Source organism: Kitasatospora sp. GP82 (assembly GCF_029892105.1).
Classification (GTDB): Bacteria; Actinomycetota; Actinomycetes; order Streptomycetales; family Streptomycetaceae; genus Kitasatospora.
The window spans coordinates 1-223221 of record NZ_JARZAJ010000013.1 but is presented as its reverse complement, the minus strand read 5'-3'; the positions used below and the strand labels follow the sequence as shown (position 1 = coordinate 223221).

203 protein-coding genes, 5 pseudogenes and 1 riboswitch are annotated in these 223221 nt (G+C 70.9%); of the genes and pseudogenes, 128 read left to right on the top strand and 80 right to left on the bottom strand.

Translation table 11 applies throughout. The features are described 5' to 3' along the window. Positions 1–202: 202 nt before the first annotated feature. The 8 genes from mshD to pstB all read left to right on the top strand — a co-directional run bounded on the left by mshD (position 203) and on the right by pstB (position 10224). Positions 203–1243 carry a mycothiol synthase gene (mshD, locus tag P3T39_RS16315; RefSeq protein WP_280698371.1) on the top strand — a complete coding sequence of 347 codons (1041 nt, stop codon included), beginning with the start codon at positions 203–205 and terminating at the stop codon, positions 1241–1243. A gap of 359 nt (positions 1244–1602) precedes the next feature. Further along, positions 1603–3882 (top strand): RNA degradosome polyphosphate kinase, encoded by a 2280-nt coding sequence (locus tag P3T39_RS16310; protein ID WP_280698383.1) that lies wholly within the window; start codon positions 1603–1605, stop codon positions 3880–3882. Positions 3883–4054: 172 nt separating this feature from the next. Continuing rightward, positions 4055–5152 (top strand): CHAD domain-containing protein, encoded by a 1098-nt coding sequence (locus P3T39_RS16305; protein ID WP_280698370.1) that lies wholly within the window; start codon positions 4055–4057, stop codon positions 5150–5152. Positions 5153–5268: 116 nt separating this feature from the next. Next, on the top strand, positions 5269–5691 hold the full coding sequence (locus P3T39_RS16300) for an NUDIX hydrolase (RefSeq protein WP_280698382.1): 423 nt from the start codon (positions 5269–5271) through the stop codon (positions 5689–5691). A gap of 274 nt (positions 5692–5965) precedes the next feature. After that, complete coding sequence (gene pstS, locus P3T39_RS16295; RefSeq protein WP_280698369.1) at positions 5966–7099, top strand: phosphate ABC transporter substrate-binding protein PstS; 1134 nt, start codon at positions 5966–5968, stop codon at positions 7097–7099. 146 nt (positions 7100–7245) lie between these two features. Continuing rightward, positions 7246–8229, top strand: a complete 984-nt coding sequence (gene pstC, locus P3T39_RS16290; RefSeq protein WP_280698368.1) for a phosphate ABC transporter permease subunit PstC — start codon at positions 7246–7248, stop codon at positions 8227–8229. Positions 8230–8305: 76 nt separating this feature from the next. After that, entirely contained in the window at positions 8306–9382 is a 1077-nt protein-coding gene (pstA, locus tag P3T39_RS16285; RefSeq protein ID WP_280698367.1) for a phosphate ABC transporter permease PstA, read from the top strand. Positions 9383–9447: 65 nt separating this feature from the next. After that, complete coding sequence (gene pstB / locus P3T39_RS16280; protein ID WP_280698366.1) at positions 9448–10224, top strand: phosphate ABC transporter ATP-binding protein PstB; 777 nt, start codon at positions 9448–9450, stop codon at positions 10222–10224. A 178-nt stretch (positions 10225–10402) separates the two neighbouring features. Here pstB and P3T39_RS16275 read toward each other — a convergent pair whose 3' ends face one another. Further along, positions 10403–11398 carry an inorganic phosphate transporter gene (locus P3T39_RS16275; protein WP_280698365.1) on the bottom strand — a complete coding sequence of 332 codons (996 nt, stop codon included), beginning with the start codon at positions 11396–11398 and terminating at the stop codon, positions 10403–10405. 5 nt (positions 11399–11403) lie between these two features. Then, positions 11404–12024, bottom strand: a complete 621-nt coding sequence (locus P3T39_RS16270) for a DUF47 family protein (RefSeq protein WP_280698364.1) — start codon at positions 12022–12024, stop codon at positions 11404–11406. Positions 12025–12319: 295 nt separating this feature from the next. Here P3T39_RS16270 and P3T39_RS16265 point away from each other — a divergent pair, with 295 nt between their 5' ends. Then, complete coding sequence (locus P3T39_RS16265; protein WP_280698363.1) at positions 12320–12634, top strand: metal-sensitive transcriptional regulator; 315 nt, start codon at positions 12320–12322, stop codon at positions 12632–12634. Between the two features lie 7 nt (positions 12635–12641). Here the strand turns inward: P3T39_RS16265 and P3T39_RS16260 are convergent, their stop codons facing one another. Further along, entirely contained in the window at positions 12642–12848 is a 207-nt protein-coding gene (locus P3T39_RS16260; RefSeq protein WP_280698362.1) for a hypothetical protein, read from the bottom strand. 177 nt (positions 12849–13025) lie between these two features. Next, the gene (locus P3T39_RS16255) at positions 13026–13898 is read right to left on the bottom strand and encodes a hypothetical protein (RefSeq protein WP_280698361.1); all 873 of its coding nucleotides are present in this window, start codon (positions 13896–13898) and stop codon (positions 13026–13028) included. A 158-nt stretch (positions 13899–14056) separates the two neighbouring features. Here P3T39_RS16255 and P3T39_RS16250 point away from each other — a divergent pair, with 158 nt between their 5' ends. Next, positions 14057–14266: a hypothetical protein gene (locus P3T39_RS16250; RefSeq protein WP_280698386.1), complete on the top strand. Its 210-nt coding sequence runs from the start codon at positions 14057–14059 to the stop codon at positions 14264–14266. Positions 14267–14303: 37 nt separating this feature from the next. Here P3T39_RS16250 and P3T39_RS16245 read toward each other — a convergent pair whose 3' ends face one another. After that, positions 14304–15068 (bottom strand): phosphatase PAP2 family protein, encoded by a 765-nt coding sequence (locus P3T39_RS16245; protein WP_280698360.1) that lies wholly within the window; start codon positions 15066–15068, stop codon positions 14304–14306. Positions 15069–15221: 153 nt separating this feature from the next. Next, positions 15222–16331 carry a bifunctional lytic transglycosylase/C40 family peptidase gene (locus tag P3T39_RS16240; protein WP_280698359.1) on the bottom strand — a complete coding sequence of 370 codons (1110 nt, stop codon included), beginning with the start codon at positions 16329–16331 and terminating at the stop codon, positions 15222–15224. 247 nt (positions 16332–16578) lie between these two features. Between P3T39_RS16240 and P3T39_RS16235 the strand changes: the two genes are divergently transcribed. The 6 genes from P3T39_RS16235 to P3T39_RS16210 all read left to right on the top strand — a co-directional run bounded on the left by P3T39_RS16235 (position 16579) and on the right by P3T39_RS16210 (position 24129). Beyond that, the gene (locus P3T39_RS16235; RefSeq protein ID WP_045304467.1) at positions 16579–16932 is read left to right on the top strand and encodes a hypothetical protein; all 354 of its coding nucleotides are present in this window, start codon (positions 16579–16581) and stop codon (positions 16930–16932) included. A gap of 128 nt (positions 16933–17060) precedes the next feature. Continuing rightward, a complete protein-coding gene (locus tag P3T39_RS16230) occupies positions 17061–17870 on the top strand; it encodes a hypothetical protein (RefSeq protein ID WP_280698358.1) in 810 nt (269 codons plus the stop codon). Then, complete coding sequence (locus tag P3T39_RS16225; protein ID WP_280698357.1) at positions 17860–19131, top strand: hypothetical protein; 1272 nt, start codon at positions 17860–17862, stop codon at positions 19129–19131. The genes P3T39_RS16230 and P3T39_RS16225 overlap by 11 nt, the downstream gene beginning before the upstream one ends. Positions 19132–19201: 70 nt before the next feature. After that, complete coding sequence (locus tag P3T39_RS16220) at positions 19202–20776, top strand: SCO6880 family protein (RefSeq protein WP_280698356.1); 1575 nt, start codon at positions 19202–19204, stop codon at positions 20774–20776. 21 nt (positions 20777–20797) lie between these two features. After that, positions 20798–22147, top strand: a complete 1350-nt coding sequence (locus P3T39_RS16215; protein ID WP_280698355.1) for an ATP-binding protein — start codon at positions 20798–20800, stop codon at positions 22145–22147. A 188-nt stretch (positions 22148–22335) separates the two neighbouring features. Next, on the top strand, positions 22336–24129 hold the full coding sequence (locus P3T39_RS16210) for a bifunctional metallophosphatase/5'-nucleotidase (protein WP_280698354.1): 1794 nt from the start codon (positions 22336–22338) through the stop codon (positions 24127–24129). A gap of 53 nt (positions 24130–24182) precedes the next feature. On the opposite strand, the gene P3T39_RS16205 is transcribed toward P3T39_RS16210, so the two are convergent. The 5 genes from P3T39_RS16205 to P3T39_RS16185 form a co-directional block, all read right to left on the bottom strand. After that, positions 24183–25658 carry a HAMP domain-containing sensor histidine kinase gene (locus tag P3T39_RS16205; protein WP_280698353.1) on the bottom strand — a complete coding sequence of 492 codons (1476 nt, stop codon included), beginning with the start codon at positions 25656–25658 and terminating at the stop codon, positions 24183–24185. Then, the gene (locus P3T39_RS16200; protein ID WP_280698352.1) at positions 25655–26428 is read right to left on the bottom strand and encodes a response regulator transcription factor; all 774 of its coding nucleotides are present in this window, start codon (positions 26426–26428) and stop codon (positions 25655–25657) included. Before P3T39_RS16200 ends, P3T39_RS16205 begins: the two co-directional genes overlap by 4 nt. 92 nt (positions 26429–26520) lie before the next feature. Then, entirely contained in the window at positions 26521–27582 is a 1062-nt protein-coding gene (locus tag P3T39_RS16195) for a trypsin-like peptidase domain-containing protein (protein WP_280698351.1), read from the bottom strand. A 117-nt stretch (positions 27583–27699) separates the two neighbouring features. After that, a complete protein-coding gene (locus P3T39_RS16190; RefSeq protein WP_280698350.1) occupies positions 27700–28743 on the bottom strand; it encodes a LacI family DNA-binding transcriptional regulator in 1044 nt (347 codons plus the stop codon). Between the two features lie 133 nt (positions 28744–28876). Further along, entirely contained in the window at positions 28877–29611 is a 735-nt protein-coding gene (locus P3T39_RS16185; RefSeq protein ID WP_280698349.1) for a response regulator transcription factor, read from the bottom strand. A gap of 748 nt (positions 29612–30359) precedes the next feature. Here P3T39_RS16185 and P3T39_RS16180 point away from each other — a divergent pair. The 5 genes from P3T39_RS16180 (at position 30360) to P3T39_RS16160 (ending at position 33465) form a co-directional block, all read left to right on the top strand. After that, a complete protein-coding gene (locus P3T39_RS16180; protein WP_348534352.1) occupies positions 30360–30605 on the top strand; it encodes a MoaD/ThiS family protein in 246 nt (81 codons plus the stop codon). Positions 30606–30732: 127 nt separating this feature from the next. Then, complete coding sequence (locus tag P3T39_RS16175) at positions 30733–31404, top strand: DUF2993 domain-containing protein (RefSeq protein ID WP_280698347.1); 672 nt, start codon at positions 30733–30735, stop codon at positions 31402–31404. 508 nt (positions 31405–31912) lie between these two features. Further along, positions 31913–32746: a sulfurtransferase gene (locus tag P3T39_RS16170; protein WP_280698346.1), complete on the top strand. Its 834-nt coding sequence runs from the start codon at positions 31913–31915 to the stop codon at positions 32744–32746. A gap of 41 nt (positions 32747–32787) precedes the next feature. Next, positions 32788–33078 carry a DUF1416 domain-containing protein gene (locus P3T39_RS16165; protein WP_280698345.1) on the top strand — a complete coding sequence of 97 codons (291 nt, stop codon included), beginning with the start codon at positions 32788–32790 and terminating at the stop codon, positions 33076–33078. Positions 33079–33174: 96 nt separating this feature from the next. Then, the gene (locus P3T39_RS16160) at positions 33175–33465 is read left to right on the top strand and encodes a DUF3099 domain-containing protein (RefSeq protein ID WP_280698344.1); all 291 of its coding nucleotides are present in this window, start codon (positions 33175–33177) and stop codon (positions 33463–33465) included. Here the strand turns inward: P3T39_RS16160 and P3T39_RS16155 are convergent. Beyond that, entirely contained in the window at positions 33462–33824 is a 363-nt protein-coding gene (locus P3T39_RS16155; RefSeq protein WP_280698343.1) for a DsrE family protein, read from the bottom strand. The genes P3T39_RS16160 and P3T39_RS16155 overlap by 4 nt on opposite strands. Positions 33825–34097: 273 nt before the next feature. Between P3T39_RS16155 and P3T39_RS16150 the strand changes: the two genes are divergently transcribed. The 3 genes from P3T39_RS16150 (at position 34098) to P3T39_RS16140 (ending at position 36203) form a co-directional block, all read left to right on the top strand. Continuing rightward, positions 34098–34682: an FABP family protein gene (locus P3T39_RS16150; protein ID WP_280698342.1), complete on the top strand. Its 585-nt coding sequence runs from the start codon at positions 34098–34100 to the stop codon at positions 34680–34682. Between the two features lie 89 nt (positions 34683–34771). Beyond that, positions 34772–35221, top strand: a complete 450-nt coding sequence (locus P3T39_RS16145; protein WP_280698341.1) for a transcriptional repressor — start codon at positions 34772–34774, stop codon at positions 35219–35221. A 10-nt stretch (positions 35222–35231) separates the two neighbouring features. Beyond that, positions 35232–36203 carry a glycine cleavage T C-terminal barrel domain-containing protein gene (locus P3T39_RS16140; protein WP_280698340.1) on the top strand — a complete coding sequence of 324 codons (972 nt, stop codon included), beginning with the start codon at positions 35232–35234 and terminating at the stop codon, positions 36201–36203. 92 nt (positions 36204–36295) lie between these two features. Here the strand turns inward: P3T39_RS16140 and P3T39_RS16135 are convergent, their stop codons facing one another. Further along, positions 36296–36796: a D-aminoacyl-tRNA deacylase gene (locus tag P3T39_RS16135; protein WP_280698339.1), complete on the bottom strand. Its 501-nt coding sequence runs from the start codon at positions 36794–36796 to the stop codon at positions 36296–36298. 400 nt (positions 36797–37196) lie between these two features. Between P3T39_RS16135 and P3T39_RS16130 the strand changes: the two genes are divergently transcribed. The 3 genes from P3T39_RS16130 (at position 37197) to P3T39_RS16120 (ending at position 39300) form a co-directional block, all read left to right on the top strand. Next, positions 37197–37943: a hypothetical protein gene (locus P3T39_RS16130; protein WP_280698338.1), complete on the top strand. Its 747-nt coding sequence runs from the start codon at positions 37197–37199 to the stop codon at positions 37941–37943. A gap of 71 nt (positions 37944–38014) precedes the next feature. Continuing rightward, on the top strand, positions 38015–38971 hold the full coding sequence (locus P3T39_RS16125) for an asparaginase (RefSeq protein WP_280698337.1): 957 nt from the start codon (positions 38015–38017) through the stop codon (positions 38969–38971). Positions 38972–39084: 113 nt separating this feature from the next. Beyond that, positions 39085–39300, top strand: a complete 216-nt coding sequence (locus P3T39_RS16120; protein WP_280698336.1) for a dodecin — start codon at positions 39085–39087, stop codon at positions 39298–39300. A gap of 18 nt (positions 39301–39318) precedes the next feature. On the opposite strand, the gene P3T39_RS16115 is transcribed toward P3T39_RS16120, so the two are convergent. Both P3T39_RS16115 and P3T39_RS16110 read right to left on the bottom strand, forming a co-directional pair. Further along, positions 39319–39990 (bottom strand): biliverdin-producing heme oxygenase, encoded by a 672-nt coding sequence (locus P3T39_RS16115; protein WP_280698335.1) that lies wholly within the window; start codon positions 39988–39990, stop codon positions 39319–39321. A 227-nt stretch (positions 39991–40217) separates the two neighbouring features. Then, entirely contained in the window at positions 40218–40706 is a 489-nt protein-coding gene (locus tag P3T39_RS16110) for an inorganic diphosphatase (RefSeq protein WP_280698334.1), read from the bottom strand. 112 nt (positions 40707–40818) lie between these two features. Here P3T39_RS16110 and dacB point away from each other — a divergent pair, with 112 nt between their 5' ends. The 6 genes from dacB (at position 40819) to folE (ending at position 49013) form a co-directional block, all read left to right on the top strand. Next, the gene (gene dacB / locus P3T39_RS16105) at positions 40819–42276 is read left to right on the top strand and encodes a D-alanyl-D-alanine carboxypeptidase/D-alanyl-D-alanine-endopeptidase (protein WP_280698333.1); all 1458 of its coding nucleotides are present in this window, start codon (positions 40819–40821) and stop codon (positions 42274–42276) included. 330 nt (positions 42277–42606) lie between these two features. After that, positions 42607–43797 (top strand): zinc-dependent metalloprotease, encoded by a 1191-nt coding sequence (locus tag P3T39_RS16100; RefSeq protein WP_280698332.1) that lies wholly within the window; start codon positions 42607–42609, stop codon positions 43795–43797. 408 nt (positions 43798–44205) lie between these two features. Then, positions 44206–45360 (top strand): tRNA lysidine(34) synthetase TilS, encoded by a 1155-nt coding sequence (gene tilS, locus P3T39_RS16095; protein ID WP_280698331.1) that lies wholly within the window; start codon positions 44206–44208, stop codon positions 45358–45360. 60 nt (positions 45361–45420) lie between these two features. After that, complete coding sequence (gene hpt, locus P3T39_RS16090) at positions 45421–45975, top strand: hypoxanthine phosphoribosyltransferase (RefSeq protein ID WP_280698330.1); 555 nt, start codon at positions 45421–45423, stop codon at positions 45973–45975. Between the two features lie 242 nt (positions 45976–46217). Continuing rightward, positions 46218–48269 carry an ATP-dependent zinc metalloprotease FtsH gene (gene ftsH / locus P3T39_RS16085; RefSeq protein ID WP_280698329.1) on the top strand — a complete coding sequence of 684 codons (2052 nt, stop codon included), beginning with the start codon at positions 46218–46220 and terminating at the stop codon, positions 48267–48269. A 138-nt stretch (positions 48270–48407) separates the two neighbouring features. Beyond that, positions 48408–49013 carry a GTP cyclohydrolase I FolE gene (gene folE, locus P3T39_RS16080; RefSeq protein WP_280698328.1) on the top strand — a complete coding sequence of 202 codons (606 nt, stop codon included), beginning with the start codon at positions 48408–48410 and terminating at the stop codon, positions 49011–49013. A 30-nt stretch (positions 49014–49043) separates the two neighbouring features. On the opposite strand, the gene P3T39_RS16075 is transcribed toward folE, so the two are convergent. After that, positions 49044–50225, bottom strand: a complete 1182-nt coding sequence (locus tag P3T39_RS16075; protein ID WP_280698327.1) for an alpha/beta hydrolase-fold protein — start codon at positions 50223–50225, stop codon at positions 49044–49046. A gap of 456 nt (positions 50226–50681) precedes the next feature. Here P3T39_RS16075 and P3T39_RS16070 point away from each other — a divergent pair, with 456 nt between their 5' ends. The 7 genes from P3T39_RS16070 to P3T39_RS16040 all read left to right on the top strand — a co-directional run bounded on the left by P3T39_RS16070 (position 50682) and on the right by P3T39_RS16040 (position 57761). Continuing rightward, positions 50682–52532 (top strand): phosphatidylglycerol lysyltransferase domain-containing protein, encoded by a 1851-nt coding sequence (locus P3T39_RS16070; protein ID WP_280698326.1) that lies wholly within the window; start codon positions 50682–50684, stop codon positions 52530–52532. Between the two features lie 104 nt (positions 52533–52636). After that, positions 52637–53491, top strand: coding sequence for a dihydropteroate synthase (gene folP, locus P3T39_RS16065; protein ID WP_280698325.1), 855 nt, complete (start codon positions 52637–52639; stop codon positions 53489–53491). 26 nt (positions 53492–53517) lie between these two features. Beyond that, the gene (locus P3T39_RS16060) at positions 53518–54015 is read left to right on the top strand and encodes a nuclear transport factor 2 family protein (RefSeq protein ID WP_280698324.1); all 498 of its coding nucleotides are present in this window, start codon (positions 53518–53520) and stop codon (positions 54013–54015) included. 225 nt (positions 54016–54240) lie between these two features. After that, a complete protein-coding gene (folB, locus tag P3T39_RS16055) occupies positions 54241–54600 on the top strand; it encodes a dihydroneopterin aldolase (protein ID WP_280698381.1) in 360 nt (119 codons plus the stop codon). A 49-nt stretch (positions 54601–54649) separates the two neighbouring features. Further along, a complete protein-coding gene (gene folK, locus P3T39_RS16050) occupies positions 54650–55249 on the top strand; it encodes a 2-amino-4-hydroxy-6-hydroxymethyldihydropteridine diphosphokinase (protein ID WP_280698323.1) in 600 nt (199 codons plus the stop codon). Positions 55250–55667: 418 nt separating this feature from the next. Further along, positions 55668–56156 carry a DUF3180 domain-containing protein gene (locus tag P3T39_RS16045; RefSeq protein WP_280698322.1) on the top strand — a complete coding sequence of 163 codons (489 nt, stop codon included), beginning with the start codon at positions 55668–55670 and terminating at the stop codon, positions 56154–56156. Between the two features lie 156 nt (positions 56157–56312). Then, entirely contained in the window at positions 56313–57761 is a 1449-nt protein-coding gene (locus P3T39_RS16040) for a hypothetical protein (RefSeq protein WP_280698321.1), read from the top strand. An 82-nt stretch (positions 57762–57843) separates the two neighbouring features. On the opposite strand, the gene P3T39_RS16035 is transcribed toward P3T39_RS16040, so the two are convergent. After that, on the bottom strand, positions 57844–58419 hold the full coding sequence (locus P3T39_RS16035) for a TerD family protein (protein WP_280698320.1): 576 nt from the start codon (positions 58417–58419) through the stop codon (positions 57844–57846). Between the two features lie 129 nt (positions 58420–58548). Further along, complete coding sequence (locus P3T39_RS16030) at positions 58549–59037, bottom strand: hypothetical protein (protein ID WP_280698319.1); 489 nt, start codon at positions 59035–59037, stop codon at positions 58549–58551. 145 nt (positions 59038–59182) lie between these two features. On the opposite strand from P3T39_RS16030, the gene arfB reads away from it, so the two are divergent. Next, positions 59183–59614 (top strand): alternative ribosome rescue aminoacyl-tRNA hydrolase ArfB, encoded by a 432-nt coding sequence (gene arfB / locus P3T39_RS16025; protein WP_280698318.1) that lies wholly within the window; start codon positions 59183–59185, stop codon positions 59612–59614. A gap of 91 nt (positions 59615–59705) precedes the next feature. Here arfB and P3T39_RS16020 read toward each other — a convergent pair whose 3' ends face one another. After that, positions 59706–60245: a flavin reductase family protein gene (locus P3T39_RS16020; protein ID WP_280698316.1), complete on the bottom strand. Its 540-nt coding sequence runs from the start codon at positions 60243–60245 to the stop codon at positions 59706–59708. Positions 60246–60630: 385 nt separating this feature from the next. Here P3T39_RS16020 and P3T39_RS16015 point away from each other — a divergent pair, with 385 nt between their 5' ends. Further along, the gene (locus tag P3T39_RS16015) at positions 60631–62589 is read left to right on the top strand and encodes a sensor domain-containing diguanylate cyclase (RefSeq protein ID WP_280698313.1); all 1959 of its coding nucleotides are present in this window, start codon (positions 60631–60633) and stop codon (positions 62587–62589) included. Between the two features lie 112 nt (positions 62590–62701). After that, the gene (locus P3T39_RS16010; protein WP_280698311.1) at positions 62702–63640 is read left to right on the top strand and encodes a hypothetical protein; all 939 of its coding nucleotides are present in this window, start codon (positions 62702–62704) and stop codon (positions 63638–63640) included. On the opposite strand, the gene P3T39_RS16005 is transcribed toward P3T39_RS16010, so the two are convergent. The 4 genes from P3T39_RS16005 to P3T39_RS15990 all read right to left on the bottom strand — a co-directional run bounded on the left by P3T39_RS16005 (position 63603) and on the right by P3T39_RS15990 (position 67883). Continuing rightward, complete coding sequence (locus P3T39_RS16005; protein ID WP_280698308.1) at positions 63603–64481, bottom strand: class II fructose-bisphosphate aldolase; 879 nt, start codon at positions 64479–64481, stop codon at positions 63603–63605. The two genes, P3T39_RS16010 and P3T39_RS16005, sit on opposite strands and share 38 nt — an antisense overlap. 67 nt (positions 64482–64548) lie before the next feature. Next, entirely contained in the window at positions 64549–65775 is a 1227-nt protein-coding gene (gene nagA / locus P3T39_RS16000) for an N-acetylglucosamine-6-phosphate deacetylase (RefSeq protein ID WP_280698307.1), read from the bottom strand. Next, positions 65772–66719, bottom strand: a complete 948-nt coding sequence (locus P3T39_RS15995; RefSeq protein ID WP_280698306.1) for an ROK family protein — start codon at positions 66717–66719, stop codon at positions 65772–65774. The genes nagA and P3T39_RS15995 overlap by 4 nt, the downstream gene beginning before the upstream one ends. 228 nt (positions 66720–66947) lie before the next feature. After that, positions 66948–67883 carry a sugar isomerase gene (locus tag P3T39_RS15990; RefSeq protein WP_280698305.1) on the bottom strand — a complete coding sequence of 312 codons (936 nt, stop codon included), beginning with the start codon at positions 67881–67883 and terminating at the stop codon, positions 66948–66950. 226 nt (positions 67884–68109) lie between these two features. Between P3T39_RS15990 and P3T39_RS15985 the strand changes: the two genes are divergently transcribed. After that, positions 68110–68904 (top strand): DeoR/GlpR family DNA-binding transcription regulator, encoded by a 795-nt coding sequence (locus P3T39_RS15985; RefSeq protein ID WP_280698303.1) that lies wholly within the window; start codon positions 68110–68112, stop codon positions 68902–68904. 287 nt (positions 68905–69191) lie between these two features. Here P3T39_RS15985 and P3T39_RS15980 read toward each other — a convergent pair whose 3' ends face one another. Beyond that, complete coding sequence (locus P3T39_RS15980) at positions 69192–69545, bottom strand: cupin domain-containing protein (protein WP_280698301.1); 354 nt, start codon at positions 69543–69545, stop codon at positions 69192–69194. A 104-nt stretch (positions 69546–69649) separates the two neighbouring features. Here P3T39_RS15980 and P3T39_RS15975 point away from each other — a divergent pair, with 104 nt between their 5' ends. Both P3T39_RS15975 and otsB read left to right on the top strand, forming a co-directional pair. Next, positions 69650–69877: a DUF3263 domain-containing protein gene (locus P3T39_RS15975; RefSeq protein ID WP_280698299.1), complete on the top strand. Its 228-nt coding sequence runs from the start codon at positions 69650–69652 to the stop codon at positions 69875–69877. 36 nt (positions 69878–69913) lie between these two features. Beyond that, complete coding sequence (otsB, locus tag P3T39_RS15970) at positions 69914–70798, top strand: trehalose-phosphatase (RefSeq protein WP_280698298.1); 885 nt, start codon at positions 69914–69916, stop codon at positions 70796–70798. On the opposite strand, the gene P3T39_RS15965 is transcribed toward otsB, so the two are convergent. Next, positions 70764–72269: a trehalose-6-phosphate synthase gene (locus P3T39_RS15965; RefSeq protein WP_280698296.1), complete on the bottom strand. Its 1506-nt coding sequence runs from the start codon at positions 72267–72269 to the stop codon at positions 70764–70766. The two genes, otsB and P3T39_RS15965, sit on opposite strands and share 35 nt — an antisense overlap. 186 nt (positions 72270–72455) lie before the next feature. Next, complete coding sequence (locus P3T39_RS15960) at positions 72456–73463, bottom strand: glucosyl-3-phosphoglycerate synthase (RefSeq protein WP_280698291.1); 1008 nt, start codon at positions 73461–73463, stop codon at positions 72456–72458. A 154-nt stretch (positions 73464–73617) separates the two neighbouring features. Next, positions 73618–73749: riboswitch (SAM riboswitch) on the top strand. A gap of 17 nt (positions 73750–73766) precedes the next feature. On the opposite strand from P3T39_RS15960, the gene thrC reads away from it, so the two are divergent. From thrC to P3T39_RS15930, 6 genes are all read left to right on the top strand, one after another. Beyond that, positions 73767–75092 carry a threonine synthase gene (thrC, locus tag P3T39_RS15955; protein WP_280698289.1) on the top strand — a complete coding sequence of 442 codons (1326 nt, stop codon included), beginning with the start codon at positions 73767–73769 and terminating at the stop codon, positions 75090–75092. Positions 75093–75178: 86 nt separating this feature from the next. Continuing rightward, complete coding sequence (locus P3T39_RS15950; RefSeq protein ID WP_280698286.1) at positions 75179–75457, top strand: ubiquitin-like small modifier protein 1; 279 nt, start codon at positions 75179–75181, stop codon at positions 75455–75457. 661 nt (positions 75458–76118) lie between these two features. After that, positions 76119–76325 carry a cold-shock protein gene (locus P3T39_RS15945; RefSeq protein ID WP_045305217.1) on the top strand — a complete coding sequence of 69 codons (207 nt, stop codon included), beginning with the start codon at positions 76119–76121 and terminating at the stop codon, positions 76323–76325. A 345-nt stretch (positions 76326–76670) separates the two neighbouring features. After that, positions 76671–78293: a chaperonin GroEL gene (gene groL, locus P3T39_RS15940; protein WP_280698280.1), complete on the top strand. Its 1623-nt coding sequence runs from the start codon at positions 76671–76673 to the stop codon at positions 78291–78293. Positions 78294–78431: 138 nt separating this feature from the next. After that, the gene (locus tag P3T39_RS15935) at positions 78432–78791 is read left to right on the top strand and encodes a hypothetical protein (protein WP_280698279.1); all 360 of its coding nucleotides are present in this window, start codon (positions 78432–78434) and stop codon (positions 78789–78791) included. Beyond that, positions 78788–79057, top strand: a complete 270-nt coding sequence (locus tag P3T39_RS15930) for a DUF4031 domain-containing protein (protein ID WP_280698276.1) — start codon at positions 78788–78790, stop codon at positions 79055–79057. Before P3T39_RS15935 ends, P3T39_RS15930 begins: the two co-directional genes overlap by 4 nt. Here the strand turns inward: P3T39_RS15930 and P3T39_RS15925 are convergent. Continuing rightward, positions 79038–79670 carry an HD domain-containing protein gene (locus P3T39_RS15925; protein ID WP_280698275.1) on the bottom strand — a complete coding sequence of 211 codons (633 nt, stop codon included), beginning with the start codon at positions 79668–79670 and terminating at the stop codon, positions 79038–79040. The genes P3T39_RS15930 and P3T39_RS15925 overlap by 20 nt on opposite strands. A 208-nt stretch (positions 79671–79878) precedes the next feature. Here P3T39_RS15925 and P3T39_RS15920 point away from each other — a divergent pair, with 208 nt between their 5' ends. Continuing rightward, a complete protein-coding gene (locus tag P3T39_RS15920) occupies positions 79879–80565 on the top strand; it encodes a copper homeostasis protein CutC (RefSeq protein ID WP_280698271.1) in 687 nt (228 codons plus the stop codon). A 101-nt stretch (positions 80566–80666) separates the two neighbouring features. Here the strand turns inward: P3T39_RS15920 and P3T39_RS15915 are convergent, their stop codons facing one another. Next, entirely contained in the window at positions 80667–82736 is a 2070-nt protein-coding gene (locus tag P3T39_RS15915; protein ID WP_280698265.1) for an ATP-binding domain-containing protein, read from the bottom strand. A gap of 299 nt (positions 82737–83035) precedes the next feature. Between P3T39_RS15915 and P3T39_RS15910 the strand changes: the two genes are divergently transcribed. Beyond that, positions 83036–83197, top strand: coding sequence for a hypothetical protein (locus P3T39_RS15910; protein WP_280698264.1), 162 nt, complete (start codon positions 83036–83038; stop codon positions 83195–83197). 15 nt (positions 83198–83212) lie between these two features. Here P3T39_RS15910 and P3T39_RS15905 read toward each other — a convergent pair whose 3' ends face one another. Together P3T39_RS15905 and P3T39_RS15900 are read right to left on the bottom strand one after the other, a co-directional pair. Beyond that, a complete protein-coding gene (locus tag P3T39_RS15905) occupies positions 83213–84847 on the bottom strand; it encodes a DNA repair helicase XPB (RefSeq protein ID WP_348534348.1) in 1635 nt (544 codons plus the stop codon). Between the two features lie 153 nt (positions 84848–85000). Then, positions 85001–87535: a helicase C-terminal domain-containing protein gene (locus P3T39_RS15900; protein WP_280698262.1), complete on the bottom strand. Its 2535-nt coding sequence runs from the start codon at positions 87533–87535 to the stop codon at positions 85001–85003. A 336-nt stretch (positions 87536–87871) separates the two neighbouring features. On the opposite strand from P3T39_RS15900, the gene P3T39_RS15895 reads away from it, so the two are divergent. Beyond that, positions 87872–88684 carry a hypothetical protein gene (locus P3T39_RS15895; RefSeq protein ID WP_280698259.1) on the top strand — a complete coding sequence of 271 codons (813 nt, stop codon included), beginning with the start codon at positions 87872–87874 and terminating at the stop codon, positions 88682–88684. Positions 88685–88691: 7 nt separating this feature from the next. Here the strand turns inward: P3T39_RS15895 and P3T39_RS15890 are convergent, their stop codons facing one another. Both P3T39_RS15890 and P3T39_RS15885 read right to left on the bottom strand, forming a co-directional pair. Next, entirely contained in the window at positions 88692–89726 is a 1035-nt protein-coding gene (locus P3T39_RS15890; RefSeq protein ID WP_280698257.1) for an iron-siderophore ABC transporter substrate-binding protein, read from the bottom strand. Positions 89727–89807: 81 nt separating this feature from the next. Next, positions 89808–90035 (bottom strand): annotated as a pseudogene (locus tag P3T39_RS15885) (ABC transporter ATP-binding protein); the annotation flags it as partial. A gap of 68 nt (positions 90036–90103) precedes the next feature. Between P3T39_RS15885 and P3T39_RS15880 the strand changes: the two are divergent. Further along, positions 90104–90712: an HAD family hydrolase gene (locus tag P3T39_RS15880; RefSeq protein ID WP_280698256.1), complete on the top strand. Its 609-nt coding sequence runs from the start codon at positions 90104–90106 to the stop codon at positions 90710–90712. Between the two features lie 68 nt (positions 90713–90780). Here P3T39_RS15880 and P3T39_RS15875 read toward each other — a convergent pair whose 3' ends face one another. Further along, complete coding sequence (locus P3T39_RS15875; protein ID WP_280698252.1) at positions 90781–91014, bottom strand: hypothetical protein; 234 nt, start codon at positions 91012–91014, stop codon at positions 90781–90783. Positions 91015–91230: 216 nt separating this feature from the next. Here P3T39_RS15875 and P3T39_RS15870 point away from each other — a divergent pair, with 216 nt between their 5' ends. Both P3T39_RS15870 and P3T39_RS15865 read left to right on the top strand, forming a co-directional pair. Beyond that, on the top strand, positions 91231–92373 hold the full coding sequence (locus P3T39_RS15870; RefSeq protein WP_280698251.1) for an alpha/beta hydrolase-fold protein: 1143 nt from the start codon (positions 91231–91233) through the stop codon (positions 92371–92373). A 428-nt stretch (positions 92374–92801) separates the two neighbouring features. Then, complete coding sequence (locus P3T39_RS15865; protein WP_280698250.1) at positions 92802–93185, top strand: cold-shock protein; 384 nt, start codon at positions 92802–92804, stop codon at positions 93183–93185. 79 nt (positions 93186–93264) lie between these two features. On the opposite strand, the gene P3T39_RS15860 is transcribed toward P3T39_RS15865, so the two are convergent. The 4 genes from P3T39_RS15860 to P3T39_RS15845 form a co-directional block, all read right to left on the bottom strand. Then, complete coding sequence (locus P3T39_RS15860) at positions 93265–94107, bottom strand: 1,4-dihydroxy-6-naphthoate synthase (RefSeq protein ID WP_280698247.1); 843 nt, start codon at positions 94105–94107, stop codon at positions 93265–93267. Further along, positions 94100–94849, bottom strand: a complete 750-nt coding sequence (locus tag P3T39_RS15855) for a futalosine hydrolase (protein ID WP_280698245.1) — start codon at positions 94847–94849, stop codon at positions 94100–94102. The genes P3T39_RS15860 and P3T39_RS15855 overlap by 8 nt, the downstream gene beginning before the upstream one ends. Next, positions 94846–95382 carry a hypothetical protein gene (locus P3T39_RS15850; protein ID WP_280698244.1) on the bottom strand — a complete coding sequence of 179 codons (537 nt, stop codon included), beginning with the start codon at positions 95380–95382 and terminating at the stop codon, positions 94846–94848. The genes P3T39_RS15855 and P3T39_RS15850 overlap by 4 nt, the downstream gene beginning before the upstream one ends. Positions 95383–95512: 130 nt before the next feature. Then, positions 95513–96859 carry an MFS transporter gene (locus tag P3T39_RS15845; protein ID WP_280698380.1) on the bottom strand — a complete coding sequence of 449 codons (1347 nt, stop codon included), beginning with the start codon at positions 96857–96859 and terminating at the stop codon, positions 95513–95515. Between the two features lie 682 nt (positions 96860–97541). Here P3T39_RS15845 and P3T39_RS15840 point away from each other — a divergent pair. After that, on the top strand, positions 97542–98423 hold the full coding sequence (locus P3T39_RS15840; protein ID WP_280698379.1) for a DUF3027 domain-containing protein: 882 nt from the start codon (positions 97542–97544) through the stop codon (positions 98421–98423). 220 nt (positions 98424–98643) lie between these two features. Continuing rightward, a complete protein-coding gene (locus tag P3T39_RS15835; RefSeq protein WP_280698242.1) occupies positions 98644–101946 on the top strand; it encodes a molecular chaperone Hsp90 in 3303 nt (1100 codons plus the stop codon). An 80-nt stretch (positions 101947–102026) separates the two neighbouring features. On the opposite strand, the gene P3T39_RS15830 is transcribed toward P3T39_RS15835, so the two are convergent. Beyond that, positions 102027–104522 carry an HAD-IC family P-type ATPase gene (locus P3T39_RS15830; protein WP_280698240.1) on the bottom strand — a complete coding sequence of 832 codons (2496 nt, stop codon included), beginning with the start codon at positions 104520–104522 and terminating at the stop codon, positions 102027–102029. 52 nt (positions 104523–104574) lie between these two features. Next, positions 104575–104856, bottom strand: coding sequence for a DUF2530 domain-containing protein (locus P3T39_RS15825; RefSeq protein ID WP_280698239.1), 282 nt, complete (start codon positions 104854–104856; stop codon positions 104575–104577). Between the two features lie 291 nt (positions 104857–105147). Here P3T39_RS15825 and P3T39_RS15820 point away from each other — a divergent pair, with 291 nt between their 5' ends. Together P3T39_RS15820 and P3T39_RS15815 are read left to right on the top strand one after the other, a co-directional pair. Next, positions 105148–106608 carry an NCS2 family permease gene (locus tag P3T39_RS15820; RefSeq protein ID WP_280698237.1) on the top strand — a complete coding sequence of 487 codons (1461 nt, stop codon included), beginning with the start codon at positions 105148–105150 and terminating at the stop codon, positions 106606–106608. A gap of 479 nt (positions 106609–107087) precedes the next feature. Then, complete coding sequence (locus P3T39_RS15815; RefSeq protein ID WP_280698236.1) at positions 107088–108779, top strand: hydrogenase maturation protein; 1692 nt, start codon at positions 107088–107090, stop codon at positions 108777–108779. Positions 108780–108898: 119 nt separating this feature from the next. Here P3T39_RS15815 and P3T39_RS15810 read toward each other — a convergent pair whose 3' ends face one another. After that, the gene (locus P3T39_RS15810) at positions 108899–109669 is read right to left on the bottom strand and encodes an MHYT domain-containing protein (protein ID WP_280698235.1); all 771 of its coding nucleotides are present in this window, start codon (positions 109667–109669) and stop codon (positions 108899–108901) included. A 252-nt stretch (positions 109670–109921) separates the two neighbouring features. Here P3T39_RS15810 and P3T39_RS15805 point away from each other — a divergent pair, with 252 nt between their 5' ends. Next, positions 109922–110356 carry a MarR family transcriptional regulator gene (locus tag P3T39_RS15805; protein ID WP_280698234.1) on the top strand — a complete coding sequence of 145 codons (435 nt, stop codon included), beginning with the start codon at positions 109922–109924 and terminating at the stop codon, positions 110354–110356. 387 nt (positions 110357–110743) lie between these two features. Continuing rightward, positions 110744–112027 carry an MFS transporter gene (locus P3T39_RS15800; protein ID WP_280698378.1) on the top strand — a complete coding sequence of 428 codons (1284 nt, stop codon included), beginning with the start codon at positions 110744–110746 and terminating at the stop codon, positions 112025–112027. 33 nt (positions 112028–112060) lie between these two features. On the opposite strand, the gene P3T39_RS15795 is transcribed toward P3T39_RS15800, so the two are convergent. Next, entirely contained in the window at positions 112061–112585 is a 525-nt protein-coding gene (locus tag P3T39_RS15795) for a GNAT family N-acetyltransferase (RefSeq protein ID WP_280698233.1), read from the bottom strand. Between the two features lie 123 nt (positions 112586–112708). On the opposite strand from P3T39_RS15795, the gene thpR reads away from it, so the two are divergent. Next, positions 112709–113302: an RNA 2',3'-cyclic phosphodiesterase gene (thpR, locus tag P3T39_RS15790; RefSeq protein ID WP_280698232.1), complete on the top strand. Its 594-nt coding sequence runs from the start codon at positions 112709–112711 to the stop codon at positions 113300–113302. Positions 113303–113573: 271 nt separating this feature from the next. On the opposite strand, the gene P3T39_RS15785 is transcribed toward thpR, so the two are convergent. Then, the gene (locus tag P3T39_RS15785; RefSeq protein ID WP_280698231.1) at positions 113574–115334 is read right to left on the bottom strand and encodes a beta-galactosidase; all 1761 of its coding nucleotides are present in this window, start codon (positions 115332–115334) and stop codon (positions 113574–113576) included. Positions 115335–115429: 95 nt separating this feature from the next. Between P3T39_RS15785 and P3T39_RS15780 the strand changes: the two genes are divergently transcribed. Continuing rightward, positions 115430–116302, top strand: a complete 873-nt coding sequence (locus tag P3T39_RS15780) for an AraC family transcriptional regulator (RefSeq protein ID WP_280698228.1) — start codon at positions 115430–115432, stop codon at positions 116300–116302. 180 nt (positions 116303–116482) lie between these two features. Here the strand turns inward: P3T39_RS15780 and serC are convergent, their stop codons facing one another. Continuing rightward, positions 116483–117601, bottom strand: a complete 1119-nt coding sequence (serC, locus tag P3T39_RS15775) for a phosphoserine transaminase (RefSeq protein ID WP_280698226.1) — start codon at positions 117599–117601, stop codon at positions 116483–116485. Positions 117602–117724: 123 nt separating this feature from the next. Continuing rightward, positions 117725–118825 carry a citrate synthase 2 gene (locus P3T39_RS15770; protein ID WP_280698224.1) on the bottom strand — a complete coding sequence of 367 codons (1101 nt, stop codon included), beginning with the start codon at positions 118823–118825 and terminating at the stop codon, positions 117725–117727. Between the two features lie 401 nt (positions 118826–119226). Between P3T39_RS15770 and pdxH the strand changes: the two genes are divergently transcribed. The 6 genes from pdxH to fxsT all read left to right on the top strand — a co-directional run bounded on the left by pdxH (position 119227) and on the right by fxsT (position 129149). Next, positions 119227–119850, top strand: coding sequence for a pyridoxamine 5'-phosphate oxidase (pdxH, locus tag P3T39_RS15765; protein ID WP_280698377.1), 624 nt, complete (start codon positions 119227–119229; stop codon positions 119848–119850). 319 nt (positions 119851–120169) lie between these two features. After that, the gene (fxsA, locus tag P3T39_RS15760) at positions 120170–120352 is read left to right on the top strand and encodes an FxSxx-COOH cyclophane-containing RiPP peptide (RefSeq protein WP_280698222.1); all 183 of its coding nucleotides are present in this window, start codon (positions 120170–120172) and stop codon (positions 120350–120352) included. Between the two features lie 27 nt (positions 120353–120379). Then, the gene (locus P3T39_RS15755; RefSeq protein ID WP_280698220.1) at positions 120380–122779 is read left to right on the top strand and encodes an FxsB family cyclophane-forming radical SAM/SPASM peptide maturase; all 2400 of its coding nucleotides are present in this window, start codon (positions 120380–120382) and stop codon (positions 122777–122779) included. A gap of 26 nt (positions 122780–122805) precedes the next feature. Further along, complete coding sequence (locus P3T39_RS15750) at positions 122806–123594, top strand: AAC(3) family N-acetyltransferase (RefSeq protein ID WP_280698218.1); 789 nt, start codon at positions 122806–122808, stop codon at positions 123592–123594. A gap of 171 nt (positions 123595–123765) precedes the next feature. Further along, a complete protein-coding gene (locus P3T39_RS15745) occupies positions 123766–125133 on the top strand; it encodes a TIR-like protein FxsC (protein WP_280698217.1) in 1368 nt (455 codons plus the stop codon). Next, positions 125130–129149, top strand: coding sequence for an FxSxx-COOH system tetratricopeptide repeat protein (gene fxsT, locus P3T39_RS15740; protein ID WP_280698215.1), 4020 nt, complete (start codon positions 125130–125132; stop codon positions 129147–129149). The genes P3T39_RS15745 and fxsT overlap by 4 nt, the downstream gene beginning before the upstream one ends. 522 nt (positions 129150–129671) lie before the next feature. Here the strand turns inward: fxsT and P3T39_RS15730 are convergent. From P3T39_RS15730 to P3T39_RS15720, 3 genes are read right to left on the bottom strand one after another with little or no spacing between them, the layout of a single operon-like run. Next, positions 129672–130460, bottom strand: coding sequence for an ABC transporter permease (locus P3T39_RS15730; RefSeq protein WP_280698212.1), 789 nt, complete (start codon positions 130458–130460; stop codon positions 129672–129674). Beyond that, the gene (locus P3T39_RS15725) at positions 130457–131455 is read right to left on the bottom strand and encodes an ATP-binding cassette domain-containing protein (RefSeq protein ID WP_280698211.1); all 999 of its coding nucleotides are present in this window, start codon (positions 131453–131455) and stop codon (positions 130457–130459) included. The genes P3T39_RS15730 and P3T39_RS15725 overlap by 4 nt, the downstream gene beginning before the upstream one ends. 13 nt (positions 131456–131468) lie before the next feature. Next, on the bottom strand, positions 131469–132134 hold the full coding sequence (locus tag P3T39_RS15720; protein ID WP_280698376.1) for a DUF4097 family beta strand repeat-containing protein: 666 nt from the start codon (positions 132132–132134) through the stop codon (positions 131469–131471). A 228-nt stretch (positions 132135–132362) separates the two neighbouring features. Between P3T39_RS15720 and P3T39_RS15715 the strand changes: the two genes are divergently transcribed. After that, positions 132363–133118, top strand: a complete 756-nt coding sequence (locus tag P3T39_RS15715) for a helix-turn-helix domain-containing protein (protein ID WP_280698209.1) — start codon at positions 132363–132365, stop codon at positions 133116–133118. A 138-nt stretch (positions 133119–133256) separates the two neighbouring features. Here the strand turns inward: P3T39_RS15715 and P3T39_RS15710 are convergent. Continuing rightward, positions 133257–133424, bottom strand: a pseudogene (locus P3T39_RS15710) (Tn3 family transposase); the annotation flags it as partial. A 94-nt stretch (positions 133425–133518) separates the two neighbouring features. On the opposite strand from P3T39_RS15710, the gene P3T39_RS15705 reads away from it, so the two are divergent. Then, positions 133519–134490, top strand: a complete 972-nt coding sequence (locus P3T39_RS15705; RefSeq protein ID WP_280698207.1) for a D-glycerate dehydrogenase — start codon at positions 133519–133521, stop codon at positions 134488–134490. A 54-nt stretch (positions 134491–134544) separates the two neighbouring features. Here the strand turns inward: P3T39_RS15705 and P3T39_RS15700 are convergent, their stop codons facing one another. The 3 genes from P3T39_RS15700 to P3T39_RS15690 form a co-directional block, all read right to left on the bottom strand. Continuing rightward, positions 134545–135420, bottom strand: a complete 876-nt coding sequence (locus P3T39_RS15700; protein WP_280698206.1) for an alpha/beta hydrolase — start codon at positions 135418–135420, stop codon at positions 134545–134547. A gap of 270 nt (positions 135421–135690) precedes the next feature. Further along, positions 135691–136674 carry a DUF4231 domain-containing protein gene (locus P3T39_RS15695; protein WP_280698204.1) on the bottom strand — a complete coding sequence of 328 codons (984 nt, stop codon included), beginning with the start codon at positions 136672–136674 and terminating at the stop codon, positions 135691–135693. Positions 136675–136796: 122 nt separating this feature from the next. Beyond that, entirely contained in the window at positions 136797–137546 is a 750-nt protein-coding gene (locus P3T39_RS15690) for an SIS domain-containing protein (protein WP_280698203.1), read from the bottom strand. Between the two features lie 209 nt (positions 137547–137755). Here P3T39_RS15690 and P3T39_RS15685 point away from each other — a divergent pair, with 209 nt between their 5' ends. Then, positions 137756–138448, top strand: a complete 693-nt coding sequence (locus P3T39_RS15685; protein ID WP_280698200.1) for a metal-dependent transcriptional regulator — start codon at positions 137756–137758, stop codon at positions 138446–138448. A gap of 552 nt (positions 138449–139000) precedes the next feature. Here P3T39_RS15685 and P3T39_RS15680 read toward each other — a convergent pair. Beyond that, positions 139001–139696, bottom strand: a complete 696-nt coding sequence (locus P3T39_RS15680; RefSeq protein ID WP_280698199.1) for a bifunctional DNA primase/polymerase — start codon at positions 139694–139696, stop codon at positions 139001–139003. Between the two features lie 325 nt (positions 139697–140021). Between P3T39_RS15680 and P3T39_RS15675 the strand changes: the two genes are divergently transcribed. Both P3T39_RS15675 and P3T39_RS15670 read left to right on the top strand, forming a co-directional pair. Beyond that, positions 140022–141398: a transcriptional regulator gene (locus tag P3T39_RS15675; protein WP_280698197.1), complete on the top strand. Its 1377-nt coding sequence runs from the start codon at positions 140022–140024 to the stop codon at positions 141396–141398. Positions 141399–141665: 267 nt separating this feature from the next. Continuing rightward, positions 141666–142934, top strand: a complete 1269-nt coding sequence (locus tag P3T39_RS15670) for a hypothetical protein (protein ID WP_280698195.1) — start codon at positions 141666–141668, stop codon at positions 142932–142934. Positions 142935–142963: 29 nt separating this feature from the next. Here the strand turns inward: P3T39_RS15670 and P3T39_RS15665 are convergent, their stop codons facing one another. Then, positions 142964–144211, bottom strand: coding sequence for an ABC transporter substrate-binding protein (locus P3T39_RS15665; protein WP_280698194.1), 1248 nt, complete (start codon positions 144209–144211; stop codon positions 142964–142966). A 260-nt stretch (positions 144212–144471) separates the two neighbouring features. On the opposite strand from P3T39_RS15665, the gene P3T39_RS15660 reads away from it, so the two are divergent. After that, positions 144472–144990 (top strand): hypothetical protein, encoded by a 519-nt coding sequence (locus P3T39_RS15660; protein WP_280698192.1) that lies wholly within the window; start codon positions 144472–144474, stop codon positions 144988–144990. 172 nt (positions 144991–145162) lie between these two features. Further along, entirely contained in the window at positions 145163–146029 is an 867-nt protein-coding gene (gene purU, locus P3T39_RS15655) for a formyltetrahydrofolate deformylase (RefSeq protein WP_280698190.1), read from the top strand. A 175-nt stretch (positions 146030–146204) separates the two neighbouring features. Here purU and P3T39_RS15650 read toward each other — a convergent pair whose 3' ends face one another. Next, positions 146205–147398, bottom strand: coding sequence for a zf-HC2 domain-containing protein (locus P3T39_RS15650; protein ID WP_280698189.1), 1194 nt, complete (start codon positions 147396–147398; stop codon positions 146205–146207). Further along, entirely contained in the window at positions 147395–147994 is a 600-nt protein-coding gene (locus P3T39_RS15645; protein ID WP_280698188.1) for a sigma-70 family RNA polymerase sigma factor, read from the bottom strand. Before P3T39_RS15645 ends, P3T39_RS15650 begins: the two co-directional genes overlap by 4 nt. 609 nt (positions 147995–148603) lie before the next feature. Here P3T39_RS15645 and P3T39_RS15640 point away from each other — a divergent pair. The 5 genes and pseudogenes from P3T39_RS15640 (at position 148604) to P3T39_RS15620 (ending at position 152084) form a co-directional block, all read left to right on the top strand. After that, positions 148604–149083, top strand: a complete 480-nt coding sequence (locus tag P3T39_RS15640) for an ATP-binding protein (protein ID WP_280698184.1) — start codon at positions 148604–148606, stop codon at positions 149081–149083. A gap of 430 nt (positions 149084–149513) precedes the next feature. After that, positions 149514–150005, top strand: a pseudogene (locus tag P3T39_RS15635) (MFS transporter); the annotation flags it as partial. 11 nt (positions 150006–150016) lie between these two features. Beyond that, a complete protein-coding gene (locus P3T39_RS15630; RefSeq protein WP_280698182.1) occupies positions 150017–150544 on the top strand; it encodes a GNAT family N-acetyltransferase in 528 nt (175 codons plus the stop codon). A gap of 135 nt (positions 150545–150679) precedes the next feature. Beyond that, a complete protein-coding gene (locus P3T39_RS15625; protein ID WP_280698181.1) occupies positions 150680–151021 on the top strand; it encodes a DUF4229 domain-containing protein in 342 nt (113 codons plus the stop codon). 28 nt (positions 151022–151049) lie between these two features. Continuing rightward, a complete protein-coding gene (locus tag P3T39_RS15620) occupies positions 151050–152084 on the top strand; it encodes a LacI family DNA-binding transcriptional regulator (RefSeq protein ID WP_280698177.1) in 1035 nt (344 codons plus the stop codon). 69 nt (positions 152085–152153) lie between these two features. Here P3T39_RS15620 and P3T39_RS15615 read toward each other — a convergent pair whose 3' ends face one another. Beyond that, the gene (locus tag P3T39_RS15615) at positions 152154–153374 is read right to left on the bottom strand and encodes an MFS transporter (RefSeq protein WP_280698175.1); all 1221 of its coding nucleotides are present in this window, start codon (positions 153372–153374) and stop codon (positions 152154–152156) included. 296 nt (positions 153375–153670) lie between these two features. Between P3T39_RS15615 and P3T39_RS15610 the strand changes: the two genes are divergently transcribed. The 3 genes from P3T39_RS15610 to P3T39_RS15600 all read left to right on the top strand — a co-directional run bounded on the left by P3T39_RS15610 (position 153671) and on the right by P3T39_RS15600 (position 158156). After that, entirely contained in the window at positions 153671–155122 is a 1452-nt protein-coding gene (locus P3T39_RS15610; RefSeq protein ID WP_280698375.1) for a penicillin-binding protein 2, read from the top strand. 323 nt (positions 155123–155445) lie between these two features. Continuing rightward, positions 155446–156768, top strand: a complete 1323-nt coding sequence (locus P3T39_RS15605; protein ID WP_280698174.1) for a dicarboxylate/amino acid:cation symporter — start codon at positions 155446–155448, stop codon at positions 156766–156768. 167 nt (positions 156769–156935) lie between these two features. Beyond that, a complete protein-coding gene (locus tag P3T39_RS15600; RefSeq protein ID WP_280698170.1) occupies positions 156936–158156 on the top strand; it encodes a pyroglutamyl peptidase in 1221 nt (406 codons plus the stop codon). A 147-nt stretch (positions 158157–158303) separates the two neighbouring features. Here the strand turns inward: P3T39_RS15600 and P3T39_RS15595 are convergent, their stop codons facing one another. Further along, entirely contained in the window at positions 158304–158507 is a 204-nt protein-coding gene (locus tag P3T39_RS15595) for a cold-shock protein (protein WP_280698168.1), read from the bottom strand. A 371-nt stretch (positions 158508–158878) separates the two neighbouring features. On the opposite strand from P3T39_RS15595, the gene P3T39_RS15590 reads away from it, so the two are divergent. The 6 genes from P3T39_RS15590 (at position 158879) to P3T39_RS15565 (ending at position 165057) form a co-directional block, all read left to right on the top strand. After that, positions 158879–159766, top strand: a complete 888-nt coding sequence (locus P3T39_RS15590) for a menaquinone biosynthesis protein (protein WP_280698167.1) — start codon at positions 158879–158881, stop codon at positions 159764–159766. 403 nt (positions 159767–160169) lie between these two features. Next, on the top strand, positions 160170–161378 hold the full coding sequence (gene mqnC / locus P3T39_RS15585) for a cyclic dehypoxanthinyl futalosine synthase (protein WP_280698166.1): 1209 nt from the start codon (positions 160170–160172) through the stop codon (positions 161376–161378). 3 nt (positions 161379–161381) lie between these two features. Continuing rightward, positions 161382–161993: a hypothetical protein gene (locus P3T39_RS15580; protein ID WP_280698165.1), complete on the top strand. Its 612-nt coding sequence runs from the start codon at positions 161382–161384 to the stop codon at positions 161991–161993. Between the two features lie 239 nt (positions 161994–162232). Next, on the top strand, positions 162233–162832 hold the full coding sequence (locus tag P3T39_RS15575; protein WP_280698164.1) for a hypothetical protein: 600 nt from the start codon (positions 162233–162235) through the stop codon (positions 162830–162832). Between the two features lie 65 nt (positions 162833–162897). Continuing rightward, positions 162898–163590 carry a demethylmenaquinone methyltransferase gene (locus P3T39_RS15570; RefSeq protein WP_280698163.1) on the top strand — a complete coding sequence of 231 codons (693 nt, stop codon included), beginning with the start codon at positions 162898–162900 and terminating at the stop codon, positions 163588–163590. A 183-nt stretch (positions 163591–163773) separates the two neighbouring features. Continuing rightward, complete coding sequence (locus P3T39_RS15565; protein ID WP_280698374.1) at positions 163774–165057, top strand: geranylgeranyl reductase family protein; 1284 nt, start codon at positions 163774–163776, stop codon at positions 165055–165057. A gap of 98 nt (positions 165058–165155) precedes the next feature. Here the strand turns inward: P3T39_RS15565 and P3T39_RS15560 are convergent, their stop codons facing one another. The 6 genes from P3T39_RS15560 to P3T39_RS15535 form a co-directional block, all read right to left on the bottom strand. Continuing rightward, positions 165156–165860: a DUF3427 domain-containing protein gene (locus P3T39_RS15560; protein WP_280698162.1), complete on the bottom strand. Its 705-nt coding sequence runs from the start codon at positions 165858–165860 to the stop codon at positions 165156–165158. 324 nt (positions 165861–166184) lie between these two features. Continuing rightward, positions 166185–167168 (bottom strand): HNH endonuclease, encoded by a 984-nt coding sequence (locus tag P3T39_RS15555; RefSeq protein WP_280698161.1) that lies wholly within the window; start codon positions 167166–167168, stop codon positions 166185–166187. A 203-nt stretch (positions 167169–167371) separates the two neighbouring features. Next, positions 167372–168310 carry a NaeI family type II restriction endonuclease gene (locus P3T39_RS15550; protein ID WP_280698160.1) on the bottom strand — a complete coding sequence of 313 codons (939 nt, stop codon included), beginning with the start codon at positions 168308–168310 and terminating at the stop codon, positions 167372–167374. A gap of 84 nt (positions 168311–168394) precedes the next feature. Further along, positions 168395–169558 carry a DNA cytosine methyltransferase gene (locus tag P3T39_RS15545; protein WP_280698159.1) on the bottom strand — a complete coding sequence of 388 codons (1164 nt, stop codon included), beginning with the start codon at positions 169556–169558 and terminating at the stop codon, positions 168395–168397. Between the two features lie 38 nt (positions 169559–169596). Further along, complete coding sequence (locus P3T39_RS15540; protein ID WP_280698158.1) at positions 169597–170031, bottom strand: very short patch repair endonuclease; 435 nt, start codon at positions 170029–170031, stop codon at positions 169597–169599. A 94-nt stretch (positions 170032–170125) separates the two neighbouring features. Beyond that, complete coding sequence (locus P3T39_RS15535; protein WP_280698157.1) at positions 170126–171649, bottom strand: MFS transporter; 1524 nt, start codon at positions 171647–171649, stop codon at positions 170126–170128. On the opposite strand from P3T39_RS15535, the pseudogene P3T39_RS37565 reads away from it, so the two are divergent. Further along, positions 171558–171902, top strand: a pseudogene (locus P3T39_RS37565) (AsnC family protein); the annotation flags it as partial. The gene P3T39_RS15535 and the pseudogene P3T39_RS37565 overlap by 92 nt on opposite strands. Before the next feature lie 26 nt (positions 171903–171928). Here P3T39_RS37565 and P3T39_RS15525 read toward each other — a convergent pair. Further along, the gene (locus tag P3T39_RS15525; RefSeq protein ID WP_280698385.1) at positions 171929–172231 is read right to left on the bottom strand and encodes a hypothetical protein; all 303 of its coding nucleotides are present in this window, start codon (positions 172229–172231) and stop codon (positions 171929–171931) included. Between the two features lie 41 nt (positions 172232–172272). Between P3T39_RS15525 and P3T39_RS15520 the strand changes: the two genes are divergently transcribed. Then, positions 172273–172539 (top strand): hypothetical protein, encoded by a 267-nt coding sequence (locus tag P3T39_RS15520; RefSeq protein ID WP_280698384.1) that lies wholly within the window; start codon positions 172273–172275, stop codon positions 172537–172539. A gap of 10 nt (positions 172540–172549) precedes the next feature. On the opposite strand, the gene P3T39_RS15515 is transcribed toward P3T39_RS15520, so the two are convergent. From P3T39_RS15515 to P3T39_RS15500, 4 genes are all read right to left on the bottom strand, one after another. After that, positions 172550–173218, bottom strand: coding sequence for a peptidylprolyl isomerase (locus tag P3T39_RS15515; protein WP_280698156.1), 669 nt, complete (start codon positions 173216–173218; stop codon positions 172550–172552). Positions 173219–173457: 239 nt separating this feature from the next. Beyond that, complete coding sequence (locus P3T39_RS15510; protein ID WP_280698155.1) at positions 173458–173664, bottom strand: DUF397 domain-containing protein; 207 nt, start codon at positions 173662–173664, stop codon at positions 173458–173460. 53 nt (positions 173665–173717) lie between these two features. After that, positions 173718–173924 (bottom strand): DUF397 domain-containing protein, encoded by a 207-nt coding sequence (locus P3T39_RS15505; RefSeq protein WP_280698154.1) that lies wholly within the window; start codon positions 173922–173924, stop codon positions 173718–173720. Then, positions 173921–174742 (bottom strand): helix-turn-helix transcriptional regulator, encoded by an 822-nt coding sequence (locus P3T39_RS15500; protein WP_280698153.1) that lies wholly within the window; start codon positions 174740–174742, stop codon positions 173921–173923. Before P3T39_RS15500 ends, P3T39_RS15505 begins: the two co-directional genes overlap by 4 nt. Positions 174743–174942: 200 nt before the next feature. Between P3T39_RS15500 and P3T39_RS15495 the strand changes: the two genes are divergently transcribed. From P3T39_RS15495 to P3T39_RS15460, 8 genes are all read left to right on the top strand, one after another. Then, the gene (locus P3T39_RS15495; protein WP_280698152.1) at positions 174943–175176 is read left to right on the top strand and encodes a hypothetical protein; all 234 of its coding nucleotides are present in this window, start codon (positions 174943–174945) and stop codon (positions 175174–175176) included. 164 nt (positions 175177–175340) lie between these two features. Continuing rightward, positions 175341–175526, top strand: a complete 186-nt coding sequence (locus P3T39_RS15490) for a hypothetical protein (protein ID WP_280698151.1) — start codon at positions 175341–175343, stop codon at positions 175524–175526. Positions 175527–175541: 15 nt separating this feature from the next. Next, positions 175542–175784 (top strand): hypothetical protein, encoded by a 243-nt coding sequence (locus P3T39_RS15485; protein ID WP_280698150.1) that lies wholly within the window; start codon positions 175542–175544, stop codon positions 175782–175784. A 978-nt stretch (positions 175785–176762) separates the two neighbouring features. Further along, positions 176763–177254, top strand: coding sequence for a hypothetical protein (locus tag P3T39_RS15480; RefSeq protein ID WP_280698149.1), 492 nt, complete (start codon positions 176763–176765; stop codon positions 177252–177254). A gap of 250 nt (positions 177255–177504) precedes the next feature. Further along, positions 177505–178518 (top strand): hypothetical protein, encoded by a 1014-nt coding sequence (locus P3T39_RS15475; RefSeq protein ID WP_280698148.1) that lies wholly within the window; start codon positions 177505–177507, stop codon positions 178516–178518. A gap of 110 nt (positions 178519–178628) precedes the next feature. After that, complete coding sequence (locus P3T39_RS15470) at positions 178629–178940, top strand: hypothetical protein (RefSeq protein ID WP_280698147.1); 312 nt, start codon at positions 178629–178631, stop codon at positions 178938–178940. A 74-nt stretch (positions 178941–179014) separates the two neighbouring features. Then, the gene (locus P3T39_RS15465) at positions 179015–179299 is read left to right on the top strand and encodes a hypothetical protein (RefSeq protein ID WP_348534347.1); all 285 of its coding nucleotides are present in this window, start codon (positions 179015–179017) and stop codon (positions 179297–179299) included. Further along, complete coding sequence (locus P3T39_RS15460) at positions 179296–179613, top strand: alpha/beta fold hydrolase (RefSeq protein WP_280698146.1); 318 nt, start codon at positions 179296–179298, stop codon at positions 179611–179613. The genes P3T39_RS15465 and P3T39_RS15460 overlap by 4 nt, the downstream gene beginning before the upstream one ends. A gap of 98 nt (positions 179614–179711) precedes the next feature. On the opposite strand, the gene P3T39_RS15455 is transcribed toward P3T39_RS15460, so the two are convergent. Further along, positions 179712–182036 (bottom strand): arylsulfatase, encoded by a 2325-nt coding sequence (locus P3T39_RS15455; RefSeq protein ID WP_280698145.1) that lies wholly within the window; start codon positions 182034–182036, stop codon positions 179712–179714. Between the two features lie 241 nt (positions 182037–182277). Further along, the gene (locus tag P3T39_RS37560; RefSeq protein ID WP_348534346.1) at positions 182278–182376 is read right to left on the bottom strand and encodes a putative leader peptide; all 99 of its coding nucleotides are present in this window, start codon (positions 182374–182376) and stop codon (positions 182278–182280) included. A gap of 252 nt (positions 182377–182628) precedes the next feature. Here P3T39_RS37560 and P3T39_RS15450 point away from each other — a divergent pair, with 252 nt between their 5' ends. The 19 genes from P3T39_RS15450 (at position 182629) to P3T39_RS15360 (ending at position 205384) form a co-directional block, all read left to right on the top strand. Then, positions 182629–183510: a DMT family transporter gene (locus P3T39_RS15450; RefSeq protein WP_280698144.1), complete on the top strand. Its 882-nt coding sequence runs from the start codon at positions 182629–182631 to the stop codon at positions 183508–183510. A 486-nt stretch (positions 183511–183996) separates the two neighbouring features. Beyond that, a complete protein-coding gene (locus P3T39_RS15445) occupies positions 183997–184356 on the top strand; it encodes an NADH-quinone oxidoreductase subunit A (protein WP_014137597.1) in 360 nt (119 codons plus the stop codon). A gap of 58 nt (positions 184357–184414) precedes the next feature. Further along, a complete protein-coding gene (locus P3T39_RS15440; RefSeq protein ID WP_280698143.1) occupies positions 184415–184969 on the top strand; it encodes an NADH-quinone oxidoreductase subunit B family protein in 555 nt (184 codons plus the stop codon). Then, the gene (locus P3T39_RS15435) at positions 184966–185709 is read left to right on the top strand and encodes an NADH-quinone oxidoreductase subunit C (protein ID WP_280698142.1); all 744 of its coding nucleotides are present in this window, start codon (positions 184966–184968) and stop codon (positions 185707–185709) included. Before P3T39_RS15440 ends, P3T39_RS15435 begins: the two co-directional genes overlap by 4 nt. Further along, a complete protein-coding gene (locus P3T39_RS15430; RefSeq protein WP_280698141.1) occupies positions 185709–187055 on the top strand; it encodes an NADH-quinone oxidoreductase subunit D in 1347 nt (448 codons plus the stop codon). Before P3T39_RS15435 ends, P3T39_RS15430 begins: the two co-directional genes overlap by 1 nt. After that, positions 187052–187810 carry an NADH-quinone oxidoreductase subunit NuoE gene (nuoE, locus tag P3T39_RS15425; protein ID WP_280698140.1) on the top strand — a complete coding sequence of 253 codons (759 nt, stop codon included), beginning with the start codon at positions 187052–187054 and terminating at the stop codon, positions 187808–187810. Before P3T39_RS15430 ends, nuoE begins: the two co-directional genes overlap by 4 nt. Further along, positions 187810–189168, top strand: a complete 1359-nt coding sequence (nuoF, locus tag P3T39_RS15420; protein ID WP_280698139.1) for an NADH-quinone oxidoreductase subunit NuoF — start codon at positions 187810–187812, stop codon at positions 189166–189168. Before nuoE ends, nuoF begins: the two co-directional genes overlap by 1 nt. Continuing rightward, a complete protein-coding gene (locus tag P3T39_RS15415; RefSeq protein WP_280698138.1) occupies positions 189165–191699 on the top strand; it encodes an NADH-quinone oxidoreductase subunit G in 2535 nt (844 codons plus the stop codon). Before nuoF ends, P3T39_RS15415 begins: the two co-directional genes overlap by 4 nt. Beyond that, the gene (gene nuoH, locus P3T39_RS15410; RefSeq protein WP_280698137.1) at positions 191693–193042 is read left to right on the top strand and encodes an NADH-quinone oxidoreductase subunit NuoH; all 1350 of its coding nucleotides are present in this window, start codon (positions 191693–191695) and stop codon (positions 193040–193042) included. The genes P3T39_RS15415 and nuoH overlap by 7 nt, the downstream gene beginning before the upstream one ends. 6 nt (positions 193043–193048) lie before the next feature. Then, a complete protein-coding gene (nuoI, locus tag P3T39_RS15405) occupies positions 193049–193651 on the top strand; it encodes an NADH-quinone oxidoreductase subunit NuoI (protein WP_280698136.1) in 603 nt (200 codons plus the stop codon). Next, a complete protein-coding gene (locus P3T39_RS15400; protein ID WP_280698135.1) occupies positions 193648–194526 on the top strand; it encodes an NADH-quinone oxidoreductase subunit J in 879 nt (292 codons plus the stop codon). The genes nuoI and P3T39_RS15400 overlap by 4 nt, the downstream gene beginning before the upstream one ends. Beyond that, on the top strand, positions 194523–194822 hold the full coding sequence (gene nuoK / locus P3T39_RS15395) for an NADH-quinone oxidoreductase subunit NuoK (protein WP_280698134.1): 300 nt from the start codon (positions 194523–194525) through the stop codon (positions 194820–194822). Before P3T39_RS15400 ends, nuoK begins: the two co-directional genes overlap by 4 nt. A gap of 14 nt (positions 194823–194836) precedes the next feature. Next, a complete protein-coding gene (nuoL, locus tag P3T39_RS15390; protein ID WP_280698133.1) occupies positions 194837–196753 on the top strand; it encodes an NADH-quinone oxidoreductase subunit L in 1917 nt (638 codons plus the stop codon). 163 nt (positions 196754–196916) lie between these two features. Then, on the top strand, positions 196917–198533 hold the full coding sequence (locus P3T39_RS15385) for an NADH-quinone oxidoreductase subunit M (RefSeq protein ID WP_280698132.1): 1617 nt from the start codon (positions 196917–196919) through the stop codon (positions 198531–198533). Next, entirely contained in the window at positions 198530–200161 is a 1632-nt protein-coding gene (gene nuoN, locus P3T39_RS15380; protein ID WP_280698131.1) for an NADH-quinone oxidoreductase subunit NuoN, read from the top strand. Before P3T39_RS15385 ends, nuoN begins: the two co-directional genes overlap by 4 nt. A 170-nt stretch (positions 200162–200331) precedes the next feature. Then, entirely contained in the window at positions 200332–201345 is a 1014-nt protein-coding gene (locus tag P3T39_RS15375) for a polyprenyl synthetase family protein (protein WP_280698130.1), read from the top strand. Positions 201346–201499: 154 nt separating this feature from the next. Then, positions 201500–202162, top strand: coding sequence for a response regulator transcription factor (locus P3T39_RS15370; protein ID WP_280698129.1), 663 nt, complete (start codon positions 201500–201502; stop codon positions 202160–202162). Positions 202163–202377: 215 nt separating this feature from the next. Further along, the gene (locus P3T39_RS15365; RefSeq protein ID WP_280698128.1) at positions 202378–204348 is read left to right on the top strand and encodes a 2-oxoacid:acceptor oxidoreductase subunit alpha; all 1971 of its coding nucleotides are present in this window, start codon (positions 202378–202380) and stop codon (positions 204346–204348) included. Continuing rightward, positions 204341–205384 (top strand): 2-oxoacid:ferredoxin oxidoreductase subunit beta, encoded by a 1044-nt coding sequence (locus P3T39_RS15360; protein WP_280698127.1) that lies wholly within the window; start codon positions 204341–204343, stop codon positions 205382–205384. The genes P3T39_RS15365 and P3T39_RS15360 overlap by 8 nt, the downstream gene beginning before the upstream one ends. A 180-nt stretch (positions 205385–205564) precedes the next feature. On the opposite strand, the gene P3T39_RS15355 is transcribed toward P3T39_RS15360, so the two are convergent. Further along, the gene (locus P3T39_RS15355) at positions 205565–207037 is read right to left on the bottom strand and encodes a CehA/McbA family metallohydrolase (RefSeq protein WP_348534351.1); all 1473 of its coding nucleotides are present in this window, start codon (positions 207035–207037) and stop codon (positions 205565–205567) included. 257 nt (positions 207038–207294) lie between these two features. Then, the gene (locus P3T39_RS15350) at positions 207295–207891 is read right to left on the bottom strand and encodes a DUF5701 family protein (RefSeq protein WP_348534350.1); all 597 of its coding nucleotides are present in this window, start codon (positions 207889–207891) and stop codon (positions 207295–207297) included. A 119-nt stretch (positions 207892–208010) separates the two neighbouring features. Between P3T39_RS15350 and P3T39_RS15345 the strand changes: the two genes are divergently transcribed. Then, entirely contained in the window at positions 208011–208775 is a 765-nt protein-coding gene (locus P3T39_RS15345) for a TetR/AcrR family transcriptional regulator C-terminal domain-containing protein (protein WP_280698125.1), read from the top strand. 21 nt (positions 208776–208796) lie between these two features. Here the strand turns inward: P3T39_RS15345 and P3T39_RS15340 are convergent, their stop codons facing one another. Continuing rightward, the gene (locus P3T39_RS15340) at positions 208797–209087 is read right to left on the bottom strand and encodes a hypothetical protein (protein ID WP_280698124.1); all 291 of its coding nucleotides are present in this window, start codon (positions 209085–209087) and stop codon (positions 208797–208799) included. Between the two features lie 124 nt (positions 209088–209211). On the opposite strand from P3T39_RS15340, the gene rarD reads away from it, so the two are divergent. Both rarD and P3T39_RS15330 read left to right on the top strand, forming a co-directional pair. Continuing rightward, the gene (gene rarD / locus P3T39_RS15335) at positions 209212–210198 is read left to right on the top strand and encodes an EamA family transporter RarD (protein ID WP_280698123.1); all 987 of its coding nucleotides are present in this window, start codon (positions 209212–209214) and stop codon (positions 210196–210198) included. A 215-nt stretch (positions 210199–210413) separates the two neighbouring features. Next, positions 210414–210791 (top strand): hypothetical protein, encoded by a 378-nt coding sequence (locus tag P3T39_RS15330; RefSeq protein WP_280698122.1) that lies wholly within the window; start codon positions 210414–210416, stop codon positions 210789–210791. A 42-nt stretch (positions 210792–210833) separates the two neighbouring features. Here the strand turns inward: P3T39_RS15330 and P3T39_RS15325 are convergent, their stop codons facing one another. From P3T39_RS15325 to P3T39_RS15315, 3 genes are all read right to left on the bottom strand, one after another. After that, positions 210834–211739 (bottom strand): ABC transporter permease, encoded by a 906-nt coding sequence (locus tag P3T39_RS15325; protein WP_280698121.1) that lies wholly within the window; start codon positions 211737–211739, stop codon positions 210834–210836. Next, positions 211726–212658 carry an ABC transporter ATP-binding protein gene (locus P3T39_RS15320; protein WP_280698372.1) on the bottom strand — a complete coding sequence of 311 codons (933 nt, stop codon included), beginning with the start codon at positions 212656–212658 and terminating at the stop codon, positions 211726–211728. Before P3T39_RS15320 ends, P3T39_RS15325 begins: the two co-directional genes overlap by 14 nt. Positions 212659–212738: 80 nt before the next feature. Beyond that, positions 212739–213944, bottom strand: coding sequence for a DUF2092 domain-containing protein (locus P3T39_RS15315; RefSeq protein ID WP_280698120.1), 1206 nt, complete (start codon positions 213942–213944; stop codon positions 212739–212741). A 175-nt stretch (positions 213945–214119) separates the two neighbouring features. Between P3T39_RS15315 and P3T39_RS15310 the strand changes: the two genes are divergently transcribed. Both P3T39_RS15310 and P3T39_RS15305 read left to right on the top strand, forming a co-directional pair. After that, positions 214120–216738: a bifunctional FO biosynthesis protein CofGH gene (locus P3T39_RS15310; RefSeq protein ID WP_280698119.1), complete on the top strand. Its 2619-nt coding sequence runs from the start codon at positions 214120–214122 to the stop codon at positions 216736–216738. 234 nt (positions 216739–216972) lie between these two features. Then, entirely contained in the window at positions 216973–218091 is a 1119-nt protein-coding gene (locus P3T39_RS15305) for an ADP-ribosylglycohydrolase family protein (protein ID WP_280698118.1), read from the top strand. 61 nt (positions 218092–218152) lie between these two features. On the opposite strand, the gene P3T39_RS15300 is transcribed toward P3T39_RS15305, so the two are convergent. The 3 genes from P3T39_RS15300 to P3T39_RS15290 all read right to left on the bottom strand — a co-directional run bounded on the left by P3T39_RS15300 (position 218153) and on the right by P3T39_RS15290 (position 220325). Further along, positions 218153–218362 (bottom strand): DUF397 domain-containing protein, encoded by a 210-nt coding sequence (locus P3T39_RS15300; RefSeq protein WP_280698117.1) that lies wholly within the window; start codon positions 218360–218362, stop codon positions 218153–218155. Next, the gene (locus P3T39_RS15295) at positions 218359–219216 is read right to left on the bottom strand and encodes a helix-turn-helix transcriptional regulator (protein ID WP_280698116.1); all 858 of its coding nucleotides are present in this window, start codon (positions 219214–219216) and stop codon (positions 218359–218361) included. Before P3T39_RS15295 ends, P3T39_RS15300 begins: the two co-directional genes overlap by 4 nt. A 371-nt stretch (positions 219217–219587) precedes the next feature. Next, positions 219588–220325 carry a GPP34 family phosphoprotein gene (locus tag P3T39_RS15290; protein WP_280698115.1) on the bottom strand — a complete coding sequence of 246 codons (738 nt, stop codon included), beginning with the start codon at positions 220323–220325 and terminating at the stop codon, positions 219588–219590. Positions 220326–220651: 326 nt separating this feature from the next. Between P3T39_RS15290 and P3T39_RS15285 the strand changes: the two genes are divergently transcribed. Next, on the top strand, positions 220652–222979 hold the full coding sequence (locus P3T39_RS15285; protein WP_280698113.1) for a serine hydrolase: 2328 nt from the start codon (positions 220652–220654) through the stop codon (positions 222977–222979). Between the two features lie 138 nt (positions 222980–223117). Here P3T39_RS15285 and P3T39_RS15280 read toward each other — a convergent pair. Next, positions 223118–223221, bottom strand: a pseudogene (locus P3T39_RS15280) (dolichol-phosphate mannosyltransferase); the annotation flags it as partial.

The following is a 223221-nucleotide window of genomic DNA, read 5'->3' as shown; positions in this document are numbered from 1 at the left end:
AGGGGGGACCCTGTGGGAGAGTAGGACGCCGCCGAACAATTTTTCAGAGAAGCCCCTCCCGGGGATACCGGGAGGGGCTTCTCGCATTTCCGGGCCCATTCGGTGACCAAGGGACCAGCCGATCAACCGGCCAGCTGACAGAGCCCGACCGACTACGGCGAACGCGTCCGTCCAGGCAGCTGACGAGACGTAGGGTCGGATCATGACTTCTTCCGCCACCTCCAGCCCAGAGTCGTCACGTCGATTCCACTCCCGCGAGCTGACGGGAGCCCCCAGCACCGTTCTCGCCGCCCAGCTTCTCTCGGCGGCGGAGGCCCGGGCAGCCGCCGAGGTCATTGCTGCCGCGGCGGTCGCGGATGATCGGCAGGCGGTGTCCGAGCAGGGACGGCTCCGGCTGAAGTCCTCGGAGGCCCGCCCGGGCGTCCTGCACCTCTTGCAGCGTGCAGGCGCCCAGCAGCCGGAGGCACCGGCAGCGGGCACCGAGGCGGCTGCGGCGGAGGCGGCCATGGCAGTGGGCTACGCGCAGCTGGACCTCCCGGGTGGCGGCAAAGCGGGTACGGCGGAGCTGACCGTGCTGCCCGGCTCCCGTGGTCAGGGGTTCGGCCGGCACCTGGTCGATGCCGTGCTCGCCGAGGCAGAGGCGGCCGACCCGGAGGCACCGGTGGAGTTCTGGGCCCACGGCGGTCACCCCGCGGCCCACCACCTGGCCGCCGCCTACGGCGCCGAGCTGGTGCGGGAGCTGCGGCAGATGCGGCGCACCGCGGAGCTGCCCAGGGTGCCGGTACTGCCCGAGGGGGTCACCGTACGGACCTTCCGGTCGGGTGAGGACGACGGCGCCTGGCTGCGGTTGAACGCGCTGGCGTTCGCGCACCACCCCGAGCAGGGTTCCTGGACCGAGCAGGATCTGGCGGACCGGCTGGCGGAGCCGTGGTTCGACCCCAGCGGCTTCTTCCTGGCCTTCCGAGGTGAGCAGCTGGTCGGTTTCCACTGGACGAAGGTGCATCCGGAGGGGCTGGGCGAGGTGTACGTGGTCGGGGTGGACCCGGCCGAGCAGGGGAGCGGGCTGGGCCGGGCGCTGACGGCGGTCGGTCTCCGTCACCTGGCGGAGGACCGCAAGCAGCAGACCGTGATGCTCTATGTCGATGCTGACAACTCTGCCGCTGTGCGGGTATATGAACGGTTGGGCTTCACCATCCACGAGGTGGACCTGATGTACCGCGTCCAGGCCCGCCGGGAGTCGTGACAGGCTCTGGGCGGGGCTCCTGGGGCCGACAGGGCCGAGTGGTACGCCCGGGTACTCCCGGGCGTATCTTCGGGTTGTCGGTGCAGCCGCATCCACGGGGGTGACTGCCTCAGCTTTCCTCCCGGCCATGCGGTGTTTACCGTGGATTAAATTGCCGCCGCGAAGATCACAGGATGACGTCCGTAGTGCCTCGCCCCCGCGTGGCCGGCCAGCATCCGTGGGCCGGCCGTCTCCCGGCCGCGCCCGGCGGGTGGGAGCTTGCACCGCAGGACGAGGACGGCACGCACGTCACGACGGGCTCCGGCCGTACGAGCGCCGAGCGTCGCCCGGACACCGTCCTGCTGGAGGAGCTGGAACCCATGAGCGCCCGCCGCCCTGCACCCGCCCCACTGACCGCGACCTCGGCCAAGGGCTCCGTCCCCGCGAGCACAGACGCGTCCGAGGGCACCGCATCCCTGGCGGCCCAGGCGGCACTCACCGTGCCGGCGTCCTCGGTCTCCTCGGTGCTCGGGCTGACCATGGACGACCGGGACGAGTACGCCTCGCTCGGCGGGGCGGACTTCGACGAGCTCCCCGAGGGGCGGTTCCTGGACCGGGAGCGCAGCTGGCTCGCGTTCAACGAGCGGGTGCTGGAGCTCGCCGAGGACCCGCAGATACCGCTGCTGGAGCGGACCAAGTTCCTGGCCATCTTCGCCAGCAACCTGGACGAGTTCTTCATGGTCCGCGTCGCCGGCCTCAAGCGGCGGATCGCGACGGGGGTGGCGCAGCGGTCGGCCTCCGGTCTTCAGCCGCGTGAGGTGCTGGACCAGATCTGGACCAGGTCGCGTGAGCTGATGGCCCGTCATGCGGCGGCCTTCCAGCAGGAGGTGCTGCCGGATCTGGCACTGGAGGGCATCGAGCTGGTCCGCTGGTCGGAGCTGACGGAGAAGGAGCAGGCCCGGCTGCACACCCTGTTCCGGCAGAAGATCTTTCCTGTTCTGACGCCTCTCGCGGTGGATCCGGCGCACCCGTTCCCCTACATATCGGGTCTGAGCCTCAATCTGGCCGTGGTGGTGCGCAATCCGGTCTCCGGGCACAAGCACTTCGCGCGGGTGAAGGTGCCGCAGTCCCTCTCCCGGTTCCTGGAGGCCTCGCCGCAGCGGTATGTGCCGCTGGAGGACGTGATGGGGGCGCACCTGGAGGAGTTGTTCCCGGGGATGGAGGTGCTGGCGCACCACGCCTTCCGGGTCACTCGTAACGAGGACCTGGAGGTGGAGGAGGACGACACCGAGAACATCCTCAAGGCGCTGGAGAAGGAGCTGATGCGGCGCCGGTTCGGCCCGCCGGTCCGGCTTGAGGTCGAGGAGTCGATCGACCCGTACATCCTGGATCTGCTGGTCCGCGAGCTGAACATCACCGAGGCGGAGGTCTTCCCGCTGCCGGGTCCGCTCGATCTGACCGGGCTGTTCGGGATCGCCGATCTGGACCGGTCGGAGCTGAAGTACCCGAAGTTCGTGGCGGGTACGGCGCGCGGTCTGACGGATGTCGAGTCGGCCTCGCAGCCGGACATCTTCGTTGCCATGCGGGAGCGGGACGTGCTGCTGCACCACCCGTACGACAGCTTCTCGACCTCGGTGCAGGCGTTTCTGGAGCAGGCGGCGGCCGACCCGGACGTGCTCGCGATCAAGCAGACGCTGTACCGGACCTCGGGTGACTCGCCGATCGTGGACGCGTTGATCGACGCGGCCGAGTCGGGCAAGCAGGTGCTGGTCCTGGTGGAGATCAAGGCGCGCTTCGACGAGCAGGCCAACATCAAGTGGGCCCGCAAGCTGGAGGAGGCGGGCTGCCATGTGGTGTACGGGCTGATCGGGTTGAAGACCCACTGCAAGCTGTCGCTGGTGGTCCGTCAGGAGGGCGACATGTTGCGCCGCTACTCCCATGTGGGGACGGGCAACTACCACCCGAAGACGGCGAGGCTGTACGAGGACCTCGGTCTGCTGACGGCGGATCCGCAGGTCGGTGCGGATCTCTCGGACCTGTTCAACCGGCTGTCGGGGTACTCGCGGCGCGAGTCGTACCGGCGGCTGCTGACTGCGCCGCGCGGGCTGCGGGACGGGTTGGTCTCCCGGATCCACGGGGAGATCGCGCACCACCGGGCCGGGCGGCCCGCGTATGTGCGGATCAAGGTCAACTCGATCGTGGACGAGGCCGTGATCGACGCGCTCTACCGGGCCTCCCAGGCGGGGGTGCCGGTGGATGTGTGGGTGCGCGGGATCTGTGCCATCCGGCCGGGTGTGGCGGGGCTGAGCGAGAACATCCGGGTGCGCAGCATTCTCGGGCGGTTCCTGGAGCACTCGCGGATCTTCGTCTTCGGCAACGGCGGCGAGCCCGAGGTGTGGCTCGGCAGCGCGGACATGATGCATCGCAACCTGGACCGCCGGATCGAGGCGCTGGTCCGGGTGACCGATCCGGTGCACCGGGTGGAACTGTCCGGGCTGATCGACCTCGGGATGGCGGACGACACCGAGTCCTGGCACCTGGGCGCGGACGGGGTCTGGACCCGGCACTCCCAGGACGGTGACGGGCGGCGGTTGCGCCATGTCCAGGACCTGCTCATCGACTCGCGCCAGCGGCGCCGGAAGTCCCCGGCGACCCGCTGACCGGTACTACCCCTGACCACCTACCAGCACGGTTCAGCTCAGCACGCGTCGCCGGTCGGCACCGCAGCCGGCCGGCGGCACTCGGCGGACTGCGGCGACGGCCCTTCGGGCCGTTACCGCAGTCGGCCACCAGCCCCGGGGAACGGCCCTCGGGGGGACGGGGAACCCAGCCATGACCGATGTGCCGATGACGGCCCGGACCGGGCCGAAGGCCGCGAACGCCTCCACCGGGGAGATCCTCTCCGACTACCTCACCGCCCAGGCGGGCGCGTTTCTGCGAGCGCTGCCGCAGGCGGTGGGCGAGGCCGGTTCGAGACCGGGTGCGCTCCCGGTGGGCGGGGCGAGTGCGGCTGCGGCGGCGGGTACCGATGAGCTGTTGCGGGCCGTCCGGCGGGTGGGTGGTGCGCTGCACACCTTCGCGGCGGCGTTCGACCCCGACTGGGCGGCGGAGAGCAGGACCGAGTTGCGCTGGCTGCTCAGCCTGCTGGCCCAGGAGCCGGCCTTCCTGCGGCGTTCGGCCCGGCTGCTGGCGGCGCTGGACTCGCTGAGCGAGACGGACCCGGGCGGTCCCGGCATGCTCGCCGGTCATGCCGGCGCGCCCAAGGCCCGGGCCTTGCTGGAGCGTCAGCTCGGCCTGGCCAGGACGAGGGCGCACACCACGGTGCTGCAGGAGCTGCGGTCGGCGAGGCTGCACGCCCTGGCCGACCGGATGACGCTGCTGGCGAGCGAGGTTCCGCTGCTCGACGGTGCGGCCGGTCAGGAGGGCGGTGTGCTGCTCTCGCAGGCGGCTGTGGCGTTCGGCGCGCTGGCGGAGGATGCCCGGCGGCTGCCGCTGGGCCGGGCTGCGACCCCGTACGGCGGGGAGGGGCTGCACCGCCTGGGTGCAGTTCCGCCTGCGCGCGAGCCGGAGCCTGTTCGCGCTCGGGGCGCCGAGGTGGACGCGGACTCCGCGGTGGCGGCGGACGACGCGCCGTGGCACCGGGTGCGGATTCTGGTCAAACGTGCCCGCTACGCCCTGGAGGTCTGCGGGGCGCCCGATCCTGATCTCGACCTGCTCGACGGCACTCTCGGCCGCCACCAGGAGGCCGCGGATGCCGCCGTCACGGTGGCGACCGCGGCACGCACTCCCCGGATCACCCCGGCGACCGCCTACGTCCTCGGGGTGGTGCATGCTGATCAGCGACTGGAGGTGGAGGCGGCCAGGTACGCCTTCGGCCACCAGTGGCCGAAGCTCCCGCACCACGGATGGCAGGAATGGGCGACCGTCTGAGCGCACCGCGCACCGCTGGATCCGGCGTCGGCCGGTCGAGTGCCGACCATGTGACGAGGCCGCGGAAGGGTGTCGGGTACGGCCAGACGATCCTGGCGGCGGGCGCGGTGCTGTGGATGCCGGGGCCGGAGAGGAAGAGCGGGAAGGGGCGGAAGAAGCCCAGGATCGCGCTGATCCACCGGCCCAAGTACGACGACTGGAGTCTGCCCAAGGGCAAGTTGGATCCCGGTGAGGGCTGGCGGAAGGCGGCGCTGCGCGAGGTGTGGGAGGAGACGGGGCTGAGCTGTGTGCTGGGGGCGGAGCTGCCCGCGCAGCACTATCTGGCGCAGGGCCGGCCGAAGGAGGTCAGGTACTGGGCGGCGGTGCCGACCGGTGGGCAGTTCACCCCGAACCGGGAGGTGGACCGGCTGGAGTGGCTGCCGCCGAAGAAGGCGAGGGCCCGGCTGACGCATGAGCGGGATCGGCTGCTGGTGGATGCGCTGTTGGCACTTCTGGCAGATCATCGGATGGACGGCAGGGTCTGGACCTCTGCTCCGTAGGCGTGCGCCGCGCTGCCGCCGGCGCTGTGCTGTCCCCCGTTCGGGTGATCTGGTCGCGTTCTGCCTGTGACGCAACCGTTACTACCGGCCGGTGTTTCCTGTCATCCGTTCGAGGTTCACCCCCCGTTCACTTGTGACCGCCTGATGCGTCACCTGTCCGGCCTAACTTCGGGACTACCGGAGGGCCGAACGGGCCCCGGATCTCAGCAAAACCTGTGCCTACGAGCGATGCTCGGTCCGATGGGCGCCGGTAGTGCCACAGAAAGGGACACCTGTGAAGCTCCAGCGGAACGGCCGCACCAAGGCCCTCGCGATCGGTGCCATGGCGCTCGTCAGCTCGCTGTCGCTCGCGGCTTGCGGCTCCGACAACAACACCACCACCTCCACCACGGCCTCCGGCGGCGCCGGTGCCTCGGCCGCGCAGATCGCCTGCGGCAAGGGCGGCCAGCTGCTCGCGGCCGGCTCGACCGCGCAGAACAACGCGATCGACGTCTGGAAGAACGCCTACGGCTCCGCCTGCTCCGGCACGACGATTACCTACGGTGGTGGCGGTTCCGGCGCCGGTGTCCAGCAGTTCAACCAGGGCAAGATCAGCTTCGCGGGTTCCGACTCGTCCCTGAAGCCCGCCGAGGTCGAGGCCTCCAAGGCCGTCTGCAAGACCGGCCAGGGCATCGACCTCCCGATGGTCGGCGGCCTGATCTCGATCGTCTACAACGTCGACAACGTGGACAACCTCGTCCTGGACGGCCCGACCCTGGCGAAGATCTTCGACTCGCAGATCACCAAGTGGAACGCGCCGGAGATCGCCAAGCTCAACCCGGGCGCCAACCTGCCGGACGCCGACATCCGGGCCTTCCACCGCTCGGACGACTCCGGCACCACCGACAACCTGACCAAGTACCTGTCCAAGGCCAGTGCCGGTGCCTGGAGCTACCCGTCCGGCAAGACCTGGGCGGGCAAGGGCGGCCAGTCGGCCAACGGCAGCCCCGGCCTCGCCGCCCAGGTCAAGCAGAACAAGAACTCGATCAGCTACGTCGAGCTGTCCTACGCCCAGAGCAACAGCCTGAAGAGCGCCGCGATCAACACCGGCGCCTCCAAGCCGGTCGAGGCGACCACCGCGAACGCCGCCAACACCTTCGCCAAGGCGAAGATCTCGGGCACCGGCAACGACCTGGCGCTGACCCTCGACTACGCGACCAAGGACGAGGGCTCCTACCCGCTGGTCCTGGTCACCTACGAGATCGTCTGCGACAAGGGCAACAAGGCCGACACCCTCGACGCCCTGAAGTCCTTCCTGACCTACACGATCAGCGACAACGGCCAGCAGGCCATCGGCACCAAGGGCTACGTCCCGCTGCCGAAGGAGCTGGCCTCCAAGGTCCAGGCCGTCATCCCGACCCTGGCCTGATCCACCGAGCACCACCGGCCGGGCGGCCCTCGAAGGGGGGCAGGGCTGCCCGGCCGGGCACCATCCGAGCCACACCTAGTCCGGGGCACCGCCGCCATGGTGCCGCCCTCCTGTGGGGCAGCGCCGCCAGACCGGAGTAAACGATCATGACTTCATCCCCCCCTGCCGTTCCACCGGGCAGGGACCGCCGATCCCGACGAGACAGCCGCGTCGGCGACAAGATCTTCTTCAACCTCACCCGGGGCTCGGGCATCCTGCTGCTGGTCATCATGGCCGCCATCGCAGGCTTCCTGGCCTACCGGTCGGGCCTGGCCCTCTCGAAGGACGAGGGCAACTTCCTCACCACCTTCGAGTGGACCCCGGACGCCCCCAAGCCGGTCTTCGGCATCGCGGTGCTGGCGTTCGGCACCATCGTCAGCGCGGTCATCGCGATGGCGATCGCCGTCCCGGTCGCGATCGGCGTCGCGCTCTTCATCTCGCACTACGCACCGCGGAAGATCGCCCAGCCGTTCGCCTACCTGGTGGACCTGCTGGCCGCCGTCCCCAGCATCGTCTACGGCCTGTGGGGCGCGCTGTTCCTGGTGCCGCACATCAACGGCCTGACCTCCTGGATGGACCAGTACCTCGGCTGGACGTACGTCTTCAGCCAGACCGTGCCGGGAGCGACCCCGCGCAACCTGTTCACCGTCGGCATCCTGCTGGCGATCATGGTGCTGCCGATCATCACCGCGGTGACCCGCGAGGTCTTCCGGCAGGTCCCGCGGATGCACGAGGAGGCGGCGCTCGCCCTCGGTGCGACCCGCTGGGAGATGATCCGCACCGCGGTGCTGCCCTTCGGCCGCCCCGGCATCATCTCGGCCTCGATGCTCGGCCTCGGCCGTGCGCTCGGTGAGACCATCGCCGTCGCCACCGTGCTCTCCGCCAACAGCGTCCTGTCGCTGCACATCCTGGACCCGGGTGGCGGCACCTTCGCCCAGAACATCGCCCTGAAGTTCGGCGAGGCCCAGCCCTTCGGCCGGGACGCCCTGATGGCCTCCGGTCTCGTCCTGTTCGTGATCACCCTCGTGGTGAACGGCGCCGCCCGGCTGATCATCGCGCGCCGCAAGGAGTACTCGGGGGCCGCCGCATGAGCGCGCGCAGCGAGCGAATCATTGAAAGGCGCGTGTGGCGCTCGTGCGCCCCGACGAGCGCAGCGAGGAGGATCGCATGAGCACAGTCACTGCCACAGCTTCGCCGTCCGAGCCGCTGGTGCGCCGTGAGCTGACCACGGCGCGGCTGCCCAAGTGGGCTCCGCTCGGCACCTCGGTCCTCGCGATCACCCTCGGCTGCGGGATCGGCGCCGGGGCGGGCCTCGGGAGCCACCTCCAGTGGGGCCTGATCTCCGCCGTGCTGTTCCTGATCCTCAGCTACGCCCTCGCGGCCAAGGTCGAGGGTCGCCGCCAGGCCAAGGACCGGTTCGCCACCTCGGTGGTCTGGGTCGCCTTCATCCTGGCCGTCGTTCCGCTCGCCTCCCTGACGATCTACACGATCCAGCAGGGCATCGGCGTGGTGAACGGCAACTTCCTCAGCCACTCCATGAAGAACGTGATCTCCTCGGGCCCCGGCGGTGGTATCTACCACGCGCTGCTCGGCACCCTGGAGCAGGTCGGTCTGGCCACCGCGATGGCCGCCCCGATCGGCCTGATGACCGCCGTCTACCTGGTCGAGTACGGCAAGGGCCGACTGGCGAAGGTCGTCACCTTCTTCGTCGACGTGATGACGGGCATCCCGTCGATCGTCGCCGGTCTGTTCATCCTCTCGCTCTGGAACATCCTGCTCGGCTTCGACTACTCCGGCTTCTCCGGCAGCCTCGCGCTGGCGATCCTGATGATGCCGGTCGTGGTCCGCTCCACCGAGGAGATGCTCAAGCTCGTCCCGAACGAGCTGCGCGAGGCCTCGTACGCCCTCGGCGTGCCCAAGTGGAAGACCATCCTGCGGATCGTCATCCCGACCGCGATCGGCGGTATCACCACCGGTGTGATGCTCGCCGTCGCCCGGATCACGGGTGAGACCGCGCCGGTGATGATGCTGGTGTTCGGTGCCGACTTCATCAACAGCGACCCGTTCAACGGCCCGCAGCAGTCCCTGCCGCTCTACATCTGGCAGCAGTACGCCTTGGTCAACAACGACTTCGGTTACGCCCGTGCCTGGGGTGCCGCCCTGGTGCTGATCGCCTTCGTGATGGGGCTCAACCTCATCGCCCGGGGCATCGCCCGCTGGCGCTCGCCCAAGTCCGGCCACTGACACCGACTGACGTACGAGAAGAATTCATCAGCGGCTCTGCCGCGGGCGAGAGAAGACGAAAGATCATGGCCAAGCGCATCGACGTCAGCGGACTGTCCGCGTACTACGGCAGCACCCGGGCCATCGAGGACATCTCGATGACCATCGAGCCCCGCTCGGTGACGGCCTTCATCGGCCCCTCCGGCTGCGGCAAGTCCACCTTCCTGCGCACCCTCAACCGGATGCACGAGGTGATCCCCAGCGCCCGGGTCGAGGGCAAGGTGATGCTGGACGACGAGAACCTCTACGGCTCCAACATCGACCCGGTCGCCGTCCGCCGTGCCGTCGGCATGGTCTTCCAGCGGCCGAACCCCTTCCCGACAATGTCGATCTACGACAACGTGGTGGCCGGGCTGAAGCTCGCCGGCGTCAAGAAGAAGTCCGTGCTGGACGGCGTCGTCGAGAAGTCCCTCAAGGGCGCCAACCTGTGGAACGAGGTCAAGGACCGGCTGAACAAGCCCGGCGCCGGCCTCTCCGGCGGCCAGCAGCAGCGACTGTGCATCGCCCGCGCCATCGCGGTCGAGCCGCAGGTGCTGCTGATGGACGAGCCCTGCTCGGCCCTCGACCCGATCTCCACCCTCGCCATCGAGGACCTGATCGGCGAGCTGAAGTCGCAGTACACGATCGTGATCGTCACCCACAACATGCAGCAGGCGGCCCGCGTCTCGGACCGTACCGCCTTCTTCAACCTGGCCGGCGTCGGCCAGCCGGGCAAGCTGGTCGAGCTGGACGACACCCCCCGGATCTTCTCCAACCCGTCGGTGCAGGCGACCGAGGACTACATCTCGGGCCGCTTCGGCTAAAGACGCACCGAAAACCCCCCGAGGCACCGGGCCACAATCGCCCGGAGGCCAGGGAGAACGGAGCTGCTCCGTGGCGCTGCATGGCGGTGCCGCCGCGGAGCATGAGAAGGGCCCGCCCCCGAGGTGTGGGGGCGGGCCCTGCCATGTTGTCCGGCCGTGCCGGGTGTCCGTACCGGGCTCAGCCCAGTGCCAGGTGGATGATCCCGTACATCGCCGCCGCGACCAGTGCGGCCGCCGGCATCGTGATGAACCAGCCGAGCACGATGTTCTTGGCAACGCCCCAGCGCACCGCACGGATCCGCTTGGTGGCACCCGCACCCATGATCGCGGCGGTGATCACGTGGGTGGTGGAGATCGGGGCCTTGAAGACGAACGAGGTGATGTACATGACCGTCGAGGCGGTCGCCTCGGCGGCGAAGCCCTGCGGCGGGTCCAGCTCGATGATCTTCCGGCCGAGGGTCCGCATGATCCGCCAGCCACCCGCGTAGGTGCCCAGCGAGAGCATGGTCGCGCAGGAGATCTTCACCCAGATCGGGATGCCGTCGGAGTGCTGGTGACCCGAGATGGTCAGAGCCATCACCACGATGCCCATCGTCTTCTGGGCGTCCTGCAGGCCGTGGGCCAGGGCCATGGCGGCGGCCGAGGCGGTCTGTGCGACCCGGAAGTTGCGCTTGGCACGGTGCGGGTTGGCCCGGCGGAAGATCCACAGGATCGCCAGCATCGCGATGAAGCCCCCGATCAGACCGACGATCGGGGAGACCACCATCGGGATGATGATCTTGTCGATCACGCCCGACCAGATCACCTCGGTGCCGCCGGCCAGCGCCGCGCCCACCAGACCGCCGAACAGCGCGTGCGAGGAGGAGGACGGGAGGCCGAAGTACCAGGTGACCAGGTTCCAGGCGATCGCGCCGACCAGGGCGGCGAACAGGATGGCCATGCCCTGGTCGCCGGTCGGGGTCTCGATGATGCCCTTGGAGACGGTGTTCGCCACGCCGCTGCCCAGGAAGGCGCCGGCCAGGTTCATCACGGCGGCCATCGCCAGTGCCGCCCGGGGGGTGAGCGCCCGGGTGGACACCGAGGTGGCGATGGCGTTCGCGGAGTCGTGGAAGCCGTTGGTGTACGTGAAGAAGAACGCCACGCCGAGGACGGCGATGAGTGCTGCCATGTCCACGCTGGTCAGGACTCCTTGACCGCGATGGTCTCCACGGTGTTGGCCACGTGCTCGAATGCGTCGGCGGCCTCTTCGAGGACATCCACGATCTGCTTCAGCTTGAGGACCTCGATGGCCTCGTACTGGCCGCTGAAGAGGTGGGCGAGCAGCTTGCGGTGGATCTGGTCCGCCTGGTTCTCCAGCCGGTTGATCTCGATCCAGTACTCGGTCAGGTTCTCCATGCTGCGCAGGTGCGGCATCGCCTCGGCGGTCAGCTCGGCGGCCCGGGCCAGTACCTCGATCTGCTGCTCGACGCCCTTCGGCAGCGCCTGGATGTCATAGAGGACGACCAGGTCGACGGCCTCCTCCATGAAGTCCATGATGTCGTCCAGCGAGGAGGCCAGGCTGTAGATGTCCTCGCGGTCGAAGGGCGTGATGAAGGAGGAGTTCAGCTGGTGGAACACCGCATGGGTGGTGTCGTCTCCGGCGTGCTCGGCGGCGCGCATGCGCTCGACGATCTCCGCGCGGGCCGACACGTCTGAACCCAGCAGTTCCAGCAGGAGCTTCGATCCGACGACCAGGTTCTCCGCGGCGGCGGCGAACATGTCGTAGAAACTCGTCTCCTTCGGGGTCAGGCTAAAACGCACGGAAATCTCCGATGTGCGGGGTAGGGACTGAACGATGCTAGGCGCAAGCCGTCGGAAGTGCGCAAACGGGGTGACGACACGCGAACCGGAAGTTCCGCTTCCGCATGACACAAGGGCGGGCGGCCGGGCCTGCACGCCGGTGTGCAGACGCGAGCCCCCAGTCTGACGGAACGGCGGCCGGTTTGCTCCTGCCCGGCATCGGGAGATCGGGAGCCGACGCTCGTACGGGGGAACAGGGCGCGGCCCCCGGGTGTTGGAGACTGGTGGCTCAGAGAAGAGAACTAAGGCGGGCCGGATGACCACGACCACAGGCACCGAGACGCAAGGGCCGCACGGCTACAGCCCCCAGAAGTCCGAGCACCTGAAGCGGCTGCGCCGGATCGAAGGCCAGATCCGGGGCCTGCAGCGGATGGTCGACGAGGACACCTACTGCATCGACGTCCTGACCCAGGTCTCCGCCAGTACCAAGGCACTGCAGTCCTTCGCGCTCGCGCTGCTGGAGGAGCACCTGCGGCACTGCGTCGCGGCCGCCGCCGAGCAGGGCGGGGCCGAACTGGACGCAAAGGTGGCCGAGGCCGGCTCCGCGATCTCCCGGTTGCTGCGCTCCTGAACTGCCATCAACCCGACGGCCGGTGGCCCGAAGGCCGGTCGGGGCCGTCGGGACACCCAGGATCACCGTCCAGCAGCACCTGGTCGATCCGCTCGGGGGCCAGCCGCTCCTCGGGGCTGGCGGTCGCGGCGATCATCAACTCGCCTGCCAGCTCGATCTCGTCCAGTGCGGTCTGGTCGTGGCCCCCCTTGCGGCCTTCCGAGGACGCCCCCATGCGCACCACCCCTCCGACCGTCCGGCAGGAGGCCGACAGCCCCCGACACCAGCGTAGGTAGCGGACGGGTCATACCCCATGGCACGGACGGGTCATCTCTGGTGCCGCAGGAACTATTTCGGGTGCAGCCGTCGGGGAAGGCTGCTGCCTTCGGGGCGCACTGCAACCACCGGGAGGCTACTTGGGCGAGGGAGAGGGGGAGGACGGCATCGAGTAGATGTCGGCCGCACCCGGCTCGCTCGCGTCCACCGCAGCGCCGAAGTCGGTCAGCGAGACCGTCGAGGTGACCTTGACCTGGTCCTTCGCCTCCTTCGAACCGGCCACCCCGGCGAAGGTGAAGGTCTCGACCGCCTTGTGCAGCCGCCCCTGCGCGTCCAGCCAGACCTCGTACGGCACCTCCTTGGCGGTGAAGGTCTGCGCGGCCATCCGCAGTCCGTCCCCGCCCCGGCCGCCGGTGGCGTCGGCCGCCTTGGCCAGGTCGAGGGTGCCCTTGTAGTGCTTGAGGTCCTGGCCGTTGACCGTCTCGCTGCCGACCAGCTCGGCCTTCAGCACGCCGCGCAGTGCCCCGGCGGCGCTGGCCGGGTCGGTGGCGCCACTGCTGACCAGGTTCCCGTCGGGGAGTTGACGGACGTCCAGCTTGACCCACTTGCCTTCGGGGATCTTGGCGGCGCTGTTCTGCAGGTAGACCGTGCCGGGCAGCGTCACCTCGACGATCTTGCCGGTGGTCGCGGCGCCCGGGGGCACGTTGATCTCCAGCTTGCCGATCCGGTTCACATAGTCGTACCCGCCGGTGCCGTTGAAGACGGCCTTCTTCTCGGCGGACTCGGTGACCAGCTCGGTGGCGGTCCTGGCCGAGCCCGTCCGGCCGGTGATGTCGGCAGAGCTTCGCACGGCGGTGAGCGGATCGGCGGAGAGCTGGTCGGCCGCGCTCTCCGAGGAGTGGCTGCCGCCGCCTCCGCAGGCGGTGAGGGCGGCGACGAGGACGGCCGCGACGGCGCCGGTACGGGCTGGTCCGCCGGTGAGCCGGTGGCTCTGTGTCAGCTTGTTCACTCTTGAGACAACCCCCTCGGGCCCTCGGCCCGGCAAGCCGCCCACCTGGTTGGGCAGAGCTCTTGACGGTGCAACGAGTCGAGGTGGCAGGGGTTACGGAGAGACCGGCGCACGGAACTCGTCGCGCGCCGGGGTCGTAGCGCGTTACGGTGCAGTACGTGTCCAGCGAGCTGCCGGCCCGTCCCGGCGCAGCACCCACGTCCATCGCGTCCGCTGCCCCCTCCCGGCACCGGGTGGCGGTCGAGGAACGCGGCTCCTTCTGCTTTGCCTCCTGCAGCTGCGGCTGGTTCGCTCCGGGCCGTCGCTCGCGCGACCGCGCAAGACGGGACACCGACGAACACCTGGCCGATCCCGAGCCCGCGAGCTGACGGTGCCCCGGCGAGAGGCTGCGGGAGGGTGCTCCGGTCAGGCGGCCAGGTCGGAGTCGCGGGCCGGCTCCTCGGTACGGGCGCCCCGGCCCCGCCCGCGTCGGCGGCCCTCCGTTGCCCGGCGCCGGCTGCTGCCGCCGCCCTGCCCTCGCCCTGCCCCGCGGTCGGTGCCCTTGTCGCGCCCCTGCGGGGCGACCAGCAGCGGCGCCAGCCTGGTCCTGGTCAGCGAGTGGCAGAGCGGTACCAGGACGGCCATCGCCAGCGGCGCCAGCAGCAGCACCACGGCGGTCGCCAGCGCATAGCCACCGATCACATCGGTCGGGTAGTGCACGCCCATGAACATCCGGCAGAAGCCCTGGAGCAGGGCCAGCCCGCCCGCGATCAGTCCGAGCCGCTTGTTGACCAGCAGCAGTGCGACGGCGACGCCCATGGACATCGCCGAGTGGTCGCTGACGAAGGAGAGCGTGCCCTCCTTGCCCTGCACCAGGACGTCCAGGTCGGGGTGGTCCACAAAGGGCCGGGGCCGGTCGACGATCGCGGAGATCGGGATGTTGGCGAGCTCGCAGATTGCCACCGAGAGCGGCACCCAGAGCATCCCGGCGACGGCCACCGGCGCATCCGGGCGGCGACGGGCCTGAAGCCAGCCGGTCGCGCACAGGGCGGCCAGCCCGATCAGGATTCCGTACTCGCCGATCCACGAGACCAGGCTGTCCAGCCACACCGGCGAGGACTTGGCCAGGCCGTTGATCGCGCGCAGCAGGCTCAGATCAGGGCCGGTCGTGTCGGCCAGCAGCGCTGACACGCCGCACCTCCCTGGTCGGTGGTTCCGTTTTTTGATCAAACGTGATCGACGGACAGAACGTCACTCGTCAGGCCCAGGGTTCCATGGAAACGCCCTGTTATGGAAACTTGACTCACCGTCCACGCGGCTCGCACACCGCGGACGGGCGGGTCGTCAGCTCTTTGCCCCGCCTTGACCGGCCCCTTGGGCAGTTTCCTGACCGGTTCCCTGACCGGTTCCCTGACCGGGGGAGGTCGTGGAGGTGATGGTGCCGTCGGCGTTGCGCACTGGCAGGGCCAGGGCGCCGTCGGAGGTGACCCGGGTGGCGCCGATGTAGCCCTTCTGGTCAATCGTGTCGTAGCGGATCACCGCACCGGTGTGCGGGGCGTCGATCATGTAGCCGCCGCCGACGTAGATGCCGACGTGGTGGATGGAGCGCGGGTCGGTGAGATCGTTGGCGAAGAAGACCAGGTCGCCCGGCCGCAGTTGGTCGCGCGAGGGGTGCTCGCCGGCGTACCACTGGTCGTTGGCCACACGCGGCAGCGTGATGCCGACGGAGGCGTACGCGGCCTGGGTGAGCCCCGAGCAGTCGAAGCGGCCGTCCTGGGAGGACAGGCCCTCGCCGCCCCAGAGGTAGGGGGTGCCCAGCTTGGTCTGGGCGAAGTAGATCGCTCCGGAGGACTGCGGGGAGAGCACCAGCGAGGTGCTGGTGGTCGGCGCGGTGAAGCTGAGGGCCAGTGACCTGATGCTGCGGACGTAGCCCTGGGTCTCGGAGTAGGCCGGGACTCCGCCGGCCTTGATCACCGCGTACGGGCCGGCGTTGTAGGCGGCGAGCAGATTGCCCTGCTTGTCGCCGGGTACCTGGGAGACGTCCTTGGCGAGGGCGCAGTCGTAGGTGGCGGCGGAGGCGATGGCGTCGGCCGGGTTCCAGATATCGGCCTTGCCGTCCCCGTCGCCGTCCGTGCCGTAGGTGGCCCAGGTGCCTTCCAGGAACTGCGCCATGCCGTATGCCTTGGCGGGGCTTCGGGCTGACGGGTCGAAACCGCTCTCCTGATAGAGCTGCGCGGCGAGCATCGGGGGAGAGATCTCGGGGCAGAGGGTGCCCCATTTCTGGATCAGCGGCTGGTATGCGGCCGGGACGGTGCCACTGGAGAGTGCGAGATTGTTGGCGGAGCTCTGCGTGGTGCCGCTGGCGGCGAAGGTGCCGAGAGTGACCAGTGCAGCGAAACCGAGTGCTGCGGCGCCCGCACCAGCCGCTACGGCGCCTGCCTTCCCGAGTACCATCAGCACCGTCCCGACGAGTCGTCAGTTGTCCGCGTTCTGGAAGGCATTGCTCAGCGCGATCATCACAGATACTAAGAGTGAGCGGTATCCTTCGTACGGTGGACATCTTGTCGTAGCTGTCCCACATCGCACGACCAATCCGCGAGAAGTAGCCAAAGCGACATCAGTTCTGGCCAAGAATAGGTACCGGCTCTTCGCTCAGCGGTGCTGTGGGGCCTTGAATTTGCCTGATCGGGCGGTGAGATGAATGAACCTGAGCAGCGTGGACGGCAGCAAGTTGATCGGTGACCTGGCGGCGGACCCACCCAAGAAGGCCGATATCAACACCATCATCGGCGGAATCGCCCCCGACTGGGGGCCGTTCGCGACCCTCGGCTCCGAGGCCCGGGTGATGGTGGAGGTCGTGATGGCCGTCGCGATTCTGGCCTGTCTGGCGATCGCCGTGTGGGGAGCGGCCAAGCAACGGATCGGTGCCACCGCGATGAGGGACTCCTTCAGTGCCGAACAGGGCAAGGGGCTGATCATCGCCGGGCTGACCGGCGTGTTCATCATTGGTTCCCTGGGCACGCTGTTCACCATTGTCTACGGCATGGCCATCTGACGATCAGATAGTCGTCCTGGCGGAGCGGTCGTGCTGCACCCGCTGGGGTTGTCGCGCACCCCCTGCCAGGTGCGCATCCGATCCGACTTCGGGGCCCGCCTGGGCTCCCTCGCACCAGGAGGGCCGCAGTGCCGGTGTCCGACGACCAGCCGCACACCCGCACCCGGCTGCCGGTCGCCGAACAGTCCGTCTACCAACAGGCGAACGGACGTCAGCCCAGGCCGCTGAGGACCCTGCTGGCCGTGCTGGCGGTGGTCGTCCTGCTGGTGATCGGCATCTCCATCGCCAACCGGGACAAGTCCCCCGCGGGCAGGAGCGCGGCCTCCGCGGACCAGGCGCGGCCCGCGCCCGCCGCGACCGCCCCCAGCGGCCAGGACCCGGTCACCACGACCAGCAACGGCATCGGCAGCGGCTACCCGCACACCGACCAGGGCGCGCAGTCCGCCGCCGCCAACTACGTTGTGGCACTCGGCTCGGCCGAGATGTTCCGTGCCGACACCCGACGGGCCATCATCTCCACCATCGCCGACCCGACCGTCGCCCCCACTCTCCAGGCCCGCCTGGACCAGGGATTCACCGCCGACTCCTTCGCCCGCTTCGGGCTGGACGCGCAGGGCAGGGCACCCAAGGGCCTGACCTTCGTCAGCCGTACCGTTCCGATCGGGACGAGGACCACCAACTCTGCGGACACGGCGACCAAGGTGGACGTCTGGTCGGTCGGCCTGCACGGGCTGGCCGGAGAGGGCTCCACCCAGCCGGTCGCGGCGGACTGGTACACGCTCACCATGACCATGCGCTGGACCGGCAGTGACTGGAAGCTCACCGACTACAGCCGGAAGTCCGGCCCGGCGCCCGTACCCGGCGACCAGCAGGCCGCGACCGCCGAGGAGATCACCGCCGCTGTTCAGGACTTCGGAGGCTTCCGCTATGCCCGCTGACCGAGGTTCCTTTCTCCATAGGGCGGGTGCGCTCGGGGGCGCGCTCGCCACGCTCCAGCTGGCCGCGCTGGTCACCGCCCAGCGGGTCTTCGCCGACCCGACGGCGAGCCCGAGTGCCGGCCCGAGCGCGACCTGCCACCCGAATCCGCTGCCGGGCGGCGACCAGCTGTGCCCGCCGCCCGGCGCCGTCAACGTCGGCCCGACCGGCCCGGTCGGCAGTGTCACCGACCCGCTGGGCTCGCTGGCCAAGGGCTGTGCGCAGGCCGCCGCCTGGGTGGTGCGCAAGCTGTCCGGTGCGATCGACGGCACCACGCAGGTGGACTTCACCAACGCGGCCTTCCTGCAGCAGTACGCGGTGGTCTTCGCCGGCTCCACCGTGATCACCCTGGTGCTCTGGCTGCTGGCCGTCACCAAGCGGGCGGTGCGCGGCGTGCCGCTCGGTCAGGCGATCTCGGAGGCGATCGGCTTCCTGTGGCTGACGGTGGTCGCCTCCGCCTTCACCCCGCTGATCCTCTACACCGTGGTGAGTGCCACCGACGGGCTGACCAAGGCCATCGCGGCGGGTACCAAGTCCGACACCGGCACCTATCTGGGCGGCTTCGCCGACACGCTGGAGAAGGGAAGCCTCGGCGGCGGTCCGCTGATCCTGATCATCGTCTCGCTGGTGGCGGTCCTGGCGGCCGCCGTGCTCTGGCTCGAACTGCTGATCCGCGCCGCGATGCTGTACGTCGGGGCACTGCTGGGCACCGCCGTGTACGCCGGCCTGGTGGACAAGCAGCTGTGGAAGCACGTCCGCCGCTGGGCCGGTGTGATGGTGGCCGTCGACCTGGCCAAGCCGATCATCGTGATCATCCTCGGCCTGGCGGGGGCTGTGGCCACGGGTGCCGGGGCGGACGACGACTTCGCCCGGGTGCTCTCGGGGCTTGCGATCCTCTTCCTGTCGATCTTCGCCAGTGCTTCCGTCTACCGCTTCGTGCCGGGCTTCGGCGACGAGATGCTGCAGATGCGCCGGGCCAGGGCGAGTGCGGTCAGTGCCGGGTCGGCGATGATCAACGGCCCGGCCAACCTGGTCAAGCAGGGCATCACCGCCCACGGTTCGCGCGGGGGCCCGCAGGCCGCCAACGCCTCGACCTCGGGGGCCGGCGGCGCTGGTGGTGCCGCCCCGGGTATCGCCGCCCACGCGGGACGCACCCCGGCGGCGGCCCCGGCGGCCCCGCCGCCGACTCCGCCGCCGCCACGCGACGCGAACCCCGGGCAGTAGCACCCGCGGATCAGGCAGAGTGATCACCAGCAGCACCGGCAGAAGTTCAGCGAAGGGAGGGTGACGGGTCGTGAGCAGCGAACCGCTCGGCCAGTACGGCGCCCAGTACGCCCAGCCGTATGTGCATCAGCGCCGTACCTATCTGATCGGCAAGTCCCGCCCCAACGCGCCGATCGGCCGCAACCGGGAGTCCGGAGAGATCATTCTGATCATCTTCGGGGCCTTCCTCGGCATGATGTGGGGCCTGCTGATGCCGATCCTGCCGCTGCGGATCGGCGGCCTGGTCGGCCTGCCGCTGCTCGCCATCGCCGCGGTGTACGTGCCGTACCGCCGCCGCACCTTCTACAAGTGGCTGGAGATCAACCGCACCTACCGGCGCACCGTGCGCAGCGGTCGGGCGCTGTGGCGCTCGGACGTGGTGGACGCGGGCACCCGGCTGGACGGCCGCGAGGTCGAGGTCGGCCCGCCTCCCGGGGTCGGCCGACTGCGCTGGCTGAGCGCGCCGTTCGGTCCGGACGAGGTCGCGGTGCTGATGCACCTGGAGCGCCGGACCGTCACCGCCGCGATCGAGATCGAGGGGCCCGGTGTCGGTCTGCGCGACTCGGAGGACCAGGAGGCGCTGGTCGACCGCTTCGGCACGCTGCTCAAGCACGTCGCCAACGGCGACGGCTTTGTGACCCGGCTCCAGATCCTGGCCCGCACCCTGCCCGCCGACCCGGACGCGCACGCCAAGGACGTCGAGCGGCGCGGCGCCGCGGACGCGCCGGGCTGGCTCAAGGACTCCTACGACCAGTTGCAGTCGATGGTCTCCACCTCCTCCGAGCAGCACCGGGCCTACCTGGTGGCCTGTATGCACTACACCCGGGACCTGGCCTCGGAGGCGCACGCGATGGGCCGGACGGCGGGTGATCGCCGGTCCAGGGACGACGACGGGCTCGCGGCCGTGATGGCCCGTGAGCTGACCGACATCTGCGCGCGGCTGGCGGAGGCGGACATCCGGGTGCGCCAGCCGCTGGGCCAGGCCCGGCTCTCCTCGCTGCTGCACTCGATGTACGACCCGGACCACCCGATCGACCACATCCAGGCGATGTCGCGGCGCAACGCCTGGCCGGCCGAGCTGGATGCCACCCACCCGCAGTTCCTGCAGGCCAAGACGCGTGAGTCGGCCACCCGGGAGCCGTGGTGCCACGCCACCGCCTGGATCAAGGAGTGGCCGCTCACCCCGGTCGGCGTCAACTTCCTCGCCCCGCTGCTGGTGCACACCCCGGATGTGATCCGGACGGTCGCCGTCACCATGGACCTGGAACCCACGGACGTCGCGATCGAGCGGATGCTCACCGAGAAGACCAACGACGAGGCCGAGTCCAGCCGGGCCGCCAAGATGAACCGCACGGTCGATCCGCGCGACCTGGCCCACACCGGCCGTGTCGACCAGCGCGGCGACGACCTGGCCTCGGGCGCGGCCGGGGTCAACCTGGTCGGCTACATCACCGTCTCCTCGCGCAACCCCGAGGCGCTGGCCCGCGACAAGCGGACCATCCGCGCCTCGGCGGGCAAGAGCTACCTCAAGCTGGAGTGGTGCGACCGCGAGCACCACCGGGCCTTCGTCAACACCCTCCCGTTCGCCACGGGCATCCGCCGCTGATTCCCCTCTGGAGGCCCCGTCATGGCGCTCGGCAACCTCACCGACTCGTTCACCAGCCTGATGTTCGGCAAGGTGGAGACCACCCGGCTGCCCGTGCGCACCTCCACCGGACAGGCGCAGGCCGTCTATCTGCCCACCGCCGCACCCGGGTTGGGCGACTCCGGCGTGATCATCGGTCGTGAGGTGTACAGCGGCAAGGGGTACGTCTACGATCCGTTCCAGCTGTACGGTCAGCAGCTCCCGGCACCGCACTGGCTGGTGCTCGGCGAGTCGGGCAACGGCAAGTCGGCGCTGGAGAAGACGTATGTGCTGCGCCAACTGCGGTTCCGCGACCGGCAGGTGGTGGTGCTGGACGCGCAGGGCGAGGACGGCGTCGGCGAGTGGAACCTGATCGCCAACGCGCTGGGGATAAAGTCCGTCCGCCTCGACCCGATGGCCGCCCGGGACGGCGGGGTCAGGCTCAACCCGCTCGACCCCGCGATCACCACGCACGGCCAGCTCTCGCTGCTGCGGACCATCATCGAGGTCGCGATGGGCCGCAGCCTGGAGGAGCGGGCCGGGTTCGCCCTGAAGGCCGCGCATGCGCATGTGATCGCCTCGGTGACGGACCGCCAGCCCGTCCTCGACGACATCATCAGCACCCTGCGCAGCCCCGAGCTCTCCTCCCTTCAGTCGCTCGGCGTCGCCGTGGACGACGTCCAGTCATGGGGTCTGGATGTCGCGCTGGTGCTGGACCGGCTGGTCGACGGCGACCTGCGGGGCATGTTCGACGGGCCGACCACGGACGGCATCGACCTGGACGCGCCGCTGATCGTCTTCGACCTCTCGCACATCGACCGCAACTCGATCGCCATGCCGATCCTGATGGCGATCGTCGGCGTCTGGCTGGAGCACACCTGGCTGCGTCCCGACCGGGTGAAGCGCATCTTCCTGGTCGAGGAGGCCTGGCACATCATCAACAGCCCGTTCGTGGCGCAGCTGTTCCAGCGGCTGCTGAAGTTCGGGCGGCGCCTCGGCCTGTCCTTCGTCGCGGTGGTCCACCACCTCTCGGACGTGGTGGACGGTGCGGCGGCCAAGGAGGCCTCGGCGATCCTCAAGATGGCCTCCACCAGGACGATCTACATGCAGAAGGCGGAGGAGGCCAGAGCCACCGGCCGGGTGCTGGGCCTGCCCCGCTGGGCCGTCGAGATCATCCCGACCCTGTCGCCCGGTATCGCGGTCTGGGACGTCAACGGCAATGTGCAGGTGGTCAAGCACATCATCACCGACGCCGAGCGCCCGCTGGTCTACACCGACCGCGCGATGACCGAGGACGCGGTGGCCGAGCGCCACCGCGCCGAACAGCACCTCGCCGCCGAACCCCGGATGTAGCCGGGCCAGCCTCCGGGGCAGCAGCCGACTCCAGGGGCAAGGGGTAACCCACAAGCAGAGCCCCGCGCCCCTGATGGTTGCCCCGTTGCGGAGATCCTTCCGTTACGTCAGGGGCCATGACAGCTACGCGCGTTGACCCTAGGCTGCATGATCAAGGATTCGTAAAGACCGCGATCAGGGGGAGACGTATGTCCACATCCAGGTACCGTCGCGTGGCACTGGCGGTGGCCGCCACTGCCGGGCTGTTCGGCACCGTGGTGATGCCGGGGGCCGCTCAGGCGCACGGTCACCACAAGCCGAAGGTCGAGGACCTCCAACTCCTCGCCATCAACGACTTCCACGGCAACCTGGAGCCCCCGGCCGGGTCCTCCGGCACCATTCAGGAGGTCGACCCGGCGACCGGCAAGGTCGTCTCGACCCCGGCCGGCGGTGTGGAGTACCTGGCGACCGCGCTGCGCCGGGCGCGTGAGGGCCATCGCAACACGGTCACCGTCGCCGCCGGTGACATCGTCGGCGCCAGCCCGCTGCTCTCGGGGCTGTTCCACGACGAGCCGACCATCGAGGCGATGAACAAGCTCGGCCTGGACGTGACCAGCGTCGGCAACCACGAGTTCGACGAGGGCTCGGCCGAGCTGCTGCGGATGCAGAACGGCGGCTGCCACCCGACCGACGGCTGCTACGTCGGGGGCCGCACCTTCAAGGGCGCCGAGTTCCAGTACCTGGCCGCCAATGTGACCAGCGAGAAGACCGGCCGCACCCTGCTTCCCCCGTACTGGGTCAAGAACGTGCACGGCGTGAAGGTCGGCTTCATCGGGGTGACGCTGGAGGGCACGCCCAACATCGTCACGGCGGAGGGCGTCAAGGGCCTCAAGTTCGCGGGCGAGGTCGCCACGATCAACAAGTACGCCGCCGAACTCAAGCGCAAGGGCGTCAACTCGATCGTCGCGCTGATCCACGAGGGCGGGTACCCGGCCTCCAGTACCTACAACTACGACTGCGGTCCGGCCGGTCAGGGCATTTCGGGGCCGATCGTGGACATCGCCAGGAAGATCGACCCGGCGGTGGGCGCGATCGTCACCGGCCACACCCACAACTCGTACGCCTGCACCATCCCCGACCCCGACGGCACCCCGCGCTCGGTCACCAGCGCCGCCTCCTTCGGCCGCCTCTACACCGAGATCGACCTGAAGATGGACAAGCGCACCGGGGCCATCGTCCGACCCTCGGTCACTGCTGCCAACCACGTGGTGCGGCGCGATCTGCCCAAGGCGCCGGACATGACCAGGCTGATCGACTACTACGGCAAGCTGGCCGCCCCGATCGCGGGCCGCCCGGTCGGCTACATCGGCGCGGACATCAACGGCCGTGGCTCCACTGCCTTCGAGAAGCCGCTCGGCGACGTCATCGCCGATGCCCAGCTGGACGGGCTCTCGCCCAAGGACAAGGGCGGCGCACAGATCGCCTTCATGAACCCCGGTGGTATCCGCTCCGACCTGGTGTACAAGGCGAGCGGCAGCGAGGGCGACGGCGTGGTGACGTACGGCGAGGCGTTCACCGTCCAGCCGTTCACCAACATGATGCAGGTGAAGACGCTGACGGGTGCCCAGATCATCCAGCTGCTCCAGCAGCAGGTGAGCGGGCCGAACACCGAGGCACCGAAGATCCTCCAGCCCTCGGCGGGTCTCACCTACACCCTCGACCTCAACAAGAGCGGCGCCGACCGGATCGTGGTCGACACGGTCAGGCTCAACGGCGCCCCGATCGACCCGGCCGCCTCCTACCGCGTCGCGGCCAACGAGTTCCTGGCCGGTGGCGGCGACGGCTTCCCCGCCTTCGCGGCCGGTACGGACAAGCTGGTGGGCGCCTCCGACCTGGACGTGTTCACCGCCTACCTCGGCTCGCACAGCAAGGCGGGCGCCCCGCTGTCCGTCCCGGCGCAGGACCGGGTCAAGGTCGTCGGCGTGGGCCAGGACAAGGACTGACCCGCTGGCTGGCGGTGAGGGGCGGGGCGCCTGCGGGCGCCCCGCCCCTCGCGCTATTCAGGCTTCTCGGCTGCGCCGGGCAGCCGTACGGTGGCCAGGGTGCCGGGCCCGCCGTCCGGGGCGGGGCCGAGGGCGACCTCGCCGCCGGTGTCCTGGACGGTCTGGGCGACGATCGAAAGACCGAGGCCGGAGCCGGGGAGCTGGCGGGAGGACGGGGAGCGCCAGAACCGGTCGAAGACGTACGGGAGTTCCTCGGGCGGAATGCCGGGGCCGCGGTCGCGGACGGTCAGCGTGCCCTGGTGCAGGGCGATGTCGATGGTGCCGCCGGGCGGGGAGTACTTGACCGCGTTGTCCAGCAGGTTGATCACGGCCCGCTCCAGGGCGGCGGCGTCACCGTGGACGTACCAGGGGTCTATGGCGACCTCGAAGCCGAGGCCGGGACCGCGCAGCTTCGCCCGGTCGACCGCACGGGTGGCGATCTCGTGCAGGGCGACGACCGTCAGGTTCTGGCCGGGCTTGGGGGAGTCGGGGCGGGAGAGCTGGAGCAGATCGCCGATGAGCAGGGTCAGTTCCTGCATCTGCGCCTTCATATTGCCCAGCAGCTTGGTCTTGGTTGCCGGTGGCAGCGGGCGGCCGGTCTCGTCGCTGCGGATCAGCAGGTCGACGTTGGTGCGCAGCGAGGTGAGCGGGGTGCGCAGCTCGTGTCCGGCATCGGCGATCAGACGGGTCTGCCGGTCACGGGAGTTGGCGAGCGCGGTGGACATCGAGTTGAACGAGGCGGACAGCCGGGCGATCTCGTCGCTCCCGTGCACCGGGATGGTCGTGCCGACCTCCTCGGTACGGGCGATGTGCTCGACCACGTCGGTCAGTTGGTCGACGGGCTTGAGTGCCTGCCGGGCCACCAGCCGTCCGGTGAGCCCGGCTCCGACCACCCCGAGCCCGGCCACGCCGAGCAGGCCGAGGGCGAGGCCGCGCAGTGAGTCCTGGGTGTGAGTCGTGTCGTTGGCCACCAGCATCACGAACGGCTTGCTCGTTCCGTCGGGGAACGTCAGCGTCACCGGGGACTGGCGGATCAGCGCGGGTCGGCCGATCTCGTAGCTGCCGTCCCGGTAGGTGTAGGTGGGGCCGGAGCCGAGACGGTCGAGATCGGCGGGGTCATTCTGGATGAGTCTGGTCGAGTTGATCGGGAGGCAGACCGTGCCGTCGGCGGCGACCAACTGGATGTCCCACTTGTTGTACCCGTGCAATGGCGGGTACGGCCGACCGGCTTCCACCTGCTTGGCGGTGGTCTCGGCGAGAGTGAGTGCCTGTTGGGCGGTCGATCCGCACAACAGGTCCTGCGGTCGCGGATTCGGAGCTTCCCGCAGGGTCTGCTGCACCTGCCCGTACAGCTGGTTGCTGACCAGGAACCAGCAGGCCAGCGCGGCGAGCGCGATGGTGACCGCGACGGCGGCGGCGGTGAGCATGGCCAGCCGGCCCCGCAGGGAGCGGGCGCGGAACCAGTCGGTCAGCCGGTGGAGCAGTTTCACGCCGCCGCGCCTGCTGCGGTGCGGAGGGCGTAGCCGACGCCGCGGACGGTCTGGATGAGGCGGGGCATGCCGCCCTGTTCGGTCTTGCGGCGGAGGTACATGACGTACACGTCCAGCGAGTTGGAGGAGGGCTCGAAGTCGAAGCCCCAGACGGCCTTGAGGATCTGCTCGCGGGTCAGGACCTGCCGGGGGTGGGAGAGGAACATCTCCAGGAGCATGAACTCGGTGCGGGTGAGCTCGATGGCCTTGCCCTCCCGGGTGACCTCCCTGGTGGCGACGTTCATCCGCAGGCCGCCGAAGGAGAGGACCTCGGTGTCGTTCTCCTCGACGGAGGCCCGGGCCGCCGCCTCGGTGGCGATGGCGTTGCGGCGCAGCAGTGCCCGTACCCGGGCGAGCAGTTCGTCGAGTTCGAAGGGCTTGGCGAGGTAGTCGTCGGCGCCGACGTCCAGGCCGGTGACGCGGTCGCCGACGGCGTCGCGGGCGGTGAGCATCAGGACCGGTGCCGTGTCGCCCCGGGCCCGCATCCGGCGGACGGCGGTGAGGCCGTCCATCCGGGGCATCATGATGTCCAGCAGGACGAGGTCGGGCTTCTCGCGCTCGACGGCGTCCAGTGCCTCGTAGCCGTCGGTGGCGGTGGTGACCTCGTAGCCCTCGAAGGCGAGGCTGCTCTCCAGGGCGTCCCGCAGCGCGGGCTCGTCGTCGACCACGAGGAGGCGGGCGTTCGAGCCGGCTGCCTCGGCAGGGGTGCGGTCGTCGGCGGGGGGAGTCATGGGCGGCGGCCCTTTCTGCGTCCGGGTGTCCTGGGCAATTGTCCGTCGAGCGAGCCGGGGATACGGGTGGTTCGGCCCGAGATCCTCGGTGTTTACAGGTTCTGGCCCGCCTGGAGCTTGGGCAGCACCTGCTTGATGGTGTTGATCGGGATGGCGAAGCCGAGGCCGACGCTGCCCGCGCTGCCGGAGTCGGAGCTGGAGCTGGAACCGCTGCCCGAGTACATCGCCGAGTTGAGGCCGATCACCTGGCCGCTGGAGTTGATCAGGGGACCGCCGGAGTTGCCGGGGTTGAGCGCGGCGTCGGTCTGCAGCGCCTTGTAGTTGGCGGTGTCGCCGGTGGGGGCGGAGGAGCTGCCGCCGCCGCGCTGGCCGGGGAGGAAGGGGAAGCCGAAGCCGCCGTTGCCGCGGGTGGAGCCTTCGTCGACCTGGACGGTGACGGGGCGGTTCTTGGCGCTGATGATGCCGGAGGTGACGGTGCCGGTCAGGCCCTCGGGGTTGCCGATGGCGACCACCGGGTCGCCGACCCGCGTGCTGTCGGAGTTGCCGAGGGCGGCGGGGGTGAGGTTGCCGGCACCGGAGACGTTGATCACCGCGACGTCCATGGACTTGTCGGTGCCGGTGACGGTGCCGCTCGCGGTGCTGCCGTCGTGGAAGGTGACGGTGATCCGGCCGTCGTCGCTGACCGCGCCGGAGATGACGTGGTAGTTGGTGAGGATCTGTCCGCCCGAGGTGAGGACCACGCCGGTGCCGGTCGCCGTGCCGGTCGTGGTCTTCACGGTGATCTGGACGACGCTCGGCGAGACGGCGGCGGCGATCGCGGAGACGTTGGCGGTGCCGTCGGAGCTCGCGGCGACCGGGCTGACCAGGGTGGTGGAGGAGGTGGTGGAGGCGCGGTGGTCGACGAGCGTGCCTCCGGCGGCTCCGCCGAGCACGGCGGCGACCGCGGCCACGGCGGTGACCAGGGCGAGCCGTCCCTTGAGGAAGCCGCGCCCGGCGCGGTCGGCCGGGGCCTGGCCGGTGGCGGTCTCGGCGGCTGCGGCCTCCGGCTGCGGCGGGGGCCAGTGGCCGAGGTCGTGCGAAGCGGTGCTGTCCGAACCGGTGACGTACGGACCGGTGGCCGTCTGCTCTTCGTTGGTGCGGTGCTGGTCGCTCATGGATCCAACGTCCGCCCACTGCATGAAAATCTGGTGAGAACTGACTCAGAAGCCTCCGAGAAGCCTGTCAGCTTCTCATAAAGCCAGGTCAGCGTACGGATCAGTCCGGTTCGCCGGTCAGTTGCCCTCGGGCGGGTTGCAGCCGCAGGAACGCCGTACCACCAGGTGCGACGGGAACTTGCGGACCCGCTCGGTGTCCGAGCCCGGGACCATCAGCGAGTCGTCCAGCACCAGGTCGACCGCCGCCCGCGCCATCGCGTCGCGGTCGGAGGCGACGGTGGTCAGCGGCGGGTCCACGAAGGCCGCCTCGGGCACGTCGTCGTAGCCCGCCACGGCGAGGTCCTCCGGTACCCGCAGGCCCGCCTCGCGGGCGGCGCGCAGGACGCCGATCGCCTGGTCGTCGGTGGAGCAGAAGATGGCCGAGGGCCGCTCGGGGGAGCGGAGCAGGTCGAGGGCGACCTGGTAGGCGCCGTAGCGGTTGAAGGGGGCGTCCATCAGGTACGGCTCGGTGGGCAGCCCGTGCGCGTCCATCGCCCGCTGCCAGCCCTCGACGTGGTCGATGACCGGGTCGCCGGGAGCGGGGGCCTCCACCGGGCCGCCGAAGCAGAGCACGTACGGGTGTCCGTGCACCTCCAGCAGGTGGCGGACGGCCAGTTCGGCGCCGGCCACGTCGTCACTGACCACCGCGACGTCGTCGATCGCCTCGGGCCGGCGGTGCAGCAGCACCACCTTGGCGCCCTCCATCGCGGCGAACTCCTCCGCCGCGCGCTGGGAGGGGCCCTGGCTGACCAGGATCAGGCCGGAGACCCGCATACCGAGGAAGGCGCGGACGTAGTGCACCTCGCGGTCGTCCACGTAGTCGGAGTTGCCGATCAGCACCAGCTTGCCGCGCTCGGAGGCGGCGCGTTCCACGGCGTGTGCCATCTCGGCGAAGAACGGCTGGCGGGCGTCGGGGACGACCATGCCGATCAGGTTGGTGCGACGGGAGGCCATCGCCTGGGCGACGCTGTTCGGCCGGTAGCCGAGCTGGTCGATCGCCGCGAGCACCTTCTCCTTGGTCGCGGGCGCGACCGGTCGCGGCCCATTGTTGATGACGTAGCTGACGACCGCCGTCGAGGTCCCAGCCAGTCGGGCTACATCGTCGCGCGTCACCTTGGCCACGCAGGGAGTCTACGCGGGTGGCGCGACAGCGGTATGAGCAGCGTCACGGAATCCGGGAGTCCGCAAGTGCAAGCCGGTGCAGAAGCGGACAAGCCGGGCGGTCGCCGTCGATCGCGACCGCCCGGCCCGGCGTTCAGACCTCCTGCGCGGCCACCGATCTCGGGGCCTCGACACTCGGACGCTCACCCTTGTCGGGCAGCGTCGGCACCACGAAGCGGTAGCCGACGTTGCGGACGGTGCCGATCAGCTGCTCGTGCTCCACGCCCAGCTTGGCCCGCAGCCGCCGGACATGGACGTCGACGGTACGGGTGCCCCCGAAGTAGTCGTAGCCCCAGACCTCCTGCAGCAGCTGGGCGCGGGTGAAGACCCGGCCCGGATGCTGGGCGAGGTACTTGAGCAGCTCGAACTCCTTGAAGGTGAGGTCCAGTACCCGGCCCTTGATCTTGGCGGAGTACGTGGCCTCGTCCACCGAGAGGTCGCCGTTGCGGATCTCCATCGGGCTGTCGTCCATCGCCACCTGGAGGCGGCCCATGGAGAGCCGGAGCCTGGCCTCCACCTCGGCAGGACCCGCCGTGTCCAGCAGGACGTCGTCGATGCCCCACTCGGCGGTGACGGCCGCCAGCCCGCCCTCGGTGACCACCAGGATCAGCGGACAGCCGATCCCGGTGGAGCGCAGCAGCTGGCACAGGCTGCGGATCTGCGGCAGGTCGCGCCGGCCGTCGACCAGGATCACGTCGGCGCTGGGGGTGTCGACCAGGGCGGAGCCCTCGGCGGGCGCCACCCGGACGTTGTGCAGTAGCAGTCCCAGGGCGGGCAGTACCTCGGCGGACGGCTGCAGTGCGTTGGTGAGGAGCAGAAGAGAACTCATACCCGGTTAGTCCCCTTTCCGGGTCGTCGCGGTCGCAGCGGTACGGCTGCCGCCACAGCCGGCAGTCGCAGCTGCGAAGTGAGAGTGAGGTGGGGCAGGACCGTCCACCTGGGCGGCCCGGCCGATTCGGCGGCGCGCAGGGCAGTACGGGGCGCGTGCCGGAGGTCCCGCAACCCCTGGTACTCCGTCCATACCCTGCTCATCCGCGAACCTTCCGGGTCTGCTCCCGCACCGGGTAGCGGCCCGGCGCCGGTACTGGCACCCCGGTGGGCCGCGAGCACGTCGTTGTGCCGCTGCGCGGGGCGGTCCTCTGAGCCGGAGCGGGTGGGGCACCGGCGGTGAGGACATCCGTGGTGGTTGTCCTGAATGCACAAAAGGACCCGGGGGCGACTCTGCCCGGATCCCTTACGTTCACGAGGATAGCCGACCGTCCTTCGCGGGGGGAGGGCCTTTGGACGTCGGGTGGGCCACACGGGCGTGACTTAGTCACCTCCCGGACGTTCTTCCTGCTGCCCGCCCGAGCTGGGAGATTCCCGGTCCGTGGCCCGTCTCGGCCATCATGGGAGCCGCACCGGCCGCACGGTACGTGTACACGGATCAGTGGGCGGCCCGGCAGAAGGCGCCGGGCGGCCGCACCGGGCGAGGACGACGAGGAGGGGTTGCCATGGCTGCAACCACCAACGCCGGCGACACGCTCATCTCACCTGAGCGGGTGACGGCGGGCGAGCACGCTCCGCTGACCGGGACGATCCGCTACTGGGCCGCCGCCAAGGCCGCCGCAGGGGTCGCGGAGGAGCCGTACGAGGCGGTGACGCTCGCTGAAGCACTCGCTGCGGCGCGCGCCCGGCACGCAAGCCGTCCGCGCCTGCTCCAGGTGCTCGACCACTGCTCGTACCTGGTGGACGGCGAGCAGGTCGGCAGCCGGGACCACGCGCGGGTCCGCCTCACCGAGGGCGGCACGGTCGAGGTGCTGCCGCCGTTCGCGGGCGGGTGAGCCATGAGCCGGGCCGCTGCCGGGCCGTCGGCGCCGACCGGAACCGGCGCCCGGCCCGGTTCGTCGTAGCTCCGTAGGCCGTGGCCCCGTACGGGTGCGCGGACGGGATGAGGATGAGGGGCAAGGAATGCGCGGCTGGTTCAAGCTGATCATCGGCCTGGTGGCGCTCGCCGGGCTGCTCCTCGGTGCGGACCGGATCGCGGTCGGCGTGGCCCAGGACGAGGCCGCCGACAAGCTGGTCGGCAGCGGAGTGCTCAGCGCCCGCCCGACGGTCTCGATCGGCGGCTTCCCATTCCTCACCCAGGCGCTGGCGGGGCGCTTCGACAGCGTCCGCCTCTCGGGCGAGGGCGTGACGGTGAGCGACGGCCGTGAGCAGGTGCCGCTGCGCTCGTTCAGCATGCAGCTGTCGGGGGTGGAGGTCGGCAGCGGCTACCGCAGCGCGACGGTGCGCAGCGGCACCGGCAGCGGCCTGGTCTCGTACGCCGACGTGGCCAGGCTGGTGTCGGGCACCGAGCGGATCGAGCTCTCCTACGCGGGCCCCGGCAAGGTGAAGGCATCGGTCGGCGGGATGCCGGTCGGCCAGGGCAACGTGCACAGCAAGGGCAACACCATCACCGCCGACGGGTTCCAACTCGGCGGTCTGGGCTCGCTGTTGAACGGCGCGGCGAACGGAATGCTGGGCCCGCGCAGCTTCACCCTGACCAGCCTGCCGGCCGGGCTCGGCCTGGCGGGCGCGACCCCGCAGCAGGACGGACTGAAGCTCACTTTCCAGGGCAGCGACGTCAAGCTGATCGGCTGAGCCGTCCGGTAGCTGCCGTTCCGCTCTGCGAGACGATCTGTCCATCGACGGTCCGTAGATCCACTCCGATCCACTCCTGCGGCGGTCCCTGGGCGCCACCCGCGAAACCCCGCCCATCCGAAGAACCCCGAAATCTCAGTATTCGAATCATTTCATCTCGATATTCGAAACGCTGATGACAGCGGGCGGAGCTTGTACCTAGCATCGTCGGCATGAAGCGACAGGCGGATCTCACAAAGCGGCGGGCGGTAGACCTGTGCCGCGTGGCTGCCTGCCTGTGTCGAATGCGCTGACTGGGCGGTTCTGACCGGTACTTCCGGCCCGCCCACCCCCTCGCCGACGCCCTGAACCGGCACTCTGCCGCGCAGGACTGACCGGCACCCCCGAACGAAGCACGGCGACACCCGCACCCGCCCTGTCTCGACATCTGGACAGATGTACGGACGGGAAGCAGCCGAGCACCTCCCCAGCAGCCTTCCGCCAACCGCCCCCGGATGGAGAACCCCACATGAGCCGCAGCGACGTCCTGGTCGACGCCGACTGGGTCCAGGCCCACCTGAGCGACCCGAAGGTCGTCATCGTCGAGGTCGACGAGGACACCTCCGCGTACGAGAAGAACCACATCCGCAACGCCGTCCGGATCGACTGGAAGAGGGACCTCCAGGACCCGGTTCGCCGCGACTTCGTCGACCAGGCCGGCTTCGAGGCGCTGCTCAGCGCCAAGGGCATCGCCAACGACGACACCGTGGTGCTCTACGGCGGCAACAACAACTGGTTCGCCTCGTACGCCTACTGGTACTTCAAGCTGTACGGGCACGGTGACGTCCGGCTGCTGGACGGCGGCCGCAAGAAGTGGGAGCTGGACTCCCGCGAGCTGGTCGTCGAGGTGCCCGAGCGCGCCGTGACCGAGTACAAGGCCCAGGCCCAGAACAAGGCGATCCGCGCCTTCCGCGACGACGTGCTGGCCGCGATCGGCAAGCTGAACCTGGTCGACGTGCGTTCGCCCGACGAGTTCAGCGGCAAGCTGCTCGCCCCGGCGCACCTCCCGCAGGAGCAGTCGCAGCGTCCGGGCCACGTCCCGTCCGCCCGCAACATCCCGTGGGCCAAGAACGCCAACGACGACGGCACCTTCAAGAGCGACGAGGAGCTCACCAAGCTCTACGCGGGCGAGGGCGTCGACCTGGCCAAGGACACCATCGCCTACTGCCGCATCGGCGAGCGCTCGGCGCTCACCTGGTTCGTGCTGCACGAGCTGCTCGGCCAGCAGAACGTCAAGAACTACGACGGTTCCTGGACCGAGTACGGCAGCCTCGTCGGCGTGCCGATCGAGCTCGGCAACTGAAGTCACAGGCCCGAGACCGATCAAGCAGAGGAGAGACAGACATGTGCGGTGCGAAGGCCGGCGGCCCGGACCTGGCAGGAGTTGACGTGGCCAAGGAGACGATCATCCAGGGTTCCGTGACCCGCAACGGCGAGCCGGTCAACGGCTACGTCCGACTGCTCGACGACAACGGTGACTTCACCGCCGAGGTGCCAACCTCGGCCACCGGACAGTTCCGCTTCTTCGCCCGCCCGGGCAACTGGACGCTGCGCGCGCTGGTGCCGGGCGCGACCGTGGACCGTACCGTGGTCGCCTCCCTCGGCGTCCAGACCGAGGTCGGCATCGCGGTCTGATCCGCCGGAAAGCCACTGAGGGCCTCTGCGGTGGCAGAGGCCCTCAGTGTCGGCGGGCGCTCCCTGTCGCCGGCCGGTCAGCCATACCCTGGAAGCGTGCAGGCACATCAGCGCCATGTCCGCTACTTCGTCATGATGGGCATCTGCCTCGGCATGTTCGTCCTGGCGTGGGGAGTGGTGCGCTTCTGGTCGGTGGGCGCGGCGATCGGGATGTGCCTGGTCGCCATGGTGATCCCGCCGCTCGCGGCCGTCTTCGCCAACAAGCGCGACCCGGACGACGACTGGTGGAACGACCCGCGCTGGGACGACCCCAAGTGGGACGATCCCGGCCACGACCGGGACCACCCCGACCACGAGCCGCCGCGCCGGAACCCCGACAGTGCCTAGTAGACGAGGGCCTGTACGCCGTCGGCCATGATCTCGCTGACGAAGACCTGGGCGCCCGCGATCCGGACACCCTTCAGGGTGTCCTTCTCGGTGATGTCGCGCCGGGCCGCGCACTGGGTGCAGAGCGTGACCGTACCGGCCGCCAGGATCGACTCCAGCAGGTCGGGCAGCGGTGCCGCGTGCGGCAGTTCGAACTCCGCCGCGCGCCCCGGCAGCGCGAACCAGGACGACTCGCCCGTCAGCCAGAGCGAGACCTCGACCCCGCTGGCGACCGCGACCGCCGCCACCGTGAACGCCTGCGAGCAGCGCTCCGGCGCGTCAGCCCCGGCTGTGACCTTGATGACCAGCTTTTTCGTCATGAGGCCCACCATAGCGACGAGATGGTGGGGCTCACCGAGACCGGAGGGCGACCGGCCGATAGACTCAGCGCCGTCGTACTGTCCGCCATCCCCGCTACTGGGAGCGTCCCCGTGTCCAGTCTCGAAATCTTCTTCGACAGTCTGCTGGCTCTCATGGCCGTCCTGATCACCTGGTTCGCCATCTTCTCCGTGATGAAGCTGTACCAGGGCCAGCGCTGACCTCGACTGCCGTACGGTTGACGTAGTCCACTACCGACGACAGCGACCAGGAACATGATCGAGATCCCCTCAGACCTCCACAAGGACGTCGTCCCGCTGGCCTTCCTCCTGGGTACCTGGGAGGGCGCGGGCGTGTACGACTTCCCGGGCACGGAGAAGTGCAACTTCGGCCAGGAGATCATCTTCCGGCACGACGGCCGCCCCTTCCTGGAGTTCCGCTCCCGCACCTGGGCGCTGAACAACGAGGGCGAGAAGGTCCGTCCGCTGGAGACCGAGCACGCCTTCTGGCGGATCACCAGCAACCAGCAGGGCACCAGCGGCGAGCGTGAGATCGAGGTCTCCTCGGTCCGCGACGACGGCACCGTCGAGATCTGGTACGGCAAGCTGCACGACGGCAAGCCGCAGATCGACGTGGCCACCGACGCGGTCGCCCGGATCGAGGGCGCGGCCCCGTACAGCGGCGGCAAGCGGCTCTACGGTCTGGTCAACGAGGAGCTGCTCTGGGTCGGCGAGAAGGCCGCCCCCGAGGTGCCGCTGCGGCCGTACATGTCGGCGCAGCTCAAGAAGGTGCTCAACCAGGCCAAGCTGATCCAGGACATCGCGGACCTGCCGGACGACGGCATCGCCTTCTTCCGCTGAGCGGCCGAGTACGCGTACAAGGTAGGGACCGGTCGACAGACCGGTCCCTACACTTGTCTCACGACCTCGAACCGGGCAGGGACACCACCGTGGCGAACACCGACACTCCCATCGACTGGAAAGCCGATCTGCGTGAGCGCGGCTACCGCCTCACCCCGCAGCGGCAGCTGGTGCTGGAGGCGGTCGACGTCCTCGACCACGCCACGCCGGACGAGATCCTCTGCCATGTCCGGCGGACCGCCAGCGGCGTCAACATCTCCACCGTCTACCGAACGCTGGAGCTGCTGGAGGAGCTCGGCCTGGTCTCGCACGCCCACCTCGGCCACGGTGCGCCCACGTACCACCTGGCGGGCCGGCACACCCATCTGCACCTGGTCTGCCGGGACTGCGAGAAGGTCACCGAAACCGACACCGCGATTGCCGCGCCGCTGATCGACAGCCTGCGCACCGAGCACGGATTCGACACCGACCTCAAGCATTTCGCCATCTTCGGCCGCTGCGCCGACTGCACCGCCAAGCTGTCCGGGGAGCAGTCGTAAGCTGGCCGGTATGACCGGTACCAAGAGCCCGTTGCTTGCCCTGCCCGGTGCCGTCCCCGCAGAGGGACCCGACGAGGGCGTGGCCGCCCACTACGGCGACATCTTCCGCGAGCAGCGCCGTCTGGCGGCCGGGGAGGGCTTCGTCGACCTCTCGCACCGCGGCGTGGTCACCGTCACCGGCGAGGACCGGCTCTCCTGGCTGCACCTGCTGCTCACCCAGCACGTCAGCCAGCTCCCGCCGCAGCAGGCCACCGAGGCGCTGATCCTCTCCCCGCACGGGCATGTCGAGCACGCCCTCTACCTGGTGGACGACGGCAGCACGGTCTGGGCACACGTCGAGCCGGGCACCCAGCAGGCGCTGATCGCCTATCTGGAGAGCATGAAGTTCTTCTACCGGGTGGAGGTCACGGACGCGACCGCCGACTACGCGGTGGTCCACCTGCCCGCCGGGTCCACCGTCTCGCCCGAGGGCGCCGCAGCGGTACGCGAACTCCCTTACGGGCGCGAGCTGTTCGTCCCGCGCGCGGAGCTGGACAAGCGCGCCGCCGGTTACGGTCCGGCCGCCGGGATCTGGGCGTACGAGGCACTGCGGATCGAGGCGCACCGTCCGCGCCTCGGCTTCGAGACCGACCACCGCACCATCCCGCACGAGGTGGACTGGCTGACCACCGCCGTGCACCTGCAGAAGGGCTGCTACCGGGGGCAGGAGACGGTCGCCCGGGTGCACAACCTCGGCCGCCCGCCGCGCCGCCTGGTCTTCCTGCACCTGGACGGCCTGGAGGAGACGCTGCCTCCGCACGGTACGGAGATCCGGCTGGCGAGCGATCCGGACGGCCGCGCGCTCGGCTTCGTGACCTCCTCGGCCCGGCACCACGAGCTGGGTCCGATCGCGCTGGCGATCGTCAAGCGGAACGTCCCGGTGGACGTGCCGCTGCTGGCCGGTACGGTGCCGGCCGCGCAGGAGGTCGTCGTGCCGCAGTAGCGGCCCGGGCCTCAGACCCTGTCCGGCCGATCTTTCCGGGCGCCCAACGCCGCGCGCTGATCCGGCAAGATCAACCGGCCCGGGCCTGGCGGTCAGACCTCCAGTAGAACGGTGAACGGTCCGTCGTTCACCAGTGCCACCTTCATGTCCGCGCCGAACCGGCCGGTCTCCACCTTGGCGCCGAGCGCCCGGAGTTCGGCCACCACGGTGTCCACCAGCGGCGCGGCGAGCGGCCCGGGCGCGGCGGCGTTCCAGGTGGGGCGGCGGCCCTTGCGGGCGTCCCCGTACAGCGTGAACTGACTGATCACCAGCAGCGGTGCGCCCAGGTCCGAGCAGGACTGCTCGGCCTGGCTTCCCCGCTCGCCCCCGGGCGCTGCCGGGCCGGCGTCGGCGCGCCCTTCGGCCCCGGGGGTCCCGCCGCCGTCGAAGAGGCGCAGCGTCCAGAGTTTGCGGGCCAGTTGGGCCGCCTTGGCGGGTGTGTCGTCGTGCGTCACGCCGACCAGGACGCACAGTCCGGGTCCCTCGATGGATCCGACGCTCTCGCCGTCCACCGTCACTCTGGCTTCGGTCACCCTCTGCACCACAGCTCGCATGCGGCCATTGTGCCGGAGGCGCGCAAGGCACTGGCGCGCGCCGGGGCGAAGCCGGGCGCGCCAGTGGTGAGCCGGTGCTGCCTGCGGATTGCTCTCGTCGTATCAGCCACCCCGCTTCGCTAGAGGGCCGTTCGGGTGGCGGGTCGGTGCGCGGGCCGGGCCGGGGTGGCACGCTGAGGGCGGTACGAAGGCGCGGGCCCGCCGCGGTCGAACCGGTCGAACTGTCGTTCCGGCAGGAGTCGCTCGGGCGGGTGGTACCGGCGCCCCGAGGGTAACCCCACGGGGGCGCTTCGACGTGCTCCAGAACGGGGTCGTGCGCGCACAGGCCGTACGCGGTGCCGAGGGCGGCCGCGGGGCGGGATCGGACAGCGTGACCAGGACAGCGGCAGGTGGTTGGTTGATGGACGCGAGCAGCACGGCCCACGATCAGTCGTACGGGTTCGCCGGGCGGAGTCCGGAGCAGACCGCTCCGGCCGAGACGGAATCGGCGGAAGCAGCGTCGGGGGGGACGGCGATGGAGGAGGCCGCGCTGGCGGCAGGAGCCGCGGGAGCTGTTCCGGAGGTCCCGGCGGGTCCGCGACGCCGGCCCGCCGGGGTCGAGCCCGCCGTGGAGCCCGGCCTCGCCGGACTTGATCTGGAGGAGCTGCGGGTACTCCGCCGGGACGCCCAGGAGCAGGAGGCCGACCTCTCGTACCTGCGCCGCCTGTTGCAGGGGCGGCTCGACATCCTGCAGGCCGAGCTGGAGCGGCGCCGGGTGAAGCCCGATCCCTCGGTGGGCGCCAGGGCCGGTGCGGACGCCGAGTCCGCTGCGGAGCCGGTGGCCCTGTTGGACCGGCTCCCGGCGATCCTCGCGGACACCCCCTCGACCGTCCGCCGCCCCGCCAGGCACGTCACCGTGGGGCCGCCGCGCGGCGAGCAGTACCAGCGTGAGGCCGATGTGCTGATGGGCGATGTCCGGCTGGCCGACCTCGCCGTGCACCCCACCGCCGGTCTGCTGGCCGCCGTCGAACGGCTGGCCGCGCACGAGCGCGAGGTCTCGGGCAGGCGTCAGATTCTGCAGCGCACGGCGGACGGCTGCAGTGCCGAGATCACCCGCAGGTACCGTGAAGGGGAGGCGCGGGTCGAGGACCTGCTCGCGGGCGGCTGACCTGCGGGTCGGGACGGGGCGGCCGGCGCACACCCACCCTGCCAGGCCCCCCTCACCGTGGAGCACCTCCGATGTCGCAGACCGCTGCCGCCCTGCCCGTCCTCGCCGAAGTCATACGCTCCGGATTCACCGAGGGGCACCACTACGGATCGCTGGTGCTGCTCGCGGCCGACGGGTCCGTCGAGCTCTCGCTCGGCCGCCCGGACGCGCCGGTCTTCCCCCGGTCCACCGCCAAGCCCTTCCAGGCCGTGGCCATCCTGCGCGCCGGGCTGGCGATCGAGGGCCGGCTGCTCGCACTCGCGGCCTCCAGCCACTCCGCAGAACCGTTTCACCGCGAAGCCGTAAGGGAGCTCCTGCACAGTGCCGGACTCACCGAGGATGCCCTGCGGACCCCGGCGGAGCTGCCGCTCGACCAGGTCGAAGCCGAGGCCCTGCTCAGCGGTGGCGGGCAACGCAGCCCGATCATGATGGACTGCTCGGGCAAGCACGCCGGCTGGCTGGCCGCCTGCGTCGCCAACGAGTGGGACACCGAGAGCTACCTCCACCCGGAACATCCGATCCAGCAGCTGGCCCGCCAGGCCCTGGAGGAGTCCACCGCCGAGACCGTGGGGCACGCAGGTGTCGACGGCTGCGGCGCACCGCTGCTGGCGGTCTCGCTCACCGGCCTGGCCCGCGCCTACCGCTCGCTGGTGCTCGCCGAGCCCGGTACCCCGCAGCGCAGGGTCGCCGACGCGATGCGGGCCCACCCCGAGTACGTCGCGGGCACCCGCCGCGCCGACACCTGGCTGATGGGGGCCGTGCCGGGGGCGCTCTCCAAGATGGGTGCCGAGGCCGTCCAGGTGGTGGCGCTGCCGGACGGACGGGCGCTCGCCTTCAAGATCGACGACGGTGCGGAGCGGGCCCGGGGGCCGGTCCTGGCCCGGGCGCTGCGGCGGCTCGGCGTCCAGGACGAGGTGCTGGACCGGATAGGCGCCGAGCCGCTGCACGGCGGGGGCGTGGTGGTCGGAGAGGTCCGGGCGTCCTTCTGACGGCCGGTCCGGGCGCGGACGGCGGACCCTCCTCCCGGGTGCGGGGTAGGGCCGGGTGCGGCACGGTGGACCGGGGGAGCCGTGCCGCTACTCAGGTACTCAGGGAGACCGCCATGAGCGACCACATCTACCGCGTCACCGAGATCGTCGGGTCCTCACAGGAGGGCATCGACGCCGCGATCCGCAACGGCGTCGACCGGGCCGCCAGGACGCTGCGCAATCTGGACTGGTTCGAGGTGGTCCAGGTACGCGGGCACATCGAGGACGGGCAGATCAAGCACTACCAGGTGGGGCTCAAGGTCGGCTTCCGGCTGGACGACGAGGGCTGAGCCCGGGCTGCCCGCTCGTCAGGCGCTGAGCGGGTAACGGATGTCGAGGTCGGCGAAGACGGCGCCGTTCAGGGTGAAGGCGCGCCTGCACTCGTCGACCACCCGGCGGCGCTCGACCTCGTCCATCGCGAGCCCGGCGGTGTCCAGCCTGGCGCGGTAGTCGCGCTTGAAGGCGGCGGGGTTGCCGACCTCCTCGAAGACGTAGAAGTGGACGCCGGCACCCTTGCGTTCGAAGCCCCAGGTCCGCTCGGCGATGCCACGGATGATCTGGCCGCCCGACAGGTCGCCCAGGTAGCGGGTGTAGTGGTGGGCGAGGTAGCCGTGCGGCCAGTCGGTGCTGAGCTCCTCGATCCGGGCGGTGTAGGCGGCGGTGGCGGGCAGCGGGCTGAGCCCGGCCTGCCAGCCGGGGCCGCGCAGGTGTTCCAGGTCGTGTTCGAGCGCAGCCGTACGGAACAGGGCCGGGTCGATGAACGGGCCGACCACCGGATGCCGGGACAGCTCGGCGGCCCGGCCCTCCAGCGCCCGGTAGACGAACCACAGCTGCCCCGACAGTTCGGCGTACGCATCGAGGCCGAGCCGGCCCCCGAGCAGGTGCGACATGAAGGAGGACTGCTCGGCGGCTTCGTGCTCCGCGCCGCTGGCGGTGCGCAGCACGGTGGAGAACGGGGCGGGCTGCTCGGGGCTGGGCATTCGGGCCTCCGGTTCGGTGAGGAGCGCTGGCCCCGATTCTCGGGGTTAGGCTTACCTAAGTCAACGTGATGCCGACACCATGTCGGGAAAGTCCTCCGAGGGCCAGTCTGCCCCCGTCGGCCGGAAAGCAGAAGGCTGCCGGGGGGCAGAAGGCAGCAAAAAGGCCGGGGCGAGCAGTTCTGCTCGCCCCGGCCGGGCACCTCGGAAGAACGAGGCCGGTACAGAGCTCAGTGGCCCTGTACCTCCAGGCGCTTGATCGAAGCCTTGATCTCGGCCTCGGCCTCGGTGCGGCCGACCCAGTCGGCGCCCTCGACCGACTTGCCGGGCTCCAGGTCCTTGTAGACCTCGAAGAAGTGCTGGATCTCCAGGCGGTCGAACTCCGGCACGTCGCCGATGTCCTGCAGGTGCCCCCAGCGCGGGTCCGTCGCCGGGACGCAGAGCAGCTTGTCGTCGCCGCCGGCCTCGTCGGTCATCTTGAACATGCCGACGGCGCGGCACTTGATCAGGCAGCCGGGGAAGGTCGGCTCCTCCAGGATGACCAGCGCGTCCAGCGGGTCGCCGTCGTCCGCGAGGGTGCCCTCGACGTAGCCGTAGTCGGCCGGGTAACGAGTCGAGGTGAAGAGCATCCGGTCGAGGCGGAGACGGCCGGTCTCATGGTCGACCTCGTACTTGTTCCGCGAGCCCTTCGGGATCTCGATCAGGACGTCGAACTCCAACGGTTCCTCCAAGGTAGGGACTGACAGAATCCAAGTGTCTCCTACGGCAGGGTGTGCTCAGGAAAGGGGCCGGTCGGTGCAGCGAAGCTCAGGGGTGGGGCGCGGACGCAGGATGGCGGTCGCCGGAGTGCTGGGGGTGGCCCTGACCGCAGGCGGGCTGACGTCCGGCACGGACCGGGCGCTCGCCGACCCCTCCCCGGGCGCGTCGCAGAACCAGAGCCGATCCGGCGGCGCGAAACCCAAGGCCCCCTCGAACCGACAGGCCCCGCCCGCCGCCGCCCCGCGCGCGGTCGCCACCGGCGGCCCGGTGCTCGCCGCCGCCGTGGACGGTGCCGACACGCTGCCGCAGACCCAGGGCCTCCAGCGCGACCTGGCACAGGTCCTGGGGGACAAGGCCCTCGGCACCCTGAACTTCGCCATCGCCGACGGAAGTACCGGCCGGTTCCTGTACGGCGCCGGCGAGAACACGCCCGCCACCCCGGCCTCCACCACCAAGCTGCTCACCGCGGTCGCCGCCCTCGCACTCATCCCGGCCGACTCGCGGATCGCCACCAGGGTCGTCAAGGGCGGCGCGCCCGGAGAGATCACTCTCATCGGTGGTGGCGACCCGACCGTCACCGCCCTTCCGCCGGACCAGATCCGGGTGGGCGGTATGCCGGTGGACGCCGAGTCCGCCCCGGCTTCGCTGCCCGAGCTGGCCAGGCAGACCGCGGCGGCGCTCAAGTCCTCCGGCACCACCACCGTGAAGCTGGCGTACGACACCTCGCTCTACAGCGGCCCGCTCCTGCACAAGGAGCACGACGCGATGAACATCGCCGCCGTCACCCCGCTGATGGTGGACGAGGGCCGGATCGACCCGCTGTCCCCGGACGAGGCCCCCGCCCGTGTCTTCGATCCGGCCGACCAGGCCGCCGAGACCTTCGCGGGCCTGCTCAAGGCGCAGGGCATCACGGTCGACGGCAAGGCGAAGCCGGCCCCCGCCGCCCCCGGCGCGCAGCAGCTCGCCGTGGTGAACTCACCGACCATGCCCCGGCTGGTCGAGCGGATGCTCACCACCTCCGACAACACCCTCGCCGAGGCCGTCGCCCGCCAGGCGGCCGTCGCCGCCCACCAGCCCGCCAGTTTCGACGGCGGCGTGGCGGCGGTGATCCAGACTTTGCAGAAGCTCGGGGTCCCGACGGCCGGGGTCGTCCTCAACGACGGCAGCGGGCTGCACACCGGCAACCTGATCTCGCCCCTGGTCCTCGCCGAGGTGCTGGGAGCCGCCGCGTCCCCCCGGCACCCCGAGCTGCGACCGGTTCTGACGGGCCTTCCGATCGCGGGCTTCACCGGCACCCTGCTCACCCGGTTCGGCGCGGCCTCGGGCGCACAGAGCGTGGCCGGGATCGTCCGGGCCAAGACCGGAACGCTCGGCGGCAGCGGCGTCTACACGCTGGCCGGCACGGTGGTGGACGCCGACGGCAGGGTGCTGGTCTTCGCCATCATGAGCAGGGCCGTCGCCGACGGGGCATCCTCCCGCGCGGCCAGCGACCGTATCGTCGCCCGCCTTGCCGCCTGCGGCTGCCGCTAGGGCCTGTCTGACCAATTCCCGCCGGGCCCGGACGCCGGCTGTCGACGCGGCGGGCCCGGCGGAGCTGCTGAAGCAGGCTGTGGCAGCCGCCGCTGCCAACGGAAGCCCTCGGTAGCGCGAGCGCCCCCGTCCGCCGCTGTGCGCGGGCTGTGCCATGCGCCCGCCGCGTACCTGCGCTGCGTAGCGCAGGTCGCGTGCGTCTGTCGATACGCCCGTCACCGGCGTCGGACGCCGGGCCGGGCCGGGGCCCTCGGAGGCCGACGGCGGCCCGGCCGGAGGCGTCAGCGCGGGTGTCTCCCACCGGCCGCCGTGAGCACGTACGGTGAGGGCATGACGAGCGCTAGCAGCGGTGCCGACATGGTCGATTGGGATCTCGCGGTCGCGACGGCGACCCGGCTGGCCAGGCCGGGCCCCGAGGTGACCCGGGAGCAGGCCCGCGAAGTGGTCTCCGAGCTGCGCAGGCATGCGCTGGAGGCCGAGGAGCACGTACGCGAGTTCACCGGGATGCGCTCCAGCAGCCTGGTGTCGAGCGTCGGCACGCCGGTCCTGGTGGTGGACCGCCCCGGCTGGGTGAAAGCCAATGTGGCGGGCTTCCGGACGATCGTCCAGCCGCTGGTGGACAAGCTGCGCGCCCGCCGCAGCGACTCGCCGGGCGCGGCCGTCCTCGGCTCGATCGGCGAGAAGGCCACCGGCGTCGAGGTCGGCGCGGTGCTCGCGTTCCTCTCCACCAAGGTCCTCGGCCAGTACGAGACCTTCGCCCCGGCCGCGCCCGGCCCTGACGGCTCGTCCGGCGCGCCGGTCACGCCGGACAGCCCGGCGGCGCTCTTCGACAAGTCCCGGCCCGAGCCGCAGCCGCCGGTACCGGGTCGACTGCTGCTGGTCGCACCGAACATCGTGCACGTCGAGCGCGAGCTGGACGTCGATCCGCACGACTTCCGGCTCTGGGTCTGCCTGCACGAGGAGACCCATCGCACCCAGTTCACCGCCGTGCCCTGGCTGCGCGACCACATCCAGTCCGAGGTGCAGTCCTTCCTGGCGCAGACCGATGTGGACCCGGCCGCCCTGCTGGAGCGGCTCAAGGACGCCATCGGCGGGGGCATCACCGGCCCCGGCGGCGGTGGCGACGGCGTGGGGACCGGGACGCTCCTGGACATCGTCCAGTCGCCCCAGCAGCGGGAGATCCTCGGCCGGCTCACCGCCGTGATGTCGCTGCTCGAAGGGCACGCGGACGTGGTCATGGACGGTGTCGGCCCGGAGGTGGTGCCGAGCGTCGCGGAGATCAGGGAGAAGTTCAAGCAGCGCCGCGACCGGGGTGCGGGGCGGCTCGACCTGGTGCTGCGGCGCCTGCTCGGCATGGACGCCAAGCTGCGCCAGTACCAGGAGGGCGCGGTCTTCGTCCGGGACGTGGTCGACCGTGTCGGTATGACCGGCTTCAACCGGGTCTGGACCTCTCCGAACACCCTCCCCACCAAGGACGAGATCCACGACCCCGCCGCCTGGGTCACCCGCGTCGTCGGCTGATGCCGCCCGCCCGCCCGGCGCACACCCCGGGAGCGGACCGTACGGAGGCCCCGCAGCCCGGACGGGCACTCGGGCGCGCCCGCCCCGCCCCGCGCGAAGCGCTGCGGCCGCCCCGGGGAGTGCCTCGCTGCCGCGCCCCGGCGTGCGCGGCCGCGTGTCCGGGCGCCGCCCACCGCTGGAGCGCGCTCGCAGGGGTGGCTCAGGCGTACAGATGGAGGGTGAAGGAACGATTCTGCATTCACCCGTACGTGGGACCGTGGTCGTACCGGTGGCGCGGGTGGCGTAGCCGATGCCCGGATTCTGCAACCATCTGTGAGCACCTGGTGACCGAAAGCTGACAGGGTGTCACGCCCGGCCGGCCCTCACCGTCCCCGCTCCGTCCCTCAGCTGCCAAGGAGTGCCTCCCCCGTGGGCCCACACCCCGCTGTCGCGGCGATACGTCTCGCCGTCCGCCGCACCCTCGCCGAGCTCGCCGCCGAGGCCGGCGTGACCCTCACCGCCCCGGCCCCCCGTACCCGCCCCGCGCCCGCGCCGGTCCCCGTCACGGCCACGGCCGCCACCGCCTCGACCGGCAGCGCCGCCACCACCCGTCTGATCGGAAACGCCCGCCGCCACCCCTCGGGACTGCCCCGTACCCCTGCCGCACCGGGTTCCCCGCTGGTGCTGGTCGCGGTCAGCGGCGGCGCCGACTCGATGGCGCTGGCCATCGCGACCGCCTTCGAGGCGCCCAAGCTGGGCCTGCGGGTGGGTGCGGTGACGGTCGACCACGGCCTCCAGCAGGGCTCCGCCGAGCGCGCCCAGCAGGTCGCCGACCGCCTGCGCGAGCTGGGCCTCGACCCGGTCGAGGTGATCCCCGTCCATGTGGGGCAGCAGGGCGGCCCGGAGAACGCCGCCCGCGAGGCGAGGTACGCCGCGCTGGACGCCGTCGCCGAGCGCCACCGCGCCGTTGCCGTGCTGCTCGGCCATACCAGGGACGACCAGGCGGAGACCGTCCTGCTGGGGCTGGCCCGGGGTTCGGGCTCCCGCTCGCTGGCCGGTATGCCCGCGCACAAGGGCCGCTACCGCCGGCCGCTGCTGGAACTGGACCGGGCCGCCACCCGCCAGGCGTGCGCCGCGCAGTCCATCCCGGTCTGGGACGACCCGCACAACTCCGATCCGGCCTACACCCGCTCCCGGGTCCGTCACGAGGTGCTCCCGGTGCTGGAGAAGCACCTGGGCGCAGGGGTGGTCGAGGCGCTGGCCCGTACCGCCAGGCTCTTCCGCGACGACGCCGATGCCCTCGATCAGTGGGCGGCCCTGGCCGAGCGCGACCTCCGTACGGGCGACGGCACCCTGGACGTCGGCAAACTGGCCGAACTGCCCCCCGCCGTCCGCCGCAGGGTGCTGCGCCGGGCCGCGCTGAGGGCGGGCTGCCCTGCCGGTGACCTGTTCGCGCGACACCTGGAGACGGTCGACCTGTTGGTCACCGGCTGGCGCGGTCAGGGGCCCCTACACCTACCCGGGGGCGTCGAAGTCACTCGAAGGTGTGGCACGCTGGTCTTTCGGCGACAGAGCGACAGCTGAGCAACAGGTCGCGGGGCCGTCGCCGACACAGGACCCCGAACGTTTGAGGACGTATCCCCGGTGGATCAGAACGACATGGGCGCCGACCTGGCGAAGGTGCTCATCAGCAAGGACGAGATCGACGCCAAGCTGCTTGAGCTGGCCGAGCGGATCGACCAGGACTACGCCGGACGGGATCTGCTGATCGTCGGCGTGCTCAAGGGCGCCGTGATGGTCATGGCCGACCTCGCCCGCACCCTGCACTCGCAGGTCACGATGGACTGGATGGCGGTCTCCTCGTACGGGATGGGCACCAAGTCCTCCGGTGTGGTCCGGATCCTCAAGGACCTCGACACCGACATCGCGGGCAGGGACGTGCTGATCGTCGAGGACATCATCGACTCCGGCCTGACCCTGTCCTGGCTGCTGGGCAACCTGGGTTCGCGCGGCCCGGCCTCGCTCGAGGTCTGCACCCTGCTGCGCAAGCCGGACGCGGCCAAGGTCGAGATCGACGTCAAGTACGTCGGTTTCGACATTCCCAACGAGTTCGTGGTCGGCTACGGCCTGGACTTCCAGGAGAAGCTCCGCAATCTGCCGTTCATCGGCACCCTGGCTCCGCACGTCTACGGCGGCTGACCAGCCGCTGTCCGACGGGTGACACCGTTCGGGCGACGGGCGGGAACAGGTCAATGTTCCCGCCCGTTGAGCGGGGGTAGGAAAATACGTCGTGTCGTCGTGCTCTCGTCGTGAGCGGGAGTGGCTGCGGTACGGTCCAATTAACTGCTCTTCTCATGAGCACATACCGGATGCGCCGACGGCCCACGGCCGTGCAGCGCCGTTGAGTGGCAGGAGGGACGGGGCGGCAACGCCCCGCATGGATGGACGTCAAGCGATACTTCCGTGCGCCGATTATGTGGATCGTGCTGGCCGTCCTCGCCGTTGTCGTGCTGATGCAGGTCGTTTCGGACTCGAACGGCTACAAGACGGTGGACACCGGGCAGGTCGTTGCGGCGATTGATGCCAAGCAGGTCAAGTCGGCGCAGATCACCACGGGTGACTCGAACACCATCAAGATCCAGCTGAAGGACGGCGAGAAGCTGCCTTCGGCCGGTACCGGCAAGGTGCCTTCCGGCAGCAAGTTCCAGGCGTCGTACGTCGGCGACCAGGGTGTGGCCGTTGCCAACACCCTCCAGTCGCAGATCAACGGCAACTCCGGCGCGCTGCCCGAGGGCTACACCATCAGCCCCGAGAAGCAGTCCACCTTCGTCAGCCTGCTGCTGTCGATGCTGCCGATCGTCATCATCGTCCTGGTCTTCCTGTTCCTGATGAACCAGATGCAGGGCGGCGGCTCCCGGGTCATGCAGTTCGGCAAGTCCAAGGCCAAGCTGCTCACCAAGGACACCCCGAAGACCACCTTCTCGGATGTCGCGGGTGCGGACGAGGCGGTCGAGGAGCTCCACGAGATCAAGGAGTTCCTGCAGGAGCCGGCCAAGTTCCAGGCCGTCGGCGCCAAGATCCCCAAGGGCGTGCTGCTCTACGGCCCGCCCGGTACGGGTAAGACCCTGCTCGCGCGTGCCGTCGCGGGCGAGGCCGGTGTGCCCTTCTATTCGATCTCCGGCTCCGACTTCGTCGAGATGTTCGTCGGTGTGGGTGCCTCCCGCGTCCGCGACCTCTTCGAGCAGGCCAAGGCGAACGCCCCGGCGATCATCTTCGTCGACGAGATCGACGCCGTCGGGCGGCACCGCGGTGCCGGTCTCGGCGGTGGCCACGACGAGCGCGAGCAGACCCTCAACCAGCTGCTGGTCGAGATGGACGGCTTCGACGTCAAGGGCGGCGTGATCCTGATCGCCGCCACCAACCGTCCGGACATCCTCGACCCGGCGCTGCTGCGCCCGGGCCGTTTCGACCGGCAGATCGCCGTGGACCGCCCGGACCTCCAGGGCCGCCTGGAGATCCTGAAGGTCCACCAGAAGGGCAAGCCGATCGCGCCCGACGTCGACCTCTCGGCCGTCGCCAAGCGCACCCCCGGCTTCACCGGTGCCGACCTGTCGAACGTCCTCAACGAGGCCGCGCTGCTGACGGCCCGTTCGGACAAGAAGCTGATCGACAACGGCATCCTGGACGAGGCGATCGACCGCGTCGTGGCAGGTCCGCAGAAGCGCACGCGGATCATGTCCGACAAGGAGAAGAAGATCACCGCGTACCACGAGGGCGGTCACGCCCTGGTCGCGGCGGCCTCGCCGAACGCCGACCCGGTACACAAGATCACCATCCTGTCCCGCGGCCGGGCCCTCGGCTACACCATGGTGCTGCCGGATGAGGACAAGTACTCGACCACTCGTAACGAGATGCTCGACCAGCTGGCCTACATGCTGGGCGGGCGCGCGGCGGAGGAACTGGTCTTCCACGACCCGACCACCGGCGCCTCGAACGACATCGAGAAGGCCACCGCGACGGCACGTGCGATGGTCACCCAGTACGGCATGAGCGAGCGCCTCGGCGCGATCAAGTTCGGTTCGGACTCCTCCGAGCCGTTCCTCGGTCGCGAGATGGGCCACCAGCGCGACTACTCGGAAGAGGTCGCCGGGCTGGTGGACGAGGAGGTCAAGAAGCTCATCGAGAACGCGCACAACGAGGCCTGGGAGATCCTGGTCGAGAACCGCGACGTGCTCGACAACCTCGTCCTTGAGCTGCTGGAGAAGGAGACGCTGAACAAGGAGCAGATCGCCGAGATCTTCTCCACGATCGTGAAGCGCCCCGCTCGTCCGGCCTGGACGGGGTCCTCCCGCCGTACGCCGTCCACCCGCCCGCCGGTGCAGTCGCCCAGGGAGCTGGCGCTGACCAACGGCGTCGCCGCCTCCACGGACACGGCGACGGTGGACATCATGAAGCTGCCCCCGGTCACCGGCGACAGCCGGACCGAGAGCTGACCGACCGGCGGGTGCGCCTCCCGCAAGGAGGCACACCTGTCGGAATGGATGCCGCGTCACCAGGGTTTGTACCCTGGAGGCGCGGCATTCGTGCTGCCTAAGCCCGTTCACTCTCTCTGACCCACAAGCGAGGCACGCATGATCGACCCGGTGACTCTCGACCAGCCTGCGGCGATCGGGACGTTCGACCAGGCGCGGGCCGAGAAAGCGGTGCGTGAGCTGCTGATCGCGGTCGGCGAGGACCCGGATCGCGAGGGCCTGCTGGAGACACCGGCCCGGGTCGCCCGTGCCTACAAGGAGATATTCGCGGGCCTCTGGCAGCAGCCCGAGGACGTGCTGACGACCACCTTCGACCTCGGCCACGACGAGATGGTCCTGGTCAAGGACATCGAGGTGTTCTCCACCTGCGAGCACCACCTGGTCCCGTTCCAGGGCGTCGCCCACGTGGGCTACATACCGTCCGGCAGCGGCAAGATCACCGGGCTCTCCAAGCTCGCCCGACTGGTGGACGTCTACGCCCGCCGCCCGCAGGTGCAGGAGCGTCTGACCAGCCAGGTCGCCGACTCGCTGATGCGCATCCTGGAGCCGCGCGGCGCGATCGTCGTGATCGAGTGCGAGCACATGTGCATGTCGATGCGCGGTATCCGCAAGCCCGGCGCCAAGACCATCACCTCGGCAGTACGGGGCCAGCTGCGCGACCCCGCGACGCGCGCCGAGGCGATGAGCCTGATCATCGGCCGCTGAGGGGCAACTTGCCAGGGCGCGGGGTTTCCGTTACTGGCGAGGCTCCCGGTCCTGTGGGGGCGTGAGGTGGTCGCTCATCCACTCCAGTGAGGCGGGCAGTTCGCGCCGCCAGGTCTCGAAGCTGTGACCGCCGTCCTCCAGGAAGAGCGAGTCCGCCTTGAACTCGGGATGGGCGTCGGCAACGCGCTTGGCGTTGGCCAGGAAGGCCTGGGTGTCCGCGTAGTTGTCCTCCGTCCTGGTGCTCACCACCAGCAGGGAGACCTTGGGCGGCGACAGGTTCTGCAGCCGCCAGTTGAGGTCGCTGTGCTGGGCTGCGGTCTTGTCGCCGCCGAACAGGTCGCCGTCCGTCCAGCGGTCGTTGGGTACCTGGTAGTCCGCGTGCAGGCCCGCCGCACTGGTGTACGCGTCGGGATTGCGCATGGCCAGCCGCAGCGCGCAGCTGCCGCCGGTGGAGTACCCCAGTACGCCCCAGGAGGCGGCGGAGTGGCTGAGCCGGTAGTTGGAGCGCAGGGCGGCGGGCAGGTCCTTGACGAACCAGGTCTCGGTCTGCGGCCCGCCGGCCACGTTGACGCACTCGGTGTTGCGGGGAGGGGCGACGCTCGGCCGGGCCATCACGATCACGGTGGGCGCCATCCGGCCCGTCTTCTGCAGCTCCCAGGCGGTCTGCGGTACCCGCAGTCCCTCGACCAGGTGGAGTGAGGGGCCCGGGTAGCCAGCCAGGGTGAGCAGCACCGGGAAGCGCTCCCGGGAGTAGCGGGGGATGAAGTACTCGGGCGGCAGGTAGATGAACACCTGGTCGGAGAGGCCGGTCTCGGTGCCGGTGACCCGGATGGAGTCGACCCGACCGACTTCTTCCGGCCTGCCCTGCGGCAGGTCCTTGATCGTCTCCAGGCCGCCATCGGTGGTCGGCTGGACGAGCGTGCCGGTCTGCGGGGCGGCGCCCCTGGAGTGCTCGGAGCCGCTCAGGCTGAGCGGAGCGCCACCCGGATGCAGCAGGTCGTTCCAGGATGTGTAGAAGCCGTACGAGTTGTTGACCGAGAGCGCCAGTACTGCCAGGACCGAGAGCTGGACGACTGCCAGCAGCCCGACCCGGCCGAGCATCGGCAGCGGGTGCTGGCGGGCCAGGCTGGGCCACAGCCAGAGGGTGCCGACCAGGCCAGCAGCGGCCAGCGCGGTGAGCGAGTACACCAGTGCGCTGCTGGTCAGTTCCATGCGGTTTCGCCCTCCCTTGGGCGGCAGTGGGGCCAGGGTTCATCGTGGGACGGGAGACTTGGGGCAGCCAGTGGGGCTGGGCCGCCCGGGGTTCGTCACGGCTGGGTACCGGCTGCGTCGTGCCCGCTGCGGAGGGTGCAACCGAAGCTCTAGAATGCGGCGTCCAGCGTGTGTAACGCGTGTGCGGGCATCCCGTGGCGTCGCGTGTCGGCGCTGGGCCACCTACCTGCCACCGCCGCCGTTCAGCCGTTCAGCCGTCCCGCTGGATGTGCCGTCCGTGCGGTGTCCCCCAGTCCCCGAGGCGCCGTCTTCCCAGGCGCCTTCCCGAAAAATTACCGTTCGGGGAGGCTTCCTTGACGAGCCGATTGCCAGACCAAGGAATAGTCATGAAGGTCCATCACAGCTCCTCCCCGGGAGTGACAGGACAGCCCGTTTCAGCCTCTACGCTGAGCTTCCATGAGCGTTCCCGTGTCCGTTGAGCCGTCACCCGAGCAGCCCCGCCGCCGGGGTCTGCAGACGCTGCGCAACCAAGCAGCATCCGTCCCCCGAGCCTGGTTGCCCGGAGCCGTCGGGTACGCCTGTCTGCTGATCGGTCTGCTGGACATCGCCAGCGCCGTCTTCCCCAAGCTCCGGCACACCCGGGTGCACAGCTGGGCCGGGCAGATCCCGGGCGGCACCACCACGCTGGCGACTGTCGGAACGCTGATGGTCGGCACCCTGCTGGTGCTGCTCGCGCACGCGCTGCGCCGCCGCAAGCGGCGCGCCTGGCGTGCGGTCTGCGTACTGCTGCCGGTCGGTGCCGCGCTGCACATCCTGCGCTGGCACCAGATCGGCCCGGCGGTGATCTCGCTGGCGCTGTTCGTGGTCATCCTGGTGCACCGGCGCGAGTTCTACGCCAAGGCCGATCCGCGTACCCGCTGGCGGGCCGTGCTCAGCCTGGTGGTCATGGGGACCTTCAGCGTGCTGCTCGGCATGCTGATCGTCAGCGTCCACCCGAGCACCGAGATCGGGAACCCGGGGCTGCTGGAGCGGCTGGAGGAGACCGTCTACGGCCTGTTCGGCTTCGACGGGCCGATCAAGTACCACAGCGAGCGGGTCTCCGACCTGGTCGCGTACTCGCTCGGTGCGCTGGGTCTGCTGACCGCCTTCACCTCCGGGTACCTGGCACTGCGTCCGGAGAAGCCGGAGCCCGTGCTGGGTGCCGAGGACGAGGAGAAGGTCCGGGCGCTGCTGGAGCGGCACGGGGCGCGCGACTCGCTCGGGTACTTCGCGCTGCGCCGCGACAAGAGCGTGCTGTTCTCCCCGACCGGCAAGGCGGCGATCTCCTACCGGGTGATCTCCGGTGTGATGCTCGCCTCCGGCGACCCGGTCGGCGACGTCGAGGCCTGGCCCGGCGCGATCAAGGTCTTCATGGCGGAGGCCCGTGAGCACGCCTGGGTGCCGGCCGTGGTCGGTTGCAGCGAGGTCGGCGGCGAGGTCTGGACCCGTGAGGCGGGGCTGGACGCGCTGGAGCTCGGCGACGAGGCGATCGTGGACACGTCCACCTTCTCGCTGTCGGGCCGTGCGATGCGCAACGTCCGCCAGATGGTGAAGCGGATCGAGCGCAACGGCTACTCCTGCAAGGTGCGCCGGGTGTCCGAGCTGACCCTGGAGGAGAAGCGGCAGGTCGCGGATGCCGCCGCCCGCTGGCGCGGCACCGACACCGAGCGCGGCTTCTCGATGGCGCTGGGCCGCTTCGGCGACCCGAGTGACGACAACGGCGTGGTCGTCACCGCGCACAAGGCGCCGGAGGAGGGCGATGCTCCCGCCGCGCCCGGCAGCGACCTGAAGGCCGTGCTGCACTTCGTGCCCTGGGGCAAGGACGGCATCTCGCTGGAGCTGATGCGGCGTGACCGGGCGGCCGACCCCGGCCTGAACGAGCTGCTGATCGTGGCGGCGCTGCAGGAGGTCCCGAACCTGGGCGTCAAGCGGGTGTCGCTGAACTTCGCGATGTTCCGCTCGGCGCTGGCCCGCGGTGAGCGGATCGGCGCGGGACCGGTGCTGCGCGCCTGGCGCGGGCTGCTGGTGTTCCTCTCCCGCTGGTTCCAGATCGAGTCGCTGTACAAGTTCAACGCCAAGTTCCAGCCCGAGTGGGAGCCGCGTTTCCTGGTCTACCCGCAGACCCGGGACGTGCCGCGGATCGGCTTCGCCGTGATGCAGGCGGAGGCGTTCATCACGCTGGGCATGCCGAAGTTCGGCCGCAAGCGGCAGCGGCAGGGCCTGATGCCCGAGCAGGCACAGCTCGGGACGGTGACCGAGGCGGCGTGAGCGGTCCCGGGATGAGGCGATAGCCGACCGACAACGGGTGACAGATTCTGATATCTGTCACCCGTTGTCGGTTTTCGGCCACCGTGCGGCTCGATAATGGCTTTATGACCCACCTTCCCGGCCTCCCCCAGCTCGACCGCTGCGCGGTCATGGGCATCGTCAACGTCACCCCCGACTCCTTCTCCGACGGTGGCCTCTGGCTCGATCCCGCCGCCGCCGTCTCCCACGGCCTGCGGCTGACGGCGAGCGGAGCCGACCTGGTGGACGTGGGCGGCGAGTCCACCCGGCCCGGCTCGCAGCGGGTCACCGAGGCCGAGGAGCTGCGCCGGGTGATCCCGGTGGTCCGGGAGCTGGCGGCGGCCGGTGTGGTGGTCAGCATCGACACCATGCGGGCGAGCGTCGCCGAGCAGGCGGTGGCCGCCGGCGCCCGACTGGTCAACGACGTCTCCGGGGGGCTTGCCGACCCGGACATGGCCGAGGTGGTCGCCGACACCGGCGCGCCGTTCGTGGTGATGCACTGGCGCGGGCAGTCCGCCGACATGGACGGCCTGGCCGTGTACGAGGACGTGGTGGCCGATGTCGCCGCCGAGCTCTCGCAGCGGGTCGGCGAGCTGCTGGCCGCCGGGGTGAAGGAGGAGCAGCTGATCCTCGATCCGGGCCTCGGTTTCGCCAAGACCAGCGAGCACAACTGGGCGCTGCTCGGCCGGCTGGACGCGCTGACCGCCCTCGGTCGTCCGGTACTGGTGGCCGCTTCGCGCAAGCGGTTCCTGGGTACGCTGCTCGCCAACCCGGAAACCGGGGAGCCGCGCCCGGCCCGGCAGCGCGACGACGCCACCGCGGCGATCTCGGCGCTCTCGGCCCAGGCCGGCGCGTGGGCCGTCAGGGTGCACGATGTGGCCGGCACGGCGGATGCCGTACGCGTGGTCGCGGCCTGGCAGCAGGCGGCGAGGAGGGGGTAGCGGCTTGGCGCGGTTCAGGAGGAACCATGGCTGGTGACGGCAGTGTGAGCGAAACGGACCGCAAGGCGGCGCTGGAGCTGGACCGGCAGGCTGTCCTGGCAGCCAACCGGGCGCTCTACGAGGCGCTGGAGAACGGTGACCTGGAGGCCGTCGAGTCCATCTGGCTGGGTGCGGGTGAGGCCGACGACAAGAGCGGGGTGATCTGCGTCCACCCCGGCTGGCCGGTGCTGCGCGGACGGGCCCAGGTCACCCGCTCGTACATGTTGATCATGATGAACACGGAGTACATCCAGTTCTTCCTGACCGATGTCGAGGTCGAACTGCAGGGCGATGTGGCCCTTGTCACCTGTACCGAGAACATCCTCTCCGGCGGAGAGGCCGAGGAGGAGGGCGAACTCGGTCCGCTGGTCGGCGGAAAGGTCGTCTCGACCAATCTGTTCCGGCGCACGGCGGACGGCTGGCGGCTCTGGTCGCACCACGGTTCACCCGTCCTGACCAGCGGAGACGACGAGGACGAGGACTGATCGCGAACCGTTTCCGCAAGGTGTGCCCGGGGTGGGTGCGCATGTTTCGTGGACGGACACCCAACGTTCACGTCAATCGCCGATCCGGCGCGCGTGGCGTGCCCGCATGCCGGGTAGGACGGTCGGGGTCCGGGGGCGCTCGCAGGTAGATTCGATGCAGTGGGCGACCCGGCCTGCCACCCTGCCTCCTCGGCAGGGGCCCGTCCAGGTGGGAGAACTGAGTTGCTGGACCGCGTCACCCTGCGGGGCCTGCGTGCCCGGGGCCATCACGGTGTCTTCGAACGCGAGCGTGTCGAGGGCCAGACCTTCGTGGTCGATCTCGTGCTGTTCCTGGACACCCGCCCGGCTGCCTCCGGCGACGATCTCTCCCGCACGGCGCACTACGGCATCGTCGCGGAGGAGGTCACCGCGATCATCTCCGGTGATCCGGTCGATCTGATCGAGACTCTTGCCCAGCGGATCGCCGACCAGTGCCTCAAGCACGAGGCGGTGGAGGAGGTCGAGGTGACCGTGCACAAGCCGGACGCCCCCATCACCGTTCCCTTCGACGATGTCACCATCACGATCCACCGGGGCCGCGCATGACGTGTGTTGCCCTGTCCTGTCCCACAGCCCGAGCCGTAGAGGGATACCGATGAGCACCAGCGACCCGACCGCCACGCCGACCACGTTCGACCTGGAGCGCCGAGTCGACGGCGCCGACTCGACCCTGCACAATCCGCGGCACGCCGTGATCGCCCTCGGCAGCAACCTGGGCAACCGCCTGGAGACCCTGCAGGGCGCCGTGGACGCGCTGGAGGACACCCCCGGTGTCCGGATCACCTCCGTCTCCGCGGTCTTCGAGACCGAGGCCGTAGGCGGCCCCGGCGAGCAGCCGAACTTCTACAACGCCGTGGTCGTGCTCCGCACCACGCTGCCGCCGAGCTCGCTGCTGGAGCGCGCCAACGCGGTCGAGGACGCGTTCGGCCGGGTCCGTACCGTCCGCTGGGGCGCGCGCACCCTGGACGTCGACATCCTCGCGTACGAGGGCGTCACCAGCGACGACCCCCAGCTGCTGCTCCCGCACCCCCGGGCGCACGAGCGGGCCTTCGTGCTCGCGCCCTGGCTGGACGCCGAGCCGGACGGCGAGGTGCCGGGCCACGGCCGGGTCTCCGACCTGCTGAAGGGCCTGGGCGAGGAGGCCGGTGACGCGGTGTGGCGCCGCGAGGACATCCAGCTGCGGCTGCCCGAGTAGGCCGCTGCGCGGCCCGTTCTCCGGGCTTTCGGGTCCTCGGGTCTCCGGGTCCTCGGGTTTCCGGGTCCTCGGGTCCTCGGGTTTCCGGGTTCCGGGTTCCGGGTTCGGGCGGGGAGCACGGATCGCCTTGGGCGCTGTGGACCGTCTCAGGGGCAGGGATGAGCACATCGGGGGCGCGGGGCTGAACCCCGCGCCCCCGATGTGCTCATCCCCGGTCCCCGAGGGCTGGTTTGCCCCTTGTCCCGGTGGGATGGGAACTTCGTGGTGGTGGTCGCCCGTACGAGTAAGTGATCGGGAGGGCCAGCCCGGTACGGTGGCCTGTGGCGCCGCCGGCCAGCGACTGTCCGTCAGATCCGCCCTCAGCCGTTGGCCGAGGGCTCCCAAGCCGTCGCGTCCTTCGGGAAGGAACTCCGTCCGAGTGAAGCCGCTCCGCCTCCGCCTGCTCCTGGGTATCGCCATCGTGGCGGCAGTGCTCTCCTGGGCCGGTGCCAAGCTCTGGGACTCCCTGGGCCAGCTGCCCGGTGTGCCTGCGGCCGCCCCCATCGTGCTGGCGGCGATCGCCGTGATCCTGCTCGCCACGGCCATCTCGCTGAGGGCCAGACTCAAGGCCGTCCGGGAGCGTCAGCCGGGAGCGAAGGCGGTGGACCCGCTCGGCGCTGCCCGTGCGGTGGTCCTCGGTCAGGCGAGCGCGCTGGTCTCGGCCGTGGTGACGGGCATCTACGCCGGCGTCGGCGTCTACCTGCTCGGCCTGCTGGACATCACCGCGCGCAAGCAGCAGGCCGTGACGGCGGGCTTCGCGGTGCTGGCCGGGGCCGCCGTGATCGCCGCGGCGCTGTGGCTGCAACACGTCTGCAGGCTCCCCGAGGACCACGACGACCCCTCGGGCCCGGCCGCCTCGCCCCGCTGAGGGGCGCCGATCCGGGCGGCCGTCGCGGTGCCGCGCAGGCATCTGCCGTGACGTCAGGTGATGATTCGCGCACCTGAGGTGGTTTCGGCACGTTGTCAAGAGCCAATGGAGTGTCGAGGCTGACAGCGCCCCAATTCGCACGCTAGTTTCTTTGGCATGTCACGTGGACGCCACCGTCAATCCTCCGTCCTCGGCCGGGCTGTACCTCCGGTCGCAGCGGGCGCGCTCGTCGTCGCCGCGCTGGTCGCGCTGGTGGTCAGTCCCGATGAACCGCTGGTGCGGTCGGTCGGTGTCGCGGCGGTGCTGGGAGCGGTCGGTCTGGCCGTACTGCTGCGCCAGCGGGACCGGACCGCCAAGCAGGCCGCCGAGGTCGCCGCGAACCGCCGGCTGGTGGCCGAGGAGCGCTTCGAGGAGCAGCTCGCCGAGGCCGAGTACGCGGCCGAGGTCGCCGAGGAGCGGGCCACCCGCTTCGGGCGCCGCCTGACGGCGGAGAAGGCGCGGCTCGCCAAGGCGGAGACGGAGATCGCCCGGCTGCTCCGCGAGCGCGCCGTGATGGTGGCCGAGCAGGCCCTCAAGGAGGCGGAGGCGGCTCAGCGGGCGCTCGCCGCCTCCCGTCCCAAGCACCCGGCCAGCCCGGCGGCATTCGTCCGGGCCGGGGCCGCACTGCGGCACCTGGAGCGGGAGGCCGAGCGGGCCGAGGCGCGGCGCGAGAGCTCCGCCCGGGCCCAGCTGGAGCTTCGGCCGAAGCAGCAGGCCGTCCCGGTCCCGGCGGCTGCGCCGCGCCTGGTCCCGGCCGCGTCCGCGACGCCGCCGGTGCCGTCGGCGGCACGGGCCGTACCCGCCCATCCTGTGGTGCCCGCTGCGAAGGCCGGGCCGCTGCCGGCCGCTGCGGAGACGCCCGCGACCTCTGTCGCTTCGGCCGCGGCCGGTGTGCCTGCGGTGTCGGCTGCGAAGGCCCGGCCTGCCGTACCGGGTGCGCCGGCGGTGCCGCAGGCGGCGGTGGCCGGCGAGTCCGCTGCTGCGCCGGCCCTGGCCGGTGGACGTCCCGCTGTCGGCCAGGTGGCGATCCGTCCGGTCCTGTCGTCCCCGCGGGCCGGCACTGCGGCCGGTACGGAGGAGTCCGCGACCGTGCAGCCGCGTGTTCTCGGGGCAGTGGTCAAGAGGCCGGCTCTCGGGGCCGCGGGGGCTGCTGCGGGTACCGCTGTTGCGGCTGCGCGGCAGCGGCCGCGTCCGCAGGGGCAGGGCGCCGCCCGTTCCTCGGGCTTCAGCTTCTTCGGGCGCAGCGGCGCGGTCCGCCCGGCTGCCTCCGTGCCCGCCGTGGGCAGTGCGGCGGACCTGGGCGAGCGGGCCGATCTGGCCGATCTGGCCGATGTGGTGGGCGACGAGGCGGTGGCCGAGAGTGCCCGCTACGGCGTTCCAGCCTCCGGAGCACAGGCCGCTGCCGAGGTGGCGCCGGTCGTCGAGGTGACGGCTGCCGCCGAGTCGGCCCAGGTTCAACCCGCCCACGCCCGCCCGCAGGTGGTCGACCTGACCCCGGACGACGAGACCGAGTACCTGGAGCTCCCCGAGCTCCGCGCCGACCGGGGCAGCCGCAGCAGGCGCTGACCGCCGGGCACCGCAAGGCAGTTGAACGGCGAACGCCCGGCTCCCGCAAGAGGGGCCGGGCGTTCGCCGTTCGGGTGGCGCGTCAGATCGCGACGCCGAAGTCCTGGGCGATGCCCGCGAGGCCGGAGGCGTAGCCCTGGCCGATCGCGCGGAACTTCCACTCGGTGCCGTTGCGGTAGAGCTCGCCGAAGATCATCGCGGTCTCGGTGGCGGCGTCCTCGGAGAGGTCGTAGCGGGCGATCTCGGCGCCGCCGGCCGCGTTGAGCACGCGGATGAAGGCGTTGCGGACCTGGCCGAAGTTCTGGCTGCGGGCGACCGCGTCGTAGATCGAGACCGGGAAGACGATCTTGATGGCCTCGGCGGGCAGACCGGCCAGGTCGACCTTGATCTGCTCGTCGTCGCCGTCGCCCTCGCCGGTGCGGTTGTCACCGGTGTGCACCACGGTGCCGTCGGGGGCGCTGGTGTTGTTGAAGAAGACGAAGTGACCGTTGGACAGCACCTTGCCGTCCGCGTTGAGCACGATGGCGCTGGCGTCCAGGTCGAACTCGGTGCCCGTGGTGGTCCGTACGTCCCAGCCGAGGCCGACGGTGACCGCGGTCAGACCAGGGGCCTCCTTGGTCAGCGAGACATTGCCACCCTTGGAGAGGCTGACTGGCATGGTGTGTGGTGTCCCTTCGTTGTTCTTGTCGGTAAAGAACGTAAAGGGGCCGGGGCTGGTTCCGGCTGCTCCGGACTGACCCGCCGGCACGCCTGCCGTCGCCGACCGGGAGGAAGGCAGGGGGGCCGGTCAGACGCGGGGGAACTTCCCTTGCAGCGACCAGATGTTGGGGTTGTCGCCGAGCCCCTCGTGCAGCTCGGTGAGGTCGGCGATCACGTCCTGGAGGAAGTCCCTGGCCTCCCGGCGCAGCTCGGCGTGGCGGACGACGGCGGGCGGGGTGTCCCGCAGCCAGGTGGCACTGATCTCCACCAGGCCGAAGCGGCGGGCGAACCGTAGCAGTTCGGTGTTCTGGGTGAAGTCCAGGTCGAAGGTCTGCACGGCGGCGGAGCGGCTGCCGCGGGTGTCCCGGTCCAGTTCCTCGACGGAGTCGCAGAGCGCCCAGGCGAAGTCGAGCACCGGCACCCATCCCCAGGCTGTGGACAAGTCCAGGCCGTCCGCCTCCAGGAAGATGTCGCCGCAGAACAGGTCGTACCGCAGGCTGCGCACCGAGGCGTTGCGGTAGTCGGTCTGCGGGGGGTCGGGGAAGCGGTCGGAGAGGGAGTAGTCGAGCTCGATCACGTACGTCATTGTCCGGCATGCGGCTGCGGGTGCGGTGACCGTCCACGGCTGTGGACAAGCAGAGGAGTCGACAGAGGGAGAAGTCGCCAGGTCGACAGTCGGATAAGGGGGTGACCGGGCGGCGGCCGGGCGGGATGATGGAGCCATGCCTGAGCCAATCCGCGTACGGGGGTCGGTGGTCGTCCCGGACGCCGAGCTCCTCTGGCGCTTCTCACGTTCGTCCGGCCCCGGTGGCCAGCACGTCAACACCTCCGACACCCAGGTCGAGCTGCGCTACGACCTGGCCGCCTCGGACGCCCTGCCGCCGGTGTGGAAGGAGCGGGCGCTGGAGCGGCTGGCCGGCCGTCTGGTGGACGGCAAGGTGCTGGTGGTCCGGGCTTCGGAGCACCGTTCGCAGTGGCGCAACCGCGAGGTCGCCGCCGCCCGGCTGGCCTCGCTGCTCGGGGAGGCGACCGCCCCGCCGCCGAAGGCCCGGCGGGCGACCAAGCCGACCAGGGGCATGATCGAGCGGCGGCTGCAGAACAAGCGGCACCGCTCCGAGCTCAAGCAGGGGCGCAACAGGCCGTCCGGGGACTGAGCCGAGCCTGCGCGAGGGGGCGGGCAGGGTGCTGCGAGGGGTGTGGCGAGGGCCGCGCGAGGGGTGTGGCGCCGGGGCGGGTCCCGGTGGCTCAGCCCAGCTTGCGGTAGCCGCCCCGGAGGTAGAGCAGCGGCCTGCTGTCCGGGCCGGGGACGCGGGCCGCCAGCACGCGTCCGATGAGCAGCGCGTGGTCGCCGGCGGCGACCCGCTGCTCGGTGCGGCACTCCACGGTGGCGAGCGCGCCTTCGATCAGCGGAGCGTTCGCGAACTCGCCGCGGTGGTGCGGGGTGTCGGCGAAGAGCAGGCGGTCGCTGAGACGGCCCTTCATGGCGAAGCGCGAGGCGATGGTCCGGTGCTCCTCGCCCAGCAGCGAGACGGCCCAGGTGTCCACCCGGGAGAGCAGCTCGTCCATCCGGGAGTCCTGACGCACCGAGACGAGCACCAGCGGCGGCTCCAGCGAGACCGAGAGGAACGAGGTCGCGGTCATGCCCGCGTCCTCTCCGTCGGCTCCGCCCTCGGGGTCGTGGGCGGTCACCAGGGTGACGCCGGAGGCGAGCTGGGAGAGGGCGGCCCGGAAGTCGTCGGGGGTGGCGGCCGGGACGGCGGCTGTGGGCTGTGGGGAGCTGTACACGTACCGCACCGTAGTCGGCGGGGCGGGCGGGCGACATCGGGCCGTGGTCGTAGGACCGGTTCGGTCCGGAGGCCGAGTCGGGGGTCGGATCGCGGCTCGGGTCGACTCACTCTCAAGGGTGAAGGGCGAGCGCTCTCCGGCCGGCGCAGGTCTTGAGCAGGGATGATCGGTGACCGACCGCCCAATGGTCGTGATTGTCCGGGAACGGCTCGGTTTCTGGCAGCTGAACTCCGTATGCACGTATAAGGATTATGTGATTTGGGTCACAAGTGGCGGCCTATTGTTGACCGAGCGTGCCGATCGCAGTGCTCGCTGTGATTCAGTTCTTCTGGCAATCGGACCATAACCAATCAAGACCTATCCGAAGCAGCCGGGGAGCCCCCGCATGGAAGCCGAGTCGGAGCCGTACGTCCGCCTGGCGACCCTCCGCACCTTGCACCGGGTCGTGGCGGACCTCAACGCTGCCCGCAGCCTGGCAGGCACCCTGCAGGCCGTGGTCGAAGGCGCGGTGCACGGGCTCGGCTTCGACGCGGCCGCCGTCAGCCTGGTCCGTCCGGACGGCGATCTGGTGGTGGCGGCGGTCTGGGAGATCGAGGAGAGCGCATTCGGCGGCCCCGCCGTCCTGCTCGGCCAGGTCGGCTCCCGGGAGTCCTGGGACCGGCTGCTGGGTGTGAGCGACCACTGGGGCACGCTGCGCTTCCTGCCGCACGACCGGGGCTGGGCGGTCGGCCCCGACATTCCGCGCTGGACCGGCGACGGCCCGCTGCCGGTGTACGCCAACGACTGGCACCCCGCCGACGGCCTGCTCGCGCCGATGTACAGCGCCGGAGGCGACCTGCTGGGCGTGCTCTCGGTGGACCGGCCGCGCAGCGGGAAGCGTCCCGGCGCGTGGACTCGCGAAGCCCTGGAGATGTTCTCCCTGCAGGCGTCCATCGCTATCGGCAACGCCAGGCTACGCGCGGAGATGCAGCGGGCGCTGGCCCGGCTGGAGAAGGACCAGCAGGCGCTGCGGGCCAGCGAGGAGAGCTTCCGGCAGGCCTTCGAGTTCGCCCCCAGCGGGATGGCCATCACCGAGCTGCACGGCGCCGGGATGGGCCAGTTGAGCCGGGTCAACGACGCCCTCTGCCGACTGCTGGGGCGCCCGCGCGCGACTCTCCGTCAGCAGCGCTTCGCCGACCTGGTGCACCCCGACGACCTGGCGCTGCTGCACCGGACCAGCGCCGACGGCGGCCGGGCCGAACTGCGGCTCTCCCGGCGGGACGGCGGCTACCAGTGGGTCTGTCTGCGCAACTCCGTGGTGACCGATGCCGCCGAGGGGCCGAGCTTTCTGCTCACCCATGTCGAGGACATCGAGGACCGCAAGCGGCACGAGCTCCAACTCGCCCACCGCGCCAGCCATGACGCGCTCACCGGCCTGCCGAACAGTGCCGAGCTGCGGGCCAGGCTCGGCCGTCGGCTGTGCGACCAGCCGCGGCTGCCCGGGCCGGCCGGACACAGTGCGGCGCACTCCGAGCTCGGCTTCGCCCAGCCCGGGTACGTGCAGCCCGGCTACGTCCAGCCCGGCTACGTCCAGCCCGGCTACCCGCAGCCCGGCTACCCGCAGCCGGGGTACGACGAGCCGGCCTACGCCCAGCCGCTCGGGGTTCCGCACACGGAGCCCGCGTACGCCGCCCAGGGCGTCTCGTACAGCGCGCACGGCGCCTACGAGGGGCCCGGTGTCCCGGCCACGCTGACGCACGGCTACGGCGCGCCTGACGGCTCCTCGTCGCGCTCGCTGGAACGGGACCGCGAGGACTTCGTCGCCGGGCGTCCGCCGGCCGGCCGCGAGGAGACGCCGCCGGACCACGTCCATGCCGTGGTGCCCTCCGAGGGGGTCGGCGGCGAGTTGTGGAGCGGGGGGTTCCGGGGCGCCGGGGTCGAGAAAGGGCTCGCGGTGCTCTTCTGCGACCTGGACGGCTTCAAGTCGATCAACGACCGCTTCGGCCACAAGGCGGGCGACGCGGTGCTGATCGAGGTGGCCAGGCGGCTCCAGCAGGCCGTCCGCGAGGGGGACACCGTGGCCCGCCTCGGCGGGGACGAGTTCGTCGTCCTGGCCGACGGCATCGGCCGCGAGGAGGCCAAGGACCTCGCCGCGCGGCTGCGCAACGCGATCGTCCCGCCGATGCGGATCGACAATCGGACCACCAGGGTCGGCGTCAGCCTGGGGATCGGCTGGGCGGGTTGCGGTATGAGCATCGAGGAGGTGCTGCATGCCGCCGACGAGCGGATGTATGACGAGAAGCGGGCGCGTGGAGGCGCTGTGAGGGGCGCGCGGGGAGAACGTTCGCATCGGCGCGCGGGCTGAGCGCAGTTCGGGGCGCCTTTCCCTGTGGTCAGGTCCGGAAGGTAGGGTTCCCGGGTACGACCGTCACCACTGGCGCGTGCGGCGCTGCCGTACGGCGCGCTGCGATGGGGAGTTGACCACCGTGACTACGGACGGCAGCAACGGCGCGCCCGAGAGCGCGGCGCAGGACGACCCGTTCGCTTACCTCTACCGCCCGGCAGAGGGCGAGTCGGCGTCCCCGGCCGCCGCGACCCCGGGCCAGCCGCGTACCTCGTACGCGCGCCCGATGGAGGTCGGCCGGGCCCAGTACGGCCAGCAGCCGCGCCCGCCGTACGGGCAGTCTCCGCAGGCCCAGGCCGCCCCGCAGACCCAGCCCGTGCCGCAGCAGCAGAGCCGCTACGCCGAGCGCTCCCGCCCCCAGCCGGGCGAGGAGCGGCCCTCCGGCGGGCGCGGCAAGGTCGCCGTGATCGGCGCGGTGGCGGTCCTCGCAGCCATCGCGATCGGCAGCGGGATCGCCCTCTCCGGGGGCGATCCCGGCAAGACGGACGCCGCCAAGTCGAGCACCTCCCCCAGCGCCCCGGCCGGCCCGAGCGGCAGCACCTCGGCCTCGGGCTCCGCCGCTCCCTCGGTGCCGCCGCCGTCCACCGACACGATCGCCGACGCGTCCAAGTTGCAGGCGCTGAACGCCCCTTCGGGCAACAGCATCAAGAACGCCGTCTCCAAGGACGGCAGTTACGTCACCCTGCAGGGCGGGCCCACCTCGACCGTGAGCTGGACGATCTCGGTGGCCTCAGCGGGCACGTACAAGTTCTGGGTGCACTACAACAACCCGGGCGCCGACATCCCCGCCACCGTGATGGTGAACGGCAAGGAGTCCCCCGCCAACCCGCTCGCGCTGAGGAACTACACCCACTCCAGCGACCCGGATCAGGCGTGGACCCGGGGTTCCATCTGGCCGGAGCTGCAGGCCGGGGCCAACACCCTGTCGGTGTCCGTCCCGGCCGGGAGCAGCGTTGCGATCGACCAGGTGGCGATCAGGCCGAGCTCGGACGACTCCGCGCCCTGGAGGTGACGATCCCCGCCAGGTGGGCGACGGCCTCGGCCATCGCCGTACGCGCCGGGGCGAGGTACTTGCGCGGGTCGGTGACCCGGGAGTCCTCGGCGAGGTACTGACGGATCGTCGGGGTGAAGGCGGCGTTGAGCGCCGTGCCGATGTTGATCTTCACCAGGCCGGCCGCGATGCCCGCCGACAGCTGCTCGTCCGGCACTCCCGAGCTGCCGTGCAGGACGAGCGGTGCGGGGACGGCCAAGGCCAGACGGCTGATCAGGCCGTGGTCGAGTTCAGCCGTTCGGGTGGTCATGGCGTGCGAGCTTCCGACGGCCACGGCCAGGGCGTCCACACCGGTTTCGGCGACGTAGTCGGCGGCCTCGGCCGGTTCGGTACGGGCACCGGGGGCGTGCGGGGAGAGCGGCGGTTCGCCGTCCTTGCCGCCGACCCTGCCCAGTTCGGCCTCCAGGTGCAGGCCGTGCCGGTGGGCCCAGGCGGCGGCCTCGGCGGTGGCCTTGACGTTCTCGGCGTGCGGCAGCCGCGAGGCGTCGAACATCGCGGAGGAGAACCCGGCGGCGGGTGCCGCCCGCAGCAGCTCGCCGTCCTCGACGTGGTCGAGGTGGAGCGAGAGCGGTACCCGGGCGGCGGCGGCGATCTCGGCGCAGGCGCGGGCCAGCGGCAGCAGTCGCCCGCCGTGGAAGGCGACGGCGTTCTGGCTGATCTGCAGCACGGCCGGGGCAGCGGCCAGTTCGGCCCCGGCGGCGATCGCCTCGGCGTGCTCCAGGGTGATCACGTTGAAGGCGGGCAGGCCGCGGCCTGCGGCGACGGCGGCGGCGAGCAGGTCGGCGGTACGGGCAAGAGGCATGGGTGTCCCCCAGGAGGTGAGTGGCGGGGCACGGCGCCGCTGCTCACCTCCTGGGGGACAGGAGGGCTCAGGCCGCGTGGACGGCCTTGCGCAAGCGGTCCGCGCCGACGATCCACTCGCCGCGGCGCATCACCGCGACGAGGTCGTAGGTGTCGGAGTCGAGGACGACGAGGTCGGCGTTCTTGCCTGCCTCCAGGGAGCCGATGGAGTCGGTGAGGCCGAGCAGCCGGGCCGGGACGGTGGACAGGGACTGCACGGCCTGGTCGAGGCCCAGACCGTTGACGGTGACGGAGCGCTTGAAGGCGACGTCGAGGGTGAGGGTGGAGCCGGCGATGGTGCCGCCCTCGACCAGCCGGGCGACACCGTTCTCGACCCGGACCTGGAGCGGGCCGAGCGGGTAGAGCCCGTCGCCCATCCCGGCCGCGCCCATCGCGTCGGTGATCAGTGCGACCCGGTCGGGGCCCGCCGTGCCGTACGCGAGGTCGAGCACCGAGGGGTGCAGGTGGACGCCGTCGTTGATCAGCTCGACGGTGACCCGCTCGTCCTCCAGGAGGGCGACGATCGGGCCCGGCGCGCGGTGCTGGATACCCGGCATCGCGTTGAACAGGTGGGTGGCGACGGTGGCACCGGCGTCGACGGCCTCCAGCGTCTTCGCGTAGTCGGAGTCGGTGTGGCCGACGGCCGCGATGATGCCGAGGTCGGCGAGCATCCGGACGGACTCCAGGCCGCCCGGCAGCTCCGGCGCGAGGGTGAACATCCTGGCGTGGCCGCGCGCGGCGTCCGCCAGCTTGCGGACCAGCGCCGGGTCGGGGTGGCGCAGCAGGTCGGGGCGGTGGGCACCGCAGCGGCCCGGCGAGATGAACGGGCCCTCGAAGTGGATGCCCGCCAGCACGCCGTCCTCGACCAGCTCGGAGAGGACGGCCGCCTGGTGGCAGAGCTCGTCGATCTCGCCGGTGACGGTCGAGGCGACGGTGGTGGTGGTGCCGTGCTCCAGGTGCGTACGGGCGGCCCTGAGGGCTTCCTCGGCCACCCCGGAGGCGTAGGAGGCACCGCCGCCGCCGTGCACATGGAGGTCGACGAAGCCCGGGACGACCGTGTGACCGGTCAGGTCGACGTCGCCGGGCTCGCGGTCACCGCCGCCCGCGTGGGACGCACTGGTCGTCACCGCCGCGATCCGGGAGCCTTCGACGGTCAGCCGCCCGTTCTCGACGACACCGCCGGGCAGGACCAGTCGGGCGCCGGCCAGTACGGTACCCCGCAGCCCGGCCGCTGATTGATTCCGCGCGCTAGTCACGCGGTCACCTCCAAGGAGAGCAGATCCCAGGCGAGCAGGCCCGCGCCCAGGGACGCGGCGGTGTCTTTGAGCATGGCCGGTACGACCTTCGGGGGCATCTGGAAGGTCAGCCGCTCGGCAACCGCCGCGCGTAGGGGCGTGAAGAGGGTGTCACCGGCCTCGGCCAGTCCGCCGCCGACGATCACCGTCGACGGGTCGAGCAGGCTCTGCGCCAGCACGATTCCGTCGGCGAGCGCGTCCACCGCGTTCTGCCAGACCGCGAGCGCGCGCTTGTCCCCGGCGTCGACTGCGACCGCGCAGGCCGCCGCGTCCGCCGCGGGGTCGCCGCTCGCCTCGGCCCAGGCCCGGGAGACGGCCGAGGCCGACGCCAGGGTCTCCAGGCAGCCGCGGGCTCCGCAGCCGCAGGCAGGGCCGCCGGGCCTGACCACCACGTGGCCGATCTCGCCGCCGTAGCCGTGGGCGCCGGCCTCGATCCGTCCACCGATGCCGATGGCCCCGGCGATGCCGGTACCGAGCGCGATGAACAGGAAGCGGTCCACGCCCTGGCCTGCCCCGAGCCGTCCCTCGGCCAGCCCGCCCGAGCGGACGTCGTGACCGAGCGCGACCGGAATCGTCGCGCCGTCAGGGGCGGCGAGGCGCTCGCCGAGCAGCTTGCGCATCGGCAGGTCCCGCCAGCCGAGGTTGGCGGAGAAGACCGCGATCCCGTTCTTCTCGTCGATCGTTCCCGGTACGGCGACGCCTGCGGCGAGCGGCGCGCGGCCGAAGCGGCTGCGGCCCTCGTCCGCCAGGTCGGCGGCGAAGTCGAGGATGGCGGTGACAACGGCGTCCGTGCCGTGCTCCCGCCCGGTCGGTCGGCGTGCTTCGAACAGCACGGAGCCGTCCTGGGCGAGTAGCGCGGCTTTCATGCCGGTGCCGCCCACATCGAGTGCGATGACGTGCTTCACGGGTGACAGTGTCCCTTGGCCAGGTCGGAGAGGTCTAGTCCAGTTGACTGATTGGTCTGGTCCAACTGGGTGAGCTTTGTCGCCATCGGAGGTGCACTGCGGGGTTTGGGGAGTCCGGGGGAGTCCTGGGCGACCTTCTTTCTTTCCCGTTCCTGGGCGCGTGATCGGGCGCGGGAGGCGGCGCTTGGGGCAGTAGGGGGGCGCATGCGGTTCGCGCCGTGGGTGGGGTCAGATGAGGATGACGGAGCGGGTCAGGCTGCGTGGTTCGTCGGGGTTCAGGCCGCGGGACTCGGCCATCGCCACGGCCAGTCGCTGGGCGCGGGTCAGGTCGGCCAGCGGGTCGAGGCCGCCGGTGCCGGAGTCGGCGATCAGCAGGGCGCCGGTCCTGGTGATGTCTTCTGCCAGGCCGTCGGGCAGCTCGCCGAAGGACCAGACCACCCGGCCGGGTGCGGCGATGCTGATGGGCCCGTGCCGGTACTCCATGGCCGGGTACGCCTCGGTCCAGGCGGTGGCCGCCTCGCGCATCTTGAGCCCGGCCTCCTGGGCCAGGCCGTAGGTCCAGCCCCGGCCGAGGAAGGTGAGCTGTTCGGCGGTGACCAGGGCCTCGGGCACCGGCTGGGCGATGGCCCGCTCGGCGTCGTCGGCGGCCTGGAGGACCGTCCCGGCGCCCGGGGACAGCGGGCCCTCCAGCTCCAGGTGGGCCCTGAGCAGCGCGAGCGCGGTGGTGGCGAAGCGGGTCTGCACCACCGAGCGCTCGTCGGCGAAGTCCAGGACCAGCAACTGGTCGGCGACCCCGGCGATCGGGGTGTCGGGGTCTGCGGTGACGGCCGTGGTGTGAGCCTTGCCGCTGCCCGTCCTGAGGTGGCTGAGCAGGTCGAGCACCTCGGTGGTGGTGCCCGAGCGGCTGATCGCCAGCACCCGGTCGTAGGAGCGCCCGAGGGGGAACTCCGAGGCGGCCAGGGCGTCGGTCTCACCGTGTCCGCCTGCCTCCCGCAGGGCCGCGTACGCCTGCGCCATGAACCAGGAGGTGCCGCAGCCGACCACGGCCACCCGTTCGCCGTGCTGCGGCAGGGCGATGGACGCCTCGGCGGCGAGTGCGGCGGCGCGGCGCCAGTTCGCGGGCTGGGTGGCGAGTTCCTCGCCGGTCAGGGAAGTCAAAGCCATGGGTGCGAGCTCCTCGGAGTGCTCAGGTCCATTGCTACTGAGAGGCATCGTGCGTGAAGCTGATTGATTTATAGCCGTTTCGAGCATGATTGCGCAATGGTTGGGAGTGTCCGGCGGGGTGTGGCGGGCCTCGGACAACGCTCGGGCCGGTGGGGATGTGCAAAGCTGTCCAGGCTTCGCGCGGCCGCGCGCGGCAGTCGGCAGGAGCCAGGAGGGCCGGTCCAGCGTGTCCAGGTACGAGCGGTGGAACGCACTGCTGGAACTGCTCGCCGAGCACGGCAAGTTGGAGGTCGAGGAGGCCGCCGAGGCGCTGGAGGTCTCCGCCGCCACCATCCGGCGCGACCTCGACCAGCTCGCGCGCCAGCAGATGGTCACCCGTACGCGCGGTGGCGCGGTGGCGCACAACGTCTCGTACGACCTGCCGTTGCGCTACAAGACCGCCAGGAACGCCGGTGCCAAGCAGCGGATCGGTGCGGCCGTGGCCGAGCTGATCGCGGTGGGCGAGGTGGTCGGCCTCAACGGCGGGACCACCACCACCGAGGTGGCCAGGGCGCTCGCCGTCCGGCCCGACCTGGCCGAGCGGCCGGAGAGCGGCCCGGGGCAGACCGTCACCATCGTCACCAACGCGCTGAACATCGCCAATGAACTGACGGTCCGCCCGCAGGTGAAGATCGTGCTCACCGGTGGCGTCGCCCGCCCGCAGTCCTACGAGCTGATCGGTCCGCTGGCCTCGCTGGTGCTCGGTGAACTCACCCTGGACGTCACGGTGCTGGGTGTGGATGCGCTCGACGCCGAGCACGGCGCGACCGCCCACCACGAGGGCGAGGCCAGCGTCAACCGGCTGCTCGCCGAGCGGGCCCGCCGGGTCGTGGTGGCAGCCGACTCCTCCAAGCTGGGCCACCGGGCCTTCGCCCGGATCTGCGGCCTCGACCGGATCGGCACCCTGGTCACCGACGAGGGCATCGGCGAGGAGCTGGCCGCCGCCTTCGCCGAGGCCGGCGTCCAGGTGATCAGGGCCTGAACGCCTGTGGGGCAGAAGGGGCTTCCGTCCCGATCTGCCGGAATACCGAGGAGAACACCCTCAAGTTCGGCGGGATCTACAACCTGCTCCCGGCCACCCAGGACACCGCGACGCGATGACCGGCAGGCATGCGCGAGGACCTCAAGAGCTTCCTGGCCACCCTGCCCAACCATCTCTTCACCACGCTGGGGGGACATGTCCCCGCACAGCGCGGTGAAGCAGGAACCCACCGAGACGGTCAGCCGACCGTGGTGGGAATCCCCGGCCTTTGGGCCGGGGAGCGGAAGTCAGTTCCCGTCGAGGTTGATCGAGTACGCCTTGCGGAGGGTCTCGTGGACGGTCCAGGTGGTGCGGTCGCCCTCGCGCAGGACGGCGAAGTCGCCGGGGCCGACGTTCAGGGTCGGGCCGCCCTCGACCTCGACGGTGGCGCGGCCGCTGATCACCACGAACAGTTCGTCGGCCTCGACGTCGGTCACCACACCCGGGGTGATCTGCCAGACCCCGCGCAGCCGGCGGCCGTCCTCGGACTCCCAGAGCACCTTGCCGGAGACCTCGGGGGTGCCGGAGACGATCTGGGCCGGGTCGAGCGGGTCCGGGTCCAGTTCGAGGTCGGGGATGTGCAGAGCGAAGCTGTTGGTCATGGCCCCGACGCTATCCGGACGGCGGAGGCGGCGGGGACGGCAGAGTGTGTCGGAGCGGCCGGGCAGAATGACACTTCGTAGCGGAGGCGGTGGAGGTGGGTGAGATGGCCGAGCTGAGCGAGCGCGAGCTCGCGGTACTCGCGCTGGAGGCCCGGCAGTGGCGTACGGCGGGTGCCAAGGAGCGGGCCGTCCGGGAGGAGCTCGATCTCTCGGCGACCCGGTACTACCAGCTGCTCAACGGCCTCCTCGACCGGCAGGAGGCACTCGCGCACGACCCGGTGCTGATCAACCGGCTGCGCCGGATCCGGGAGGCCAAGCGCGCGGAGCGGTGAGCGGTGCGGCGGTGGCCGACTGGGTAGTGTCCTGGCATGGGTATGACTGAGTGGCCGGTACCGAGTACCCCGGCGGGGCGGGAGGGCCTGGCGGCCCTGCTGGTGGCGCCCGCCGAGGCCGTGATCGCGTTCGACTTCGACGGGACGCTGGCACCGATCGTCCCGGACCCGGAGCAGGCCCGCGCCCATCCGGGCGCGGTTCCCGCTCTCTGCGAACTCGCACCGCTGGTCGGTGCGGTGGTCGTGATCACGGGCCGCCCGGCGGACGTCGCCGTCCGGTACGGCGGCTTCGCGGACGTCCCGGACCTGGCGCATCTGACGGTGCTCGGCCAGTACGGCGCCGAGCGCTGGGAGGCCGGGACGGGCGAGCTGACCGCACCCCCGCCACCGCCCGGGGTGGCCGCACTGCGGGCCGAACTGCCCGCCGCACTGGAGCGGGCGGGTGCCCGGCCAGGCACCTGGATCGAGGACAAGGGCCGGGCCCTTGCCGTCCACACCCGACGGACGCCGTCCCCCGACGCTGCGCTCGACCTGCTCCGCGAGCCGCTCGCCCGCCTCGCCGCCGACCACGGCCTGATGGTCGAACCCGGCCGCTACGTCCTGGAGTTGCGCCCGCCGGGGGTGGACAAGGGCACGGCCCTGACCGCCTTCCTGGCCGAGCGCCCGGCCGTCGGCGCGGTGCTGTACGCCGGGGACGACCTCGGCGATCTGCCCGCGTACGCGGCCGTCGAGAAGCGCCGTGCGGACGGTCTGCCGGGGCTGCTGGTGTGCAGCAGCGGGACGGTCGAGGGCGAGCCACAGGTACGCGAACTCGCCGACCGGGCCGACCTGTTGGTGCCGGGGCCGGCCGGAGTGGTCGCGCTGCTGACCGAGTTGGCAGACCGGATCAGCTCGTCGGGCCGATCGGGCCCAGCGCGCTGAGCTGGTCCAGGAACCACCGTTGCGGCGGCAGCGCGGTCGCTGCCGCCGCCAACCGCTTGGTCCGGTCGGCGCGTTCGTCGGCCGGCATGGTCAGCCCCTGGTGCAGGGCCTCGGCGGTGGCGATGATGTCGTACGGGTTCACCGTGAGGGCGTCCTCGGCGAGTTCGGCGTAGGCGCCGGCCTCGCGGGAGAGCACCAGGGCGCAGCCCGCGTCGGAAACCACCGGGACTTCCTTGGCCACCAGGTTCATCCCGTCCCTGATGGGGTTGACCAGGGCCACGTCGGCGAGCCGGTAGGCGGCCAGCGAACGCGGGAAGTCGTCGTTGACATGCAGGATCAACGGCTGCCAAGTCGCCGTCCCGAACTCGTCGTTGATCTCGTGGGCGATGCGCTGGACGGCCGCCGTGTACTCGCGGTACTCGGGCAGGTCGTGGCGCGAGGGGTAGGCGAAGGCGATGTGCACCACCCGGTCCTGCCAGTCGGGGCGGGAGCGGAGCAGGTGCCGGTAGGCGAGCAGGCCGCGGACGATGTTCTTGCTCAGCTCGGTGCGGTCCACCCGGACGACGGTCTTCCGCGGTGTGCCGTCGCCGGAGTGGCCGACGGCTTGCTTCAGGGTGGCCAACCGGGCGTCCACATCGGGCTGGTGGGCCCGTGAGCGCAGGAAGTCGGCGTCGGCGCCGAGGCCGTGCACACCCAGCCGGGTGGTGCGTCCGGCGTGGGTGACGGTGAGGGCGTCCCGGTCGACCGTCGCGCCGAGCACCGCCTCGCAGCAGTCGGCGAAGGCCAGCGCCCAGCGGCGCGTCAGGAACGCGGCCCGGTCGGCACCGAGGATGCCGCTGAGCACCGCCTCGGCGACGTCGTCCGGCAGCATCCGGTAGTACTCGGGCGGGGCCCACGGGGTGTGCGAGAAGTGGCCGATGCGCAGATCGGGGCGGAGCGCGCGGAGCTGCGTCGGGGCGAGCGAGAGATGGTAGTCCTGGATGAGGACCGCGGCGCCCGGGGCGGCCTCGGCGGCCAGCGCTTCGGCGAAGGCGGCGTTGTACGCCTCGTAGGACTCCCACTCGCGGCGGAAGCGGTCGTCGAAGAGCGGTGAGACCGGGGTGTCGTACAGCAGGTGATGGACGAACCACAGGCTGGAGTTGGCCACGCCGTTGTAGGCGCGGGTGAACGTGCCGGGGTCGATGTCCAGCATCCGGACGGCCTGCCCGCCCACCTCGAAGCCCCCCAGGTCGAGACGGCCGTCGGGGGACCGGCGGGCGGCCGCGCGGTCGGCGTCCCCGAGTGCCGCGCAGACCCAGACGGAGGACGGGTCGTCGATCGCCGAGAGCCCGGAGACCAGGCCGCCGCCGCCCCTGCGCAGGGTCAACGAGCCGTCGTCCTCGATGCTGAAGGACACCGGGCCGCGGTTCGAGGCCACCAGGATCGGGGCCGTGCCGGTCGGATTCGAACGTTCGGTCGCGAGATCGCCCATGCCTTGAACCTTGCCGGGCCTCCCCACGGGCAAACCACCCAGCACGAGAGCATCCCGGGGGGCCTGGGGAAGGCCCTTCGCGGTAGGGGTGAGTTTTCAGAGCCCCGCGCCCCTGAAGGCTCGCCCGTCGCCCGGGCCCGCTTGTGGCGCTGAAGGCTCGCCCGGGGCCCCGAGCCCGCCTGGGGGTTACTGGCGGGTGCGGTATTCGGGGATGGTACGCATCGGGGGGCGTTCGAGGGCGGTGACGGGGTGGGTGTGGGCGGTGAAGTCGCGGGAGGCCGGGTCGCGGGTGAACTGGGTGATGTGCGGATGGACCAGGTCGTCGGCGGCCTTGAGGCGGTGGGTCCGGTCGAGACGTTCCAGTGCCGTGCGGTAGATGGTGGCCGCCATCCGGCCGAGCGCCTGGCCGTCCTGATGGCGGTGGTGGCGGACCCCGACGTCGACCTGGGCCAGTGCGTCGAGGCCGACCTCGTCCAGGGCGTCCACCAGAAGCCCCAGCTCGACCCCGTACCCGGTCGGGAAGTGCAGCCGTTCGAGGAGTGAGCGCCGCGCCGCGTACTCCCCGCCGAGCGGCTGGACGAACCCGGCGAGCTGCGGCCAGTGCAGGTTGAGCAACGGGCGGGCGACCAGCTCGGTGACCCGTCCCCCGCCTGCGGGTACGACTGCCCCCTCGGTCTCCAGGGGACGGTCGTACATCGCCTTGACCAGCTGGATACCGGGGTCGGTGAGCAGCGGCCCGACGATCCCGGTGACGAAGGCCGGGTCGAACTCGCGCAGGTCGGCGTCGATGAAGCAGACGATCTCGCCGGAGGTGGCCAGCAGCGAGCGCCAGAGCACCTCGCCCTTGCCGGGCGCGGTGGGTATTCGGGGCAGGATGTCGTCCCGGTGCACCACCCGGGCACCGGCCGCGGCGGCCAGCTCGGCGGTGCGGTCCACCGAGCCCGAGTCGACCACCACCAGTTCGTCGACCAGCGGCAGCCGCTCCATCAGCTCGCGGCGGATCACCCGGACGATCTCGCCGACCGTCGGTTCCTCGTCCAGTGCGGGCAGCACCACGCTGACCGTGCCGGCCGGGCCGGCCGCCCGCTTGGCCGCCAGCAGGGCCTCGGCGGGACGGTCGGCAGCCGTCCAGGAACGGCGGCGCAGCCAGCTCGCCACCTCCGGGAGAAGAGCCTCGGTCAGCTCGTCGGGCACAGTGGAACTCCTCGGTCCGATTCGGAAACGGTCGGCGTCATCTCGTAGGCCGGACGGTCCCGTTCGAGGTTGACACCTTCGGATACAGTCTTCGTACTGCGGCTGGACCCTTGCACATCGGGGTCGGCCCAGCAGCGTGACCACAACTTCACAGAGCTCATCCAGAGGGACTGAGGGAACGGCCCGTTGACGTCCCGGCAACCTTCCCGCCCGGCTGTCACACAGGCCGGCGGGACAGGTGCCAATTCCGGCCTGTGGCGCGACCGCGCCACAGGGAAGATGAGGAGAGAGGCCTCCGCCACTATGGCTACCGCTACCCCCGCAGCTACCGCGACCGTCGACCTCGGCCCGGACCTCGGCCCCGCCGCAGCGCTGTCCTGTCGCGAGTGCGGTACCCGCTTCCCGCTCGGTCCCAGTTTCGCGTGTCTCGAGTGCTTCGGCCCGCTGGAGATCGCCTACGACTTCGGCTCGTACGAAGCCGAGGAGCTGCGCGGGCGGATCGAGGCGGGCCCGGCCAGCATCTGGCGTTACGCCCCGCTGCTGCCAGTCCCGGCCGATGTCGCCGCCAAGCCCAACCTGAACCCCGGCTGGACCCCGCTGGTCAAGGCCGACAACCTGGGCCGCGAGCTGGGCTTCACCGCACAGCTGCACATCAAGGACGACTCGGGCAACCCGACCCACTCCTTCAAGGACCGGGTGGTCGCCTGTGCCATCGAGGCGGCGCGCGCCTTCGGCTTCACCACCCTCTCCTGCTCCTCGACCGGCAACCTGGCCGGTGCGGTGGGCGCCGCGGCCGCCCGGGCCGGGTTCAGGTCCTGCGTGTTCATCCCGCATGACCTGGAGCAGGGCAAGGTCGTCATGGCCGGTGTCTACGGCGGCGAACTGGTCGGCATCGAGGGCAACTACGACGATGTGAACCGGTTCTGCTCCGAGCTGATCGGCGACCCGGCCGGCGAGGGCTGGGGCTTCGTCAACGTCAACCTCCGTCCGTACTACGGCGAGGGCTCCAAGACCCTGGCGTACGAGATCTGCGAGCAGCTCGGCTGGCGGCTGCCGGAGCAGATCGTCATTCCGATCGCCTCCGGCTCCCAGCTCACCAAGATCGACAAGGGACTGCAGGAGCTGATCAGGCTCGGACTGGTCGAGGACCGGCCGTACCGGATCTTCGGTGCCCAGGCGGAGGGCTGCTCGCCGGTCTCCGCCGCCTTCAAGGCGGGCCACGACGTGATCCGTCCGGTCAAGCCGGACACCATCGCCAAGTCGCTGGCGATCGGCAACCCCGCCGACGGTCCGTACGTGCTGGACATCGCCCGCCGCACCGGCGGCGCCGTCGAGGACGTCACCGACGCCGAGGTGGTGGCCGCGATCAAACTACTGGCCCGTACCGAGGGCATCTTCGCCGAGACCGCCGGTGGCGTGACCGTCGGTGTGCTGAAGAAGCTGGTCGAGACCGGGCGGCTGGACCCGGCCAGGGAGACCGTCGCGATCAACACCGGCGACGGCCTGAAGACCCTCGACGCGGTGTCCGACGCGGGCCTGACCGCCACCATCCGCCCGACGCTGGACTCCCTCCGCGCCAGCGGAATCCTCGACCAGCACAGTCGGGCCGCCGGCCCGGCCTCCGCGTGAGCCGCCTCGCCGCTGCCCGACGCCACCCGCCCGGTCGGCCGGGCCCGTGGGCCCGAGACCACCACCCCCACTGAGGAGCTTCGACCATGAGTGCTTCCGTCCGCATCCCGACCATCCTGCGCACCTACACCGGCGGTGCCTCCGAGGTGAGCGCCGAGGGCGCCACCCTGGCCGCCGTCATCGCCGACCTGGACGCCAACCACCCCGGCATCGCCGCGCGCATCCTGGACGACGCCGGCAAGCTGCGCCGCTTCGTCAACGTCTATGTCAACGACGACGACGTGCGCTTCGACAAGGGCCTGGAGACCGAGATCAAGGACGGCGCCAGCGTCTCCGTCATTCCGGCGGTGGCCGGCGGCTGCTGAGCCCTGGACCCCCCAATTGCCGGAGGGTCTGAGACCCTCCGGTCTCGGCCGGTGCCTGCGGGTGCCTATGCCCGTTACCACGACAGGAGCCGTCGACGGGTACGGAATGTTTATTTCCGTGCCGGTCGGCGGCTCTTGGCGTGCCGGTGGAAAAGCATGCCCGCAACTGAGGGTAAAGTGCGCAGGTGTCGGCGTACTCCCCCCGCCGCTCAGTCCTCGGAGCGCAGCCGCAGTCCGGCGGCCGCTACTGATGCTCCGTCAGCCGATCGCATGCGCAAGGCTCGTCCGGCCGCTGAGACGGACTCCACACAGTGCGCGGCAGAAGATGTCAGGACGACGTCAGAAATCTATCGGCGATTTGCGGCAATTCGTCCGCTATGCCCGGCGGGAATTGACGGTCTCTGCCGCTTTTATCCCGCGATATCCGATAACTTCCGGCGGGAATTCCCGGAAGTTGGGCCTGTTGCAGAGGGCGTCTGTCCGGATACATTCAGCCGCGGTCGTACGCAATCACCCACCGGACCGGCAACTCCCGGGAATCGGTGGTGGCTTGCGGCGTGCACGGCTGTGCCCAGGGGGGGTTCCCTCGGGCCGGCCTACCAACCTGGGCCCGCACCCTGCGGGCCCGTGAAGGGCCAGCACAGCACAAGGGGAGTTCGGAATGGCTCAGGGCACCGTCAAGTGGTTCAACGCGGAGAAGGGCTACGGCTTCATCGCGGTCGACGGTGGTGCGGACGTGTTCGTCCACTACAGCGCGATCCAGATGGACGGCTACCGCACCCTCGAAGAGGGCCAGCGGGTCGAGTTCGAGATCTCCCAGGGACAGAAGGGTCCGCAGGCGGACATGGTCCGCAACGCTGCGGTCTGACCTTCCGACCTGCGGAGCCCTCGGCTCGGTCGCGAGCTGGCGCTCAGTCACTTGTGCAGCGGGCCCGTACGACAGCTGTCGTGCGGGCCCGCTGCCGTGTCCGGGGCGCTGCCGGCCGGATCCGCCCCGACTGCCGATCCCCCCTCGACACTGCCGCATTGGGCTTGCACTCGATACCCCAGAGTGCTAATCATTGGCGTTAGCACTCTCAGCTTGAGAGTGACAAACGGACTGGGTCGGTGAGGCCTCAGGGAGCGGCAGGGGAAGGGACCCCCGCTCGCAGGGCCGTCCGTCGCGGGCACCTCTGGTCCGAGCAGTCGACCGTGTCCTGGAGGACCACTTCCGATGGCCAAGATCATCGCGTTTGACGAGGAAGCTCGCCGCGGCCTTGAGCGCGGCATGAACCAGCTTGCCGACGCCGTCAAGGTGACGCTGGGCCCCAAGGGCCGCAACGTCGTCCTTGAGAAGAAGTGGGGCGCCCCCACGATCACCAACGACGGTGTCTCCATCGCCAAGGAGATCGAGCTCGAGGACCCGTACGAGAAGATCGGTGCGGAGCTCGTCAAGGAGGTCGCCAAGAAGACCGACGACGTCGCGGGTGACGGCACCACCACCGCCACCGTGCTCGCCCAGGCGCTCGTTCGCGAGGGTCTGCGCAACGTCGCCGCCGGCGCCAACCCGATGGCCCTGAAGCGCGGTATCGAGAAGGCCGTCGCCGCCGTCTCGGACCAGCTGCTCGCCCAGGCCCAGGAGGTGACGACCAAGGAGCAGATCGCCTCCACCGCGTCCATCTCCGCCGCCGACACCCAGATCGGCGAGCTCATCGCCGAGGCCATGGACAAGGTCGGCAAGGAAGGCGTCATCACCGTCGAGGAGAGCAACACCTTCGGCCTGGAGCTTGAGCTCACCGAGGGCATGCGCTTCGACAAGGGCTACATCTCCGCCTACTTCGCCACCGACCTGGAGCGGATGGAGGCGTCCTTCGAGGACCCCTACATCCTCATCGCCAACTCCAAGATCGGTTCGGTCAAGGACCTGCTCCCGCTGCTGGAGAAGGTCATGCAGAGCGGCAAGCCGCTGGTCATCATCGCCGAGGACGTCGAGGGCGAGGCCCTGTCGACCCTGGTCGTGAACAAGATCCGTGGCACTTTCAAGTCCGTCGCCGTCAAGGCCCCGGGCTTCGGTGACCGCCGCAAGGCCATGCTCGGCGACATCGCCATCCTCACCGGTGGCACCGTCATCTCCGAGGAGGTCGGCCTCAAGCTGGAGAACGCCGGTCTGGACCTGCTGGGCTCCGCCCGCAAGGTCGTCATCACCAAGGACGAGACGACCATCGTCGACGGTGGCGGCGACAGCGAGCAGGTTGCCGGTCGCGTCAACCAGATCCGCGCCGAGATCGAGAACAGCGACTCGGACTACGACCGCGAGAAGCTCCAGGAGCGCCTCGCCAAGCTGGCCGGCGGCGTGGCCGTCATCAAGGCCGGCGCGGCCACCGAGGTCGAGCTCAAGGAGCGCAAGCACCGCATCGAGGACGCCGTCCGCAACGCGAAGGCCGCCGTCGAGGAGGGCATCGTCGCCGGTGGTGGCGTCGCCCTGCTGCAGGCCGGTGTCGCGTTCGACAAGCTGGAGCTCGAGGGCGACGAGGCCACCGGTGCCAACATCGTCCGCGTGGCGCTGGAGGCCCCGATCAAGCAGATCGCGACCAACGCCGGCCTCGAGGGCGGCGTCGTGGTGGAGAAGGTGCGCAACCTCCCCGCCGGTCACGGCCTGAACGCCGCCACCAACGAGTACGTCGACCTGATCGCGTCGGGCATCATCGACCCGGCCAAGGTCACCCGCTCCGCGCTGCAGAACGCCGCCTCCATCGCGGCGCTCTTCCTCACCACCGAGGCCGTCATCGCCGACAAGCCGGAGAAGGCCGCTGCGGCCGCCGGCGGCGGCATGCCGGGCGGTGACATGGACTTCTGATCCTGACCTCCAGGATCGGCGAGTTCGAAGCGTTCGCGAGGGCGGTCTCCCCACTGCGGGAGGCCGCCCTCGCGGCGTTCACCCCCGCGCGGGAGTGCGCGCGGGCCGCCGGCCGTCCGGCTGCGGGACAATGGGCGGATGCCTTCCTCCACTGACATCGAAACCGCACTGCACACCGCACGGGCGCTGATCCTCGCCGACCTCACCGCCAGGGGCGCGGCCGAGGCGGCGGTCGTCTCGATGGTCGAGGACGCGGTCACCCACCGCCGCTGGTGGCTGGAACAGTGGCCGGACGGGACGGAGTTCGTGCTCGGTCTGCTGGCCCAGGACGTGCAGGACGCGCTGCTGGAGGCGTACGGCCGCTGGCCGCTGTGCACCGCCTGCGCCGCCGAAGGCGACCCGCACGCGCTGAGCGTCGAGCCCGAGCTGGGGCCCGAGCCGCACTGGGTCTGCGGCAAGGAGGGCCTCGTGGTGGCGCCGGTCGGACAGCTCTCGTGATCCTGATCGACCGGCCGACCTGGCCGGGCCACGGCAGGCTCTGGTCGCACCTGGCCAGCGACGTCTCGTACGAGGAACTGCACGCCTTCGCCGAGCGGTTGGGCGCCCCGCCGCGAGCCTTCGAACGGGATCACTACGACATCCCGGAGGCCCGCTACCGGGACGCGCTGAGGCTGGGTGCGCAGCCGGTCGGCAGCAGGGAACTGGTGGCCCGGCTGACGGCCGCCGGGCTGCGGCGCCGGAAGGTCAGCGTGTCAGAGCGCTGAGCTCGGCGGCCAGGTTGGCCCGGGCCCGGGCGTCGAAGCGCTCCCGCGCGCCGGGCGTGCGGTAGAGCGCGGGCAGATCGAGCAACTGCCGCAGTACATCGGCCCGTCCGGCCCGGAAGGCGTCCTCGGGGACGAAGCCGTACTCCTCGCGGACGGCGGCCGCGTACGCCGCGTACGCCTCCGGCGAGCCGCCGAGTACGGCCAGGTCGGCGTCGCAGAGCACCTCGCCGTTGCGGTCCCCGGGCTCGGGGTGATGGGTGACGGTGAGCCGCACCAGCCTGGCGACTTCGGCGACCAGGGCCTCGGCCACCCCCGCCTCGCGCAGCGCGCGGACCGCCAACTGGGCGCTGCGCTCCTCGTTCTCGGACCGCTCGGGGCGGTAGACCGCGTCGTGGAACCAGGCGGCCAGCCGGACGGCGTCCGGGTCGTCGGCGTCCCCGGCGAGGGCGTCCACCTGTTCCAGGACCGCCCGAAGGTGGTGGACGGTGTGGTACCGGCGCTGCGGCTCGGCCCAGCGCGTCAGCAGGTCGTGCCCGTACGGCGCGGGATCGGCGGTGGCGCCGCAGCGGGTCAGCAGGGCGTGCCAGCGGTCGAGCAGGGCTTCGGAAGGCATGGGGTCATTGTGGCGGGTCGGGTGGGCGGTGCGTCAGGCGGAGTCGATGGAACGTCAGTACTTGCGGTGGGCGGTACAGCCGTTCGCCGATATGTGCAGCGGCATGACAGCCGTCCGGCCTCGGTGGACGCGGCCCGGCCGGCGCCGCTCGGGGCTTTCGGGTGACGGGGGCTCGCCGGGGCGGCCCGTGGTATGGCAGAGTAGCGACATGTCTAGACCAATTCTCGAAGTCATCGCGCTGACCGCGCAGGATGCCCAGGCGGCCGAGTCCGGCGGCGCCGACCGCCTCGAACTGGTCGCGGACATGGCCGCCGACGGACTGACCCCGTCGGTCGCCGACTTCGCCGCCATCCGGGCCGCCGTGGCCGTCCCGCTGCGGGTGATGCTGCGCATCCGGGACGGCTTCGCCCCGGGCGACCTCGACGAGCTGTGCGACCGGGCCGCCGCGCTGCGGGCCGAGGGCGCAGAGGAGTTCGTCCTCGGCTTCCTGGATGCCGACGGGGCCGTGGACCTGGCCGCGACCACCGCCGTCGCCGAGGCCGTCGCGGACTGCCGGTGGACCTTCCACCGGGCCATCGACCACAGCGCGGACCGGGCCGCCGTCCGGGCCGCCGTCGCCGAACTGCCCGGCCTGGACACCTTCCTGACCTCCGGCTCGCCCACCGGGGTGGGGGCGGGCCGGGAGACCCTGCTTGGCGAACTGGCCCAGGCCGGGGAGCCGGGCTACCGCCAGCGGATCCTGGTCGGCGGCGGACTCCGGGCCGAGCACGTCCCCGCCCTGCGGGCATCCGGCTTCGACGCCTTCCACATCGGCGGCGCCGTCCGCCCCGGCGGCTGGACCGCCCCGGTCGACCCCGCCAAGGTCGCCGAGTGGCGGGCCCTGATCGACAACTGAGCCGGTAGCCCTTTCAGGGGCAACGGGGGAGCCATTCAGAGCCCCGCGCCCCCGAGCGGCTTCCCCGTTGCCCCTAACAGGGTTCCGCGCTCGTGAGGTGATCAGGCCCGCAGTTGGTCCGGCAGGGGCTCGGCGTGGACCATTGTCAGGCCGGAGACGGCGCGGGTGAGTGCGACGTACAGGCGGCGCAGGCCGGTGCGCTCGTCCGGCTCGCCCGCGACCACGGCGGCGGGTTCGTCCAGTACGACGTAGTCGTACTCCAAACCCTTGGCCAGTGACGCGGGGACGAGGGTCAGCCGCGCCTCGGTGCTGGTCTCGGTGCCGGGGTCGAGGAAGGGCAGGCCCGCCTCGGTCAGCGCCTCGGCCAGCAGGGGGATCCGGGCGTCGGCGGCGATCAGGCCGGTGGAGCCCTCACGGGCCAGGGCCCTGCGGCAGGCCGCGATCACCGCCTCGATCACCGCCTCGCCCGGCCCGCCCGTGGCGCCGTCGACGCGTTCGATCGCCAGTGAGCCGGGCGTGTCGCGGATGGAGGTCGCCGGAGCCAGGCCGGGGGCGATCGCGGGCAGCAGCCGGGAGGCGTACGCGATGACCTTCTCGGGCACCCGGAAGCCGGTGGTGAGCTCCTCGACGTGGGCGGCGGGCTTGCCGAGGTGGTGCAGGGCCTCGGGCCAACTCCCCGTGGCCCACGGGGTGGTGCCCTGGGCGAGGTCGCCGAGGATGGTCGCGGACCCGGTGGAGCAGCGGCGGCCGACGGCCCGGTACTGCATGGGGGAGAGGTCCTGCGCCTCGTCCAGCACCACATGCCCGAGCGAGGGGGTGCGCTGCACCAGGTCGGCTGCCTCGTCCACGAGTACGGCGTCGGCGGGCGTCCACGGCGCGACCTTCAGGGAGCGGCCGGGCTTGGGCCATCGGATCGCAGCCTGCTCCTCGGCGTCCAGGACGCCGTCCGCGCACTCGGCCAGGAACGCCGCGTCGGTGAGCAGCCGGTGCACCAGCCTGGCCGGGTCCACCGGCGGCCAGCACTGCTTGACCACCGCCTTCACCGCCGCGTTGCGGGCGACCGCATCCTGGACCCGGTCGTCGGGGGCCTCGCCGCCCTGCTCCATCTTCAGCAGGACGGCGTGCGCGATGCGCTGCGGCAGGGCCTCGCCGGCTGCGCCGTAGCGGATCTCGCGGCTCTTCAACTCCTCGATGATCTCGACCAGTTCGTACGCCGGTACGCGCCAGCGGCGCGAGCCGCGCACCACCACGCAGGGTTCGGTGGGCAGGCTGATCCCGGCCCGGACGGCCCGGCGCAGCACCTCGGCCATCCTCGGGTCGCCCTTGATCGTTGCTGCCTCGGCGCTGTCCGTGCCGCGCACCTCGACATGGTTGACCAGCTCCTGGACGGTGGCCTGGGCCACGTCCAACTCGCCGAGTGCGGGCAGGACTTGCTCGATGTAGTGGAGGAAGGAGCGGTTCGGCCCGATCACCAGGGTGCCCGTCCGGGCGAGGCGGTCGCGGTGTGCGTAGAGCAGGTACGCGACTCGGTGCAGGCCGACGGCGGTCTTCCCGGTGCCGGGGGCGCCCTGGACGCAGACCGTGCCGGAGATGTCGGCGCGGACGATCTCGTCCTGCTCGGGCTGGATGGTGGCGACGATGTCGCGCATCGGCCCGACGCGGGGCTTCTCGATCTCGGCCGCGAGCAGCGCGGAGGCCGTTTCCGTCTCGGCCGGATCGGTGAGGTTCTCGTCCTCGTACGCGGTCAACTCGCCGCCGGTGTAACCGAATCGGCGGCGGCGATCGACGTCCATCGGGTCGGTGCGGCTGGCCCGGTAGAAGGGCTGGGAGACCGGCGCACGCCAGTCGATCACCATCGGGTCGCCGTCCGCGTCGTGCACGTGCCTGCGCCCGATGTAGAACCGCTCGCCCGTGCCTCCTTCGGCCAGCTCCTCGCTGATGGCGTGCAGATAGTCCAGGCGGCCGAAGAACAGCGGGGTGTGGGCGAGGTCGGCCAGGGCCGCGATGCGCAGCTCGATCTGATTCTGCAGAACGGCGGCGGAGACCCAGGTGCCGGTGACATCGCGCAGGTCGAGGGACTCCACGTCCTCGCGCATGGCCTTGAGTGCGGCCCGGGAGGCGGCCAGATGGCCGCGCTCGCGTTGAAGGGGGTCGGTGGTGGGGGCGTGCACAGCGAACCTTCCCGGCCGCCCTCGCGATGGGGCGGCGGACTCGTCGTAGCTCACAGTGAAGGACGCGACCGGTTGCCGACCGGCCGGGGCTCCCACGGCTGCCGACGGTTGGCACCACGGTTCGGGAGGGGCAGACGGGAGATCATAGACCGCCGCCGAGCCCGGTGCTAATCATTTCTCTCAGGGTCGGGTAGGCCGCGACGTAGGGGGCTCGTACGCCTGAAGAAGGACGAAGGGCCCGGTCTTTGCGCCCTCTGGGCTGACGCTTCGGGGGTGGCCGGAATCCTACGGTTGAGGACATGAACACCGAACGCACCACCCAGCGCAGGCCTGCCGGAAGCACCACCACCGACAACCGTCGCCGCAGCCCGATGGCGCAGGCCGTCCGCAATGTCGGGATCATGCTCGACACCGCCGCGCGCGTGGTCTTCCTCGGGCGCGACGGCGTCAGGCTCGGATGACACTCCGTGACGCGGTTACACGTCGTCCGCGTCGATGATCCGGTACGCGTAGCCCTGCTCGGCCAGGAAGCGCTGCCGGTGGGCGGCGAAGTCCTGGTCCACGGTGTCGCGGGCCACCACCGAGTAGAAGTGGGCCGCGTGGCCGTCCGCCTTGGGCCGCAGTACCCGGCCGAGGCGCTGGGCCTCCTCCTGGCGGGAGCCGAAAGTCCCGGAGACCTGGATGGCGACGGTCGCCTCCGGCAGGTCGATGGAGAAGTTGGCCACCTTGGAGACCACCAGCACGCTGATCTCCTTGTTCCGGAACGCGTCGAAGAGCTTCTCGCGCTGGGTGTTGCTGGTCTCGCCCTTGATCACCGGGGCGTCGAGCGACTCGCCCAACTCGTCCAGCTGGTCGATGTACTGACCGATGATCAGGGTCTGGTCCTTCTCGTGCTTGCGCACCAGGGACTCCACCACCCGGCGCTTGGTCGCCGTGGTCGAGCAGAAGCGGTACCGCTCCTCGGGCTCGGCGGTCGCATAGGCCAGCCGCTCGGAGTCGGTGAGGGTGACCCGGACCTCGCAGCAGTCGGCCGGGGCGATGTAGCCCTGGGCCTCGATCTCCTTCCACGGTGCGTCGAAGCGCTTGGGCCCGATCAGCGAGAAGACGTCGCCCTCGCGGCCGTCCTCGCGCACCAGCGTCGCGGTCAGGCCGAGCCGGCGCCGGGCCTGCAGATCGGCGGTGAACTTGAAGACCGGCGCGGGCAGCAGGTGCACCTCGTCGTAGACCACCAGGCCCCAGTTGCGGGCGTCGAAGAGCTCCAGGTGCGCATAGGCACCCTTCCGCTTGGTGGTCATCACCTGGTACGTGGCGATGGTGACCGGGCGGATCTCCTTCTTCGTCCCGCTGTACTCGCCGATCTCGTCCTCGGTCAGCGAGGTCCGCTTGACCAGCTCGTGCTTCCACTGCCGGGCCGAGACGGTGTTGGTGACCAGGATCAGCGTGGTCGACTTGGCCTCGGCCATCGCCGCCGCGCCGACCAGCGTCTTGCCCGCGCCGCAGGGCAGCACGACCACGCCGCTGCCGCCGTGCCAGAAGCCCTCGACGGCCTGCTTCTGGTACGGGCGCAGCTGCCAGCCGTCCTCCTCCAGGTGGATCGGGTGGGCCTCGCCGTCCACGTACCCGGCGTGGTCCTCGGCGGGCCAGCCCAGCTTGAGCAGCACCTGCTTGATCTGGCCGCGCTCGGAGGGGTGCACGACCACGCTGTCCGGGTCGATCCGGGCGCCGACCAGCGGGGCGACCCGCTTGGAGCGCAGCACCTCCTCCAGCACCGGCCGGTCGGTGGTGGTCAGCACCAGGCCGTGCACCGGGTGCTTGCTGAGGGTCAGCCGCCCGTAGCGGGCCATGGTCTCGGCGATGTCCACCAGCAGCGCGTGCGGCACCGGGTAGCGCGAGTACTTCACCAGGGCGTCCACGACCTGCTCGGCGTCATGGCCGGCGGCACGGGCGTTCCACAGGCCGAGCGGTGTGACGCGGTAGGTGTGCACGTGCTCGGGGGCTCGCTCCAGCTCCGCGAATGGCGCGATCACCCGACGGCAGTCGGCGGCCTTCGGGTGGTCGATCTCCAGGAGCAGTGTCTTGTCGCTCTGGACGATGAGCGGTCCGTCGTTCACGCGGGGCAACCTCCGTAGGTTCTGTCGCAGACTTTCCAGTGTCCCGCATCCGGGTGGCGGACCTTCCAGTGTTCCGCACCGGGCGCGCACCTCCAAGGTCCTGCACTTCGGTGGGCAGCTCCTCCGGCGTAATCCGGGTGACCTCGTGGGGGGTCAGGCGGATTCGTCCACCTCGGCGACGCCGGTGATGCGGTGCAGGGCGAAGGTACGGACTTCGTCCGTGAGGTGGTCGTACGCCGTCACGAAGCCGCCCTCGACCTTGACCGGGTCGACGACGCGCTGGGAGGCCAGTCCCTCCGCGTTGACGTAGCCGATCCACATCCGCTCGCCGAGCAGGACGGCTGTCTGCAGGGCGGCCAGGGTGTCGGCGGCGGCGGTGCGCGGGAGCTGGCGCAGATCGGTTCGGGCCGGTCCGGTCTGCTGCGGCGTGGCAGCCGGCCCGGCCACCGTCTCCCGTCGGACGGCGGTGGCCGCCCGGTCGCCCGCGCGCACCGCCTTGATCGCGGCGCCCAGCAGGACGTCGTCGGGGCGCGGCGGGCCGCCGGGGACCGGTGCCGGGGCGGTCCTCGGCGGGGTGCGGTGGCTGTCGGGGCGAGTGATCAGCACGTCGCCCTCGGTGGACTCGGCGGCCGGTGCGAAGCCCATGCCGCGCAGGACCGAGAGCAGGGTCTCGGGCGCGGCCTGGGCGGCCAGCACCGTCGGGGCGAGCAGCCGCAGCCGCAGTTCCACGGCCCGCCGGTCGGCGAGCACCTCGGCCAGCAGCGCGGTGTCGTCGCAGCGCAGGTACGAGGAGGCGGCGCCGACCCGCAGTACGCCGTGCCTGCGTGCGACGTCGTCGATCAGATAGCTCAGCGGCTGCGGGACCCCCGTTCGGGAGTGCTGCTCCAGGAAGGCGTGCAGGTCGGAGGCGGTGCGCCCGGCATCCAGGGCGCGGCGGACGGACTCGCCGGTGAAGCGGTAGACCGTGGCCCCGCCCTTGGACTCGATGTCCGCGCAGAGCGCCAGCGCCTGGGCGAGCGGGGTCAGCAGCGGGCCCGGTGCGATCGCGGTGAGGTCGGGCTGCAGGATCACATGGTCGAGCGGCTGCGGCAGCAGTGGCGCGAGGACGGCCACCGGGTCGCCGCCGTCCAGCAGCGTACGGGCGGGGGTGGCGAGGGCGCCGCGTCCGGTCAGCCCGAGCAGTTCGGCCTCGGCGAGGGTCCAGTCGGTGAGGTGGTCGCGCAGTTCGCGGCCGTCCGGCTGGGCGGGGCCGCCGCGCAGCGGCCGCTGCCACTGCAGGACGGGCAGCAGCGCGTCGGCGGTGGCGGTGCTGCCGGGTGGCAGTGCGGCCAGCGCGGCGAGCGTGGCACGGCGTACCGACGGGGCGAGGGTGCGGTCGAGCTCGGGGCCGAGCGCGGCGCGGGCCTTGCCCTTGCCGTCAGGGGTACCGGTGAGCTGGGCGACCCGGGTGGTGGCGAGCCAGCTGCGGGCGAGCAGCGCCCAGCGCTCGGCGACGGGCTGCTGGAGCCAGGTGTCGTACGCCGGGGTGGGGGCCCAGCGCTCGTCCGCTTCTCCGTCGGGAGCCAACAGTCCTGCGGCGTAGGCGAGTTCGAGCCAGAAGGCGGCGGTGCTCTCGGAGCACTCCAGGGCGAGCGCGGCCCGCTTGAGGTCGCGTACGCCGAGGCCGCCCGCGCGCAGACCGGGCGGCGGCGTCAGGCCCCAGCTGTCCAGCAGCTCCTCGACGGTGCGGACTGCGGTGTACGCCTGCCCTGCGGCGGCACTGTCCACAGCCTGTGGATCGCGTTCGGCGGCGGGTGTCGGCCGGGGCACGACGGGCGTGACCGTACGGTGGCTGCGGCCGCCGCGCAGATGTAGGGCCAGCTCGCGGGGGAGTACCACCGAACCGGGGCTGGACGGCAGCAGCAGTCCGCGCGCCAGCAGCCACTCGACCGGGCTGCGGGCCTCGTCGGCGGTCACCTGGCGGGCGGCGTCCGGGACGGTACCGGTGGGCGGGCCCCAGACCAGCTTCTCCAGCAGGGCGAGCGCGGCCTCCGGGGCCTCGGCGAGCAGGGCCGCGCAGCGCTTGCGGTCCGCCAGCAGGGCGGCGAGCGCGGCAACGGCGGTCACCGGGTCCGGGGTGGGCGGCAGCCCGGCACCGGCCAGCAGCTGCTGCAGACGGGCCGGTGACATACCCGTCGTGGCCTCGGCGAGGGTGGGCCCCAGGCCTGTACGGCCCGGGTTGTTGGCGCTCGGGGCGAGTGCCTCGCGGACGGCGATCACCAGGCGCAGGGCGGAGTCAGGGCCCCAGAGCAGCGCCCGACTGCGGAGGGTGGCCAGCGCGGCGGGCAGCGCGGCGGTGACGGCGGCGCGGTCGACGGGGTCGGCCAGCGGATGCGCCTTGACCCGGGCGGGGCCGGCCAGCAGATTGCGGACGGCGGCCTCGGGGCTGCCGTCGGGGGTGGCGGCCAGGGCCTCGGCGACCTGGAGGGTGAAGCGGTCCAGGAGCTCCAGCGCGCGCAGGGCGGAGGCCCGGCTGGAGAGGCGGGCCGCGAGTTGCGTCAGGTCGCTGGGCACCGGATTGAGCAGGTCGGGACGGGCCCGCAGCAGCTCGGCCAGTGCCTCGTCGCTGCGGGCGCGGAGCTCCTCGGCGAGCGTGCGTGGTGCGGCGGCGGCCCGGCCGGGGCGCGGCTCGCGCTGCGATGCGGTCATCCGGCCCAGCTTAGTCGGCCGGGCTGAGGCCGGCGGACGGGAACAACGCCGGGACGCGTCTACCCGACCAGCCATGCGCCCCTAAAGGCGTTGCATGGCTGGGCGGTGCGGCGGGGATCACGCGGTGTGTGGTTGGCCGCGCAGTTCCCCGCGCCCTTGAGGTGGCGCATGGCTGGTCGGTGCGGCAGGGATCCTGGTGTGGGGGTTTCCCGCGCACCTGCGGGCTTTGCAGGGTGTGGTTGGGGCGCGGGGGCGTGTGGGGCTCGCCTGGGTATCAGGGAGTGGGTACCTTCAGCGATCAGCGGGGTCGGGCGATCTGAGGCGGGGTGACGGGCTATGGCGGACGGGCACGAGGGCGGCCGCGCGGGTGGCGAGTGGTGGCGGGTGGACGGGCCTTGGCGCGTCCTCGGGCAGCAGGGCGCGGAGCAGCAGGGCGCCGAGGCGGAGAGCGTGTACGCGCCGGAGGTGCCCATGGCATCGCCGACGCCGCCCGCACCACCCCCGGCCGTACCGTCCGTACCGCTGGAGAAACCCGGCGCGGCGGCGGGTGCGCGCTCGGAGGCCGAGGCCATGGACGGCGCTTGGCTGACCGCCAAGGCCGCGCCGGGCCGCGGAGTGAGCGCCGCGGACTTCCCCGGTTGGGACAGCGTCGTCCTCGACTTCGGCGCCGCCGATCCCGCCGCCGGCCCCCGTATCCCGGACCAGCGCAAGGAGTCCGCCGAGGAGGAGCAGCCGGGCATCGAGGGAGCACTTGCGTCCGACGGCCAACCGCCGCGCTCCGTAGGCCTCCTGAGTGGCCGCCGCCCCTCGCTGCTGCTTCTGGTGGCCGCGATCGTGCTGCTCGCCGGGGCGGTGACGGGTCAGATCCTGGTGATGCTGATCGGTTGGGCCGCCGCGTATCTCTCCGCCAAACTGGGCGACTTCACCAAGAAGTTCGCGGTCTTCGGCATTCCGCTGATCAGCATGACCGGTTCGACGGTCTGGTTCTGGGGCCGGTCGCAGGGCCGTTGGGGCTCTCCGCTCACGCCGGGGGAGCAGCTCAACCACGAGGCATGGGCCGCCGCTCCCGGTGTGCTGCGGTTGGCGGCGGTCCTCTCGGCGCTCTTCCTGCTGGTGCTCAACCTCCGCCGCCGCCCGCAGGGGGGCTGACCCGCGTTCACCCGCCCAGGAAGCGCTGGAGCTCGGCGAGGATGAGGTTGGCCCCGGTGTAGCCGATGCCCTCGAACCAGAGCTGGTCGTCCACCGAGAAGGCCCGGTGGGTCTTGACGGCGTTCAGCGACTGCCAGCCGCTGCCGGCCAGGACGGCGGTGGCCCCGGCCTTCGCGGGGTCGCCGTAGATGGAGTAGAGAAGCAGGTCGCCGTCGGCCTTGGCGATCTGGTCGGGCGGCACCTCGATGTCGAACTGGTCGACGTTCTGCGGGTCCGGACGCCCGAGTTGGAGGTCGGCCAGCAACGTCCCGACAAAGCTCTGCCTGCCGTACAGCCGGACGTTCGGCGAGCCCTCGACGAAGCGGACGATACTGATCCGCTTCCCGGCCGAGCCCGCGTCGGCGATCGCCTGGGCGGTCTGTGACACGTGCCGTCCGTACGCGCTGACGACTGCGGCAGCCTGCTCCTGGCGGCCGAGGGCTTGGGCGTGCAGCTGGAAGTTGGTCTTCCAGGGGTAGCCGGTGGTCTGGGTGAGGACGGTGGGGGCGATCCTGCTCAGGGCGTCGTAGCGGGCGCCGTCGCGGGTCTGGTTGCCGAGGATCAGCTGGGGGCCGAGTGAGGCGATCATCGCGGTGTCGGGGTCGCCGATGGTGCCGACGGTGGCGATGCCGGCCAGCCAGGAGGCGGGCCAGTAGTCGGGCAGGCCGTGGTCGGCGGGGGCTTGGGCGGCGCCGAGGGGGGTGATTCCGAGGGTGATCGCCGAGTCGAGTTCGGCGGTGTCCAGGGCGACCACCCGGGTCGGCGAGCCGGGGACCGCCACTACGCCGGTGGCGGCGGTGACGGTGGTGCTGGGCAGGGGCTGCGGGCTGGGCGGCTCGTTGTCGGGGCCGACGGGCGACGGTGTGGGCGAGAGTCCGGACGAGGTGGCCGTCGTGGCCGGGCCGCGAGCCGTGGAGGTGCACCCGGGCAGCGCCCCCGCGCCGAGCGCGGCCAGTCCGGCCAGCCCCAGCAGCACGGTACGGCGGGAGGGCTGACGCGGCATCGGGCGCTCCTCGCGTGGTCGTCGGCAGGTGGTCGTGGAAACTGCCCGCCCAGTATGTCCGAATTGTCGTGACGCTAGTGCTCAGCCCGCCCAGGGCGCGCCCGGGACGACCACCGGGTCCGGGACGATCACCGCCTCAAGGCCGGAGACCGCGCGGACCGGCTCCGCCGTGACGACCTCACCCGGCGCACTCTGGGCGACGATCCGTCCGTCCCGTATCGCCACCAGGTGGTCGGCGTACCGCGCGGCCTGGTTGAGATCGTGCAGCACGGCCACCACCGTCCGGCCGCGCTCGACGTTCAACCGCCTTGGACCGACCGGCAATAGGGCCGGCGGGTGAATCGGGGGCGGATCACCTGCCGCATACCCTGGGCCTCATGGCTCTCACCGTCGGCTTCGACCTCGACATGACCCTGCTCGACACCCGACCCGGTATCAAGGCGGCCTATCAGGCGCTCTCCGATGCCACCGGAACCTGGATCGACAGCGACCTGGTGGTCACCAGGCTGGGCCCGCCGCTGGCCCGGGAACTGGCGAACTGGTTCCCGCCGGAACACCTGGACGAGGTGGTGACCCGCTACCGCTCGCTCTACCGCGAGCACGCGCTGCCCGGCACGCTGGTGCTGCCCGGCGCCCGGGAGTCCCTGGCGGCGGTGCGGGCCAGGGGCGGCCGGGTCGCCGTGATCACCGGCAAGTACGAGCCGAACGCCAGGCTTCAGCTGGACTACGTCGGTCTCGACCCGGACATCGTGGTCGGTGACACCTGGGCCGAGACCAAGGGCGACGCGCTGCGCGAGCACGGCGCCGCCGTGTACGTCGGAGACCACCTCGGCGACATCCGGGGTGCGCGGGCGGCCGATGCGGTCGCGATCGGCGTGGCCACCGGGCCGTACGGAGCGGCTGAGCTGCGCGAGGCCGGGGCCGACGTGGTGTTCGGCGATCTGACGGAGTTCCCGGCCTGGCTGGCCGAGTACCCGGCGGCCTAGGCCCTCTCGGGGGCTCAGTCGGTAGGCACTCGCCTCTCGGGCCCTCGCCAGCGGTACTGCCACAGGCCCTAGGCCGAGGCGCGGGCCCGGCGGCGCTGTGCGCGGGCCGAGCGGAGCAGTCCGCCGAGCGAGAGCAGGAAGCCGGCCGGCATCAGCATGCAGACCCAGTACGCGATGCTCGGGAAGCGCGGCAGATCGAAGAAGAGGGGGACGAACGTCACGATGGTGGCGATCGAACCGACGAGGAAGACGATCGCCCCGCCCCGGATCAGGCCGTCGCCGGGGTCCGTGGTGCTGCTCATGCCCGCTCCTCCAGCTGGGTCCGGCTCGGATCGACGGTCCAGTGTCGCAGACCCCGCCTACCCCCGCTGATCGGCGGGGGTAGGCTCACCCCTGGCGCTCAGGCCTCCCAGCAAACTCTCAGGCACCCTAGGAGAATGCCGGTGCTGTGGCGGGTCGATCCCGTGCCGAGCGCCGGGTGGGGTATTGGCAACGGTGGAGCAGGGGCGTAACGACGCATGGGTCTGACCAGTCACAAGGTGCTGGCGCTGTCCGCGCTGATCTCGATTCTGATGATCGCCGGCACGGTCTGGGTGTGGCCCCGGCTCGCCAAGCGCTCCTGGGTCGCCGTCGCGGGCCGGGTCGGCACCATCGTGGGCACGCAGCTCGTCGTGATGTGCACCATCGGCCTGGTGGCCAACAACTACTTCGCCTTCTACAGCAGTTGGGCGGACCTGCTGGGGACCAGCAACAACGGCCCGGTGACCATACAGGACCGGAACGCGCTCTCCGGTGGAGGCCGCCCCGGCATCCAGCAGATCTCCAACGAGAACGTACGCGGCGCCAACACCGTGGGCCGTGACCCGGCCATGGTCGGCAAGCTGGAGAAGATCCGCATCCCGGGGGCGGGCACCGGGCTGTCCACCGAGGGCTACGTCTACCTGCCGCCGCAGTACTTCCAGCCGGACTACGCGAACAAGAGGTTCGCGGCGGCGATCGCCATCACCGGTTTCCCCGGTGACGCCAAGAACCTGATCACCAAGCTCAACTACCCCTCCACCGAGCTCCAGTCGATCAAGGACGGCAAGACCAACCCGACCGTCCTGGTGATGATGCGCCCGTCGCCGGCGATGCCGCGCGACACCGAGTGCGAGGACATCCCGGGCGGCCCGCAGGCCGAGTCGTACTTCGCCAAGGACGTCCCGCAGGCGATCCGCAGCTCCTACCGGATCGGGGAGGGGCCCCGCAGCTTCGGCGTGATCGGCAACTCCACCGGCGGCTACTGCGCGCTCAAGCTGTCGATGAAGCACCCGGACGTCTTCTCCACCGCGGTCTCGCTCTCCGGCTACTACAAGGCCGCCGAGGACCCCACCACCGGTGACCTGTTCGCCGGCAGCAAGGACCGCCGCAACCAGGCCGACCTGGGCTGGCGGATGGCCCACCTGCCCAAGCCCGCGGTCACGCTGCTGGTCGGCGGCAGCAAGGAGGGCGACGGGGACTACTACTCGACCACCGAGAAGTTCATCAAGGCCGCCAAGGGCAGCCAGACGAGGGTCTCCTCGATCACCCTGGACACCGGCGGCCACAACTTCAACACCTGGTCCCGGATGCTCCCGGCCTCGCTCGGCTGGCTCGGCCAGCACCTCAACGCCCCCGCCTGAGCCGCTCGTTCGAGCTCCCGGCGGGCCCCCGGCCGCCGAACGTCTCCGTCACTGCATGCAGTTCTCCAGGAACTGGGAGTTTCGCCCTCCCGTTGACCAGGGTATGCAGCCAACGCACGGGGCCGTCCGGACGCCCCGCTTTCCCAACCGGGGGTGTGAGCCATGGACAGCGCGATGCCGCGCCCTGGCCGCGCCAGGCCCGGGGCGGCGGCCGATGCACCAGCAGCGCACGCACCGACAGTGCACGGATCTCCGGCGCGGCGCCTCAGGCAATCCCCTGTCCGGCTGTGAGCGGTTGAGCCGCTGACGGATCATTAGTCCGCAGATCGAGTCCGGCCCGTCCGTCCATGCGGTCGGCTCGCCATCCACCCGGTGATCACTGGCTTGACTGCCACGATCGCCCCGCACCCCACCGAGGACTGTTCGAGATGCCCACCGGTCAGGTCAAGTGGTTCAACGAGACGAAGGGTTTCGGCTTCCTGTCACGCGACGACGGCGGGGACGTCTTCGTCCACACCAAGGCGCTGCCTGCCGGGGTCACCTCGCTCCGGCCGGGCCAGCGGGTCGAGTTCGGTGTCGTCGCCGGCCACCGGGGCGACCAGGCGATGGCCGTCACCCTGCTGGAGGCACTGCCCTCGGTGGCCGCCGCGCAGCGCCGCAGCGCGGACGACATGGCGCCGATCGTGCAGGACCTGATCACCACCCTGGACGACGTCCTGCCCGGCCTGCAGCGCGGCCGCTACCCGGCAAAGCCCACCGGGCAGAAGCTGGCGGTGCTGCTGCGCGCGGTCGCCGACCAGTTCGACATCTGACACCCGGCCCCGCAGCACGGTGAACCGAGCCCGACCGGGCTCGGTTCCTCGCACCCCCCGGCGCTTGCGCGGGAGGGCGTCAGAAGGCCAGTGCGCCCGGGTCGATCGCGGGGACCAGCCCCTCGGCGGCGGCCCGGGTGAGCAGGCCGTGCACGGCCGCGTACCCGTCCTCGCCCAGGTCGGCCGTGAACTCGTTGACGTAGAGCGCGATGTGCTGGTCCGCCACGTCCGGGTCCATCTCCTGGGCGTGCTCCAGCACATACGCGCGGGACGCCGCCGGGTCCTCCCAGGCCAGCCGGACGGAGGCGCGGACGGTCTCGGCGAGCTCGCGCAGCCGCTCCGTGCCCAGCGAGCGCCGGGCGATGATCGCGCCCAGCGGGATCGGCAGACCGGTCTCCTGCTCCCACGCCTCGCCCATGTCGGCCAGCTTGTGCAGGCCGTACTGCCGGTAGGTGAACCGGGCCTCGTGGATCACCAGGCCGGCGTCCACCCGTCCGTCCCGGACGGCGGGCATGATCTCGTGGAACGGCAGCACCACGATCTCCCCGAATCCTCCGGGCACCGCCTTGGCGGCCCAGAGCCGGAAGAGCAGATAGGCCGTCGAGCGCTCGCTTGGTACCGCGACCCGGCGGCCCGTCAGGTCCGCGCCCGGCTCGCGGACGAGCACCAGCGGTCCGCAGCCCCGCCCCAGCGCGCCGCCGCAGGGCAGCAGCGCGTACTCGTCCAGCACCCAGGGCAGCTGGCCGTAGCTGATCTTCAGTACGTCCAGTTCCCCGCGCTCCGCGAGGCCGTTGGTGATGTCGATGTCCGCAAAGGTCACCTCGGGTGCCGCCGCGCCGGGGACCAGGTCGTGGGCCCAGGCGTGGAAGACGAAGGTGTCGTTGGGGCAGGGGGAGTAGGCGATCCGCAGGGGCTCAGCCACGTTCGACCTCCTGGAGCAGCTCCGGGTACGGCAGGTGCAGAAAGGCCCGCTCGAGCGCACCGAGCGCCTCGCCGATGCGCCAGGCGGAGCGGTCGCGCGGGCCGACGGCGTTGGAGACCGTGCGCAGTTCGAACGCCGGCACGCCGTGCCGAGCGGCTGCCTCGGCGACCCCGAACCCCTCCATCGCCTCGGCCAGCGCCTGCGGGTGGCGGTCCGTAAGCTCGGCCGCGCGCCCGGCGCTGCCGGTGACGGTGGAGACGGTCAGTACCGTCCCGCTCGCGGCGTCCAGCGCCTGGGCGGCGAGGCGGACGGCGGCGGGCGGTGGCGTGTGGCGGACGCTGCCGAAACCCAGCTCGGCGACGTCGGAGAAACCCTCGGGGGTCTGCGCGCCGAGGTCGGCGGCCACGATCTCGTCGGCGATCACGATCGAGCCGATCGGTGCACGCGGGGCGAAGCCGCCCGCGATCCCGGCGGAGACCACCAGCTCGTACCGGTGCAGCCAGGGCAGGCTCGCGGTCGCGGCCGCCACGGCCGCCGGGCCGACGCCGCCGACCAGGACGTCCACCGGCACCCCGCAGGCGTGCTCGCCCCGGTGCAGCTCACCACCGGGCACGGGGAGCGTCCTGGCGCCCTCCTGGAGCCCGCGCAGCACCGCCTCGGCCTCCGCCTGGACGGCGACGACGACGAGCAGCCGGGCGGGATGCGCTCCCGGCTGCTCGTCGTCGAACGGGCGCTGTGTCACTGGGCGGTCGGGACGAAGCCCTTGTTCTTGAGGTCGAAGAACCAGGCGGCGACGATGTCGCCGGTCTTTGCGTCGTTCTCGACCACGGTCACCCGGGTGTTCTCGCTGCTGGTGGAGAGCAGTGCGGGCGCGGCCTGGAGGCCGGAGAAGGTCGAGCCGGTGCGCAGCGAGGCGAGCTGGGCCTGGCCCTGGCCGCCGTCGGTCGCGGCCCACCAGCCCTTGTCGCCGACCTCCGGGTCGACGCCGACGCCGATCCGGTCGCTGCTGGTCACGTCGGACTTCGGCAGCTTGCCCTCGTCGCCGGCCTTCTTGGCGTTGGCCTGGCAGTTGGCGATGTCGTCCTTGCTCAGGGGCTTGCCGTCGTTGTAGCAGGTCGGGCCGGCGTGGATCGAGGACCGGCCGACCACCAGGGTGGCCAGCGGCTTCTCGGGCTTGCCCTCGCTGTTGGCGTGCGCGATGGACACTCCGACCGTGCCGGCGCCGATCACGACGACGGCGCCGACGGCGGCGATGACACGGGTGCTGAGGCTCATGGGCATGAATCTACCGGGCATCCCCGATCAAGGTGCGCGCGGGTGGCCAAGTCTCCCCCGCCCGTGTCATGTGAACGAGCTTTCCGGGCGAGGGCGGGTCTCTCAAGGGGCCCCGCGCCCCTGAAAACCTCTAGGCGACCCTGGGACGGGTCGCCGGGCCGCGCAGGCCGACCTTGACGAGTGCCCGCAGCGTCCACAGCAGCATCATGCCGACCATCCCGGCCGCCACCGAGAGCCCGATCGCACCGTCCAGCGGCAGCATGATGCCCACCGCCCCGCCCGCCACCCAGGAGAGCTGGAGCAGCGTCTCGGAGCGGGCGAAGGCCGAGGTCCGCACCGTCTCCGGGACGTCCCGCTGGATCAGCGCGTCGAGCGCCAGTTTGCCGAGCGAGGCCGCCACTCCGGCCGCGCCCGCCACCAGGGCGACCGTCGGCAGCCCGTACCAGAGCGCCGACGAGCCCGCCGCCAGCGTGGCCAGCAGCAGCATCACCGTCACGGTGGCCTCCGAGCCCCTGGTGCGCAGCCAGGAGCCGAACACCGAACCGAGGGCGTTGCCGGTGCCCGCCGCCACCGCGACGATGCCCAGGCTCACGGTCGGCGCCAGCCCGCCCACCGGGTCCTCGCGCAGCAGGAAGGCCAGGAACATCACCAGGAAGCCGACCAGGGCCCGCAGCGTCGCCATCGCACGCAGCGCGAGGACCACCGACGGGCCGACGGTGCGCAGCGTCGCCTTCTCCGGGAGCAGCACCACGTCAGCGGGCAGCACGGGGTGCTCCTCGTCGGAGTGCAGCAGGGCGCGCTGCTCGCCCTTGGCGGAGTCCACCTTGTGCGGCAGATGGAAGGCCATCAGGGTGCCGATCACGAAGACCAGCAAGGCCCCGCGCAGCGGCCAGCCGGGGCCGATCAGGTGCAGCAGTCCGCCGAGCCCCGCCGCCAGGCCGGTGGCCAGCAGCCCGGCCAGTGTCACCCGGGAGTTCGCCTTCACCAGCGACAGCTGAGGCGGCAGCAGCCGGGGCACCACCACGCTGCGCACCACGCCGTACGCCTTGGACGCCACCAGCACGCCCAGCGCCTCGGGGTAGAGCGCGAGCCCGCCGTTCGCGACCGTGCCGGCCATGGTCCAGGCCAGTAGGGCGCGGACCAGCATCGCCATCGCCATCGCGGAGCGGCGGCCGTGCGGCATCCGGTCCAGCAGCGGGCCGATCACCGGGGCCAGCAGCGCGAACGGGGCCATGGTGATCAGCAGGTAGAGCGCCACCCGGCCCCGGGCCTCGCCGGTCGGGACGGAGAAGAAGATGGTCGAGGCCAGCGCGACGGTGATCAGCATGTCGCCGAAGGAGTTCAGTGCGTGCAGTTCGATCAGCTTCGCGAGCCCCGACTCGCCCGCGCCCTCGGCGGCCGTCGCCCGCCGGATCCGCCGGCCGGTGCCGTGGACCACCCGGCCGGTGCGGAGCCCGGCGGCGGACGCGCCGCGCACCAGGAAATTGCGGTGGGTCCCGGCGGCGGCCGCGGGATCGTCGTCGCCCGCGGTGGGACCGGCCGCAGCGCGACCGTCCTCGGTGGGAGAATGTTCGGGTGGTGAAAGCTCGGCCGGTGAGGACCCGGGCGAGGGCGAGCCGTCCTCCGGCGGCGGCTCGCTGCCGTCCGCAGGGGGGACCGGGTGCTGCTGTCGCGGCACGCCGGCCGGCTCCGCGTCCGTATCCGGGGTGCCGTTGGCCTGCTGGTCGTGCAGTGCGTGCTGCGACGGGGTCTCGTCCGCCACATACGTCATCCTGCCCGACAAACCCCCACCGTACGAGGGAAGCGGCGCCAATCGGCGCGGCTCTGTCAGGAGCCGGGCACCGGACTGTCCCAGGGGGCCGACCGGCGGGTAGCCTGCAGTTCGCGTGTGCGCAGCCCGGTGGGCGGCGCGGCCGGTCCCCGCACCGGTGCCGGGTCACGCAGAATGGGAAGCACGGTACCCAGCGGGGCCGGAACTCGTGGCATGGTCCGGTGAGGGTTCTCGGAGCCTTCTTTCGGGAGGTTCTCCCGAAAACCTCTTCGAGTCCGGCCGCGATGTGCGACCGCGACGGAGCGGGCGATGGAACGCCGGCAAGAGACCGTCGGCAATGGACCGCAGGCAACAGAACTGGGAGAGAATCGACGCCGTGAGTGCTGCGATGCGAAGCCGTACCCCCGACCGGCTCTGTGCCGAGGCCGTCGAGCTCGCCCGCCAGGCCGCTGTCGACGCCGTCGGTACCGAGACCGTGGGCGACCACCTCGGTGCCCAGGCGGACGCCGACCGGGTTGTGACCCATACCTTCGAGTGCCTGGACGCGGCGTACCGAGGCTGGCACTGGGCGGTCACCGTGGCCCGGGCCCCGCGTGCCAAGAACGTCACCCTGGACGAGGTCGTCCTGCTGCCGGGCCAGGACGCCGTGCTGGCCCCCCAGTGGGTGCCGTGGAGCGAGCGGCTGCGCCCAGGCGACCTCGGCCCCGGCGACCTGCTGCCGACCGGCGCGGACGACCTGCGCCTGGAGCCCGGCTGGACGGGCGAGGACGAGCCCGCCCCGAACTCCGCCGTCGCGCTGGCCGCCGAGGAGGACGTGGTGGTCGCCGACACCGGCGTCCAGGCCGCGCCCGCCCGCGCCGAGATCGGTGCCTTGGCCGACGAGCTCGGTATGGGCCGTCCCCGCGTGCTCTCCCGGCTCGGCCTGCACCTGGCCGCCGACCGCTGGGAGACCGCGTACGGCCCGCAGACGCCGATGGCGCAGGCCGCCCCGGCGCACTGCAGCAGCTGTGGCTTCCTGATTCCGATCGGCGGCTCGCTCGGTCAGGCGTTCGGCATCTGCGGCAACGAGTTCGGCCCGGCCGACGGCCAGGTCGTCTCGCTCGCCTATGGCTGTGGCGGGCACTCCGAGGCGGCCGTGCTGCCCGCACCGCCCGTCCCGTCCGAGCTGATCCTGGACGAGCTGAAGGTCGAGCCGCTCCAGCTCCACCCCGACCGCTCCAGCGGCTCGGTCGAGCCGGACGCGCCCGCCGAGGAACTCGGCCACTCCTAGGCTCCGCCGGCCACGCGGGAACGGCTGGGGTTTTCAGGGGCGCGCGCCCCTTGAGAAACCCGCCCGAGCCCCTTGAGAAGCTCGCAGTTCCCCGAGCCCCTTGAGAAACCCGCGGCCGGAAGGCCGTTCCCGCGCCCCTGGTCGGTGGCGGGCCGCCGGGCGAGGGAGAATGCCCACCGTACGCAGGGCAGGGTGCAGACGGCGGAAGGCGGCAGGGCAAGTGGAGCCTCGGATCATCGGCAGCGGTACGGACGAACAGGCCCCTGACGTCTTCGACACGGCCGGGCTGCGCCGCCGGGTCCTGGAGGCGTGGACGGCCGCGCCCGCCCGGTTCAGGGAGGACGCCAACGCGGAGGAGGAGCTGGCTCTCGGCGGGTACCGCGACCGGCTGATCGTCGAGCTGGCCCAGAACGCGGCCGACGCCGCCGCACGCTCCGGTGCGGCGCCCGGACGCCTGCGGCTGACCCTGCGCGACGGTGTGCTCGCCGCCGCCAACACCGGCGCCCCGCTGGACGCCACCGCCGTCGAGTCGCTCTCCACGCTGCGGGCCTCGGCCAAGCGCGCCGGGTACGCCGAGGAGACGGCCACCGTCGGCCGCTTCGGTGTCGGCTTCTCCGCCGTCCTGGCCGTCACCGACGAGCCCGCCGTGCTCGGTGCCCACGGCAGTGTCCGCTGGTCGCTGGCCGAGGCGTACGCGCTCACCGGGGCCAGGCCCGAGCTGGCCGAGGAGCTGCGCCGCCGCGAGGGCCATGTCCCGCTGCTGCGGCTGCCGTTTCCCGCCGAGGGCGCCGCGCCCGAGGGGTACGACACCGTGGTGGTCCTCCCGCTGCGCGACACCGCCGCCGAGGATCTGACCCGCCGACTGCTCGCCGAGATCGATGACGCCCTGCTGCTGACCCTCCCGGGTCTGGCCGAGATCGTCGTGGAGACGCCGGACGGCACCCGTACCCTCAGCCGCAGTGCCGCCCCGCAGCGGCCCGACGGCATCACCACCGTCACCCTCACGGACAACGGTGCCGAGGCCGTGTGGCAGACCGTCACCCTCTCCGGCGCCACCGCGGCCGAGCTGCTCGCCGACCGGCCGACCGAGGAGCGCGCCCGCCCGTACTGGACGGTGACCTGGGCCGTCCCGGTCGATGCGGACGGTACGCCGCAGCCGCTGCGCACCCTGCCGGTGGTGCACGCCCCGACCCCGAGCGACGAACCGCTCGGTGTGCCCGCGCTGCTGATCGCCGGGTACCCGCTCGACCCGACCCGGCGACACGTCGCCCCCGGGCCACTCACCGACTTCCTCACCGAGCGAGCCGCCGACGCCTACACCGACCTGCTGCGGGCCCGGGGCGCCGACCTGGGCTCGCTCTCGCTCGTTCCCGGCCCGCTCGGCCAGGGCGCGCTGGACAACGCGCTGCGGGCGGCGATCATCGACCGCCTGCCCGGCACACCCTTCCTGCCGCACCCCGCCCCCGTCGAGGAGGGCACACCCGCGCTCCGCCCGCGCGACGCAACGCTGTTGGAGGGCGCGGACCGCTCCGTGGTCGAGGCGCTCGCCCCGATCTTCCCCGGCCTGCTGCCCGCCGGTCTGGAGCGCCGCAGCGAGCTGCGGGTGCTGGGGGTGCGCCGGGTGCCGCTGGCCGAGGTGGTCGACCAGCTCGGCGGCCTGGAGCGGGAACCCGCCTGGTGGCGCAACCTGTACGCGGCACTGGCCGGGGCCGACCCGGAGGCGCTCGGCGCGCTGCCCGTCCCGCTCGCCGACGGCCGTACCGTCACCGGGCCGCGCCGTGTCCTGCTGCCCTCCGACGCCGCCGACTGGGCCGGGTACGAGGGCTACCCCGACACCCTCGCCGAGGCGCTCGGCCTGCTCGACCTGCGCCTCGCCCACCCCGAGGCCGCCCATCCGCTGCTGGCCAAGCTCGGCGCCAACACCGCGACCCCCGCAGGGGTGTTGGACACCCCCGAGGTGCGCGCCGCCGTCGCCCGCTCGCTGGAACTCGGCGAGGACGACTTCGACGCCGCGGTCGATCTGGCCGACGCCGTCCTGGCCCTGGTCAAGGCCGCCGAGGCCACCCCCGGCGACCACCCGTGGCTGGCCCGGCTCGCCCTGCCGGACGACGAGGGCGAACTCACCCGCGCCGGTGAACTGATCCTCCCCGACAGCCAGCTCGCCGCCCTCGCCCGGGAGGACGACGCCGGGTACGTGGACGAGGACCTGCTGGAGCGCTGGGGGCCCGAAGTCCTTTCCGCCGCAGGTGTGTTGAGCACCTTTGTGCTGGTGCGGGCCGAGGACGTGGTGCTCGACCCGGACGACCTGGAGCGGCTCGACCCCACCGCCCCTGCCGACCGGGCCGCCGGCGGTCGCCCCACCGGCCTGCTGGACGAGGCCCCCGACGGCCTCGCCGAGTGGTGCGAGGACACCCTGGAGGCCCTGCACGTCGACGACGACGGCGAGTTGGGGGTGCCGCCGGTCGCCGCCGAGCTGCTGGCCGTCCGCGACCTCGACCTCATCGACGACGACGCCTGGCCCGAGGCACTCGCCCTGCTGGCCCGCCCGCCGTACCGTGACGCGGTCGTCAATCCCGTACGCACCCTGCTGCCCGACGGCTCGTACGCCGATCTGCCGCCGTACACCGCCTGGTGGCTGCGCGACCACCCGGTGCTGGACGGGCGCGAGCCCGCCGGGCTGCGCGCCGCCGGTGCCGACCCGCTGCTGCGCGGCCTCTACGAGGAGGCCCGTACCGCTCTGGACGAGCCCTTCCTGCACGCCCTGGGCGTGCGCACCACGCTCGCCGCGCTGCTCGCCGAACCGCACGGCCCCGACGAGGTGCTGGACCGGCTGGTCGAGCCGTCCGCACAGGTGACCCACCGTCAACTGCACGGCATCTACAGTGTGCTGGCCGCCCTTCCGGCCGATCGGATCGAGTCGCTGGACGAGGTCAGGGCCGTTCCTCCGCTGGATGCGGACACCGGCCGCCGCCCCGACGGCACGGTGATCGTGGACGCCACCGAAGCCGTCGTCGCGGACGCCCCCGACCTGGTCGAACTCCTGCACGACCACCCGGTGTTGCCCGTCGCCCCCGAGCGGGCCGCCGAACTCGCCGAGCGACTGCATGTCTCGCTGGCCAGCGAGGTCGCGGGCGGCCGGGTCCTCTCCGAGGGCACCCTGCACCGAACCCCGGCCGTGGTGCGGGAGTTGCTGCCCGGCTGCCCCGCCGTGTACGAGGAGCACGAGGAACTGCTGGTGGTCGGCCCGAACGGCGAGGAGGCCGCGATCGGCTGGCGCTGGGACACCGCCGCCACCGCACCCGAGCTCCCGTACGACCCCGAAAGCACCGAAGCGGCTGACGAGGACGACGAGTTCGACGTCCCGCCGGTGCCGGGGCTGCTGCACGCGGCCACCCCCGAGGGCCTGGCCGCCGGACTCGCCTGGTCGGTCGGCCAGTGGCACCGCCGCTTCGAGATCCTGGCCGCCCTCACCGAACCCGACCGGGCCTACGAACTGCTCGCCGCCCGCGACTTCGAGTCCTGAGCAAGGCCGACCCGCCTTTCAGGGGCAAGGACCAGCCAGACAGAGCCCCGCACCCCTGTCTGGCTGGCCCTTGCCCCTGATCAACTCTCGTCCGTCCGGCGGACGATCACCCGCCAGACCACCTCCAGCAGAATCCCCGCCGTCACGGCGATGCCCACTCCGGTGAGCGGATCACGCGTACCCACCAGCGAGAGCTGGAAGAAGTCCGACAGCCACGGCACCAGCAGCACCAGCGCGAACGCCCCGCCCATCGCGCCGATCAGCGTCAGACGCCACCAGTTGTACGGCCTGGCCACCATCGCCAGTACCCACATCGCCACCAGGAAGAGGGTCAGGGTGGCCACGCTGGTGTCCGCCTTCAGCTCGGTCGCGTGGTCGGCCCGGGCCAGCATGTACGCCGTGAAGGTCGCCGTACCGGCGATGACCCCGCCAGGCACCGCCAGCCGCAGCACCCGGCGGACGAAACCCCTCCTGGCCTGCTCGTTGTTGGGTGCCAGGGCCAGGAAGAAGGCCGGGACGCCGATGGTCAGCGAGCTCAGCACGGTCGAGTGCCGGGGTAGGAACGGGTACGGCACATGGCAGATGACCACCAGCAGGGCCAGCAGCACCGAGTAGACCGTCTTCACCAGGAAGAGGTTGGCCACCCGCTCGATGTTGCCGATCACCCGGCGGCCCTCGGCGACCACCGACGGCAGGGTGGCGAAGCTGTCGTTGAGCAGCACGATCTGGGCCACCGCCTTGGTCGCCTCGCTGCCCGAGCCCATCGCCACGCCGATGTCGGCGTCCTTGAGCGCCAGTACGTCGTTGACGCCGTCGCCGGTCATCGCCACCGTGCGCCCGCGCGACTGGAGCGCGCCCACCAGCTCGCGCTTCTGCTGCGGGCTCACCCGGCCGAAGACGGTGGCCCGGTCGGCGACCTCCGCCAGCTCCTCGCTGTCGCTCGGCAGGGTACGGGCGTCCACGGGATGCTCGGCACCCGGCAGGCCCAGATGGGAGGCGACCGCACCGACCGAGACCGCACTGTCGCCGGAGATCACCTTCGCCTGGACCCGCTGGCTCTCGAAGTAGCGCAGGGTGTCGGCCGCGTCCTCGCGCAGCCGCTGCTGGAGCACCACGAGGGCCAGCGGATCCAGCTGCCTCGCCGGGTCCGGCGCGTCCAGCGGGAGCGGTGAGCGGCCCAGCAGGAGCACCCGCAGGCCCTTGGCACCCAGCTCGTCCACCTCGCCGAGGGCGGGGTGGTCCTCGGGCAGCAGTACGTCGGGCGCGCCGAGCAGCCAGCTGGCCTCGGTGCCGTGCGGCTCCAGGAACTGCACTCCGCTCCACTTGCGGGCGGAGGAGAACGGCATCGCCTCCAGCACCCGCCAGCCGTCCTGGCCGTCCGGGGTGCCGTAGGCGTCGATCACTGCCTGCATGGAGGGGTTCGGGCGGGCGTCCGCGCGGCCCATCGCGCCCAGCGCCTGCTGGAGGACGCCCCGGTCGGTGAGGACGTGCCGGGCGAGTGGCGCATCGGGGCGCAGCGTGTGGTCGGGGGCGGTGCCGAGCGGTGCTGCGGCGAGCGGGCGCAGCTCGACCACGTCCATGCCGCCCTCGGTGAGGGTGCCGGTCTTGTCCAGGCAGACGGTGTCCACCCGGGCCAGGCCCTCGATCGCGGGCAGCTCCTGCACCAGGCACTGCCTGCGCCCGAGCCGCACCACGCCGATCGCGAAGGCCACCGACGTCAGCAGCACCAAGCCCTCGGGCACCATCGGCACGATGCCGGCCACCATCCGGCGGACGGCCTCCCGCCAGTCGTGCCGCTCCACCGCGAGCTGGCTGACGATCAGGCCGATCGCCGCCGGGATCAGCAGATAGGTGATGAACCGCAGGATGCTGTCGATACCGCTGCGCAGCTCCGACCGCACCAGGGTGAACCGGCTCGCCTCCTCGGCCAGCTGTGCCGCGTAGGCCTCCCGGCCGACCTTGGTCGCGGTGAAGGCGCCCGCCCCGGCGACCACGAAGCTGCCGGACATCACCTGGTCGCCCGGGTTCTTGAGTACGGGGTCGGGTTCGCCGGTGAGCAGTGACTCGTCGATCTCCAGGCCGTCCGCCTCGGTGACCCGGCCGTCCACGATCACCTTGTCGCCGATGCCCAGCAGTACGGCGTCGTCCAGCACGATCCCGGCCACCGCGACCTGCTGGGCGACGCCGTCGCGGCGGACCTGCGGTTTCGCCTCGCCGATCAGTGCCAGGCCGTCCAGGGTCTTCTTGGCGCGCAGCTCCTGGACGATGCCGATACCGGTGTTGGCGACGATCACCAGGCCGAAGAGACCGTCCTGGATCGGCCCGACGACCAGGATGATGCCGAACATGATCCCGATGATCGCGTTGAACCGGGTGAGCACATTGGCCCGGACGATCTCGCGGACGGAGCGGCTGGAGCGCACCGGTACGTCGTTCACCTCGCCGCGCGCGACGCGCTCGGCAACCTGCGCCGCCGTCAGTCCGCCGCGCTGCGCCGGGGCCGATCCCAGCGGGTGGGAGCCCCGATCCGCCGAACCCCGGCCGGTGTCCGCTGTCTCTTCCGCCGGATGCGTCATGGCACCGACTCTAGGTGGGTGATATGTCCGGTGCGCCCTACTGCGGGGTGATTCAGTCCAACCGAGTGGCGGGGGGCTCGGTGGTATCGGCGGCCTCCCGGCTGCGCCTGATTGCATCCCTGCGGGCGCGGCAGTACCAGAGCCCGATCAGCCCGAGGCAGCCGCCGGCCAGACAGATCCAGGGCCAGTTGCCGTGCCCGCTGCGCTGCAGCGAGTTGTGGAACGGAAGCAGTACCAGGAACGCGACGAACCACAGCACCGTGCCGCCGCCGACGATCGCGACATCGTTCGCCTCTAGCGGCGGGGGAGAGGGGCGCAGCGGGGTCTTCGGCATGACCCCAAGCGTACGGGGGAGGCCGGCGCGAGGAGGAGCTGCGGGTGGCCGTGGACCGAGCGGAGTCGATCTTCGAATGATCCGGGTGCCGCGCGGACGCGGTACGGGGTGTGATCGTAAGGGATGCCTTCTACGCGCGAAGATGGCGCGTGCACGACCGAGGAACACATACTTGAGGCTCCGGTTAGCTCCGGCGTGTTGCCTTGACCGCCCGGGCTCTCCCGGCGGTCCCGGCCACCGTCGCTCCGGGTACCCCTCCTCCTCCGCCCCCACCTGATGAGGACCGCCCGTATGTCTCCGCTGGCCCAGCCGACGTCCACGTCGCCCGAGCCTTCCCAGTCCGCGCCCACCCCCACGGGTCTGCTGGACCGCTACTTCCGGATCTCCGAGCGCGGCTCCAGCGTGCCGCGCGAGATCCGCGGCGGTGTCGCCACCTTCTTCACCATGGCGTACATCCTGGTGCTCAACCCGATCATCCTGGCCAGCGGCACGGATATGAACGGCACCCACCTGAACAGCGCCCAGCTGGTCACCGCCACCGCCCTCACCGCCGGGCTCACCACCCTGCTGATGGGTGTGATCGGCAACGTCCCGATCGGCCTGGCCGCCGGGCTCGGTGTCAACACCATCGTGGCCCTCCAGCTCGCGCCCAGGATGACCTGGCCCGACGCCATGGGCATGGTGGTGCTGGCCGGTTTCGCGATCATGCTGCTGGTCGCCACCGGTCTGCGCGAGCGGGTCATGAGCGCGGTGCCGCTCGGCCTGCGAAAGGCCATCGCGATCGGTATCGGCCTGTTCATCTCGCTGGTCGGTCTCGTCGACTCGGGCTTCATCAGCCGGATCCCCGACGCCGCCCACACCACCGTCCCGCTCCAGCTCGGCGGCAACAGCCACCTCAACGGCTGGCCGGTCCTGATCTTCATTCTGGGCCTGCTGCTCACTCTGGTCCTGGTGATCCGCAAGGTGCCCGGCGCGATCCTGATCTCCATCGCCACCATGACGATCGTCGCCGTGATCATCGACAGGGTGGCGACCATCCCGGCCATGCACTGGGGCCTGACCGTCCCGGCCTGGCCGGGGAACCCGGTCTCCGCGCCCGACTTCGGACTGGTCGGCAAGGTCAGCCTGTTCGGCGGCTTCCACCAGGTCGGCATCCTGACCGGCGTGCTCTTCGTCTTCACGGTGCTGATGTCGTGCTTCTTCGACGCGATGGGGACCATCCTCGGCGTCGCCGACGAGGCGCACCTGCTGGACGAGAAGGGCGACCTGCCCGGCATCAACAAGATCCTGATGATCGACGGCATCGCCACCGCCGCCGGTGGTGCCACCTCCTCCTCCGCCAACACCTGCTTCGTCGAGTCCACCTCGGGCGTCGGCGAGGGCGCACGGACCGGCTTCGCCTCGATCGTCACCGGCGCACTCTTCCTGGCGGCGCTCTTCCTCACTCCGCTGGCCACCATGGTCCCGGCTCAGGCGGCCACCCCGGCGCTGGTCACCGTCGGCTTCCTGATCCTGGCGAACTCCATCAGGGAGATCGACTGGAGCGACTTCACCATCGCCGTCCCGGCCTTCCTGACCATGGTGATGATGCCGTTCACGTACAGCATCACCAACGGCATCGGCTTCGGCTTCATCACCTTCTGCATCCTGCGCCTGGCCGCCGGTCGGGGACGCTCGGTGCCGGTCGCGCTGTACGCGGTGGCGGCGGTCTTCGCCTTCTACTACCTGATGCCGGCCCTCGGCCTCAGCTGAGCCGCGACCCTCGGCCTGCGGGCCCCCTCCTGCCACGGTGCGGGAGGGGGCCCGCGGCGTTCGACGGCTCGGGTCCGCCCGGGGACGGTCCCGGTCACGGGGGTCATTGGGCCGACTCCCGGAATGCGGCGCAGCGCAGTGGGCAGCCGCCGTCTACGGCCTGGTCGATGGTCGTTCTGGGGTTCGGACGGGTGTTTGGTCGGGGGTTTGTGCAGGGGCGGTGAGAGTCGGGGTGGTGGCGCGATCTTCGGCTGTTGCGTGTGCATGCCCATGGTTGGATGGGCCCGCCCGGCCGGTGGTACGGCCGAAAACCGGAACTGCCCCTGCCGGCACCCGTGACGGGAAGTCGGGTCGTGCGTACCGTCCTTGATGGCGGCGACAGCCGAGGGACGGTCGAGGGCCGGGCGCAATCCGGGGGATCCACGGGGGACTTGCAGGGCTTTCACACAGCAGCCGACAACACCTGCCGGAGGGGCACTTTGCGCATCCTGCTGATCGCCAGCGCGTTCAACAGCCTCACTCAGCGCGTCCACACCGAACTGAGGGAACGCGGCCATGCCGTCGGAGTCGAACTCGCCCTCGGCGACGCTCCGGTACGGGCCGGGGTGGCCCGCTTCGGCCCCGACCTGATCGTGGCGCCGATGCTCACCCGGGCGATACCGGAGGACATCTGGTCGCAGCACACCGTCCTGATCGTGCACCCGGGGCCCAAGGGCGACCGGGGCCCGTCCTCGCTCGACTGGGCCATCCACGAAGGCGCGTCCCAGTGGGGCGTCACCGTGCTCCAGGCGGTGGCCGAGATGGACGCCGGGCCGATCTGGGCCTCGGTGCCGTACCCCGTACCAGCGTGCGGCAAGAGCGAGCTGTACCGCAACGAGGTGTCCGACGCGGCCGTCGAGGCGGTGCTGCTGGCGGTCGAGCGCTTCCAGAGCGGGCACCACGTGCCCGAGCCCCTCGACTACGCGCGCCCGGACGTCCAGGGACGGCTGCGGCCCTACCACACCCAGGAGTTCAGACGGATCGACTGGGCGGCCGATGACACCGCGACGGTGCTGCGCAAGCTGCGGGCCGCCGACTCGCAGCCCGGTGTGCTGGACGAGCTCTACGGACGCGAGTACTTCCTGCACGGCGGGCACCCCGAGGACGAACTGCGCGGCGCGGCGGGCGCGGTGATCGCGACCCGGGACGGCGCGATCTGCCGGGCCACCGTGGACGGAGCGGTGTGGATCCCGCAGCTGCGCCCGCGCCGCACACCCGGCGGTCCCGTCACCTTCAAGCTGCCCGCCGCCCAGGTGCTCGGCGGCCTGCTCGCCGACGTTCCCGAGGCGCCGCTGACGCCGATCGCGGCGGGCTGGCGGGACACCTTCGCGGAGATCAGGTACCGGGAGGAGGCCCAGGTCGGCTACCTCGAATTCGCCTTCCCCAGCGGGGCGATGAGCACCGGACAGTGCCGAAGGCTGCTGGACGCCTATCGGGAGGCGGCGGCCCGCCCCACCTCGGTGCTGGTGCTCGGCCCGGCGCGGGACTTCTTCTCCAACGGCATCCATCTGAACGTGATCGAGGCCGCCGCCGACCCCGCCGAGGAGTCCTGGCAGAACATCAACGCCATGGACGACCTGGTCGAGGCGATCCTCACCACCGACCACAAGCTCACCGTCAGTGCCCTGGCCGGAAACGCGGCGGCCGGCGGCCTGATGCTGGCGATCGCGGCGGACGAGGTGTGGTGCCGGGAGTCGGCGGTGCTCAATCCCCACTACCGGCTGATGGGCCTGCACGGCTCCGAGTACTGGACGTACACCCTGCCGCGCCGGGTCGGCACCGAGATCGCGGCCCACCTGACCACGGCGGCACTGCCGGTCGGTGCCCGGCAGGCCAGGGCGCTCGGCCTGGTGGACCGTACGAAGTCCGGGAGCGCGGCCGAGTTCCGCGCCTGGGCGGTAGGGCAGGCCGAGGCGCTGGCGGCGGACGGGGAGCTGGCGGCGCGGCTGCTGGAGAAGAAGCGCCGACGTGCGGCGGACGAGGAGGCCAAGCCGCTCGCGGCCTACCGCGACGAGGAGTTGACCGCGATGCGTCACAACTTCTGGTCCCCGCAGGAGCCCTACCACACGCTGCGGCGCAACTTCGTCCACAAGGTCTGCCCGGCATCAACCCCCACCCACCTCCTGGGCTGACCCCAGGGGCAGATGGGCAACCAGTAGGGGCGCGGGGCCCTGCTCGATCAACGCATGCAGTTGATCGAGCAGAGCCCCGCGCCCCTTGATCTGCTCGCACTTGCCCCTTGGGGGCTGCCTCACCTGCGCAGTGGGGCCACCGGTCCGGTGAAGACGGGTGGGCGGCTCGCGTTCTTGCTGGGGGCCACGGCGAAGGCGAGTGCGCTGGCGAAGACGTAGGTGCCGAGTCCGACCGCGAGCGGGAAGACGAACTGCAGCCCGACCACGCCGCCGGGCGGGGTCTCGTTGGGGTCGAGGTTGACCGAGATGGCAGCCATGCCCGTGTAGTGCATCGCGCAGACCGCCACGCCCATCACCGGCGCGGCCGCCGCCACGGCGAGCGTGCCCCGGATGTTCAGCGCGGCCCAGAGCGCCGCGGTGGCCGCGAAGATCGCGATGGCGACGGAGGCCCAGACCAGGACGTGGTCGTACATGAGGGAGCCCGGCAGCCGCATCGCCGCCATCCCCATGTAGTGCATCGCCGCCACGCCGAGCCCGGTGGTCACACCGCCGACCGGCAGGGCGAGCAGCGGGCGGTTGCTGTACCCGACAGTGAACAGGCCGACGCCGACCACCCCGATCGCGATGATCAGGCTGAGCACCGTCAGCGGTACGTTGTAGCGGATCTCCACGCCCGAGACGCTGAAGCCGAGCATGGCGATGAAGTGCATGCTCCAGATGCCGAGGCCGAGCGAGAAGGATGCGAAGATCAGCCAGTTGCGGCGGGTACGCCCCTCGCTGATCAGGGCCCAGCGGGTGCTGCGAAGCGCCAGCAGGGCGCCGATACAGGCGACGACGTATGAGATCGCCGGTGTCGCCCAGCCGTAGACGGCATGGTGGATGTGACCCAAGAGGAACTCCCTGAACTGGGTGGACGCCGGTGTGCCGTGTTCCTGACAGCGGGCACAATAACGGCGGTCCCCGGTGTGGGCAATGTTGGTGGTTTCGGTGAACTCGCAGCTCAGGAGCGGTACTTCACGTCGGCGCCATGAGCTCGACACGAAGCCCTGACCGTCCCTTAAGGCTTACTCGCCGGTATGGGGCGTTCGGCGGGGTGGATCAATGCATTTTCCTTAGCGAGAGTAATGACATAGGCTAAGGACATGCCCGAGATGTCCGAGGAGGACCTCGCAGCTGTCAGTCAGCTGCGGTCGTCCGCGATGCGCCTTGCCCGACGACTGCGACACCAGCGCGTCGAGGAGTCGCTGAGTCCTACCGAGATGGGGGTGCTCGGCACCCTCGCCCGCTGCGGCAGGGCCACACCCGGCGAGCTTGCCAGGCGCGAGCACGTCCAGCCGCCGTCGATGACCAGGATCATCGCGATGCTGGAGGAGAAGGGCCTGGTACGGCGTGAGCCGCACCCGGAGGACCGCCGACAGGTGGTCGTCAGCAGTACCGAGCAGGCCGAGGCGATCCTTGCGGAGAGCCGCCGACGCCGGAACGCCTGGCTGGCCGAACTGGCCGGTGGGCTGAGCGAGGAGGAGTGGGCGCAGCTCAGGGCGGCCGCGCCGATCCTCTACAAGCTGGCCCACCTCTGAGCGGGCGGGCGGCGCAGCCGAGCAGCATCGACACATCGGGACCGGAAGAAGGAGCACCGCATCACCGCAGGACCGAAAACTGACACCAGCCGCGCGGCAGTCTGCCTGACGACCGCCGCGCATCGAGGGGAGACCACCGTGACACCGCCGGTCGCAGCCAGCGCCGCCGCCATCCGAACCGACGACTCCACCACCGACAAGGCGGCCGCCACCGCTGCCACCGCCGAGAGCCAGGCACCCACGCCCGTGGGACTGCCCGGCAGCGGCGACGACGACCCCGACAAACGCACCGCGGCGGCCTCCACCGCCGCGCCGAGCCCCGCAGACCCTGCCGGTTCCACCGGTCCTGCCGGTCCTACCGGGGCGCGTTTCACCCGGCCCGGGGGGATGTTCTCCTCCCTGCGGATACGTAACTACCGCTACTTCTTCGTCGGCCAGGTGGTCTCCAACACCGGCACCTGGATGCAGCGCATCGCCCAGGACTGGCTGGTGCTGAACCTGACCGGCAGTCCGTTCGCGGTCGGTGTCACCACCGCGATGCAGTTCCTGCCCATGCTGCTGTTCGGGATCTATGGCGGCGTGCTCGCCGACCGGATGCCCAAGCGTCGGCTGCTGGTCGTCACCCAGGGTGTGATGGGCCTGCTGGCCGCGGGTCTCGCCCTGATGACCATCACCGACACGGTCACGCCGTACTACGTCTACGCCTTCGCGCTGCTGCTCGGCCTGGTGACCGTGGTGGACAACCCGACCAGGCAGGCGTTCGTGAGCGAGATGGTCGGCCCGAAGGACCTGGCCAACGCGGTCAGCCTGAACGCCGCCAACTTCCAGACCGCGCGGCTGGTCGGCCCGGCGGTGGCCGGTCTGCTGATCGCCGCCGTGGGCAGCGGCTGGGCCTTCGCCGTCAACGCGCTCTCCTTCGCCGCCGTGATCGGCGGTCTGCTGGCGATGCGCACCAGCGAACTGCGGCCGACCGAGCCGATCTCGCGCGAGAAGGGGCAGCTCCGGGAGGGGCTGCGGTATGTGAAGGAGCGCCCGGAGCTGCTCTGGCCGATGGTGCTGGCCGGGTTCATCGGGACCTTCGGATTCAACTTCCCGACCCTGCTGTCGGGTTTCGCGTACGACACCTTCAAGGTCGGCGCGGGCGAGTACGGTCTGCTGAACACCGCGATGGCGGTCGGTTCGCTGACCGGTGCGCTGCTGGCCGCGCGGCGCGGTGCGCCCAGGCTGCGGCGACTGGTCGTGGCGGCGCTGACCTTCGGTGCGCTGGAGGTGCTGGCCGCCTTCGCGTCCGACTACTGGACCTTCGCGGTGCTGCTGACGCTGATCGGCGTCTTCGGGCTCACCTTCAACACCTCGGTGAACTCGATGCTCCAGCTCTCCACCGACCCCGAGATGCGGGGGCGCGTGATGGGCCTGCTGGTGCTGGTGTTCACCGGCGGTACGCCGATCGGTGCCCCGCTGGTGGGCTGGGTCACCGACGAGTACGGGCCCCGGCTGGGCCTGTTGGCCTGCGGAGCGGTGTCCGCGGTGGCCGCCGCCGTGGTCGGCCTGGTGCTGGCGCGGGCGGCCGACCTCCGGGTGCGGGTGGACCTGCACCCGGGGCGCGGCGGGCGAGTTGTCGCGGTCGTACCGCGGGCCATTTCCAGGCAGCGGCTGGCGACGGCCTGCTGACAGGCGGTCAGAACTGCGGCCTCTGCCGCCGGTTCAGATCCTGATCTCCAGGATCTGGCCCGGCCAGGGGCCGCTCGGCAGCTGCACCTCGAAGGTGTCGGTGGGGGTGAAGCCGAGGCGCAGGTACTGGCCGACCAGCCGGCGGTCGTCCCCGGCGTAGCAGTCCACCCGCAGCAGGCCGATGCCGCGGCGGCGGGCCTCCTCGATCGCGTCCGCGATCAGCGCCTTGCCGATGCCGGAGCCCGAACGGCTGCGGTCCGTCACCAGGTTGCGGACGTAGAGCTCGCGCTCCTCGACCGCGGTGGCGTACTCGTTCGCCTCCTCGGAGAGCACACAGCAGCCTATGGCGGTGCCGTCGGAGTCCTCGGCGATCCGGACCAGGAAGGTGTCGGCGTCGTTGGTGTAGGCGTGGACCCGGTCGACTGCGGGGGGTCGGCTGGACCAGGGCTGGTCGCCCCACTGGCCGGTGCGGCCGAGGGAGACCAGCCAGGCCACGGCGCCGTCGAGGAGTTCGAGAAGGCCGGCCGAGTCGTCGGGGCCGCCAGTGCGAATCTTCATGCGAACGTTCTATCCGCTCGGCGGCGTTGAACGGAAGCTTTTTCGAGGCGGCGCCGGACGGACGGGGCCGTGGGTCCAGCGGGGCGCACGCCGCAGCCGGGTCCCGACCGGGAGGATGGGGGCATGAGGCTCTTTGTGGCGGTGGACCCGCCGGTGGAGGCAGTGCAGGAACTGGTGGACGCCATGGCGCCGTTGCGCGAAATGCCCGGGGCGGACCGGCTGCGCTGGACGGGTGTCGACGGATGGCATCTGACGCTGGCATTCCTGGGCGAGGTCCCGGTGCTGGACGTGCCGGGGCTGGAGGAGGTGCTCGGGCGGGCGGCGACCGAGAACGGCGCGCACCGGCTGCGGCTGGCGGGCGGCGGCTGCTTCGGCGACCGGGTGCTCTGGGCCGGGGTGGAGGGCGAGACCTGGGCACTGCGACGGCTCGCGGAGGCCGTCCGGGAGGGCGTCGGCGAGCTCGGCATCGAGACCGACCAGTACGGCTTCCACCCGCACCTGACCCTGGCCAGGGCCGGGTCCAGGCACGGCCGCCGCCGGGCGGAACAGCGCTCCGCGCCGGGGGAGTTGCAGGCCATGGCGGCCGGCCTGGAGGGCTTTGCGGGCCGCGAGTGGGAGGCGGGTGAACTGCACCTGATGCGCAGCGACCTGGGCTTCGGCCCGGCCAGGTACGAGAGGCTGCACACCTGGCCGCTGGCCCGCTGGGAGGCCCCGTAGCGGTAGGGGCAAGGGCGAGCGATCCAGGGGCAGGTAGGTGAAGCCAGGCGGCGGGCGGATCCTCGGAGGCCGGCGGGAGAGCCGGACTTCGCGGGGGCAGAGGTCCGGTAAAGCTGTGGCGGCGCGGCCTTCGACTCCCGTACCTCCAGCCGGTCAACCCGGTCCTGGACGCCTGCGGTCTGACGCTGGCCACCGCAGGCTGACCCCGCACCGCCGCTGTGCCCCCTCCGGTGGGCGGCCCCCGGTAGGGCACAGAGGCGGCTCAAGGGTCTCAGCCGAACTCGGGCTCGGTGCGCAGCTCGACGGAGTGCGGCCGGGCGTCGCCGAGTTCGAGCAGGACCAGTTCGTTGCGGCCGCTGTGCAGCAGCGGCTGCGGGCAGTACAGGGTGAGCTGGGGGCCCCTGGCGTCGTAGCGGCCGAGCAGGAACCCGTTGACCCAGAGGCAGCCGTGCTGCCCGCCGGGGACGGCGAGATAGGTGTCCCCGGTCGCCTCCAGGGTGAGCGCGCCGCGCAGCAGGCCCGACCCGCCCTGGCCGAAGGAGAGTTCGGGAAGCGGCTCGCCCAGGTCGAAGACCTCGGCCCGGCAGCCGTGCAGATACTGCCGCTCGTGCCGGACACCCCCGGTGATGCCCTTGGGATCCCCGACGTGCGGGCCGTAGTTCACCCGGCCGAGGGATTCGACCAGCAGTTCGACCAGTGCGCCGCCGGCCACCCGGATGCCGTCCTGTGCGACGCCTCGCTCCAGCTCGGCGACCCGCTCGCCGTCCACCAGCAGAGTCGCCCGGTCGTGCAATCCCTCGACGGTGAGCTGGAGTTCGGGACGCGGACCCGGCACCCGGAAGGTGTACCTGACCAGGCCGTGCTCCAGCCCGAGCTCCTCGAAGGACGGCGGGACGGCGGACTCCACCGGGGCGGCGAACGGGATCGGTGCGCTCTCGCCCAACTCGACCGTGGCCGGGCCCAACAGCTCCGGCAGCTCGGCAGGTTGCGGTCCGGGATCGGAGCGGAACCGGACCTCCTCGGGATGCTCGGCCGCGAACTCGGCCAGCACCGAGCGGAACAGCTCGTACTTCGGCGTCGGCGCCCCGCGCTCGTCCAGCGGGGCGTCGTAGTCGTACGAGGTGGTGACCGGCTGGAACGGCGAGTGCGTCCACTCGGTGGAGTTGAACGGCGGGTCGGCGTGGTTGGCCCCCGCGCCCGTACCGAAGTTGCTGCCGCCGTGGGCCATGTAGAGATTGACCGAGGCGCCCGCCGCCAGGATCCGGCGCAGCGTGTCGGCGGCGTCGGCGGCATCCCTGGTGTGGTGCGGCCCGCCCCAGTGGTCGAACCAGCCGTTCCAGTACTCCATGCAGAACAGCGGGTCCTGCGGCCGGTGGCGGCGCAGTGTCTCGAAGGCCGCCTCGGGCTCGGAGCCGAAGTTCACGGTGGCGAGCACTCCCGGCAGGGTGCCCCCGGTGAGCATGTGGTCCTCGGGGCCGTCCGAGGTGAACAGCGGTACGGTGATGCCGCGCCCGCGCAGCCCGTCGGCGAGGTATTGCAGCAGGCCGGTGTCGCTGCCGTGGGAGCCGTACTCGTTCTCCACCTGGACCATGAGGACATTCCCGCCCCGGTCCACCTGGCGCTCCACCACGGCGGGCAGCAGTGCGTCGAAGAAGCCGTCCACGGCGGCCAGGTAGTCCGGGTCGCTCGTGCGGGCCCGCCGGCCGACCCGGGCGGTCAGCCAGCCGGGCAGCCCGCCGTTGTCCCACTCGGCGCAGATGTACGGTCCCGGCCGGACGATCGCCCACAGGCCCTGCCGGTCCGCCTCGTCCAGGAAGGCGGGCAGCTCCGCCAGTCGCCGGAAGTCGCCGGGCCTGGGCTCGTGCAGGTTCCACGGGACGTACGTCTCGACCGTGTTGAGTCCCATCGCGCGCAGTGCCGCCAGCCGCTGCGGCCACTGCTGCGGGCGGGTGCGGAAGTAGTGCATGGCGCCGGAGAGGATCCGCAGGGCCCGGCCGTCGAGGCGAAAACCCGCGGAGTCGTAGGTGAGCATGCCCCCAGCCTGCGGTAACGGCAGGTCGGGGGCCATGGACAAAGCCCCGGGGCGTGTTGGATTGTCGAGGGCGACCGACCGGGGAGGGCACAGGCGTGGAGCGGTGGTGGCAGTACCTCACACCGGGGCCTGCCCAACTCTCCACCGGCCTGGCCTGCCTGGGCGTCGGCATGCAGAGCGGCCGACTGCCCATGGTCGGGCCGCGCGCCCTGGAGCACTGGGTGGCCGTGGTGGTGACCAGCGGCCGGGGCTGGTTCGCGGGTCCCGACGGCGTACGGCAGCCGGTGAGAGCCCCGGCCGTGCTCTGGCTGCGCCCCGGCGTGACCCACCACTACGCGCCGGACGAGGGCGGGTGGGCCGAGTCCTTCGTCGACTTCACCGGCAGCGGTACCGTCGGATACGCCGAACTCGGCCTGCTGCCCGGCGTCCCGGTCACCCCGCTGACCGGTGCGGAGGCGGCCCAGCGTGTGATCGGCCGGATCGCCGCCGCCTGCCGGCGCGGCGGTCCGCTGGTCGGTGCCGAGGCCACGGCCGGGGTGCACGAACTGCTGGTCGAACTGCGCCGCCACCGGGCCGACCTGGACCTGGACGGCGAACCGGTCCTCGAAGTACTGCGCCGGGACGCCTGCCTGCCGCTGTCCATCGCCCAGCACGCCCGCCGGGCCGGGCTGACCGTGGCCGAGCTGCGGCGCGCGGTACGGGCGGTCGGCGCGGTCGGGCCGAAGGAGTACCTGCTGACCGTCCGGCTGAACGAGGCCAAGGAGCTGCTGGCCGCCGGCGAACTGCCGGTCGCGGCGGTGGCCCGCCGGGTCGGGTACGAGGATCCGGCGTACTTCACCCGGCTCTTCACCCGCCGGGTCGGCCTGCCGCCTTCGGCGTTCAGGGCCCAGCAGTACCGGGGCGAGGACCCCGGCGAGCCGTACGGGCCGGAACGGGGGAGTGCCGAAGCCCGCAGAGCCACCCGGTAACCTCGATGACCGTGGACCCCAAGACTCGAATGCGAATCGTCTCCGGCGCGCTGGTACTGCTGCTCGCAGTGGTGATCGTCAGCTCCCTGGTGGGCAAGTAACCCGAAGAGCCCCCCAGTGGCAGGGGTGCCCCTTACAGGTTCGCCCCTGCCCCTTGAGGGGCTCCGGTGCAGCTGAGGGTCAGAGCTTCTCGACCACGTAGTCGATGCAGGTGGTGAGGGCCTGGACGTCGGCCGGGTCGATCGCCGGGAACATCGCGATGCGCAGCTGGTTGCGGCCCAGCTTGCGGTACGGCTCGGTGTCCACGATCCCGTTGGCACGCAGTGCCTTGGCGACCGCGGCGGCGTCGACCGACTCGTCGAAGTCGATGGTGCCGACCACCTGCGAGCGCTCCTCCGGCTTGGCCACGAAGGGCTGCGCGAAGGCGGACTTCTCGGCCCAGGTGTAGAGGATCGAGGAGGACTCGGCGGTCCTGGCCACGGCCCAGTCCAGGCCGCCCTGGCTGTTCAGCCACTCCAGCTGGTCGGCCAGCAGGAAGAGGGTGGACAGCGACGGGGTGTTGTAGGTCTGGTCCTTCGAGGAGTTGTCGATCGCCGTCGGCAGGTCGAAGAACGGCGGGATGTACCGGCCGGAGGCGGCGATCTCGGCGGCACGCTCCAGGGCGGCCGGGGAGAAGGCCGCCAGCCACAGCCCGCCCTCGGAGGCGAAGGACTTCTGCGGGGCGAAGTAGTAGACGTCGGTCTCGGTGATGTCGACCGGCAGACCGCCGGCGCCCGAGGTGGCGTCGACCAGGACCAGCGAGCCCTCGTCCGCACCCGCCGGGCGGCGGATCGGCATGGCGACACCGGTGGAGGTCTCGTTGTGGGTGAGCGCGTACACGTCCACGCCCGCCTCGGCGACCGGCTGCGGGTGGGTGCCGGGCGCGGTCTTGATCACGGTGGGCTCGGCCAGCCACGGGGCGGCCTTCACCGAGGAGGCGAACTTGGAGGAGAACTCGCCGAAGTCGAGGTGCTGGGACTTCTCGCGTACGAGCCCGAAGGCCGCGATGTCCCAGAACGCGGTGGAGCCGCCGTTGCCGAGCACGACCCGGTAACCCTCGGGGAGGGAGAACAGGCTGCTCACGCCTTCGCGGACACGCTTGACCAGGTTCTTGACCGGGGCCTGGCGGTGCGAAGTGCCCAGCAGCGAGGTTCCGGTGGCGGCGAGGGCACTCAGGGCCTCGGGGCGCACCTTGGACGGGCCGCAGCCGAAACGGCCGTCAGCGGGCAGACTGTCAGCGGGGATCTGGATCTGAGCCACGGGCGCAGCCTACTGCCCTGGTCTATACGGGAGATATGGCAGTCCGCCCGCTGAGATGCGATCTTTACCGTGCGGGTGGGCCCGGAGCGCAACGCCGAGCCCACCCCAAAGAGTGATGGTGCGTCAGTGCGCGATGCTGTCCCAGCCCTCGATCTCCTGCGGGCTGCGCGGGCCGGGGCCGATGTAGCGCGCGGAGGGGCGCACGAGGCGTCCGGTCCGCTTCTGCTCCAGGATGTGCGCCGACCAGCCCGCGGTGCGCGCACAGGTGAACATCGAGGTGAACATGTGCGCCGGGACCTCGGCGAAGTCGAGCATGATCGCGGCCCAGAACTCCACGTTGGTGGCGAGCACCCGGTCGGGGCGGCGGTTGTGCAGCTCCTCCAGCGCGGCCTTCTCCAGCGCCTCGGCGATCTCGAAGCGCGGTGCGCCGAGCTCCTTGGCGGTACGGCGCAGCACCCGGGCGCGCGGGTCCTCGGCGCGGTAGACGCGGTGGCCGAAGCCCATCAGGCGCTCGCCCTTGTCCAGTGCCTGCTTGACGTAGCCGGCGGCGTCGCCGGTGCGCTCGATCTCCTCGATCATGCCCAGCACGCGCGAGGGCGCACCGCCGTGCAGCGGGCCCGACATCGCGCCGACGGCGCCCGACAGGGCCGCTGCCACATCCGCGCCGGTGGAGGCGATCACGCGGGCGGTGAAGGTGGAGGCGTTCATGCCGTGCTCGGCGGCCGAGGTCCAGTACGCATCCACGGCCTTGACGTGCTTCGGGTCCGGCTCGCCCCGCCAGCGGATCATGAACCGCTCGACCACCGTCTCGGCCTTGTCGATCTCGCGCTGCGGCACCATCGGCAGGCCCTGGCCGCGCGCGGACTGCGCCACGTACGAGAGCGCCATGACGGCCGCGCGGGCGAGGTCGTCGCGGGCCTGCTCGGCGGAGATGTCGAGCAGCGGCTTGAGGCCCCAGACCGGGGCGAGCATGGCGAGCGCGGACTGCACGTCGACCCGGATGTCGCCGGAGTGCACCGGGATCGGGAACGGCTCGGCGGCGGGCAGGCCCGGGTTGAACTTGCCGTCCACCAGCAGGCCCCAGACATGCCCGAACGACACATGGCCGACCAGGTCGTCGATGTCCACGCCTCGGTAGCGCAGCGCGCCCCCTTCACGGTCGGGCTCGGCGATCTCGCTCTCGAAGGCGACTACTCCCTCAAGCCCGGGTACGAAATCGGACATCAGACGGCTCCTTCAGTGATCCGGTCCGACGGACGCCAAGGTGGGGCGGTTCCGCCGGGTGACCGTTGGTGGTTGGCACTCGGTGCCAGACTGGCAGGCACGGAGTGCATTGCGCCATACACCACCACGGTGATGTTTCCCCTGGGGCCACATCCAACCCGCATCCGGGTCCGACAGCGGCGGCGGACATTCCGGGGAGCACCGGATAATTCCGGACGTACTCCCTGTGCGGTGACTGGCGAGGCGGTGGCGTGACACCTTATCTCCCACCCGGGTTTGCCCGGACGTAGCGGTGCCCGACGCTTGTCGTACGGGATGATGTTGGCGTGCCTACCGCGGAACGCCACCCGACATCGCTGACCACGCCGACCGAGGACCGGCCGGGTCCGGACCTGACCGTGATGCGCAAGCATTACCAGCACGAGGGCCTGGTCGAGGAGCAGCTCGCAGCCGACCCGGTCACCCAGTTCACCCGCTGGTTCCACGAGGCCGACGAGGCCGGGGTGGTCGAGCCCAACGCGATGGTGCTCTCCACCGCCGACGCCGAGGGCCGGCCGAGCTCGCGGACGGTCCTGCTCAAGGGGTACGACCGGCGCGGCTTCGTGTTCTTCACCAACTACGGTTCGCAGAAGGGCAGCGAACTGTCCGTCAACCCCTGTGCGGCGCTGCTCTTTCCCTGGATCGCGATCGCCCGCCAGGTGCAGGTGGCCGGGCGGGTGGAGAAGGTGGGCCGGGACGAGACGGCGGCCTACTTCCGTACCAGGCCCCACGGTTCGCAGCTCGGCGCCTGGGCGAGCGAGCAGTCCAGCCCGGTGAGCAGCCGCGAGGTGCTGGAGCAGCGCTACGCCGAGCTGGAGCGCCGCTATCCGGAGGGCGAGGGGGTGCCCGTCCCGCCGTTCTGGGGCGGCTACCGTGTGGTCCCCGAGGTGGTTGAGTTCTGGCAGGGCCGGGAGAACCGGCTGCACGACCGGCTGCGGTACGTCGCGGAGGGTGACGGCTGGCGGGTCGAGCGTCTCTGTCCGTGACCGGACGCCGTGGTGACTGGTCTACGCCGACTGCAGTAGTGGTGGGTCCGCCGAAGCGATGGAATGCCCGCCGAGACGGTGTGTCTCCAGGCCGGTCGGCCTATGCTCGGCGCGACGGCTCGCGCGCGCATTAGCGGATGCCGTCAGTAGCAGTAACGACATTCGGCCAACTTACTGAAATCATCCACTCGAACGGATTAATTGCGGGGAAACGGCAGGCGCCTCTCGGGATACTCGCAGTCGGGTGGACCAGGGCGAGGGGAGTGCTTCTGCGTTTGACCCAACCCTCACCGTTCCACTCGCAGAAACGAGACATCTCATGGTCGCCGCACTCGTCACCGGGCCAGCTGACCGCGAAGCAGTCGAGGAGCCGGCCCCACGGGCCTCCCTCGCCTCGCTCGCCGCTCTGGGCACCGACAGGCTCACCGCCGATCTGCACCGGGTACTGCCCGGCGGTGATTCGGGCCAGCTCGCTGTGGCGGCCTTCAACTCCTCGATCTGACAGGTCAGATACGGCCGGCAGACGCTGATGTCCCCGTCTTTGGTCCCGTTCTCGCAGTTCGTCCTCAAAGTGCACAGTCGGTGCGATCTTGCCTGTGATCACTGCTATGTGTACGAACACGCCGACACCAGCTGGCGCGGAAAACCCCGTGCCGTCTCGGAGCGGGTGCTGGCCAAGGCGGCCGAACGGATTGCCGAACACGCCAGGGTGCACCGGCTGCCGGCCGTCCATGTCGTCCTGCACGGCGGCGAACCCCTGCTGGCCGGACCCGCCCTGCTGCGGCGCGCGGCCGAGGAACTCCGTCGCGCGCTCCCGCCCGGCTGCGCCCTCGATCTGCGGATCCACACCAACGGTGTGCTGCTCAGCCGGGCCTTCTGCGAGCTCTTCGCCGAACTGGAGATCAAGGTCGGCGTCTCGCTCGACGGCGACCGGGTCGCCAACGACCGCCACCGCCGCTTCGCCGACGGCCGCAGCAGCCACGCCAAGGTCCTCGCCGCGATCGAGCTGCTCCGGCTCCCCGAGTACCGGCACCTCTACGCCGGGCTGCTCTGCACCATCGACATCGAGAACGATCCGGTCGCCGTCTATGACGCACTGGTCGCCCTCGAACCGCCCCGGATCGACTTCCTCCTCCCGCACGCCACCTGGGACCAGCCCCCGAAGCGGCCGCACGGCGCGGGGCAGGTGCCCTACGGAGATTGGCTGATGGCCGTCTACGACCGCTGGACGGACCACGGCCGTCCCGTCCCGGTGCGCACCTTCGACTCCGTCCACCGCACCCTGCGCGGGCAGTCCAGCCTCACCGAGTCGCTCGGACTCGACCCGGCCGACCTGGTCGTGATCGAGACCGATGGCACCCTGGAGCAGGCGGACAGCCTCAAGACCGCCTACGACGGCGCACCGGCCACCGGTTTCGATCTCTTCGCCCACACCCTGGACGAGGTCGCCGCCCACCCGGGCATGGTCGAGCGCCAGTCCGGCCTGGCCGGACTGGGCGAGGAGTGCCGGTCCTGTCCCGTGGTCCGCTCCTGCGGCGGTGGGCTGTACGCGCACCGTTACCGCAGCGGCCGCGGCTTCGCCAACCCCTCCGTCTTCTGCGGGGACTTGATGAAACTGATCACCACCATCCGCGACCGGGTGGTCACCCGCGCCGCCGTTCCCGCCCAGGCCGCGCGCCCCGAACCGATGCTCACCGAGCGCCAGTTGGACGAGCTGGCCAGAGGCCACGCCGACGCGACGACGGTGTCCGCACTGGCCACCGCCCAACTGGGCGTCACCAGACGCCTGCTGGCCGCCCTCGCCACCGAGCCCGCCGAACCCTGGTCGCTGCTCACCGAGCTGGACGCCCGCGCTCCCGAAGCGCTGGACGCGGTCCTCGGCCACCCCTATGTACGGGCCTGGGCGGTGCGCTGTCTACAGGGCGAGCCCGGCGCCGACCTCGGCTCGCTCGCCGAGATCGCGGCGGCCGCCGCGCTGCGGGCCGGCCTGGACTTCGAGTTGCCGGTGCCCGTCCGCGGCGGCGCGGTCCACCTGCCGACGCTCGGCCGGGTGCTGACCGTCGGTGCGGGCCAGGCCGAACTGCGCGGCAACGCCGACGGGTTCACCGTCCGCGGGGTGCGCGTCGGCTGGGACTCGGCGGAGAGCGAGTGCTGGCAGCCCGTCCGCAGGCTCGCCCTGCCCGGTGGCTGGACGGTCGCCCTGGAGGACACCGACCCGCAGCGCGACAGGCACCAGTGGCCGGTCGAGGACCGCCTGTCCGAGGCCGAGCTGCTGCGCTGGACGGGCTCCTTGCGCGAAGCCTGGGAGCTGATCCTGCGCGATCTGCCCGGCCATGCCCCCGGGCTGCGGGTGGGTCTCGGCACCATCACCCCGCTGCGTCCGGCCCCGGCCGGGCGGGACGTCAGTGCGGCGGCCCGGCAGGCGTTCGGCGCCGTCGGTATCGCAAGGCCCGTCACCGCGCCGACCCTGGCACTGTTGATCGCGCACGAGTTCCAGCACGTCAAGCTGGGTGCGGTGCTGGATTTCCACGATCTGTACGACCCGGCGGACGAGCGTGGCTACTACGCCCCGTGGCGGCCCGACCCGCGCCCGCTGGAGGGGCTGCTGCAAGGGACGTACGCACACCTGGCGGTCACCGAGTACTGGGCGACGCGGGTCCGGGCGTACGACGGGTTGCCGGGCGAGCCTGCCGAGCACGCGCGGGTGGAGCTGGCGACCTGGCGGGCGCACACGGCGCAGGCGCTGGAGACGCTGGCGGGCTCGGGTGCGCTGACGGCGCTCGGGGCGCGCTTCGTCGAAGGGATGCACGCCGGGCTCGCGCCCTGGCTGGAGTTGTCCGTAGGGGCGCAGGCGGAGAGCGCCGCGCGCCGGGCGGCGGAGCAGAACCTCGCCGAGTGGCGCGCCCGCTCCACCCTGGCCGGTTCCTGACCCGTCGCTCCAAGGGGGAGCCCGCGATGCACGGTGTCGATCGGCTGGAGGCGGATCTCGGCCGCCTGGGCGTTCAGCGGGGCGAGACGCTGCTGGTGCAGTCCTCGCTCCGCTCGATCGGGCCGATGGCGGACGGCGCCCGGACTCTCTTGGAGGCGCTGCTACGGGTGCTCGGCCCCGACGGCACGCTGGTCGTCTACACGGCGACGCCCGAGAACTCCAACACCTCCCGGCTGGCGCTGGCCCCCACCGACGGTATGACGCCCGAGCAGCGGCAGGCGTACTGGGACACCCGGCCGCCGTTCGACCGCTCCCGTACGCCCACATCGAAGATTCTCGGCCACTTCTCCGAGCTGGTCCGCCGTCAGCCGGAAGCGGTGCGCAGCAGCCATCCGCAGACCTCCTTCACCGCACTCGGCCACGGGGCCAGGGACTTGATGCGCCGTCATCGCTGGGCCGAGCACCTGGGCGTGCACTCGCCGGTGCAGAGGCTGCACGACCGGGGTGCCCGCGCTCTTCTGATCGGCGTCCCCGTCTGGTGCTGCACCGCCTTCCACCTGGCCGAATACCGGCAACAGGACCCGCCGATGCAGCGTTACGGCTGTGTGGTCACCGACCGCCGGGGGCAGCGTCGATGGGTGCACTTCGAGGCCGTCCACCTCAGGGACGAGCATTTCGAGCCGATGGCCTCCGCGCTGGAAGCGGGCATGCCGAGCCTGCTCGCGGGTACTCTCGGTGATGCGGACTGCTACCTGCTGAGGATCACTGAGGGGGTTGACGTGGCCGACAAGTTCCTTCGTGATCACCACATTTGACGCGAGCACGCATGAACGGCCGGTGTTGCCCTATTCCATTGGGGAAGCCGAGGTTCCTAGACTGAAGGCCCTCTGTGAGGGAACGACATATCTGGGAACCGGACGTAGTACCGGCTACGTCCGGTGCGGTACACCACCATCACACACCGGACGGTCTCGGGGGAGGCGCGTGTGTACGACGACCCTGGGGGTTGGGACGAGGACGCGGCGCGGCCGTACTTCTTCCTCAGCTATGCGCACACTCCGCGTGCGGGTACCAGAGGAGCGGGAGACCCCAACCACTGGGTGAGCAAGCTGTACGAGGATCTGTGCGAGGCAGTGCTCCAGCTCACCGACCTGCCGGAGGGTGCACCGGTCGGCTTCATGGACCAGTCCATGCACCAGGGGCAGTTGTGGGCCAAACGACTCTCCCAGGAACTGGCCGCCTGCCGGGTCTTCGTCCCGCTCTACTCCCCGCGGTACTTCAACAGCCTGGCCTGCGGCCAGGAGTGGTACTCCTTCACCCAGCGCCCGGTCTATCCGGAGCGCGCGACCTCGGAGCGGACCAGTGGAATCGTTCCGGTGCTCTGGGTGGCCATGGGCAACTACCAGCTGCCCGAGGTGGCCAGCCAACTCCAGTTCAACCACAGCAGTTTCGGCCCCGACTACGCGGCCGAGGGCCTGTACGCGCTGATGAAACTGAGCTACTTCCGCACCTCCTACGAGCTGGCCGTGCACCGGCTGGCCAAGCGGATCGTGGACGTGGCCGAGGAGACGGTGATCCCGGTCGGGCGCCCGCTCGACTTCCAGGCCCAGCCGAGCGCCTTCAAGGCCCTTGCACCCACCAAGCAGCTGCGGATCTCGGTCTTCTCCTACCGGCAGTCGGAGCTTCCCGAGGGCCGCAACCCCGACTACTACGGTCCGCGCCGGCTCGACTGGCATCCCTACCAGCCGCAGTCCTCAAGGCCGTTGGCCGATCACGCGATGCGCCTCGCCAAGCAGCTGGGATTCCACCCGAGCCTCCATGAGTTCGACGAGGAAGTCGAGGAGATCCTCTCCAACGGGGAGCCGGCCGCGCCCGGCCTGGTCCTGCTGGACCGCTGGGCGCTGCGGGACGAGGAACGGCGGGAAATCGTCGCCCGATTCGATCGGACCAACCCGCCCTGGGTGAGCGTGCTGGAACCGTGGAACACCTCGGATGCGGACTGTGTCGAGCAGGACCGTCCGCTGTCCGAACTGAGTGCCAGAACACTGAAGTTCAAACGCCGTGAGGCAAAGCCGAGTTTCCAGGAGGACGCCGCCGGACTGGCCACCCTGGAGGACTTCGAGGACGCACTGCCCCGGGCCGCGATGCGGGCCAAGTACGCCTTCGAGGACCGTTCCAGGGGCGGCCAGAGCAGGCCGGGCGCGCCGAAGCCCAGTCTGCGGGAGGCCTTCGGCGGGGAGCCCAGACCGTGGCGGCCCGGAGCGGGGCGCGGCGAGCCGGGCGGTCAGGAGGCAGCCCGTGACGAGGAGGGCGGTCCTCCCCCGGGGACCGGTCTCGGGGGAGGAGAAGCATGACCGAGAACCCGACCAGGAACCTCCGGCTGCGCGCCCAGAGCGCCACCGTGCCGGAGGCCGAACCACAGGCCAACGAGGACCGGCAGGGCCGGATCATCACCTTCTACTCGTACAAGGGCGGCACCGGCCGCACCATGGCCCTGGCCAACACGGCCTGGATCCTGGCCGCCAACGGGTTTCGGGTGCTCACCGTCGACTGGGACCTGGAGGCACCGGGCCTGGCCCGGTTCTTCCACCCCTTCCTCGACCCGGCCGCCCTCGCCGGGACGACCGGGATGATGGACCTGATCACCGAGTACCGCGAGGAGGCACTGCGCGAGGTCGACCACGCCCCCGGCTGGCACGAGGACTTCGCCCGGGTCCACCCGCACGCCCTCTCGCTCTCCTGGCCCGGCTTCCCGCCCGGCGGCAGCCTGGACTTCCTCTCGGCCGGGCAGCCGAACCGGGACTACTCCGAGACGGTCGGCCGGCTCGACTGGGACCTGTTCTACGAGCGGTTCGACGGCGGGCAGTTCTTCGACGCGCTGCGCCGCGACATGAGCCGGCGCTACGACTACGTGCTGATCGACAGCCGTACCGGGCTCTCCGACATCGCCGAGATCTGCACCGTGCAGATGCCCGACGAACTGGTGGTGTGCTTCACCCTCAGCGACCAGAGCATCGAGGGCGCCTCCAAGATCGCCCAGCACATCAACGAGCGCTACCGGGAGCGCGGTATCCGCATCCTGCCGGTGCCGATGCGGATCGACGAGGGCGAGAAGGAGAAAGCCGACGCCGGGCGGGCGCTGGCCAGGCTGCGCTTCGGCGGCCTGCCCGAGGGCCTGGCCGACGAGGAACTCGCCCAGTACTGGGGCTCGGTGGAGGTCCCGTACCGGCCGTTCTACGCCTACGAGGAGATTCTGGCCACCTTCGGCGACCAGGTCGGCACGCCCACCTCGATGCTGGCCGCCTGCGAGCGGATCACCTCGGTGATCACCAAGGGCCGGGTCACCGGACTGCCCCCGCTGGACGAGGAGGTACGGCTGCGCTTCGTGGACGCCTACACCCGGCGCCGCCCGACCGTTCCGGCCGACCTGTACCTCTCCTATGTGCCCGAGGACCGGATGTGGGCGGACTGGATCGCCGCCGTGCTGGAGAATGCCGGATTCCGGGTGGTGCCCAGGGACTTGGGGGCGGGCGCGGACTCGCGCTCGGAGACCGAGCGGGGCATCGACGCCGCGTTCCGGACGGTCGCGGTGTTCTCCGCCGCCTATCTGCGCTCGCCGCAGGCCAGGGCCCTGTGGGACTCGATGGCCGGATTCGACCCGGCGGGGACGCGCCGCCAGCTGGTCCCGGTCCGGGTCAGCGACGTCCGGCTCGCCGCGCCCTTCAACAGCCGCAACCCGGTCGACCTGGTCGGCCGGGACGAGGACCAGGCCGCCACCATCCTGCTGCGCGCGCTCGGGCGGGGCGACACCGCGCTCGCCGAGAGCACCGGAGCCGTCCCGCGCTTCCCAGGCACCAAGCCCTCGTACTGGTCCGTCCCACAGCGCAACCCCTCCTTCACCGGGCGCACCAAGGTCCTCGACGAGCTGCGCGACCAGCTGGTCGGCGGGCCGACGGTGGTGCTGCCCACCCCGCAGACGCTCTACGGCCTCGGCGGCGTCGGCAAGACCCAGCTCGCGCTGGAGTACGCGCACCGCTACATGTCCCACTACGACCTGGTCTGGTGGATCGACGCCGAGCAGACCGAACTCGTCCCCACCACGCTCGCCGACCTCGCCAACCGGCTCGGCCTGCGGGTCGGCGACAGCGTCAACGAGGCCGCGGAGGCCGCTCGCGAGGCCCTGCGCCGCGGCACGCCGACGTCCCGCTGGCTGCTGATCTTCGACAATGCCGACGAACCCTCCGAGATCCGCCGCTACTTCCCCGGCGGCTCCGGGCACATCCTGGTGACCTCGCGCAACCAGGCGTGGTCGGGCCAGGCCGGGGTGCTGGGCGTCGACGTCTTCACCCGCGGCGAGAGCATCGAGCACCTGACCCGCCGTACCCGCGGACTGTCGCGGCAGGACGCCGACCGGGTCGCCGACGCCGTCGGCGACCTGCCGCTGGCGGTCGAGGTCGCCGCAGCCTGGCTGGACACCACCCGCACCCCGGTCGACACCTATGTCGCCCAGCTGCACGCCGAGGCCACCAAGGCCCTCGCCGTCGGTCGCCCGGTCGACTACCCCAGCCAGGTCGGCGCCACCTGGAACGTGTCCATCGCCCGGCTGCGCGAGCAGTCCCCGGCCGCGGTGAGGCTGTTGCAGCTCTGTGCGTTCTTCGCGCCCGAGCCGATCTCGATGGACCTCTTCTACAGCGACCAGATGATCCGCGCCCTGGTCCGCTACGACGAGGACCTCAGCGACACCTTCATGCTCGGCAAGGTGATCCAGGCGGTCGGCCGGTACGCGCTGGCCAAGGTGGACGCCGCCAGCAACAGCTTCCAGGTGCACCGTCTGGTGCAGGCCGTGGTCCGCTCCGAGATGAACGAGGACGAGCGGGTGAACGCGATGCACGAGGTGCACCGCATCCTGGTCGGCGCCCGCCCGGTCCTCGGCGACACCGACAACCCTGCCAACTGGCCGCGCTTCGAGAAGATCTGGCCGCACCTGACGCCCTCCCGCGCGCAGGACTGCGACGAGCGCGAGACCCGCGAACTGCTCATCGACCGCGTCCGCTACCTCTGGAAGCGCACCGACCTCGACCGGGCCCGGGCCCTGGCCGAGCAGCTGGACAGCACCTGGGTCGAGCGGCTGGCCGGGGAGGTCGACGACCTCGAACGGCGCAACCTGCGCCGCCAGATCCTCAGCCTCAACTTCCAGCTCGCCAACGTCCTGCGCTCACAGGGGAACTACTCCGACGCACTGCAACTGGACGAGTCCACCCTGGCCGGACAGCGGGAGCTGCTCGGCGAGCACAACCCGTACACCCTGATGACGGCCGGATCGCTCGGCGCCGACCTGCGCGCACTCGGCAGGTTCCAGGACGCCCTCGACCTCGACCTCGAAACCTACAGCCAGTTCCGGGAGTTGTTCGGCGACGAGAACGCCCGAACGCTCTCCATCGCCAACAACCTGGCCATCGACTACCGCCTGGTCGGCGACAGCGAGGCCGCCCGCGACCTCGACCAGGAGACCTTCGACCGCCGACTCGCCGTGCTGGGGCCGAGGCACCCGTACACCCTCTCCAGCAAGTCCAACCTCGCCCGCGACCTGCGCGAGGTCGGCGACTACAAGGGCTCGATCGAACTCCTGCGGGAGGTCACCGAGGAACTCGCCGACATCCTCCAGCCCGACCTGCCGGAGAACCTGCGCAACGCCAAGTCCCTTGCGGTGTCGCTGCGTCGGGAAGGCCATCTGCGCGAGGCCAGGCAGCTCACCATGCAGACCTACGAGCGCTACCTCGACCGCTACGGCGCCGAGGCGGCCGACACCCTGGCCTGCGCACTCAACCTGGCGGCCGACCACAGCGCCTCCGGTGACAAGGAGGCCGCCCGCGATCTCGCCACCACCGTCTTCGAGGGCCACCGACGGCTGTTCGGCGACGAACACCCGTTCACCCTGGCCTGCGAGAACAACCTCGGCATCTACCTGCGCGGCAGCGGCGAGGTCGAGGAGGCGATCCGGCGCGGCCGGCACACCGTCGCCGGTCTTGAGCGGGTCCTCGGCCCCGACCACCCGTTCACCCTCAACGCGATGATCAACCTGGCCAACGGCTTTGGCGAGGACGGGCAGCTCGGCAAGGCCGAGGAGCTGGAACGCAGCGCCTACGCGGGCCTGTGCAACCGGTACAGCCCCACCCATCCGGACGCCATCGCCTGCGAGGCCAACCTCGCCGTCACCCTGCGCAAGGCGGGCCGCCTCTCCCAGGCGACCGAACTGCGCGACCACGCGGTGGCCGAACTGATCCGGCTCTTCGGCGAGGAACACCCCAACACCGTCTCCGCCCGCGGCTGGAAGCGCATCAACCGCGACCTGGAACCCCAACCGGTCTAAGCCCGGACGGCAACGGGCAACTGTTCGGGGGCGCGGGGCTCTGCTTGATCAACTGCGTGCGCGAAAACGGAAGGCAGACCCTTCGGGGCAAGGGGGAGCAGATCAGGGAGGGCCGGCCGCTGCACGACCCCGATCCGTGCTGGATGCCTGGGTGTGTAGGTCCTCGGAACTGTGGTGGCCGCGCGCGTCTGGGCCGGGCGGCTGGAGCCAGTGGCGGAACTGGACGGGGAGCTGCGGCGCCGGGTGCGGGCACTGCCGACCCGGCCCTCTCTCGGCGTACGGCACCGCCCTGCACGGGCGCGCCGTGGCGGGCCTTGCCGTCGGCGACCCTTCCGCGGTGCGGTTGCTCGCGCCGGCCGAACGGCTGCGGGTGCTGCGGGAGTTCCAGCCGACGATGTCGGCGGAGCGCGCCCGGCATGGCGGCCGGGAACGCCGACGGGGCGGCGTATGCCGACGCGGTGTCGGAGTACGCCGCCCTGGGGCGGGTCGAGTTGCGGGAGGGGGTCCGCGCTGTCATGGCGGTTACTTCAGGTCGCGGTTGAACTTCGAGGTCGACCAGAAGTAGCCGAGCACCGCGAGACCCAGACACCAGGCGATGGCGAGCCACCCGTTGTGGCCGATCTCGCTGCCGAGCAGCAGGCCCCGCAGGGTTTCGATGGCGGGCGTGAACGGCTGGTATTCGGCGATCGGTTGGAACCAGCCGGGCATGGAGTGGATCGGGGTGAAGGCGCTAGAGAGGAGCGGCAGCAGGATCAGCGGCATGGCGTTGTTGCTGGCGGCCTCGGCGTTCGGACTGATCAGGCCCATGCCGACCGCGATCCAGGTGAGGGCCGTGGCGAAGAGCACGAGCAGCCCGAACGCCGCCAGCCAGTCCAGGGCGGTTGCGTGCGTGGACCGGAAGCCGATGGCCACGGCGACGGCGCCGACGAGGACCACGCTCGTGATCGATTGCAGCACGCTGCCGACGACGTGCCCGACGAGCACCGAGGGGCGGTGGATCGCCATGGTGCGGAAGCGGGCGATGATGCCCTCGGTCATGTCGTTGGAGACGGACACCGCGGTTCCGATCACGGTGCTGCCGATGGTCATCAGCAGCAGACCGGGGACGACATACGCGATGTATGCGGAGCGGCCCGCTCCGCCGCCGATGCCGGCACTCATCGTGTTGCCGAAGATGTAGACGAAGAGCAGCAGCAGCATGATCGGGGTGAGCAGCAGGTTCAGGGTGAGGGACGGGTAGCGCCGCGCGTGCAGGAGGTTGCGGCGCAGCATCGTGGACGAGTCGCGCAGGGCGAGGGTCAGGGAGCTCATCGGACAGCCTCCTTGGACTGGCTGGACTGGCTGGACTGGCTGGACTGGCTGGGCAGGCCGGGCTGGGGGTCGGTGCCGGTCAGGGCGAAGAACACGTCGTCGAGGTCGGGGGTGTGTACGGTCAGCTCGTCGGCCTGGATGCCGGCGGAGTCCAGCCGGTCGAGGACGGAGCGCAGGTCGCGCTGGCTGCCGTCGCTGGGGATCTGCAGCGCCAGCGCCTGGTCGTCCCGGGTGATGTCGCGCAGCGCGAGGGCGGCGGACTGGTAGGCGTCCGGGTCGGTGAAGCGGACCCGGACGTGCCCGCCCGGGATGAGCCGCTTCAGCTCCTCGGCGGTGCCCTCGGCGGCGATCTTGCCGTCGTTGAGCATGGCGATACGGTCGGCGAGCTCGTCGGCCTCGTCCAGGTACTGGGTGGTGAGGAAGACGGTGACGCCGCCCGTGACAAGTTCGCGGATGATCTGCCACATGTTGTGCCGGGAACGGGGGTCCAGGCCGGTGGTCGGCTCGTCGAGGAAGATGATCCGCGGGTTGCCGACCAGGGTCATGGCGATGTCGAGACGGCGCTTCATGCCGCCGGAGTAGGTGGAGGCGGGCTTCTTCGCGGCCTCGACCAGGTCGAAGCGCTCCAGCAGTTCGGCGGCGACCCGCCGTCCCTCGCGCCTGGACAGGTGGTGCAGGTCCGCCATGAGGAGCATGTTCTCCTCGCCGGTGATCAACCCGTCGACGGCGGAGAACTGCCCGGTGACGCCGATCGCGGCACGCACCGCCTGCGGGTCGGTGGCCAGGTCGTGGCCGCCGATGTGGATGTCGCCGGTGCCCGGGGCGGCGGAGATGAGGGTGGAGAGGATCTTGACGGCGGTGGTCTTGCCGGCGCCGTTCGGGCCGAGCAGGGAGAAGACCGTTCCTTCGGGGACGGCCAGGTCGACGCCGTCGAGCACGACCTTGTCGCCGTAGGACTTGCGCAGCCCGTTCGCCGCGATGGCCAGGTTCGTCACGATGGGTGCTCCTTTAGAGGCTGCGGGCGGTGATGTCGCCGTGGGAGGTGGTGGCGCGGATGTCGAGTTCGGCGGTGCCGTCGTTCTTGAGGGCGTTGCTGATGCGGCCGTAGCCGGTGCCGGCGTCCAGGGCGGCCGAGACGCCGGCGGCGGCGCCGACCGAAATGTCGCCGGACTGGGTGTGGAGCACGACCGTGCCGCGCACGGCCTCGGTGATCCGGATGTCGCCCCTTGCGGTGCTGATCTCCGCGGGGCCGTTGAGCCGGCCGACCTCGACGTCGCCGTCGACCGCAGTGAGGCGGACGCTCGCCGCCTCGTCGATCTTGATCTGCCGGTACGCGCCTTCGAAGGCGACGTCGCCAAGGCGGCCGACGCCGCGGAGCTCGGAGCTGGCGGCCTTGGCCTCGATGCTCGAGCCGGCGGGCAGCTGGACGGTGATCTCCAGGGACCCGGAGGGGCCGAACAGCTGGTTCTTGGGGCCGGTTGTGTGGATCCGCAGGACGCCGTCGGCGTAGGCGACGGTGGTCTGCTCGGCGGCCTGGACGTCGCGGCCCTTGGAGGGGTTGGCGGGCAGGACCTCGACGGTGGTGTCGGCCCGGTCGGCGGCGATGACCTGGATGCGCCCGGCGGGGATGTCCAGGACGGCGGAGATCGCGGCGGGGGTGTCGAACTTCTGCATCATGCTCTCCTCGAGCTCGCTCGTTGTTTCTGATGCCGGAAACGCTATGTTGCGTTCGAGGATCGCGCAACATGTTCGTTGCGAACAATCTGCATTAGCGCAGGTAGAAGTCCAGATTTCATTGCAACGGGTGTAAATCTAACGCAATGGCAGGCGCCCTGATCGTTGCATTGGACTGCGAGCGAACGCTACACTGGCGGCACCAGGGAAGTACGAAGGGAGATCACGATGCCGGGAGGCAGACTCACCCAGCAGGAACGTCAGCAGATCGCGCTGGGAATGGCCGACGGCCTCGCCTACGCGGAGATCGCCCGACGTCTCGACCGTCCCACCTCGACGATCACGCGTGAGGTGATGCGCAACGGCGGCCCCACCGCCTACCGCGCCGACCTGGCCCACCGCGCCACCGAACGCCGCACCCACCGGCGCAGGCAGACCGCGCCCCGCGGGCAGGGGGCGCCGACGCAGGGCCACGGGCGCGACGACGAGGCCGTGCGCGAGTACGAGGAGACGTTCACCACCCTCTTCATGCAACAGGGCCTGCCCAAGATGACATCCCGGGTGCTGACCTGCCTCTTCACCACCGACGCGGGCAGCCTCACCGCAGCCGAACTCGTCCAGCGCCTCCAGGTCAGCCCCGCCTCCGTCTCCAAAGCGATCGCGGCCCTCGAAAGCCTGGGCCTCGTCCGACGGGAACGCGACGAACGCCGCCGCGAGCGCTACGTCGTCGACGACGACATCTGGTACCAGTCGACGATCGCCAGTGCCCGCGGAGTCGCCCAGGTCGCCGAGACCGCGCGGCAGGGCGTCACCATCCTCGGCGTCGGCACCCCGGCCGCCGCCCGCCTGGAGAACATCGCCCGCTTCAGCGACTTCATCAGCGAGAGCATCCTCCGCGCCGCGGAGCAGGTCCGCGAAGTCCTCTACACGAAGCCCGGAACGACCCCAGGTGACACCACCACGCCAGGTTCGGATCGCGGATAGACAGCCGTCTTGACGGTCACAGCCGGCGGTGACCACGCCGGACCCTTCAACCTGAGCCGACCCCGTCGCCCGCCCGCCGGGCGGCCTCGCTCATGCAGGGGTCGGTGAGGTCGGCAAGTCCTTCATCGCAGCTCCGTGGCTGGCCAGACAGTCGCAGGCGAAGATGGTGCGGACCGCGCGCCCGAGCTCTTCCAGGGCGGCGTAGGTGGGGTGCCTGGGGCCGCCGCGGGTGAAGCGCCGCAGCACCTGCTCGGCCTCCGCCGTGCCCAGGCGCAGGGCGGTGGCGTACTTGACCATCTGGTCGTGCCCAATCTGCTCACCCTTGCCCCTGAACGACTACCGCTTGTCCCCGAAGTGGTTCGCGTTTGCCCGTGAGGGATGCCGTGTACGCTGCCGAGCTGTGACCGAGAGCCTGCCGCCGCTGCCGCCCGTACTCGTTACCCGTCGGCTCGCCCCCGGGGTGCTGGAACGGCTCATGTCTTCCTGCGCCGTCACCCTGCACGACGACGATCTCCCCATGTCCAGGGCCGAGTTGCTCAAGGCCGTAGTCGGCAAGGCCGCGGTGGTCACCACTCTGGACGATGTGGTGGACGCCGAGTTCCTGGAGGCCGCCGGGCCCGGACTGCGGCTGGTCGCCAACCACGCGGTGGGCACCCACAACGTGGACCTGGCCGCCTGCGCCGAGCGCGGCGTCCTGGTCAGCAACACCCCGGGCGTCCTCACCGCCGCCACCGCCGACATGGCCTGGGCCCTGCTGCTGGCCGCCACCCGGCGGCTCGGCGAGGGCGAACGCTGGCTGCGCTCCGGGCGGCCCTGGGCCTGGGCGCCCGACTTCCTGCTCGGCCTGGAGCTCGCCGGTACTCCACTGGGCATCCTCGGCATGGGCCGGATCGGACAGGCCGTGGCTCGCCGCGCCGCCGCGTTCGACATGCCGGTCAGCTACCACAACCGCACCCGGCCCGCCGACGAGACCCAGGGCGGCCCGCGGTGGCTTCCGCTGGAGGAACTGCTCGCCCAGTCCCAGGTGTTGGTCGTCAGCTGCCCGCTCAACGCCGGCACCCGGCACCTGCTCGACGCCGAGCGCCTGGCCCTGCTGCCCGCCGGAGCAGTGGTGGTCAGTATGACCGCCGGGGTGGTGGACGAGGAGGCGCTGGCCGCCGCCCTGGACTCGGGCGCGCTCTTCGCCGCCGCCGTGGACAACTTCGAGCGTGAGCCCGAGGTGCCCGCGGCCCTGCTCGCCCAGGAACGGGCCGTGCTGGCACCGCACCTGGGCAGTTCCACCCTCCGCACCCGGCAGGCGATGGGCAATCTGGCGGTCGACAACGTCCTCGCCGTACTCTCCGGCGGCGCCCCGCAGACGCCGGTCGGCTGACCCCGGCGCGAACCAGCAGGGCCCCGCGCATGTGAAGGGTTTCTCCTCCGGTGGTCAGCAGGACGGGCCCGCCGCCCACTTCAGTTCCTCGGCCATCACCCGCAGCGATCCGAAGTGGGCCGCGCCCGGCTCCAGGTAGAGCTCTGCACCGGGGATGTGGTCGGCGAGCCACTGGGAGTGCTGGACCGGCGAGAACTGGTCGTCCGCACCGTGCCAGAGCCGGGTCGGGACGGTGATGTTCTCCACGGTGAAGCCCCAGTCGCTGGTGAACGCCAGCACATCGTCGATCCAGCCGTACGCGCCGTAGCGGAAGGCCTCCCGGTAGGTGCTCAGCAGCATCCGGCGGATTCCCGCGTCTGCGACCACCGATCGGTCCGTGGGCGGGAGTTCGGGTACCAGGCCCTTGATCACGGCGACCGGATCGTCCTTGATCTTCCGCGACCGGACCTGGAAGGCGTCGGCGAAGCGGTGCAGCCCGCGCTCCACCTCGCTGTACCCGCGCCGGTTGGATTCGGTCATCCCGGCGTACCAGTCGAGGCCCTCCGCGTGCCGGGGCGCCAGGCTGACCAGTACTGACACCCGGGTCACCCGGTGGGGCAGCAGGGCCGCGCAGGCCAGCGCGTGCGGGCCACCGCCGGAGCGTCCCAGGACGGCGAAGTCGGCGAGTCCCAGGGCGTCCGCGATCGTCGTCACATCGTCCGCCGCCGAGCTCACCCGGCGGCCGGGCAGTCGCGAGGAATCCCCGTACCCGGGCCGGTCGAAGGAGATCAGCCGGACGCCCAGCCGGTACAGCACCGAGGCGCGCGGCAGCGGACCCACCCGGCTGCCGGGTGTGCCGTGCAGCAGGAAGACCGGCCGGCCCTTTATATGCCCGTGGGTGTCCACCGCCAGCCTGCGGCCGTCGGCGGCCTGGACCATGAGTTCCGGCACTCGCTGTCTCCTCGGTCGGGGGGTGTAGGCCCTGGCAGCGCCCCGGGGGCGCAGGACTCTGTCTGATCGGCTGCGTGCACGGGACGGAGGGGACCGGAGCCGCACCGGACCCGGGAGGGCGGGTGACACCCTCCGCCGAGGCCGCGAGGTGTCATCTGCCCTCCACGCCCGGCTGGATCCCGGTGCCCGCTGTTGCGTGCACGCAGTTGATCAGGCAGGGCCCCGCGCCCCCGAGCTGCCGGCCGTCCGCGGAGAGGGGGACCGGCCCGGTCACCCCGCCACGTCCAGGTTGCGGACCTCGCGGCGGGCCTGCCAGGTGGTGTGCTCCCGTGAGATCGCGTCCTCGGCGTCCCGGGCGAGCCGGGCCCAGATCTCCTCGGCCTCCCCGGATTCCAGCTCCAGGCTGCCCAGTTGGGCCTCGATCACGGCGAGTTCGGAGGCGGCCAGCGAGTACGCGGCGGCCTGCGGCCGGTACTGGCGCAGCTGCGCCCAGGCGGCGATCGAGGCGGCGATGGCGGAGACCGTGCCGAGTGCGTCGTAGCTGAAGTACCCGAGCGCGCGCAGCACCGCGAGCCCGAGCCCGAGCAGCGGCAGGGCGATGCCGAGCAGGCTGGTCCAGCGGCTGGCGTTGGCGCACTGGCGGGCCTTGGCGTGGTACCACTCGCGCTGTGTCCGCACGCGTTCGCGCAGGTAGACCTCGCGGCGGACGGTCAACGGCTGGTCGCGCAGGGCCTGCATGGTCTCGGTGATCTGCGGGTGATGGGCCGGTCGCCCGACGGCCGGGCCGCGCCAGGCGTACAGTTCGGCCTGGACCTGGTCGAACTGCGGGATCGCCCGGCTTGCGCCGAACTGGCTGATAATGCCCCCGAGTTGGGCGTCGTAGAGCCGTTCGGCGTCCGGCAGTGCGCGGGGCGGTGGCTGGTAGGCGTCGGCGCGGACGGCGTACTTCCAGGAGAGCGTCTTCACCGACTCGGCGGCGGCCCGGCCCTCGTACCAGAGGCCCTGGGGGTTCTGCCGGCTGACCACGGCCGCGAGGACGACGGTGCAGAGGTAGGCGAAGGCCGCGATCCAGGCCCAGGGCCTGCCGTCCGCCGAACCGGAGGCTGCTGCCGCGACCAGCAGCAACAGCTCCCAGCGGGAGAGTGCGACGGCCCGCTGCTGCCCTTGGAGCGAGGAGGAGTCTGCTGTCCAGAAGAGCCCGGGCAGAAGCTCGCGCTCCTCGAAGCGCCGGATGGAACGCCCTGACCCCGCCATGTCGGCCCCTCTGCCGCCTTGCCGTGTACTCAGCAGGTACGTACTGCCCCGAGCGCAGGGCCGGTACGCGCACTGTCCGGCCAATCTGCGGGCTCCCGGCCCGGGGTCTCGGCGCCGGGGGCTCAGTAGGTGTAGAAGACCCGGTCGGCGTTCTCCGCCATCACCTGGGTGTTCCACTCGGTGCCGCCGTCGACGTTGCCGGAGCGGAACAGTGGCGGGGTGATGCCCTTGTCGGCCAGTTTCCCGACCGCCGAGGCCACCACGGCCTGCATCAGTGCGCTGGTCACGACGGTGGAGACGGAGCCGAAGGTGGTCCCGGCGCCCGGGTGGCTCAGCTCGCCGTCGCCGACCGCGATCTTGCTGTCGAGCACCACGTCGCAGTGGTCCTTGAGGTACGTCCCGGACGGGTGCTGGGAGGTGACCTCGCCGGGGTATGCCAGTGAGGTGACCCCGATGACCGTCAGTCCGCGCGCTCGGGCGTGCTGGGCCAGCTCGATCGGCATCACCTGGCGTCCGGAGAGCGAGATGACGAAAAGGAGATCGCCCTCGCGGGCCGGGGTGAGATCGAGCGTCGCCGGAGCAAGGCCGGAGACCCGCTCCAGCGCGCTGCCGAGCGGGGCGGGCATCACATTGACCCCGATCATGCCGGGCACGTTCAGCAGGTTGATCACCACCAGGCCGCCGGACCGGTAGACCACGTCCTGGGCGGGCAGTGAGGAGTGCCCGGCGCCGAAGGTGAAGATCCGCCTACCCTCCGCCACCGCGTCCGCCAGCAGCATTGCGGCCTGCTCGATGGCCTGGGCCTCCTCGGTACGGACGCGCTGGAGGTGGGCCACCGCGGCATCGAAGTACTGCCCGACCAGGTCGCTCATCAGATCTCCGTACCGTGGTGTGCGGCCGGAACGTCCGGCCGCAGTTCGGGAATTGCAATGGAGAAAGCTACGGCGAGCACCGTGCGGCCTGCGGCGCCCCGCTGTCAACAGGGACGAAATGCCCGAGGCATGGGGTCTGCGCGGCTCGGGTTGTCGCTTCAGTACGTCAGAATTGGCGGTGAGGACACCGAGGAACGGAGCCGGCTGCGATGTCTGGGCTGATCGACACCACTGAGATGTACCTTCGCACCATCCTGGAGCTGGAGGAAGAGGGCATCACCCCGATGCGCGCCAGGATCGCGGAGCGCCTGGAGCAGAGCGGCCCCACGGTGAGCCAGACCGTCGGCCGGATGGAGCGCGACGGCCTTCTCCAGGTCGCCGGCGACCGGCACCTCGAACTGACCGAGGACGGCCGCCGTCTCGCGGTCCGGGTGATGCGCAAGCACCGCATCGCCGAGTGCCTGCTGGTCGACGTGATCGGCCTGGAGTGGGAGCAGGTCCACGAGGAGGCCTGCCGCTGGGAGCACGTGATGAGCGAGACGGTCGAGCGCAAGGTGCTCGCCATGCTCGGTCACCCCACCCAGTCCCCGTACGGCAACCCGATCCCCGGTCTGGACGAGCTCGGCGACGCCAAGGCCGAGGGCGAGGGCTTCGACGCCGCCCTGGTCGCCCTCGACGCGGTCAAGCCCGGCGAGGCCGGGATCAGCGTGGTGGTCCGCCGGATCGGCGAGCCGATCCAGACGGACGAGGACTTGATGCGGACGCTCCGCCGGGCCGGCGTCCGCCCGGGAGCGACGGTCCAGGTCTCGGCCGGCGTCGGCGGCATCCTGGTCGGCAGCGGCGCCGGCGCGGCCGAACTGGGCAAGGACATCGCCGCTCACGTCTTCGTCGCCAAGCTCTGAGGCCGCGGCTGCGCCGGCACAGGAATGCCGAGGAGCTCGGTGCATCCCCGTGCACCGAGCTCCGCGACCCTCCCCGCTTCCCTCCCTGATCCCCCGGTCCGTGTCACTCGACCGCCCCGAGCGCGATCGGTACCACGGCCCCCCGGCTTCCTCCCCGATCCACCACGCTCGGCTTCCCCGTCCGAGCGCCCTCCCGGGTGCCCCCGGCTTTCCCCCGGTCTCCCCGGCCCTGCTGTCCCCTTTTGTGGCCCTGTTGCCGCCGTCCTCCTGTCTTCCGGTCCGCCCCTCTCGTCGGAATTCCTCCCCTCGGCAGATCGCGGCAATCCTTGAGTGCTGTCACTCGTACGAGGGGCTTTTCGCAAGTGACGATCGGGTACACCGGTCTCTTATCCGCACGTGCGTCTGACGGACCCCGCCCCCGGTGGGAGACAAGGCCCGTCAGATGCGCGCGGGGTTTCGCGCAGCGCCGCCCGTCACCCGATAGGCGCAGGACGGTGATCCAGGGAGGGCCGATCGGCCCTGTCCGGGGCGGATCCACCCGGGTCGGTCGGCTCAGCGCACCGCCACCGGCTGGACGTTCGGGGCGGTCATCGCTGCGCCGCCGCGGCCGCAGGCGTAGGCGAGCGGGCTGATCAGCTCGGCGGCGTCCGGCAGCCAGCGGTTGATCGCGGACGGGGGCCGGGCCCACTGGGCGTAGCGGAACGGACCGATGCGGGACGGCGGGGCGACGATGTAGTCACCCTCGCCGCGTGCCACCAGGTCGAGCCGGCCGGGTGCCCAGCCCAGCTTGCGCAGCAGCTCCGGCAGTTTGCTCTGCACCCCGGGCAGCACCAGGAAGTGCAGCCGGCGCCCGACCTGCCCGGCCGCCGCCGGGGCGGCCACCACAGGGCCCAGTTGCAGTCCCATCCGCTCCATCCGGGCCAGTGCCAGGCACCCGGCCAGCTCGGGGACGTCCAGAACGTCGAAGACGCGGCCGGTGGGCAGCAGGATCGAGGCCGACGGGCTCTCCGTCCACCAGCGCCTGACCACGCCGGGCCCGGCGCTGGCCCGACGGCGCCAGTCGGCACTGACGGGGTGTGCGCCGGGCAGCGCGCAGTTCAGGTCGCCGCACGAGCAGCGCGCCGGTCCTTCGCCGTCGATCAGCCATGCGCCGGGGGCGACCTCCCAGTGGCGGTCCTCTGCGTATCTGACGGCTTCGATGAGCAGTTGGGGCAGGTCCTGCTCCTGAGTTCCTGGGGTGTCTTCCACGTGCTGCTCAACTACCGTCTGTGAGTGGGGTTACGGCTGGGACCTGGGCGGTCAGCGTGCCGGATGCGATGTCACCCGTACCGGTGAGACGGCCGACCCGGCGGGGCGCAGTACAGCCGGGTGGGGGTCGCGCCCGGCGCAGCGGGGGGCGCACAGGGGCATTTGGCAGGGCGCGTGGGGAGCGGGGCCGTCACCGTGGGTATCCCGCAGGTGTTGCTGATCGCTAGCCTGGGGTCAGAAGCCTTGTCCGGTCGGCACGTCGGCACCAGAGCATGCAGAATCGTCGCCCTCCGGTCAGGGCCGGGGGCGTGGGGAGGCGAAACCCATGGCCGCGAGACCACTTGTCGCACGGCAGCCCAACGAGCGCTTGCAGCAGCTGATTCAGGAGGCGAGCTGCTCGAATGCGGGCCTCGCCCGCCGGGTGAATCTCTGCGGCGCGGAGCACGGGCTCGACCTGCGCTACGACAAGACCTCGGTCGCCCGCTGGCTGCGAGGGCAGCAGCCGCGCGGCCAGGCGCCCGCCGTGATCGCCGAGGCGCTGGGCCGCAAACTCGGCCGGAGCGTCACGGTGGACGAGATCGGCATGGCCGACGGCAAGAACCTCAGCTCGGGCATCGGTCTCCAGTTCGCGCCCACGCTGAGCGCCGCGCTGGAGCAGGTCTGCGAGTTGTGGCGCAGCGACGTCGGCCGCCGCGAGTTCCTGACCGGGGCGACGGTGGCGGCCTCCGCGCTGGTCGAGCCCAGCCGGGACTGGCTGATCACCCCGCCCGACCCGGTGGTGGCCCGGACCGGCGGCCCTCGGGTCGGCCCCGCCGATGTGGCGGCGATCCGGGCGACCACCCAGATGCTGGTCGAGTTGGACCACCGCTTCGGCAGCGGGCATGTGCGCCCGGTGGTGGTGCACTACCTCAACAGCGTGGTCTCCGGCCTGCTCGCCGGTGCGTACCGGGAGGAGACGGGCCGTCATCTGTTCGCGGCCGTCGCCCGACTCACCGAGCTGGCAGGGTACATGGCGGTGGACACCGGGCAGCCCGGGCTCGCCCAGCGGTACTACATCCAGGCGCTGCGCCTGGCCCAGGCGGCGGACGACCGGGGGTACGGCGGCTATGTGCTCGCCGCCTCGATGAGCCACCTGGCGGCGACCCTCGGCAATCCGCGTGAGATCGCCCAACTCGCCCGCGCCGCACAGGAAGGCGCCCGTGCGGTGGCCACCCCGACGGCGATGGCGATGTTCTACGCGGCGGAGGCCAGGGGCCATGCCCTGCTCGGCGACGCGCGCTCCTGCGAGGCGGTGGCCGCCAAGGCGCTGGCCGCGATGGAGCAGCGCAACCCCGAGGACGACCCGGACTGGATCGTCCACTTCGACGAGGCGTACCTGGCCGACGAGCTGGCGCACTGTCACCGGGACTTGGAGCAGGCGGCCCAGGCCGAGCGCTACGCCCGTACCGCTCTCGAACTCCACCCGCCGACCAGGGTGCGGCGCCGTGCCGTGGACTTGGTGCTGCTGGCCACCGCTCAGCTCCAGCAGCGGGAGGTCGAACGGGCCTGCGAGACGGGCGCGCAGGCCGTCCGGCTGCTCAGCGGACTGCGGTCGAACCGGGGTGTGGAGTACCTGGACGACTTCCGGCGGAGGCTTGAGCCGTACCGGGACAACCGGGTGGTACGGGAGTTCCAGGCCCGGGTCGACGTGGAGGCCGCGTGAGAGAAGCCCGGCCCGCGTAGTCACCCGTGCCGGTGAACAGGTAGCGTGGGCCTGATATTCGGCATTGGAAGCGTTGTTCGGCGGCGCAAGCGCCGCCGGGATCGCCGAGGCAGCCGAGTAGTCGTGGTCCGCCGTCAGCGAGCGCGCGGAAGAACCGAGGAAGGCCCGGGTGCAGACGCGGTTGAGACGGTACAGGCGGTATGGGGCCGCCCGGAGGCTGTCGCCTGCCCGCGCATGCCAGGTGCCGTGCACAGGTGAGGAATCGCGTTGAGCCAGCGCCGCTCGTACTCCAGCTCCAATGACTTCAACCTGGACGACCTCTTCCGGCCCGAGCCGGGAGGCGCGCAGGGTGCGCCACCGCCGCAGCAGCAGGACGTGCCGACCGAGCAGTTCCAGGGCGGTCCCGAGTACCTGGGCGGTGGCCCCGAGGGCGCCGTACCGCATCAGGGCGGGCAGCCGCACCAGGCCGGGCTGCAGACCGATGCTGCCTCGACGCAGTACCTGCCGCCATACCCGGCCGGTGGCCCGGCGGCCGGCGGTGGGCTGCCCCAGCCGCCGATGCCGGGCCAGCCGCCGATGGGCGGCCAGGCCTCGTACGGGGGGCAGCAGGGCTTCGGCGGGCAGCAGCCGTCCTTCGGGGGGCAGCAGCAGTTCGGCAGCCCGCAGCAGAGCTTCGGCGGGCAGTCGGGCGTTCCGGGGGCGGCCCAGCCGTCGATGGGCGGCCAGCAGAGCTTCGGCGGCCAGCAGCCGATGGGCGGCCAGCCTTCGTACGGGGGGCAGCAGACCTTCGGCGGACAGCAGTTCGGAGCGCAGCAGCAGCCGTACGCCGGTGCGCCCGCGCAGGGCTTCCAGCCCGCTCCCTCGGCGTACGCGCCCGGCGCGGAGGACGGCGGCGGCGGGCGCCGCTCGAACAAGCTGCTGATCGGCGGTGTGGCCCTCGGCTGTGTGGCGGCGGCCGTCGTGGTCGGCCTGCTGATGAGCAGTGGTAACGACAAGAGCGCCGGCAAGGTCGCCAAGACGGCACCGGTCGCCAAGGTCGACAGCAGTGCGCCCGCCCCGACGGGCACCGGCGGCGCGGCGGCCAACCCGGAGCTGCAGACTCAGGCCCAGGCGCTCTCGGACCTGCTGGGCAAGGCCAGCTCCAGCCGGCAGGCCGTCATCGGCGCGGTGGACGCGGTCGGCAAGTGCCAGCAGCTGCCCGAGTCCCAGCAGGCGCTCACCCAGGCGGCGGCCCAGCGCGACCAGTTGGTGGCCGGCCTGAACGGGCTCAAGGTGGACAAGCTCCCGAGCGGCGCACAGCTGGTCGAGCAGCTGCAGAAGGCGTGGCAGGCATCCGCCACCGCCGACCGCGAGTACGCCGGCTGGGCCGGCGACTCGGTGGCCAACTGCGACGCGGCCAAGAAGGACAACCCGCACTACAAGGCGGGCACCGACGCGAGCGGCGCGGCGACGACGGCCAAGACCCAGGCATCCAGCCTCTGGAACGCCATCGCCGGCCAGACCGGTCTGCCCACCAAGGACAAGAGCGAGCTCTGATCCACGGCGGGCCGCCCCGCGCCCCCGGGTCAGTTCCCCTGGGCCGGGGGCCTGCCGCCGGCGAGGACCCAGCGGACGTCGACGAAGCCCTGCTGCTGCTCGGTGAGGCGTCCGCCCCTGACCTGCTGGTAGGTGACCGAGGTGTTCACCAGGCGGGGCGAGTCCGCGCTGGCGAGCATGCTGGTCATGCCCCAGCCGAGCGGCGGGGTGGCGCCGGCGGTGTCGATCGACTCGCCGCTGTCCAGGACGTTGCGCAGTGCCTTCGCCGTGATGGGCTTGCCCGCGCCGATCCGCGCGGCGGTCTGCTGGACGACCTCGTACGCGACCCAGGTGGTCTGCACGCCCGGGTCGGACACGTCGATGGGGACGGCGCCGTCGCCGTAGCCGTGCACGGTGGCGCGCAGCGCGTCCCAGACGTGCGAGCTCTCGGGCGGGTACCAGCCGGTCGCGTAGGCGCTGCCGAGCGGTCCGCTGTCGCCGCCGGTGGAGTCGACCACCGACTGCTGGAAACTGCCGATCACCGAGGCCAGCAGGGTGTTGCGCGGCCCGAGCCGCCGGTACGGGTCGAGCAGGTTGGAGGTCGGCTCGGGACCGAGGGCGTTGGTGATGCAGTTGCCCTGCCTGTCATCGCCGATGGCCTTCTCGGCGATGGGGGTGTAGTCGCTGGACTGCTCGGGTGCCTTGAGGTCGATCAGCTTGACCTTGGCGGGCTTGAGCGCCCCGGCGAGGTAGCCGAGCAGGGTGTCGCCCGCGCGGGTGTCGGGGCGGATCAGGGTGACGGTCTTGCAGCCGGCCTCGACCAGCTGCAGTCCGCTGCCCGCGAGCAGCGCGGGGGTGCCGCCGTTCACCGGGTAGGAGAGCGGGCTGCTGAACTCCGGCGTGGAGAGTCCGTACCCGCCGATGAAGGGGATTCCGGCGGCCTCCAGGGCCGGGACGAAGTTGCTGCCGAACTGGCTGTACGAGCCGACCACGGCGGCCGCGTGCGCGGTGACGGCCTGCCGGGCGCAGGCGGTGGCGCCGTCGGCGGTGTTGTGTTCGTTGCAGGTCAGGATGGTGACCTGGTGTCCGGCGAGGCCGCCCTTGGCGTTGAGTTCGCGGCCGATCGCCTCGGCGAGCGCGGTCATGCCGGGCCGGTCGGCGGCGCCGGTGTCGGCGGGTGCCCAGGTCATCAGGGTGATCTGGTGGTCCGCGTCCGCGGCGGCGTCGGCGGGGCCGCCACAGGCGGAGGTGGCGAGGAGTGCGGGCACCAGCGCGGCGGTGGCAGCAAGCGCCCCCATGGTGCGCCGGCGGCGGCAGGCAGGCTGTCGGGCGCTGGAAGAGTGCCGCCGTTCGGGATGTCCGCTGGGTTCCATGATGGTTGCCCCTCCCCGGGATACTGGCATACGTCCGCATCCAGCCTTGACCCGGACGTGTTCAGGGAGAGGGACGCGGAACGAACGTCGGACCAACGGGACGGGAACTCCAGGCGTGCAGCTTGGGCGACGCGTGTAGAACGCGTGTGGAGGTCGAACCGTGAGGGAACGTACGATCGTTGCCCATGTCCGCCAGTTCAGATTCTTCGTACCGGTCTGCCCGAAACTCTTCTCGTGGTGGGCACCGCTCCAGCACGATGGGCGGCATGCCGCTCAACGACCTGCCCTGGTGGCGCTGGCGCGCCCGACTCCGCTCGGCGCTGCACATGCTGTCCGACCCCGCCTTCCAGCAGCAGACCTGGCTGGCCGGGCGGACCGGCTACGGTGATGTGACCGACGCCGTGTACCGGCTGGTCGAGGACACCTGGCTGGACCGCTGGTCGGCCGAGAAGTACGTCGGCACGATCTTCCGGGACAGCGGCGAGGCCGCCCTGGTGGACGTCGCCGTGCTGCGGGTGCTGCGCATCCTGCACGAGGTCGGCGCGGACGCGCCCACCGCGAGCTACCTGGCCCACCCCGGCTGGCCGGAGGCGGTCGGGGCGGCCCGTGAGGCGCACGTCCGGCTGGCGGTGAGCGACGGCGAGGACCCGGACGCGGAGCCGCGCTCGCTCGAAGTGCTGCGCATCCTCACCAAGGTCGGCTAGCCGTCGGCCCCCGGGGGACGCACGGAAGCTTCGGGGGCAGCCCCCAAGCAAGCAGGGGCGCGGGGGTTCTGGGGTGGTGTTCCGGATGACGGGCAGCGCGACGAGACCCGTCCGGTATGTGACACCCTGGACCGCCTGCGCACCCACCGACCTCAGAACGGGAACCCCCACAGTGGAACAGCAGCCGGCCAGCACCCAGTACGTCCTCACGCTGTCCTGCCCCGACAAGCAGGGGATCGTGCACGCGGTCTCCAGCTACCTCTTCATGACCGGCTGCAACATCATCGACAGCCAGCAGTTCGGGGACGGTGCCAGCGGACTGTTCTTCATGCGGGTGCACTTCTCCGCCGAGCAGCCGGTCAGTGCCGAGAAGCTGCGGGCCAGCTTCGCCGCGATCGGTGCCTCGTTCCGGATGGACTGGCAGATCCACCCGACCGACGAGCGGATGCGCATCGTCCTGATGGTGAGCAAGTTCGGGCACTGCCTGAACGACCTGCTGTTCCGCACCAGGATCGGCGCGCTGCCGGTGGAGATCGCGGCGGTCGTCTCCAACCACACCGACTTCCGCGAGCTCACCGAGTCGTACGGCGTTCCGTTCCACCACATCCCGGTCACCAAGGACACCAAGGCGGAGGCCGAGCAGCAGCTGCTCGACCTGGTTGCCGAGGAGAAGGTCGACCTGGTCGTGCTGGCCCGCTACATGCAGGTGCTCTCGGACGACCTGTGCAAGGCGCTCTCCGGCCGGGTGATCAACATCCACCACTCCTTCCTGCCGAGCTTCAAGGGCGCCAAGCCGTACCACCAGGCGCACGCCCGGGGCGTGAAGCTGATCGGCGCCACCGCGCACTACGTCACCGCCGACCTGGACGAGGGCCCGATCATCGAGCAGGAGGTGGCCCGGGTCACCCACGACGTGACGCCGGATCAGCTGGTCGCGCTCGGCCGGGATGTGGAGTGCCAGGCGCTGGCCCGCGCGGTCAAGTGGCACAGCGAGCGCCGGGTACTGCTCAACGGCAGCCGCACCGTCGTCTTCGGCTGACCGCCCCGGCGCACCTGGGCAACGCCTTCAGGGGCGCGGGGAACTGCGTGACCAGCCCACTACGAAGGTGCAGGGTTTCTCGCGCAGTTCCCCGCGTCCCTCAAAACCACCGCAGTTCCCCGCGCCCCTGGGGTGCTGCGTGGCTGGTCGGGTGCCTTGAGCCCTGTGGGGGGCGTCAGGGCCGGGAGAGCAGGGGTGCCGCTCGCAGGACCTCTCGGATGGCGGCGCGGTCGCCGAACTCGCCGACCATCAGGTGGTCGGGGCCGTGGTGGGCGGCGGCGAGTCGGCAGAAGTCCAGGCCGTCCAGCACCATCGAGGCGATCGGCTCGGCGTGGTCCGGTGGTGACTCGGGGCCGTCCAGCGGGATGAGCCACTCGCCGCCGCCCGGTCCGTCCGCGACCAGCCTGACCACCCGTCCGCGCGGCGCCGGGCCGCCCACCCCGGCCGGTTCGGGCTGCGGCCGGCGCAGTACGGCCAGTGCGAGCGGGAGCATCCGGGCAGCCAGGTCGATCATCGAGCGCAGGTGCCTCGGCACCGGCGGCGCATACGGGTAGTCCACCGCGCGGGCGATGTCGTCACCGTGGATCCAGCATTCGAAGGCCCGGTCCACGAAGGCGTCGCGCAGCGGCACGCTGGCGAAGCCGAAGTCCACCAGCGCACCGCCGTTGGCCTTCAACGCGGCGCCGCGGACCAGGGCATGGCTCTGCCGCCGCCACATCGCGCGGACCGCCGCAGGTCCGGAACCGGCCCGGTCGGCCATCAACCGCCCGGTGCGCTCCAGCACCCCGAGCGGCCCGCCGCCCTGCTGTCCGCCGCCACGCGGCAGCACCTGCTCGAACGGCTCCGCCGCCTGTGCCAGGACGTTCTGCGGCGGCACCCGGGCCGGAACCGCGGCCGGCGCGGGCGCTCCGGCGACCGGGTCCGGCAGCCCGAGGGCGGGTGCCAGCAGGCCGTCGACCGCCGCGAGGTGACAGAGCACTTCGGCCGGACGCCAGTGCTGCACCCCGCCGTACCAAGGGAGTTCGGCGACCTCGTGCCACTCGTCCGGGCCGAGGTCCCGGAGCAGGGCGTCCAGCTTGGCGCTCTCGGTCGCGTACGGGGCAGCCCACGGCGGGACGGGCAGCTCTGCGGGACGGCGGGCGAGGCACCAGTCGAGCACGTGCTGACGCAGTGCCCCTGGCGGGTCGAGCGGGTCGTCGGTGGAGAGCCGAGCGGCCGCGTCCCGCAGCCGGGCGGCCTCCTCGGCGCACTCCGGGCAGTCGGCCAGATGCTGGGTCACCTCGGCGGCCTCCCGGCGCGGGCAGGCGTCCAGCGCCCAGGCGCCGAGCAGGGAGCGCAGGGTCTCGTGCTGTGCGCCGTCGATGCTCATGAGCCCGCTCCTGCCGCGTCCGTGCGCCCCGCGCCTGGCTGCTCCCATTTCGTGCGCCCGGCGCGTTCCGCCGTCTCCTCCTCGCAGAGTTCACCGGCCAGCAGTTCGAGTCCGAGCCGGATCCTGTGCTTGGCGTCCTGTTCGCTGATGCCGAGCCGACGGGCCGTCTCCTGATAGGTGCGGCCGTCGAAGTACGTCACGGCCAGGCTCTCGCGCAGCGGGTCGGGCAGGGACTCGACCACGTACTGCACCCTGGCCGCGGTGGCGCGGGCCCGCAGCTCGCGGCCGTCGGTGTGCATCAGCCGCAGCCGGTCGAGCGCCCGACGGCGGGTCAGCGCGCCGAGCCAGGAGCGCAGCGAGCCCTGGGCCGGGTCGAAGGCATCGGGGTGCTCCCAGAGGTGGGCGAAGACCTCGCGGGTGAGCTGCTGGGCGGCGCTCCGGTCGTCCAGGATGCAGCCGGCGAGGCCGTGGACCAGCGGGCCGAAGCGGTCGTACAGCTCACCGAGGGCCGTCTCCTCGCCGCGGGCCAGCCGCCACCGGATCTGCTCGTCCCAACTCGGGGCGGCCCGGCTCGGGGTGGGCTGTGCGGCGGCCATGGCACCCTCCCTCGTCCGTGGATCAGGCCGGTCTGCCGGGCCGGTGCCTCGCGGCTGAGCCCTGGGTGTTCGGAGCCGGTCAACGCGTATCCGGTTCCACGTTATCCCGGGGCCTTTCCGGCCCGCGGCGAAATCGTACGAAGAAGGGGAGGAAATACGTCCGATCGTCAGATCGCGATATCGGCGCCGTTACTGCTGTTGCTGCCGTTCGATCGGCGGTGGACACATGTGGGAAGGGTGGTTCGCTCGTGGCGATCGCGGGATCCGGGGCTGGTGGCGGTACGTTCGTTACGCTCGCGCAGCAGGGTGTGAACCGGGCCTCGTCGGGCCACCGGACGAGCGCCGGTGCGAAGCTCGTCAGGGTGAGCGGGACAGTATGCACTGCACTGTCCCTCGATCGCTGGAATATGCCCGAAGCGCTTGCTGCGTCCGATCGACCGGATCATCCTGAGGCGTATTCGTGACGAAGCCATGGGCGGTTCGAGCCATGGGCAGTCCGATCGGGCCTCGGGATGCCTGTGGCCTGCCGGACCGGCGTGATCAGGTGCCCTGCTGCCCGGGTCGGGCGGCAGGGAGTGTGGCCGAACTGCGAGTGCGGGTGGTGGAGCGGTGCAGGTACTTCAGGTGCAGCTGGCGGTCCAGGCGGACCCGGCCGAGGTGGGCAGGGCACGCCGGTGGGTGCGCTCGCGGCTCCAGGGCCAGGGCGTGGAGCTGGACGCGCCGCTCGCCGAGACGCTCGTCCTGGTGGTGTCCGAGCTGGTGACCAACGCGGTGGTGCACACCGGCTGTCCGGCGGTGCTGAGGCTCTCCATGCCGATGTGCTGTCCGGGGGTGGACCCCGAGGGTCCCTCGGCGGACGTGTCGGTGCGGGTCGAGGTGGCGGACGCGAGCCGTACCGCCCCGGCGCCCAGGCACGCGGCCGGGGACGCGACCAACGGCCGCGGGCTCGAACTGGTCGAGATGCTCTGCGACCGCTGGGGCTGGTATCCGGACGGCTCGGGCAAGCGCGTCTGGTGCGAGATCGGCCCGGCCCCGACGGGCGACCGCCAGGCCGAGCAGGCCCCGGCCGCCGGTGTGTACGCCCGCTGAGCCCTCCGCCCGGCAGGGAGGTTGACGCGCCCGCCGACGCTTCCCGGGGTGCCGATGCTCCCCGGGCTGTGGAGCACGGCAGGCGCCGGTCCGAGCCCCGTCGCGCGGGACGCGCTTCCTCAAGCCGGGCGTGCTCCTCGGGATGGGCGCGCATCCTCAAGACAGAAGTGCGCCGCAACCATTCCGAATTTCAGACAACCCATTGACGTGACGTATCCGACTGATCACTCTTGGGTGCAGCTCTCCGTTGCGAGGGGACGTCGAGGGAGCACCCGAACCGGGTCAGCAGGGGGAATCAGGGGCTGCCGGTCGCATGGGTGTGCTCCTCGGCGAGTGCGGAGTGCTCGTGCGCGGGTTCAGGGCCCGCGCGTCCTGGAGGGATGGCGGCCCGTACCGTGCTCGGGGCGTGTACGACGCGCCGCCATCCGCTCCGGCTGCCGCCCACGGGATGCCCGTCACCACCGGCGCGCGGCTGCTGGCCCTGATCGGCCTGTTCGACGTGGCCGGCACGATCGCCAGCGGCTGGTTCACCGACCGCTTCGACTCCCGGGTGCTGCTCACCACCTACTACGCGCTGCGCGGGCTCTCCCTGTTCCTGCTGCCGCAGCTCTTCGCGGGTTCGCTGAAGCCGCCGATCCTGGCCTTCGTGATCTTCTACGGCCTGGACTGGGTGGCCACCGTCCCGCCGACGGTCGCGCTCTGCCGCCGCCACTTCGGGGCCGACGCGCCGATCGTCTTCGGCTGGGTGCTGGCCTGCCACCAGGTCGGCGCCGCGCTCGCGGTCTCGGCGGCCGGGCTGGCCCGCGACCACTTCGGCAACTACGACCTCGCCTGGTACGCGGTGGGTTCCCTCTGCCTGGTCGCGGTGCTGCTCTGTCTCGCCCTGCGGCGCCGACCCGCCGTTGTCGTAATGGGCGACTAGGCTCTGTGCCCATGACGCTGATCTTCACTCTGGACCCGGAGCCGACTCCCGGACTGCGGGCCGACATCGTCACCCTGTGGACGGAGGTGAGCAACGCGGGCGGCGCCGTCGGCTTCGTTCCCCCGGTCACCGAGGACGAGGTCGAGGTCACGGCCGACAAGCAGTTCAAGGGCATCGGCCCCGGTCGGCCGGACCGCCTGCTGGTCGCCCACGAGGCCGAGAGCGGAATGCTGGTCGGGGTGCTGTTCTTCGAGGACATGCGCTTCGGACTGATGGACCACTGGCGGCTGCTGAAGCGGGTCATGGTGCACCCCAAGTTCCAGGGGCGCGGCTACGGCGTCGAGTTGCTGGCCGAGGCGGAGCGGATCGCCCGGGGCTGGGGTCTGGACGCCCTGCGGCTCACCCTGCGCGGCGGGCTCGGCCTGGAGAAGTTCTACGGCCGCTGCGGCTACGTCGAGGTCGGCCGGGTGCCCGCCGCGATCCGGGTCGCGCCCGGTGACGACCGCGACGATGTCACCATGTGGCTCGACCTGCGCTGAGCCGGGCCGCCCCGGTGCCGGGCGGTGCCCCGGGGTGGCCCGATCGGGCCCGCACATCGGGCATGCTTCACTGGAAGGCCGGCGCACAGCGCGCCGGACCAGCCCGGCCGCATCCCTGCAGTGAGGAAGTCCACCGTGAGCAGCAACGTGAGCAGCAAGAAGCACGCCACGCTCCGCTACACCTCCATGCGGGCCAGCATCTTCCTCGGCTGCCTGCTGATCGCCGTGCTGCTGGGCCACTTCGGCGTCATCCCGGTGACCGGCGCCACCGGCCTGATCTTCCTGGTACTGCTCGCCGCGCTGGTCTCCGCCCCGCTGAGCTACGTCCTGCTCAGCAAGCAGCGGGACGAGATGTCGGCCCAGCTCGCCGACAAGGTCGCCGCCATGCGCAACCGCACCGCCGAGCGGATCGCCACCCAGAACGCCGAGGAGGACGCGGCGGACGAGGCGGTCCGCGCGGCGTCCGCGAAGAACTGACGGCCGCCCCGCCACCCGTACCAGCGCCATGACCGCCCCGGACCCCAACGCCCCTGCCGTCGAAGGGCGCTCCGCCGCGCCCGGGCGCAGGCCCACCGGGCGGGACGTCGCACGCCTGGCCGGGGTCTCCCAGGCGACCGTCTCGCTGGTCTTCTCCGGCTCCGAGGCCGCGCACCGGGTCTCCGAGGCGACCAGGCAGCGGGTCCGTGAGGCCGCCCGCAGCCTCGGCTACCGGCCGCAGGCGGCAGGGCGCCAACTGCGGCTCGGCCGCAGCGGGATGATCCTGCTCGCGGTGCCCAACATCCTCGGCCCGTTCTTCGGCCGGGTGCTGGCCGGTGTCCACGAGGAGGCCGGGAAGCACGGCCTGGCCGTGGTGGTCAGCTCCGGCTGGGGCAGCGCGACGCTCGCCGAGGCCGCCACCACCAGCCGTTTCGACGGACTGCTGATCTGCTCGCCGGACGACAGCCAACTCGGCGAACTGCCCGCCGACACCCCGGCCGTGTTCCTCGACGCCGACCCGTCGGGCAGCCGCGCCAGGCCCACCTTCGAGCTCGACGTCGCGGGTGGCATGCGGGCGGCCGTCGAGCACCTCGTGGGCTTGGGGCACCGGCGGATCGGCCATCTGCGCTCGACCCACTCCGCGTACACCTTCCGGGTCCGGCAGTCCGCGTTCGAGGCCGCCACCAAGGGACTTGAGGTGGTCGAGGTGGGTGTCAGCCTCAACGAGGGGCAGCGGGCCGCCCGTTCGGCGGCGCACCAGCTGCTGAGCCGGCCCGACCGGCCGCATGCGGTGGTCTGCGACGACGACGTGGTGGCCTCGGGCCTCTACCAGGCCGCAGCCGATCTCGGCCTGCGGATCCCGGCGGACGTCTCGGTGGTCGGCATCGACAACATCCCGGTGGCCGACCTGCTGGCCCCGCCGCTCACCACCGTGGACCTCCCGGGCGAGGACCTCGGCCGCGTCGGCGTCGCCGCCCTCGCCGCCCTCCTCCGCGGCGAACCCGCCCCGTCCGCCGAGCCGTTGGCCACCACCCTCGTCCTGCGCAACTCCACCACCGCCTGAACCACACCCCACCTCGGCAGCGCACCCCTGGACGGTGCATGGTCGGACACGTGCCGGTGCTTGGGCCGGTCAGGGGGCCGGGACCAGCTCTGTCGCTCGGTCGTGGGTGCCGCCGGCGGCTGCGGGATGGAACAGGCGGCGGGTGGCGAAGAGGAGCAGGCCGCCGAGGCAGATCCCGGCGGTGGCGCAGAGGGCGACGGTACGCAGCGAGTTGCCGACCAGGGCGCCGGAGACGGCGTAGCCCGCGGCGTTGCCGGTGGCGAAGAGGGTGATCAGCCAGGCGAAGGCTTCGGTGACGGTGCCGGTGGGGGCGAGTTCGGCGACCAGGACGAAGGCGGCGGCGAGCAGCGGGGCGAGGCCGATGCCGGAGAGGAAGGCGAGGGCGGCCATCGCGGTGGGTCCCGGCAGGAGCAGCAGCGGCAGGTAGGAGGCGCCCATGGCGAGGGCGATCACCCAGGTGCGGGTGGCGGTGGTGCTGCGCCACTTGACCGTGCCGTACGCGAGCGCGCCGAGCAGTCCGCCGAGGGCGGCCAGCGCGAGCAGTGTGCCCGCGCCGCCGGGCAGGCCGTGCGGGTGCTGTTCGGCGTACGCGATGAACAGGACGTTCTGGGCGCCGACCGTCCAGCCCGCGCCGGCCAGGCCGATCAGCAGCAGTACCAGGCCCAGGGAGCGCAGCGGCCCGAGCAGTCCGGCGGAGGACTCCCGCGCGGGTGCCCGCCAGGCGCGGGCGGGTGCGGCGGTGGCGACCACCAGTGAGCCGGTCAGGCCGAGCACGGCGGCTGTCCACAGGGCTGTGGACGGGCCGAAGGCGGCGGCGATCCCGGCCACGGCGAGCGGGCCCGCGACGTAGAGGATCTGCTGGGAGGCGGAGTCGAAGGCGTAGGCGGTGTCCAGCTGCTCCTCCTCGACCACGGCGGGCCACAGGGCGCGCAGGCAGGGTTCGAGGGGCGGCATCGCGAGCCCGGCTATCGCGGCGCCGACGGGTGCGGCGATAGCCGAGCCGGGGGCGAGTGCGAGCAGGGCGTAGCCGAGCCCGGCGACCACGGCGGAGCCGAGCAGGACCCGGGGCTGTCCGGTGCGGTCGACGATCCGGCCGAGTACCGGACCGCCGATCGCGGCGGCGATCGCGTACGCGGCGGTGGCCAGGCCGATCCTGCTGTACGGGGTGTGGGCCTCGCGCAGGGCGAGGGCGATGACCAGGGCGGTCATGCCGGCCGGCAGGCGCCCGAGCAGGGTGCCGAACAGGAGTCGGGTGACATGGGGCGCGCGGAGCAGGGCGAGGTAGCCCATGGCAGGTGGTTCTCCCGTTCGGGCAGGGCGTGCGGGCAGAGCGGCGGGGGCGGCGTCAGTCAAGTTATACGTATAACTAGACCAGGTCAATCGGAGCGGAGGCCGGGGCGGGCGGGTGTGGCGAGGGTCGCACCGGGAACCGCGCGCGGTGCCCGGGTCGTCGGAGTGTCCGGAAGATGCAGATTCGCCAGGCCGCCTGGGACCGACGGCCGTGACCAGGCCGCGGGACGGATGGGGAGCCCAGCCCGGCGGCTGTACAGGGACTGATGAAGACCCAACCGAGCCGCCGCGACGCCATGCACCGACCGCTTCGCCGTGCCGCCGCCTTCTGTCTGCTGCTGGTCCTGCTCCTGATGGCGCGCGCCACCTGGCTGACCGTCGCCAAGGCCGACTCGTACGACAACAACCCCGCCAACGCCCGGATCGCGATCGAGCGGTACGGCAAGCCGCTCGGCAACATCCTGGTCGGCGGGCAGCCCGTCACCGGCTCCACCCCGACCGGTGGTGAACTCGCCTACAAGCGCAGCTACACCGACGGTCCGCTGTACGCCCCGGTGACCGGCTACAGCTCGCAGGCGTACGGCTCGACCCAGTTGGAGAGCCTCTACTCCGGGCTGCTCAGTGGTACCGACCCCCGGCTGGCCGGTCCCGCCGACGCGCTCACCCGTACCGCTCCGCCCGGTGGCGACGTGGTGACCAGCATCGACCCCAAGGTGCAGAAGGCCGCCTGGGACGCGCTCGACGGCAAGCAGGGCGCGGCCGTGGCCGTCGACCCGGCGACCGGCGCCGTTCTCGGCCTGGTCAGCACGGCTTCGTTCGACCCCTCGGCGATCGCCGGACGGTCGAACGCCGACGCGGCCGCCTGGAAGCTGCTCAGTGCGGACAGCGGTTCGGCGATGCTCAACCACGCGCTGCGCTCCACCTATGCCCCCGGCTCGACCTTCAAGCTGGTGACGGCCGCCGCCGCGCTGGAGAACGGCCTGTACCCGGACGTGGACACGCCCACCGTGAGCCCCGACCCGTACACCCTGCCGGACACCCGCAGGCAGATCACCAACGAGAACCCCGCAGCCCCGTGCACCAACGCCAGCCTGCGGGTGGCGCTCCAGTACTCCTGCAACAACGTCTTCGCCAAGCTGGCCGCCGATCTGGGCGAGGCCAGACTCTCCGCGCAGGCGGCCAAGTTCGGCTTCAACCTCGGCACGCTGGACATCCCGGTCCGGGCCGCCACCAGCGTGTACCCGGACAAGCTGGAGCCCTCGCAGCTCGCGCTGACCGGTATCGGCCAGTTCTCGGTCACCGCGACCCCGCTGCAGATGGCCATGGTCTCCTCCGCGATCGCGGACGGCGGTGTGCTGATGCAGCCCTCCATGGTGGACAAGCTCACCGACCACGAGGGCCGCACCGTCGAGGACTTCAAGCCGCAGCAGCTCACCCGGGCCATGAGCGAGAAGACGGCCCGTCAGCTCCAGTCCGCGATGGTCACGGTGGTGACCGCCGGCACCGGGACGGCGGCGGCGGTGGACGGTGTGACGGTCGGCGGCAAGACCGGCACCGCGCAGAACGGCGTGAACAACAGCGGCACCCCGTATGCCTGGTTCACCTCCTACGCGGACGACGGCAGCGGGCACCGGATCGCCATCGCGGTGGTGGTCGTGGACGGCGCCGCCAACCGGTCCGATGTCACCGGCGGCGGCCTGGCCGCGCCGGTCGCCAAGGCCATGATCAAGGCGGCCTTCGGGAAGTAGCGGACGGACGCGGTGGGGCCGCGCCCGAGATGGTTCGTGGCCACACCTCAAACAAGTACTTTGAACATCTCAAAGGTTTGTTGCTACTGTGTGGGCCATGACCACCTCAGGCACGCCTTCGCAGCAAGGGATGAGCACCCCGCTCATGCCCTGCTCGTGCCTGCCCGGTGCTGCGGACAGCCCGCGCCCCTGTCGTGCGCCCAGCTGTATGCCGGCGGTACGCCCCTCCTGACACCCGGGTCTCCCAGCCCGGTGCTTCAGCGCCCGTGCCGCCGTGCCCCCGCCGCCCCCTCTCCCGCACCGCCCCCCGGAGCCGCACCACCATGTCCGCAGCGCCCTCCACACCAGCGCCCTCCCTGTTCGGGAAGATCCGTAAGACGCCCTTCTGGGTTCAGATCGTCGGTGGCCTCGTCCTCGGCCTGGCCCTCGGCTACCTCGCCCGGGTCCAGGACGTCTCCTGGCTGACCACCACCCTCGACACCATCGGCAAGACCTTCGTCCAGCTGCTCAAGCTGGCCGTCCCGCCGCTGGTCTTCGCCGCGATCGTGGTGAGCGTCGCCAACCTGGCCAACGTCACCAACGCCGCCCGGCTGGCCGTCCGCACGCTGTTCTGGTTCCTGGTCACCTCGCTGATCGCCGTCGGCATCGGTCTCGGCCTGGGTCTGCTCACCAACCCGGGCCAGGGCGCGGGCCTTTCGACCGCCGGGCTGAAGGCTCCGGATCACGCAGGCTCCTGGGTCGACTTCCTGACCGGGATCATCCCGACCAACATCGCCACCTCCTTCGTCGAGGTGAACGTCCTTCAGATCGTCTTCCTGGGCGCGGTCACCGGTGCGGCCATCCTCAAGATCGGCGAGAAGGCCGAGCCCGTCCGCAAGCTCAGCGAGTCCGTGCTCGACCTCACCCAGACCGCGCTCTGGTGGGTCATCAGGCTCGCCCCGCTCGGCACCCTCGGCCTGATCGGCAAGTCCGTCGCCAAGTACGGCTGGGACCTGCTCAAGCCCTTCGCCACCCTGACGATCGACGTGTACGTCGGCTGCGCGCTGGTGCTGTTCGTCGTCTACTCGGTCCTGCTGCGCTTCGTCGGCGGTCTCAACCCGCTGAACTTCTATCTGGGCGCCTGGCCCGCGATCCAGCTGGCCTTCGTCTCCCGCTCCTCCGTCGGCACCCTGCCGGTCACCCGCCGGGTCACCGAGCGGCTCGGCGTCCCCAGCGAGTACGCGTCCTTCGCCGTCCCGTTCGGCGCCACCACCAAGATGGACGGCTGCGCCGCGATCTACCCCGCGCTGGCCTCGATCTTCGTCGCCCAGGTCTACGGCATCCACCTCGGCATCGGTGACTACCTGCTGATCGCCTTCGTCTCGGTCATCGGCTCCGCCGCCACCGCCGGTCTGACCGGCGCGATCGTGATGCTGACGCTCACGCTCTCCACCCTGGGCCTCCCGCTGGAGGGCGTCGGCCTGCTGCTCGCCATCGACCCGATCCTCGACATGGTCCGCACCGCCACCAACGTGGCCGGCCAGTCGGTCGTCCCGATCCTGGTCGCGGCCCGCGAGAAGACCCTCGACCTGCACGCCTACAACAACCCCACCGGCGACCTCTACGACGAGGCCCCCGCCACCGCCAAGGTCGCCGTCGCAGCCTGACGCACCTGACGCACCTGACGCATCACAGCATCACAGCACCACAGCACCGTCGAGCCCGTACCCGGTCACCGGGTGCGGGCTCGACCATTTCCGGGCGGCCTCCGGGACGGGAAGTGGCCGAAAGCAGCCCTTCGCCGCGAAGGTGGCGGTGCGTAAGGTCACGCCGCATGAGCGCTTCGAAGAAGTGGGAAACGGCTGTGACGGTGCCGACTCCGGTGCTGCCCGCCCAGGTGGCGGCCGGGGACACGGCAGTCGGTGTCGAGCAGGGGCGGCTGGCCGACCCCAGGACGGCAGAGCTGGTACGGCGCGCCGGTTTCGGCCGGTTCACCGAGCGGTTCCCGGCGGCGCTGCGCGAGGTGCGCGGCGAACGGGAGGCCGAGCGGCTGGTGGACGCCTGGGGCACGGAGCTGTGGCAGTCGGCGGTGGACCGGGCGCAGGGGCGGCAGTCCTGCGGTGACCTGCCCAGCGGCGACGACCGGCCGCTGTACTGGGCACGGCTGACGATGGCAGGCCGTCTGGAGCGCTGGCGGCCGCGGTTCCCGGTGGACACGGCAGCCCTGCGGACCCGCTTCGAGGACGCCTCGCGCGGGCTCACCGACAACCGGTTCAGCGGGCTGCCGGGCGTGCGCCGGATCTTCATCAGCGGCTTCGACCCGTTCAATCTGGACCGGGACCTGCGGACCGGCAACCCCTCGGGCGCAGCGGCCCTCGCCCTCAACGGCCGCCGGATCACCCTGGACGACGGTACGAGCGCCGAGATCCGCGCGGTCGTCCTGCCGGTGCGCTACGCCGACTTCGACCACGGCATCGTCGAGCGGGCCTTCGCCCCCGGACTGGCCCCGGGGCCGCGCGCGGCCGACCTGATCACCACCATCAGCCAGGGCTACCCGGGAAAGTTCACTCTGGAGGGCTGGGCCGGCCGGGCCCGTTCCGCCGACCCGCACACCGACAACGACGGCGTCCTCTCCGGTGGCACCCGCGACCACCCGGTGACCGCCCCCGGTATGGGTCCCGGCCCCGAGTTCATCCGAGGCACCCTGCCGGCCGGGGCGATGACGGCCGCCGCCCAGACCCCGTACCCCGTCCTGCTGAACACCGCGGTGACCGAGATCCCGGCCGGCCGGAGCGAGCCGGTCGACCGGACGGACGGGCCGAGCCCCCACTCCCGTGCGGTGGCCGGCGGGGGCGGCGGCTACCTCTCCAACGAGGTGGCCTACCGCAGCAACCGGCTGCGGATGGAGCTGCGTCCCGAAATGCCCGGCGGCCACCTGCACACTCCCGTGCTGACCGGTCTCCCGGCCGACGAGACGCAGCTGACCGGGCCGGAGTACGAGCGGAACGAGGCGGCGATCACCGCCCAGATACTCGCCGTGCTGAAGTCCGTCTGAGCGGGGGTGAAAAGGCAGGGGGCCCGCCGCGTACGAGACGTGGCGGGCCCCCTTGGTACTTCTCATCATGCTCTTGGGGGCGGCCGTATACCGGCTGCCTTCGGACCAACAAGAGGTCCCGAGCGATCAGATCATCAAGAGGAGATGTCAGACGACGGTGACGTTCTCCGCCTGCGGACCCTTCGGGCCCTGGGTGACGTCGAACGAGACCGTCTGGTTCTCCTCCAGCGAGCGGAAACCGTTCGCGTTGATGGCGGAGTAGTGGACGAAGACGTCGGGGCCGCCGCCATCCTGGGCGATGAAGCCGAAGCCCTTCTCAGCGTTGAACCACTTGACGGTTCCCTGAGCCATGCCGTTCTCCTTGCGAGGGACGTATTGGCTGCCACACCGTGTGGCATCCGGTCCGCTGCGCTGATCGCCCTGCCTCCGGATTGTTCCGGAGTTTTTCGATAATGCTGAAAAACTACAAAAAGCCTGCGGTTACATGCTCCGCAGGCTTCAAGTACTGCAAGGGGAATCAAACTGCAACTGAGTGGAACGGTAGCACGCGAGGGCGGCCCCGACCAGGGGTGACCAAGGGTACGTCGTCAGGTGTGTCGCCGGGATTCAGCCATGTGTCGGCAGCCTGTCGGCGGCCTGTCGGAAGCCTGGTGCCACGTCGGCCTGTCGGCAGGCATACCCTGCGGAGAGGGTACAAACAGAGCAGTCAGAGGGAGCATGCGGTGACTGATCGGGATGCGAGTGGCTCGGTGGCGGTAAGGCCCCGAGTTGGCCATATTCAGTTCCTCAACTGCCTGCCCCTCTACTGGGGCCTGGCCAGGACGGGCAACCTCCTTGACCTCGACCTGACCAAGGACACCCCCGAGAAGCTCAGCGACCAGCTGGTGAACGGCACGCTCGACGTCGGCCCGATCACGTGCGTGGAGTACCTGCGGCACGCCGACGATCTCGTGATGCTGCCCGACATCGCGGTGGGCAGCGACGGCCCGGTGATGTCCTGCGTGATCGTCAGCCGACTGCCGCTCGCCGAGCTGGACGGCCGCCGGGTCGCGCTCGGCTCCACCAGCCGTACCTCCGTCCGGTTGGCGCGGCTGCTGCTGGAGGAGCGGGAGGGTGTCCGCCCCGACTACTTCAGCTGCCCGCCGGACCTGGAGGCGATGCTCGCCGAGGCCGACGCCGCCGTCCTGATCGGGGACCCGGCGCTGCGCGCCTCGCTGGAGCAGGCCCCTCAACAGGGGCTGGCCGTGCACGACCTGGGCGAGATGTGGAAGGAGTGGACGGGACTCCCCTTCGTGTTCGCGGTCTGGGCCGCGCGGCGGGACTACGTCGAGTCCCGGCCCGAGCTGGTCGCCGCCGTGCACCAGGCCTTCCTGGAGTCGCGTGACCTTTCGCTGGCCGAGGCCGGCCGGGTCGCCGCGCAAGCCGCCCGCTGGGAGTCGTTCGAGGCACCCGTACTGGAGCGGTACTTCAGCGAGGCGCTCGACTTCTCGCTGGGGGAGCGGCAGTTGGCGGGCATCGCCGAGTTCGCCCGACGCATCGGCCACGACAGCGGCTTCGCCCCCGACGTGACGGTGCGTCTCCTGGAACCTGCCGCCCAGCCCGTGGGCTGACCTGGGCAACGCACCCAGGAGCGCGGGGAACTGCGGCCTTCTCCGCCGGCGGGGAGCTGTGGGTTTTTAAGGGGCGCGGGGAACTGCGCGGCTGCTCGTGGAGCGCGAGCACTGGTTTTCGGGGGGCGCGGGGAACTGCGCGAGCAACCGTGCACCTCCGTAGCGCGCCGGTCGCGCACGCAGTTGATCAAGCAGAGCCCCGCGCCCCCGAAGGCGTTGCCTGGCCGGCCGTGTGCGGTGCCCAAAGGCGTTGCCTGGCTGATCGCGTGCGCACTGCGGCGGGCGCGCAAGGCCGCGGAAGGGTGCTGGCGTAGGCTGGTTCGGTCATGTCGGCCGAGCGAACCGTCCCCTGCTACTGCTCGGCCGAGGCGACCCGACGTTGGAGAGAAAGAAGGCCCGCCAGGTGTCCGAGCAGTCCCCTACCGCCACTGACCTGCAGGCCGTCCTCGACCGTGCGGCTGCCGGGGGCCGGATCACCCCCGAGGAGGCGTTGGAGCTCTACCGCTCCGCGCCGCTGCACGCGCTGGGCTCCGCCGCCGATGCCGTCCGCCGCCGCCGCTACGCAGGCGTCGAGCACATCGCGACGTACATCATCGAGCGAAACATCAACTACACCAACGTCTGTGTGACGGCGTGCAAGTTCTGCGCCTTCTACGTGCCGCCGAAGAGCGACAAGGGCTGGTCCCGCGACCTCGACGAGATCCTGCGCCGCTGCGCGGAGACGGTCGAGCTCGGTGGCACCCAGATCATGTTCCAGGGCGGGCACCACCCGGACTACGGCGTCGAGTACTACGAGCGCGCCTTCTCCGCGATCAAGGCCGAGTTCCCGCAGCTGGTGATCCACTCGCTGGGCGCCTCCGAGGTCGACCACATGGCGAGGATCTCGGGCGTCTCCATCGAGGAGGCCATCACCCGGATCCACCGCGCGGGCCTGGACTCCTTCGCCGGTGCCGGCGCCGAGCTGCTGCCGGAGCGTCCGCGCAAGGCGATCGCCCCGCTCAAGGAGTCCGGCGAGCGCTGGCTGGAGATCATGGAGGCCGCGCACGGCCTGGGCGTCGAGTCCACCTCCACCATGCTGATGGGCACCGGCGAGACCAACGCCGAGCGGATCGAGCACCTGCGCATGATCCGTGAGGTGCAGGACCGTACGGGCGGCTTCCGCGCCTTCATCCCGTACACCTACCAGCCGCAGAACAACCACCTCAAGGGCTCGACGCAGGCCACCGTCTTCGAGTACCTGCGCATGATCGCCATCGCGCGGCTCTTCCTGGACAACGTGGCCCACATCCAGGGCTCCTGGCTGACCACCGGCAAGGAGGCAGGCCAGCTCTCGCTGCACTACGGTGCCGACGACCTCGGTTCCGTGATGCTGGAGGAGAACGTCGTCTCCGCCGCCGGGGCCAAGCACCGCTCCAACCTCACCGAGCTGATCCACCTGATCCGTGCCGCCGGTCGCGTCCCCGCGCAGCGCTCCACCACGTACGAGCACCTGCGGGTGCTGGACGACCCGGCGAACGACCCGGTCGATCCGCGGGTTGCCTCGCACATCGCCTCCACCGCGATCGAGGGCGGCACCGCGCACCCCGAGCTGAAGATCCTCAGCACCAACTGACCGATGCTCACACTGCATCGGGCGAGCCTGCTGCTGGCCTCCGCCACCGCCCCGCCGATCGACGACGGGGCGGTGCTGGTGGATGGAGCCGTGGTCGCCGCGCTCGGGCCGTACGGCGAGCTGGCCGAGCGGGCCGCGGCGGCGCGGGTACGGCAGTGGGACGGCCTGCTGACGCCCGGACTGCTCAATCCGTACGGGAGTTGGCTGCTCGAACGCGCCTACCACCCCGACCCCCGGGAGCAGCTGGGGGCCGAACCGCTGCTGCTGGACGAGGAGCCCGACGCCGAGCGGCGGGGCGGCAGCGCCAGGCGCGGACTGCAACGGATGCTGGCGTACGGGACGACGGCGGTGGCCGGCCCGTTCGAGCTGCCCTCGGTCCGGACGGCGGTGGCCCGCTCAGGGCTGACCGCGCTGCCCGGGGACGGCGCGGTGGGCGGTCTGGACCCGCTGGCCTCCGCCGATCTGGCGCAGGCCGTGCACCGGCCGTTGACCGTGGGCGGGCGGGCCGACTTCGCGGTCTTCGGCGTGCGCTCGGCCGAGGAGCTTGCGCGGGCCGGTGCGGGCTGCTGTCTGGCCACCGTGCTCGGTGGACGGCTGCTCTTCCGGCGCCGCTGACCAGCCCGGTCGCAGGGCGGACCCTGGGGGCGAAGGGTGGCTGGTATACGGACGGAAATGGCCGGAAACCAGCAGGGATGCTTGATAGTCCGACGAACTGATTGATCGTTGTCGTGACCTGAGGCCCCGCCAGCGGCTACGATCCCGGACAGTCCCTCAGATCACCAGCCGGTGACCGGAGCGGGCCACCTCACCACCGGGCCCTCCCCAGGCCCCGTCCGTCAGCCAGGACAGGAACCATGCGATCCGCGACCGTCCCCCGCTTTCGCAGCGCGCGCCTCGGCCGAGGCTGGTACCTCGCCGCAGTGCTCAGCGCCGTGCTGGCGGTCGGGATGTGCCTGCTCGGCTGGCGCCAGGCCGACCAGGCGGACCGCATCGCCGCCCACCCCGTCCGCACCGAGGGCACCGTCACCCAGCTCCCGACCGGCAGCGCCACCTACAGCGCGGTCAGCTACCTCGCCGACGGCCAGCAGCGCACGGCGGCCGACCTCTGGCTCCCGGAGGACGCCAAGGTCGGCGACCGGATCTGTCTGGAACACGCCGCCGACGACGCCGGCGCCGTCCGGGTCTGCGGCAAGCGCTACCCGCAGCCGGCCGGCGTCGGTCTCGCCCGCACCAGCGTGCCCGTCGCCCTGCTGCTCTTCGCCGCCTGCGTGGTCCGTATCCGGCGCCACCGCCGAGCCGCCCAGGCCGCCCTGCTGCGTACCCGTGGCCACGGCGCCCGGTTCAGCACCACGGTCGCCTTCGCCACCGAGGCCCTGGGCGACGGGATGCCCGCCATCACCCACGGCAAGCGCTCCCGGCGGCGGCGCAAGGGCGGTCGGCGCGCGCTGCGCTGAGCGGCCCCGGGGCCGGACGTGCACCCGTTGCTCCCGCCGTGGCCGCCAGGGTGAACAATGGGTACGTGACCCGAGCCTCCCTGGACAAGCAGCCGCACGAAGTCGCCGCGATGTTCGACGATGTCGCGGCCAAGTACGACCGCACCAACGACGTGCTCTCCCTCGGCCAGGCCCGCGCCTGGCGGCGTGCGGTGGCCGAAGCGGTGGACGCCAAGCCCGGCGAGCTGGTGCTCGATCTCGGTGCAGGTACCGGCACCTCCTCGCTGCCCTTCGAGGAGGCCGGTGCGAGGGTCGTACCGTGCGACTTCTCGGTCGGCATGCTCACCGAGGGCAAGCAGCGCCACCCCGAGCTGGCCCTGACCGCCGGGGACGCCACCAAGCTGCCCTTCGCCGACGGCACCTTCGACGCCGTCACCATCTCCTTCGCCCTGCGCAACGTCCAGGACACCGACGCCGCCCTGCGCGAGATGCGCCGGGTCGCCAAGCCCGGCGGCAAGCTGGTGATCTGCGAGTTCTCCACCCCGACCTGGACGCCTCTGCGGACGGTCTACACCGAGTACCTGATGCGCGCCCTCCCGCCGGTCGCGACCGCGGTCAGCAGCAACCCGGACGCGTACGTCTACCTCGCCGAGTCGATCCGCGCCTGGCCCGACCAGCCCGGGCTGGCGGCCAAGTTGCAGGAGGCCGGCTGGTCCAAGGTGGCCTGGCGCAACCTCACCGGCGGGATCGTGGCCCTGCACCGGGGCTTCAACACCTGAGTACTGCCACGACCTTCCGGCCTCCGGGTAGGGCAACTCCTAGGCGGATAAGCCCTCGTTAGACTCGTCCGAGCCCGTCCCGGCCCTCCTCGGGCCCGTCCCGGGCCTGGGCGTGCCCATCGTCGTCCAGACCGACCCGCCCCTTGCAGGAGTGTGCCCACCGTGTCCGAGACCGCAGTAGACCTGAGCGCCGACACCGTCGAGAGCAGCGCCGACGTCATCGTGGTCGGTGCCGGCCCGGCGGGTTCGGCCACCGCGTACTACCTGGCCCAGGCCGGACTCGACGTCCTGCTGCTGGAGAAGACCGAGTTCCCGCGCGAGAAGGTCTGCGGCGACGGCCTGACCCCGCGTGCCACCAAGCAGCTGGTGGACATGGGCATCGACGTCTCCACCGAGAACGGCTGGCTGCACAACAAGGGCCTGCGGATCATCGGCGGCGGCGTCCGGCTCGAACTGGACTGGCCCGAGCTGTCCGCTTACCCCGACTACGGACTGGTCCGCAAGCGCGCCGACTTCGACGAACTGCTGGCCCGTCAGGCCCAGAAGGCCGGCGCCCGGCTGTACGAGAAGTGCAACGTCAGCGGACCGGTGCTGGACGACCGCACCGGCCGGATCACCGGCGTCACCGCCAAGCTGGGCGACGACAAGCGCCCGGTCACCTTCCGCGCCCCGCTGGTGGTCGCCGCCGACGGCAACTCCACCCGGCTCTCGCTCGCCATGGGCCTGCACCGCCGCGAGGACCGCCCGATGGGCGTCGCCTACCGGACGTACTTCAACTCCCCGCGCCACGAGGACGACTACCTCGAATCCTGGCTGGAGCTCTGGGACACCCGCGGCGGCCAGAAGAACCTGCTGCCCGGCTACGGCTGGATCTTCGGCATGGGCGACGGCACCTCCAACGTCGGCCTCGGCATCCTCAACTCCTCGCCCGCGTTCGGCGAGTTGGACTGGCGCGAGGTGCTGAAGGCCTGGTGCGCGAGCATGCCCGAGGAGTGGGGCTACACCCCCGAGAACATGACCGACCCGATCCGCGGCGCCGCACTCCCGATGGCCTTCAACCGGCAGCCGCACTACACCAGGGGCCTGCTGCTCGTCGGCGACGCGGGCGGCATGGTCAACCCCTTCAACGGCGAGGGCATCGCCTACGCGATGGAATCCGGCCAGATCGCCGCCGGGGTCATCGTCCAGGCCCACGCCCGCGTCACCGAGGCCGGCCGCGAGCGCGCCCTCCAGGCGTACCCCCGCATCCTCAAGGACGTCTACGGCGGCTACTACACCCTCGGCCGCGGCTTCGTGAAGCTCATCGGCAACCCCAAGGTCATGCAACTCGCCACCCAGCGCGGCCTCACCCACCCCATCCTGATGAAGTTCGTCCTCAAGATGCTCGCCAACCTGACCGACCCCCAGGGCGGCGACGCCATGGACCGCATCATCAACGGCCTCACCAAGGTCGCGCCCAACGCGTGACCCCTGCCTTGTCGGGCCGACCGGTCAGACCGGAACGATCCTGATCTCGGCCTTCGGCAGCGTCGCGGCGTAAGCCGTGATGTCGTCCGGGTCCGAGGTCAGGCGGCAGACGTTCTGTTCTGGGACTCCCAGTGGAAGAACTGCTCGCTCAGCGCGAAGTCTCGGTAGCGGACGTTCTCCGAGAAGTCCTTGGCGTCCTTGTTGATCGTCACGAACAGGGCGTCCGTCTGGGTATCGGGGCACCACGCGACGCCCTCGCGGAAGTTCCCCGGGACACGCTTCAGCGACGCCCAGCGGAGTGCTGCCAGGAGTTCGAACGCGTTGTAGTGTGCGTGGACGGCGAGAGGTGTGCCGGTCAGCGGGCCAAGGTCGAGCCCGAGCGGCTTGGGCACGTGCATTGCGGTCTCAACACCATAGGCGAGCACTTGGCGAAGCTCGTTTCGTACCTGCCGGTGCACTCGAAGCGACTGCAGGCCTGAACCGATCGAAGTGAATCCGCCGCCCTTTGGCCATAGCGAGAAGAAGAGCATGGTCGCATACGTCTGCATGCGGAGGTCGAGCTCGCTGTAAACCGGGCAGTCGTCCGACAGCAGCAAGGTGTATGCCTTGACGCGATCCGGGTCGTCTACGTGCAGCAAGGAGCTGACACGCTTCAGCAGATCGCCCTCGCCTTCAGGTGCGGGATCATCGACGAGACCGGCGCGCCGCAGTATGGCCGTCCAGGAGTGGTTCGCGTAGACCTCATTGATATCCCGGCGCTCGCTGTACGGTGACATCGACCCGCCGGCGCTGGACCCGTTCAACTGCGGTACCTGATACGGAGTGTCCAGGGCGGTCTCGTATGGGCGGCGCGGCAGCGGCGCATTCTGCTGCCGCGCCGCCCGCTCCAGTGACCTCCGCCGACAAACGTTGAGGGCCGGTTGACTTGCCCGTACCGCTGAGAAGCTCGGCGGTACGGGCAGGAGCTCGGCCAGGCCTTGCGAACCGTGGTTCATAAGCCTGGTGCCGGAGTGTGAGCCGCCGGGGGCTGACACGCTTTGCGGCATGCTCGCGTTGCCGCGACAAGCGATACCTTCGCCTGCACTCTGTGTCGAACTCGCGCTATTTAAATTTCGTTCACTCGCCGCTCAATGAGGCAGAGGGTGGTTTGATGGGACGTCCGGTTCATCGCCCGGGAACAAGAGTTCGTCTCGGACCGAGGTGCCCATCGTTGCATGCCTTCCCCCGTGGCAGTGGGAGCATAGCGTCACCAGGTTGTCGTCACTATTGTCGCCTCCTTGATGTACGGGGAGAATATGATGCACCTGCAATGAAACGCCGGGCGCCCCAGGCTTCTGGCCGCAGTTCCTGCACTGCAGCCCGTCTCGCTCGAGTATCAGCATCCGTTGTTTGATTGCTTCTCTGCTGCGGGGCGGACCTTGATGGAGACTGCCTAGCCTGTAGGATCCAGGAAGTAGGTCCGGGTCATCGATGTTCGATCGAATGTCCCAGCCATCCTCTTCCAGCTCCCTGAGCCGACGCGGCCACTCGTTGACCTTTTTGGTGATATAGGAAAGCTGTTCCTTGTCTGCGAATTCCGGGTAGATTTCCTTCAGGTAGTCGAGTAGCTTGTCCTTTGCGGCGAGAGGCTTTCCGCTGGGCTTTTTCTTGTTTCTGATGCGCTTGGCGATCGCCCACCTGTCGGCAAGGTTCTGGTCTGGTTCGCTCGATGCCAGTATGTAGTGGTCGTTCGGGATGTCATCTCGATTGAGTCCGGACTCGATGCGCCATCCATGCTCCACGCGAAGCTCTCGGATCCTGCGGGCCCATTCGCTGATTCCGGATACCCCTTCCAGTTTCTCCGCAGGAACCGGGTGTCCGATATTTTGTTGCAGGTATTTCAGGATGGCCAATTTGGCCGATCGAATCCCCAGGGACTTGGTGGCATTCGAAGTCTCTCTGCGGAAGGATGCAGACAGGACTCCGAAGCCAGCGGCGATCTCCAGCCAGGAAATCTGGTCCAATGGTGAAGTGAGGGCCTTCTCCACTTCACGGAGGGAGGCGGCCGCCGCCGCCCGCGCCGACTCCAAGTGTCGCCGCGCATCGGCAAGGTCGCCGGAATCGTATTCCACGGTCTGTGGTCCTTGATATTCGATGGTATTCGGTACGGCGAATTTCTCGATGACGCTCGGGGTGTGCTGGGTCGCCGGAATTCGGCAGGCTGAAGACTGCTGGAGTGTAAATGCGACATCCGTGTCCCGCGTGGGTGGTGGATCATATGCGGGTGCGAATTGAACGCGTCATGTGCCTGCCGTACTCTGGCCCCAGCGCATTTTCAGTAGGCCGCAGGGGCGAATGTGTGCTCATCGCCGTCTTGGTAAAGGACATAGCGGGTGTCACCGACCTTTGCCCAGGGTCGGGGATCGCCTTCGTGGTGAACTGCGAGGCGGGCGGCGACCCATGACCCCTTAGCCGGTATGGGTAGCCCAAGTGAATGAGCAATCCGCGGATGCTCCGACTGATGGCCCAGGACGATGATCCCCTCGCGTCCCAGATCCAGCCGGGCATCCCTGACGCGCTTGGCGCTATCCGTCTGGCGGGCGACAGTGACAACGGTGTTCCGGTCGACGACCTGGCGGTGCACACGACGGAAGAGTTCGTTGGTGCGTGCCTGTCCGCCCTTCGGAAGGAAGATGGCTTTCCTGTCGGAGTCGGTCAGGCCCAGCAGAAGGTTGGCGGGAAGGGTGCCGTCGGGCACGAGCCACTGGATCGCTGTACGTCCAGCGGTGGAGAGGGTCCCCTTGCCGTCCTTGTTGCGACCGTCGTTGAGAAGATCCGTGCTCATGCGGAGCAGGCCCACGCGAAAGCGCGAGCGGCGATCGTCTGCGGACATCAAGAGGCAGATATGCCCCATTGCCTCGCTTGGGATGGTCCAGTTGCTGTTGACCGTGAACTTGGCATCGACGTCCTGGTCCGCTACCCGATAGTCCATCCTGAGTCCGCGCCCGAGGTCGAGATCGGCTCGGGCCACGATCTCGACCTTCGTCCCCAAGTAAGTCTTTTCTGTCTTCTCGAGCTGACCGATGTCGTAACGGCTTGTGCGCTGCCCATCGAGTACCTCGTCGATCGACCTCCGCAGGATGTCGCCGAAGCGCTCCTCGAGGTCCGAACGCTCCTCGAACCACCGCCGTACGCTCTTGAGTCCGGCGTCATCTGCGGCGCTCGCGGGAGTGTGGACCTCTGTTTCGTCGAACAGTCCAGGATTGGATGCCATACCGGGACGTTAGCCGAGGAGGAGGCAGCAGGCGATCAATTTCCCAATGTGGCCGTCTACTTGATCCGGTGTGTCCGGGTATGCCTAGACACGAGTGGACTCCAGCGTAGTGAGTGTGTCTGCCGTACGCGCTGCGGGCACCTTCCCTCGGAGGTACGGCTTCAGATGTTCGGCGATGGCCTGGGCCAGGACCGGGGGAACGGCGTTGCCGATCTGGCGGGCGATCTCGATCTTGCTACCGCACCAGACGAAGTCGTCCGGGAAGGTCTGCAGCCGGGCTGCTTCCCAGTGCGTGATAGGTCGGTTCACTCGATTGTTTGGATCGTCCTTGTCCCACTGCGGGTGCAGGTACTGCCCCTTCTCGGGCTTGAAGAACTCGGTGCGGATGGTCAGCGACGGCTGTTCCCACCGCATCCGGCCCATGACATCGGTGGTGCCGGTCTTCTTCTCGCGCCAGCAGCGCGGGAGTAGCTCCTCAGGAAGGTTGAACCGGCCACCGCCGGGCGGGACGTGATCGTAACGAGCCAGTGAGAGCGGTGTCGGGCGCCGTCCGAGGTGGAGGTCGTGGCTCTTGAAGGACCCGGGTACCGTCTTGCCGAAGAACTCGGCGGAGATCGACGGGAGTTCGGTTGTCTCCGGGACACGGGGAAGGTCGGAGATTGCATCACGTACGGTCCGCCAGGTCCTCAGCCCCAGCAGCTCGCTCGGCTCGTGTGTTCGTTCGGGCATTTCGATCTTCCCGATGCGAGAGCCGATGACGATCGCCCGCTTCCGCCGCTGGGGAGCGCCGAAGTCGGCGGCCAGTAGCAGGTCGTGGCTGAGCGTGTACTCCTCCAGGAGACCACCCGGGGCGGTCTCCTGGAGAAGGAGGGCGAACTCCGAAGAGCTGCGGAATCGGTCCACGTTCTCGATGACAAAGACCTTCGGCTTCGCGTGTCGGACGAAGCGGATGTACTCCTTCCACAGCTTGTTGCGTGGATCGTTCACGTCACGCGTGCCGAGGTTGGAGAAGCCCTGGCAGGGCGGGCCGCCGATGATCAGGTCGACCTCGGGAATGAGCTTGTCCGGGACATCCGCGATGTCGCCCCAGTGCATGTGTTGCTCTCCGAAGTTCGCAGCGTAAGTGGCTGCGGCCGCCAGCTCCCACTCCACCGCCATGACGGGCTTGTACCCCCGGGCAGCCTTGAAACCTGCGGTCATGCCTCCGCAGCCAGCAAACAAGTCGATCATGGTGATAGGTCCAGCCATGCTAGACAGGGTAGACGGCCGGTGTGACAGGCGTGGTCTCAACCATGCCCTTGACTTGGCGTCCGGCGCTCCAACACGACGTTCCGGACCCTGACGGCTGCCTCGATGGGATCCTCGTGCTCCCAGACACGTACCGCCAGCCAACCGGCGGCCAGCAGCCTCGTATCAGTGTCGGCATCCCGGATACGGTTCTTCTCGATCTTCTCTCGCCAGAACGATGCGTTGTTCTTCGGCCACGTGGCGTGCTCGGGGCATCCATGCCAGAAGCAGCCGTCCACGAACACGGCCACGCGAGCTGGCCCGAAGACCACGTCCGCTTCACGCCGAACTCCGGGCAGAGGTCGGCGATGTACTCGGAACCTCAGGCCAGAGGCATGCAAGGCCCTTCGCAGCACGACCTCCGGAGCCGTGTTTCTGCTGCGCTGGCGGCTCATTCGCTTCCTGGTGGCCTCAGACGTGTCGAGTCTCTGCACTCTTTCATTTTGAGGTACGGGGCAGACATCGAAGTGTGCGTTGAGTGGCCGAAGGGAGCCGCCGGGTTGGCAGCTCCCTGAGGTGGGACGGGTGTCAGGCGTTGGCTGGGGTGGGTTCGGAGGGGTGGGGGGCGGGTTGGGGGGTCGGGGCGGGGCGGAGGAGGGTGAGGGTGGTGAGGGCGCCGGCAAGGCCGAGGGCGGCGGAGAGGAGGAAGGTGTCGCGGAGGCCGGTGGCGAAGGCGGTGTGGATCAGGTGGAGGACGGCGGGCCGCTGGTCGGCCGGGGTGTGAGCGATCAGGGCGGCGGCTTGGCCGCCGGTGAGGGCCTCGGCGGTCCGGTGGGCGTTCTCGGTGCCCGGGTTGGAGTGGAGCGAGTCGAGCAGGCCGGACTTGAAGACGGCGCCGAGGACGGCGATGCCGAGGGCGTTGCCGAGTTGGCGTGAGGTGTTGAGGGCGCCGCCCGCCATGCCGGCGCGGGTCGGGGGGACGGCGGCCATGGCGGTGGAGGCCAGGGTGGGGGTGGCGAGGCCGACTCCGGCGCCGGTGAGGGCGAGACCCGGGGCGAGGGCGGTCCAGGTGGAGTCGGCGTCCACGGTGGCCTGGAGGAGCGCGCCCGCGCCGATCAGCAGCAGGCCGCCGCCGATGGTGAGGCGGGGCGAGGCGCCGTGCAGGAGGCGTCCGACGAGAGCCGCGGTCACGAAGGAGACGGCGCTCATCGGCAGCAGGGAGAGCCCGGCGGTCACCGGGGACATCCCGCGCACGGACTGGAGCCAGAGCGAGGCGTACACCAGGTAGGAGAAGGCCGCGACGGAGAGCAGCAGCCCGCCGGTCATGACCCCCAGGAAGGTCCGGTTGCGGAACAGCCCGAGGTCGAGCATCGGGCGGCGGCTGCGGGACTCGATCAGGACGAAGGCGAGCAGGGAGAGCGCGCTGAGCGCGAGCAGCCCGAGGGTGGTGGTCGAGGTCCAGCCGTAGTCGCCGCCGCGGATCAGGGCGAAGGTGAGGACGCCGGCGGCCACGGTGAAGGTGACCAGGCCGGGCAGGTCCACGCCGGTGGCGTGCGGGTTCCGGGACTCCCGGACCGCCCGCAGGGTGACGAGGACGGCGAGCGCGCTGATCGGCAGGTTGACGTAGAAGATCCAGCGCCAGTCGAGGTGTTCGGTGAGCAGGCCGCCGAGGATCGGTCCGGCGGCGGCCGCGGCACCGTTGACCGCGCCCCAGACGCCGAAGGCGATGCCCCGGCCCCGGCCCTGGTAGGTGCTGCTGAGCAGGGCCATGGTGGTGGCGAACATCGCCGCGCCGCCGATCCCCTGGAGACCGCGGAAGGCGATCAGCTCCCCGCTGCTGCCGGACAGCCCGCAGGCCAGCGAGGCCAGGGCGAACAGGACCAGGCCGCCCAGGTACACCGCCCGCCGTCCGACCAGGTCGGCGAGCGAACCGGCGCCGAGCAGCAGGGCGGCCAGCGCCAGCGCGTAGATGTCCATCACCCACTGCAGGTCGGCGAAGCCGGTGTGCAGGCTGGTGGCCATGTCGGGCAGGGCGACGGTGACGATGGTGACGTCCACCAGCAGCATGAACGCCCCCAGGCACACCGCGATGAGCGGCAGCCACTTACGCATCGAACTCTCCTCACTGATTCGACGGGCAGTGCCTGCCCGAACGGCCCCTGGGACCGGGACTCGTCGAAGGTCGCAGCCCGGAGGCACAGCACCCTGTCCGGAGCCGGGTGCACGGCGGATTCCGATGCCGATCGGCTCTGCCATGATGGAAAACATGACCGCGCCGGAGCTGGACGGACTCGACCGGGCGCTGGTGCAGGCGCTGATGATCGACGGCAGGGCCGCGTTCAGCCGCCTGGCCGAGGTGCTGGAGGTCTCCGACCAGACGGTGATCCGCCGCTACCGCAGGCTGCGCTCGGAGGGGCTGGTGCGGGTGGTCGGCCTGCCGGTCGGGCGCCGGGTCGGTCTGTTCGAGTCCTGGCTGCGGGTGCAGTGCAGCCCGGAGGCAGCGTCGGCGGTGGCCGACGCACTGGCGCGCCGCCCGGACATCGCCTGGGTGACGCTGAACTCCGCAGATACCGAGATCCACTGCATCACCAAGGCCCGGACCAGGCAGGACCGTGACGCCCTGCTGCTGGAGAAGCTACCGAATACTCGCCGGGTGACCGCGGTTGCCGCGCACAGTGTCCTGCGGATGTTCATCGGCGGACCCGGACGGTGGCAGGGGATTGATGCGCTGACGGGTGCTCAGGTGGCCGCGCTGGAACAGCCGGTGCCGCACGCGCGGGGCGAGCGGGGCGAGCGGGTACGGCTGGAACCTGGTGGCGGTCGTGATCTGCGCGGACAACAACGCGCTCTACGAGTACCTCACCGAGCGGATCGGCGCGCTCGCGGCGGTGCGGCAGGTCGAGGTGGTGCCGGTGCTCCGCACGGTGAAGCGGGCCGGGATGCTGATGGACGGCTACCGCCTGGTGGACCCGCCGGGCCGGGTGGCGGCCCAGCGGGCGTAGCTCCGCCGGGTCAGCGGTTGGTGATGCGGACCTGGTGGATGTTGACGGGGAGGTTGGGGTAGCCGTCGCCGGGGTTGTTCTGGTCGTCCTCGCCGCCGGCGGCGATCTTCTGGAGGACGTCGAGGCCGGCGGTGACGCGGCCGAAGGGGGTGTAGGCCGGAGGGAGCTTGGTGTCCTTCCAGACGAAGAAGAACTGGCTGCCGTTGGTGTTGGGCCCGGCGTTGGCCATCGCGACGGTGCCGGCCGGGTAGGTGGCGCCGGTGAGGTTCTCGTCGGGGAAGGAGTAGCCGGGGCCGCCGCTGCCGGTGCCGGTGGGGTCGCCGCACTGGAGGACGTAGATCCCCTTGGTGGTGAGGCGGTGGCAGTGGCTGCGGTTGAAGTAGCCGTGCTCGGCCAGGAACCGGAAGGAGAAGGTCGTGCACGGGGCCTTGTCGGTCAGCGCCTGGAAGGTGACCGCGCCCTGACTGGTCCTCAGTGTGGCGTGGTACGGCTTGGCGGCCTTGGCGGCGTCGAAGACCGGTATGCCCTTGAAGTTGTCGACGGGTGTGGCCGGTGTGTAGGTGCAGGTGGCAGCGGGGGCGGGGGCGGGGGTGGGGGCTGCGGAGGCTTCCCCCGTGGTCAGGCCCAGTGGCAGGACGGTCGTGGCGGCGAGCAGCAGTGCCCAGTGCTTGCGCTTCATGCGGGTTCCCTCCCGGGGTGGTCGCCATGGCTGTTGGCATGGCGTACTCACTGATGCCCCGCCGCGCGCCCGGTATGCGTTGGGCCTGTGGGGCGACAGAAGGCTTGCGGGAGAGCGGAGTTGCCCGGTGAGCCCAAGCCCGATGGTCGGGTCGGCCCGACGCCACGGGGGAGTGAACACGAAGACCGCACTACTCGGGCAGGCAGCGGGGTCTCGGGTGGGGCGGTCGAGTTGGCGGCTCAGACGGTGCCGAACTCGCCGTTTGCCGTGGCGTGGGTGAAGGCTGCCCAGGCTTCGGGAGTGACGTGGAGGCGGGGTCCGTCGGGGTCCTTGGAGTCGCGGACGGTGCCGGGGTGGGCGTCGTCCACCTCGATGCAGTTCCCGCCGTTGCTGCTGCTGTAGGTGCTCTTGCGCCACGCCTCGGGAGCGTTGTGGGTGCCAGTCATGAGTCCAGTCCCTTGCTGTTCGGAGGGCGGTGACGGGGTCTCGGGTCGGTGGCTCAGACGGTGCCGAACTCGCCGTTTGCCGTGGCGTGGGTGAAGGCTGCCCAGGCTTCGGGGGTGAAGTGGAGGCGGGGGCCGTCGGGGTCCTTGGAGTCGCGGACGGTGCCGGGACGTGCGTCGTCCACCTCGATGCAGTTCCCGCCGTTGTCGCCACTGTAGGTGCTCTTGCGCCAAGCCTCGGGAGCGCTGGGGGTGCTGGTCATGAGTTCAGTTCCTTCATGGTGTGCGCGATCAAGTCGATTGACCTGGAAGGGGACAGAGCTGCTGCACTGAGAAGATCATAGGCGCGAGCAGCGGCCTTCACGTCTGACGGATCGGCGAGGATCTGACCCTGAATGAAGCCGTCCGCGTAGACCACATCGGGCCCCTCGTCCAGAGTGAGAGCGGCGAACGGCCCTGATACACCAGCGTGGCCGCCAGCTTCGTAAGGAATGATCTGGATGACCGTTCGCGGATTGTCGGCAGCAGTCAGCAGACGCTCCAACTGCTCACGCATGGTGGCCGGACCCCCGACCGGGCGGCGGAGGACGTTCTCATCGAGGACCATCCACAGTTCAGGGGGACTTTCGCGAGCCAGGATCCGCTGTCGCTCCAGTCGTGCGGCGACCGACTCCTCCACCCGCTCTCGGTCCAGTCGACCGGCGGTGAACACCGCGCGCGCGTACTGCTCCGTCTGGAGAAGGCCGGGAACTGCTTGGGCTTCAAACGACCTGATGGCCGTAGCCGCCTCCTCCAGCTCGACGAACGGCCGGAACCAGGTCGGATAGGCGAACTTGATGACGAGCGGCCACAGGCGCTGGAAGTGCCGGTCCGTGCCGAAGACTTCGTCCGCGACCTCGGACAGCTCTTTGCTGGGCAGGCGCTTCGCGGCCTCGATCTTGTTGAGCAGCGACGGCGCCATGTGTGCCCGGCGCGCGAGTTCACGCTGTGTGATGTTCGACTTCTCGCGCAGACGCCTCAACTCTGTTGCGTAGAAGGCGAGCACGGACGATGTCGGATCGAGGTCGTCTGCCGCAGCCATCCGGGGACCCCCAGAGGTTGAAACCTGGTGAAGTCAACCTTCACCCTCTAGCAAGGGCAGCGCCAGAGCGCAACGATTGAATCACAGAAAGTGATGAAGGGCACAGTCCCCTCTTCGATCGGAGCCCCGCCATGCCTGCTGTGTCCCATCCGCCACCGAGGCCCCGGCCGCCGCACCGCCGTTCACTGATGCAGCGTCTGGTGTCCGCGCGACAGGCGGAGGCGATGGCCGCCGAGGCGGAGTTGGCCGAGGCGCTGAGGCTGGCGGGGATCGTGCTGCCGTCGCTGGCGACGGACCAGCGGTCGGGGCTGTTCACCGGCCTCTTCCTGGTGGATCTGGGTGGCGCCCGGGCGGACGTGGTCGAGCGGCTGGCGGAGGTCGTACGGCGCGGCGTGGAGGCCGAGTTGGCCGATCGGAAGGCCGGGTCCGGATGAGCGGGGAGGGGCCTCCGGACTGTCCCGGGGCGGGATGCGGGCTGCCGGTCGGGTGGGACGGTCTGCCGGACGGTGACGGCGTGCGGTGCTGGCGGTGCGCCTGCGGCTGGTTCGGTTACACGCTGCCGCCGGAGTATGCGGCGCGGCATCCGGAGGAGGGGGCCGTGCAGGCGGTCGGGCGGCTGGCGAAGAGGCGGCCCGAACGCGCCTCGGCGGCAAGCGAGTTGCCGTCGCCGACCCGGCCGGTTCTCACGCCGGAGGAGCACACCGACTGCGCTTTGCTCCCGGAGGAGTACGCCCGGCGGGCGAGCCTGCTGCAACGGGTCCGACATGCCAACCTGCTGACCTGATAAGGGAGTTCGATCATGGCATCGTCCCGCACGGGAGACGGGCCGCATTCGGCGGTCCGGTTCGCCGCAGCACTGCTAGCGCTGGCCGCCGCCGGTGGGCTCGCCACCCTGACGGCAATGGCGGTGGACGGCTCGCGGCGCGGCCTGCGGGCCATGGTCGGCCTGCTGGTGTGGGCGCTGCCGGCCATGGCGGCCGTCGTCGGCTACGGGGTGTGGGCCGACCCCGGACGGTACGAGCGGCACGAACACCGGGGCTGAGGCGCCGCCCATAGATCTCCCGCCGTCGCGGCCGCATGTGAGCGGCCCGCGCGGGCGGGTGCCGACCCCTGCCGCCTGGCGGTGGCAGGGCCGCCCCGGCCGGCCCGTACTCCCCCGAAGAGGCCGGCCGGGGCATCCACGACAAGGGAGTTGGAAGCATTGGTTGACGAGGTCCCGGTCTCGCGTCCGGTCCGGATCGCGCTGGACGTCTGCGAGGCGGCGGCCAGGGCGCGCAGCGAATCGCGGTTGGCCATGGATGCGCTCCTGGAGGCGGCCGTCAGGGCGGCTGTGGCAGCCGGTGCGCCGCCGAAGGCGATCGGCGAACGCATCCGCACATCGGCCCGGGGCGGGGATGCGCCGTCGGACCGGCCGAAGCGCGGCCTCTTCGTCGAGGCCGATCCCGTACCGGCCGCCACTGCGCCCGCAGGCTGCCACGAACCGGCTCTGCCGGCGCGAGTTGGGTGTGAAGCGGCACGGCCTGCCGCCCTCGCGCCGGTGCCGCGAGATCGCCCGGGCGATCGGCGCCGCCCTCGGTCGCAGACCGTGGCTGGCCCAACGGGAGAACGGCTGGCGCATCTACTGCCGCTACCAGGGGGAGCCACTCGACGGGCCGGCCACGGATGCCGTCAACCACGCCATCCGTGGCACGCGTTGGGGCAGCCGCTGCTCGATCAGCGCGACGACCGTACGCCTCACCGTCTGGGTCGACTTGCCCGCAGACGAAGAACCCCTGCCCTGGTTGGCATCCAGTCGGGGCCGATAGATCAGCCAGGAGCATTCGCCGCGCGTTTGGGGGCACGGTTCAGGGTTGTGCGTGTGGGGCGGCGCGCGGTGCGTCTGGTGGTGCTCGGGCGCTGGCGCAGACAGCCGTGCGCCCTGTGGCGGTTGGCGTGCAACGGTGTCCAGGCGTAGCCGAGTGTCGGCGTGCCGTAAAGGGGGAAAGAGGTCTGCAACTCTCCGTAGCCATGGAGGTGTCGCATGTATCTCTCTGTAGTGAAATCGGCGATGGCGGCAGGAATGCTGCTGGGCGGAGCGGCCCCGGCCCCGGCCCCGGCCCCGGCCTCGCTCGACGTTGCTGTGTCGAATTCGGACCTTGCCGTGGTGCGGCTCGATCCCGATCCGGTCAAGCCCGGTGGAAAGACGACCGTGCACGCCTTCGTGGCCAACCTTGGGCCCGACCGCACAGCCTCGCCGTTCAGCGTGATCGTCGTGCTCCCATGGCCGGCCAAGGCCGAGGGTCCGTACTTCCCCACCAGCTGCCAGCCGATTGCCGCGGGTTCCGCTGTGGTCTGCACGTTCCCTGCCGGTCTCTCAACCTTGAGGACGGCCACCGCGTTGATACCCGCGCGAGTCCCGCTCGGCACGCTCTCTCCTCAGACGCTGATCGGGGGCATGATCATGGTCGTCAGTGCCGATGACCAGAACCAGGCGAACAACATCACGGCCTACAGCATGCGGGTGGCCGGGTAGCCGCACAACCCGATCGTCCAGGGTTGTGCCCGGCGCCGGTACCTCGGGCATGGCCCTGCCGCAGCTCCTCGCAGCCCGCACCGGCGAGCCTCTGAGAAACGCGCGTACGGACGCGGAGGTTCTCTGTGCCACAGGCTCGTCTGTCGGCTCGGAAGCAAGGGCTCGTTTCGAAGACGTCAGGTCGCATACCGCAGCGGACTGCGCCGATTTCAATCGAGGCAGAACTTCGATACTTCGATGGAGGTAGAACATGGCGAAGGTGACGCAGGACTACTTGTCCCCTGCGCATGTGACGCACGGGAACGAGCTCGCGGCCACGCTGTCGGTCCACTCCGACGTCCCGCTGACGGTGCAGACGCTGACAGTCGCGGTCCGTGACCCGTACGGGCACAAGCTGGACTTCGCCGGCGCGGACAATGTGCAGATCACGCCGACCGGGTACACCCTGACCACGTCCTCGCAGTTGCTCTACGCCGGAACGTACACGGTCTTCGGAACGTACCTGGCGGACGGTGTGTGGCACAACCTGCCGTCATCAAGCCTGGTCGTCGCAACGGCCACAGGGGGCGGCACCGGCCCCACTGCCACCAGGAGCCTGGTGTGGGCCGACCACTTCGACCACCCGCTCAACCCGAACAGGTGGAACAGCAGCACCACCAGCGCCTACCGGTACGGGACCCACCACCCGGACGACGACAAGCTGGACTGGATCAACCCGGCCAACGTGTCGGTCGCGGGCACGGCTTTGACCTTCACTGCCCGGCTTGGCGGAAAGACCCTGGAGAACGGCAAGCAGGCATGGGATACCGGCCTGATCACAACCGAGGGGACCAGGGAGGCGTTCCAACTCCGGACAGGTGACTACCTCGAGGCCTTGGTGCAGATGCCGGACGTGATCGGCGCCTGGCCCGCACTATGGACCTGGCGCAACGGCGACAACGAGGTCGACACCTTCGAGTACCACCCGGACAACCCGAACCTGCTGGAATTCAGCAACCACGTCCGCAGCGGAGTGAACTTCTACAGCAACGCGCTCGCCGTGGCCCCCCTGAACTGGGTGACCCTGGGCACGCTGTACGGCACCGACTCGGTGGACTGGTACGTCAACGGCAGCAAGGTGTACTCCGACAACACCGGCGTACCGTCCACCTGGACGGCATTCCTCATCCTCAACCTGTCCGTGGCCGCGGGCGCGTTCCACCAGGATCCCCTACCTCCCGGCCCGATCACCTTCCTCGTCGACTACATCCGCGTGTGGCGCTGAGAGCGCCCGCTCCCTGCGCCGGCCCGGGCGCCCAAGGCGTCGGACAGGACCGGGTGAAGACCCACCCGCGCCCGCAACGACCCGGCCATCCGCCCAAAGGAGGGCAAGACATGACGACAGTGATTCAGGACTACATAGGCCCGACACACGCGATCGCCGGGCAACCGATTGCAGCTGTGCTCAAGGTCTTCGCCGACGGAGAGTTTACCGCCGAGGCCCTGACCGTAGCCGTTCGCGACAGCGCCGGCGGACAGCTCGACTTCCCCAGCATCGCCAACGTGCAGATCAATCAAGCCGGCTACCGGCTCACCACCGCCAAACAGAGCTTCCTCCCCGGCATCTACACGATCTTCGGCGCCTACCAACTCAACGGTGTATGGCGCAACCTTCCCTCGGCCAGCATGACCATCAGCACTCCCTGACCGCGACTGTCCGGCGAACGAAGAGGCCGGCGCGGGCGGCGAGCAGGCCGTCCACGCCGCCCCAGCGGCGGCAGATGGTGGCCTTGTGGACCGGAGCGGGTGGCGATGGCGTCCGCGGTGAGCTGGTCGTAGGGCTTCTCGGTCACCTCGGCGAGGGTGGCGGCAACCCCGCCCGGCCGATCCGGCGCCGCTTCGCCGAGGAGGACGTCGACCGGTTGCTGCGCGCCGCCTGGTCGCACTGGCCGGTCGAGCTCGTCACCGAGCACCTGCGCGCCATCATGTCCGGCACTCCGGCGGAGATCGAGGAAGTCGCCCGGCGGAACGGTCTGTCGGCGCAGGCAGGAGGCGAGGCCCGATGACGGATCCCCGGCTGACCGCGGACACCGTCGAGGGCCCCGCCGGACGGATCGCCGTGGTGGACCACGGCGGCGACGGTCCCGACGTCCTGCTGCTGCACGGGGCCACCCGGACACTGCTGGACTGGGAGGCTGTACGGCCGCACCTGCCCGGACTGCGCCTGGTGGCCATGGACCTGCGCGGGCACGGCCGTTCCGACACCCCGGCGGACGGGGACTACGGCTGGGCCGGGCAGCCGGCCGATGCGGGGCACATGCTGCATCTGGAACGGCCTGGGGTGGTCGCCGGGTTGATCCGCGCCTTCGTGTCGGCGTAGAGCTCTTTGCCGTGGCGCCGGCCACGTACCACCCGGGGGCGCGGGGCTCTGAAAGGACCTGAGCCCCGCGCCCCTGAGGAGACCTGAAGAGCAACGGGTCACTCGAAGGCGGCGGCGGCCTCCCGGAGGGCCTTGGCCACGGTCTCGGGGTCGTAGGGTGCGGGGTCGCCCGGGGTGTAGGTGACGGAGTGCAGGGTGCCGGTGTACGGGAAGGTGCGGTGGCGCTCGTAGAGCGGCCAGGAGACCGGGGACTTGCGGTCGATGCCGACGCTGATGCCCTGGAGGGGGGCCATGCCGATGAGCTGGTGGACCGGGCCGAGGCCGCCGGTCTCGATGCCGTCGACCAGCAGGCGGAACTCCCACTTGAGGTCGGCGACGGCGGTGGCCCGGAGGGTGATGGTGCGGGGGCCGGGGGCGATGGGGCCGGCGCTCGCGATGTGGAGGTCGCCGTACTCGTTGTAGGCGAGGTGGAGTCGGCCGTCCTCGATGTAGAGGCTGTAGCCGCCGCCCTGGTCGCCGTGGGAGACCAGCACGCCCTGGCTGTCGGGAGCGTGCTCGGTCAGCCTGACCTCGATGTCGAAGGAGCGGAAGGAGATCAGCCGGGAGGACCGGTAGCGCTCCAGCTCGGGGGTGCCTGCCAGCAGGGTCAGCGGGCGGCGCAGCCTGGCCTCGTCGGGGTTGCGCAGCGCCGTCGCCCCGCTGCCGTCGGGGAGCGGGAAGACCCCGTTGCGCCAGGCTGCGGCCTCCCAGGCTTCGGCCAGTTCCCTGACGATCCCGGGGTGTTCCCGCGACAGGTTGTGGATCTCGGTCGGGTCGGTGCTCAGGTCGTACAGCGCCCACTCGCTGTCGTCGTACGGCGCGTTGAGGCGGTGCAGGGTGACCAGCTTCCAGCCCTCGCGGTAGTAGCTGCGGTTGCCGCTCGTCTCGCAGTACTGCTCGGGGTGGGTGGAGGCGGAGCCCTGGTCGCGCAGGACGGAGGTGAAGGTGACCCCGTCGAGCTCCTGGACCGGGCGGCCGTTGCGCTCCGGGGGGCGTTCGACGCCCGCGAGTTCGAGCAGGGTGGGGGTGAGGTCGGTGACGTACTGGTACTGCCGGCGGATGCCGTTGTCCGTCTCGGCGCGCGGCAGTCCGGCGGGCCAGGAGAGGATGAACGGGACGCGGACGCCGCCCGCGTAGGTCTGGCCCTTGTAGAAGCGGAACGGGGTGTTGGAGGCCATGCCCCAGCCGCGCGGGTAGTGGACCAGGCTCTGCGGGGTGCCGATCAGGTCGATCTCGCGTTCGACGTCGGGGGTCCAGTCGTCCGGCAGGTTCGGGTGCTGGACGAGGCGGCTGAAGTAGCTGCGGGTGCCCTCGGGGCCGCCCTCGCCGGTGCCGCCGTTGTCGGAGGTGAACACGATGACGGTGTTGTCGAGTTCGCCGAGGGCTTCGAGCGTGGCGGTGAGCCGTCCGAGGTTCTGGTCGACGTTGTCGACCATCGCCGCGTACACCTCCATGTAGCGGGCGTACAGCTTCTTCCGGACGTCGGTGAGTGTGCTCCAGGGCCCGACGTCGTAGGCCAGCTCCCAGTTGCGCGGCGGGAGTTCGGTGTCGGCCGGGAAGAGGCCGCTGGTGATCTGGCGGGTGAAGCGGTCCTCGCGCAGGCAGTCCCAGCCGCCGTCGTAGCGGCCCCGGTGCCGGGCCAGGTCCTCCGGTTTGGCCTGGAGCGGGCCGTGCACCGCGTTGTGGGCCAGGTAGAGGAAGAACGGCTTGTCCTGGTCGTGGGCTCGCAGCGACTTCACCATGCTGATCGCCTGGTCGGTGATGTCGTCGGTGTAGTAGTAGCCGTCCGGGAACTCGTCGATGGCCAACGGGCTGTTGTCGCGGACGAGCTGGTGCGGGTGGAAGAGGCTGGTGAGCCCTTCGAGTACGCCGTAGTACTGGTCGAAGCCCTTCTGCAGCGGCCAGTTGCGGCGGCCGTCGGCGGCGTTGGAAGCGGATTCCCTGGTCAGGTGCCATTTGCCGACGGCGTACGTGGCGTACCCGCTGTCGTGCAGCAGCTCGGCCAGGGTGGGGATGTCCCCGGCCACCTCCATGCCGTAACCCGGGAAGCCGGGGTCGGAGTCGGCCACCGTCGAGTAGCCGACCCGGTGCGGGTTGAGGCCGGTGAGCAGTGCGGCGCGGGCCGGGGAGCAGAGCGGCACGGTGTGGTAGTTGGCGAGCCGCACTCCGCGCTCGGCGATGGCGTCCAGGGTCGGGGTGGGGATCTCCGAGCCGAACGGGCCGATGTCGCTGTAGCCCATGTCGTCGATCAGCACGACGACGATGTTGGGTGCCTTGGCGGGTGCACGGTTCGGCGTCGGCCAGGCGGGCTCGGACTCGCGGAAGGTGCGGCCGATGGTACCGGTGAAGCCCTCGTAGGGGTCGCGGCGGTGCGGGGTGCTCATGCGGTGCTGCTCCGGGTGGTGGGTCGGCTGGTGTGGAGTCGGGGCGCGGTGGCCGACGAAGGGCTGGTGCAGTCGGGCCGGAGACCGCCTCCGTGGCTTAGTTAATTTCGAAGCGGAAGTAATCGCGGCCGCGGGCGGGCCGGGATCAGGGGGGGCGGCAGCAGGGGCGCGAAGATCGGCCCGGATGCGGCGGACGAGAGAGCGGGTGCCCTATGAGGTCAGGGCGAGGGGTCGCGAGTGGTCAGCGACAGCACTGCAGCGGCCGGGTGTCACAGATCGCGCTGGCGAGCCGACAGAGGTCGACATGCCTGCGGGCGACGAGCCGGGCGGAGGGAGGCATGCCGACAGGTTGTCAGACCGGTTCGGGCGGGTCAATCGTGTCTCAAAACGGCGTCCGAGCACGGCTCGGGGCCTGCTCGGTGGACTGGACCACTGGGGTGTCGGCGGGTGGCGTCGGTCCGGCCCGAGGAGTCTGCCGACCAAAAAGCTGTTGATCACATATGCAGCCCTGCGCAACGATGTCTCCCCGCCACCGCAGATCCGTCCGACGGCGTACGGGCCTCCGGCCCGCCCACCCCGGAGGGACCACCGTATGCGCACCGTTTCACCGACCGTCCGCGATCTGCCCGTGCTCGCGGTGGCCGTGGTCTGGGGCTCCAGCTTCCTGGTGGTCAAGCAACTGGCGACGCCGCAGACCGTGCTCCCGGTCCTGGTGCTGCGCTTCGCCCTGGTGCTGCCGCTGCTCGGCCTCTTCGCGCTCCGGGCGCTGCGCGGGCTCACCGTACGCGAATGGCTGGGCGGGGCCGCGCTCGGCGGGATCCTCGGCGCGATCTTCCTGCTGGAGACGTACGGCGCGGTGCACACCTCGGCGACCAACGCCGGGCTGATCGTGAGTCTCACCATGGTGCTCACGCCGCTCGCCGAGAGCGCCGTCCGCAGGACCGCGCTGCCCGGGGCCTTCCTCGCGGCGGCCGTCCTCTCGGTCCTCGGTGTCGCGCTGCTGACCGGCGGGGGCGGCTTTCGGACACCGAGCACGGGGGATCTGCTGATCCTGGGTTCGGCGCTGGTCCGTACCGTCCATGTGCTCACCATGTCCCGCACCAAGGCCATCGCGGCGACCGACTCGCTGGCGCTCACCTGGGTGCAACTCGCCTCCGCCACCGTGGTGTTCTTTGCCGCCTCACCCTTTGCCGGGCCGTCCCCGCTCGCCGTGGCGGCGGCCTTCGGCCCCGTGCAGTGGGTGTACCTGCTGCATCTGTCGCTGCTCTGCACGCTGTTCGCCTTCTTCGTGCAGATGTGGGCGGTGCGCGCCACCTCGCCCTCGCGGGTCAGCCTGCTGCTCGGCACCGAGCCCCTCTGGGCCGCCGTCTTCGGTATCGCGCTCGGCGGCGACCGGCTCACGCCCCTCGCCGTACTCGGCGGACTGCTGGTGCTGGTGGGAACCGAATGGGGCCGCCGGGCCGCCGACCGCTGACCGCCGGGCCGGGCCGTCGACGACGTGCCGTCCCGCGCCTCGGCGCGGGGCGGCACGTCGTGCGCTTGTGAACAAAGGGTCAAGCGGGGGCCCGGAGTTGTCCACTCTGGAGAGTGAGCCCCTCTATCACGTCAACGTGAAGCCATGAAATTTGCGATGGCCGCAGCATCATTGATATAGGCAGAAGCCGCTGACCAGTCGCTTCGCGAGAAATTGCGACGGAATGTGGTCATTTGCCTTCGTTGGGTTGATGAAGCGTGGCTTGATCGCCTTGGCGGTCGTTTGTCAGGTGGCGTAGATCACAAAGATCGTCGGGAACTGCGTGTCGCAGATCACAAGCCGACGGGCATAAGATGCGCTCGATCCAGCCTTTGTGAACTGTCTCACATGGGGCAGATCTCAAGGAGTGGATCACGGGTTCACCGCAGTGTGACCCGTCGGTTCCGATCTGCAGTCAAGGACGACTGGACGGAGGGAGCGGAGGCTATGAATGCCTACGCGCCGATCCTCGTACTCGGTGCCATCGCGGCGGCGTTCGCGGTCGGTTCCGTCGTGATGGCCTCGCTCACCGGCCCGAAGCGTTACAACCGGGCCAAGTTGGAGGCGTACGAGTGCGGCATCGAACCGACCCCGCAGCCGGTGGGCGGCGGCCGGTTCCCGATCAAGTACTACCTGACGGCGATGCTCTTCATCGTCTTCGACATCGAGATCGTCTTCCTCTACCCGTGGGCGGTCAGTTTCGACGCCCTGGGGATCTTCGGGCTGGTCGAGATGCTCCTGTTCATCGCCACCGTCTTCGTCGCGTACGCCTACGTCTGGCGGCGCGGCGGTCTGGAGTGGGACTGAGCGGCCCTTTGTGAACGGGCGGACAAGCCACCGGACTTGAGGTATTGAGAGGGATCTGATGGGTATCGAGGAGAAGCTGCCGAGCGGCTTTCTGCTCACCACCGTGGAGACGGCGGCGGGGTGGGTGCGCAAGGCCTCGCTCTTCCCGGCCACCTTCGGGCTGGCCTGCTGCGCGATCGAGATGATGACCACCGGGGCGGGCCGCTACGACCTGGCCAGGTTCGGCATGGAGGTCTTCCGGGGCTCGCCCCGGCAGGCCGACCTCATGATCGTGGCAGGCAGGGTGAGCCAGAAGATGGCCCCGGTGCTGCGCCAGGTGTACGACCAGATGGCCAACCCGAAGTGGGTCATCTCGATGGGCGTCTGCGCCTCCTCGGGGGGGATGTTCAACAACTACGCGATCGTCCAGGGCGTGGACCACATCGTCCCCGTGGACATCTACCTGCCGGGCTGTCCGCCCCGCCCGGAGATGCTGTTGGACGCGATCCTCAAGCTGCACGAGAAGATCCAGCACGAGAAGCTCGGCGTGAACAAGCGCCGCGCCCAGGAGCTGGCCGAGGAACTCGCCCTGCACGCCACCCCGACCAGTGAGATGGGGGGGCTGCTGCGATGAGCGACCAGCCGAACGGGAGCGCCGCCCCCGGGGGTGCCGTTCCCGAGGGAGCCGTTCCCGCCACCCGTACCGAGCTCCCGGTCGAGGTGATCGGCAGGCGCCGGGGCATGTTCGGCGCAGCGGACTCCGGCGACACCTCGGGGTTCGGCGGCCTGACGGCCCCGATCGTCCTGCCCGGCCCGAGCAGCCGCCCGTACGGGCACGGCTTCGACGAGGTGGCCGACGAGTTCGAGGGCGCCCTGGAGGAGCAGGGGCTCGATGTGTCGGACGTGATCGAGAAGACCGTCGTCGACCGGGGCGAACTGACCTTCCACATCGCCCGCGAGCACCTGCTGGCGGCCGTCCGGACGCTGCGCGACGATCCGGCGCTGCGCTACGAACTCTGCCTCGGCGTCAGCGGAGTGCACTACCCGCACGACGCCGGCCGCGAGCTGCACGCGGTGTACCAGCTGCGCTCGATCACCCACGGCCGGCTGCTGCGGCTGGAGGTCGACGCGCCGGACGCCGACCCGCGCATCCCGTCCGTGGTCAGCGTCTACCCGACCAACGACTGGCACGAGCGCGAGGTGTACGACTTCTTCGGCCTGGTCTTCGAGGGGCACCCGGCGCTGACCCGGATCATGATGCCGGACGACTGGCTGGGCCACCCGCAGCGCAAGGACTACCCGCTCGGCGGCATCCCCGTCGAGTACAAGGGCGCCCAGATCCCGGCGCCCGACCAGCGGAGGTCGTACAGCTGATGCCCACTGAATTCGAGAACGCGACCGAGTACCGGCGGGCGGGCGAGCGAGAGACCACCGAGGGCCGGGTCTTCACCGTCACCGGCGGCGACTGGGGCGAGGTGGTCGAGGCCGTCGCCCGCGCCGACGACGAGCGCATCATCGTCAACATGGGTCCACAACACCCTTCCACCCACGGGGTGTTGCGGCTGATCCTGGAGATCGACGGCGAGACGGTGAAGGAGGCCCGCTGCGGAATCGGCTACCTGCACACCGGCATCGAGAAGAACATGGAGTTCCGCAACTGGGTCCAGGGCACCACCTTTGTGACCCGGATGGACTACCTGACCCCGCTCTTCAACGAGACCGCGTACTGCCTGGCCGTCGAGAAGCTGCTCGGCATCACCGGTGACATCCCCGAACGGGCCAATGTCATCCGGGTGTTGATGATGGAGCTCAACCGGATCTCCTCGCACATGGTGTGCCTGGCCACCGGCGGTATGGAGATCGGCTCGACCACCCTGATGATCTACGGCTTCCGGGACCGCGAAGTCGTGCTCGACATCTTCGAGTTGGTCACCGGACTGCGGATGAACCACGCGTACGTCCGCCCCGGGGGAGTGGCCCAGGACCTGCCGCCCGGCGCCGTCGACCAGATCCGCGAGGCGGTCAGGCTGCTGCGCTCGCGGATGCACGAGTACGACAAACTCGCCACCGGCAACCCGGTGTTCAAGGCCCGCCTGGTGGACGTCGGCTTCCTCGACCTGCCGGGGTGCCTCGCCCTCGGCGCCACCGGACCGATCCTGCGCGCCACCGGCCTGCCGCACGACCTGCGCAAGTCCGACCCCTACTGCGGGTACGAGAACTACGACTTCGAGGTGGCGATCGCCGAGAGCGCCGACTCCTTCGGGCGGTTCCTGATCCGTCTCGAGGAGATGAAGCAGTCGCTGCGGATCGTCGAGCAGTGCCTGGACCGGCTCAAGCCCGGGCCGGTCATGGTCGCCGACAGGAAGATCGCCTGGCCCGCCCAACTGGCCGTCGGCCCGGACGGGATTGGCAACTCGCTCGACCACATCCGGAAGATCATGGGCACCTCGATGGAGGCCCTGATCCACCACTTCAAGCTGGTGACCGAGGGGTTCCGGGTCCCGGTCGGGCAGGCGTACGCGGCGGTCGAGTCGCCCAAGGGCGAGCTCGGGGTGCACGTGGTCAGCGACGGCGGGACGCGGCCCTACCGCGTCCACTTCCGCGACCCCTCGTTCACCAATCTGCAGTCGATGGCGGCGATGTGCGAGGGCGGCCAGGTCGCCGACGTCATCGTCGCGGTGGCCGGGATCGACCCGGTGATGGGAGGCGTGGACCGGTGAGCCCCATTTCTCAGGACAAAGGCGTGGACCTGGGCCTGCCGGCGCTGCCGGCCAGGCCGTACCCGCCGGAGGTGCACGACAGGCTGGCGGCGGACGCGCGCGAGCTGATCGGCCGCTACCCCGTCGCGCGCTCCGCCCTGCTGCCGCTGCTGCACCTGGTGCAGGCCGAGGAGGGCTATGTCAGCCCGACCGGAATCCGGTTCTGCGCCGAGCAGTTGGAGCTCACCACCGCCGAGGTCACCGCCGTCGCCACCTTCTACACCATGTACCGGCGCAGGCCCGCGGGGACGTACCACGTGGGGGTGTGCACCAACACGCTCTGCGCGGTGCTCGGCGGCGACCAGATCTTCGCCGAGCTCAAGGAGCACCTCGGGATCGAGAACAACGAGACCACCGAGGACGGCGAGATCTCCATCGAGCACATCGAGTGCAACGCGGCCTGCGACTACGCGCCCGTGGTGATGGTCAACTGGGAGTTCTTCGACAACCAGACTCCCGAGAGCGCACGGCAGTTGGTGGACCAGCTGCGCCAGGGCCGCGAGGTGGAGCCCACCCGGGGCGCGCGGCTGTGCAGCTTCAAGGAGACCGCGCGAATCCTGGCCGGTTTTCCCGACGAGCGGCCGGGCGCGGTGGACGCCTCGGGCGCGGGCGGTGCCCCCTCGCTGGCCGGGCTCCGGCTCGCCAAGGGCGAGACGCTGCCGGGTACGTCAGGCACCAAGGTGGTCTCCCCCCGGCATGAAGGGACGGAAGAGTGATGACCTCCGCCGAGCCGGCCGAGAAGCTGCTCTCGCCGGTACTCTCCGCCTCCTGGGACGACAACCGCCCCTGGACTCTCGCCACCTACCGCCGCCACGACGGCTACAAGGGCCTGCAGACCGCGCTCGCCATGCCGCCGGACGACGTGATCGCCCTGGTCAAGGAGTCCGGACTGCGCGGACGCGGCGGCGCGGGCTTCCCGACCGGGATGAAGTGGCAGTTCATCCCGCAGAACGACGGCAAACCGCACTACCTGGTGGTCAACGCCGACGAGTCCGAGCCGGGAACCTGCAAGGACATCCCGCTGCTCTTCGCCAACCCGCACTCGCTGATCGAAGGCATGATCATCGCCTCGTACGCGATCCGCTGCGACCACGCCTTCATCTATCTGCGGGGCGAGGTCGTCCCCGTGCTGCGCCGCCTGCACGCGGCCGTCGCGGAGGCATACCAGGCCGGGTACCTCGGCAAGAACATCCTCGGCTCGGGCATCGACCTGGACATCACCGTCCACGCGGGCGCCGGGGCGTACATCTGCGGCGAGGAGACGGCGCTGCTCGACTCGCTGGAGGGCCTGCGCGGCCAGCCGCGACTGCGGCCGCCGTTCCCGGCGATCGCCGGTCTCTACGCCTGCCCGACGGTGGTCAACAACGTGGAGTCGATCGCCTCCGTGCCGCCGATCCTGGCGCGCGGCAAGGAGTGGTTCAAGGCGCTGGGCACCGAGAAGTCCCCCGGCTTCACCCTGTACTCGCTCTCCGGCCACGTCACCAACCCGGGGCAGTACGAGGCGCCGCTGGGCGTCACCCTGCGCCAGCTGCTGGACGTCAGCGGCGGCATCCGGGCCGGGCACCGGCTCAAGTTCTGGACGCCGGGCGGCTCTTCGACCCCGATGTTCACCGACGAGCACCTGGACGTCCCGCTCGACTACGAGGGCGTCGGCGCAGCGGGCTCGATGCTCGGCACCAAGGCGCTGCAGATCTTCGACGAGACCACCTGCGTGGTCCGCGCGGTCACCCGCTGGACGGAGTTCTACGCGCACGAGTCCTGCGGCAAGTGCACACCGTGCCGCGAAGGCACCTACTGGCTGGTCCAGTTGCTCAGGCGGATCGAGGCCGGGCAGGGCGTCGACGGCGACCTGGAGAAGCTGCTGGACATCGCCGACAACATCAACGGCAAGTCCTTCTGCGCCCTCGGCGACGGCGCGGCCAGTCCGATCGTCTCCTCGCTCCAGTACTTCCGCGCCGAGTACGAGCAGCACCTCGCCGAGCGGCGCTGCCCCTTCGACCCGGCGGCCGCCACCGTCTGGGCCGACCGGCCCAACGCCCACCCGTCCGCCACCGAGAGGGAGGTGCACGCGTGACCGTCACAGCCGGGACGACCAGCGGCTCCGCCACGGGGACAGCCCCCGACCTCGTCACGCTCACCATCGACGGCGTCGAAGTCCAGGTCCCCAAGGGGACGCTGGTGATCCGCGCCGCCGAGCAGATCGGTACCCAGATCCCGCGCTTCTGCGACCACCCGCTGCTGGAGCCGGCCGGTGCCTGCCGTCAGTGCATCGTGGAGGTCGAGGGCCAGCGCAAGCCGGTCGCCTCGTGCACCATCCCGGTCGCCGAGGGCATGGTGGTGCGGACGCAGGTCAGCTCGCCGGTCGCCGAGAAGGCGCAGCGCGGCGTGATGGAGCTGCTGCTGATCAACCACCCGCTGGACTGCCCGGTCTGCGACAAGGGCGGCGAGTGCCCGCTGCAGAACCAGGCGATGTCCAACGGCCAGGCGGAGTCCCGCTTCGAGGGCATGAAGCGCACCTACGCGAAGCCGATCCCGCTCAGCAGCCAGGTGCTGCTGGACCGGGAGCGCTGCGTGCTGTGCGCCCGCTGCACCCGCTTCTCGCAGCAGATCGCCGGTGACCCGTTCATCGAGCTGCTGGAGCGCGGTGCGCTGGAGCAGGTCGGTACGGGGGAGGGGGACGAGTTCGAGTCGTACTTCTCCGGCAACACCATCCAGATCTGCCCGGTCGGTGCGCTGACCTCGGCGGCTTATCGTTTCCGCTCCCGGCCGTTCGACCTGGTCTCCTCGCCGAGCGTCTGCGAGCACTGCTCCGCCGGCTGCGCGCAGCGCACCGACCACCGCAGGGGCAAGGTGCTGCGCCGCCTGGCGGCCGACGACCCCGAGGTGAACCAGGAGTGGAACTGCGACAAGGGCCGCTTCGCCTTCCGCTACGCACAGCTGCGCGACCGGCTCGGCACTCCGCTGGTGCGCGACGCGGACGGTGAACTCGTGCCCGCCAGTTGGCCGGAGGCGCTCGCCCGGGCCGCCGAGGGCCTGCGCGGCGCCTCCGCGACCCGTGGCGGAGCCGCCGATATCGCGGTCCTGGCCGGTGGCCGGGTGACGGTCGAAGACGCTTACGGCTACGCCAAGTTCGCCCGCGTGGTGCTCGGTACCAACGACGTGGACTTCCGCTCCCGCCCGCACAGCGGTGAGGAGTCGGACTTCCTGGCGGCAGCGGTCGCCGGCCGTGGTGTCGACCTGGACGGAACGGGTGTCTCGTACACCGCACTTGAGGCCGCGCCCGCCGTGCTGCTGGTCGGTTTCGAGGCCGAGGAGGAGTCCCCGATCGTCTTCCTTCGGCTGCGGAAGGCCAATCGGGCCAAGGGACTTCAGGTCTTCTCCATCGCCTCGCACGCCTCCCGGGGCCTGGGCAAGCTGCGCGGTGCGCTGCTGCCCGCCGCGCCGGGCACCGAGGCCGAGTGGCTGGCCGCGCTGGCCGGGGACGCGGTACTCGCGGACGATGCGGGCCGCGCCGCCGACGCGCTGCGCAGCCCCGGCGCGGTGATCATGGCCGGCGAGCGGCTGGCCGCCGTCCCCGGCGGGCTGACCGCCGCGCTGCGGCTCGCCAAGGCGACCGGTGCCCAGCTGGTCTGGGTGCCGCGCCGGGCGGGGGAGCGGGGTGCGGTCGAGGCGGGTGCGCTGCCCGGGCTGCTGCCCGGCGGCCGACCGGTGTCCGTAGCGGCCGCCCGCGCCGAGGCCGCCGCCGTCTGGGGCCTGGCCGAACTCCCGGCCCGGCTCGGCCGGGACACCGACCAGATCCTGGCCGCCGCCGCACGCGGCGATCTGGACGCGCTGGTGGTCGGCGGTGTCGGCCTGGACGACCTGGCCGACCCGGCGCTCGCCGAGGAGGCGCTGGCCCGGGTGCCGTTCGTGGTCTCGCTGGAGCTGCGTCCGTCCGCCGTCACCGAGCGGGCCGATGTGGTGCTGCCGGTCGCCGCCGTGGCCGAGAAGGCCGGAACCTTCCTGGACTGGGAGGGCCGGGTGCGGATGTTCGAGGCCGCGCTCAAGCCCGACCAGCTGATGCGGCGTCAGCAGTACTCGGACGTACGGGTACTGAACATGCTCGCGGATGCGCTCGGCCGCCCGCTGGGTCTGCCGGACGTCCACGCGGCCCGGCTGGAGCTGGACCGCTTCGCGCCGTGGACGGGCGACCGTCCGGCCGCTCCCGCCGCGCACCCGGCCCCGCTGCCCCGCCCGGCCACCGGGCAGGCGGTCCTCGCCGGGCACCGGCTGCTGCTGGACAACGGCACCCTCCAGCAGGGCGACGAGCACCTGGCCGGCACCCGGCACCCGGCCGTGGTCCGGATCTCGGCGGCCACCGCCGAGGAGATCGGCGCCCGCAGGGCCGTACGGGTCACCGGCCCGGCCGGTTCGCTGGTCCTGCCGCTGGCGGTCACCGAGGGCATGCCCGAGCGGACGGTCTGGCTGCCGCTCAACTCCACTCCGGGCGGCGTCCATCGCTCGCTCGGCACCACGGTCGGCCACCTGGTCACCATCGCCGCAGCCGATTCGGCGGAGCTGACCGTCCCGGCCGACCCGGCAGTCCTCGCGGAGGAGTCATGCTGAATCTCGGAGAGAGGCAGCGCCTCGTTTCCGCCTACGAGACCCTCGGTTTCTTCGGCCACGACCCGTGGTGGCTGGTGCTGCTGAAGGCGGTGTTCTGCTTCGCCTTCCTGGTGCTCACCGTGCTGATCGCGATCGTCTGGGAGCGCAAGGTCGTCGCCTGGATGCAGCTGCGGATCGGCCCGAACCGGCACGGCCCGTGGGGCATGCTCCAGTCGCTGGCCGACGGCATCAAGCTGGCGCTGAAGGAGGACCTGGTCGTCACCGGCGCCGACAAGGTGGTCTACGTCCTGGCCCCGATCGTCAGCGCGATCCCGGCCTTCATGGCCTTCGCGGTGATCCCCTTCGGCCCGGCCGACAACCAGGTGTCGATCTTCGGGACCCGTACCCCGCTCCAGCTGACGGACCTGCCGATCGCCCTGCTCTACATCCTGGCGGTGGCCTCGGTCGGCATCTACGGGATCGTGCTGGCGGGCTGGTCCTCGGGCTCGACCTACCCGCTGCTCGGCGGCCTGCGTTCGGCCGCGCAGATGGTCAGCTACGAGATCGCGATGGGCCTGTCCTTCGCGGCGGTGTTCATCTACTCGGGCTCGATGTCCACCTCGGAGATCGTCGCCTCGCAGCAGCCGACCTGGTTCGCGGTGCTGCTGCCGGTCTCGTTCATCGTCTACATCATCGCGATGGTGGGCGAGACCAACCGGGCGCCCTTCGACCTCCCGGAGGCCGAGGGCGAGCTGGTCGGCGGCTTCAACACCGAGTACTCCTCGCTGAAGTTCGCGATGTTCATGCTGGCGGAGTACGTCAACATGGTCACCGTCTCCGCCGTCGCCTCCACGCTCTTCCTGGGCGGCTGGCGGGCTCCGTGGCCGGTCTCCACCTTCTGGGCCGGGGCCAACCACGGCTGGTGGCCGATGCTGTGGATCGTCATCAAGATCCAGCTGCTGCTCTTCTTCTTCATCTGGCTGCGCGGCACCCTGCCCAGGCTCCGCTACGACCAGTTCATGAAGCTCGGCTGGAAGGTGCTGCTCCCGGTCTCGCTGGTCTGGCTGGTGATGGTGGCCAGCGTCCGGGCGCTGCGCAACGAGGGCTACGGCTTCGGCCAGGTGGTGCTCTACGTCGGTGCGCCGATCGCGGCGATCCTGCTGCTGGTGCTGCTCCGGGACGTCCTCCGGCGCACGCCGGAGCCCGAAGAGTCCGAGCCTGCGGGGGAGTTCGACCCGATGGCCGGCGGCTACCCCGTCCCGCCGCTGCCCGGTCAGGAGCTGCCGGCCGTACCGCGCCGGCGCAGCCGGGCCCCGAAACTCCAGGACGCCCTCAACGGGCCCGACCATTCCGAAGGGAGCTGAACCGGGATGTCGGACGAGAAGACCACTGGGTCTGATTCAACGGCCAGGCCGTCGATCCTCGGCCCGGCCGCAGGCTTCGGCGTGACCTTCAAGGCCATGTTCAAGAAGCGGCTGACCGAGCAGTACCCGGAGCAGAAGAAGCCCACCGCGCCGCGCTTCCACGGCCGCCACCAGCTGAACCGGCACCCGGACGGCCTGGAGAAGTGCGTCGGCTGCGAACTCTGCGCCTGGGCCTGCCCGGCCGACGCGATCTACGTCGAGGGCGCGGACAACCGGGACGAGGAGCGCTACTCGCCCGGTGAGCGCTACGGCGCGGTGTACCAGATCAACTACGCCCGCTGCATCCTCTGCGGGCTGTGCATCGAGGCGTGCCCCACCCGGGCGCTCACCATGACCAACGAGTACGAGCTGGCGGACAGTTCTCGCGCCGATCTGATCTTCACCAAGGAGCAGCTGCTGGTGGGGCTGACCGAGGGCATGGTCGACACCCCGCACGCGATCTACCCCGGCGCCGACGAGGGTGCCTACTACCGGGGCGAGATCACCGCCGCCGCGCCCGGCACCGAACAGCAGGAGCGCACGGCCAGGGACAAGGAGGCGCAGTCATGACCTCCAGCGGAGAGGCCGTCCAGTTCTGGATCCTGGCCGTGATCGCGGTCGGCGGCGCGCTCGGCATGCTGCTGATGCGCAAGGCCGTGCACAGCGCGCTCTGCCTGGCGGCGACCATGCTGGCCCTAGCGGTCTGCTACCTGGCGCAGGGCGCGGTGTTCCTCGGCGTGGTGCAGATCGTCGTCTACACCGGCGCGATCATGATGCTCTTCCTCTTCGTGGTGATGCTGGTCGGTGTCACCACGGCGGACTCGCTCAAGGAGCAGTTGAAGGGCCAGCGGATCGCCGCCGTGTTCTGCGGCCTCGGCTTCGGCGTCCTGCTGATCGCGGGCATCGCCAACGCCAGGCTGAGCCACTTCACCGGACTGGCCGAGGCCAACGCCGAGGGCAATGCGCAGGGGCTGGCGCGGCTGATCTTCACCAAGTACGTCTGGGCCTTCGAGCTCACCGGCGCCCTGCTGATCACCGCCGCGATCGGCGCCATGGTGCTGACCCACCGCGAGCATGTGAAGACCCCGAGGACCCAGCGCGAACTGGCCGCCCAGCGGGTCAAGGACAACATCCAGCTGCCGCCGCTGCCCGCCCCCGGCGTGTACGCCCGGCACAACGCGGTGGACGTCCCCGGCCTGCTGCCGGACGGCACCGTCGCCGAGGACTCCGTGATGGCCACCCTGCGCGAGCGCGGCCAGATCCGCGACGTCAGCCCCCAGATGATCCGGCGGATGGCCGAGCTGGAGTCCACCACCGCCGACTGGCTGGGCCGCCCGCCCTCCGCGCGGCCGCCGGTGACCGGTCCGCGCAAGGCGCTGGAGACCGTACCGAAGAAGGCTGCACCCCGGCAGGCAGCACCGAAGCAGGAGGAGGACGAGGCGTGAATCCCGTCAACTACCTCTATCTCGCCGCCCTGTTGTTCACCATCGGTGCGTCCGGTGTGCTGATCAGGCGGAACGCGATCGTGCTGTTCATGTGTGTGGAGCTGATGCTCAACGCGTCGAATCTGGCCCTGGTCACCTTCTCCCGGATGCACGGCAACCTGGACGGCCAGATCATCGCCTTCTTCACCATGGTGGTCGCGGCGGCCGAGGTCGTGGTCGGCCTCGCGATCATCGTGAGCATCTTCCGGACCAGGCACTCCGCTTCGGTCGACGACAGCAACCTGATGAAGCTGTAGGCGGAGGGCCACAGGTGAACTCTCTTATCCCGCTGCTGGTCGCGGCTCCGCTCGCCGGTGCTGCCCTGCTGCTGCTCGGCGGGCGAAGGCTCGACCGTTCCGGGCCCTGGCTCGGCACGCTGGCAGCCGCGCTCTCCTTCGCCTTCGGACTGGCACTGTTCCTGGACATGCTGGGCCGCTCGGGGGAGGAACGCGCGCTCCACCAGCGCCTGTTCAGCTGGATCCCGGTGAACGGCTTCCAGGCCGACGTCTCCTTCCAGCTCGACCAACTGTCCATCGTCTTCGTCCTGTTGATCACCGGTGTCGGCACGCTGATCCACCTCTACTCGGTGGGCTACATGGCCCACGACGAGCGCCGCCGCCGCTTCTTCGGTTACCTCAACCTCTTCCTGGCCGCCATGCTGCTGCTGGTACTGGCCGACAACTACCTGCTGCTGTACGTCGGCTGGGAGGGCGTGGGCCTCGCCTCGTACCTGCTGATCGGTTTCTGGCAGCACAAGCCGAGCGCCGCGACGGCCGCCAAGAAGGCGTTCATCGTCAACCGGGTCGGCGACATGGGCCTGTCCATCGCGATCATGCTGATGTTCACCGAGTTCGGCAGTTTCGCCTTCGGTCCCATCCTCGGCTCGGAAGGCACGGCCGGGGGAGCCCAGCAGGCGGGCGAGGGCAAGCTGACGGCGATCGGCCTGCTGCTGCTGCTGGCGGCCTGCGGCAAGTCGGCCCAGGTGCCGCTGCAGTCCTGGCTCGGGGACGCGATGGAGGGCCCGACCCCGGTCTCGGCCCTGATCCACGCGGCCACCATGGTGACCGCCGGGGTCTACCTGATCACCAGGTCGGGAGCCATCTTCAACCTCGCCCCCGACGCCCAGACCGCCGTGGTGGCGGTCGGCGCGGTCACGCTGCTCTTCGGTGCGATCGTCGGTTGCGCCAAGGACGACATCAAGAAGGCGCTGGCCGGCTCCACCATGTCGCAGATCGGCTACATGGTGCTGGCGGCGGGCCTCGGCCCGATCGGATACGCCTTCGCGATCATGCACCTGGTGACGCACGGCTTCTTCAAGGCCGGGCTCTTCCTCGGCGCCGGTTCGGTCATGCACGGCATGGACGACGAGGTGAACATGCGTCACTACGGGGCCCTGCGCAAGTACATGCCGGTCACCTTCGTGACCTTCGGCCTCGGCTACCTGGCGATCATCGGATTCCCCGGCCTGTCCGGCTTCTTCTCCAAGGACAAGATCATCGAGGCGGCCTTCGCCAGGGGCGGCACCGAGGGCTGGATCCTCGGCCTCTGCGCCCTGACCGGTGCGGCCGTCACCGCGTTCTACATGACCCGGGTGATGCTCCTGACCTTCTTCGGCGAGAAGCGCTGGCAGCCCGACCCGGAGACCGGCGAGGAGCCGCACCCCCACGAGTCCCCGTCCACCATGACCGTGCCGATGATCGTCCTCGCCATCGGCTCCGTCTTCGCCGGCGGGCTCTTCACCCTCAACAGCTCCTTCCTCAAGTGGCTGGAGCCCGTCACCGGCCACGCCGAGGGCAACTCGCCGCTCCAGCCGCTCACCGTCACCCTGCTCACCACCGTGTGCATGCTGGCGGGCGTCGGCCTCGCGTACCTGATGTACGGGCGCTCGCCCGTCCCGGTCACCCCGCCGGTCGGCTCGCCGCTCACCCGGGCGGCCCGCCGCGACCTGCTCCAGGACGACTTCAACCACGCCGTCCTGGTCCGCCCCGGCTCCGGGCTCACCGCCTCGCTGGTCTACCTGGACAGCAAGGGTCTCGACGGCTTCGTCAACGGCCTGGCCGCCACCATCGGCGGCATCTCCGGACGGCTGCGCCGGATCCAGACCGGGTTCGCGCGCTCGTACGCGCTCTCGATGTTCGGCGGCGCGCTGCTGCTGGCCGCCACCACTCTCCTGATGAGGTCGGTCTGATGACTGTGACTCGCCCACTCGCCTCCTCCGGGCGCTCCAATCCGGCGCCGACACTCGTCGCTCCCGCGCTCCCTCCTTCGCCGGTCGCTTCCTCGCTCCTTCCTTTCGACACCGGCGCGCCCTTCGGCCCGGGGCGGGGCTGCACACCTCGGGAGGGCAGGCCATGAGCTACCTGCTGACCGCGACCTGTGCCGTTCCGGCCGCCGGTGCGGTGCTCACCGCCGCGCTTCCGGCCGGGTCCTCTCAGGGCCGCCGCCGTACCACCAAGGGCATCGCGCTGGCCGTCTCGGCGGCCACCCTGGCGCTGACGGCCGCCGTTGCCGCCGGCTTCGAGCCGGGCGGTGCGCGCTACCAACTCACCGAGTCCCACAGCTGGATCCGCTCCTTCGGGATCAACTTCTCGCTCGGCGTGGACGGCATCTCGGCCGTGCTCGCACTGCTCACCGCCGTGCTGGTGCCGATCGTGATGCTGGCCTCCTGGCACGACGCGGACCCGATCAGGAACCCCGACGGCACCTTCGAGAACGTCCGGCGCACCCAGGGCTTCTTCGCCCTGGTCCTGGCCGTCGAGGCGATGGTGCTGGTCTCCTTCCTGGCGACCGACATCTTCGTCTTCTACGTCTTCTTCGAAGCCATGCTGATCCCGATGTACTTCCTGATCGGCGGCTTCGGCGACCGCGCGGGCGGCCCGGACTCCGGTGCCCAACGCTCGTACGCCGCAGTCAAGTTCCTGCTCTACAACCTGCTCGGCGGCCTGGTCATGCTGGCCGCGGTGATCGGCCTTTACGTGATCGCGCAGAACCAGGGCCAGGCCACCTTCGACCTGCCGACCCTCACCGGCGCCATCGCCGACGGCAAGCTGGTCATCGACCCGACCGCCGAGAAGGTGCTCTTCCTGGGCTTCTTCTTCGCCTTCGCCGTCAAGGCCCCGCTCTGGCCGCTGCACACCTGGCTGCCGAACGCGATGGGCGAGGCCACCGCCGGAACCGCCGTACTGATCACGGCAGTCGTCGACAAGGTCGGCACCTTCGCGATGCTGCGGTTCTGCCTGGGCCTCTTCCCGGGCGCCTCGCGCACCTTCGGTCCGTACATCCTGGTGCTCTCGTTGATCGGGATCGTCTACGGCGCGCTGCTGGCGATCGGCCAGAAGGACATCAAGCGGCTGGTGGCCTACGCCTCGATCTCGCACTTCGGCTTCATCATCATGGGCATCTTCGCCTTCACCAGCCAGGGACAGACCGGTGCCACCCTCTACATGGTCAACCACGGCATCTCCACCGCCGCCTGGATGCTGGTCGCGGGCTTCCTGATCTCCCGTCGGGGCTCGCGGCTGATCTCGGACTTCGGCGGGGTGCAGAAGGTCGCGCCGGTGCTGGCCGGGACCTTCCTGATCGGCGGACTGGCGACACTCTCGCTGCCGGGGATGGCGCCGTTCGTCAGCGAGTTCCTGGTCCTGGTCGGCACCTTCTCCAAGTACCCGGTGATCGGCATCGCCGCCACCTTCGGCATCGTGCTCGCCGCGCTGTACGCGCTGCTGCTCTACCAGCGCACCATGACAGGACCGGTCAAGGCCGGGATCGAGGGCATGGCCGACCTCAAGGTGCGCGAACTGCTGGTGGTCGCGCCGCTGGTGGCACTGACGCTGTTCCTCGGCGTCTACCCCAAGCCGCTCACCGATCTCGTCAACCCGGCGGTGGACGCCACGCTCTCCCAGGTCCACCAGACCGACCCGGCACCGGCCCACCCGGTCGCCGCCACCACCGGAGGTGAGCACAAGTGAGCCACTGGCTTGCCGCCGCTGGCGGCAACAGTCCCAGCATCCCGGCCCCGCACATCGAATACGGCCAGCTCTCCCCGATGCTGCTGGTCTTCGGCGCCGCGCTCGTGGGCATCCTGGTCGAGGCCTTCCTGCCCCGGCGCCTGCGCTACGGCACCCAGGTGACGATCTCGCTGCTCGGACTCGCCGGCTCCTTCGCCGCCGTGGTGGTGCTCGCCGCCCAGGGGCACGCCACCACCAAGTCGGGGCTGCTCGCCATGGGGGCGGTGGCCATCGACGGTCCGGCGCTCTTCCTCCAGGGCGTCATCCTGCTCTCCGCCGTGGTGGCCGTCCTGACCTACGCCGAGCGCCGTCTGGAGCCTCAGCTCAACGGCCATGGCGTGGACGCCTTCGCGGCCCAGGGCGCGTCCGTCCCCGGCGGCGAGCAGGAGCGGCAGGCGACCAAGGCCGGGCTCACCACCACCGAGGTCTTCCCGCTCACCCTGTTCGCGGTCGGCGGCATGCTGCTCTTCCCGGCGGCGAACGACCTGCTGACGATGTTCGTGGCGCTGGAGGTCCTCTCCCTCCCGCTCTACCTGCTCTGCGCGCTGGCCCGGCGCCGCCGGCTGCTCTCCCAGGAGGCAGCGGTCAAGTACTTCCTGCTCGGTGCCTTCGCCTCGGCGTTCTTCCTCTTCGGCACCGCGCTGCTGTACGGCTACGCGGGCAGCGTCCGGCTCAGCGACATCGCCGACGTGGTGTCAGGGGTCGCCCCCATGACCCCGGCGCTGGCCGTCACCACCCAGAACGACGCACTGCTGCTGATCGGCCTGGCGATGATCTCGGTCGGCCTGCTGTTCAAGGTCGGCGCGGTGCCGTTCCACTCCTGGACCCCGGACGTCTACCAGGGCGCGCCGACGCCGGTCACCGGCTTCATGGCCGCTGCCACCAAGACGGCGGCCTTCGGAGCGTTCCTGCGCCTGTTCTACGTGGCCTTCCCCGGCCTCAAGTGGGACTGGCGGCCCGTCATGTGGGGTGTGGCGATCCTCACCATGGTGGTCGGTGCCATCCTGGCCGTCACCCAGCAGGACGTGAAGCGGCTGCTGGCGTACTCCTCGATCGCACACGCCGGGTTCATCCTCACCGGTGTGATCGCCACCAACCGGCAGGGCCTGGGCGCGGTGCTCTTCTACCTGCTCGCGTACTCCTTCGTCACCCTCGGCGCCTTCGCGGTGGTGACACTGGTGCGCGACTCCAAGGGCGAGGCCACCCACCTGTCCAGCTGGGCCGGGCTCGGACGGCGCTCGCCGCTGGTGGCGGCGGTCTTCGCGCTCTTCCTGCTCTCCTTCGCCGGCATCCCGCTTACCAGCGGATTCACCGGGAAGTTCGCGGTCTTCCAGGCCGCGGCGGCGGGCGGGGCGACCCCGCTGGTGATCGTGGGTGTGCTGAGCTCCGCCATCGCGGCGTTCTTCTACATCCGGGTCATCGTGCTGATGTTCTTCTCCGACCCGAAGACCGGCGGCCCGGCCGTGGCCGTGCCCAGCCCGCTGACCGCCACCGCGATCGGCCTCGGCGTGCTGGTCACCCTCGTCCTCGGCCTCGCACCGCAGTACTTCCTGGACCTCGCGAGCAAGGCGTCGTTCTTCGCCCGCTAGTGCCATACCGCCTGACGCACCACCCGTCCGGGGCCCGCCGCAGACCGCAGTGGGCCCCGGACCCGCACGCCCGTGCAGTGATCCACTCGCGACCGGATACCCTCCTTGTAGGCCAGCGGCGGCACTCAGGGACCAGGCCGCTAGATCGACCAGGGACAGGAGTGGTCTTCGTGACCGTCGTCGGGCCCTTCGGGCTGACCGTGCAGGACCGCGATCTGACCCGCGACGTCCAGGCCGGTATGGACGCCGTGGAACGGGCGCTGACCGAGACGGTCAAGAGCGACGTACCGTTCATCACGGTTACCGCCAGCCACCTGATCCAGGCCGGCGGCAAGCGCTTCCGCCCCCTGCTGGTCATGCTGGCCGCGCAGTTCGGCGACCCGTACGCGCCCGGAGTCGTGCCCTCCGCCGTGGTCGTGGAGCTCACCCACCTCGCCACCCTGTACCACGACGACGTGATGGACGAGGCCCCCGTTCGCCGGGGCGCCCCCAGCGCCAACTCCCGCTGGGACAACTCCGTCGCCATCCTCACCGGCGACTTCCTCTTCTCCCGCGCCTCCCAGGTGCTCTCCGAACTCGGCCCCGAGGCCGTCCGGATCCAGGCCGACGCCTTCGAACGACTCGTCACCGGCCAGATCCTGGAGACCGCGGGCCCCCGCCCGGGCGACGACCCGCTCCAGCACTACCTCGACGTCATCGCGGGCAAGACCGGCTCGCTGATCGCCGTCTCCGGCCGCTTCGGCGCACTGATGGCAGGCGCCGAGGAGTGGATCGTCGAGATCCTCACCCAGTACGGCGAGCGGATGGGCACCGCCTTCCAGCTCGCGGACGACGTCCTCGACATCGCCAGCGACAGCCACGAGTCCGGCAAGACCCCCGGCACCGATCTGCGGGAGGGTGTGCCCACCCTGCCGATCCTGCTGCTCCAGCAGATGCCGGTGGACGAGTCCGACCCGCTGGACGCCCGGCTGCGGGAGCTGCTCCAGCTCGACCTCTCCGAGGACGACGAGCTGCACGGCGAGGCACTGCGGCTGCTCCGTCGGCACCCCGCGCTGGAGCGCGCCCGCCGCGAGACCCTCCGCTACGCGGAAGAGGCCCGAGCCCTGCTGGCCCCCCTCCCCGACTGCCCCGCCAAGGATGCCCTCCAGGGCCTCTGCGACGCAGTAGCCATCCGCACCATGTAACCCCCCGGGCCCCCGAGTGGATGCCCGTAAGCCCTCGCGCGCCTGAAAGCCCCCGTGCGTCCGCCGGCCTCCGTGGTCCTGGAGCCCTGCCCGCAGGGCTGCCGCAGGGGGGAGACTGGGCGGCCCGATCTTCCGATCTGAAGGGTCCACCGCCATGCTGCGCGTCGTCATTGCCGAGGACTCGGTACTCCTGCGGGAGGGGCTGACCCGGCTGCTCACCGACCGTGGTCTGGAGGTCGTCGCCGGTGTCGGTGACGGTGAGGCGCTGCTTCGCACCATCCACGAGCTGGCGGCCGCCGCCGCGCTGCCCGACGCGGTGGTCGCCGACGTCCGGATGCCCCCGACCCACACCGACGAGGGTGTCCGTGCCTGTGTGACGCTGCGCGGGCTTTACCCGGACCTGGGTGTGCTGGTGCTGTCCCAGTACGTCGAGGAGCGCTATGCGAGCGAGCTGCTGGCCGGTTCCACCCGGGGTGTGGGCTATCTGCTGAAGGACCGGGTCGCCGACGTCCGGGAGTTCGTGGACGCGGTGGTGCGGGTCGCCGGCGGCGGCACGGCGCTGGACCCGGAGGTGGTGCAGCAGCTGCTGAGCCGAAGCCGCAGGAGCGACGTCCTGGAGGGCCTGACCCCGCGCGAGCGGGAGGTGCTCGGCCTGATGGCGGAGGGCAGGACCAACGCGGCGGTCGCCAAGCAGCTGGTGGTCTCGGACGGCGCAGTCGAGAAGCACGTCAGCAATATCTTCCAGAAGCTGGGCCTGGCGCAGAGCCCCGAGGACCACCGCCGGGTGCTGGCCGTACTCACCTACCTCAACTCCTGAAGAGTAATCTTGATCTTGTAGGGCGCACAGGCCCCGGCCGGGCAACTGCCCGACGGGGGCAGCCGAGTTGCCGATGACGGCCAAGTGAGCGCCACACATCGGAACGTTACGGCTCGGTCAAACCTTGGTCAGCTTAGGATGCATTTTGGTGCACCAGGCGGACGGGGCACACGGCTCACGCCCGCTGCTGGTGCTCCACGAGGAGGTCTGCGGTAGTGACCAGCCAGGTCGATCAGTCAGAGGCAGTGGGCGGCTCGGACGGCGAGGGCCAGGGGGCAGCCCCACCGCCCTCGGGTGGGCGGTCACGTCCTGCGAAGCCGATCCGGCGGCTGGACCGGGTGATCATCCGGTTCGCCGGTGACTCGGGTGACGGTATGCAGCTCACCGGTGACCGATTCACCTCGGAGACGGCCTCGTTCGGCAACGACCTCTCCACACTGCCGAACTTCCCGGCCGAGATCCGGGCGCCTGCCGGGACCTTGCCAGGCGTCTCCAGCTTCCAGCTGCACTTTGCCGACCACGACATCCTGACTCCCGGCGACGCCCCGAACGTGCTGGTCGCGATGAACCCGGCCGCACTCAAGGCCAACCTGCCGGATCTGCCGCGCGGCGCGGAGATCATCGTCAACACCGACGAGTTCACCAAGCGCGCCCTGGCCAAGGTCGGCTACGCGGCGGATCCGCTCGCCGACAAGTCGCTGGAGGCGTACCACCTGCACAAGGTGCCGCTGACCACGCTGACCCTGGAGGCCCTCAAGGAGAGCGGCCTGGCCCGCAAGGACGCCGAGCGGGCGAAGAACATGTTCGCGCTCGGCCTGCTCTCCTGGATGTACCACCGGCCGACCCACGGCACCGAGACCTTCCTGCGCCAGAAGTTCGCCAAGAAGCCGGAGATCGCCGAGGCCAATATCAGCGCCTTCCGCGCGGGCTGGAACTTCGGCGAGACCACCGAGAGCTTCGCCGTCTCGTACGAGATCTCACCTGCCGAGCTGCCCGCCGGGACGTACCGGAACATCTCCGGCAACCTGGCGCTCTCCTACGGTCTGATCGCCGCTTCCCAGCGCTCCGGACTGCCGCTCTTCCTGGGCTCGTACCCGATCACCCCGGCCTCGGACATCCTGCACGAGCTGAGCAAGCACAAGAACTTCGGCGTGCGCACCTTCCAGGCCGAGGACGAGATCGCCGGGATCGGCGCCGCGCTCGGGGCGGCCTTCGGCGGTGCGCTCGGGGTCACCACCACCTCGGGCCCCGGTGTGGCGCTCAAGTCGGAGACCATCGGGCTCGCCGTCTCGCTCGAACTGCCGCTGCTGGTGGTCGACATCCAGCGCGGCGGCCCCTCCACGGGTCTGCCGACCAAGACCGAGCAGGCCGACCTGCTGCAGGCGATGTTCGGCCGCAACGGCGAGGCTCCGGTGCCGATCGTGGCCCCCTCGACCCCGGCCGACTGCTTCGACGCCGCCCTGGAGGCCGCCCGGATCGCCGTCACCTACCGCACCCCGGTGATGCTGCTCTCCGACGGCTACCTGGCCAACGGCTCCGAGCCGTGGCGGATCCCCGAGGTCGAGGAACTCCCCGACCTGCGGGCGGAGTTCGCCACCGGTCCGAACCACACCCTGGAGGACGGCAGCGAGGTCTTCTGGCCGTACAAGCGCGACCCGCAGACCCTGGCCCGCCCGTGGGCGATCCCCGGCACCCCCGGCCTTGAGCACCGGATCGGCGGAATCGAGAAGCAGGACGGCACCGGGAACATCTCCTACGACCCGGCCAACCACGACTTCATGGTCCGCACCCGGAAGTCCAAGGTGGACGGAATCACCGTGCCACCGCTGGAGGTTGACGATCCGAGCGGTGAGGCGCGGGTGCTGGTGATCGGCTGGGGCTCGACCTACGGGCCGATCACCGCGGCCGTCCGGCGGGTCAGGGCCGACGGCGGCAAGGTCGCCCAGGCGCACCTGCGGAACCTGAACCCCTTCCCCGCCAACCTCGGTGCGGTACTGAAGGCGTACGACCGGGTCATCGTGCCCGAGATGAACCTGGGCCAGCTGGCCCTGCTGCTGCGCGCCAGGTACCTGGTGGACGCCCAGTCCTACAACCAGGTGCGCGGACTGCCTTTCAAGGCGGCCCAGTTGGCGGATGTGCTGTTCGCGGCGATCGGAACACTCGAAGGGGATGAGCAGAATGACTGAGGCCTTCCGTTCGCTGAAGCTGGTACCCAAGGCCGAATCGCCGCAGAGCGCCAAGGAGTTCAAGACGGACCAGGAGGTCCGCTGGTGCCCGGGCTGCGGTGACTACGCGATCCTGGCCGCCGTGCAGTCCTTCATGCCCGAGCTCGGTATCCGCAGGGAGAACACCGTCTTCGTCTCCGGGATCGGCTGCTCCTCCCGCTTCCCGTACTACATGAACACCTACGGGATGCACTCCATCCACGGCCGCGCCCCGGCGATCGCCACCGGCCTGGCCGCCTCCCGGCCCGACCTGAGCGTCTGGGTCGTCACCGGCGACGGCGACGCGCTCTCGATCGGGGGCAACCACCTGATCCACGCGCTGCGCCGGAACGTCAACCTGAAGATCCTGCTGTTCAACAACCGGATCTACGGGCTGACCAAGGGCCAGTACTCGCCCACCAGTGAGGTCGGCAAGATCACCAAGTCCACGCCGATGGGCTCACTGGACGCGCCGTTCAACCCGCTCTCACTGGCCGTCGGCGCCGAGGCGAGCTTCGTCGCCCGGACCATCGACTCCGACCGGCAGCACCTGCAGTCCGTGCTGCGGGCCGCCGCCGAGCACGAGGGCACGGCGCTGGTGGAGATCTACCAGAACTGCAACATCTTCAACGACGGCGCCTTCGAGGTCCTCAAGGACCCGAACACCCGGGACGAGGCGCTGATCCGCCTTGAGCACGGGCAGCCGATGGTCTTCGCCGGCCAGGGCGTCTTCCGGGGCGCGGACGGTGAGCTGCACGTCGCCGAGGTCACCGAGGCCAACCGGTCCGAGGTGCTGGTGCACGACGTCCACCACCCCAGCGCCGCGCGGGCGTTCGCACTCACCCGGATCGCCGACGCGGACACCCTGCACCACACGCCCATCGGCGTCCTGCGGGACGTCCGGCGGCCGGTGTACGACACGCTGATGGCCGATCAGCTGGAGCAGGCCGCATCCGCCAAGGGCGCGGGCGACCTCGCCGGCCTGCTGACCGGCGCGGACACCTGGACGGTTTCATAACCTTCAGCGGTCAGCCGGGAGCTCCTTCGGAGGGCAGTCGGGAAGCTGTACAGGGGCGCGGGGCTCTGCTCGATCAACTGCATGCGCGAACAACCGTGCACCCTGGTAGAGGGCTGGTCGAGCAGAGCCCCGCGCCCCTTTGGTGGCCGCATGGTCGCTCGCTGAGGAAAGGTGCTCCTGTCAGTCGGTGATCCGGAGCAGAATCGGGTTGGTCAGTGCGGCCATCTGGCCCCATGGGAGGTCCGGGCCCATGGAGTTGCCCTGACCGGGTGTGCCGTCGGCCCTCGGGTGGCGTACTTCCGCCCGGACGTACGTGGCCAGGGAGGCGGTGGTGCGCCAGGTGACGGTGCCGCTGCCGGAGGCGGGCAGCGACTCCTGGTGCAACTGGCCCTCGTCGGTGAGGAGCCGCACCGTCCCGTTCGGCACGCCGGAGACGTCCAGCCGGACGTCCACCGGTGCGTCGGCCGGTACGGCCAGCTGCTCGCCGATGCCCGCCCGGCGGCCGTGCCCGGTGGCGGTGAAGCCCAGCTGGACGGCGGCGGACTCGGCGAGCCAACTGCGCCCGGCACGAAGCCCGTCGAGGATGTGCATCCGGCTCAGGTCGTCCGCCAGCACCACGTTGTGCGGCAGGCCGACGACCTGCGGGGCGCTGTGCGCATCGCTGTTGCCCATGGCGGGCAGCCAGGAGCGTCCGTGCCGCAGGTCCTCGGCGAGGCGGGAGTCCCAGGCGTCGACGGCGGACTCGTCGTCGTACGTCCACGGGCCGTTCCAGACCTCGACCGCATCCGCGCCCTCGTACCCGAACTTCCACTGGCAGGCCACGTACGGGCAGTACGGGTGTGCGGGCACCACCAGGCCGCCGGCACCGTGGACCTGGCGGACGAAGCGCGGATAGGCGTCGTCGCGGGAGCGGTAGCGCCAGTCGATCCACTCGCCGGGCCGGATGCCGAGGGCGAGCCAGTGGCCGTTGCGGGTGGTGACCTCCTCGCCGGTGATGATCAGCAGGTCCGGTCCTGCCAGCGGACCCCAGATGCCGTGCGAGGCCGAGGTGTTGTGGTCGGTGCTGACCATGAAGTCGAGTCCCGCAGTGCGGGCGCCCGCCGCGACCTCCGCCGGGAGGCGGCGGCCGTCGGAGTAGACGGTGTGCAGATGGCAGTCGCCGCGGTACCAGGCCCGGCCACGCCCACGGGCCCGCTCCGGCGGGTAGACGGGCGTGAACTCCGGCCCCGGGTCGCCGAATCGCAGCGTCACCTCGACCCGGTAGTCCAGGCCCTGCGGCGCCACCTGGTACGGGCCCAGAACCACATGCCAGGTCCCCGGCCGGATCGGCCCCGGCAGATAGCCCGGGGTGGCCGAACCCCGGCTGATCGCGAACGAGGTCCGGAAGCCGCCCGACCACCCTCGGAAGCCGGGGCCGCCGAGGCCGGTACCGCGCTCGTCGAAGATGCCGATGTCGCAGGAGTTGCCCGGGGTGCCCGGTGGCACGGCGGGCCTGTCGTAGCTGTACGAGACGGCGATCTCCCGTACGCCGAAAGGTACTTCGACCGGCAGGTGGACGAAGTCGGCCGCCCCGGTGGGGAGATGGCCGGTGACCACCTGGGTCCGCTCGCCGCCGTCGGCGGCGGCCGCGAAGGTGGCCGGAGCGAGGGTCACCGCGGCCGCTGCCCCGGCGGTCAGACCGGCCTGGAGCAGGCGTCGACGACCTGGCAGGTCGGGCGAAGTGCTGTCGTGCCGGCAGTTCTCGTCGGCGCACACGGTGTCCTCCCGGGCTCGCGCGGGTCGGTCGCGGCTGTGGGGTGCCGACCCGTCGCAGGGCTTCTCCCCCCGTGCGGTTAACCGCCGATGAGCCGGAACCGGCCGGGGCGGGGACGGTGGACGTCGACAGGGGGATGCGTCGGCCCGGGGCGGCTTCAGGCCTGCGGGCCGAGGCGTTCGGCGGCGGAGGCCATTCCGAGCCAGGTGTGCGGGTTGCCCTCCCAGCACCAGCCCAGTTTCGGTGCGCCCTGGCTGATCCAGACGGCCGGGACGCGGCGGTCGCCGCAGCGTGAACCGCCCAGCGAGAAGCACTTGTTCTTGGCCAGCGCGGTCGGGTGCTGGGTGACGAAGGAGATGCCCTCCTCCATGGTGAGCAGCAGTCGCCTGCGCTCGGCGATCACCGCCATGGCGTCCTTGGGTATCGCGCCGCAGAACTCCTCGCCGCGCTCGACGTCCAGCAGCAGGTAGAGCGGCGAGGCGGGCATCGCCGCCTCCTCCAGTGGCTCGAAGCGCTCCAGGTCGCCCGGTGCGTAGTGGCGGTCGATGATCCCGGGCTTGGCCTTCCCGGCCAGTGCGGTGAGCGGCACCGCCCGTTCCAGCGGCGCCAGTTGGCGCGTCACCACCAGGAGGAAGGGCGCCCGGCCCTGCTCCGGCTCCGCCATCGCGCCGCCCCGCGCCACGACCTGTGCGCGCAGCTCTGCCAGCGGCCCGGCGGGCAGCGGCGGGTAGTCCTTCTCGGTCAGCGTCTGCACCTGGCGGTCGAACTCGGTTCCCGGGTCGAAGGTCAAAGTCGCCGTGTCCTCTCCTCGTGAAATCTCCGTACGCCGTACACTATACACAGTACGGAGTTTTTGCATGGAAAGATTTCCGTATGGCCACGGACCGCAGCAGCGCAGGAGATCCCGCGCGCACCCTCGCGCTGCTCTGGGGGGAGTCGCAGCCCAAGACCACCCGCCGAGGCCCCAGGCAGGCCCGCTCCAGCGCCGAAATCGCCGCCACCGCCGTCGCCGTGGCCGATGCCGAGGGCATCGAAGCCGTCACCATGCGCCGGGTCGCCCAGGATCTCGGCCTCTCGCCGATGGCGCTCTACACCTACGTCCCGGGCAAGGCCGAACTCCTCGACCTGATGCTGGACACCCTCTACGGCACCATGCCGCGCACCGCTCCCGCCGACAGCGGCTGGCGAGCCCGGGTCGCCGCCGTCGCCGAGGACAACCGGGCCCTGTACGCCGCGCACCCGTGGATCGCCGCCGTCTCCACCAGCCGCCCGCCGCTCGGCCCCGGCCTGATGGCCAAGTACGAGTACGAGCTGCGCGCCCTCGAAAGTCTCGGCCTCACCGACGTCGAGATGGACTCGGCCCTCACCCACCTGCTCGGCTTCGTCCAGAGCTGCGCCCGGATGGCCGCCGACGAGCGGGCCGCCGAGCAGGACAGCGCGCTGAACGACCGGCAGTGGTGGGAGCGCAACGCCGACCTGCTCACCCGGGTCTTCGACGCCGACCGCTACCCGACGGCCGCCCGTGTCGGCACCGCGGCGGGCGAAGCGTACGGCGGCGCGTACAGCCCGGCGCACGCCTACGAGTTCGGGCTGCAACGGGTGCTCGACGGGCTGGCCGCGCTGATCGACGCGCGCTGAGCGCGAACCGCGCCGCTGCCGTCACCGCGACCCGGCAGTTGACGGTCCGACCGTCAGGCCGGCCTCCGGATCACCGGAGCTCCACCGCACGGCGTCGTCGAAGCACTCCCGCGTCGAGGCACCGAGCTCCGCGCCGTCACCGAACTCGGAGTCCGGGGCGAAGAACCCGCGACCGGGAACGTCCTGCTGCAGCAGCTCCCGGCTCCACCAGTGCGCCCACTGCACCGACGCCTCGGGGCCGGCCAAGTGGGCAAGGCCCGCCTTGCCGCGCTCCACGACCGGTAGGCCGAAGGCGCCCCCCGGGCGGCGCATGGCGGGCGTCTGCGGAGCGGGCGACAGGCAATGTCATGACCAAAATATGGGAACGGAGATGACAGCTGCGCTTCCGCCCGCTACGGTCGGCACGAGACAAGCGCGCGTGGAGGGCAGGCCGGGCATGGCAGAGGGATCCCAGAACGAGGCCGGCCGGGGGTTCTGGTTCGGCTTCGCCGCGTACGGAATATGGGGGCTGTTCCCGCTCTACTGGCCGCTGTTGGAGCCCAGTGGGGCCGCGGAGATCCTCGCCAACCGGATGACCTGGTCGCTGGTGGCCGTCCTGCTGATCCTGCTGGTGCAGCGCCGCTGGGCCTGGATCCGGCCGCTGCTGGCCCAACCCCGAAGGCTGGCGCTCTCGGTGGCGGCCGCAGCGGTGATCTCGGTCAACTGGGGCGTCTACATCTGGGGAGTGAACTCCGGGCACGTCGTGGAGACCAGCCTCGGGTACTTCGTCAACCCCCTGGTGACCATCGCCTTCGGTGTCCTGGTGCTGCGCGAACGGCTGCGCTCCGCGCAGTGGACGGCGGTCGGCATCGGCGTGCTGGCGGTGGTCGTGCTCACCGCCGCGTACGGGCGTCCGCCGTGGATCGCGCTCACCCTGGCGCTCTCCTTCGCGACCTACGGACTCCTGAAGAAGCTGGTCGCGCTCGGCGGACTGGAGAGCTTCGCGCTGGAGAGCGCCGCGATGTTCCCGCTGGCGGCGGGCTACCTCGTCTACCTCGCCGTCCAGGGCAGGACCACCCTCGGGCACACGGGTGCCGACTACGGCTGGGGACACACGGGGCTGCTGATGCTCAGTGGAGTGGTGACCGCGATTCCGCTGCTCTGCTTCGGCGCGGCCGCCCTGCGGGTGCCGCTCACCACGCTCGGCCTGCTCCAGTACCTGGCACCGCTGTTCCAGTTCCTGCTGGGAGTCACCGTCTTCCACGAGTCGATGCCCCCGGCCCGCTGGGCGGGCTTCGCCCTGGTCTGGGTGGCGCTCGCGCTGCTCACCTACGACGCGCTGCGCAACCTGCGCAAGTCCCGCTCGGCCGTCGCGGCGGCGGCGCCCGGCGGCGTTGCGGCCGGCCCTGCGGAAGAGGTCCCGGCTGCTGTCCGCAGCAGCTGAGCAAGGCTGCTTCGGCATTGGGAAGACAATGGGCTGATCCTTCAAAATGCCTGGCCCGGCGGGTGATTGCGCGTGCGGCGCAGGGCGACGGTCGACCGCCGGGGCCGGGACTCCTCCGTGTGAAATCTCCTCGTCGGATCGCCTCACGCGTGTCCGTCTCCTGCTAACGTCCGGGATGCCGTACCCATCCCGAAGGGGCCGCAGGAGGGGTTGCGATGGTCCAGCTCACGGGGCAGTTCGCCAGGCCGTTCCGGCGCGCCGCGCTCGCCTCAGGCAGGACGGTGCGGGTGCTCGCCGTGCGGCGCGAGCTGGACGCCGCCGAGACCGGTGAGCTGCTCCTCACCGCCGGGACGGGCGGCGGCCCGATGGCCATCCAGTGGCGGCGGCACGGACGTCCGGCCCTCGCCCTGAAGCCCCCCTACCGGCTGGACCGGGTGGAGCTCAGGGGGTCGCACCGGGCCCGGCTGTACGGCCTGACGGCCGGGGTCCGGCTGGTCTGCCCGGACTGGTCCCCGCTCTTCCTGATCGCCCCGACCCAACTGCCACTGCTCGCCTGCGCCGTGGCAACCTCCCGAGCCACCGCCAGCCCCTGACCCCGCGCCCCTGTGTGGTTCGCCCCTGCCCTGGGGCGGCGGTCAGGCGGTGATGTCCCTGCTGCTGAAGCGGGCCCAGGCGGCCGAGCCGAAGACTGCGACGTAGAGGGACTGGAGGCCGAGGTTCTGGAGGACGTTGTCCCAGTGCATCGGCATCCGCAGCAGATCGCCGAAGCTCAGCCACCGGTGGGTGAACAGGAACGGCTGGATCGCGTGCAGCTGCGGGAAGCTGTCCAGGATCTGCACCGTGATCACCAGAACGACGGTGGTCGCCATCGCGGCGATCCCGCTGCCGGTCAGCGTCGAGATGAACAGCCCGATCGCCACCAGCCCGGCCAGCGAGGCGGCCACCACCCCGGCCACCAGGACGGCGCGCAGCAGCGCCGCACCCAGACCGATGGTGTCGCCCGACAGCAGCGTCACCTCGCCGAGCGGGAACAGCGCCGCACCCGTCGCGACCGCGGCCGCCACCACCGACAGCGTCGCGGCCAGGCAGAACACCAGCCCGGCCGTGAACTTGGCCGCCAGCAGCCGCGTCCGCCCCGCCGGGGCGACCAGCAGATAGCGCAGGGTCCCGGTGGCGGCCTCGCCCGCGATCGAGTCACCGGCCACCACGCCCACCGTCATCGGCAGGAACACCGGCAGCGCGACCGCCAGTGAAGTGAACACCAGGAACAGCCCGTTCTGCGTCACCTGGGCGATGAAGGCCGGACCTTGGCCGCCCGAGGCGCCGTCGGTCTGGATCTTCACCACCACTCCGATCAGCACCGGCAGCACCGCCAGGATGCCGAGCAGCGCGATCGTCCTGGTCCGGCGGAAGGTGAGCACCAGCTCGCTGCGGAACAGCGCCGCAAAGCCCGCAGCCGTCTGCGCCCTCGGGGCCGCCGCGGCCCCGGCCGTGCGGGCCGTCGGCGTCGTGCCGGCCTCCAGTGCCTCAGCCTGCGACATCGAAACCCTCCCCGGTCAGTGCCACGAAGGCGTCCTCCAGCGTGCCCCGCTCCAGGCCGAAGCCGTGCACCCGTACTCCGGCCGAGACCAGTGCCGCGCACAGCCTCGGCAGCGACTCCTCGTCGAGCGCCGTGGCGATGCCGTCCACCCTCGCCTCGTCCGCGCGCAGATCGGTCACCCGATGTTTCGTCAGCACATCGGTGGCCGCGACGACGTCGGGGGTGCGCACCACGAGCCGGCCCTGTGCGCGGCTCGCCAGCTCGGCGACCGTGCCCTGCACCACGAGCCGTCCCTTGGACATCACCGCCGCGTGCGTGCAGACCTGTTCGATCTCGTCCAGCAGGTGCGAGGAGAGGAACACGGTGGTGCCGTCCGCCGCCACCTCGCGGATCAGCGCGCGGATCTCCCGCATGCCCTGCGGGTCCAGGCCGTTGGTCGGCTCGTCCAGTACCAGCAGCTCGCGCGGCTGAAGCAGGGCCGAGGCCAGACCGAGGCGCTGCTTCATACCGAGCGAGTACGCCCGCGCCTTCTTGCTCGCGGCCGCCGTCAGGCCGACCCGGTCCAGGGCCTCGGTGACCCGGTGTGCCCGGGTGCGCGGGTCGGAGGTGGGGTCGGCCGCGTCGAACCTGGCCAGGTTGTCCCGCCCGGACAGGAAGCCGTACAGGGCCGGGCCCTCGATCAGCGCGCCGACCCGGGGCAGTACCGAGCCCACCGACTGCGGCATGGGTGCGCCGAGCACCGTCGCGACACCGGCGGACGGGGCGATCAGGCCCATCAGCATCCGGATCGTGGTGGTCTTGCCCGAGCCGTTCGGGCCGAGGAAGCCGAAGACGCTGCCCCGGGGGACCGTCAGGTCGAGCCCGTCCACCGCCAGCTGGCCGCCCCGGAACCGCTTGGTCAGCCCGCTGGTGCGGATCACGTCGTCCGGAGCGGCGGCGGGGGTCGGGCCGACAGCGTCGGCCCGACCCCGTACCTGCTCCGTGTCGGGAGCAGTCGTCACTACTTCACCCCGGCCGCAGTCTGCAGGACCTGCGGGGTGACGGCGCCGGCGAAGACCCGGCCGTCGTCGGTGATCAGCACATTGAGCACCTTGGTGCTGATCAGCGAGCCGCCGTTGACCGGCTTCCCGAGCGCCTTGGCGAAGCCCGCCGCGTCCTGCGGGACCGGGCTCCTGCCGTGCTTGCCCTCGGCGGCGGGGGAGACCTGGCCGCCGGGCAGCTTGCCGGACAGCACCGCCGTCCAGCCCTCGCCGACGACATTGAAGCCGTCGGGCTTCGCGTGCGGCGCGGCACCCTCGTGCTGCTTCTGCGCGGCGGCGTCGTCCGCCCGGCGCTCCGTCACCTTCGCGCCCTTGGGGGCCTTGAAGTCGAAGGTCTTGGCGTCCGGCTTGGCGAAGGACACCGAGCTGAAGTGCACGTCCAGCACCTTGCCGCCGTCGGCCGACTTCACCAGCACCGCCAGCGGCACACCGTTGTCGGCGTCCACCGAGACGCGCACCTCGCCGATCGTGGAGCCGGACTGCTTGGGCTTCACACTCAGCTGGTACGCCTTCTGCCCGGCCACCGTCGCCGTGCCGTCCACCGTGACCGAGGTGGTCGCGGCGCTCTGGCCCAGGAAGAGCTTCGCCGCCGCCTGCGGGGTGGTCGGCGCACCGGTGAGCGGGGCCTTGGCCCGCTCACCGTGCTGCGCGGCGCCCTGCGGGGCCGTCAGGTGCAGCGCCTGGTTGGTGCTGCTGTCCCAGGCCCAGACCTGCTGGCCGTTGTGCACCAGTTCGTAGCCGGAGAGGCCCCCGATCAGGCCGATCCGCTGCCGGTCCGGGCCGTCAATCGCGACCTGCAGGGTGTGCTCGCCGCCGAGCAGCTGCGTCAGCTTGGCCGTCGGATCCGCGCTGCCGCGACCCGAGCCTCCCGCGCCACCGCCGTGGGCGCCGCTGCCGAAGGCCCCACCGGCCGCACCCAGCAGCTGCGCGGGCACACCCAGATCCGCGGACACCTGAACTGTGCCCGACAGCGCCTGGGTGTCCGAACCGAGCGCCTTCGCGACCAGCTGCTCCGCCGTCACCGACGGCAGGCTCGGTGCGGAGTCGCTGGCCAGCGCGGGCACCAGCCCGATCCCCGTCGCCGCCACCGCGATCACACCGACGGGCACCAGTACGCGCAGCGCGGTCCGCCGCCGCGGCCGGTAGGGGAGGTCCTGCTCCACCATGACGTCCAACCCTCCGTAGTACTCAACTGTCCTGCCCCTCCATTAGAAACCTCGGCCACTCGTTCGGGCATCGCTCTTCAGGGCCACATCCGTGTACGTCTCCCGGCGCAAGCAACCCTGATGCCGCCTCAGGGTTGCCTCCTCCGATCGGAGGAAAGCTGGGTATCGTCACCCCATGGCCGCAACCGACGCCCCACACCCCTCACCGACCGTCACCTCGATGCGGCGTGCGCTGCGCCGCGCCCGGGACGGCGTCGCCCTGGACGTCGCCGAGGCGGCGGTGCTGCTCCAGGCGAGAGGGGACGACCTGCGCGATCTCTGTGCCACTGCCGCGCGGGTCCGGGACGCGGGTCTGGTGGAGGCCGGGCGGCCCGGGACGATCACGTACTCCAAGAGCGTCTTCATCCCGCTCACCCGGCTCTGCCGCGACAAGTGCCACTACTGCACCTTCGTCACCGTCCCCGGCAAGCTGCGCAAGGCGGGGCACGGGATGTTCCTGTCGCCCGACGAGGTGCTGGAGATCGCCCGGCAGGGCGCGGCGCTGGGCTGCAAGGAGGCCCTGTTCACGCTCGGCGACCGCCCCGAGGACCGCTGGCCCGAGGCCCGAGAGTGGCTCGACGCGCACGGCTACGACGACACCCTGGCCTATGTGCGCGCGATGTCGATCCGGGTCCTGGAGGAGACCGGTCTGCTGCCGCACCTCAACCCCGGTGTGCTGAGCTGGACGGAGTTCCAGCGGCTCAAGCCGGTCGCGGCGTCGATGGGCATGATGCTGGAGACCACCGCCACCCGTCTGTGGTCCGAGCCGGGCGGCCCGCACTACGGCTCGCCGGACAAGGAACCGGCCGTCCGGCTGCGGGTGCTGGAGGACGCCGGGCGCAGCTCCGTCCCGTTCACCACCGGGGTGCTGATCGGTATCGGCGAGACGTACGAGGAGCGGGCGGACGCGCTGTTCGCGATCCGCCGGATCGCCCGGCAGTACCGCGGCATCCAGGAGGTGATCGTGCAGAACTTCCGGGCCAAGCCGGACACCGCGATGCGGGCGATGCCCGACGCCGAGCTGGAGGAGCTGGCCGCCGTGATCGCCGTCACCCGACTGCTCCTCGGCCCCTCCGCCCGTGTCCAGGCACCGCCCAACCTGGTGGACAGCGAGTACGAGCTGATCATCAGCGCCGGCATCGACGACTGGGGCGGGGTCTCGCCGGTGACGCCGGACCATGTCAACCCCGAGCGCCCCTGGCCGCAGATCGAGGAACTGGCCGAGCGGACCGCCGAGCAGGGCTTTGGGCTGAGCGAGCGACTCGCCGTCCACCCCGAGTACGTGCTGCACGGCGAGCCCTGGCTGGACCCGCGCATCCTGCCGCACATCGAGGCGCTCGCCGACCCGGCCACCGGCCTGGCCCGGGCGGACACCCGCCCGGTCGGCCTGCCCTGGCAGGAGCCCGAGGACCTGCCCGCCTCCTCCGGCCGCACCGAGCTGCACCGCACCATCGACACCGAGGGCCGCACCGGTGACCGCCGCGCCGACTTCGAGGACGTGTACGGCGACTGGGAGGCCCTGCGTGAGCAGGTCGCGTCAACTCCCGTGGAGCGCCCCACTGCCCCCGAACGTCTGGCAGGCAGTGTGCGGGAGGCGCTGAACGTCGCCGCCGACGACCCGACCGGGCTGACGGACGAGCAGGCACTGGCACTCTTCCACGCCGACGGACCGGCCCTGGACGCGCTGTGCCGGATCGCCGACGACGTCCGCCGCTCGGTGGTCGGCGACGACGTCACCTACTGCGTCACCCGGAACATCAACTTCACCAACGTCTGCTACACCGGCTGCCGCTTCTGCGCCTTCGCACAGCGCCGTACCGACGCCGACGCGTACACCCTCTCGCTGGAGCAGGTCGCCGACCGGGCCGCCCAGGCGTGGCAGGTCGGCGCCACCGAGGTCTGCATGCAGGGCGGTATCCACCCCGACCTGCCGGGCACCGCGTACTTCGACATCGCGCGGGCGGTGAAGGAGCGGGTGCCGGGTATCCATGTGCACGCCTTCTCGCCGATGGAGGTCGTCAACGGGGCCACCAGGACCGGTCTTTCGATCCGCGAGTGGCTCCAGCAGGCCAAGGAGGCCGGGCTGGACTCCATCCCCGGCACGGCAGCGGAGATCCTCGACGACGAGGTCCGCTGGGTGCTCACCAAGGGCAAGCTGCCCGCCGCCACCTGGGTCGAAGTGGTCAGCACCGCCCATGAGCTGGGCATCCGCTCCTCGTCCACCATGATGTACGGGCATGTCGACACCCCGGCGCACTGGCTCGGCCATCTGCGCCTGCTCGCGGAGATCCAGCAGCGCTCCCTCGAATTCAACAGCGGTGGTGGCTTCACGGAGTTCGTGACCCTGCCGTTCATCCACACCAACGCGCCGGTCTACCTGGCGGGCATCGCCAGGCCGGGGCCGACCATGCGGGACAACCGGGCGGTCACCGCGATGGCCCGGCTGCTGCTGCACACCCATATCCCCAACATCCAGACCAGCTGGGTGAAGCTGGGCGCGGAGGGCGCCGCCGAGATGCTCCGCTCGGGCGCCAACGACCTCGGCGGCACGCTGATGGAGGAGACCATCTCCCGGATGGCGGGTTCCGCGTACGGAAGTTACAAGTCCATCCGTGATCTGGAGGCCATCGCCGAGGCCGCCGGCCGCCCGTCCCGCCAGCGCACCACCACCTACGGCGAGGTGCCCGCCGAACGCCGCGCCGCGGCGCTGGCGTCCGACGGGCACCTGCCGGAGCTGCTGCCGGTCCTGGAGTAACCGCAGGACGGGCCCGGGCCGTACGCGGGCCCGGCGGGCGGTCGCGGCCGCCGGAGAGCACGGGCGGCATCAATCCGTCGGCGATCCGGTGTTCCTTCAGCAGGGCCGAATCGACACCGTATTCGACTAAAGTGCGGGGGCGCTCGAAGCCGTCCGGCGAGCGCGGATCCTTCGGCCGGAGCCTGCCGGGCCCGGCAGGCGGCCGACGAGCCGACCGACGAAAGGTGCCGCCCCGTGTTGCCACTCTGGTCCCGCGCGCAGCAACAGGACTTCCGTAGCCGCGTCCGGGGCTGTCTCCTCGGCGGGGCGATCGGTGACGCGCTCGGTGCGGGTATCGAGTTCGACTCGCTGGGGAAGATCCGCGCCGCGCACGGCCCACAGGGAGTGACGGGATACGTGCCCGCGTACGGGCGGCGCGGGGCCGTCACCGACGACACCCAGATGGTGCTCTTCACCGTGGACGGCCTGGTCCGGGCGCACATCCGCCGTGACGGCGGCTCCTGGCACCCGCCCACCGACGTCCACCGCGCCTACCTGCGCTGGGCCGCCACCCAGAGCGCCTGGGGCCCGGACGAGCGCACCGCCGACCTCGGCTGGCTGGGCCGCCAGGAGTGGCTCTACGCCCAGCGGGCGCCGGGCCAGGCCTGCCTGAGCGGGCTGACCGGGCCGGACGCCGAGCGGCTCGGCACCCTGGACGCGCCGCGCAACCCGCACTCCAAGGGCTGCGGCACGGTGATGCGTGCCGCGCCGTTCGGACTGCTGGTGGCCTGGGAGCCCGGGCTGGTCTTCCAACTGGCCGTCGAGTGCTCGGTCCTGACCCACGGCCACCCCACCGGCTACCTCTCCGCCGGGGCGCTCGCGGTGATCGTCCACACGGCGGCCCGTGGCGGCACCCTGGAGGAGGGGGTGCACCTGGCGCTGGCGCTGCTCTCCGAGCGCCCCGCGCACGAGGAGACCACCGCCGCCCTGCGCGCGGCCCTGGACGCCGTACGTGCCGGGGAGCCCTCGGCGGAGCGGGTGGAGTCGCTGGGCGAGGGCTGGGTGGCCGAGGAGGCACTGGCCATCGGGCTCTACTGCGCGCTGGTGGCGCACGATCTGCGGTCCGGGCTGCTGCTGGCGGTCAACCACTCCGGCGACAGCGACTCCACCGGGGCGATCTGCGGCAATCTGCTGGGCGCCGTGCACGGGGAGAGTGCCCTGCCGCCCGCGCTGCTGGCCGAGTTGGAGGGCCGGGGGACGATCCTGGAGCTGGCCGACGACTTCGTCCTCGAACTGCTGCACGGCCAGGAACTCCACGGACCCGAACTGCCCGCCGCCGACGGGGCGGTGTGGACCGAGCGCTATCCGGTGTGAGACACGGCGGTGCCCGCCGCGTCCGTACGCGGCGGGCACCCGGACCGACGGACGGTGCCGCTCAGACCTCGCCGAACGCGCCGGTGCCGGCGGCTGCCGCGAAGGCGGCCCAGGCCGCCCTGGAGAAGTGCAGCTGAGGGCCCTCGGGGTCCTTGGAGTCGCGGACGGCGATGGTCGCGGTAGACGGCACGGCGATCTCGATGCAAGCGCCGTTGCCGCCGCTGTGGCTGCTCTTGCGCCAGGTGAGCTTGCCCGTGGTCGTGGTGGTCATTGCTTGAGCTCCTCTGCATAGTTCTGTATCAGAGACCGGCTGTCCGCCACACTGAGCGCTGCTGCCCGCAGGTGGTCGTAGAGATTGGTATAGCGGCGTACGTCGGCGTCCTTCTCCAGGTAGAGATCACTCGTCACTCCTTCGAAGTAGACGACCGTCGAATCCGCTGACTCGGGGAACTCCAGCAGGGAGAATGTCCCGGTCATGCCGGGATGCGCGCCGTGCTGGAACGGGATCACCTGGAGGTTGATGTTCGGCCGCTCGCTCAGCAGGAGCAGCTGGAAGAGCTGATCCGACATCACCTCGCGCCCGCCCACCTCCCGTTTGAGCACCGCCTCGTCTATCACCACCCAGAGGCTGGGGAGCTGGTTCTCCCCGTATATCCGGCTCTGCCGTTTGAGCCGGACGTCCACCCTGCGCTTGACGGCGGTGGTGTCGGTGTCGGGCTGGGTGCCCTGGACGACAGCCTCGGCGTACTCGCGGGTCTGCAGCAGACCGGGCACGAAGGAGGACTCGTAGGCCCGGATCGAGGAGGCCTCGGCCTCCAGGCCGATGTACACGCTGTAGGGGATGTCGCCGAACTCGTGCCACCAGCCGCGCTGCCGGGACTCCCTGGCCATTTCCATCAGCCCGGCCCGCACCCGCTCGTCGGCCACCTCGTAGACCTCGCACAGGTCGCGGACGTCACGCTGGCTGATGCTGCGTCGGCCGTTCTCCAAGCGACTGATCTTGGACTGGGAGACCATCAGGCGGCCGGCCACCTCCTCGGCCGTCATGCCTCGCAGCTCGCGCAGGCGCCGTAGTTCGGCGCCGAGCCGTCGTCGCCGAACTGTGGGATTGATGCTGGCGGACACATCGACCTCCGGCCGGACCTCTGGCACGCCCATGAACGTCGCGCCTCGGAACACTGTGGAAATTGGTACCAACCCCCCCTGACTTGAAGCAGCATGTCATCTCGGCTCAGGACGGCGCCGGGGAATCACAGCAGCGCACTAGAGCAGATCATCGGAAAAGCGCTTAATTGGGATCACCCCTCTTGCGCCCGACGCGCCGAACCGATATAGGCGGCTCGGCCTCCGGAGCGCCGCCTTCGGGTACGCCACAGTGCGGGGAGCACGCGGTATCGGCCGGGAAAAGGCTGTGGGGCGGCCCGTCCGGCAGCTGGGTGCCGGGCGGACCGCCCCACATGTGCGTGATCACCGCTCCTAGACCCGGCGTGCGCCGTTCATCGCGCGCCCACCCGCGCCGCGACGCTCCGGCCGCCTGCCGGAGTCCGGGGCGCCGCCGGGCGCCCGGCGGCTGCTGCCCGTCCGTTCGCCGAGGTGCGGTTCGCCTGGGCGGGCAGGCCGTTCTGTACGTCCACCACCGCGTGCGCGACCATCCCGCCGAGCGGGTCGTACCGGATCAGGTCGCGCAGGCGTGACCTTGAGGACCTTCCCTCGTTGCCCGGGTAGAGGTGCTTCCCCAGGCCGACGGCGTGCGCCAGTGCGGCCAGTGCGGCCGTCCTGGGGTCCGGCGGCACGCCGGTGCGGATGGCGGTGTCCAGACGTTGCTTGATGGCGGCGTTCATACAGTCGTCCGACGCCTGATAGCGCGTCGTCGGCAGCACACCGCACACCTGGCCGGGCACCGCCGTCACCATGCCGCACCGTTCCAGGTGCGCCAGGTACGTCTGACGGAGCCCTAACCGGGGGCCGCCTATCCAGTGCGCGGCCCGCACCGGACTGCCGCGACGGCGCAGCAGTTCCAGCGCATGGTCCAGGGTCGGGTCACCGGTCGGCCGTGGCAGCACCACGGCGATCCGGTCCCCGTCCGGGACTATCCTTCCGGCCAGGGACAGCTCGACGAGCTGTGCCCCGGCGAGTCCGAGGTCGAGGGTCTGCGGCTGCGCCGTGGTACCCGTGGTCGGGTCCAAGGCGAGCAGCAGGAGTTCCTCGGGAATTGTTCTGCGGCTCTTGCCCATCCAAGCCTCCCCGCGTGGATGAATGACAGAGTGACGCCTCTCACAGTGGCTTGTCGAGTACGCCTCCGAATCGTGACCTTGGCCGGGCAGGCTGGAACCGGCCACCACGGGCCTCGCGTCTGACACTCCAACTGGCCGCAGGCGAGTCCGGCGGGGAGAATAACGGCCGGTCGGGCGGGGTTTGGCGGTCGGAATGGCCGTCAGTGGCGGAGACTGTACAGCGGCAGAGGCGCGGCGAGAAGCCGTACTAAATCAGGTCGGCCCGGGGACGGGCCGGCACGGGCTCGGGTCGGCGGTGGGCCGGGCGGACGAGGAGGATGGGTTACGTGGGCGAGTCCCCCGACAAGGTGCGCAGCGGCGGGGAAGCGGAGGAGGCCGCGTCCGAGCGGTCGGCCGCGAAGACCGATGCCGGGGCCAAGGCCGAGCCCGAAGCCGATGTCGCGGCCGGTGCCGAAACCGGCGCCAAGGCCGGTGCCGAATCCGGCGCCAAGGCCGGTGTCGAATCCGGCGCCAAGGCCGGTGTCGAATCCGGCGCCAAGGCCGGTGTCGAATCCGGCGCCAAGGCCGGCGCCAAGGCCGGTGCCGAACCCGGTGCCGAATCCGGCGTCAAGGGCGACGTCAAGACCGGTGTCGAGGCCGGGAAGGGCGGCTCCACGGTTCAGTTGAGGGTCCGCGATGTGGACAGCAAGACCACGATGCTCCGCCTCCCGGTGGACAACAGGACCACCGCGCTCCGGCTCCCGGACGAGTTCCGTGCCGCCTCGGCGGACTCGGCGGCCCCGAAGTCCGCCAAGGCGTCGGTGAAGAGCGAGGATCCCGCCGAGGACACCGCCGACCGGAAGGACGCCGACGCCACCGACAGCACTGACGCCACCGACAAGGACACGGCCGAGGACGTTGCCGAGGCGACGGCGAAGCCGGTTGCGGCCGATCCGCGTCTCGCCATGCGGGACGGCCGGGAGGCGGCCGGCGCGGCGCTGAAGGAGTCCTCGAAGGAGCCGGAGGACTCGAAGGGCCTCAAGGATTCGGGCAGCCCCGAGGCTGCGGAGTCCGCCGAGGCCGCTGAGGTCACTGAGGCTGCGGAGGCCGCTGACGTCACGGCGTCCGAGGTGACCGTGGAGACCGTCAGGCCCGCGAGGACGAACGGGAAGAAGAAGGAGAGCACGAAGCCCTCCGCCGGGACGGTCCCCGAGCCCGGGCCCGAGCCCACCCCCGAACCTGAGCCGACGCCGGAACCTGAGCCAAGGCCGGAACCGGAGCCAAAGCCGACCCCGGCCCCCCGCCCCGTGCCCGTACCGGCGCCGATCCCGGCGCCCAAGCCGCTGCCGATCCCGGACCCGGCTCCCGTGCCGCCGCCCGCTCCGCTGCCGCTGCCGACCCCGGAGACCACCTCCGAGGCGATGGAGGTGCTGGCCGCGCTCAGCCGCCGTCCGGTCACCCCGCTGCAACGGGCCGTCAAGCGGATCACGATCTGGACGGTCTTCCTGGCCGTTGTACTCGGCGTCCTCGTGACCGGCCAGCTGCTGCGACCCCTGCCGGACCCGAAGGCCAAGCTCTCCCTCGCCGGCTCGTTCACCTTCAACGGCGACGCGCTCAACATCCCGTGGCCGACCAAGGGCCAGGCCACCGCCGAGGTGGTCGGTGTGGGCAGCCTCGGCAGTTCGGGTCAGGAGACCCCGGCGCCGATCGCCAGCGTCACCAAGGTGATGAACGCCTACATCGTCCTGCGCGACCACCCGCTGAAGAAGGGTGAGATGGGCCCCGTGCTCACGGTCGACAAGCAGGCCGCCTCGGAGTCCAGCGACGCCGACCAGTCCCGGGTCACCCTGACCGAGGGCCAGAAGCTGACCCAGTACGAGGCGCTGGAGATGCTGATGCTGCCGTCGGCGAACAACGTCGCCCGGCTGCTCGCCCGTTGGGACGCCGGCAGCGAGGAGGCGTTCGTCAAGAAGATGAACGACGAGGCCGCCAAGCTCGGAATGACCAACACCAGCTACGCCGACCCGGCCGGCTACAACGAGAAGACCACCAGCACCGCGAAGGACCAGCTGAAGCTGGCCGAGCAGGTCATGCAGAACGAGGTCTTCCAGCGGGTCGTCGCCACGCCGGACACCAACTTCAACGGCCAGCGGATCTACAACACCAACTACCTGCTCTCGCCGAAGAACGGTGTCATCGGCGTCAAGACCGGCTCCAGCACCCCCGCCGGTTCCTGCCTCATGTGGGCTGCGGTCAAGGAGATCGGCGGCACCAAGCGGCTGATCCTCGGTGTCACCCTCGGCCAGCCGCCGACGGCCACCGACAACATCCTCAAGGCCGCCCAGACCGTCAGCCAGAAGATCATCACCTCGGCCCAGAACGGCCTCACCGGTCAGACCCTCGCCAAGCAGGGCGATGTGGTCGGCTATGTGGACGACGGGCTCGGCGGCAAGGCTGCGGTCGTGGCGTCCAAGGACCTCACGGTGGCCGGCTGGTCCGGCGTCACCGCCAAGGTCACCCTGAACCCGGCCAAGGTCGGCCACACCGCCAAGGCCGGTACCGAGGTCGGCACCGTTTCCGCCGGTGAGGGCGACGGCAAGGTGGAGGTCCCGGTGACCCTGCAGTCCGGCCTCAACCCGCCGTCGATCATGTCGCGCCTGCTGCGCATCCTCTGACCGGCAGTCGTATCGGCACCCGGGTGGGGGGGCAGGCGCCAGGCGCCTGCCCCCCACCCGCTGTTGGGCGGAGCCGTCGGGTGGATTCACCCGAAAGAGGCTGCGGCGACTGTTGCTTGCAGCCGTTGCTCCCGGCTGCTACTTCCGGCCGGCGGTGAGTTGCTGGAGGCGGGATTCGACGCCCCAGGCGGTGACGCGCCAGAGGGCCTCGATGACGATGTTGCGGCTCATCTTGGAGGCGC

Coding starts and splice junctions, on each gene's coding strand:
- mshD (WP_280698371.1), top strand. CDS start 203: ATGACTTCTTCCGCCACCTCCAGCCCAGAGTCGTCACGTCGATTCCAC.
- P3T39_RS16310 (WP_280698383.1), top strand. CDS start 1,603: ATGAGCGCCCGCCGCCCTGCACCCGCCCCACTGACCGCGACCTCGGCC.
- P3T39_RS16305 (WP_280698370.1), top strand. CDS start 4,055: ATGACCGATGTGCCGATGACGGCCCGGACCGGGCCGAAGGCCGCGAAC.
- P3T39_RS16300 (WP_280698382.1), top strand. CDS start 5,269: ATGCCGGGGCCGGAGAGGAAGAGCGGGAAGGGGCGGAAGAAGCCCAGG.
- pstC (WP_280698368.1), top strand. CDS start 7,246: ATGACTTCATCCCCCCCTGCCGTTCCACCGGGCAGGGACCGCCGATCC.
- pstA (WP_280698367.1), top strand. CDS start 8,306: ATGAGCACAGTCACTGCCACAGCTTCGCCGTCCGAGCCGCTGGTGCGC.
- pstB (WP_280698366.1), top strand. CDS start 9,448: ATGGCCAAGCGCATCGACGTCAGCGGACTGTCCGCGTACTACGGCAGC.
- P3T39_RS16265 (WP_280698363.1), top strand. CDS start 12,320: ATGACCACGACCACAGGCACCGAGACGCAAGGGCCGCACGGCTACAGC.
- P3T39_RS16260 (WP_280698362.1), bottom strand. CDS start 12,848: ATGGGGGCGTCCTCGGAAGGCCGCAAGGGGGGCCACGACCAGACCGCA.
- P3T39_RS16240 (WP_280698359.1), bottom strand. CDS start 16,331: ATGGTACTCGGGAAGGCAGGCGCCGTAGCGGCTGGTGCGGGCGCCGCA.
- P3T39_RS16235 (WP_045304467.1), top strand. CDS start 16,579: ATGAACCTGAGCAGCGTGGACGGCAGCAAGTTGATCGGTGACCTGGCG.
- P3T39_RS16225 (WP_280698357.1), top strand. CDS start 17,860: ATGCCCGCTGACCGAGGTTCCTTTCTCCATAGGGCGGGTGCGCTCGGG.
- P3T39_RS16215 (WP_280698355.1), top strand. CDS start 20,798: ATGGCGCTCGGCAACCTCACCGACTCGTTCACCAGCCTGATGTTCGGC.
- P3T39_RS16210 (WP_280698354.1), top strand. CDS start 22,336: ATGTCCACATCCAGGTACCGTCGCGTGGCACTGGCGGTGGCCGCCACT.
- P3T39_RS16200 (WP_280698352.1), bottom strand. CDS start 26,428: ATGACTCCCCCCGCCGACGACCGCACCCCTGCCGAGGCAGCCGGCTCG.
- P3T39_RS16195 (WP_280698351.1), bottom strand. CDS start 27,582: ATGAGCGACCAGCACCGCACCAACGAAGAGCAGACGGCCACCGGTCCG.
- P3T39_RS16185 (WP_280698349.1), bottom strand. CDS start 29,611: ATGAGTTCTCTTCTGCTCCTCACCAACGCACTGCAGCCGTCCGCCGAG.
- P3T39_RS16175 (WP_280698347.1), top strand. CDS start 30,733: ATGCGCGGCTGGTTCAAGCTGATCATCGGCCTGGTGGCGCTCGCCGGG.
- P3T39_RS16170 (WP_280698346.1), top strand. CDS start 31,913: ATGAGCCGCAGCGACGTCCTGGTCGACGCCGACTGGGTCCAGGCCCAC.
- P3T39_RS16165 (WP_280698345.1), top strand. CDS start 32,788: ATGTGCGGTGCGAAGGCCGGCGGCCCGGACCTGGCAGGAGTTGACGTG.
- P3T39_RS16155 (WP_280698343.1), bottom strand. CDS start 33,824: ATGACGAAAAAGCTGGTCATCAAGGTCACAGCCGGGGCTGACGCGCCG.
- P3T39_RS16150 (WP_280698342.1), top strand. CDS start 34,098: ATGATCGAGATCCCCTCAGACCTCCACAAGGACGTCGTCCCGCTGGCC.
- P3T39_RS16140 (WP_280698340.1), top strand. CDS start 35,232: ATGACCGGTACCAAGAGCCCGTTGCTTGCCCTGCCCGGTGCCGTCCCC.
- P3T39_RS16135 (WP_280698339.1), bottom strand. CDS start 36,796: ATGCGAGCTGTGGTGCAGAGGGTGACCGAAGCCAGAGTGACGGTGGAC.
- P3T39_RS16130 (WP_280698338.1), top strand. CDS start 37,197: ATGGACGCGAGCAGCACGGCCCACGATCAGTCGTACGGGTTCGCCGGG.
- P3T39_RS16125 (WP_280698337.1), top strand. CDS start 38,015: ATGTCGCAGACCGCTGCCGCCCTGCCCGTCCTCGCCGAAGTCATACGC.
- P3T39_RS16120 (WP_280698336.1), top strand. CDS start 39,085: ATGAGCGACCACATCTACCGCGTCACCGAGATCGTCGGGTCCTCACAG.
- P3T39_RS16115 (WP_280698335.1), bottom strand. CDS start 39,990: ATGCCCAGCCCCGAGCAGCCCGCCCCGTTCTCCACCGTGCTGCGCACC.
- dacB (WP_280698333.1), top strand. CDS start 40,819: ATGGCGGTCGCCGGAGTGCTGGGGGTGGCCCTGACCGCAGGCGGGCTG.
- P3T39_RS16100 (WP_280698332.1), top strand. CDS start 42,607: ATGACGAGCGCTAGCAGCGGTGCCGACATGGTCGATTGGGATCTCGCG.
- ftsH (WP_280698329.1), top strand. CDS start 46,218: ATGGACGTCAAGCGATACTTCCGTGCGCCGATTATGTGGATCGTGCTG.
- folE (WP_280698328.1), top strand. CDS start 48,408: ATGATCGACCCGGTGACTCTCGACCAGCCTGCGGCGATCGGGACGTTC.
- P3T39_RS16075 (WP_280698327.1), bottom strand. CDS start 50,225: ATGGAACTGACCAGCAGCGCACTGGTGTACTCGCTCACCGCGCTGGCC.
- P3T39_RS16070 (WP_280698326.1), top strand. CDS start 50,682: ATGAGCGTTCCCGTGTCCGTTGAGCCGTCACCCGAGCAGCCCCGCCGC.
- folP (WP_280698325.1), top strand. CDS start 52,637: ATGACCCACCTTCCCGGCCTCCCCCAGCTCGACCGCTGCGCGGTCATG.
- P3T39_RS16060 (WP_280698324.1), top strand. CDS start 53,518: ATGGCTGGTGACGGCAGTGTGAGCGAAACGGACCGCAAGGCGGCGCTG.
- folK (WP_280698323.1), top strand. CDS start 54,650: ATGAGCACCAGCGACCCGACCGCCACGCCGACCACGTTCGACCTGGAG.
- P3T39_RS16040 (WP_280698321.1), top strand. CDS start 56,313: ATGTCACGTGGACGCCACCGTCAATCCTCCGTCCTCGGCCGGGCTGTA.
- P3T39_RS16035 (WP_280698320.1), bottom strand. CDS start 58,419: ATGCCAGTCAGCCTCTCCAAGGGTGGCAATGTCTCGCTGACCAAGGAG.
- arfB (WP_280698318.1), top strand. CDS start 59,183: ATGCCTGAGCCAATCCGCGTACGGGGGTCGGTGGTCGTCCCGGACGCC.
- P3T39_RS16015 (WP_280698313.1), top strand. CDS start 60,631: ATGGAAGCCGAGTCGGAGCCGTACGTCCGCCTGGCGACCCTCCGCACC.
- P3T39_RS16005 (WP_280698308.1), bottom strand. CDS start 64,481: ATGCCTCTTGCCCGTACCGCCGACCTGCTCGCCGCCGCCGTCGCCGCA.
- P3T39_RS15990 (WP_280698305.1), bottom strand. CDS start 67,883: ATGGCTTTGACTTCCCTGACCGGCGAGGAACTCGCCACCCAGCCCGCG.
- P3T39_RS15980 (WP_280698301.1), bottom strand. CDS start 69,545: ATGACCAACAGCTTCGCTCTGCACATCCCCGACCTCGAACTGGACCCG.
- P3T39_RS15975 (WP_280698299.1), top strand. CDS start 69,650: ATGGCCGAGCTGAGCGAGCGCGAGCTCGCGGTACTCGCGCTGGAGGCC.
- otsB (WP_280698298.1), top strand. CDS start 69,914: ATGGGTATGACTGAGTGGCCGGTACCGAGTACCCCGGCGGGGCGGGAG.
- P3T39_RS15965 (WP_280698296.1), bottom strand. CDS start 72,269: ATGGGCGATCTCGCGACCGAACGTTCGAATCCGACCGGCACGGCCCCG.
- thrC (WP_280698289.1), top strand. CDS start 73,767: ATGGCTACCGCTACCCCCGCAGCTACCGCGACCGTCGACCTCGGCCCG.
- P3T39_RS15950 (WP_280698286.1), top strand. CDS start 75,179: ATGAGTGCTTCCGTCCGCATCCCGACCATCCTGCGCACCTACACCGGC.
- P3T39_RS15945 (WP_045305217.1), top strand. CDS start 76,119: ATGGCTCAGGGCACCGTCAAGTGGTTCAACGCGGAGAAGGGCTACGGC.
- groL (WP_280698280.1), top strand. CDS start 76,671: ATGGCCAAGATCATCGCGTTTGACGAGGAAGCTCGCCGCGGCCTTGAG.
- P3T39_RS15935 (WP_280698279.1), top strand. CDS start 78,432: ATGCCTTCCTCCACTGACATCGAAACCGCACTGCACACCGCACGGGCG.
- P3T39_RS15925 (WP_280698275.1), bottom strand. CDS start 79,670: ATGCCTTCCGAAGCCCTGCTCGACCGCTGGCACGCCCTGCTGACCCGC.
- P3T39_RS15920 (WP_280698271.1), top strand. CDS start 79,879: ATGTCTAGACCAATTCTCGAAGTCATCGCGCTGACCGCGCAGGATGCC.
- P3T39_RS15910 (WP_280698264.1), top strand. CDS start 83,036: ATGAACACCGAACGCACCACCCAGCGCAGGCCTGCCGGAAGCACCACC.
- P3T39_RS15900 (WP_280698262.1), bottom strand. CDS start 87,535: ATGACCGCATCGCAGCGCGAGCCGCGCCCCGGCCGGGCCGCCGCCGCA.
- P3T39_RS15895 (WP_280698259.1), top strand. CDS start 87,872: ATGGCGGACGGGCACGAGGGCGGCCGCGCGGGTGGCGAGTGGTGGCGG.
- P3T39_RS15890 (WP_280698257.1), bottom strand. CDS start 89,726: ATGCCGCGTCAGCCCTCCCGCCGTACCGTGCTGCTGGGGCTGGCCGGA.
- P3T39_RS15880 (WP_280698256.1), top strand. CDS start 90,104: ATGGCTCTCACCGTCGGCTTCGACCTCGACATGACCCTGCTCGACACC.
- P3T39_RS15875 (WP_280698252.1), bottom strand. CDS start 91,014: ATGAGCAGCACCACGGACCCCGGCGACGGCCTGATCCGGGGCGGGGCG.
- P3T39_RS15870 (WP_280698251.1), top strand. CDS start 91,231: ATGGGTCTGACCAGTCACAAGGTGCTGGCGCTGTCCGCGCTGATCTCG.
- P3T39_RS15865 (WP_280698250.1), top strand. CDS start 92,802: ATGCCCACCGGTCAGGTCAAGTGGTTCAACGAGACGAAGGGTTTCGGC.
- P3T39_RS15850 (WP_280698244.1), bottom strand. CDS start 95,382: ATGAGCCTCAGCACCCGTGTCATCGCCGCCGTCGGCGCCGTCGTCGTG.
- P3T39_RS15840 (WP_280698379.1), top strand. CDS start 97,542: ATGCGAAGCCGTACCCCCGACCGGCTCTGTGCCGAGGCCGTCGAGCTC.
- P3T39_RS15830 (WP_280698240.1), bottom strand. CDS start 104,522: ATGACGCATCCGGCGGAAGAGACAGCGGACACCGGCCGGGGTTCGGCG.
- P3T39_RS15825 (WP_280698239.1), bottom strand. CDS start 104,856: ATGCCGAAGACCCCGCTGCGCCCCTCTCCCCCGCCGCTAGAGGCGAAC.
- P3T39_RS15820 (WP_280698237.1), top strand. CDS start 105,148: ATGTCTCCGCTGGCCCAGCCGACGTCCACGTCGCCCGAGCCTTCCCAG.
- P3T39_RS15805 (WP_280698234.1), top strand. CDS start 109,922: ATGCCCGAGATGTCCGAGGAGGACCTCGCAGCTGTCAGTCAGCTGCGG.
- P3T39_RS15800 (WP_280698378.1), top strand. CDS start 110,744: ATGTTCTCCTCCCTGCGGATACGTAACTACCGCTACTTCTTCGTCGGC.
- P3T39_RS15795 (WP_280698233.1), bottom strand. CDS start 112,585: ATGAAGATTCGCACTGGCGGCCCCGACGACTCGGCCGGCCTTCTCGAA.
- thpR (WP_280698232.1), top strand. CDS start 112,709: ATGAGGCTCTTTGTGGCGGTGGACCCGCCGGTGGAGGCAGTGCAGGAA.
- P3T39_RS15785 (WP_280698231.1), bottom strand. CDS start 115,334: ATGCTCACCTACGACTCCGCGGGTTTTCGCCTCGACGGCCGGGCCCTG.
- P3T39_RS15770 (WP_280698224.1), bottom strand. CDS start 118,825: ATGTCCGATTTCGTACCCGGGCTTGAGGGAGTAGTCGCCTTCGAGAGC.
- pdxH (WP_280698377.1), top strand. CDS start 119,227: ATGCGCAAGCATTACCAGCACGAGGGCCTGGTCGAGGAGCAGCTCGCA.
- fxsA (WP_280698222.1), top strand. CDS start 120,170: ATGGTCGCCGCACTCGTCACCGGGCCAGCTGACCGCGAAGCAGTCGAG.
- P3T39_RS15755 (WP_280698220.1), top strand. CDS start 120,380: ATGTCCCCGTCTTTGGTCCCGTTCTCGCAGTTCGTCCTCAAAGTGCAC.
- P3T39_RS15750 (WP_280698218.1), top strand. CDS start 122,806: ATGCACGGTGTCGATCGGCTGGAGGCGGATCTCGGCCGCCTGGGCGTT.
- fxsT (WP_280698215.1), top strand. CDS start 125,130: ATGACCGAGAACCCGACCAGGAACCTCCGGCTGCGCGCCCAGAGCGCC.
- P3T39_RS15730 (WP_280698212.1), bottom strand. CDS start 130,460: ATGAGCTCCCTGACCCTCGCCCTGCGCGACTCGTCCACGATGCTGCGC.
- P3T39_RS15720 (WP_280698376.1), bottom strand. CDS start 132,134: ATGCAGAAGTTCGACACCCCCGCCGCGATCTCCGCCGTCCTGGACATC.
- P3T39_RS15715 (WP_280698209.1), top strand. CDS start 132,363: ATGCCGGGAGGCAGACTCACCCAGCAGGAACGTCAGCAGATCGCGCTG.
- P3T39_RS15695 (WP_280698204.1), bottom strand. CDS start 136,674: ATGGCGGGGTCAGGGCGTTCCATCCGGCGCTTCGAGGAGCGCGAGCTT.
- P3T39_RS15690 (WP_280698203.1), bottom strand. CDS start 137,546: ATGAGCGACCTGGTCGGGCAGTACTTCGATGCCGCGGTGGCCCACCTC.
- P3T39_RS15685 (WP_280698200.1), top strand. CDS start 137,756: ATGTCTGGGCTGATCGACACCACTGAGATGTACCTTCGCACCATCCTG.
- P3T39_RS15675 (WP_280698197.1), top strand. CDS start 140,022: ATGGCCGCGAGACCACTTGTCGCACGGCAGCCCAACGAGCGCTTGCAG.
- P3T39_RS15665 (WP_280698194.1), bottom strand. CDS start 144,211: ATGGGGGCGCTTGCTGCCACCGCCGCGCTGGTGCCCGCACTCCTCGCC.
- P3T39_RS15660 (WP_280698192.1), top strand. CDS start 144,472: ATGTCCGCCAGTTCAGATTCTTCGTACCGGTCTGCCCGAAACTCTTCT.
- P3T39_RS15650 (WP_280698189.1), bottom strand. CDS start 147,398: ATGAGCATCGACGGCGCACAGCACGAGACCCTGCGCTCCCTGCTCGGC.
- P3T39_RS15645 (WP_280698188.1), bottom strand. CDS start 147,994: ATGGCCGCCGCACAGCCCACCCCGAGCCGGGCCGCCCCGAGTTGGGAC.
- P3T39_RS15630 (WP_280698182.1), top strand. CDS start 150,017: ATGACGCTGATCTTCACTCTGGACCCGGAGCCGACTCCCGGACTGCGG.
- P3T39_RS15620 (WP_280698177.1), top strand. CDS start 151,050: ATGACCGCCCCGGACCCCAACGCCCCTGCCGTCGAAGGGCGCTCCGCC.
- P3T39_RS15615 (WP_280698175.1), bottom strand. CDS start 153,374: ATGGGCTACCTCGCCCTGCTCCGCGCGCCCCATGTCACCCGACTCCTG.
- P3T39_RS15610 (WP_280698375.1), top strand. CDS start 153,671: ATGCACCGACCGCTTCGCCGTGCCGCCGCCTTCTGTCTGCTGCTGGTC.
- P3T39_RS15605 (WP_280698174.1), top strand. CDS start 155,446: ATGTCCGCAGCGCCCTCCACACCAGCGCCCTCCCTGTTCGGGAAGATC.
- P3T39_RS15600 (WP_280698170.1), top strand. CDS start 156,936: ATGAGCGCTTCGAAGAAGTGGGAAACGGCTGTGACGGTGCCGACTCCG.
- P3T39_RS15595 (WP_280698168.1), bottom strand. CDS start 158,507: ATGGCTCAGGGAACCGTCAAGTGGTTCAACGCTGAGAAGGGCTTCGGC.
- P3T39_RS15580 (WP_280698165.1), top strand. CDS start 161,382: ATGCTCACACTGCATCGGGCGAGCCTGCTGCTGGCCTCCGCCACCGCC.
- P3T39_RS15575 (WP_280698164.1), top strand. CDS start 162,233: ATGCGATCCGCGACCGTCCCCCGCTTTCGCAGCGCGCGCCTCGGCCGA.
- P3T39_RS15550 (WP_280698160.1), bottom strand. CDS start 168,310: ATGGCATCCAATCCTGGACTGTTCGACGAAACAGAGGTCCACACTCCC.
- P3T39_RS15545 (WP_280698159.1), bottom strand. CDS start 169,558: ATGGCTGGACCTATCACCATGATCGACTTGTTTGCTGGCTGCGGAGGC.
- P3T39_RS15535 (WP_280698157.1), bottom strand. CDS start 171,649: ATGCGTAAGTGGCTGCCGCTCATCGCGGTGTGCCTGGGGGCGTTCATG.
- P3T39_RS15525 (WP_280698385.1), bottom strand. CDS start 172,231: ATGAACATCCGCAGGACACTGTGCGCGGCAACCGCGGTCACCCGGCGA.
- P3T39_RS15515 (WP_280698156.1), bottom strand. CDS start 173,218: ATGAAGCGCAAGCACTGGGCACTGCTGCTCGCCGCCACGACCGTCCTG.
- P3T39_RS15510 (WP_280698155.1), bottom strand. CDS start 173,664: ATGACTGGCACCCACAACGCTCCCGAGGCGTGGCGCAAGAGCACCTAC.
- P3T39_RS15505 (WP_280698154.1), bottom strand. CDS start 173,924: ATGACCAGCACCCCCAGCGCTCCCGAGGCTTGGCGCAAGAGCACCTAC.
- P3T39_RS15500 (WP_280698153.1), bottom strand. CDS start 174,742: ATGGCTGCGGCAGACGACCTCGATCCGACATCGTCCGTGCTCGCCTTC.
- P3T39_RS15485 (WP_280698150.1), top strand. CDS start 175,542: ATGGCATCGTCCCGCACGGGAGACGGGCCGCATTCGGCGGTCCGGTTC.
- P3T39_RS15480 (WP_280698149.1), top strand. CDS start 176,763: ATGTATCTCTCTGTAGTGAAATCGGCGATGGCGGCAGGAATGCTGCTG.
- P3T39_RS15475 (WP_280698148.1), top strand. CDS start 177,505: ATGGCGAAGGTGACGCAGGACTACTTGTCCCCTGCGCATGTGACGCAC.
- P3T39_RS15470 (WP_280698147.1), top strand. CDS start 178,629: ATGACGACAGTGATTCAGGACTACATAGGCCCGACACACGCGATCGCC.
- P3T39_RS15465 (WP_348534347.1), top strand. CDS start 179,015: ATGGTGGCCTTGTGGACCGGAGCGGGTGGCGATGGCGTCCGCGGTGAG.
- P3T39_RS15460 (WP_280698146.1), top strand. CDS start 179,296: ATGACGGATCCCCGGCTGACCGCGGACACCGTCGAGGGCCCCGCCGGA.
- P3T39_RS15455 (WP_280698145.1), bottom strand. CDS start 182,036: ATGAGCACCCCGCACCGCCGCGACCCCTACGAGGGCTTCACCGGTACC.
- P3T39_RS37560 (WP_348534346.1), bottom strand. CDS start 182,376: ATGCCTCCCTCCGCCCGGCTCGTCGCCCGCAGGCATGTCGACCTCTGT.
- P3T39_RS15450 (WP_280698144.1), top strand. CDS start 182,629: ATGCGCACCGTTTCACCGACCGTCCGCGATCTGCCCGTGCTCGCGGTG.
- P3T39_RS15445 (WP_014137597.1), top strand. CDS start 183,997: ATGAATGCCTACGCGCCGATCCTCGTACTCGGTGCCATCGCGGCGGCG.
- P3T39_RS15440 (WP_280698143.1), top strand. CDS start 184,415: ATGGGTATCGAGGAGAAGCTGCCGAGCGGCTTTCTGCTCACCACCGTG.
- P3T39_RS15435 (WP_280698142.1), top strand. CDS start 184,966: ATGAGCGACCAGCCGAACGGGAGCGCCGCCCCCGGGGGTGCCGTTCCC.
- P3T39_RS15430 (WP_280698141.1), top strand. CDS start 185,709: ATGCCCACTGAATTCGAGAACGCGACCGAGTACCGGCGGGCGGGCGAG.
- nuoF (WP_280698139.1), top strand. CDS start 187,810: ATGACCTCCGCCGAGCCGGCCGAGAAGCTGCTCTCGCCGGTACTCTCC.
- nuoH (WP_280698137.1), top strand. CDS start 191,693: ATGCTGAATCTCGGAGAGAGGCAGCGCCTCGTTTCCGCCTACGAGACC.
- nuoI (WP_280698136.1), top strand. CDS start 193,049: ATGTCGGACGAGAAGACCACTGGGTCTGATTCAACGGCCAGGCCGTCG.
- P3T39_RS15400 (WP_280698135.1), top strand. CDS start 193,648: ATGACCTCCAGCGGAGAGGCCGTCCAGTTCTGGATCCTGGCCGTGATC.
- P3T39_RS15385 (WP_280698132.1), top strand. CDS start 196,917: ATGAGCTACCTGCTGACCGCGACCTGTGCCGTTCCGGCCGCCGGTGCG.
- P3T39_RS15370 (WP_280698129.1), top strand. CDS start 201,500: ATGCTGCGCGTCGTCATTGCCGAGGACTCGGTACTCCTGCGGGAGGGG.
- P3T39_RS15360 (WP_280698127.1), top strand. CDS start 204,341: ATGACTGAGGCCTTCCGTTCGCTGAAGCTGGTACCCAAGGCCGAATCG.
- P3T39_RS15345 (WP_280698125.1), top strand. CDS start 208,011: ATGGCCACGGACCGCAGCAGCGCAGGAGATCCCGCGCGCACCCTCGCG.
- P3T39_RS15340 (WP_280698124.1), bottom strand. CDS start 209,087: ATGCGCCGCCCGGGGGGCGCCTTCGGCCTACCGGTCGTGGAGCGCGGC.
- rarD (WP_280698123.1), top strand. CDS start 209,212: ATGGCAGAGGGATCCCAGAACGAGGCCGGCCGGGGGTTCTGGTTCGGC.
- P3T39_RS15330 (WP_280698122.1), top strand. CDS start 210,414: ATGGTCCAGCTCACGGGGCAGTTCGCCAGGCCGTTCCGGCGCGCCGCG.
- P3T39_RS15325 (WP_280698121.1), bottom strand. CDS start 211,739: ATGTCGCAGGCTGAGGCACTGGAGGCCGGCACGACGCCGACGGCCCGC.
- P3T39_RS15315 (WP_280698120.1), bottom strand. CDS start 213,944: ATGGTGGAGCAGGACCTCCCCTACCGGCCGCGGCGGCGGACCGCGCTG.
- P3T39_RS15310 (WP_280698119.1), top strand. CDS start 214,120: ATGGCCGCAACCGACGCCCCACACCCCTCACCGACCGTCACCTCGATG.
- P3T39_RS15300 (WP_280698117.1), bottom strand. CDS start 218,362: ATGACCACCACGACCACGGGCAAGCTCACCTGGCGCAAGAGCAGCCAC.
- P3T39_RS15290 (WP_280698115.1), bottom strand. CDS start 220,325: ATGGGCAAGAGCCGCAGAACAATTCCCGAGGAACTCCTGCTGCTCGCC.